Annotated in this window: 225 protein-coding genes and 1 pseudogene (2 of these 226 only partly in view); 189 read left to right on the top strand and 37 right to left on the bottom strand. The window is 44.0% G+C overall.

Annotation, left to right across the window (positions count from 1 at the left end; translation table 11 throughout):
• From MHB63_07015 to MHB63_06970, 10 genes are all read left to right on the top strand, one after another.
• Positions 1 to 629, top strand: partial view of an aldose epimerase family protein gene (locus MHB63_07015; protein MEK3806333.1) — the 3' portion only. The gene continues 409 nt to the left of window position 1, outside the view; 629 of the gene's 1,038 nt are visible here — the last part of the coding sequence; the start codon falls outside the window, past its left edge; the stop codon is at positions 627 to 629.
• Positions 630 to 666: 37 nt separating this feature from the next.
• A complete protein-coding gene (locus MHB63_07010) occupies positions 667 to 1,659 on the top strand; it encodes a LacI family DNA-binding transcriptional regulator (GenBank protein ID MEK3806332.1) in 993 nt (330 codons plus the stop codon).
• Between the two features lie 321 nt (positions 1,660 to 1,980).
• The gene (locus MHB63_07005) at positions 1,981 to 2,904 is read left to right on the top strand and encodes a glycerophosphodiester phosphodiesterase (GenBank protein MEK3806331.1); all 924 of its coding nucleotides are present in this window, start codon (positions 1,981 to 1,983) and stop codon (positions 2,902 to 2,904) included.
• A 97-nt stretch (positions 2,905 to 3,001) separates the two neighbouring features.
• Complete coding sequence (gene gatC / locus MHB63_07000; GenBank protein MEK3806330.1) at positions 3,002 to 3,292, top strand: Asp-tRNA(Asn)/Glu-tRNA(Gln) amidotransferase subunit GatC; 291 nt, start codon at positions 3,002 to 3,004, stop codon at positions 3,290 to 3,292.
• 16 nt (positions 3,293 to 3,308) lie between these two features.
• Positions 3,309 to 4,766: an Asp-tRNA(Asn)/Glu-tRNA(Gln) amidotransferase subunit GatA gene (gene gatA, locus MHB63_06995; GenBank protein ID MEK3806329.1), complete on the top strand. Its 1,458-nt coding sequence runs from the start codon at positions 3,309 to 3,311 to the stop codon at positions 4,764 to 4,766.
• A 12-nt stretch (positions 4,767 to 4,778) separates the two neighbouring features.
• Positions 4,779 to 6,209, top strand: coding sequence for an Asp-tRNA(Asn)/Glu-tRNA(Gln) amidotransferase subunit GatB (gatB, locus tag MHB63_06990; protein ID MEK3806328.1), 1,431 nt, complete (start codon positions 4,779 to 4,781; stop codon positions 6,207 to 6,209).
• A gap of 171 nt (positions 6,210 to 6,380) precedes the next feature.
• Positions 6,381 to 7,292 carry a diacylglycerol kinase gene (locus MHB63_06985; protein ID MEK3806327.1) on the top strand — a complete coding sequence of 304 codons (912 nt, stop codon included), beginning with the start codon at positions 6,381 to 6,383 and terminating at the stop codon, positions 7,290 to 7,292.
• Between the two features lie 83 nt (positions 7,293 to 7,375).
• Complete coding sequence (rlmD, locus tag MHB63_06980) at positions 7,376 to 8,755, top strand: 23S rRNA (uracil(1939)-C(5))-methyltransferase RlmD (GenBank protein ID MEK3806326.1); 1,380 nt, start codon at positions 7,376 to 7,378, stop codon at positions 8,753 to 8,755.
• A gap of 166 nt (positions 8,756 to 8,921) precedes the next feature.
• Entirely contained in the window at positions 8,922 to 9,920 is a 999-nt protein-coding gene (locus MHB63_06975) for a tRNA-dihydrouridine synthase (GenBank protein MEK3806325.1), read from the top strand.
• 113 nt (positions 9,921 to 10,033) lie between these two features.
• Positions 10,034 to 10,429: a VOC family protein gene (locus MHB63_06970; GenBank protein MEK3806324.1), complete on the top strand. Its 396-nt coding sequence runs from the start codon at positions 10,034 to 10,036 to the stop codon at positions 10,427 to 10,429.
• Positions 10,430 to 10,480: 51 nt separating this feature from the next.
• Here MHB63_06970 and helD read toward each other — a convergent pair whose 3' ends face one another.
• Positions 10,481 to 12,814 (bottom strand): RNA polymerase recycling motor HelD, encoded by a 2,334-nt coding sequence (helD, locus tag MHB63_06965; GenBank protein MEK3806323.1) that lies wholly within the window; start codon positions 12,812 to 12,814, stop codon positions 10,481 to 10,483.
• 717 nt (positions 12,815 to 13,531) lie between these two features.
• Between helD and MHB63_06960 the strand changes: the two genes are divergently transcribed.
• From MHB63_06960 to MHB63_06945, 4 genes are all read left to right on the top strand, one after another.
• Positions 13,532 to 15,424, top strand: a complete 1,893-nt coding sequence (locus MHB63_06960; protein MEK3806322.1) for an ABC-F family ATP-binding cassette domain-containing protein — start codon at positions 13,532 to 13,534, stop codon at positions 15,422 to 15,424.
• A 121-nt stretch (positions 15,425 to 15,545) separates the two neighbouring features.
• Positions 15,546 to 16,022 carry a DUF1456 family protein gene (locus MHB63_06955; GenBank protein ID MEK3806321.1) on the top strand — a complete coding sequence of 159 codons (477 nt, stop codon included), beginning with the start codon at positions 15,546 to 15,548 and terminating at the stop codon, positions 16,020 to 16,022.
• Positions 16,023 to 16,025: 3 nt separating this feature from the next.
• Positions 16,026 to 16,733, top strand: coding sequence for a SprT family zinc-dependent metalloprotease (locus MHB63_06950; GenBank protein ID MEK3806320.1), 708 nt, complete (start codon positions 16,026 to 16,028; stop codon positions 16,731 to 16,733).
• A gap of 91 nt (positions 16,734 to 16,824) precedes the next feature.
• Positions 16,825 to 17,277 carry an SRPBCC family protein gene (locus tag MHB63_06945; protein MEK3806319.1) on the top strand — a complete coding sequence of 151 codons (453 nt, stop codon included), beginning with the start codon at positions 16,825 to 16,827 and terminating at the stop codon, positions 17,275 to 17,277.
• A 50-nt stretch (positions 17,278 to 17,327) separates the two neighbouring features.
• Here MHB63_06945 and MHB63_06940 read toward each other — a convergent pair whose 3' ends face one another.
• Positions 17,328 to 18,299, bottom strand: a complete 972-nt coding sequence (locus MHB63_06940) for a M20/M25/M40 family metallo-hydrolase (GenBank protein ID MEK3806318.1) — start codon at positions 18,297 to 18,299, stop codon at positions 17,328 to 17,330.
• A 241-nt stretch (positions 18,300 to 18,540) separates the two neighbouring features.
• Here MHB63_06940 and MHB63_06935 point away from each other — a divergent pair, with 241 nt between their 5' ends.
• Genes MHB63_06935 through MHB63_06925 form a run of 3 tightly spaced genes read left to right on the top strand, consistent with a single transcriptional unit; the run spans position 18,541 to position 20,128 of the window.
• Positions 18,541 to 18,684, top strand: a complete 144-nt coding sequence (locus MHB63_06935; protein ID MEK3806317.1) for a hypothetical protein — start codon at positions 18,541 to 18,543, stop codon at positions 18,682 to 18,684.
• 30 nt (positions 18,685 to 18,714) lie between these two features.
• The gene (locus tag MHB63_06930) at positions 18,715 to 19,479 is read left to right on the top strand and encodes a MerR family transcriptional regulator (protein MEK3806316.1); all 765 of its coding nucleotides are present in this window, start codon (positions 18,715 to 18,717) and stop codon (positions 19,477 to 19,479) included.
• The gene (locus MHB63_06925) at positions 19,472 to 20,128 is read left to right on the top strand and encodes a GAP family protein (GenBank protein MEK3806315.1); all 657 of its coding nucleotides are present in this window, start codon (positions 19,472 to 19,474) and stop codon (positions 20,126 to 20,128) included. Before MHB63_06930 ends, MHB63_06925 begins: the two co-directional genes overlap by 8 nt.
• A 38-nt stretch (positions 20,129 to 20,166) precedes the next feature.
• Here MHB63_06925 and MHB63_06920 read toward each other — a convergent pair whose 3' ends face one another.
• Positions 20,167 to 20,688 (bottom strand): hypothetical protein, encoded by a 522-nt coding sequence (locus tag MHB63_06920; GenBank protein MEK3806314.1) that lies wholly within the window; start codon positions 20,686 to 20,688, stop codon positions 20,167 to 20,169.
• A gap of 92 nt (positions 20,689 to 20,780) precedes the next feature.
• Here MHB63_06920 and MHB63_06915 point away from each other — a divergent pair, with 92 nt between their 5' ends.
• The 5 genes from MHB63_06915 (at position 20,781) to pstB (ending at position 25,149) form a co-directional block, all read left to right on the top strand.
• Positions 20,781 to 21,419 carry a vWA domain-containing protein gene (locus tag MHB63_06915; protein ID MEK3806313.1) on the top strand — a complete coding sequence of 213 codons (639 nt, stop codon included), beginning with the start codon at positions 20,781 to 20,783 and terminating at the stop codon, positions 21,417 to 21,419.
• 271 nt (positions 21,420 to 21,690) lie between these two features.
• Positions 21,691 to 22,524 carry a phosphate ABC transporter substrate-binding protein gene (locus MHB63_06910; protein MEK3806312.1) on the top strand — a complete coding sequence of 278 codons (834 nt, stop codon included), beginning with the start codon at positions 21,691 to 21,693 and terminating at the stop codon, positions 22,522 to 22,524.
• A 50-nt stretch (positions 22,525 to 22,574) separates the two neighbouring features.
• A complete protein-coding gene (pstC, locus tag MHB63_06905) occupies positions 22,575 to 23,489 on the top strand; it encodes a phosphate ABC transporter permease subunit PstC (protein ID MEK3806311.1) in 915 nt (304 codons plus the stop codon).
• A 1-nt stretch (position 23,490) separates the two neighbouring features.
• A complete protein-coding gene (gene pstA, locus MHB63_06900; protein MEK3806310.1) occupies positions 23,491 to 24,315 on the top strand; it encodes a phosphate ABC transporter permease PstA in 825 nt (274 codons plus the stop codon).
• Between the two features lie 63 nt (positions 24,316 to 24,378).
• Positions 24,379 to 25,149: a phosphate ABC transporter ATP-binding protein PstB gene (gene pstB / locus MHB63_06895; GenBank protein MEK3806309.1), complete on the top strand. Its 771-nt coding sequence runs from the start codon at positions 24,379 to 24,381 to the stop codon at positions 25,147 to 25,149.
• Between the two features lie 160 nt (positions 25,150 to 25,309).
• Here pstB and MHB63_06890 read toward each other — a convergent pair whose 3' ends face one another.
• Positions 25,310 to 26,206: an endonuclease/exonuclease/phosphatase family protein gene (locus tag MHB63_06890; protein MEK3806308.1), complete on the bottom strand. Its 897-nt coding sequence runs from the start codon at positions 26,204 to 26,206 to the stop codon at positions 25,310 to 25,312.
• Between the two features lie 267 nt (positions 26,207 to 26,473).
• Here MHB63_06890 and MHB63_06885 point away from each other — a divergent pair, with 267 nt between their 5' ends.
• The 10 genes from MHB63_06885 to MHB63_06840 all read left to right on the top strand — a co-directional run bounded on the left by MHB63_06885 (position 26,474) and on the right by MHB63_06840 (position 31,885).
• Positions 26,474 to 26,833 carry a hypothetical protein gene (locus MHB63_06885; GenBank protein MEK3806307.1) on the top strand — a complete coding sequence of 120 codons (360 nt, stop codon included), beginning with the start codon at positions 26,474 to 26,476 and terminating at the stop codon, positions 26,831 to 26,833.
• 14 nt (positions 26,834 to 26,847) lie between these two features.
• A complete protein-coding gene (locus MHB63_06880) occupies positions 26,848 to 27,117 on the top strand; it encodes a DUF5344 family protein (GenBank protein ID MEK3806306.1) in 270 nt (89 codons plus the stop codon).
• A gap of 19 nt (positions 27,118 to 27,136) precedes the next feature.
• Positions 27,137 to 28,486: an LXG domain-containing protein gene (locus MHB63_06875; protein MEK3806305.1), complete on the top strand. Its 1,350-nt coding sequence runs from the start codon at positions 27,137 to 27,139 to the stop codon at positions 28,484 to 28,486.
• Positions 28,473 to 29,159: a hypothetical protein gene (locus MHB63_06870; protein ID MEK3806304.1), complete on the top strand. Its 687-nt coding sequence runs from the start codon at positions 28,473 to 28,475 to the stop codon at positions 29,157 to 29,159. The genes MHB63_06875 and MHB63_06870 overlap by 14 nt, the downstream gene beginning before the upstream one ends.
• A gap of 18 nt (positions 29,160 to 29,177) precedes the next feature.
• Positions 29,178 to 29,453: a DUF4176 domain-containing protein gene (locus MHB63_06865; protein ID MEK3806303.1), complete on the top strand. Its 276-nt coding sequence runs from the start codon at positions 29,178 to 29,180 to the stop codon at positions 29,451 to 29,453.
• Positions 29,454 to 29,686: 233 nt separating this feature from the next.
• The gene (locus MHB63_06860; protein MEK3806302.1) at positions 29,687 to 30,097 is read left to right on the top strand and encodes a GNAT family N-acetyltransferase; all 411 of its coding nucleotides are present in this window, start codon (positions 29,687 to 29,689) and stop codon (positions 30,095 to 30,097) included.
• A gap of 29 nt (positions 30,098 to 30,126) precedes the next feature.
• A complete protein-coding gene (locus MHB63_06855; GenBank protein ID MEK3806301.1) occupies positions 30,127 to 30,303 on the top strand; it encodes an amino acid transporter in 177 nt (58 codons plus the stop codon).
• 30 nt (positions 30,304 to 30,333) lie between these two features.
• Positions 30,334 to 30,930, top strand: a complete 597-nt coding sequence (locus tag MHB63_06850) for a DUF2441 domain-containing protein (GenBank protein ID MEK3806300.1) — start codon at positions 30,334 to 30,336, stop codon at positions 30,928 to 30,930.
• A gap of 20 nt (positions 30,931 to 30,950) precedes the next feature.
• Positions 30,951 to 31,232, top strand: a complete 282-nt coding sequence (locus MHB63_06845; protein MEK3806299.1) for a DUF3986 family protein — start codon at positions 30,951 to 30,953, stop codon at positions 31,230 to 31,232.
• A gap of 140 nt (positions 31,233 to 31,372) precedes the next feature.
• On the top strand, positions 31,373 to 31,885 hold the full coding sequence (locus MHB63_06840; protein MEK3806298.1) for a hypothetical protein: 513 nt from the start codon (positions 31,373 to 31,375) through the stop codon (positions 31,883 to 31,885).
• Positions 31,886 to 31,935: 50 nt separating this feature from the next.
• Here MHB63_06840 and MHB63_06835 read toward each other — a convergent pair whose 3' ends face one another.
• The gene (locus MHB63_06835; GenBank protein ID MEK3806297.1) at positions 31,936 to 32,598 is read right to left on the bottom strand and encodes a DUF624 domain-containing protein; all 663 of its coding nucleotides are present in this window, start codon (positions 32,596 to 32,598) and stop codon (positions 31,936 to 31,938) included.
• A gap of 220 nt (positions 32,599 to 32,818) precedes the next feature.
• On the opposite strand from MHB63_06835, the gene MHB63_06830 reads away from it, so the two are divergent.
• From MHB63_06830 to MHB63_06780, 11 genes are all read left to right on the top strand, one after another.
• Positions 32,819 to 33,748: an ABC transporter ATP-binding protein gene (locus MHB63_06830; GenBank protein ID MEK3806296.1), complete on the top strand. Its 930-nt coding sequence runs from the start codon at positions 32,819 to 32,821 to the stop codon at positions 33,746 to 33,748.
• The gene (locus MHB63_06825) at positions 33,745 to 34,833 is read left to right on the top strand and encodes an ABC transporter permease (protein ID MEK3806295.1); all 1,089 of its coding nucleotides are present in this window, start codon (positions 33,745 to 33,747) and stop codon (positions 34,831 to 34,833) included. Before MHB63_06830 ends, MHB63_06825 begins: the two co-directional genes overlap by 4 nt.
• Positions 34,834 to 35,069: 236 nt before the next feature.
• A complete protein-coding gene (locus MHB63_06820; protein ID MEK3806294.1) occupies positions 35,070 to 36,131 on the top strand; it encodes a cyanophycinase in 1,062 nt (353 codons plus the stop codon).
• Positions 36,132 to 36,293: 162 nt separating this feature from the next.
• Positions 36,294 to 36,716, top strand: coding sequence for a GNAT family N-acetyltransferase (locus MHB63_06815; GenBank protein MEK3806293.1), 423 nt, complete (start codon positions 36,294 to 36,296; stop codon positions 36,714 to 36,716).
• A 16-nt stretch (positions 36,717 to 36,732) separates the two neighbouring features.
• Positions 36,733 to 37,158, top strand: coding sequence for a DUF1801 domain-containing protein (locus MHB63_06810; protein ID MEK3806292.1), 426 nt, complete (start codon positions 36,733 to 36,735; stop codon positions 37,156 to 37,158).
• 230 nt (positions 37,159 to 37,388) lie between these two features.
• On the top strand, positions 37,389 to 37,535 hold the full coding sequence (locus MHB63_06805; protein ID MEK3806291.1) for a hypothetical protein: 147 nt from the start codon (positions 37,389 to 37,391) through the stop codon (positions 37,533 to 37,535).
• Between the two features lie 53 nt (positions 37,536 to 37,588).
• Positions 37,589 to 38,131, top strand: a complete 543-nt coding sequence (gene lepB / locus MHB63_06800; GenBank protein MEK3806290.1) for a signal peptidase I — start codon at positions 37,589 to 37,591, stop codon at positions 38,129 to 38,131.
• 313 nt (positions 38,132 to 38,444) lie between these two features.
• Positions 38,445 to 39,263, top strand: a complete 819-nt coding sequence (locus MHB63_06795; protein MEK3806289.1) for an SDR family oxidoreductase — start codon at positions 38,445 to 38,447, stop codon at positions 39,261 to 39,263.
• Between the two features lie 138 nt (positions 39,264 to 39,401).
• On the top strand, positions 39,402 to 39,842 hold the full coding sequence (locus tag MHB63_06790) for a DUF2243 domain-containing protein (protein MEK3806288.1): 441 nt from the start codon (positions 39,402 to 39,404) through the stop codon (positions 39,840 to 39,842).
• Positions 39,843 to 39,844: 2 nt separating this feature from the next.
• A complete protein-coding gene (locus MHB63_06785) occupies positions 39,845 to 40,633 on the top strand; it encodes a cytochrome c oxidase assembly protein (protein MEK3806287.1) in 789 nt (262 codons plus the stop codon).
• Positions 40,634 to 40,643: 10 nt separating this feature from the next.
• The gene (locus tag MHB63_06780) at positions 40,644 to 41,483 is read left to right on the top strand and encodes an NAD(P)H-hydrate dehydratase (protein MEK3806286.1); all 840 of its coding nucleotides are present in this window, start codon (positions 40,644 to 40,646) and stop codon (positions 41,481 to 41,483) included.
• A 14-nt stretch (positions 41,484 to 41,497) separates the two neighbouring features.
• Here MHB63_06780 and MHB63_06775 read toward each other — a convergent pair whose 3' ends face one another.
• Positions 41,498 to 42,487 (bottom strand): GHKL domain-containing protein, encoded by a 990-nt coding sequence (locus tag MHB63_06775; GenBank protein ID MEK3806285.1) that lies wholly within the window; start codon positions 42,485 to 42,487, stop codon positions 41,498 to 41,500.
• Between the two features lie 12 nt (positions 42,488 to 42,499).
• The gene (locus MHB63_06770; GenBank protein MEK3806284.1) at positions 42,500 to 43,198 is read right to left on the bottom strand and encodes a LytTR family DNA-binding domain-containing protein; all 699 of its coding nucleotides are present in this window, start codon (positions 43,196 to 43,198) and stop codon (positions 42,500 to 42,502) included.
• Between the two features lie 192 nt (positions 43,199 to 43,390).
• Here MHB63_06770 and MHB63_06765 point away from each other — a divergent pair, with 192 nt between their 5' ends.
• From MHB63_06765 to MHB63_06610, 32 genes are all read left to right on the top strand, one after another.
• A complete protein-coding gene (locus MHB63_06765) occupies positions 43,391 to 44,140 on the top strand; it encodes an ATP-binding cassette domain-containing protein (GenBank protein MEK3806283.1) in 750 nt (249 codons plus the stop codon).
• Complete coding sequence (locus tag MHB63_06760) at positions 44,130 to 45,287, top strand: ABC transporter permease (protein ID MEK3806282.1); 1,158 nt, start codon at positions 44,130 to 44,132, stop codon at positions 45,285 to 45,287. The genes MHB63_06765 and MHB63_06760 overlap by 11 nt, the downstream gene beginning before the upstream one ends.
• 434 nt (positions 45,288 to 45,721) lie before the next feature.
• The gene (gene proC, locus MHB63_06755) at positions 45,722 to 46,564 is read left to right on the top strand and encodes a pyrroline-5-carboxylate reductase (protein ID MEK3806281.1); all 843 of its coding nucleotides are present in this window, start codon (positions 45,722 to 45,724) and stop codon (positions 46,562 to 46,564) included.
• Positions 46,565 to 46,593: 29 nt separating this feature from the next.
• Positions 46,594 to 47,715, top strand: a complete 1,122-nt coding sequence (gene proB / locus MHB63_06750) for a glutamate 5-kinase (protein ID MEK3806280.1) — start codon at positions 46,594 to 46,596, stop codon at positions 47,713 to 47,715.
• Between the two features lie 16 nt (positions 47,716 to 47,731).
• Complete coding sequence (locus MHB63_06745; GenBank protein ID MEK3806279.1) at positions 47,732 to 49,000, top strand: glutamate-5-semialdehyde dehydrogenase; 1,269 nt, start codon at positions 47,732 to 47,734, stop codon at positions 48,998 to 49,000.
• A 416-nt stretch (positions 49,001 to 49,416) separates the two neighbouring features.
• On the top strand, positions 49,417 to 51,822 hold the full coding sequence (locus MHB63_06740) for a carbohydrate binding domain-containing protein (GenBank protein MEK3806278.1): 2,406 nt from the start codon (positions 49,417 to 49,419) through the stop codon (positions 51,820 to 51,822).
• Positions 51,823 to 52,189: 367 nt separating this feature from the next.
• The gene (locus tag MHB63_06735) at positions 52,190 to 52,510 is read left to right on the top strand and encodes a WXG100 family type VII secretion target (protein MEK3806277.1); all 321 of its coding nucleotides are present in this window, start codon (positions 52,190 to 52,192) and stop codon (positions 52,508 to 52,510) included.
• 248 nt (positions 52,511 to 52,758) lie between these two features.
• Complete coding sequence (locus MHB63_06730; protein ID MEK3806276.1) at positions 52,759 to 54,006, top strand: hypothetical protein; 1,248 nt, start codon at positions 52,759 to 52,761, stop codon at positions 54,004 to 54,006.
• A gap of 10 nt (positions 54,007 to 54,016) precedes the next feature.
• Positions 54,017 to 54,829 carry a hypothetical protein gene (locus MHB63_06725; protein ID MEK3806275.1) on the top strand — a complete coding sequence of 271 codons (813 nt, stop codon included), beginning with the start codon at positions 54,017 to 54,019 and terminating at the stop codon, positions 54,827 to 54,829.
• A 14-nt stretch (positions 54,830 to 54,843) separates the two neighbouring features.
• A complete protein-coding gene (locus MHB63_06720) occupies positions 54,844 to 55,395 on the top strand; it encodes a DUF5381 family protein (protein ID MEK3806274.1) in 552 nt (183 codons plus the stop codon).
• A gap of 535 nt (positions 55,396 to 55,930) precedes the next feature.
• Positions 55,931 to 57,172, top strand: a complete 1,242-nt coding sequence (locus MHB63_06715) for a hypothetical protein (protein MEK3806273.1) — start codon at positions 55,931 to 55,933, stop codon at positions 57,170 to 57,172.
• A gap of 130 nt (positions 57,173 to 57,302) precedes the next feature.
• Positions 57,303 to 57,863: a DUF5381 family protein gene (locus tag MHB63_06710; protein ID MEK3806272.1), complete on the top strand. Its 561-nt coding sequence runs from the start codon at positions 57,303 to 57,305 to the stop codon at positions 57,861 to 57,863.
• Between the two features lie 58 nt (positions 57,864 to 57,921).
• Positions 57,922 to 58,476 (top strand): DUF5381 family protein, encoded by a 555-nt coding sequence (locus MHB63_06705; GenBank protein ID MEK3806271.1) that lies wholly within the window; start codon positions 57,922 to 57,924, stop codon positions 58,474 to 58,476.
• Between the two features lie 128 nt (positions 58,477 to 58,604).
• Entirely contained in the window at positions 58,605 to 59,153 is a 549-nt protein-coding gene (locus tag MHB63_06700) for a DUF5381 family protein (GenBank protein ID MEK3806270.1), read from the top strand.
• Between the two features lie 71 nt (positions 59,154 to 59,224).
• Complete coding sequence (locus MHB63_06695) at positions 59,225 to 59,767, top strand: DUF5381 family protein (protein MEK3806269.1); 543 nt, start codon at positions 59,225 to 59,227, stop codon at positions 59,765 to 59,767.
• A 35-nt stretch (positions 59,768 to 59,802) separates the two neighbouring features.
• Positions 59,803 to 60,348 carry a DUF5381 family protein gene (locus MHB63_06690; protein MEK3806268.1) on the top strand — a complete coding sequence of 182 codons (546 nt, stop codon included), beginning with the start codon at positions 59,803 to 59,805 and terminating at the stop codon, positions 60,346 to 60,348.
• 379 nt (positions 60,349 to 60,727) lie between these two features.
• Positions 60,728 to 60,994, top strand: a complete 267-nt coding sequence (gene gvpA / locus MHB63_06685) for a gas vesicle structural protein GvpA (protein ID MEK3806267.1) — start codon at positions 60,728 to 60,730, stop codon at positions 60,992 to 60,994.
• Between the two features lie 40 nt (positions 60,995 to 61,034).
• The gene (locus MHB63_06680) at positions 61,035 to 61,526 is read left to right on the top strand and encodes a YtxH domain-containing protein (protein MEK3806266.1); all 492 of its coding nucleotides are present in this window, start codon (positions 61,035 to 61,037) and stop codon (positions 61,524 to 61,526) included.
• A gap of 25 nt (positions 61,527 to 61,551) precedes the next feature.
• Complete coding sequence (gvpQ, locus tag MHB63_06675; protein MEK3806265.1) at positions 61,552 to 62,040, top strand: gas vesicle protein GvpQ; 489 nt, start codon at positions 61,552 to 61,554, stop codon at positions 62,038 to 62,040.
• Positions 62,041 to 62,043: 3 nt separating this feature from the next.
• Positions 62,044 to 62,304 (top strand): gas vesicle protein GvpJ, encoded by a 261-nt coding sequence (gene gvpJ / locus MHB63_06670; protein ID MEK3806264.1) that lies wholly within the window; start codon positions 62,044 to 62,046, stop codon positions 62,302 to 62,304.
• A gap of 76 nt (positions 62,305 to 62,380) precedes the next feature.
• Positions 62,381 to 62,644: a gas vesicle protein GvpO gene (gene gvpO / locus MHB63_06665; GenBank protein MEK3806263.1), complete on the top strand. Its 264-nt coding sequence runs from the start codon at positions 62,381 to 62,383 to the stop codon at positions 62,642 to 62,644.
• Between the two features lie 22 nt (positions 62,645 to 62,666).
• Entirely contained in the window at positions 62,667 to 63,578 is a 912-nt protein-coding gene (gene gvpN, locus MHB63_06660) for a gas vesicle protein GvpN (protein ID MEK3806262.1), read from the top strand.
• A gap of 19 nt (positions 63,579 to 63,597) precedes the next feature.
• Positions 63,598 to 64,365 (top strand): GvpL/GvpF family gas vesicle protein, encoded by a 768-nt coding sequence (locus MHB63_06655; GenBank protein ID MEK3806261.1) that lies wholly within the window; start codon positions 63,598 to 63,600, stop codon positions 64,363 to 64,365.
• A 1-nt stretch (position 64,366) separates the two neighbouring features.
• Entirely contained in the window at positions 64,367 to 64,630 is a 264-nt protein-coding gene (locus MHB63_06650; protein MEK3806260.1) for a gas vesicle protein GvpG, read from the top strand.
• Positions 64,631 to 64,633: 3 nt separating this feature from the next.
• Positions 64,634 to 65,437, top strand: coding sequence for a GvpL/GvpF family gas vesicle protein (locus MHB63_06645; GenBank protein ID MEK3806259.1), 804 nt, complete (start codon positions 64,634 to 64,636; stop codon positions 65,435 to 65,437).
• Between the two features lie 21 nt (positions 65,438 to 65,458).
• Positions 65,459 to 65,728: a gas vesicle protein gene (locus tag MHB63_06640; protein MEK3806258.1), complete on the top strand. Its 270-nt coding sequence runs from the start codon at positions 65,459 to 65,461 to the stop codon at positions 65,726 to 65,728.
• Entirely contained in the window at positions 65,700 to 65,984 is a 285-nt protein-coding gene (locus tag MHB63_06635) for a gas vesicle protein K (protein ID MEK3806257.1), read from the top strand. The genes MHB63_06640 and MHB63_06635 overlap by 29 nt, the downstream gene beginning before the upstream one ends.
• Positions 65,985 to 66,005: 21 nt before the next feature.
• Positions 66,006 to 66,338, top strand: a complete 333-nt coding sequence (locus MHB63_06630; GenBank protein ID MEK3806256.1) for a gas vesicle protein — start codon at positions 66,006 to 66,008, stop codon at positions 66,336 to 66,338.
• Between the two features lie 15 nt (positions 66,339 to 66,353).
• On the top strand, positions 66,354 to 67,103 hold the full coding sequence (locus MHB63_06625; protein ID MEK3806255.1) for a YtxH domain-containing protein: 750 nt from the start codon (positions 66,354 to 66,356) through the stop codon (positions 67,101 to 67,103).
• A gap of 27 nt (positions 67,104 to 67,130) precedes the next feature.
• Positions 67,131 to 67,544, top strand: coding sequence for a gas vesicle accessory protein GvpU (gvpU, locus tag MHB63_06620; GenBank protein MEK3806254.1), 414 nt, complete (start codon positions 67,131 to 67,133; stop codon positions 67,542 to 67,544).
• 313 nt (positions 67,545 to 67,857) lie between these two features.
• Positions 67,858 to 68,514: a 5-bromo-4-chloroindolyl phosphate hydrolysis family protein gene (locus MHB63_06615; protein MEK3806253.1), complete on the top strand. Its 657-nt coding sequence runs from the start codon at positions 67,858 to 67,860 to the stop codon at positions 68,512 to 68,514.
• The gene (locus MHB63_06610; protein ID MEK3806252.1) at positions 68,514 to 69,527 is read left to right on the top strand and encodes a toxic anion resistance protein; all 1,014 of its coding nucleotides are present in this window, start codon (positions 68,514 to 68,516) and stop codon (positions 69,525 to 69,527) included. The genes MHB63_06615 and MHB63_06610 overlap by 1 nt, the downstream gene beginning before the upstream one ends.
• Before the next feature lie 588 nt (positions 69,528 to 70,115).
• Here the strand turns inward: MHB63_06610 and MHB63_06605 are convergent.
• The 3 genes from MHB63_06605 to MHB63_06595 all read right to left on the bottom strand — a co-directional run bounded on the left by MHB63_06605 (position 70,116) and on the right by MHB63_06595 (position 73,188).
• Complete coding sequence (locus MHB63_06605) at positions 70,116 to 70,520, bottom strand: hypothetical protein (protein ID MEK3806251.1); 405 nt, start codon at positions 70,518 to 70,520, stop codon at positions 70,116 to 70,118.
• 102 nt (positions 70,521 to 70,622) lie between these two features.
• Positions 70,623 to 72,137: a UDP-N-acetylmuramoyl-L-alanyl-D-glutamate--2,6-diaminopimelate ligase gene (locus tag MHB63_06600; GenBank protein MEK3806250.1), complete on the bottom strand. Its 1,515-nt coding sequence runs from the start codon at positions 72,135 to 72,137 to the stop codon at positions 70,623 to 70,625.
• A gap of 88 nt (positions 72,138 to 72,225) precedes the next feature.
• The gene (locus tag MHB63_06595; protein ID MEK3806249.1) at positions 72,226 to 73,188 is read right to left on the bottom strand and encodes a D-2-hydroxyacid dehydrogenase; all 963 of its coding nucleotides are present in this window, start codon (positions 73,186 to 73,188) and stop codon (positions 72,226 to 72,228) included.
• Between the two features lie 157 nt (positions 73,189 to 73,345).
• Here MHB63_06595 and MHB63_06590 point away from each other — a divergent pair, with 157 nt between their 5' ends.
• The 12 genes from MHB63_06590 (at position 73,346) to MHB63_06535 (ending at position 82,962) form a co-directional block, all read left to right on the top strand.
• Entirely contained in the window at positions 73,346 to 73,639 is a 294-nt protein-coding gene (locus MHB63_06590) for a hypothetical protein (protein ID MEK3806248.1), read from the top strand.
• Positions 73,640 to 73,769: 130 nt separating this feature from the next.
• Entirely contained in the window at positions 73,770 to 75,113 is a 1,344-nt protein-coding gene (locus tag MHB63_06585; protein ID MEK3806247.1) for a DUF6612 family protein, read from the top strand.
• 45 nt (positions 75,114 to 75,158) lie between these two features.
• Complete coding sequence (locus tag MHB63_06580; GenBank protein ID MEK3806246.1) at positions 75,159 to 75,389, top strand: excisionase family DNA-binding protein; 231 nt, start codon at positions 75,159 to 75,161, stop codon at positions 75,387 to 75,389.
• 380 nt (positions 75,390 to 75,769) lie between these two features.
• Complete coding sequence (locus MHB63_06575; GenBank protein MEK3806245.1) at positions 75,770 to 76,198, top strand: DUF5082 domain-containing protein; 429 nt, start codon at positions 75,770 to 75,772, stop codon at positions 76,196 to 76,198.
• Positions 76,199 to 76,459, top strand: coding sequence for a YwqI/YxiC family protein (locus MHB63_06570; GenBank protein ID MEK3806244.1), 261 nt, complete (start codon positions 76,199 to 76,201; stop codon positions 76,457 to 76,459). It abuts the gene before it with no gap.
• Positions 76,460 to 76,758: 299 nt separating this feature from the next.
• Positions 76,759 to 77,532, top strand: coding sequence for an NUDIX hydrolase (locus tag MHB63_06565; GenBank protein MEK3806243.1), 774 nt, complete (start codon positions 76,759 to 76,761; stop codon positions 77,530 to 77,532).
• A gap of 54 nt (positions 77,533 to 77,586) precedes the next feature.
• Positions 77,587 to 78,135: an isochorismatase family cysteine hydrolase gene (locus MHB63_06560; GenBank protein MEK3806242.1), complete on the top strand. Its 549-nt coding sequence runs from the start codon at positions 77,587 to 77,589 to the stop codon at positions 78,133 to 78,135.
• A 16-nt stretch (positions 78,136 to 78,151) separates the two neighbouring features.
• Complete coding sequence (locus MHB63_06555) at positions 78,152 to 79,627, top strand: nicotinate phosphoribosyltransferase (GenBank protein ID MEK3806241.1); 1,476 nt, start codon at positions 78,152 to 78,154, stop codon at positions 79,625 to 79,627.
• 27 nt (positions 79,628 to 79,654) lie between these two features.
• Positions 79,655 to 80,269 carry a nicotinate (nicotinamide) nucleotide adenylyltransferase gene (gene nadD, locus MHB63_06550; GenBank protein MEK3806240.1) on the top strand — a complete coding sequence of 205 codons (615 nt, stop codon included), beginning with the start codon at positions 79,655 to 79,657 and terminating at the stop codon, positions 80,267 to 80,269.
• Positions 80,270 to 80,281: 12 nt separating this feature from the next.
• Positions 80,282 to 81,103: an ammonia-dependent NAD(+) synthetase gene (nadE, locus tag MHB63_06545; protein ID MEK3806239.1), complete on the top strand. Its 822-nt coding sequence runs from the start codon at positions 80,282 to 80,284 to the stop codon at positions 81,101 to 81,103.
• A 212-nt stretch (positions 81,104 to 81,315) separates the two neighbouring features.
• Entirely contained in the window at positions 81,316 to 82,077 is a 762-nt protein-coding gene (locus tag MHB63_06540; protein ID MEK3806238.1) for an ABC transporter ATPase, read from the top strand.
• Between the two features lie 201 nt (positions 82,078 to 82,278).
• Complete coding sequence (locus MHB63_06535) at positions 82,279 to 82,962, top strand: hypothetical protein (protein ID MEK3806237.1); 684 nt, start codon at positions 82,279 to 82,281, stop codon at positions 82,960 to 82,962.
• A 676-nt stretch (positions 82,963 to 83,638) separates the two neighbouring features.
• Here MHB63_06535 and MHB63_06530 read toward each other — a convergent pair.
• Positions 83,639 to 85,309: a glutamine--tRNA ligase/YqeY domain fusion protein gene (locus MHB63_06530; protein MEK3806236.1), complete on the bottom strand. Its 1,671-nt coding sequence runs from the start codon at positions 85,307 to 85,309 to the stop codon at positions 83,639 to 83,641.
• Positions 85,310 to 85,641: 332 nt separating this feature from the next.
• On the opposite strand from MHB63_06530, the gene MHB63_06525 reads away from it, so the two are divergent.
• The 35 genes from MHB63_06525 (at position 85,642) to MHB63_06355 (ending at position 123,353) form a co-directional block, all read left to right on the top strand.
• Positions 85,642 to 85,965 (top strand): hypothetical protein, encoded by a 324-nt coding sequence (locus MHB63_06525; protein MEK3806235.1) that lies wholly within the window; start codon positions 85,642 to 85,644, stop codon positions 85,963 to 85,965.
• A gap of 43 nt (positions 85,966 to 86,008) precedes the next feature.
• Complete coding sequence (locus tag MHB63_06520; protein MEK3806234.1) at positions 86,009 to 87,331, top strand: hypothetical protein; 1,323 nt, start codon at positions 86,009 to 86,011, stop codon at positions 87,329 to 87,331.
• Positions 87,324 to 87,728, top strand: coding sequence for a hypothetical protein (locus MHB63_06515; protein ID MEK3806233.1), 405 nt, complete (start codon positions 87,324 to 87,326; stop codon positions 87,726 to 87,728). Before MHB63_06520 ends, MHB63_06515 begins: the two co-directional genes overlap by 8 nt.
• Positions 87,725 to 88,111, top strand: a complete 387-nt coding sequence (locus MHB63_06510; protein MEK3806232.1) for an SseB family protein — start codon at positions 87,725 to 87,727, stop codon at positions 88,109 to 88,111. Before MHB63_06515 ends, MHB63_06510 begins: the two co-directional genes overlap by 4 nt.
• A 321-nt stretch (positions 88,112 to 88,432) precedes the next feature.
• The gene (locus MHB63_06505; protein ID MEK3806231.1) at positions 88,433 to 91,129 is read left to right on the top strand and encodes a GTP-binding protein; all 2,697 of its coding nucleotides are present in this window, start codon (positions 88,433 to 88,435) and stop codon (positions 91,127 to 91,129) included.
• Positions 91,130 to 91,317: 188 nt separating this feature from the next.
• The gene (locus MHB63_06500; GenBank protein ID MEK3806230.1) at positions 91,318 to 92,154 is read left to right on the top strand and encodes a hypothetical protein; all 837 of its coding nucleotides are present in this window, start codon (positions 91,318 to 91,320) and stop codon (positions 92,152 to 92,154) included.
• 179 nt (positions 92,155 to 92,333) lie between these two features.
• Positions 92,334 to 93,302: a hypothetical protein gene (locus MHB63_06495; GenBank protein MEK3806229.1), complete on the top strand. Its 969-nt coding sequence runs from the start codon at positions 92,334 to 92,336 to the stop codon at positions 93,300 to 93,302.
• Positions 93,303 to 93,528: 226 nt separating this feature from the next.
• Entirely contained in the window at positions 93,529 to 94,440 is a 912-nt protein-coding gene (locus MHB63_06490; GenBank protein ID MEK3806228.1) for an NAD-dependent epimerase/dehydratase family protein, read from the top strand.
• Between the two features lie 38 nt (positions 94,441 to 94,478).
• Positions 94,479 to 95,216, top strand: coding sequence for a Wzz/FepE/Etk N-terminal domain-containing protein (locus tag MHB63_06485; GenBank protein ID MEK3806227.1), 738 nt, complete (start codon positions 94,479 to 94,481; stop codon positions 95,214 to 95,216).
• The gene (locus MHB63_06480; GenBank protein MEK3806226.1) at positions 95,209 to 95,844 is read left to right on the top strand and encodes a CpsD/CapB family tyrosine-protein kinase; all 636 of its coding nucleotides are present in this window, start codon (positions 95,209 to 95,211) and stop codon (positions 95,842 to 95,844) included. Before MHB63_06485 ends, MHB63_06480 begins: the two co-directional genes overlap by 8 nt.
• A gap of 39 nt (positions 95,845 to 95,883) precedes the next feature.
• Entirely contained in the window at positions 95,884 to 97,341 is a 1,458-nt protein-coding gene (locus MHB63_06475) for an oligosaccharide flippase family protein (protein ID MEK3806225.1), read from the top strand.
• Positions 97,331 to 98,560, top strand: a complete 1,230-nt coding sequence (locus tag MHB63_06470; protein MEK3806224.1) for an O-antigen ligase family protein — start codon at positions 97,331 to 97,333, stop codon at positions 98,558 to 98,560. The genes MHB63_06475 and MHB63_06470 overlap by 11 nt, the downstream gene beginning before the upstream one ends.
• Positions 98,557 to 99,612 (top strand): glycosyltransferase family 4 protein, encoded by a 1,056-nt coding sequence (locus tag MHB63_06465; GenBank protein ID MEK3806223.1) that lies wholly within the window; start codon positions 98,557 to 98,559, stop codon positions 99,610 to 99,612. The genes MHB63_06470 and MHB63_06465 overlap by 4 nt, the downstream gene beginning before the upstream one ends.
• A gap of 22 nt (positions 99,613 to 99,634) precedes the next feature.
• Entirely contained in the window at positions 99,635 to 101,191 is a 1,557-nt protein-coding gene (locus MHB63_06460) for a hypothetical protein (GenBank protein ID MEK3806222.1), read from the top strand.
• Positions 101,192 to 101,286: 95 nt separating this feature from the next.
• Entirely contained in the window at positions 101,287 to 102,687 is a 1,401-nt protein-coding gene (locus tag MHB63_06455) for a sugar transferase (protein MEK3806221.1), read from the top strand.
• A 34-nt stretch (positions 102,688 to 102,721) separates the two neighbouring features.
• Entirely contained in the window at positions 102,722 to 103,492 is a 771-nt protein-coding gene (locus tag MHB63_06450) for a glycosyltransferase family 2 protein (protein ID MEK3806220.1), read from the top strand.
• A 44-nt stretch (positions 103,493 to 103,536) separates the two neighbouring features.
• A complete protein-coding gene (locus MHB63_06445) occupies positions 103,537 to 104,598 on the top strand; it encodes an acyltransferase (GenBank protein MEK3806219.1) in 1,062 nt (353 codons plus the stop codon).
• A 19-nt stretch (positions 104,599 to 104,617) separates the two neighbouring features.
• Complete coding sequence (locus MHB63_06440; GenBank protein ID MEK3806218.1) at positions 104,618 to 104,950, top strand: helix-turn-helix domain-containing protein; 333 nt, start codon at positions 104,618 to 104,620, stop codon at positions 104,948 to 104,950.
• A 137-nt stretch (positions 104,951 to 105,087) separates the two neighbouring features.
• Positions 105,088 to 105,849 (top strand): threonine/serine exporter family protein, encoded by a 762-nt coding sequence (locus MHB63_06435; GenBank protein ID MEK3806217.1) that lies wholly within the window; start codon positions 105,088 to 105,090, stop codon positions 105,847 to 105,849.
• A gap of 14 nt (positions 105,850 to 105,863) precedes the next feature.
• Positions 105,864 to 106,310 (top strand): threonine/serine exporter family protein, encoded by a 447-nt coding sequence (locus tag MHB63_06430; GenBank protein MEK3806216.1) that lies wholly within the window; start codon positions 105,864 to 105,866, stop codon positions 106,308 to 106,310.
• 421 nt (positions 106,311 to 106,731) lie between these two features.
• Complete coding sequence (locus MHB63_06425) at positions 106,732 to 107,346, top strand: glycerol-3-phosphate responsive antiterminator (protein ID MEK3806215.1); 615 nt, start codon at positions 106,732 to 106,734, stop codon at positions 107,344 to 107,346.
• On the top strand, positions 107,333 to 108,445 hold the full coding sequence (locus MHB63_06420) for an ABC transporter ATP-binding protein (protein MEK3806214.1): 1,113 nt from the start codon (positions 107,333 to 107,335) through the stop codon (positions 108,443 to 108,445). Before MHB63_06425 ends, MHB63_06420 begins: the two co-directional genes overlap by 14 nt.
• Positions 108,442 to 109,374, top strand: coding sequence for a sugar ABC transporter permease (locus MHB63_06415; GenBank protein ID MEK3806213.1), 933 nt, complete (start codon positions 108,442 to 108,444; stop codon positions 109,372 to 109,374). Before MHB63_06420 ends, MHB63_06415 begins: the two co-directional genes overlap by 4 nt.
• A complete protein-coding gene (locus MHB63_06410; GenBank protein ID MEK3806212.1) occupies positions 109,371 to 110,183 on the top strand; it encodes a carbohydrate ABC transporter permease in 813 nt (270 codons plus the stop codon). Before MHB63_06415 ends, MHB63_06410 begins: the two co-directional genes overlap by 4 nt.
• 14 nt (positions 110,184 to 110,197) lie before the next feature.
• The gene (locus MHB63_06405) at positions 110,198 to 111,550 is read left to right on the top strand and encodes an ABC transporter substrate-binding protein (protein MEK3806211.1); all 1,353 of its coding nucleotides are present in this window, start codon (positions 110,198 to 110,200) and stop codon (positions 111,548 to 111,550) included.
• Positions 111,551 to 111,636: 86 nt separating this feature from the next.
• Positions 111,637 to 112,368, top strand: coding sequence for a glycerophosphodiester phosphodiesterase (locus MHB63_06400; protein ID MEK3806210.1), 732 nt, complete (start codon positions 111,637 to 111,639; stop codon positions 112,366 to 112,368).
• 206 nt (positions 112,369 to 112,574) lie between these two features.
• Entirely contained in the window at positions 112,575 to 114,074 is a 1,500-nt protein-coding gene (locus MHB63_06395; protein MEK3806209.1) for an alanine/glycine:cation symporter family protein, read from the top strand.
• Between the two features lie 215 nt (positions 114,075 to 114,289).
• The gene (locus tag MHB63_06390; protein ID MEK3806208.1) at positions 114,290 to 116,032 is read left to right on the top strand and encodes an ABC transporter ATP-binding protein; all 1,743 of its coding nucleotides are present in this window, start codon (positions 114,290 to 114,292) and stop codon (positions 116,030 to 116,032) included.
• Entirely contained in the window at positions 116,013 to 117,836 is a 1,824-nt protein-coding gene (locus MHB63_06385) for an ABC transporter ATP-binding protein (GenBank protein ID MEK3806207.1), read from the top strand. Before MHB63_06390 ends, MHB63_06385 begins: the two co-directional genes overlap by 20 nt.
• A gap of 65 nt (positions 117,837 to 117,901) precedes the next feature.
• The gene (locus tag MHB63_06380; GenBank protein ID MEK3806206.1) at positions 117,902 to 118,426 is read left to right on the top strand and encodes a type 1 glutamine amidotransferase domain-containing protein; all 525 of its coding nucleotides are present in this window, start codon (positions 117,902 to 117,904) and stop codon (positions 118,424 to 118,426) included.
• 306 nt (positions 118,427 to 118,732) lie between these two features.
• A complete protein-coding gene (locus MHB63_06375) occupies positions 118,733 to 119,905 on the top strand; it encodes an ABC transporter substrate-binding protein (protein ID MEK3806205.1) in 1,173 nt (390 codons plus the stop codon).
• Between the two features lie 131 nt (positions 119,906 to 120,036).
• On the top strand, positions 120,037 to 120,915 hold the full coding sequence (locus tag MHB63_06370) for a branched-chain amino acid ABC transporter permease (GenBank protein MEK3806204.1): 879 nt from the start codon (positions 120,037 to 120,039) through the stop codon (positions 120,913 to 120,915).
• A 2-nt stretch (positions 120,916 to 120,917) separates the two neighbouring features.
• The gene (locus tag MHB63_06365; protein ID MEK3806203.1) at positions 120,918 to 121,892 is read left to right on the top strand and encodes a branched-chain amino acid ABC transporter permease; all 975 of its coding nucleotides are present in this window, start codon (positions 120,918 to 120,920) and stop codon (positions 121,890 to 121,892) included.
• Positions 121,867 to 122,646 carry an ABC transporter ATP-binding protein gene (locus tag MHB63_06360; protein ID MEK3806202.1) on the top strand — a complete coding sequence of 260 codons (780 nt, stop codon included), beginning with the start codon at positions 121,867 to 121,869 and terminating at the stop codon, positions 122,644 to 122,646. The genes MHB63_06365 and MHB63_06360 overlap by 26 nt, the downstream gene beginning before the upstream one ends.
• Entirely contained in the window at positions 122,646 to 123,353 is a 708-nt protein-coding gene (locus MHB63_06355) for an ABC transporter ATP-binding protein (GenBank protein ID MEK3806201.1), read from the top strand. The genes MHB63_06360 and MHB63_06355 overlap by 1 nt, the downstream gene beginning before the upstream one ends.
• Before the next feature lie 73 nt (positions 123,354 to 123,426).
• Here the strand turns inward: MHB63_06355 and MHB63_06350 are convergent, their stop codons facing one another.
• Positions 123,427 to 124,632: an MFS transporter gene (locus MHB63_06350; GenBank protein MEK3806200.1), complete on the bottom strand. Its 1,206-nt coding sequence runs from the start codon at positions 124,630 to 124,632 to the stop codon at positions 123,427 to 123,429.
• 215 nt (positions 124,633 to 124,847) lie between these two features.
• On the opposite strand from MHB63_06350, the gene MHB63_06345 reads away from it, so the two are divergent.
• From MHB63_06345 to MHB63_06330, 4 genes are all read left to right on the top strand, one after another.
• Positions 124,848 to 125,180 (top strand): DUF485 domain-containing protein, encoded by a 333-nt coding sequence (locus MHB63_06345; protein ID MEK3806199.1) that lies wholly within the window; start codon positions 124,848 to 124,850, stop codon positions 125,178 to 125,180.
• Positions 125,181 to 125,195: 15 nt separating this feature from the next.
• Positions 125,196 to 126,722, top strand: a complete 1,527-nt coding sequence (locus MHB63_06340) for a cation acetate symporter (GenBank protein ID MEK3806198.1) — start codon at positions 125,196 to 125,198, stop codon at positions 126,720 to 126,722.
• Positions 126,723 to 126,932: 210 nt separating this feature from the next.
• Positions 126,933 to 127,460: a sigma-70 family RNA polymerase sigma factor gene (locus MHB63_06335; GenBank protein ID MEK3806197.1), complete on the top strand. Its 528-nt coding sequence runs from the start codon at positions 126,933 to 126,935 to the stop codon at positions 127,458 to 127,460.
• Positions 127,453 to 128,487 carry a DUF4179 domain-containing protein gene (locus tag MHB63_06330; protein MEK3806196.1) on the top strand — a complete coding sequence of 345 codons (1,035 nt, stop codon included), beginning with the start codon at positions 127,453 to 127,455 and terminating at the stop codon, positions 128,485 to 128,487. The genes MHB63_06335 and MHB63_06330 overlap by 8 nt, the downstream gene beginning before the upstream one ends.
• A gap of 108 nt (positions 128,488 to 128,595) precedes the next feature.
• On the opposite strand, the gene MHB63_06325 is transcribed toward MHB63_06330, so the two are convergent.
• Positions 128,596 to 128,784 carry a hypothetical protein gene (locus tag MHB63_06325; protein ID MEK3806195.1) on the bottom strand — a complete coding sequence of 63 codons (189 nt, stop codon included), beginning with the start codon at positions 128,782 to 128,784 and terminating at the stop codon, positions 128,596 to 128,598.
• A 202-nt stretch (positions 128,785 to 128,986) separates the two neighbouring features.
• On the opposite strand from MHB63_06325, the gene MHB63_06320 reads away from it, so the two are divergent.
• From MHB63_06320 to MHB63_06280, 9 genes are all read left to right on the top strand, one after another.
• Positions 128,987 to 130,240, top strand: a complete 1,254-nt coding sequence (locus tag MHB63_06320; protein MEK3806194.1) for an ATP-binding protein — start codon at positions 128,987 to 128,989, stop codon at positions 130,238 to 130,240.
• Between the two features lie 107 nt (positions 130,241 to 130,347).
• On the top strand, positions 130,348 to 132,423 hold the full coding sequence (locus MHB63_06315; GenBank protein ID MEK3806193.1) for a carbon starvation CstA family protein: 2,076 nt from the start codon (positions 130,348 to 130,350) through the stop codon (positions 132,421 to 132,423).
• Positions 132,416 to 132,619, top strand: coding sequence for a YbdD/YjiX family protein (locus MHB63_06310; protein MEK3806192.1), 204 nt, complete (start codon positions 132,416 to 132,418; stop codon positions 132,617 to 132,619). The genes MHB63_06315 and MHB63_06310 overlap by 8 nt, the downstream gene beginning before the upstream one ends.
• A gap of 104 nt (positions 132,620 to 132,723) precedes the next feature.
• Positions 132,724 to 135,003, top strand: a complete 2,280-nt coding sequence (locus MHB63_06305; GenBank protein ID MEK3806191.1) for an ATP-dependent DNA helicase — start codon at positions 132,724 to 132,726, stop codon at positions 135,001 to 135,003.
• 188 nt (positions 135,004 to 135,191) lie between these two features.
• Positions 135,192 to 136,385 (top strand): endonuclease, encoded by a 1,194-nt coding sequence (locus MHB63_06300; protein MEK3806190.1) that lies wholly within the window; start codon positions 135,192 to 135,194, stop codon positions 136,383 to 136,385.
• 130 nt (positions 136,386 to 136,515) lie between these two features.
• The gene (locus tag MHB63_06295; protein MEK3806189.1) at positions 136,516 to 137,130 is read left to right on the top strand and encodes an NAD(P)H-dependent oxidoreductase; all 615 of its coding nucleotides are present in this window, start codon (positions 136,516 to 136,518) and stop codon (positions 137,128 to 137,130) included.
• A 13-nt stretch (positions 137,131 to 137,143) separates the two neighbouring features.
• On the top strand, positions 137,144 to 137,542 hold the full coding sequence (locus tag MHB63_06290) for a VOC family protein (GenBank protein MEK3806188.1): 399 nt from the start codon (positions 137,144 to 137,146) through the stop codon (positions 137,540 to 137,542).
• A 110-nt stretch (positions 137,543 to 137,652) separates the two neighbouring features.
• Positions 137,653 to 139,077, top strand: a complete 1,425-nt coding sequence (locus MHB63_06285; GenBank protein ID MEK3806187.1) for an SLC13 family permease — start codon at positions 137,653 to 137,655, stop codon at positions 139,075 to 139,077.
• Positions 139,078 to 139,194: 117 nt separating this feature from the next.
• Positions 139,195 to 141,093, top strand: a complete 1,899-nt coding sequence (locus MHB63_06280) for an ABC-F family ATP-binding cassette domain-containing protein (GenBank protein ID MEK3806186.1) — start codon at positions 139,195 to 139,197, stop codon at positions 141,091 to 141,093.
• Between the two features lie 685 nt (positions 141,094 to 141,778).
• Here the strand turns inward: MHB63_06280 and MHB63_06275 are convergent.
• The 4 genes from MHB63_06275 to MHB63_06260 all read right to left on the bottom strand — a co-directional run bounded on the left by MHB63_06275 (position 141,779) and on the right by MHB63_06260 (position 144,533).
• Positions 141,779 to 141,904 carry a hypothetical protein gene (locus MHB63_06275; GenBank protein ID MEK3806185.1) on the bottom strand — a complete coding sequence of 42 codons (126 nt, stop codon included), beginning with the start codon at positions 141,902 to 141,904 and terminating at the stop codon, positions 141,779 to 141,781.
• A 64-nt stretch (positions 141,905 to 141,968) separates the two neighbouring features.
• A complete protein-coding gene (locus MHB63_06270; GenBank protein MEK3806184.1) occupies positions 141,969 to 142,748 on the bottom strand; it encodes an SDR family NAD(P)-dependent oxidoreductase in 780 nt (259 codons plus the stop codon).
• A 97-nt stretch (positions 142,749 to 142,845) separates the two neighbouring features.
• Positions 142,846 to 144,333 carry a sodium:solute symporter gene (locus tag MHB63_06265; GenBank protein ID MEK3806183.1) on the bottom strand — a complete coding sequence of 496 codons (1,488 nt, stop codon included), beginning with the start codon at positions 144,331 to 144,333 and terminating at the stop codon, positions 142,846 to 142,848.
• A complete protein-coding gene (locus MHB63_06260; protein ID MEK3806182.1) occupies positions 144,333 to 144,533 on the bottom strand; it encodes a DUF3311 domain-containing protein in 201 nt (66 codons plus the stop codon). The genes MHB63_06265 and MHB63_06260 overlap by 1 nt, the downstream gene beginning before the upstream one ends.
• 295 nt (positions 144,534 to 144,828) lie before the next feature.
• On the opposite strand from MHB63_06260, the gene MHB63_06255 reads away from it, so the two are divergent.
• The 12 genes from MHB63_06255 to MHB63_06200 all read left to right on the top strand — a co-directional run bounded on the left by MHB63_06255 (position 144,829) and on the right by MHB63_06200 (position 156,695).
• Entirely contained in the window at positions 144,829 to 145,179 is a 351-nt protein-coding gene (locus MHB63_06255; GenBank protein MEK3806181.1) for a flagellar basal body rod protein, read from the top strand.
• A gap of 21 nt (positions 145,180 to 145,200) precedes the next feature.
• Complete coding sequence (locus MHB63_06250) at positions 145,201 to 145,842, top strand: PspA/IM30 family protein (GenBank protein ID MEK3806180.1); 642 nt, start codon at positions 145,201 to 145,203, stop codon at positions 145,840 to 145,842.
• A gap of 241 nt (positions 145,843 to 146,083) precedes the next feature.
• Positions 146,084 to 146,815 (top strand): cell wall-active antibiotics response protein LiaF, encoded by a 732-nt coding sequence (gene liaF, locus MHB63_06245; GenBank protein ID MEK3806179.1) that lies wholly within the window; start codon positions 146,084 to 146,086, stop codon positions 146,813 to 146,815.
• A complete protein-coding gene (locus tag MHB63_06240; GenBank protein MEK3806178.1) occupies positions 146,812 to 147,852 on the top strand; it encodes a sensor histidine kinase in 1,041 nt (346 codons plus the stop codon). Before liaF ends, MHB63_06240 begins: the two co-directional genes overlap by 4 nt.
• Positions 147,845 to 148,477: a response regulator transcription factor gene (locus MHB63_06235; GenBank protein ID MEK3806177.1), complete on the top strand. Its 633-nt coding sequence runs from the start codon at positions 147,845 to 147,847 to the stop codon at positions 148,475 to 148,477. Before MHB63_06240 ends, MHB63_06235 begins: the two co-directional genes overlap by 8 nt.
• A gap of 164 nt (positions 148,478 to 148,641) precedes the next feature.
• Positions 148,642 to 149,949 (top strand): globin-coupled sensor protein, encoded by a 1,308-nt coding sequence (locus tag MHB63_06230; protein MEK3806176.1) that lies wholly within the window; start codon positions 148,642 to 148,644, stop codon positions 149,947 to 149,949.
• 211 nt (positions 149,950 to 150,160) lie between these two features.
• On the top strand, positions 150,161 to 151,174 hold the full coding sequence (locus MHB63_06225) for a putative 2-aminoethylphosphonate ABC transporter substrate-binding protein (protein ID MEK3806175.1): 1,014 nt from the start codon (positions 150,161 to 150,163) through the stop codon (positions 151,172 to 151,174).
• 53 nt (positions 151,175 to 151,227) lie between these two features.
• Positions 151,228 to 152,229 carry an ATP-binding cassette domain-containing protein gene (locus tag MHB63_06220; GenBank protein ID MEK3806174.1) on the top strand — a complete coding sequence of 334 codons (1,002 nt, stop codon included), beginning with the start codon at positions 151,228 to 151,230 and terminating at the stop codon, positions 152,227 to 152,229.
• Between the two features lie 6 nt (positions 152,230 to 152,235).
• Entirely contained in the window at positions 152,236 to 153,990 is a 1,755-nt protein-coding gene (locus tag MHB63_06215) for a putative 2-aminoethylphosphonate ABC transporter permease subunit (GenBank protein MEK3806173.1), read from the top strand.
• Positions 153,991 to 154,788, top strand: coding sequence for a phosphonoacetaldehyde hydrolase (gene phnX, locus MHB63_06210; protein ID MEK3806172.1), 798 nt, complete (start codon positions 153,991 to 153,993; stop codon positions 154,786 to 154,788).
• Positions 154,781 to 155,905 (top strand): 2-aminoethylphosphonate--pyruvate transaminase, encoded by a 1,125-nt coding sequence (gene phnW, locus MHB63_06205; protein MEK3806171.1) that lies wholly within the window; start codon positions 154,781 to 154,783, stop codon positions 155,903 to 155,905. The genes phnX and phnW overlap by 8 nt, the downstream gene beginning before the upstream one ends.
• 22 nt (positions 155,906 to 155,927) lie before the next feature.
• Positions 155,928 to 156,695 carry a DeoR/GlpR family DNA-binding transcription regulator gene (locus MHB63_06200; GenBank protein MEK3806170.1) on the top strand — a complete coding sequence of 256 codons (768 nt, stop codon included), beginning with the start codon at positions 155,928 to 155,930 and terminating at the stop codon, positions 156,693 to 156,695.
• Between the two features lie 442 nt (positions 156,696 to 157,137).
• Here MHB63_06200 and MHB63_06195 read toward each other — a convergent pair whose 3' ends face one another.
• The gene (locus tag MHB63_06195) at positions 157,138 to 158,154 is read right to left on the bottom strand and encodes an NADP-dependent oxidoreductase (protein ID MEK3806169.1); all 1,017 of its coding nucleotides are present in this window, start codon (positions 158,152 to 158,154) and stop codon (positions 157,138 to 157,140) included.
• 135 nt (positions 158,155 to 158,289) lie between these two features.
• Between MHB63_06195 and MHB63_06190 the strand changes: the two genes are divergently transcribed.
• The 3 genes from MHB63_06190 (at position 158,290) to MHB63_06180 (ending at position 160,897) form a co-directional block, all read left to right on the top strand.
• A complete protein-coding gene (locus MHB63_06190) occupies positions 158,290 to 158,742 on the top strand; it encodes a GNAT family N-acetyltransferase (protein MEK3806168.1) in 453 nt (150 codons plus the stop codon).
• Complete coding sequence (locus MHB63_06185) at positions 158,739 to 159,455, top strand: 5-formyltetrahydrofolate cyclo-ligase (protein MEK3806167.1); 717 nt, start codon at positions 158,739 to 158,741, stop codon at positions 159,453 to 159,455. Before MHB63_06190 ends, MHB63_06185 begins: the two co-directional genes overlap by 4 nt.
• A gap of 89 nt (positions 159,456 to 159,544) precedes the next feature.
• Complete coding sequence (locus tag MHB63_06180) at positions 159,545 to 160,897, top strand: amino acid permease (GenBank protein ID MEK3806166.1); 1,353 nt, start codon at positions 159,545 to 159,547, stop codon at positions 160,895 to 160,897.
• A 30-nt stretch (positions 160,898 to 160,927) separates the two neighbouring features.
• Here the strand turns inward: MHB63_06180 and MHB63_06175 are convergent, their stop codons facing one another.
• From MHB63_06175 to MHB63_06160, 4 genes are all read right to left on the bottom strand, one after another.
• Complete coding sequence (locus tag MHB63_06175) at positions 160,928 to 161,533, bottom strand: VTT domain-containing protein (protein ID MEK3806165.1); 606 nt, start codon at positions 161,531 to 161,533, stop codon at positions 160,928 to 160,930.
• Positions 161,534 to 161,614: 81 nt separating this feature from the next.
• Complete coding sequence (locus MHB63_06170) at positions 161,615 to 162,427, bottom strand: YihY/virulence factor BrkB family protein (GenBank protein ID MEK3806164.1); 813 nt, start codon at positions 162,425 to 162,427, stop codon at positions 161,615 to 161,617.
• Positions 162,428 to 162,548: 121 nt separating this feature from the next.
• Positions 162,549 to 163,340: an endonuclease/exonuclease/phosphatase family protein gene (locus MHB63_06165; protein ID MEK3806163.1), complete on the bottom strand. Its 792-nt coding sequence runs from the start codon at positions 163,338 to 163,340 to the stop codon at positions 162,549 to 162,551.
• Positions 163,341 to 163,343: 3 nt separating this feature from the next.
• Positions 163,344 to 164,984, bottom strand: a complete 1,641-nt coding sequence (locus MHB63_06160; protein MEK3806162.1) for a PTS transporter subunit IIBC — start codon at positions 164,982 to 164,984, stop codon at positions 163,344 to 163,346.
• A gap of 413 nt (positions 164,985 to 165,397) precedes the next feature.
• Between MHB63_06160 and MHB63_06155 the strand changes: the two genes are divergently transcribed.
• The 5 genes from MHB63_06155 to MHB63_06135 all read left to right on the top strand — a co-directional run bounded on the left by MHB63_06155 (position 165,398) and on the right by MHB63_06135 (position 169,442).
• A complete protein-coding gene (locus tag MHB63_06155) occupies positions 165,398 to 166,486 on the top strand; it encodes a nitric oxide synthase oxygenase (GenBank protein ID MEK3806161.1) in 1,089 nt (362 codons plus the stop codon).
• 655 nt (positions 166,487 to 167,141) lie between these two features.
• The gene (locus MHB63_06150; protein ID MEK3806160.1) at positions 167,142 to 167,852 is read left to right on the top strand and encodes an alpha/beta hydrolase; all 711 of its coding nucleotides are present in this window, start codon (positions 167,142 to 167,144) and stop codon (positions 167,850 to 167,852) included.
• Between the two features lie 16 nt (positions 167,853 to 167,868).
• On the top strand, positions 167,869 to 168,324 hold the full coding sequence (locus MHB63_06145) for a hypothetical protein (GenBank protein MEK3806159.1): 456 nt from the start codon (positions 167,869 to 167,871) through the stop codon (positions 168,322 to 168,324).
• A gap of 102 nt (positions 168,325 to 168,426) precedes the next feature.
• Positions 168,427 to 169,308, top strand: coding sequence for an AraC family transcriptional regulator (locus MHB63_06140; GenBank protein MEK3806158.1), 882 nt, complete (start codon positions 168,427 to 168,429; stop codon positions 169,306 to 169,308).
• A complete protein-coding gene (locus MHB63_06135; protein ID MEK3806157.1) occupies positions 169,305 to 169,442 on the top strand; it encodes a hypothetical protein in 138 nt (45 codons plus the stop codon). The genes MHB63_06140 and MHB63_06135 overlap by 4 nt, the downstream gene beginning before the upstream one ends.
• Here the strand turns inward: MHB63_06135 and MHB63_06130 are convergent.
• A complete protein-coding gene (locus MHB63_06130; GenBank protein ID MEK3806156.1) occupies positions 169,432 to 169,704 on the bottom strand; it encodes an acylphosphatase in 273 nt (90 codons plus the stop codon). The two genes, MHB63_06135 and MHB63_06130, sit on opposite strands and share 11 nt — an antisense overlap.
• Before the next feature lie 86 nt (positions 169,705 to 169,790).
• On the opposite strand from MHB63_06130, the gene MHB63_06125 reads away from it, so the two are divergent.
• Positions 169,791 to 170,213, top strand: coding sequence for a GNAT family N-acetyltransferase (locus MHB63_06125; GenBank protein MEK3806155.1), 423 nt, complete (start codon positions 169,791 to 169,793; stop codon positions 170,211 to 170,213).
• Positions 170,214 to 170,272: 59 nt separating this feature from the next.
• Here MHB63_06125 and MHB63_06120 read toward each other — a convergent pair whose 3' ends face one another.
• Together MHB63_06120 and MHB63_06115 are read right to left on the bottom strand one after the other, a co-directional pair.
• Positions 170,273 to 170,560, bottom strand: a complete 288-nt coding sequence (locus MHB63_06120) for a 2-acyl-glycerophospho-ethanolamine acyltransferase (GenBank protein MEK3806154.1) — start codon at positions 170,558 to 170,560, stop codon at positions 170,273 to 170,275.
• 166 nt (positions 170,561 to 170,726) lie between these two features.
• Entirely contained in the window at positions 170,727 to 171,398 is a 672-nt protein-coding gene (locus MHB63_06115) for a LuxR C-terminal-related transcriptional regulator (protein ID MEK3806153.1), read from the bottom strand.
• 123 nt (positions 171,399 to 171,521) lie between these two features.
• On the opposite strand from MHB63_06115, the gene MHB63_06110 reads away from it, so the two are divergent.
• The 3 genes from MHB63_06110 to MHB63_06100 are packed head-to-tail and all read left to right on the top strand — an operon-like array spanning position 171,522 to position 175,198.
• Positions 171,522 to 172,412 (top strand): R2-like ligand-binding oxidase, encoded by an 891-nt coding sequence (locus MHB63_06110; GenBank protein MEK3806152.1) that lies wholly within the window; start codon positions 171,522 to 171,524, stop codon positions 172,410 to 172,412.
• Positions 172,413 to 172,433: 21 nt separating this feature from the next.
• On the top strand, positions 172,434 to 173,978 hold the full coding sequence (locus MHB63_06105; GenBank protein ID MEK3806151.1) for an aldehyde dehydrogenase family protein: 1,545 nt from the start codon (positions 172,434 to 172,436) through the stop codon (positions 173,976 to 173,978).
• The gene (locus MHB63_06100) at positions 173,978 to 175,198 is read left to right on the top strand and encodes an iron-containing alcohol dehydrogenase (protein MEK3806150.1); all 1,221 of its coding nucleotides are present in this window, start codon (positions 173,978 to 173,980) and stop codon (positions 175,196 to 175,198) included. The genes MHB63_06105 and MHB63_06100 overlap by 1 nt, the downstream gene beginning before the upstream one ends.
• A gap of 599 nt (positions 175,199 to 175,797) precedes the next feature.
• On the opposite strand, the gene MHB63_06095 is transcribed toward MHB63_06100, so the two are convergent.
• Positions 175,798 to 177,252: an aldehyde dehydrogenase family protein gene (locus MHB63_06095; protein MEK3806149.1), complete on the bottom strand. Its 1,455-nt coding sequence runs from the start codon at positions 177,250 to 177,252 to the stop codon at positions 175,798 to 175,800.
• Positions 177,253 to 177,346: 94 nt separating this feature from the next.
• On the opposite strand from MHB63_06095, the gene MHB63_06090 reads away from it, so the two are divergent.
• The 3 genes from MHB63_06090 (at position 177,347) to MHB63_06080 (ending at position 179,731) form a co-directional block, all read left to right on the top strand.
• Complete coding sequence (locus MHB63_06090) at positions 177,347 to 178,003, top strand: MOSC domain-containing protein (GenBank protein MEK3806148.1); 657 nt, start codon at positions 177,347 to 177,349, stop codon at positions 178,001 to 178,003.
• Between the two features lie 331 nt (positions 178,004 to 178,334).
• Positions 178,335 to 178,826 carry an RNA polymerase sigma factor gene (locus MHB63_06085; GenBank protein ID MEK3806147.1) on the top strand — a complete coding sequence of 164 codons (492 nt, stop codon included), beginning with the start codon at positions 178,335 to 178,337 and terminating at the stop codon, positions 178,824 to 178,826.
• Positions 178,826 to 179,731, top strand: a complete 906-nt coding sequence (locus MHB63_06080) for a sigma factor regulator N-terminal domain-containing protein (protein MEK3806146.1) — start codon at positions 178,826 to 178,828, stop codon at positions 179,729 to 179,731. The genes MHB63_06085 and MHB63_06080 overlap by 1 nt, the downstream gene beginning before the upstream one ends.
• Positions 179,732 to 180,143: 412 nt before the next feature.
• On the opposite strand, the gene MHB63_06075 is transcribed toward MHB63_06080, so the two are convergent.
• Positions 180,144 to 181,421, bottom strand: coding sequence for an MFS transporter (locus MHB63_06075; protein ID MEK3806145.1), 1,278 nt, complete (start codon positions 181,419 to 181,421; stop codon positions 180,144 to 180,146).
• A gap of 143 nt (positions 181,422 to 181,564) precedes the next feature.
• Between MHB63_06075 and MHB63_06070 the strand changes: the two genes are divergently transcribed.
• Positions 181,565 to 182,359 (top strand): VOC family protein, encoded by a 795-nt coding sequence (locus MHB63_06070; GenBank protein ID MEK3806144.1) that lies wholly within the window; start codon positions 181,565 to 181,567, stop codon positions 182,357 to 182,359.
• A gap of 34 nt (positions 182,360 to 182,393) precedes the next feature.
• Here MHB63_06070 and MHB63_06065 read toward each other — a convergent pair whose 3' ends face one another.
• Positions 182,394 to 184,208, bottom strand: coding sequence for a solute:sodium symporter family transporter (locus MHB63_06065; protein ID MEK3806143.1), 1,815 nt, complete (start codon positions 184,206 to 184,208; stop codon positions 182,394 to 182,396).
• Between the two features lie 161 nt (positions 184,209 to 184,369).
• Entirely contained in the window at positions 184,370 to 184,771 is a 402-nt protein-coding gene (locus MHB63_06060; GenBank protein MEK3806142.1) for a hypothetical protein, read from the bottom strand.
• A gap of 168 nt (positions 184,772 to 184,939) precedes the next feature.
• On the opposite strand from MHB63_06060, the gene MHB63_06055 reads away from it, so the two are divergent.
• The 6 genes from MHB63_06055 (at position 184,940) to treR (ending at position 191,518) form a co-directional block, all read left to right on the top strand.
• Positions 184,940 to 185,311 carry a DUF1992 domain-containing protein gene (locus tag MHB63_06055; protein MEK3806141.1) on the top strand — a complete coding sequence of 124 codons (372 nt, stop codon included), beginning with the start codon at positions 184,940 to 184,942 and terminating at the stop codon, positions 185,309 to 185,311.
• 15 nt (positions 185,312 to 185,326) lie between these two features.
• Positions 185,327 to 186,670, top strand: coding sequence for an FAD-binding domain-containing protein (locus MHB63_06050; GenBank protein MEK3806140.1), 1,344 nt, complete (start codon positions 185,327 to 185,329; stop codon positions 186,668 to 186,670).
• Between the two features lie 14 nt (positions 186,671 to 186,684).
• The gene (locus MHB63_06045) at positions 186,685 to 187,335 is read left to right on the top strand and encodes a DUF429 domain-containing protein (protein MEK3806139.1); all 651 of its coding nucleotides are present in this window, start codon (positions 186,685 to 186,687) and stop codon (positions 187,333 to 187,335) included.
• A gap of 268 nt (positions 187,336 to 187,603) precedes the next feature.
• Entirely contained in the window at positions 187,604 to 189,019 is a 1,416-nt protein-coding gene (treP, locus tag MHB63_06040) for a PTS system trehalose-specific EIIBC component (protein ID MEK3806138.1), read from the top strand.
• Between the two features lie 63 nt (positions 189,020 to 189,082).
• Positions 189,083 to 190,765 (top strand): alpha,alpha-phosphotrehalase, encoded by a 1,683-nt coding sequence (gene treC / locus MHB63_06035; GenBank protein ID MEK3806137.1) that lies wholly within the window; start codon positions 189,083 to 189,085, stop codon positions 190,763 to 190,765.
• Between the two features lie 33 nt (positions 190,766 to 190,798).
• On the top strand, positions 190,799 to 191,518 hold the full coding sequence (treR, locus tag MHB63_06030) for a trehalose operon repressor (protein ID MEK3806136.1): 720 nt from the start codon (positions 190,799 to 190,801) through the stop codon (positions 191,516 to 191,518).
• A 37-nt stretch (positions 191,519 to 191,555) separates the two neighbouring features.
• On the opposite strand, the gene MHB63_06025 is transcribed toward treR, so the two are convergent.
• Entirely contained in the window at positions 191,556 to 193,043 is a 1,488-nt protein-coding gene (locus MHB63_06025) for an NAD(P)/FAD-dependent oxidoreductase (GenBank protein MEK3806135.1), read from the bottom strand.
• Positions 193,044 to 193,210: 167 nt separating this feature from the next.
• On the opposite strand from MHB63_06025, the gene MHB63_06020 reads away from it, so the two are divergent.
• Positions 193,211 to 194,146 carry an alpha/beta hydrolase gene (locus MHB63_06020; protein MEK3806134.1) on the top strand — a complete coding sequence of 312 codons (936 nt, stop codon included), beginning with the start codon at positions 193,211 to 193,213 and terminating at the stop codon, positions 194,144 to 194,146.
• A gap of 1,103 nt (positions 194,147 to 195,249) precedes the next feature.
• Entirely contained in the window at positions 195,250 to 196,524 is a 1,275-nt protein-coding gene (locus MHB63_06015) for a SidA/IucD/PvdA family monooxygenase (GenBank protein MEK3806133.1), read from the top strand.
• Between the two features lie 50 nt (positions 196,525 to 196,574).
• On the opposite strand, the gene MHB63_06010 is transcribed toward MHB63_06015, so the two are convergent.
• Complete coding sequence (locus MHB63_06010; GenBank protein ID MEK3806132.1) at positions 196,575 to 200,783, bottom strand: bifunctional 2',3'-cyclic-nucleotide 2'-phosphodiesterase/3'-nucleotidase; 4,209 nt, start codon at positions 200,781 to 200,783, stop codon at positions 196,575 to 196,577.
• A gap of 316 nt (positions 200,784 to 201,099) precedes the next feature.
• Between MHB63_06010 and MHB63_06005 the strand changes: the two genes are divergently transcribed.
• On the top strand, positions 201,100 to 201,615 hold the full coding sequence (locus MHB63_06005; GenBank protein ID MEK3806131.1) for a type 1 glutamine amidotransferase domain-containing protein: 516 nt from the start codon (positions 201,100 to 201,102) through the stop codon (positions 201,613 to 201,615).
• Between the two features lie 36 nt (positions 201,616 to 201,651).
• Here MHB63_06005 and MHB63_06000 read toward each other — a convergent pair whose 3' ends face one another.
• Positions 201,652 to 201,840 carry a hypothetical protein gene (locus MHB63_06000; protein ID MEK3806130.1) on the bottom strand — a complete coding sequence of 63 codons (189 nt, stop codon included), beginning with the start codon at positions 201,838 to 201,840 and terminating at the stop codon, positions 201,652 to 201,654.
• 69 nt (positions 201,841 to 201,909) lie between these two features.
• Positions 201,910 to 202,137 carry a DUF1128 domain-containing protein gene (locus tag MHB63_05995; GenBank protein ID MEK3806129.1) on the bottom strand — a complete coding sequence of 76 codons (228 nt, stop codon included), beginning with the start codon at positions 202,135 to 202,137 and terminating at the stop codon, positions 201,910 to 201,912.
• 183 nt (positions 202,138 to 202,320) lie between these two features.
• On the opposite strand from MHB63_05995, the gene MHB63_05990 reads away from it, so the two are divergent.
• Genes MHB63_05990 through MHB63_05980 form a run of 3 tightly spaced genes read left to right on the top strand, consistent with a single transcriptional unit; the run spans position 202,321 to position 203,969 of the window.
• Positions 202,321 to 202,815, top strand: coding sequence for a low molecular weight protein-tyrosine-phosphatase (locus MHB63_05990; protein MEK3806128.1), 495 nt, complete (start codon positions 202,321 to 202,323; stop codon positions 202,813 to 202,815).
• Entirely contained in the window at positions 202,808 to 203,134 is a 327-nt protein-coding gene (locus MHB63_05985; protein ID MEK3806127.1) for a YtxH domain-containing protein, read from the top strand. Before MHB63_05990 ends, MHB63_05985 begins: the two co-directional genes overlap by 8 nt.
• A 19-nt stretch (positions 203,135 to 203,153) precedes the next feature.
• Complete coding sequence (locus MHB63_05980) at positions 203,154 to 203,969, top strand: YihY/virulence factor BrkB family protein (GenBank protein ID MEK3806126.1); 816 nt, start codon at positions 203,154 to 203,156, stop codon at positions 203,967 to 203,969.
• A 254-nt stretch (positions 203,970 to 204,223) separates the two neighbouring features.
• Here the strand turns inward: MHB63_05980 and MHB63_05975 are convergent, their stop codons facing one another.
• Positions 204,224 to 204,370, bottom strand: coding sequence for a BH0509 family protein (locus tag MHB63_05975; protein ID MEK3806125.1), 147 nt, complete (start codon positions 204,368 to 204,370; stop codon positions 204,224 to 204,226).
• 284 nt (positions 204,371 to 204,654) lie between these two features.
• Positions 204,655 to 205,815, bottom strand: coding sequence for an MFS transporter (locus tag MHB63_05970; GenBank protein MEK3806124.1), 1,161 nt, complete (start codon positions 205,813 to 205,815; stop codon positions 204,655 to 204,657).
• 124 nt (positions 205,816 to 205,939) lie between these two features.
• Between MHB63_05970 and MHB63_05965 the strand changes: the two genes are divergently transcribed.
• Positions 205,940 to 206,323 (top strand): OsmC family protein, encoded by a 384-nt coding sequence (locus MHB63_05965; protein MEK3806123.1) that lies wholly within the window; start codon positions 205,940 to 205,942, stop codon positions 206,321 to 206,323.
• A 27-nt stretch (positions 206,324 to 206,350) separates the two neighbouring features.
• Here MHB63_05965 and MHB63_05960 read toward each other — a convergent pair whose 3' ends face one another.
• The gene (locus MHB63_05960; protein ID MEK3806122.1) at positions 206,351 to 206,767 is read right to left on the bottom strand and encodes a pyridoxamine 5'-phosphate oxidase family protein; all 417 of its coding nucleotides are present in this window, start codon (positions 206,765 to 206,767) and stop codon (positions 206,351 to 206,353) included.
• 126 nt (positions 206,768 to 206,893) lie between these two features.
• On the opposite strand from MHB63_05960, the gene cax reads away from it, so the two are divergent.
• From cax to MHB63_05945, 3 genes are all read left to right on the top strand, one after another.
• Complete coding sequence (cax, locus tag MHB63_05955) at positions 206,894 to 207,946, top strand: calcium/proton exchanger (protein MEK3806121.1); 1,053 nt, start codon at positions 206,894 to 206,896, stop codon at positions 207,944 to 207,946.
• Positions 207,947 to 208,109: 163 nt separating this feature from the next.
• Positions 208,110 to 208,718, top strand: a complete 609-nt coding sequence (locus MHB63_05950; GenBank protein ID MEK3806120.1) for a membrane protein — start codon at positions 208,110 to 208,112, stop codon at positions 208,716 to 208,718.
• A gap of 93 nt (positions 208,719 to 208,811) precedes the next feature.
• Complete coding sequence (locus MHB63_05945) at positions 208,812 to 209,573, top strand: YfkD family protein (GenBank protein MEK3806119.1); 762 nt, start codon at positions 208,812 to 208,814, stop codon at positions 209,571 to 209,573.
• Between the two features lie 30 nt (positions 209,574 to 209,603).
• Here the strand turns inward: MHB63_05945 and yfkAB are convergent, their stop codons facing one another.
• The gene (gene yfkAB, locus MHB63_05940; protein MEK3806118.1) at positions 209,604 to 210,728 is read right to left on the bottom strand and encodes a radical SAM/CxCxxxxC motif protein YfkAB; all 1,125 of its coding nucleotides are present in this window, start codon (positions 210,726 to 210,728) and stop codon (positions 209,604 to 209,606) included.
• 141 nt (positions 210,729 to 210,869) lie between these two features.
• Here yfkAB and MHB63_05935 point away from each other — a divergent pair, with 141 nt between their 5' ends.
• The 10 genes and pseudogenes from MHB63_05935 to map all read left to right on the top strand — a co-directional run.
• Positions 210,870 to 211,061: an SE1561 family protein gene (locus MHB63_05935; GenBank protein MEK3806117.1), complete on the top strand. Its 192-nt coding sequence runs from the start codon at positions 210,870 to 210,872 to the stop codon at positions 211,059 to 211,061.
• Between the two features lie 851 nt (positions 211,062 to 211,912).
• Complete coding sequence (locus MHB63_05930) at positions 211,913 to 216,142, top strand: phosphodiester glycosidase family protein (GenBank protein MEK3806116.1); 4,230 nt, start codon at positions 211,913 to 211,915, stop codon at positions 216,140 to 216,142.
• A gap of 523 nt (positions 216,143 to 216,665) precedes the next feature.
• Entirely contained in the window at positions 216,666 to 218,198 is a 1,533-nt protein-coding gene (locus MHB63_05925) for a fumarate hydratase (GenBank protein MEK3806115.1), read from the top strand.
• A gap of 116 nt (positions 218,199 to 218,314) precedes the next feature.
• Complete coding sequence (gene pdaA, locus MHB63_05920; GenBank protein ID MEK3806114.1) at positions 218,315 to 219,115, top strand: delta-lactam-biosynthetic de-N-acetylase; 801 nt, start codon at positions 218,315 to 218,317, stop codon at positions 219,113 to 219,115.
• An 83-nt stretch (positions 219,116 to 219,198) separates the two neighbouring features.
• Complete coding sequence (locus tag MHB63_05915) at positions 219,199 to 220,062, top strand: DNA-3-methyladenine glycosylase (GenBank protein MEK3806113.1); 864 nt, start codon at positions 219,199 to 219,201, stop codon at positions 220,060 to 220,062.
• A 16-nt stretch (positions 220,063 to 220,078) separates the two neighbouring features.
• Positions 220,079 to 221,470: a 23S rRNA (uracil(1939)-C(5))-methyltransferase RlmD gene (gene rlmD / locus MHB63_05910; GenBank protein ID MEK3806112.1), complete on the top strand. Its 1,392-nt coding sequence runs from the start codon at positions 220,079 to 220,081 to the stop codon at positions 221,468 to 221,470.
• Positions 221,471 to 222,255: 785 nt separating this feature from the next.
• Positions 222,256 to 224,820, top strand: coding sequence for a type I restriction-modification system subunit M (locus MHB63_05905; protein MEK3806111.1), 2,565 nt, complete (start codon positions 222,256 to 222,258; stop codon positions 224,818 to 224,820).
• Positions 224,817 to 226,079: a restriction endonuclease subunit S gene (locus MHB63_05900; protein ID MEK3806110.1), complete on the top strand. Its 1,263-nt coding sequence runs from the start codon at positions 224,817 to 224,819 to the stop codon at positions 226,077 to 226,079. The genes MHB63_05905 and MHB63_05900 overlap by 4 nt, the downstream gene beginning before the upstream one ends.
• Positions 226,080 to 226,093: 14 nt before the next feature.
• A complete protein-coding gene (locus MHB63_05895; GenBank protein ID MEK3806109.1) occupies positions 226,094 to 229,177 on the top strand; it encodes an HsdR family type I site-specific deoxyribonuclease in 3,084 nt (1,027 codons plus the stop codon).
• 1,105 nt (positions 229,178 to 230,282) lie between these two features.
• Positions 230,283 to 230,686, top strand: a pseudogene (gene map / locus MHB63_05890) (type I methionyl aminopeptidase) (it continues 187 nt past the right edge of the window).

Here is a 230,686-nt window from a genome sequence, read left to right as displayed (position 1 = left end):
GATATCCCGGCAACCTTGACGTGCAGGTGACCTACACGCTTGACTGCGACAATACGTTTACGATTGACTACGAAGCGCGGTCTGATAAAGACACGTGGCTCAGCATGACAAACCATTCGTACTTTAACCTGTCTGCAGACGGCGGGCGGGACGTTCTCAGCCATTCGCTGCAGCTGAATGCAGAAGGCATCGCAGAAATGGATGGAGATCAGCTCCCGACAGGAAAGTGGATTCCTGTAAAAGACACCCCGTTTGATCTGAAAACTGGTAAACTGGTAAGAGAAGCAGCAGAGTCGGACAACCGGCACATCGTAAATGCTGGAAACGGGTTTGATCACCTTTTTCTCCTTGAACAGCGGGACCTTAACCAGATCATCGTTCAGGAAGAAGAAAGCGGCCGGAGGATGACGGTGCAGACGTCAGAGCCTGCAGCAGTTATCTATACGGCCAACAAAATGGACACGGTGCATCCGCTGAAGGCGGAACAGGCAAAAGGGCCATACGCAGCAATCTGCGTAGAAACACAGCGGATTCCGGAATCACTGCTCGTGCCGGGACTCCCGACGCACAGGCTTGCAGCACATGAAGCGTACAGATCCAGAACATCATTTACATTTGGATTCGTTTAAAACCAGAAGATATTGAGTGAACAAAGGGGTAAGGTATATGGCGGCTACAATTAAAGATATAGCTGAAAAAGCGGGTGTTTCCATTGCGACGGTTTCAAGGGTGCTGAATTTCGACGAAACGCTGTCAGTCGGGGACGAAACGAAAAAACGCATATTTGAAGTGGCCGAGGAGCTGTCTTATAAAAAGCGGAAGACGAAAAAAAGCCTCGTGCCGAAGATTGCGATCGTCCACTGGTACACAGCCCTTGAGGAGCTGAATGACCTCTACTACATGTCAATCAGACTTGGCATTGAGGAGCGGGCGAAGCATCACAATCTTCAGCTTGCGACTTACTTTTATGATGACTTTGACGAGATCAATCAGGATCAGCTGCAGGGAATCATTGCTGTAGGCAAATTCAGCAGGCAGCAGGCAGAGGAATTCAAAAAAGCGGCCCGCAACGTCGTCTTTGTCGATTCAAGTCCGGATTCAGAACGCTTTGATTCGGTCATCGTTGATTTCGAGCGGGCAACGGAACGCGTCCTCGACCACTTTATCGCAAAGGGCCACACGCAAATCGGCTATATCGGCGGCCGCGAAACCTACCGTGAGCACACAGAAAAGCTCGACGATCAGCGTGAGCAAACGTTCATCAAGTACATGGGAGAGCGGAACATGCTGCGAGAGGATGCTATTTTCATCGGCGCCTTCACCGTTCAGGACGGCCACCGCATGATGTCAGAAGCCATCGCAAAGCTTGGCGACAATTTGCCGACCGCCTTCTTTGCAGCCAATGACAGCATCGCCATCGGCAGCATCCAGGCCCTGCACGAAAAAGGCATTCGCGTGCCAGAGCAGGTCAGCATCATCGGCGTCAATGACATCAGTGTCTCAAAGTACATCTTCCCGTCACTGACCACAGTCAAAGTCTACACCGAAGTCATGGGCGAAACCGCCGTGGATTTGATGGTCGAACGCATCACCGAGCGCAAAATCGCCAAACAGGTGACGATCGCAACCAAGCTGAAGCTGCGTCAGAGCTGCAGATAAGACGTTTAATTAAACGTTTGTTTAAAAGGGAAAACACCGCGTGCGGTGTTTTTTTATTGTGAATCAGAGTAATGCGCGTGTATTTTGGATGCGTTTGGAAATTTTCAAGTAAATGCTCCTTGGCGGCAAGTAAAACGTCATTCCTGGCAAGTAACCTTGCATATGCGGCAAGTAAATTTAAAAACTGGCAAGTAAAGCCCGGAAATTCTCATGAAAACCGCACACAACAGTAAAACCTGGCTTAGTTTAACCAAATTTTAATACATAATCAAAGCCCCTCCATGATATAAAGAAACTACAACTACAATGGAGGTCCAGCCCATGCAAACCATACCTCAGCCCGAAAGAAAAAAGAAAACCGCACTAAAAATATCCTCAGTCATCCTCATCACTTCATTGCTCTTTTTAATCATCATTCAATTCATCCCTGTCACTCAAACGGAAAACCAGACGTTTCTCAAAAAAGGAAACCGGCCGCTCATCATCGCTCACCAGGGCGGTGCCGGCATGGCGCCGGGTAATACGATGGCTGCTTTTTCGCTGTCTGAAAAGCTCGGAGTGGATATGCTGGAGATGGATGTTCACTTATCAAAAGACGGTGAAGCAGTGGTCATTCATGATAACACTGTTGACAGAACCACAAACGGTACAGGGGCTGTCAAAGACATGACGCTAAACGAACTGCAGAAACTTGATGCAGGCTATCATTTCATCGGTCCGGACGGAAGCTATTCTTACCGGAATAAAGGCATCACCATACCCGCCATGGATGAAATCTTCAAAGAGTTCCCCGGTTATCCGATGACGATTGAACTTAAAACGGACGATCCGGCATTAGCAGACAAAATGGCAGAACTGATCAGAAAGCACAATATGAGCGACAAAGTGATTATCGCCTCCTTTTACGACGATGCACTGGCTTATTTTATTGAAGCGACGGACGGGACGGTTCCTGTCAGCTCTGCCCGGGAAGCCACGCGTAATTTTGTCATCGCCCACAAACTTTACGCAGACCGCATCATTCCGATGGAAAAATACACTGCCGTCCAAATCCCGATGGAGGCAAGCGGCCTTAACCTGGCAACGGAGCGGCTGACAGAATCGCTCCACAAGCGCGGCATCGCAGTCCAGTACTGGACAATCAACGATGAAGACAGCGTCAGGAAGCTTGCCCGGATTGGCGCAGACGGTATTATGACGGATCATCCGAACATTGTGAAGAAGGTACTGGATCAAGAACTTTAGAAAAGCTGAATAATCACGGCCTTTTGTTGCTTTAATGCAATGACTTTTGTTATCATCAGAGTATTGTTTACACGAGATTTATCGGAGGTGGAGCCCCATGTCACGCATTTCAAAAGAAGAAGTGAAGCACGTTGCAAATCTTGCACGTTTAGCGATAACAGAAGAAGAAACGGAAATGTTCACAACGCAGCTCGATGCGATCATCACGTTCGCCGAGCAGCTGAATGAGCTCGATACAACTGGCGTAGAGCCGACAACACACGTCCTTGAGATGAAAAACATCCTGCGCGAGGACAAAGCAGAAAAAGGATTGCCGGTTGAGGACGTTGTGAAGAACGCTCCTGACCATAAAGACGGATACATCCGCGTACCGTCAATCTTAGAATAGGGAGGGAAGCAGCGCTATGCCATTATTTGACCAGAAACTGTCAGAACTGAAAGCAAGTTTACATAAAAAAGAAATCACCGTCTCAGACCTTGTAGACGAATCCTACAAACGCATTGGAGCTGTCGACGGAAAAGTGAACGCGTTCCTTGCATTAGATGAGGAAAAAGCACGCGCCTACGCAAAGGAACTTGACGAAGCCATCGGCACTCGCGATGAATTCGGCCTTCTTTTCGGAATGCCGATCGGGATAAAAGATAACATCGTGACGAAAAACCTGCGCACAACTGCAGCGAGCAAAATTCTAGAAAACTTTGATCCGATCTATGACGCAACCGTTGTACAGCACCTGCAAAAAGCAGAAGCGGTCACAATCGGAAAGCTGAATATGGACGAGTTTGCCATGGGTTCCTCTACGGAAAACTCAGGCTACAAAGTAACGAAAAACCCGTGGAACCTTGAGACTGTGCCAGGCGGATCAAGCGGCGGCTCTGCTGCAGCCGTTGCAGCACGCGAAGTGCCGTTTGCGCTTGGCTCAGACACAGGCGGCTCGGTCCGCCAGCCGGCAGCCTATACAGGTGTCGTTGGCTTAAAACCTACATATGGCCGCGTATCCCGTTTTGGTCTGATTGCCTTTGCCTCATCTCTTGACCAGATCGGAACGCTCACAACAAGCGTGGAAGACAACGCATTCCTGCTTCAGGCCATTTCCGGTGTGGATCCTATGGACTCCACGTCTGCGAACGTTGAAGTGCCTGACTTTTTATCAGCATTGACAGGTGACGTAAAAGGGCTGAAAATCGCTGTGCCGAAGGAATACCTCGGAGAAGGCGTGAACGAAGAAGTAAAGCAGTCTGTCCTTGATGCCCTGAAAGTGCTTGAAGCACAGGGAGCAACGTGGGAAGAAGTCTCTCTTCCTCACAGCAAATACGCACTTGCAACGTACTATCTGCTGTCTTCATCTGAAGCATCGGCAAACCTTGCGCGTTTTGACGGCGTCCGCTATGGCTACCGTTCAGACAATGCGAAAAACCTGATCGAGCTGTACAAGCAGTCCCGTTCCGAAGGCTTCGGCGATGAGGTCAAGCGCCGCATCATGCTTGGAACGTTCGCGCTGAGCTCAGGCTACTACGATGCCTACTATAAAAAAGCACAGCAGGTCCGTACGCTTATTAAAAAAGACTTTGAAGATGTTTTTGAAAACTATGATGTCATCGTTGGACCGACAACTCCGACACCTGCCTTTAAAGTGGGCGAAAAAACGGATGACCCGCTTACGATGTATGCGAACGATATTTTAACCATCCCTGTAAACCTTGCGGGCGTTCCTGGAATCTCTGTTCCGTGCGGATTCTCAAACGGACTGCCGCTCGGACTGCAGATCATCGGAAAGCATTTTGACGAAAGCACTGTATACCGCGTTGCCCATGCATTCGAGCAGGCAACGGATCATCATAAAGCAAAACCTGAACTGTAAGGGGTGAAAACCATGAAGTATGAAACGGTTATTGGACTTGAGGTCCACGTAGAGCTGAAAACAGAATCAAAAATCTTCTCAAGCGCACCGAACCACTTCGGCGCGAATCCGAATACAAACACAACCGTGGTTGAGCTCGGCTATCCGGGTGTTCTTCCGGTTTTAAACAGACAAGCCGTTGATTTCGCCATGAAAGCTGCAATGGCTCTGAACTGCGAAGTTGCGACAGACACGAAATTCGACCGCAAAAACTATTTCTATCCGGACAACCCGAAGGCGTATCAGATTTCCCAATTTGACAAGCCAATCGGTGAAAACGGCTGGATTGACATCGAAGTAAACGGCGAAAAGAAACGAATCGGTATCACGCGCCTTCATCTTGAAGAGGACGCAGGCAAGCTGACGCATACAGGCGACGGCTATTCCCTTTGCGACTACAACCGCCAGGGCACGCCGCTCGTTGAGATCGTATCAGAGCCGGATATCCGCACGCCTGAAGAAGCGTATGCGTATCTTGAAAAACTGAAAGCGATCATTCAGTACACAGACGTTTCCGACTGCAAAATGGAAGAAGGCTCACTTCGCTGTGACGCTAACATCTCCCTTCGTCCAGTTGGACAAGAGGAATTCGGAACAAAAACGGAGCTTAAAAACCTGAACTCCTTCAACTTTGTCCGCAAAGGCCTTGAGCACGAGGAGATCCGTCAGGAAGAAGTGCTCCGTGCAGGAGGCGTCATCGACCAGGAAACCCGCCGCTTTGATGAAGCAACAGGCAAAACAATCCTGATGCGTGTAAAAGAGGGCTCTGACGACTACCGCTACTTCCCGGAACCTGATCTTGTGTCCCTCTACATTGATGATGAGTGGAAAGAGCGCATCCGTGCAACAATCCCTGAGCTTCCGGACCAGCGCCAAAAACGCTACACAGAAGAGCTCGGCCTGCCTTCTTATGATGCTCAGGTACTGACTCTTACAAAAGAGATGGCAGACTTCTTTGAGGCAACTGTTGATAAAGGCGCCGATGCGAAGCAGGCATCCAACTGGCTCATGGGAGAGGTAAGCGGCTATCTGAATGCTGAAAGCAAAGAGCTGAAGGATGTCGCCCTTACTCCGGACGGACTTGCCGGCATGATCAAGCTGATTGAGAACGGCACGATCTCTTCTAAAATTGCGAAGAAAGTATTTAAAGAATTGATTGAAAACGGCGGTGATGCCGAGACAATCGTCAAAGAAAAAGGACTTGTCCAAATCTCTGACGAAGGCACGCTCCGCACGGCAGTCAATGAAGCAATCGATGCGAACCCTCAGTCTGTTGAAGACTTCAAGAGCGGAAAGCAAAAAGCGATCGGCTTCCTTGTCGGCCAGATCATGAAAGCAACAAAAGGCCAGGCAAACCCGCAGCTGGTCAACAAACTGCTTCAGGAAGAACTTCAAAAACGTTAATAAACAGACGGCGCCGCGACTGATTTCAGGAATGGCGCCGTTGTTTTTACCGTGCTTTGGCTATACTGGTTCTATGGTTTGCGTATCGGACAAAAAAAGTGTAGACTAATCCTTGGCTTGTAAGATACAACAAATCATGGAAATACATTCTGACATAGGATGATGGGGAAAATGAAAAGAGCAAGAATAATCTATAATCCAACATCTGGCCGAGAAGCCTTTAAAAAACAACTTCCAGAGGTTCTGGAGAAATTTGAAATTGCCGGTTACGAGACATCCTGCCACGCCACGACATGCGAAGGGGATGCTGTTCAGGCTGCCCGTGCAGCAGGCATCCGCGGCTTTGATCTTGTTGTTGCAGCAGGCGGAGACGGCACAGTCAATGAGGTTGTGAACGGCCTTGCTGAACTTGAGGAGCGCCCGCAGCTTGCAGTCGTTCCGGTCGGCACAACAAACGACTTTGCCCGCGCCATCAGCATTCCGCGCGACAACATTCTGACTGCAGTTGATGCCATCCTTGCAGGCGAAGCCAGAGCCATCGACATCGGACGCGTAAACGGCCACTACTTCGTCAATATCGCAGGCGGCGGACGTCTCACCGAACTCACATATGAAGTCCCAAGCAAGCTGAAAACCGTCCTTGGCCAGCTTGCCTATTACTTAAAGGGCATTGAAATGCTGCCGTCCATCCGTCCCGCAGAAGTCGAGATTGAATACGATGGAAAGCTCTTCAAGGGCGAAATCATGCTGTTTCTCGTCTCCCTGACAAACTCGGTCGGAGGCTTTGAGAAGCTTGCTCCTGACAGCAAGCTGAATGACGGCATGTTTGATCTGCTGATCCTGAAAAAAGCAAACCTAGCCGACTTTATCCGGGTCGCAAGCCTTGCGCTCCGCGGCGAGCACATCAGCGACAGCAACATCATCTACACAACGGCCAACAGAGTGAAGGTCACATCCGCTCAAAAAATGCAGCTGAACTTAGACGGCGAATACGGCGGCGATCTGCCGGGCGAATTCGTCAACCTGTACCGTCATATTGAAGTCCTCGTGCCGCTTGCAAAAGCCCAGCAAATGGACGAATAGAAACTTGGCCCTGGGGCCAAGTTTTTCTTATGTCTTCAGTATGGTAAAATTAAATGAATCAGTAAATATAAAGGAAGATTACCATGACAAAGGCAATTGCGCCTGTACAAAAAAATGAATACTATGACGTGACCTTTGAAGACCTTACGCATGACGGATCAGGCGTTGCAAAAATTGAAGGATACCCGATCTTCGTTCCCAACGCCCTGCCAAACGAAAAAGGCCAGATCAAAGTCACGAAAATAAATAAAGGCTACGCATTCGGACGCCTTGTTGAGCTGCAAGAGGAAAGCCCGCAGCGCACCGATGCACCGTGCCCGATCTATAAACAATGCGGCGGCTGCCAGCTGCAGCACTTAAGCTACCAGGGTCAGCTTGACTTTAAGCACAAGCAGGTCAAAGAAGTGCTCGCCCGAATCGGCAAGCTGAATCTGGACAACGTCAGGGTCCACCCGACACTCGGCATGAATGATCCGTGGAACTACCGAAACAAAGCACAGGTCCCAGTCGGAGAACGCGAAGGCGGCCTCATCGCCGGCTTCTACCAGCAGCGCTCTCATGAAATCATCGATATGGAACAGTGTCTGATCCAGCAAAGCGAAAACGATGAAGTCGTCGGAGCCGTGAAGGCAATCGCAAACCGCCATGGCATCCGCGCCTACGACGAAAAGAAAAACAAAGGCTGGCTGCGCCACATCATGGTCCGCCGCGGCACCGTGACAAATGAAATGATGGTCGTCTTCATCACCCGGACGCCGGACTTTCCGAACAAAAAAGCCATCATTGAAGACATCACGGCCCAATTCCCGGCCATCAAGTCCATCGTTCAAAACGTTAACCCTAAACGCACAAATGTCATCTTTGGCGAAAAAACAACCGTGCTATGGGGAGAAGAATACATCTATGATTACATCGGCGATATAAAATTTGCCATCTCAGCGCGATCTTTCTTTCAGGTAAATCCTGAACAGACAAAAGTTCTTTATGAAAAAGCGCTGGAGTATGCCGATTTGAACGGAGAGGAGTCTGTTATTGATGCATATTGCGGCATTGGAACTATCTCCTTGTTCCTCGCTCAAAAGGCAAAGAACGTGTTCGGCGTTGAAATTGTCCCTGAAGCCATTGAAGATGCAAAGCGCAATGCCGAACTGAATGGAATTGAAAATGCAGACTTTGCAGTAGGTGAAGCTGAAGTTGTCATTCCGAAATGGTATGAAGAAGGAAATGCAGCCGACGTCATCGTAGTCGACCCGCCGCGCAAAGGGTGCGATGAAGCCCTGCTGCGGACAATCCTTGATATGAAACCGAAGAAGGTTGTGTATGTAAGCTGCAACCCGGCCACTCTTGCGCGTGATTTGAGAGTGCTTGAGGACGGAGGATATGCAACGGTGGAAGTCCAGCCGGTGGATATGTTCCCGCATACGACGCATTGTGAAGCGGTCGCGTCTTTGAAATTGGTTTAATAGATAAAAGCAGCTGAGATAGAATCATTCTATTCCATCTGCTTTTTATTTGGTTTTCCATAAATTTATAAACGAGCAGAGATTGATAAACAGGCAGGAAACATGTTATAAGTGTAAAAGAATATTTTTTAACGGAAGTTTCAAATTGAGAGGATTTGAGTTTGGCATGACCAACAATTTTTGGCGTGATTTGCCGAAGCCATTTTTCGTACTTGCCCCAATGGAGGACGTGACAGATGTTGTGTTCCGTCACGTAGTCAGTGCAGCCGGCCGTCCGGATGTATTTTTCACAGAGTTTACTAACTCGGACAGCTACTGTCATCCTGAGGGCCTGAAAAGTGTGCGCGGCCGATTGACGTTTACAGAAGATGAACACCCGATGGTTGCACATATATGGGGAGACAATCCCGACTATTTCCGTCAAATGAGCATCGGCATGGCAGAAATGGGCTTTAAAGGGATCGATATCAACATGGGCTGCCCGGTCCCGAACGTGGCATCAAGAGGAAAAGGCAGCGGCCTCATCCTCCGCCCGGACGTCGCGGCAGAACTCATTCAGGCTGCAAAAGCAGGCGGACTGCCTGTCAGCGTGAAAACAAGACTTGGGTTCAAAAAGATAGACGAGTGGGAGGACTGGCTCGGGCACATCCTGAAACAGGACATTGCGAACCTTTCCATTCACTTGCGCACAAGAGATGAAATGAGCCAGGTCGATGCGCATTGGGAGCTTATCCCGGAAATCAAAAAACTGCGTGACCGCATCGCGCCGGACACGATGCTGACCATCAACGGCGACATCCCTGACCGCCAAGTAGGTCTTCAGCTTGCAGAACAATATGGCATTGACGGCATCATGATCGGCCGGGGGATCTTTAAAAACCCGTTTGCCTTTGAAAAAGAGCCGAGAGAACACAGCAGCAAAGAATACCTCGACCTGCTGAGACTGCAGCTTGACCTTCAGGATCAATATGCAGAAGAAGTGCCGCGCTCCGTCACAGGCCTTCACCGCTTTTTCAAAATCTATGTCAAAGGATTCCCGGGAGCTGCAGAGCTGCGGAGTCAATTGATGAACACGAAATCGACGGATGAAGTGAGGGCAATGCTTGAGCGGTTTGAGGAAAAACAAATGACAGAACAGTTGAGTGAAAAGCAGGAGACCTTATAGGGGTTCCTGCTTTTTTTATTTTGAAAGAGGGTTTGAGGCAGATGAAACAGAAATACATTTCTGTGCCGGTTTAGAAAAAATAATAAAAATACATATGCAAATAGGAGGCCGACATGGGCAGATTAGTTCACTTTGAAATTCACGTAAACGACATGGAGCGCGCAAAGACGTTTTACGGAGAGGTATTCGGATGGACATTCCAGGACTGGAGCGAATATGCAGGACTGCCCTATTTCGGTGCAGTGACAGGGGACGAGAATGAACCGGGAGTCAACGGCGCTTTGATGCAGAGACAGGGTCCTTCGCCTGAGCAAAACCAGCCGTTAAACGGGTTCTCCTGTACGATGGGCGTTGAAAACTATGACGTCACGGAAGCGAAAATTTTTGAGTGCGGCGGCAAGGTCGCATTGCCGAAATATGCGCTTCCCGGAATGGCATGGCAAGGGTACTACCTTGATACGGAAGGCAACATCTTCGGAATTCATCAGCCTGACGCGAATGCAAAATAAAAAGGAAGGAGAGGCAGAATGTCAGCCTTTCCTTCCTTTTTTAGTCTGAGATTAACTCCAAATCAAACTCTCCCGCGGGACCTCCTGCAAAAACGCACACGGCTCACTTTCACTGTAAATCTGCAAGAAATGCAGCGCCCGGGTGCAGGCCGTATAAAACAATCTGCGCAGGCTCTCGTCTCCATAAACTTGAGTGGATGCGTCATATATAATGACGGCGTCGAATTCAATGCCTTTGGCCAGATAGGCAGGGATCACAACGATGCCCTGCTCGTATTCAGCCGATCCGCTTTTTACAAGTTTAATGTCTGGGATGTTTCCAAGCGCGTTAAAAGCTTCGCTGCTTTCGGCAGCGGATTTGCAGATGATGGCAATGGACTGGTGACCCTGCTTCTGAAAGTCTTCAACTTTGGCTGTGATGCGCTGGTGCAGCTCCGGCCTGTCTGATACGGCAGTCAGAACAGGCATCTCGCCGCCGCGCTCAAAAGAGACAATCTGATCACCATTAGAAACAAGTTTCCGAGTAAAATCTGTTATCGGCTTAGTTGATCTGTAGCTGCGGTTTAAGAGAATCGCCTCTGTTTCATCGGGTCCATATAAGCTCATAAGCGGGTGAAAATTGGACATGCCGCTTGCGTGAACAAAGATAGCCTGGTTAAAGTCACCGAGCACGGTCATATTTGCCATAGGAAACAGCCGTTTCAAGAATTCAAATTGAAAAGAAGAATAATCCTGTGCCTCGTCTACAAGAACGTGCTTAATCGAAGTATTTGTCTGAAAACCCTGAATCTGCTCTTTCAAATATAAGAATGGAGGAGCATCCTCATAATACAGTCTTCCTTCATCAAGCATGTTCATAGTCAACCTGCAAATATCTGCCCACTCTTCAGGGGGGTTCCCTGTCATCCATTTGGTTATGTTTGAAGGGTCTGAAAAAAGCTGTCTGTATAAGGCGGTAAAATCGACAAAGCGAAGACCCTGCACCCATTTCCGGAGCGGCTTCAGTTTCCTGCGGACGACCATCCGTCCGAGCACCTTGATCTCTTGTTCGTAATCATCAAGATCTTCTTCAGAGCCCTTTCTTTTCTCTAAATAGGCAAATGCCTTTTGATACTCATCCTTGCTTAGAAACTCAATTTCCTCCTGGACCCACGGTTCGTTCAGCTCGGCTTTCTCCGCTTCATCAATTTTTGCGTTCAGCCATTCCTGCAGCTTCTCAATTCTGTTCGAAAAGCGGATAGAGGTATCCGTGCCGTAAAATCTTTCTTCGATTTGTTTGGCGGAGACGAATGGTTTTCCTCTGAATTTAATTCCTTTAAATATCATGCCGAGTTCCTCAAGGGAGTGGCTGTACGATTTTACCGTCTCGAAAAAGGAAGTGGACGCCTTGAACCGGATACTTGCCGTTCTTGTCTGGTGGACAGGGTCACCTGCTGAGGTCAGCACATATTCCAGCTGCTCATAAGGATCCTCGACTTTGAAGGAGTCGCTCAGCCTGTGGTACATATATTCCTGGAACGTAACCTGCTGCATGTTCTCTTCGCCAAGCTCAGGCAGGACATTGGATACGTAGCTGTTAAACATGGAATTAGGGGAGAAAAGAATGATTTGATCAGCTTTCAGACGATCGCGATACTTATAAAGCAAATAAGCGATCCTTTGCATAGCTGCCGATGTCTTTCCGCTGCCGGCTGCTCCCTGAACAATGAGCAGTCTGCCCGTTACATGCCGGATAATCCGGTTTTGCTCCTGCTGAATGGTCGCCACGATGCTGTGCATGTGTTTGTCTGTCCCTTTTCCGAGCACTTCCTTTAATATTTCGTCCCCAATGGTAAGGCTCGTATCGAACATCGACTCGACCATGCCTTCGCGGATGATATATTGCCACTTTGTCTCCAGATTTCCTTTAATCACGCCTCCTGGAGTCGTGTATTCAGCAGGGCCGGGGGGATAATCATAATAAACGCTCGAAACCGGAGCGCGCCAGTCATAGACCAGAAAATCCTCACCGCTTGAATCCGTGAGAGTTGAGATGCCAATATAGACTTTTTCGGCTTCCTCTGTGCCTTCCTCGGTGAAATCAATCCGTCCGAAATAAGGTGATTTTTGCATGCGCTCAAGGACAGAAAGGCGGCTTTTGGCATGCCTGTGGGTGCTCTGGCTGACGGTCAGGGCCTGCGCCTGCTGCCTTAAGCCGATGATTGTCTCAAGATAATCGTCAAACGTATCTGTATTCACCTTGACCTCATCCCAAAAGTGCCTTTGAATATGGGTAACTTCACTCCGGCGCCGGCCGGCTTCATCCGCAAGCTTGCTCATCTGCTCCGTAATAGTCCCGGTCACCAGATCCAATCGTTCCTGCTCCTGCCGAAGGTCATTTTTCATTCAAAGCACTCCTTTAAAAAAAAATGTAAAATATGTTGACTGAGAGAGGGGTTTTGATGTAAGATTAAAATAGGGATAAATATATTTTAAAATAAAGTATTGAAATCAGTGTTTCTAAAGTAATATATCATGGTGGCTTTTATTTATCAATGACTTCTTAAGATATATCTTTAAAAAAATTTAAACGAAGCGGGCAGAGGATGTTTTCTCTGTCCTTTTTTTTTATGCCCTTAAAACCTTAATGGAACGAATAAAAAGATGCGATTAAATAGTAAGTGGAACATTTACATATTTAACTAAAAATGAGACAATAAAACAAATATTAGGAGGAGGAAAGTAACTATATGATGCCGTCTTATTGCTAATTCATTTCCAGATAAAATTCATACGAATTTTATAACGAGTATAAAAATGTGCCTGATTAACAGGTTTATTTGGTTATGCTCTTTATGGAATGTTGGCAATACAGAGGATCGCTTACTTTTCTAAAACCTGAGATGATGAAGGTTGGCTGTTTTTTAAATACAGCATGTTCTGTGAATTTAGGCAGACGCCTGCTTATTTAAGCTTACCCCAATTATAATTTCGGACGATTTTAGGCTGTAGGAAGAGATCTCTTCTTGCGGCCTTTTTGCATGTGAAAAAAGAATAGTAACTGACTTCTTTGCCCTGTCCATAGACGGCATAACTCACACAATGATGAAAGAAGGGGATTTTGTGTTTGAGTTGACGCTGCAGGGTGTGAAGAAATATATGGAGGCGACCCTTGTGCTGAGGAATATCAGCTTCGAGGTGTATGCCGGAGATAAGGTTGGGATTGTCGGAGCCAACGGAAGCGGCAAGAGTACGGTTTTAAAGCTGATTGCCGGTATTTTGAAGATGCATTACTATCCGGGTTATCCGCAGACTTCGAGTCCCGGGTATGATGAGGGGCTGATCCACCGGCCGAGGGGAGCGACCATCGCGTATTTGGAACAGATGCCGTCTTTTCCTGAAGGACTGAAGGTAATAGATGTGCTGAACATGGCGTTTGAGGATGTTCATAAGATTGAGAAGCAGATGCGCGATTTAGAGGAGCAGATGCAGACTCTTACGGATGCTGCTCTTGAGAAGGGCCTGATGAAATACAGCGAGCTAGTCCAGCTGTATGAAGGCAAGGGCGGCTATGAGATTCAGGAGAAGCTTGGAAAGGTGTGCACGGGGCTGAAATTCAGCGATGCTTTCTTGGATCAGGACTTTGATTTGCTTAGCGGCGGGGAGAAGACGACGGTCATGCTTGGGAAGCTATTAGTGCATGATCCGGACATTCTTCTGCTGGATGAGCCGACGAATCATTTGGATATGGAGGCTCTTGAATGGCTTGAAGGCTATTTGAAAAACTATAAGGGGATCGTCATCATCGTCTCCCACGACCGTTATTTTCTGGATCAAGTTGTGACTAAAATCGTGGAGATTGAGGACATGGAATCCATCACGTATAAGGGGAACTATTCTTCCTTTGTGAGTCAAAAGGAAGAAAATATGCGGATTCAGTTTGAGCATTTCCGGGAGCAGCAAAAGAAAATCAATTCCATGGAAACTACGGTTAAGGACCTCAGAGACTGGGCGATGCGTGCCGACAACACCAAGTTCTTTAAACGGGCAGCGAGCATTCAGAAAAAGCTCGCGAAGATGGAGCGGATTGATAAGCCGGTTTTTGAAAGGCGGAATATGAGACTGAACTTCAAACAGGCGGAACGGTCCGGGAATGAAACGATCAAAGCTGCCGGTCTTTCGAAAAGCTACGGAGATAAGGTGCTCCTTAAAAATGCAGACCTGATGATCCGCTACGGGGAACGGGTCGGTCTGATTGGAGGGAACGGCAGCGGAAAAACGACATTTTTGAAAATGCTGCTTGGAGAAGTGAAGCCGGATGCGGGGGTGGTCGAGGCTGGTGCGAATGTGATGGCTGCCTATTTGCCGCAGAAAATCACTTTTAACAACGAGCAGCACACCGTCCTTGAATGCTTCAGAGAAGATATCTCGATTCCGGAGGGCAAGTCACGGGAGTATTTGGCGAAATTTATGTTTTATAAAAATACGGTCTTCAAAAAAGTGAATCAGCTGTCAGGGGGAGAGCAGATCAGGCTGAAGCTTGGGATGCTGCTGTTGCAGGATGTGAACTTGCTGATCCTGGATGAACCTACGAATCACTTGGATATTGATTCGATTGAAACTCTTGAAGAAGCGCTGGAAGAGTTCACCGGAACCATTTTCTTTATCTCGCATGACCGGTATTTTATCAATAAGATCAGTCAGCGGATTGTGGCGCTTGAGGATTTTTCGTTTAAAAGCTATTTTGGAAACTATGATGAGTACAAGCGGCAGAAGGTAAAGCAGATTCCTCCGCAGACAATTGTTAAAGTGAAAAAACGAGTGGAAACTGTGAAGCAAATGGAAGCGGCTGAAACTACTCTGGCGAAGGTTGAGCGGCTTGAAAAGGAATTAGTTCATCTCGATTCCTTAATGGCGGCTGAACTGGACTATGAAAAGCTGGGCGGGCTGCATGAACGGAGGGTGCAAGTCACGGCGGAACTTGATGAAGCAATGGAAGAATGGCTGAAAGAATAACGCGGAAGCCTGTCCTTTAGGGGGCAGGCTTTATTATTGGCCGTCTACCCTTTATAATGAACAAAGCAATCACGCAAACACCCGCCGGTTAATTGGTAACTGACGGACAGGAGGTCATATAATGGATAATAACGATATTTTAATTCGCTTACGATATGCGCTGGATTTGAAAAATGCAGAGATGGTCGAGATTTTTAAGCTTGGCGGGATCGAAGTAAGTCCCCTGGAGCTGCCGCTCATTTTGACAAAGTCTGATTCAGAGGAAGAAAATATTACGTGCGATAATGTGATGTTTGAGTCGTTCTTGAATGGACTGATTACTTTCAAACGCGGTCCGAAGCCTGGGGCAGAGACACCGGAACTGACGCTTGGCAGAAGCACGAACGTAAACAATCATCTTTTGAAAAAAGTGAAAATTGCTCTTGCGCTCACAACTGAGGAAATGATTGAGATCTTTGACCTGGCAGGGTTGCAGGTGACTAAAGGAGAACTCGGTGCTCTCCTCAGAAAAGAAGGCCATAAAAATTACAAAGCATGCGGAGATAAGTTCGCCCGGAACTTTTTAAAGGGACTGGCTGTTAAATACCGAGGAGCGTAAAAGATGATCCACACATATGCAGGAGAAACAATCCGGTATGAGGTGACGCATAAAAACCGCACCTCCATCGGGCTGCGCATGGACCAGTACGGGATTGTGGAGGTCCTGGCTCCGAAGGGCACAAGCGAAGAGCAAGTGCATCAGGTGCTTGAGGCAAACTGGGCACTGATTCAGGAAAAGCTGAAGGACGTGCAGGCCAGGATGCAGGGCACGCTGAAGAAAACCTATGAATACGGGGAGACTTTTCTATATTTGGGAAAGGCGTACCCCATCAGCATTACGCACGATGAGATCACTGAAAAGGACAACGTGGTATTTGACGGGAAAACCCTGCGCATTCAAGTAAAGCAGCAGGAGGATGCCAGCATCAGACAGGCGCTAAAACGCTACTATTACCAACAGTGCAAATCCATTGTGGAAAAGAGCATCAAATCCCATCAATCCCATTTCAAAATGAAGCCCCGCTCTGTCAAAATTGTCGACAGCAAGAAGAACTGGGGGACGTGCAACGGAAACCTGGAGCTCACCTTCAACTGGAAGCTTGCGATGGCTCCCCAAGAGGTAATTGACTATGTCGTTGTGCACGAAATGTGCCACATGGTGCATCTGAATCACGACCGGTCGTTCTGGAGACTGGTCGGGAAGATTATGCCTGATTATAAAGAGCGTGAGGCCTGGCTGGCTGTGTCTAGTTGGAGGATGACGGTTTAATAAGGTAGTGCATCAAATGTAATCGTCTTTCTTGTCTACTATTCAGCCGTTGCTTACAATTGGTGTATCCGATAGATGAGAGGTACCTGCTATGCCAACAATTAAGCACGAAATTTTTATCCAGGCACCCATTGAAATCTGTTTCGACCTTTCACGCAGCGTAGATGTCCATATGGAAACGACAGGAAAAACTCAGGAAAGAGCCGTTGACGGTGTTACCAGCGGCTTGATGGAACTTGGCGATTCAGTCACTTGGGAAGCTGTTCATCTTGGAGTGAGGCAGACATTAACAGCTAAAATTATTGAGATGGAGAAGCCCTATCGATTTACAGATGTTATGGTTAAGGGAGCTTTCCGTTCATTCACGCATACGCACGAATTCCAAGAAAGCGGCACAGGAACAATCATGAAGGATGTCTTTTCCTATGAATCTCCTTTTGGCATTTTTGGAAAGACAGCTGATCTGTTATTTCTGGAAAGATATATGAAGAAGTTTATTGCTGCTCGTGCATTGGAGCTGAAAAGGATTGCTGAGAAGATGTAATGTTATATGGACAAAACAAAAAGAAAGGCGTCTGCCTTTCTTTTTTCATTCTATTTGTTTGATAGACTTGGGTTATTCATATGCTTCAAAAGCTCAGTCAGCACCTGGCTGTAAGAGGATAAGCGTTCCTCTGTTCTGCCTGGAAATACTTCCTCAATGAAAGCAAGAGTATCGTTTTCTGTATGCCAGATTCCGCCGTATTCTTCTGTTTGCTCGTAGCCGTCAAGGTCACCGATTTCCCAGTTGGTAGATTCAAAGTAAGCAAAAGGAATGCCGAGTTTATCAAATGGTGCATGGTCGCTCCAGTCTCCTGTTGTACCTGCCGGGTAGTCAGGATTTAATCCTGGGTTGATGCCGATATCGAGTTTTTTCTTTTTAGAAATGTTCACTGCCTGGTCACGAATAAAGCCATCCTCGCCTGCGCTGCCGTGCACGTACATTTTGTCGCCTGCTGCAAGGCTGTCCAGGTTGATCATGCCGACTGTGTTCTCAATGTCTTTTGCGGTCATTTGTTTGGCGTAATGGTTTGACCCGTTTAATCCGCCTTCTTCAGCGCCGAACGCAACGAAGACAATGGAATAAGGAGTCTTTTTCTTTTTAAGAACTTCAGCCACTTCAAGCATCACTCCGACACCGGATGCATTATCATCAGCTCCTTTGCCGATTGCAACAGAATCATAGTGAGCGCCGACAATAATTTGCTTGCTTGATTTGCCTGGCTTATAGGCAACAACATTTGCAGATGAATAGTCTTTTCCTTTTCTTGTGAACGTGAAAGACTGTTCAGCAGGCTTGTAGCCCATGCGCTTGAATTGCTTCTGGACATACTTTTTCGCTGCCGTTTCACCTGGAGTGCCCATTACTCGCTGCCCGATTTTTTCAGATAGGTATTTCGTATGCTGATAAGCCATGGCTCCTTTTTTATGTACCAATGATGGGGAATGAGTGACAGCCGAAGCTGCGCCTGCTGATGAGACTAGCAGAAATAGAATAGTAAGTATAGTGAAAATCTGTTTTTTCATGAGTGTCTCCCTTTATTAAAATTCATTTACATGCATAATTATAAATATAGATTCATAGATTTTCAACCTCTATTTTAAGCTCAGCGCCAATAGGCGAAAAGTAATAAGCCTGGCCAAGGTAACGTGTCAGGCTTTTTCTGCAAATGGAACTTGAAGTTGACGCTGCGTCATCTTATATACTGATAAACAGCTGGTGATGCACCCTTTAAAACAATACTGCTTGAAGCGGGGAGGTTTTTTTATGAAACAGGAGGATATTGTCATTTATGGATGTGTCATTATAGGAGCTGGAATCGGGCTGGTCCTGGACAATGCGTTTCCGGGAGCGTTGATTGGCCTGGGTGCAGGGTATTTATTAAAAATGTATTTTCGTAAAGAAGAATAGCTTACTTAAAACGAATCGGGGGGATACAGCTTGATGCACATTAACAAAGTGGCGGAAAAAACAGGTGTTACAGTCAGAACGCTGCGTCACTACGATAAGATCGGTTTGTTGAGGCCTGCGTCCAAAACGGAAGGAGGTCATCGATTATATTCAAACACTGAAATCAAAAAACTGCAGCAGATTCAATTTTTAAAAAAGGCAGGGTTTCAATTAAATGAGATTCGGGAGATGCTCGCTTCAAATGAGTGGAATTGGTCGGTTCACTTAAAGAGCCAGTTATCTTTTATATTAGAAGAAATCGAAAACCTGAAGAAGGTTGAACAGTCCCTGCGGGAGCTCATCCATGGAATAGCTGTTGAAGGAGAGGAAGAATGGATTGCGGTTCAAAAGCTTATGCACGTATCAAGCAGAGACAAAAAGATACAAAGGAAGTACCGTGAATCTGTATTCAGGGAGAAAGAAATCCAATTATTGAATAAGGTTCCCAATATGGCAAAAGGGGATTCGCTGGAATGGATGAAGCTGATTGGTCAGTTGAAGCGCTGCATGAAGGATGGGCCAGATACACCTGAAGTTCAAACGATTATAAGAAGGATGGATGAAAAGCGTATAGAAGAATTTGATGGCGAGAACGAATTTTTAGATAAGCTTTGGAATATAAGAATATCGCAAGAACAGTCAGAGAAGATGGGGCTGTATCCGATTGAAGACGATTTGCTTGAGTTTATGACACGGGCACATGAAATTTATGTGCGAAATGAGAATGCCTCTTCGTCAAGACAGAGCGATGAATAGTGAAATGCTTCTTGCCATTGGCGGTCTTGCCCTTTTGGATACATTAAGTCCTGCTACATTGGGGATAACCGTGTATATGCTGCTTGGAAACAAAGAGGGGCTTGCCAAACGGCTAATGGTTTTTTTGCTGACAGTTGCCGGGTTTTATTTTACTGTTGGAGTCTTTCTGATGCTGGGGTTAGGTTTTCTGGCTGACATTATCTCTGATTTTTTTCAAATTCGCTTTGCTGGCTGGACAGTCTTTCTAACTGGAGTCTGTCTGTTCATCGCAAGTTTTTATGTGCCGGCAAGAAAACATTCAGTCCCGTCCTATTCAAAATCCGCTGGTGTCCGATCGGCAGCAGCTCTGGGACTCGCTGCCTCAATCGCAGAAGCAGGCACCGCGTTCCCTTATTTTACTGCAATCGGCATAATGGCTGCTTCTAATCTGCCGTGGACGTCGTGGTCTCCTGTTTTAGCCGGGTACAATTTTATTATGGTGATGCCTTCTCTTTTGCTGTATATGTTATCTCTTCTTCTTGGGCGCAGCATACAAAAAAGTCTTGAACGGCTGCGCTTGAAGATAGCTGCTCAATCTGGATCGGCTCTTTCTTGGATCATGTGCATAGTGGGTGTCATTCTTATCTTTACTAGTCTTGATTACTTGTGAGGCATATACAAGTAAACATTAGAAAATGTCCGAGCTTGTTATTTATTGTTTACCAGCAGACTTTCAGCTTTTTGCTTTTTAGAGATGAACCTGTCAAATGCTTCGTTTAGTTCGTCGATATCATATCTTTTTTTCTCGAGAAAAAACTTAATAATAAGATCTTGTGTGTCGCTGTTTGAGAGTGAATAACCAGCGGTTTCTAAAAAACTGTCAAACTCATCTTCACTTAACTTCAATGCGAATGCAATGGATACAAGTGTGTTTTTCTTAGGCTTATAGGAAGGATTTGTCCTTATTTTCGAAAACAGCTTTCTGTCTAATCCGGCCTTGTTGTACACTTGTGCATCAGTAAGGCCCCGTTTATCAATCAGTTCAAATAATACCTGGTTTAGAACAGGCTGGCGGTTATTGCCGATGTAGTCTTCGATATCCTGAGAAATGATTTCAGGCGAACACACCAGAATATTTTCTGATGCCGGTGAATAGCAAATAAAATCTGAAGAAAATAATGCGTTGTCTATGTAGTCTTTCAGTTCATCTATAAATGTTTGAGTAAGCAAATGACCGCCTCCAAATGTCGCTTTCAAAGCGACCATAATATGGATATTTCTTGTTAAGATTATATCATGAATATGTATGGAGGCTGATGAACATGAATCATAAGTTAACTGAAATTGTCTTTCTGCTGGACCGCAGCGGATCAATGGGCGGGTTAGAACAGGATGTTATTGGAGGGTTCAACTCTTTTGTTGAAAACCAGTGCTGGCATGAAGGAGATACAGTGCTTACCGCTGTATTATTCGATGATGAATATGAAGTGCTCTGGAAGGGGGAAGATGCAAAGTCCGTTAAACTGACTGTGGAAGATTACTATGTCAGAGGGCTGACGGCTCTTTTAGATGCTATTGGAAAAACAATTACCGATGTGGGCCGCAGACTTTCGAAGACTTCACAAGAACAGCGTCCCGGCAAAGTGATTTTTGTCATTACAACGGATGGACAGGAAAATGCCAGTAAAGAATTCTCATATGATAAAGTCCATGAACTCATCAAGCATCAGCAGGAAAAATACAGCTGGGAATTCATTTTTATGGGAGCGAACATAGATGTTGCAAAAGAAGCTGAGAATATTGGGATTAGAAGCGACAATGCGTATTCTTTTGAAGCATCGGAGGTCGGAATGAAGGAAATGTATGAAGTTGTTTGTCAATCTGTGAATCAGATCAGGATAGATTCAGCCTTTAAAAAGTATAACAAGATGCCGGGGGCTATAGCTTTTCAAAAGCGTTAACTGGCATGTGAGAAGGACCTATAAAAGGAAAGAAGAGCAAGTTTTCACTGAAAACATGCTCTTCTTTCCTTTGGATTTATTTTACAGATTCATGTATCTTCTCGAACGGGTATAATTTTTTAACGTAAGTAAAGGTAACTTTTAACATTGTTTACATAATATTTACGTTAAATTCACGAATTTACAAAACCTTTACAATGGCTTAATTGTTTATTTACATTCTGGATTTAATCTAGAGAAGTTGCCAATAGATTATCTTGGAGGTTTAGAAATGAACTTTATAAGAAGAACAACGATAGGATTTCTGGTGCTTTCCCTGACCGTTATTTTATCGGCATGCGGAGGTTCTGATGAAGAATCCTCAAACGGTAATAAATATACTCTATCCATTTCAGGATCAACATCTGTTGGACCTTTAGCTGAAAAATTAGCAGATAAATTTGAAAAACAAAGTGATTTAAATATAGAAATTAATCAAATAGGCTCTTCTGCTGGAATAACAAATGCGACAAATGGTGTGTCAGAGATTGGAATGTCTTCCCGTGATTTAAAAGAGGACGAAAAAGCGAATGGCTTAACGGAGAGCATTATCGCTTATGATGGCATTGTAGTTGTTACTCATCCAAGCAACAAAGTAAAGAATCTTACAATGGATCAGGTTAAACAGATTTTCACGGGTGAGATTACAAACTGGAGCGAGCTTGGCGGAGATGACATGGAGATCGTCGTTGTTTCAAGGGAGGATGGCTCAGGTTCCCGTGATGCTTTCCAGGAAATAGTGGGCTATTCATCAGGGGAGTTAGTCAGGAGTTCAATTGTTGCGAGCGGAAACGGCAATATCAAAACAACTGTTGCGACTAATAAACATGCAGTAGGATTTGTTTCATTCGAATACATTGATGAATCTGTTTCCACTATGAAAGTTAATGGTGTGGAGCCTACAGCGGAAAATGTTCTGCAGCAGAAATACAGCCTGTCCCGCCCGTTCTTATTTGTCTACAAGGATGAAAATTTAAGTGATGAGGGACAGCAGTTTATTGATTATATTTTAAGTCCAGAAGGACAAAAAATTGCATCGGAAGCAGGAGTTATCCCTTTAAAATAACTAATGGTGTAATACACGCCATCGTGAAAGCAATCATGGAGGAATGATGAATGTCAAGCCCGTCTATAGAGAAACAAACCAATGAAATTCAAAAATCAAATAAAAGAAAATATATGCTTGAAAAATTATCAGGGAGAATCTTTCTGTTTTGTGCCCTTCTCTCTGTAATCAGTTTAGTTTTAATCATTGGATTTGTCTTTTACAAAGGATTCCATCCATTTATAGCAGAGGGGTACAGCTTTTTTAATTTCCTTTTCGGAGTGGATTGGGTTCCAAGTGAAGACAAATTCGGGATTTTCCCAATGATTGTGGCATCGGTATTTGCTACCGCAGGTGCTTTAATTATAGGAGTTCCTGTAGCGCTGTTTACGGCGATTTTTTTAGCTGAAATTGCGCCAAAGAGTTTAGCGAAATTTATTTCGCCTGCTGTTCAGCTGCTTGCAGGTATTCCATCTGTATTATATGGCGTTTTCGGACTGGCTGTTATTGTTCCTTTTTTACAGACGAATTTGGATCTCCCAAAGGGACAAAACTTACTGGCTGTTATTCTTGTGCTGGCAATTATGATGCTGCCTACAGTTGTTACAGTATCAGAGACTGCCCTGAGAGCTGTTCCGAAAACATATCGCGAAGGTTCGCTGGCATTAGGTGCATCTCAAATTGGCACGATCTTTAAAGTGATTGTACCTGCAGCTAAATCGGGCATCATGACCGCAATTGTGCTGGGCATGGGCCGGGCAATCGGCGAGACGATGGCTGTTATCTTAGTAGCAGGTAATAGTCTTATTATTCCAACCAGTCTAACAGACAGTGTACGTCCATTAACGACAAACATTGCGCTGGAAATGGGCTATGCAGCAGGGACACATCAGGAAATGCTGTTTGCGACAGGGATTGTGTTATTCTCCTTTATCTTATTACTGAATTTTGTCCTGGCAAAAATCAGTTCGAAAGGCGGTAATTAAGTTGAGAAAGATTAAAGATACTATACTGCGCGGACTTCTTTGGTTTTCAGCTTTTTTAACAGTTGCCGTTCTCGTCACGATCGTTGGATATATTTTTTATAAGGGATACCGGCTGATTACATTTGATTTTATCTTCAGCGATTATTCTCCATCAGGAGACGGCGGCATTTGGCCGATGATTGTGACAACCATTTATACGATTGTCATCTCATTAGTCATTGCAACCCCGATCGGTATACTGGCGGCTGTGTACTTGCAGGAATATGCCAAGCAAGGACGGCTTGTCAGGCTGATTCGATTTGCGACGGAAAGTTTAACCGGAATCCCCTCCATTATTTATGGATTGTTTGGAGCGGTATTCTTTGTCACTACGTTGAAGTTAGGTATGTCAATTATCGCTGCCTCTCTTACATTGACCATTATCATCTTGCCTGTCATTATCCGAACAACAGAAGAATCGTTAAAAACAGTGCCTCGTTCCTATCGTGAAGGGTCTCTTGCACTGGGAACGACGAAGCTGCAGACATTATATAAAGTGATTTTACCAAGTGCGATACCTGGAATATTGGCCGGGATTATTCTTTCCATTGGGAGGATTGTCGGAGAATCAGCTGCCATCTTTTTAACGGCTGGTACGGTTGCAGCCATACCAGAGAGTGTCTTCTCTTCGGCCAGAACATTAACTGTTCATTCCTATCTAGTTACGCAGGAAGCCGGAGACATCGAACTTGCTGCTGCAGTAGGGATTGTCCTGATCGTCATCATACTGGTTTTAAACCTTTCGGCGACGGCTATATCAAAAAAGTTAAACAAAGCTGACTATTAAAAGAGGTGTTTGATAATGAAAAACACAATAACTAAACCCAATAATGAAAACACTGGCTCAGAGATGAAACAGGCTGCCGGGAAGAATACGAAAATCAGTGTAAGAGATTTAAATTTGTTCTACGGAGAAAAACAGGCCCTTTATACCGTTTCAATGGATATTCAGGAAAAAGAGGTTACCGCCTTAATTGGTCCTTCAGGATGCGGAAAGTCGACGTTTTTACGTACATTAAACCGAATGAATGATTTGATTGACGGTGTTAAGCTGAGCGGAGACATTTTCATTGATGGAGAAAATATCTATCAATCGAATGATGTAATCAAACTCAGAACAAAAGTAGGTATGGTGTTTCAAAAAGCAAACCTGTTTCCTATGAGTATTTACGATAATGTGGCATACGGCCCGAGGATGCAGGGAATTAAAAATAAAAAAACATTGAACGGCATTGTTGAAGAAAGCTTGCGCGGTGCAGCCATTTGGGACGAAGTCAAGGACCGCCTGAAAACCTCTGCACTCGGACTGTCAGGCGGTCAGCAGCAGCGTATTTGTATAGCACGTGCAATTGCCATGAAGCCGGACATTATTTTAATGGACGAGCCAACTTCTGCTTTAGACCCAATCTCAACTTTAAAAGTAGAAGAATTGATTGCAAACATGAAAAAAGACTACACTATCGTAATTGTCACTCATAACATGCAGCAGGCTGCACGCGTGTCTGACAAGACCGCATTTTTCCTTAATGGGGAAATTGTTGAGAGTGATGAAACAGATAAAATCTTTTCTGTACCAAAGGATAAAAGAACAGAGGATTATATTACCGGCAGATTCGGTTAACTTTCGCAGAGCACAAACAGTATGCGGTTATTATCTAAGAAAAAAGAACGTCACAATGTGGCGTTCTTTATTATGGATTAAGCCAGTATGTGTGCGCAGGTTTTTTATAGAAAATGGGCGGCATCTTCCGCAGGGATGCAGCGCTCATTTCATCAATCCGTTAATCATTTACTCTAAACACTATCTTTATATCCGCCACAACCGGAAAATGATCACTCGGAAATTGTCCATTCTCATGATCATTCACTATTTTTACAGAGTCAGCAAGAACATTCCCCTTAGTCAAAATCCAGTCAATGCGGCGCTTTGGACCCTCGCCTGTCGGATCTTTAAAACGGTTAAAGGTCCCGAGGTTTTCATTAATGCGCATAGCTGCCGTCTTCCATAAATCCTTTAATGCACCCTCCTGTGTCAGAACCTGATAAGGTGGACTGCCAGGAGCCACATTGAAATCTCCGGTCATCAGAACAGGAAGAGCGGGATCAAAATTCCTGATCTTCTCCAGAATCAATGCGGCGCTTTTTTCCCTAGCTTCTGCCGAGACATGGTCGAAATGAGTATTTACTACGTAGAAGGACTGATTTGTTTTCCGGTCTGAGAATTTTGCCCACGTCACCATCCGCGAAATGACATTGCCCCAATTCTTTGATCCAACCGTCTCCGGAGTGTCCGATAGCCAGAAGTAATTGTACTCAAGCAGTTCATACCGGTCAGTTCTGTAGAAGATGGCTGTATATTCCCCGCTGCTTCCGCCTTCCCTTCCAATCCCAACCCAGTTGTACTCCGGCAGAGATGCATCAAGGACCTGGATTTGCTGATACACAGCTTCCTGCGTACCAATTATATCCGGCTTTTCCTTTTGAATTAGCTTCACAATGGCAGGAAGCCTCTCTGCCCATGTATGAGGAGAAGGATCGGAGCTGTTCAGATACCGGACGTTGTAGGTCATTAGCCGCATCGCTGTTTCGGATAGCGCTGCTGAAATGGGCTTGATGATTGTGCTTGGCAATAGCATGAAAGCGAGAGAAAGGATTAGCAGGATTGCTGTTTTTTTCACTAAACGTAGACCTCCGTCTTAAATAACCTTACCTTTAGGTTGTCGTGTTTGTAGAGGAGTATGTATGGGATAAGCTCATAAAAAGACGGATATTGAGTGATTGTGACAGTTACATAATTCTCTGCCATTACTGCATTTAGAAAAAAATATATATGTCTGTGAAAAAAGTCTTAATTTGTTATTAAAACAAGAAAAAACTGGGTATTGAGATATGTGGTGTGTTTTAATAGATTATAGAAATTTGTATTGATAAGTGGGGTATGTAAAGTGTTTGGGCAATCGCTTTCGGGTTTGTATGAAAAAATTCATAAAAAAGAACAAGAACTCTCGGACCTCAAGACTGCTGGAGCTAAACTGTTATCCCTATATGAAGATTTTAGTTCTAATGAAAGCCTTTGTATGGAGCCGTCTCTTTCTGCGAACACATTCCATGGAATGAATGCTAACGGATTTGAGAGACACAGAGAATATGAAGTCTTCCAAGCATACAGGGAGCTGAAGGACGAACAATTAGTACAAGGGATAAGTATGGTGGAATATTATATAAATAAAATCGAAGAGGAGATAGAAGAACTGAAGAATCAAATAGCTGCACTCGAAGCAGAAGAAAAAGCTAAAAATGATTAATCGGGGATGAAATAATGGAAAAAGAAATTAAAATTAATTATTCAGAGGTAGAGCAATCTTTAGAAGATATGAAAGCATCAGCGAGTTTGTTAGATATGAATCTTGAGGTTTTGGATGGAGAAAATATTTTAGCCTCTGCGAAGAAGCTGGATGAGCTTAACAAACAATTAGTTCTTTTAACTGAAGAATATAAAACATTGTTGAAAGTGAATATTCAATTAACTAAACAGTCGGTTGAAAGTATGAATGAAGCAGATAAAAATACTGCAGCTTCGCTAAAATAAGGATGGGAGAGTTTGACTGATGAAAGTTTTGGACGTGAATTCCTTCCAGGATGGAATTAGTGCCACCATTAAAAGTATTGATAAGCATAATGATGAAATAAAAAAGCTGGCAGAATCTCTTCATTCCTTTTTATCTTTAGGCGATTCTTTTAAGGGGAATGGCCCGGATGCTATTCGTGCTTTCTATCAGGAATGTCATATTCCGTTTTTACTATTTTATGAACAGACTCTAGTAGAATATAGGCGAGCATTGAAGTCAATGTCAGATGCCATACGTTCGGTAGAACCAGAGAAAAAAGGGTTCATCAGGGAATCATTCTTGGAACAGGATTTAATAGAGGGTTTGAATAAAATACAGGATACTACAATAGGACTAACGGATGAAGTTAATAAAGTCTTATCACACATTCAAGACATTACCTCGATAAATCCTTTAAACGATGATAAAGTGATAGATGGAATCCAATCAACCAAAAAGCGAGTTAAAAAGATAACAGAAGAGCTTAACGAGATGGATCAGGAACAGTTAAAAGAACTGGAAGGTATTGAACAGAATATTGCTGCTTTAAAAAAATATGCCCAAGAAATGAAAGGGATGTTCAGCAGTAATAAGATGTCTGTTAGTGATTTCAATATTCAGCAACTGCAGGAAATGAAGAGTTATAATAAATTGCAGGATATGATTAGTGAGAAGGATTGGACTGCGCTTCCTGTTGGAAATACAGGAATATTACTTGATGTGACTGTTCCTATTTCGTCAGCTGGAAGTTTATTCGGATCAGTAACTGATGGAGTTGCAATGTTCCAAACAGCTTATGCAGTTGTAAGAAATGATTTTAGTATTAAATTGGTTGGAGATAAATATCTTATTCATGGTGGAGAGAAAATTGGATTAAAAACAAATTCCTTGAAAATATTTGACAAGAAATATATTGATAGTCAAATTAAATTAGGAAATTTAACTAACATAGCAGAGCATATTAAGCCAGCGGTAGCAATAAAAGAGTCTATTAAAAACAAAATAGGAGTTGCTGGAATAGTTGTAACCACAGCAGAAAATATCTATATTAATATTCAAAATCATGAACCTGTTACCAAAATAGTAGGAGATGCAGTAGTTGATACTGGTGTTGGAGTTGTAACACTTGCTGGCGGTGCGGCTGTTTCAGCACTTTCAGTAAGCTTCGGTGCGTCAATTCTTTTAGCAGCAGGTATTGGCACTGGTGGAACAGTAGGAATAAGTTATGCGTTGGATGGATTGAGATTCGGTAAGGATGAAGAATCGATATCTGATAAGCTGAAGGTAGAAGTAGAAAAAGGAATAGACACAGCTATAGGGTGGTTTGAGAAAAAAAATGAAAATGATTAGTCTATTAAAAATTGATACTAAATATAGAAGAAATCAGTTACCTATTGATACGCAAATGCAACTAGATTTTTTTCCTGTAAATCAGGTGAAATTTATGACAAGTACCATAACTTTTTTACTAATAGATTTAATATTCCTTATACCAATGCTGTTTTCAGAGGTCAAAATCTTTCTTTACATAACGATTCCTTTAGTTATTATAATTAACCTTTGGTCTATTGCGTTATTGATTAGAAAGTCAGAAAAAACACGTCATGAAACTTTATTATTCTATTGTTTTAGTGGTATTGCTGGGGCCATTTGCTTTTTCTTGTTGTCCTTAATGTATGCGTGGTTAGCGGGGATTGACGCTACTGGCTATTACTTATTCATGATTTTGCTTTTTATTTTTACAATAGTGTGGTTTTTCTACAAGCAATTAGTCAAATACGGAATCTTTAAACGAGAAGAAAAGAAACTTATCCCTCCATGGCAATCTTACTTATTCTCAATTTCAATACCTGGAGCTTATATCATCTCACAATTTATTATGGATCTTAATAAAGAAATTGTTTTGATGATAATGATGATTGTTTATGCTATTTTGACGCTGTTGTTCATAATAATTTTCACAAAATCGTTACATAAGTATTTATTTATTAAAAATAATGTTCACCTATTAAAGAATAATTAGTTGAAAGGGATTGTGCAAATGGCTATTTTCTTACCTATTGGAACTGTTGTAACTTTAATCGGTGGAAATATAAAGTTAATGATTCACGGAAGAAAACAAATCCTGGTTACAGATGATGAGCGGAATGGGAAAATGTATGATTACCTAGCCGTTCCATATCCCGAGGGCTATATATCTCCCGAGTATACATATGTTTTCAATCATGAAAATATTGAAAAAGTCATTTTTGAAGGCATGTCTGATGAAGAAGAAAAAGAATTCCAAAAAGTGCTGGAAAAAGCTAGCGCTGAATGAGTTGAAAGGACTGGTCAACAGCGACCAGTCCTTTTCCATGTACATAAATCCCTTCATTCACCTTCTGATTTTGCCAAACCCTTCCTTCAGAGAAGAACTTTTTTCAGCTTAAGAGGTTATAACAGTTTATCGTGGAATTATAAATGAATATGATTTGTATTAGAGAAGGTGAAAAAGTGTCTAAGCAGCGATAAAAAGTCTCCTTCATAATTTAAACAAGAGGAGGCAAATAGATGGATATTACCTATAAAGAAACGAACATACTTGATGAGAAACAAGTCGGGCTTTTGTACAGTAATGCAAATTGGACTTCCTATACAGAAGATATGCCAAGGCTGATGAACGCAATCAAATCTTCTCTCATGGTCATAACTGCGTGGGAGCATGGGAAGTTAATTGGATTAGTCAGAGTGGTTGAAGATGCGCAGACCATTATTTATATTCAGGATTTACTGGTACTTGGATCCTGCCGGAACAGAGGTGTCGGCTCAAAGCTTTTGAAGCTGGTCTTGGAACAATACAATGACGTCAGGCAAACAGTATTACTCACTGATGAGTCAGAAGAAATCAGATCATTTTATGAAAAGAACGGATTTTCATCCTGTGATAAGGGAGATTTGGTGGCGTTTGCGAAGTTTAATTAAAATTCAAACCTTAAGGTGGAGTTTTCAAAATGTCCGATCAAAAACCATTCAATGATGTCACGGATCATATGAAAACAATTGAGGGACTGCCTGCGCAGACTGATATGAAAAAACTCCCTAAACTAATCCGATACTTCGGGTACTTTTTTCTTGTCTTTTTTGCTGTTTCCCTTCTTTTTATTGTGATTGGGGTTCTAATCACATAACTTTATATAGCAGTCAACAGGAGGAACCTCATGGACAAACCCTTTTACGTTTACCATCTAGTCACAAAGAAAAAAATGAGTACAGGTCAGATTATTGTCTTTGACAATCAGGAGCATAATTCACTGTTTCGTTTCTTTTTCGAAACAAATAGTACAAATGCCAAAGGTGAAACAGTTGACCTTATTTTACAGAATGGAATACATGATGATGGTTTAAGATTGAAAAAAGATGATGCAGCAACAGTAATGAAATATATGGACAAAACAATGAGATCTGTAAGAGAAACAATCGTTGAAATGGTCAGGTTACAGAAATATCCTGATTACCCTTCACGGCTTTCATGTTTATATGCAGCGAAAACGTATGAAGATATTCTGAAATGGAAAAGAATCTTTGATTCTTATAACCGGAACGTTTTGCAGATTGTGAAACTCAAAGTAGAGGGCAGCTGCTTTGAAGGCAACGGTAATCTGCTGCCGAATAATGGGTGCATTCCTTTTTCGCTAAAGATGAAACAGGCGGAGGATTACTGGGAAAACCGTGAAGAAAATGAGCTACCGGAGCTTTTAGTCAATGGGAAAATTGAGGTTGCAGAAATAATAGAAGAATTTTATGTATTGGTTTGAGCAATTAAGGAGGGAGAGGTTTGAAATTGGAAGTCAGATACGATGAAAGATATCATTTGCATATTGGCTACTATGAAAATGAGCGTGATTTTGAGTCTGTAGCATTAAAACGAGAAACAGAAGACATTTGGGATGTTTATTTTGATTTTAAGCAGTATGGATTGAAGAGCGCTTCGAGTGAGAATTCCGAAACGATAAAGGAATTCGGCACGAGAATCTTTTCTATGCATGTCGGAGATCTTGAATATGCTGCGGGTGCAGAAAGGTTTGAGAAGTGGCTGGTAAATCAGAAGATCATTTAGAAGAATGCATTGTGTTATTTGAAAAAAGATGACAACCAGCAGACAAAATGAGAAAAACACATTTTTAATTGCGTTAGGGAGGAACAAAACTGATTACCAAAGAGAGTATAGAAGCTAACTTCTACAACATTTATAAAAAAATGATAAGCATTAAGGAGTTCGAAAACTGGGTATACAGGACTCCGGAGATAGAGTTATTCTACGGTGAAGAATTGTATTTCAGCCTGATAGATTTGAATTATAATCAGAAAAATGCCAGCCGTGATGTAATGAAATTGCTGGAGGAGCACATTCCTTTTGCGTATTTTGAATATGTCAGGCTGACAAGCTGCCTTCAAGCCATAAGTAATGAAGAGAAAATCCATATTGGTGTACTTGAACAACTCTATGAAGACTACTGCAGGGGTTACTCATTCCTGAGATTTATTGGCTTATACTGCGTTGGGGCAGCTGATGATCCTGATTTAGCAGGACATGATCTTACTCATCATAGAAAAGAGTTTTATTGGAAAATGAAATGTGAAGCGGATAGGTTGCTAGGTTATCTGAAAAATGGGGATATACTTTTAACCGGTGAGTACCAATATACAGATAACCGTTCAGAAGAAGATAGAATAGAATTTACTAACATAGGTAAGCTGTTTCAAATATAAAAAACTCGCCATACAAAATGACGAGTTTTTTCACGTGCACTAAGGCCTATTCAAACAGCTCTGAAAAACAAATAAAACGCCACCCAGGCCGTCAAACTCCCAAAGCCTAGCAAAATGAGAAGAGGAAAAACGCTCGTACTGACATAGAATAGGGAACCGACTCCTGCTGCAATTCCGATTGTGTGCAAGGGCTTTCCGATTGAAAGCAGCATTGAATTTTTTAATGATTGAAGCAAAGTCAGGTGAAAGTGCACGGTGTTTGAAAAGAAATGCATCGTGAACACGAACATGAATACTCCGATTGCCAGAAAGAGATAATGCAGCGGCGAGCCGGATTGTGCGAAGAAAATGTAGTCGATGACAAGGATGACCCAGATTGGGACAATCAGCAGTCCGCCGGTCATGCTGCGGACGTAGTTTTCTTTGTAGAGTTTCCAGAAAGTGCGAAGCAGCGGAACCTGGCTGTCTGCTGTTATCCATTTCCGCGAGAGGCCGAAAAGAGCGGTTGTCGCCGGGAAAAGGATGAAAGGTGTAAAAATAGCGATTGTTAGCCCGTTTACTAGTAAGCCGGCCGGATCTTTGACGGCAAATAGATTAAAGGATAAGTAGACAATGGGCAGACTGAAGAACAGCCAGACGATGTTGGCTGTAAAGATTCGTGTGATCCATTCGGTTGCGGTGTAGAGCTGCTGCACCAATCCTCCTGTATTCATGGCTTTCCCCCTGATGTTTGAAAACGTTTTTCGTTTTATTGTTATCATAGCATACGAGTTTTATTTGTGAGTTCTTTCTATTTAAATAATAGATGGCATACAATCTGCCAGCTTTGTTAACTTGAATAACTGGAGAGGGATAAATTCATGTCGTGCAGAATACATAACCATAGAAGAAATTTGAGGCAGCACCAACCTGCCTCCTTTTGGAGTGTGAAAAATGTCTGAACAGAATCAGATGATCAGCGTGAACGGATTAATCAAGACGTATGGGGACTTTACGGCAGTGGACGGCATTACGTTTGAGGTTTTCAAGGGCGAAGTGTTTGGAGTGCTCGGCCCGAATGGAGCGGGAAAAACGACGACGCTTGAGATGCTTGTCGGCCTGCGGAAGCCTGACGGCGGGTCGGCTAATATTGGGGGTTTTGATGTTGTCAGGGATTTAAAAAAAGTCAAAGAGGTTATTGGCGTCCAGCTTCAGTCTACGACTCTTTTTGAGCTTTTGACGGTGGAGGAGATTCTGCAGCTGTATGCCAGTTTCTACAAGAAGCATGTCCCTATCCATCCGCTGATTGAGGATATGCTGCTGACGGATAAAACAAAGAGCAGAATTAAGAGTCTTTCCGGCGGACAGAAGCAGCGGCTCGCGATTGCTCTTGCCCTTGTGCACGACCCGTGGATCATTTTTCTGGATGAACCGACGACGGGACTTGATCCGCAAGCGCGAAGAACGCTGTGGGATATTATTTTTAAATTGAAGGAAAGAGGCGTGACAGTCGTTCTGACAACCCACTATATGGACGAGGCGCACGTTTTGTGCGACAGAATTGCGATTATGGATCAGGGGAAGCTGATTGCGCTTGATACACCGGCTCAGCTGGTCCGAAATCTTCACTCTGAAAATGCGGTGGAATTCCGGTTTGAAGAAGAGGGGGCTGAGGTTGACTTCAGCCGGATTGAAGGAGTTAAGCAGGTCGGAAGCCAGAAGGATGCGGTTATTCTTTATACAGATGATCTACAGGCAACGCTGACGAGCCTGATTGAGACATCGGCAGAACAGGGGCTGAAGCTTGCTGATCTGCAAATACGCACGGCCACTCTTGAAGATGTCTTTATTCACATGACGGGAAGGAGGCTGAGGGAAGCATGAGAGCTTATTGGCAGCTGACGTTAACCCAGCTTCGCATTTTCATGCGGAACCGGCAGGTGTTGTTCTGGACTCTGCTCTTTCCGATTTTTCTCATGGTGATGCTTGGCTCGTTTCTTGGCGGTGGAAACACTATGTCTGTGACCGTCGGTGTGGTGGATCAGGATCAATCAGATGAATCCAAGATTTTGGTGACAGCACTTAAGAAAAACCAGGCAATGAAGGTTCAAGAAGAAACTAAGGAAGACCGTGCACTCGGGAAAGTGAAAAAAGGAGATCTTCAACTTGCCATTGTGATTCCTGAAGGGTACGGGGAGAACAATGGAGACGAAAATCCAGCCTCACTTCCGGTTTACTACGATGAAACAAATGCAGCGGTCTCTCAAATCGGCCTTCAGCTCGTAAATGGGGCGGTCGATCAGATCAGCAAAGAAAAAGTCGGCTACAAGCCCGCTGTCGTGACAGAGGCAAAAGGGATTGAAACCCTTAACCTGCAGTATATCGATTTTCTTGTTCCGGGCATCGTTGCCATGATGATTATGAGCAACAATATGAACGGGGTAGCGGGACAGATTGCAGCCTGGAGAGAGCGGGGAATCCTGAGAAGAATGCAGGGAACCACGCTTAAAGCTTCTACGTTTATTGCTGCACAAATTACGGCACGGCTGATGCTGAACGGACTGCAGGCCTTGCTTGTCCTTGTTATAGCCCAGCTGATATTCGGGGTGGATGTGCGCGGATCATGGCTTACGCTGATCGGGTTTGTGGTGCTCGGCACTCTTGCGTTTATGGCTATAGGCTTTATCATTGCCGGCATTGCAAAGACGCCGGAAAGTGCAGCTCCGATTGCAGGATTTCTATCTTTCCCGATGCTGTTTCTGGGAGGCGTCTTTTTCCCGATCAGCAACATGCCTGATTTCCTTCAGCCGGTCGTCTATGCGCTTCCGATTTCCCATCTGAGCCATGCACTAAGAGAAGTCATGAATGTCGGGGCCGCTGTCACGACACTCGGGATAGAAATGCTGATCCTGGCTTGCTGGGCGGTGGGGGCGTTTATTGTTGCAAGTTTTACGTTTAAGTGGGAATGAAAAGTGAAAAAAGGGGTCAGTCCCGCTGTGCTTTAACGTGCAGCGGGACTGACCCCTTTTGTTAGAAAATGGAACCTTATTGGTCGATTTGGGTTTATTTTAGGTTTTTCTAACAGCCTAAATCGCCCAATTAGTGGGTGTGGTGAACTGCAACCCTTGAAAGGACGGGCATCCCGTAAGTTGGCACACAACTTGCATCTATTTGTTTGAATTTTCAAATAAAAAGGAGGCTTTTTATGAAGAGGTTAAAAGCAGCAGGAAAAAAGGTAATGGTATGTGCAGCTTTAGTCGGTGGTCTTGTGTCGTTTTCAGGAGTGAATAATGTTGAAGCAGCGTCCTCGTATACACTGTATACGACAGGAAGCACCACCGATAAAGTGACTGCCGCATCGTTTGGCCAAGTTTATATGGGCGGAAGCACTGATGTAGATAAAGCGATGGAATGGATGATACAAAAAGCAAACGGAGGAGACTTCCTCATTATTAGGGCGACAGGTTCCAACGGCTATAATCAGTATCTCTACGATCTGGCACAATCCATCGGCAAACCGCTGAACTCAGTCAACACCGTCGTAGTAACGAATCTAACCCAGGCAGGTTCCGATTCTTCGCTGATCGATCGCATTAATAAAGCAGAGGCCATTTTCTTCGCCGGCGGGAACCAGGCGGATTATGTGGAGTTTCTTGAGGGATCCCCTGCATTAACAGCTCTGAACAATCGGATTCAGAATGTGCCGTTTGGCGGCACAAGCGCAGGTGCAATGATTCAGGGAGACCACATCTATGATGCCATATCCGCAGGTTCGAGCACACTGGACTCTTTAACTGCTCTGAGAAACCCTTACAGCTCTCTCATTTCTTTCACGGATTATCTGATCCAGACCCCTCACAATAATAACATTCAGACTGACACACATTTCGAGCAGCGAGACAGGATGGGAAGACTGCTTACGTTTATGGCCCGTAATATTCAGGACGGGGAAGAGACAGGAACCTCGGCCAAAGGCATCGGCCTTAATGAACAATCGGCGCTGCTTGTTGAAAAAGACGGAACAGCAAAAGTTGTAACCCAGCCAGGAGCTGTAAATGCAGCTGTCTACATGGCAAAATCCAACCAGGCGCCAACCCGATGTGTGAGCGGAAGTTCGCTTACATACAATAATATCTCCATTTATAAACTGAAAGACGGAAACACATTCAACTTATCAACCTGGACCGGGTCCGGCGGGCTCTCCTATACGCTTAACGTGAACAGCGGAACAATCAGCTCTTCAACTGGTAAAGTATACGGAAACTAATGGGGAATTCCCTTTCGGCTTTAAAGGTGCAATAAAAAGAGGGTCAGTCCACCAACACGTTAAAGTGACAGGGGACTGACCCTCTTTTTTGTGGTAAAATGAAGGAAATTATACGATTGAAACGAATGTATGTATAACATTATGTAAATGGGGAGACAGCATATGGGATTTATCATTTCAAAAGAAAACAGCCAAACGAATAAGAACTTTGTGAATCAAAAACTTTATGAGTACAACGCGATGCATTTTCCTGAAGATCTAAACGGACGGTATGAGGAAGTAAATGTGTATCTTAAAGATGAAAGCGGTTTAGTTCGCGGCGGTATCCTGTGCGAAATTTGCTGGAACTGGCTTGAGATTCATACGCTGATGATTGATGAGGATCTGCGCCACTCAGGGTATGGTTCACAGCTTCTTGCCGAAGCGGAGAAGATTGCCGCAGAGAGAGAATGCGATTTTGTCAAAGTGGATACACTGAGCTTCCAGGCGGTTGATTTTTATAAAAAGCACGGGTATGAGGTGTACGGCACACTTGACGGAGTCGGACGCGATTTCAAGCATCATTACTTGAAAAAAAACCTGTGAATAAGGAGCGGATCAGATGGCCTATGAACTGAAAACGAAGGAAACGGATCACAGCGTTGTGGAGTTTATTAAAGCAGTCGAATCTCCAAAAAAGCGGGAGGACGCCTACCGGCTTCTGGACCTTTTTACAGAAACAACGGGATTTGACGCTAAGATGTGGGGTCCGAGCATCATCGGGTTCGGCTCGTACCATTATAAGTATCCTACAGGACATGAAGGAGACGCGCCGCTTGTTGGCTTTTCACCGCGCAAAGCGAAAATCAGCCTTTATTTTGCAACAGGTGATTCTGAACGGGAAAAACTCTTAAAGGACTTTGGAAAACATACAACGGGCAAGGCGTGTGTTTATATAAACAAGCTGGCTGACGTCGATGAAGACGTGCTGAGACAGCTTATTAACCAGTCGGTGGACTTTTTGAATAAAACATATCCAAAATCCTAAAGAAGAAGCGGTGCCATTATGGCGCCGCTTCTTTATGATTAAAGGTTTTTCTCATAAAAAAGGTTTCAGCACATGCTGTCAATTTCTTTTTTTAGCTGAGAAACATATAATAAGAAGTGCAGCAGCATTCGGACAAACATACATGAAGAAATGATCTTTTCTGCTGTACTCATGCCAAAAGTGAAACTTTCCAGCATTATCCTTCGTAGAATAAGCAAGGAGATGAGGACATGAGCACAAAAAAGATGGCAGGTGCAGGCTGGGTTTTTGGTATGGCTGCAGGAGCAGGACTTGGAATCGCGATTGATAATATTTCGATAGGAATCGCTCTTGGCGTCGCTTTTGCAATCATATTCAGTTCAGGGAAAAAACCATAACTTCTGCAAAGGGTCATTTGTTTAATACGGGCTGAATCATTGGAGGGACCGCAATGACAGAACATGAAAAAACCAGCAATGCAAGAAAAGAAATATGGAGCTGGATTAAATCCATCCTTTTTGCATTGGCCATTGCAGTCATTTGCAGAGAGTTTTTATTTGCTCCTGTAGTGGTGGAAGGAAAATCAATGCAGCCGACGTTCGAGGATCAAAACCGGCTGATTATCTCAAAAACAAGCGGCATTGAGAGATTTGATATGATCGTCTTTCATTCACCTGAGCCAGGCCGGGATTACATCAAACGGGTGATCGGCCTGCCGGGCGATCAGATTGAAATGAAACAGGATGTTCTGTACATCAACGGAAAGCAGTTTGAGGAACCTTACTTGGCAGCGAATAAAAATATGCTGGGCTATGGGGAACAGCTAACAGAAGATTTTCAGGTCACAGTGCCTGACAATTCCTATTTTGTCATGGGGGACAACCGCCGTCAGAGCAGGGACAGCCGTGAAATTGGCTCCATAGCAAAAGATGAAGTGATTGGGGAAGTGAAGCTTCGCTTTTTCCCGTTTGATAAGGCCGGAATTCCTGAATAATATGAGAAACCTCCATTGTTGTGGGGGTTTTTTAATTGTTATGGAAATTATAAAGAGTATCAGGCTGTGAATAATTTGAAAAAGTTATCCTCGGCAAGCGGAAGCGCCTAGATCCTCTGTCAGAACAAATCTGTCAAAAAAGGCGGAACCCGGACTTTTCCGACAGATTCTTATCTGCCTATCGGAGCGGGCCTTGGCGCTTACGCTTTTGTTTTTGTGACGGTTTCAGGAACAATCAAGGTATTTTGTCTCATGTGTTAAATCTTCCTATATAATAGATTTGTGGGTAAATATTCCAATTGGAGGAATGTGCATGGATGAGGTCAAAAAGGTTGCGATTGTGACAGGCGGGGCATCAGGAATCGGCAAAGCAATATGCCGGGAACTTATTGATAAGAGGGTTTTTGTCATCATAGCAGATGTGGATGACAAGGAAGGTAAGACAGCAGAAGCAGCATTTAATGATAAAGAGATTTTATCAAGATATGTGCATATGAATGTAAGCGAATTCAATTCTGTTGAACAGCTTATTTCTGAAACATTCAAGGAATTTGGCCGTCTGGACTATATGTTTAATAATGCCGGCATTGCCATGTACGGCGAGCTGTACGACATGTCTATAGACCACTGGAAAACAATCATGGATGTCAACGTCTGGGGCGCAGTGAACGGTACTCAGGCTGCTTATCCTCTTATGAAAAAACAGGGTTTTGGACATATTGTCAACACTGCATCTGCAGCAGGGCTCGGTCCTGCACCTGTGTCTGCCGCCTACTCTGCCACTAAGCACGCAGTTGTCGGCCTCACGACATCCCTGCACTATGAAGCGGGGGAATACGGGGTAAAAGTAACGGCCCTCTGTCCCGCCTTCGTGGATACTCCTATTTTTAATAAAGCCACCGCCATTAACATCGACAAAGACAAAATGAGCAGCCAGATGAAAAAGCAAAAAATGATGACACCTGAAAAGATTGCGAAACTTGCCATTGAGGGCGTTCACCGGAATCAGCCAGTTATTTGTCCAATGCCCCTAAGAAAAACGATGGATGGCTTCTTCCTCCTGGTTCCAGCCGCGCACCGGGCATTAATGAGGCTTGTGTGCAGAGTCAGCCGAGAAGCAAGAATGGAATGAGAAAACCGCCATTACGGCGGTTTTTTCTTTGTTGGCTTCCATTTAAAAATCATCCAAAAGCCCTGCCGCCGCTTCGTTTACATCCAGGTTCGGAAGGGAAATTTGATTAACAGATACTTTATTTGAGAGGGGATACATATGACAGCGCGCAGGAAGAACCTTTTGTCAGGCATTCTTTTCGGTCTTGGGCTTGTCGCTTTTATTGATGAAACCATCTTTCATCAGCTGCTTCATTGGCATCATTTCTATGATAAGGCAACGACGGATATCGGGCTCGTTTCGGATGGGCTGTTCCATGCATTCAGCTGGTTTGCGACAATCGGAGGATTATTTTTGTTTGCTGATTTGAGAAGGCGGCAGTCACTCAATGTGAGGAGATGGACGGGAGGCGTCCTCACAGGGGCAGGGGCATTTCAGCTATACGACGGCACTGTTCAGCATAAGCTTATGGGGCTGCATCAGATAAGGTATGTCGAAAATGTTTATATCTATGACTGGATTTGGAATGTCACAGCTGTCCTGATGCTCCTATCAGGAGTGTATTTCATTCTCCGTGAAAAAAGAAAGCAGGCGGGCTGAAGATGCACCATGCTCATCACACATTAAGTGCAGGCATTCAATATATCATGGCTGCGCCATTTGTTTTGGCTGCCGTTTTATACGCTGCGGCCGTTGTGTATTCAAACAGACTGTACCGGAGGTGGCCTGTTTACCGGACGGCATTCTGGTTTGCGGGAAATCTGTGTGCCGCCGCTGCTGTTTTTGGTCCGCTGGCTGAGAAAGCGCACGGCCATTTTGTTTTTCATATGACCGGCCATTTGCTGCTGGGCATGCTTGCACCTCTTTTAATGGTCCTTGCTGCACCTGGAACGCTTTTGCTGAGAACACTTGATACTGACCGAGCTAGGCGTGTAACGGGAATTCTGAAAAGCAGGCCTTTTTTCATCCTGTCGCATCCAGTCACGGCAGCGTTCTTAAATGTCGGGGGGCTTTGGCTGCTTTATACATCTGATTTGTATCACATGATGCACCAGTCGGCATTTTGGCATGCAGCCGTTCATTTTCACGTGTTTCTTGCAGGATATTTCTTTACGGCGGCTCTGCTCTACATAGATCCTTTTTTTCATAGAGTAAGCTATTTGTACAGGTCGGCGGTATTGCTCGGAGCTCTTGCCGCCCATGGCATCCTGTCCAAGTATTTGTATGCGCACCCTCCTGAGGGAGTGCCGCTCAATCAGGCAGAGCTTGGAAGCATGCTGATGTATTACGGCGGGGATGTGATTGATGCACTGATTATCTGTATTCTTTGTTTGAAATGGTACCGATCTTCAAAACCGGTATTCAAACCCAAGAGCGTTAACACTTACTGAGAGGAGAAAAATGATGGAGGAATGGACGGAAGGTCATGTAAAAGAAACACTCCCGGAAAGAACGAATTCTGGACATAAAGGCACATATGGAACCGGCCTTCTTCTGGCAGGAAGCAAGGATATGCCTGGAGCTGCTTTGCTTTCAGGGCTTGGGGCCATGCGCAGCGGCATTGGAAAGCTTGTAATCGGGACTGAGGAAGAGGTCATTCCCTATGTTGTGCCGGTACTTCCGGAGTCGACGTATTTGCGGAACGGCCTCAAAAAAACGGCGGACGGAGAAGTGAATACAGCAGAATATAAAGCGATTGCTGCGGGCCCCGGACTTGAACCAAATGAGGAGACGGAAAAGGCGGTACAGCACCTTCTTCAGGGGGATTGTCCCATTATCCTGGATGCAGGTGCGCTGTCAGAGCGCACTTACGAAATGAGGAAATCTCCTGTTATTCTGACTCCGCATCCCGGAGAATTTGCCCGCTTGACAGGTATAGAGGTGACTGAGCTGCAGGAAAACAGACTTCATCTTGCCTCGCACTGGGCAAAAAAGCTCGGAGCTGCAATCGTATTGAAAGGAAATGGCACGGTAACGGCATTTCCGGATGGCAGTGCCTGGACCAATCCGACCGGAAACAGCGCCCTTGCAAAAGGCGGGACCGGCGATACGCTTACCGGGATGATGCTCGGCATGCTCTGCTGTCACAAGGATTGGAAACATGCGGTTTTAAACGCCGTTTATCTTCACGGCGCCTGTGCGGACAGGTGGACAAAGACCAGATCGGCTCATACAATGCTCGCGCATGAATTGACGGATTTGCTTCCTGAAGTATGGAAAGAAAAAGAGCAGAGGGATTAGTCCTTCTGCTCTTTTTATATGTCTCCAGTAACCGCAGGTATTTTGATTTTCACTGTAAATTGTTCATCTTTATGGATAAAGTCGAGATATCCCCCGTGTTTTTGGACAATATCTTTTGCGATTTTTGTCCCAAGGCCATCATGTTCTCCGCCTTTTGTTGTGAGTCCGTCAACTTCAAACAGCCGATCAACGATATTTACAGGCAGCGGCAGGGTTGCGTTTTTTACGGTAAGAAGATAAAGCCCGCTCTTTTTATAAAGCTGCATGGACACTTCAGCCTGTTTGCCTCTTGCAGCTTGCCATTCTACTGCAGCATCTATGCTGTTTGAGAGCAGGTTTCCGGCAAGGGCTACAATGTGCCTGTCAGGTAAAGGGAGGGCTGATACAGGGAGGTCAAGGTCATAAACAAGCGATATTCCTGCCGCTTGAGCGCGTTTGTACTGCTGATGAAGCATTCCGGCCACAATGCCGCGCTCGCCTTTTATTGAAAGGTTCGTCTGCTCATATTCTCCGACAAGATCATCCAAATAGGTTTTAGCCTCCTCCTGCTTTTGATGCTCTAGCAAAAAGTGCAGGGCAGATACATGTTTTAAAAAGTCATGCCGTTCACTCCGCACCGCTTTAAAGGTTTCGTTAAGGTGCGTTTGCTGCTTTTCAGCCTGTTCAAGCTCATGATTGAGAGCATAAAACTTGTTTGCGGCGGTCAGCCTGATTGCTTCTGTCCCCGTAAAAAGGATAAGGACCACTGTGTGAAAAAGAATCGGCAGATCGCTTAATGACAATGAAACAACAGCCATCTGAAGAACCGTTAAAAACAGATGCCATTTTCCGCTCAGCCCATTCATATGAAAGACGGTTGTCCGGCTTAGAATAAGTCCCGCTCCTCCTGCAATCAACCCTGCTGCATAAGCTGAAAAGGAAATGGACAATTTCTCAAGAGCCATGTAAAGAGGAACCGCTCCAATTAAGGATGCCAGAACCCAGTATGTTTTTTCATTGATCATTGTTTCCCCGCCTTAAAAATAATGCTTCTGCAGAAAATCCACTTTTTCTTTTGTAATCATCGCCTGGCCGTCCAATCCTTCGAAAGTGACAATATAAGAATTCTTGGCGTACAGAGAGAAGTTTTTTACGTAGTGAATGTTGATGATAAAGGACCGGTGTGAACGGATAAAGTCCCGCTCTCTAAGTTCGCCTTCAAGTTCATTTAGTGTCAGGTATGTTTTAACGGCGCCGCTCTTCGTGTAGATGGTCGTCGACCGGCCGGAACGTTCAATGAAGATAATATCCTTTTTCTGAAGGATGTGAATGTCGTTTTTCTGCTTGAGGTAAAGCCTCCCGGCAATATCTGCTGATTGTGTTTTTTCCATAAGCCGCTCAACTGATTTTATGAGCCTTTCTTTCGGATAAGGCTTCATGATGTAGTCATGGACATTTAGCTCAAAGGCATGCACAGCATATCCGCTGTTCCCGGTCACAAAAATGACGGAAATATTGAGCGCATGCGAATGAATCACATCTGCCAGTTCATAGCCTGACAGATTGGGCATTTCAATATCTGCAATCAGGACATCCACCGCTTCTTTTTTTATATACTCATAGGCTTCTTCTGCAGATTGTGTAGAAAACACAATCTCAACATCCGGAATGCCTGAAAGAATGCCGTTCAGTTTATCAAGGTCAATATACCGGTCATCTACTAATCCAACTTTCATGCGAAAATCTCCTCTGTGTGTATAATGCTGAACTTCATAATGAAGGAAGATTCACTTTATTTTACCATCTTGAAGGAGTGTTTTGGCATTTTCGCGACATGAAAAGCACATTTCACGACATAAGTGCAGATTCTCCTTTCAAAGGTTTGTATGATAAAGACATCAAAAAGAACGCATACGAGGTGAAGAAAAATGATAAACGTTCAGGCGGTATCAAAAACATTTAAGGATAAGAAAACATTTGTCACTGCTTTGAAGCATGTGTCGTTTTCAATGAAAGAAGGCGAAGTTACAGGACTGCTTGGAGAAAACGGAGCTGGAAAGACCACGCTGCTGCGGATGATTGCCACACTTCTCACCCCTTCAGAAGGCAGTGTATCAGTCGCCGGCTTCGATACGGTTAAGAATTCTGCCGCAATCAAAAAACAGATTGGCGTCCTGTTTGGAGGAGAAACAGGGTTATACGACCGGCTGACTGCCAGGGAAAATCTTGAGTATTTTGCGCGTCTTTACGGAATGAGCAAGCATGAAACAAAAGTAAGGATTGATGAGTTGTCAAAAATGTTCGGCATGAGAGACTACCTGGACAGAAAAGTCGGTGGCTTTTCAAAAGGCATGCGCCAAAAAGTGGCCATCGCAAGAGCCATCATCCACAATCCGAAAATCATTCTGTTTGATGAACCCACAACAGGTCTTGATATTACCTCTTCAAACGTATTTAGGCAGCTTGTCCACCAGCTGAAACGTGAAGGGAAAACGATTGTGTTTTCAAGCCATATTATGGAAGAAGTCTCGATGCTGTGCGACTCTGTCGCAATGATGCATAAAGGGGAACTTGTGTATCAGGGAGATCTTGAAGGACTTTATAAAGAAGAAGGCAGCCGTGATCTAAATTACATTTTCATGAGTAAGCTTGTGAGGAGAGATGAATATGCTTCTTAATTGTTATATAAAAGAGATGAAGGATTGTTTCCGCGACAGCCGGACACTGATCCTTACCGTCCTTCTGCCGATTATCTTAATGACGGGGCTGACACTGTTTTATGAACGCATGGTTTCAGGCGGGGAAGAAGATACGTATACGCTTGCTGTTGAAGAAACGATAAATCAGGCTGAAGCGGAATTGTTCACCCCTCTTAAAAATGTGGAGCTGGTCAAAACCGGAAATCCTGAAGAGGCTGTCAAAGAGGGCGATGCGCAGGCCGCTGTGATTCTTGATAGTGATTTTACTGCGAAAATTGAGGATGGAAAAACAGCTTCCATTACCATGATCGGGGACTCCTTCAGTCAGAATTCATCGACGCTGATGACACTTGTATCGGGAGCTTTGACTGCCTATGAAAAAACGGTTGTAGGTGATCGCCTGGCTGAAAATGGTACAGATCCGTCCATGATCCAGCCGCTTGCCATTGAGCAGAAGGAAATGACACAGGAAGACCCGACCATTAACCTCGTGGCTTTATTAGTGCCGATGATTCTTGCACTTGCCATCGGGATTGGCGCCAGTCCGGCAGCATCCGATCTTTTTGCTGGAGAAAAAGAGAAGAAAACGATGGAAGCACTTCTTATGACACCTGTCAGCAGAACGACTCTGCTTTTCTCAAAGTGGCTGGCCATTTCTTCTCTTGGAGCCATTACAGGGCTGATTACACTTGGTGTCGTCTCGCTTGAAGTTGCCTTTTTAACAGAGAACCTTCGAAAAGCTGTTTCATTTGGAAGCGATGCACCGATCATTATCGGCATGGCTCTTCTTATCTCTGTCATTTATGCGATGTTTATGGCATCTGTTCTGATGCTGACAAGCATCATCGGCAAGACAGTAAAAGAATCCCAAAGCTACAGTTCTCCGGTTTTAATGATTGGAACCATCCCTGCATTAACAACGACAAGCATCGGAATCAATGAATTTGAGCTCCACCACTTTGCGATTCCGGTACTGAATTTGTTTACAATTTTAAAGGAGCTCCTGTTTGGAGTCGTCCAGTATGATCATATTCTCCTTGTCCTTGGAAGCAACCTGGCCGTTATGGTCATCGCTTTAATCATTGGAAGAATCCTGTTTTTAAAAGACAAATGGGTGATGAATTAGGATAAAGCTGCGGGCAATCACATTGCCGGCAGTTTTTTTCATTTGTTAGGAAATTATAAAGAATAAACGGCTGTGAATAACATAATAAAGTTATCAGCGGCAAGCGGAAGCGCCTAGATCCTCTGTCAGAACAAATCCGTCAAAAATGTCAAAACCGGACTTTTCCGCCGGATTCTTATCTGCCTATCGGAGCGGGCCTTGGCGCTTGCGCTTTTGTTCTCTGCAAATATCGCCATATTTCCGCTTAAAACCGAATTAATCATGATTAAACGGATTTGTTGAAGGCAAACCGCATGATGATAGCGCTTCCTTTCACTATCTCGACCGTATCCTCACGAATGTCCTGTTATCCCTTGAATCTGCTTCTCAGCATGTTACGATAGTAACCGTTGAAAAAACGAACGGAAACACAGCGAACACAGAGGGGGCACATTATGCTTAGAGAAAAAAGAGTAGCGTTTTTAGGTGCGGGATCGATGGCAGAATCGATGATCGCTGGAATAGTACAGAAAGAAATTATTCCTGCTGATCAGCTGTATGTGACAAACAGAAGCAATCAGTTGAGGCTTCAGGAGATGAATGCAAAGTATGGTATTCAGGCGCTGACTAAAGACGCACTGCCATATGGCGAAATTGATTTATTTATTCTCGCAATGAAACCCCAGGGTGCAGCGGATGCACTCGGTGAACTGAAAGACAAAATAAGGCCGGATCAAGTGGTGATCTCCGTTTTAGCCGGAATTTCGACTGAATTCATGGAAGATCACTTGAAGGACGGACAGCAAACGGTTCGTGTCATGTCCAATACGTCAAGCATGATTCAGGAATCTGCGACCGCCTTGAGTCCGGGCAGGCATACAGACATGGACAGCGTTCTGCATGTAAAAGAACTGCTGAGCTGTATGGGGAAAGTATTTTTAATAGAAGAAAGCCAGATGGATATTTTCACAGGTCTTGCAGGAAGCGGACCCGCCTATTTCTACTATTTAATGGAGCACATGGAGAAAGCAGGCGTCGAGAAGGGCATGGACGAACACATGGTGCGCGAAATTGTTGCCCAGACGATTCTCGGTGCAGCCAAAATGATTCTTTCAAATGATGAAGCACCGTCAAGCTTGAGAGAAAAAGTAACTTCTCCAAATGGAACGACGGCATCAGGGCTTGAAGCATTGCGCAAAAACAATGGAGGAAAAGCCATTTCCGAAGCAGTCTATCATGCTGCAAAACGTTCAAAAGAGCTGAACGAAGAAATGGCCGGAGCGTTGGTGACGTCTTAGCCCGTTTTAAAAAAATCAGGAGGGATAAGATGGTAAACGAAGAAGAGAAACAGATAAAAAGAGTTGTTATTAAGATTGGAAGCAGTTCACTGACAAGCATGCACGGCGAAGTCAGCCGCAGAAAGCTTGAAAAGCTTGCAGACCAGATTGTTGAACTGAAAGATGCAGGCTATGAAACCGTCGTTGTGTCATCAGGAGCTGTTGCGGCAGGCTACAGAAAGCTTGGCTGCATTAACCGGCCATCAGACCTTCCGGAAAAGCAGGCAGCCGCTTCAATCGGACAGGGACTGCTGATGGAATCTTATTCAGAGCTCTTTTTATCTCACGGATATGTCGCTTCCCAGCTCTTAATCACAAGAGGCGACTTTTCAGATGAAACACGCTACGGAAACATGAAAAACACGATGGAAGTGCTGCTTCAGCGCGGAATCATTCCAATTGTGAATGAAAATGACACAATCACAGTCGACCGTCTGAAATTCGGAGACAATGATACTCTTTCAGCTAAAGTTGCCGCTCTCATCGGAGCTGATCTGCTGATTATTTTATCCGACATCGACGGACTCTATGATGATAATCCGAACAGCAATCCAAATGCGAAGCTGCTTGAAAAAGTGGATGCCATCACGCCTGAGATTGAAGCGGCAGCCGGCGGTTCGGGAAGTGCAGTCGGTACGGGCGGCATGAAATCCAAGATTGCCGCATTTAAGATTGCCATGGCTTCAGGTATCCAGTCATTCCTTGGGAAATCCAGCACAAGAGATATTTTAATGGATGCTGTAAACGGAAAGGCGAAAGGAACGTATTTTGAACCGAAAGCCAATGCCTTTAACCTTGACCGCAAGAAACAATGGATTGCGTTCCACTCAGGTCCGGAAGGCAAAGTGATGATTTCGAATGAAGCAAAAGCAGCCATTATTGATAAACGGAGAGATATTTACGCGCTTGATATTCAGGAAGTGAAAGGACGATTTAACGGCGGGGCAGTTGTCACGATTTTGGATGAAGACGAAGAAGAATTCGGCCTTGGCCGCATCAATTTTTCTACAGAGCAGCTTAAAGATGTGAAGGAAAACAATGAATCGGCCGCAGCGATTGATCAGGAGACGTTTGTCTGCTCTCTGGATTTCTCGATGAAGGTGCCGAGTTAATAAAACAGGAGGCGTTTTGATGAGTATTGCAGCTCTTAAACCGATGACGGTGGAAGAACAGGCAATCACAGCAAAAAAAGCAGCGAAAACGTTAAGCATGTTAACGACGGAAGAAAAGAACGAGGCTCTGAGAATCACGGCAAACGAGCTTGAGCGTTCTTATGAAGAAATTTTAAAAGCAAATGAGGAAGACCTCTCAAAAGGAAAAGAAAAAGCATATGACAAAGCCTACATGGACCGTCTTGCGCTTACACAGGAGCGCGTCGGCGACTTTGCAGAGGGGCTGCGGCAGGTTGCAGACCTTCCCGATCCAACAGGAGATGTCTTATCTGAAAGGACGCTTGAAAACGGGCTGAAGGTAGAAGAAGTTCGCGTTTCTCTCGGCGTTATCGGCATGATTTACGAGGCACGCCCAAACGTGACGGCAGATGCGGCAGGACTTGCGTTGAAATCAGGCAACTCCATTGTGCTTAAAGGCGGATCTTCCGCTCTCTCTTCTAATATGAAAATTGTAGAAGTCATGCACCGTGCACTTGAAAAAACAAAAATTCCTAAAGAAGCCGTTCAGTTCATTGCGTCGACAGACCGCGCTGCAACCCAGCAGCTCTTTACCATGAAAGAACATATTGACGTGCTGATTCCGCGCGGCGGAGCTTCTTTAATCAAAGCAGTTGTTGAAAATGCAACCGTGCCGGTGCTTGAAACAGGAGTTGGGAACTGCCATATTTACGTAGATAATAAGGCGGATGTGGAAAAAGCGCTGAACATTATAATCAATGCAAAAACAGATCGCCCGGCAGTATGCAATGCAGCCGAAACTCTTATTGTTCATAAAGACTGGCTGAAAGAAAACAGTGACCAGCTTGCAAAAGCTATAAAGGATCACGGTATCACTCTTCACGGAGATGAAATGGCTGCAGATGCTCTTCCGAATGTTGTTCCAGCCGGTGAAGAAGACTGGGCAAACGAATACTTGAGCCTTGATCTGGCAGTGAAAACGGTCGGAACTCTGGAAGAAGCCATTGATCACATCGATCAATACGGAACAAAGCATTCAGAGGCTATTATCACAGAAGACAGAGAAACAGCTGACCGGTTCATGCAGCTGGTCGATGCTGCCGCGCTTTATCACAATGCTTCAACCCGCTTCACAGACGGAAGCGCACTCGGATTCGGCGCTGAAATCGGCATCTCCACACAGAAGCTTCACGCACGCGGGCCGATGGGATTGCCGGCGCTGACAACAGTGAAGTTTATGATGAGAGGAAACGGCCAGATTCGATAGGACTTCTAAGAGCACCCATGAAAATGGGTGCTCTTTCTTATGAAAAGGCTATGTTGTAAAACGTACATAAAAAATAAGCCTTCAGCCCAGCCAATGATTATTGTAAGCTATTAATCCTAATATTGCTCCGATCGCTGCACCAAAAGCCAATGACATCACTGTCCATTTTTCGTCTGATTTCTTCTGATTTTTGCTGCTATTATGCAAAATCAGCACCCCCTTACATCACTCTCACTAATTATAAATTAATTTTAACATAAATACCCATTTTAAAGAAAAGCTAGAATGCCAAGTAAAAAATAAGCCTCTCCATTTTTCCAAAATCCTGCTCCCCTATACAAAATTATCTGCCTCCAGTTTAAATAAAGCGGAAGGTAGACTTATAGATGCAGACTATTTTTTGGGGAGGGGATTCTTTGAAGAAAACCGCCGCTTTAATGCTTAGCTTCTTTATGGCCATTGCTGGCAGTGTTGTTCATGCAGACAATGGAACCGAAAAGAAAGGGCAGGGAGAAAACGTGAAGAAACCCAAGTGGGAGCTTGTATGGGCAGATGAATTTAACACCAGTGAAATTGACAGTAGTAAATGGGACTTTGATATCGGCAACTGGATTGTAGATGAAAATGGAAACGGAATTGCGCCGGGCTGGGGAAATAATGAAAAAGAGTATTATACGGACTCTAAAGAAAACGCTTACACAAAAGATGGAAAGCTCATTTTAAAAGCAATAAAAGAGCAGACCACAGATCAGTTCGGCACATACGACTATACGTCGGCTAAAGTAAAAACAAAAGGACTCTTCAGCCATAAATATGGACGCTATGAAATGAAGGCAAAGCTTCCTACTGGAAAAGGAATATGGCCTGCGCTCTGGATGCTTCCTGAAGAAGATAAATACGGTACATGGGCAGCTTCCGGGGAAATCGACATTATGGAATCATGGGGAAGCAAGCCAAACCTTGTAGCCGGTACGATTCACTACGGGGAAGGATGGCCGAACAACAAATATACAGGCAAAGATTATGAATTTAAGGATGGCTCGACAACGGAAGACTGGCATACGTATGCGCTTGAATGGGAACCCGGTGAACTGCGCTGGTACGTGGACGGTGAGCATTATCAAACACAGAACAAATGGTACTCAAAAGGGACCGGAAACGCTGCGAATTTCAGTTATCCTGCACCCTTTGATCAGAACTTTTACTTAATCATGAACCTGGCCGTTGGCGGTTGGTTTGACGGGGACCCGGATGCATCAACTTTTTTTCCGAAGCAAATGGAAATTGATTATGTGCGCGTCTTTGATCTGAAAAACGGCAAGTATAAGACACCGACAGAGCCTGCTGATGAACCTGCTGTACTTCCGGCTGATGCGAAACAGCCTTTAAGCGACGGCAATTATATTTACGATGCAGCATTTGAGCAGCCTATTACCGATGTGGATTCTGGAGACGATCTTTTCAGCCGCGATTATTGGAACTTTGTCCATCTTCCTGATTTTGGAGGACAGGGCACCATTACAGTGGATCAGAATTTAGCGAAGATAACGGTCGCAAACCCGGGAAGTCAGCTCTATTCGCTGCAGCTGATTCAGAATCTTTCTCTCGCCGAGGGCGGCACATACAAAGTGAGCTTTGATGCAAAGTCTGATTCAGCCAGAAATATCATGGTGAAAACGGGTGCCGGCGCTGAAAGAGGCTGGGTAAAGTACTCGAATGAAGAAGTTTTCGCACTTACGGAAGAGCTGAAATCTTACTCTTATACCTTTAAGATGGGCAATGAAACAGACATCCTGTCCAGGCTGGAATTTAATCTCGGCGGAAACGGCACAAGTCCAGTATGGATTGGAAATGTGCGCGTGGAGGATATATCAGGAGAGCCTCTTGAAGAAAATGCTTCAAAACCAATGCTTTCCAATGGAAATCATGTTTACAACGGAACCTTCGACCAGGGAAACATGGACAGGCTGACGTACTGGAACCTTCATACAGAAGGGGCAAAAGCAAATGCAAGCGTTGAAGAGGGGACTAGAGAAGCGCGATTGGACATCAAGAACGGCGGAAAAACACCGGAGTCTGTTCAGTTTTCGCAAAAAGGCCTTCAGCTTGTAAAGGGAAATGAATATACCCTGACGTTTAAAGCAAGAGCTGCAAAACCAAGAACAATCGAACTGAACGTGAGTGATCAGGATGGCAGCATCCATTATTCACAGCCGACAACAATCGATCTGACAACTTCTATGGAAGAAAATACAATTGTCTTCACGATGACTGAAGAAAGTGACATGGAAGCACAGCTTCTTCTGAACGCTGGAGGATCAAAAGAGGATGTGTACCTCGATGATGTCGTTCTCTTAAAAACGAAAGACGGCAACGTGGATCAAAATCCTTTGAAAAACGGAGATTTCAGTGCAGGTTTAGCACCATGGACCTCTTACATCCATTACGATGCAGATGCAGGCATAGCAGCTGAAAACGGTGAAGCGAAGATCACGGTAGGTAACGAAGGAAATGAACCTTGGAGCGTCATTCTTCAGCAGGAAAATATGAAGCTGTCCAGGAACGTAACGTACGAGGTTTCCTTTAAAGCAAAATCAAGCAAGCCAAGAGAACTGGAATTGACGATTGAAAACGCCCAGTATACCCGCTTCCTCGGAGAAAAGCCTACCGTTATAGAAGAGATGCAGACATATACTTATGAGTTCGTCATGCCTTCCGACGAAACAGCTGCATTAAAATTCCTGATGGGAAAAGCAGCCGGATCACCGATTGGAGAGCATGAAATAGTGATTGATGATGTGGTCCTTAAAGTAAAGCAATAATGCTGATCAAGCAACTGAAAGAACGAAACAAAAGCCCGGAGACTTCTCCGGGTTATTTTAATTGGAAATTTTCACAGAATCAGGTTTGAAAATACGTGGGTATGTGGTATCAGATAAATGGGATAATTTTCTTTTGTTATCCCATCTGATAGTCCTGTTAAATAACGCCATTCTTTCAATGTGTGGGAAAAACATGACTTTTACCATATGAAAAGCTGAACAAACAGAATCAGAATTTGATACTGGGGACTTATGGAAATTGGAAGCGTGTTCTAGTAATATTTTCTTATATGTTCAAAAACGTGTAAATCTTGATGAAAAAAGACGAAAGTACATAGAAAATGTCAAAACGACAGAGGTGAAAAAAATGAATTCTGAACAAGTCAGAGCTCTTGCAAGAGTTTTTCAGCAGGCATCTGATTCCGTCAAAGACCAGGAATCAAAGCTCGTGCAGGAAACAAACGAAAAAGCAGCAACATGGAGCGGCAAAGCCCGCGACAAATTCGATTCCGCCATGGACGAAACCAAAATCCTCTTCCAGCGCCACTCAGACAACCTGTACGACATCAGCCGCGAACTAGAAGCAGCAGCAGACTCCGTCGACCGCGTGCGCGAAGAGATTGAAAGACAGGAAGAATTAGAGAGAATGGAGCGCATATTGAGGCTGAAGAAGCTGGATGTGCAGTAAGAATTCCTAAGTGAAAAATAAGATTGAAAGTTTAGAGGTGCGTTATGAGTCATCGGTATGATCACGATCCTAACTATAATAAGAAAAAGAAAAAAAAGCAGGTAGATGAAAGAAAAGGAATGAATGACGGATGCGTACCCGGATGTGTAGACTTTTTCATTATACCGATCCAGGTTGGGATTTTGGGCTATCAATTTTTCCAATTCATTTAAGGAGAAGGTAAAGCGAGTGAAAGGGGTTGTATCGTTTTGGCAGGAAAAATATCAGTAAATCCGGATCAGCTGGATGGGCTGGCAAATTCGTTTGTAAATAATCTTTCAGTTATTGAAGAGGAATATAAAAGGCTGCATTTGGAGCTTGCAAACTTAATTATGAGTGCGCCTCCAGAATATCAGCACTGTTTTTATCAGGTCGGAGATCCTTGGGCAACGGGGAATGCGTTATCGGATAAGCTGAGCAATCTTGAGTACGATATCCGGTCAACAGCTGGAAAGTTTGCAGAAGCGGATAATCTGATCGGGAAGCTTTATAAGCTTCATGAAAGTTATGGGGCGGTTACAGCGCTTGGGGCTCTGTCACTCAGGCAGGCAGCGTATTACGGAATTGGTTTGACTAAGTTTATTAAGAACGCTGACGGAATATACACATTTAAGCATATGGGAGCATTAAACAAAGTGTCAGACGTAATTGATAATTCGAAGTTCAGAAAACTTGCACGAGGGTATCTGCGGTTTTCGTTTATCTCCAAAAAATATAATGGCTATTCCTTTGCGGATTTGGTTCATAAAAAGTATGCGAAATATTTGCCTACAGATGCGGTGGATTTTGCAAACGATTCAAGGTCCTTCCTTAAAAATGTTAAAAATAAATCTGTAACTATGGATACCCTTAAATCGTTCGGAAAATCCAGCTTGAAGTTTGCTAAAATCAATGGTCCGATTACATTTGCAGTAACCGGTGTAACCTCCGGAGTAGGAATGGGACTGAAGATCTCAGAAAACTATGCAAAGTACGGAAACAATCCAGAAGTTTTAAAACGGGAGAATGCTAAAGCGGTTGGAAAAGCTGCTAACGACACGCTTGTAATAGGCGGTGCATCAGTTGCAGGAGCTGTTATTGGAGGAACACTGGGCAGTGTCATAGGACCTGCGGGAACCGTTATTGGCTCTGCTGCCGGCTCTTTCGTGGGAGGGGTTGTCGGTGAAAAACTGGCGAAGCATACCGCACCATATTTTGAGAAAGCTGCAGTTGCATTTAAGGAGCCAATCCATAACATGGTGGACGGTGCAAAAGGGGTATTTGAAAAAGCAGGTAAGGGCGTTGAAGCATTTAATAACGGTGTAGAATATGCCAATGAACAAATTAAAGAAACGTTTAAAGATCCCGTTAAGAAAATAAAAGAAGTTGGCGAGGGACTTTCCAAAGCGAAAGATACAGCGAAATCTCTTTTAGGCGGAGCATCAAACTTTGTTAAAGGAAAATTCTCATTTGGATAAGGAGACGACTATGGATAAAGTTAAAGTAAGCTTGGAAGAACTTATCTTTTCGTTTTACAGTGAAGGTCTGTATGAACAGGGAATCCAATTAAAAGATACTTTCTTCCCTGAACTTGGTGATCAGGAACTGCAGATGATACTTGAAATTGCATCAAGATCACTTATGGCAAAAGATATGATCAGAGAAGTTGATGGGCGCTACAAGCTGACAGAAGAGGCGGCAGAGTTCATTCACATTCTGAGCAGCGCCGATTATTCCGTGCAATTTTCCTGTTTCTCTTCAGATATGGAGAGGGAAGAAGCGTTGTCTGTTCATATGAAAAAACAGATTGGGTACGTTCATGAACTTTACTATGATCAGCAGGTGCATACTATTAGACGTCTTACAGAGGATGAGACCATTCAGCTGATAAGCAAGCGATTGTCTGAGAAGGAAATGCCTTCTGAAAGGGCAATCATTACAGAAATGTCGAATGAGGACCTTGAAAAAATTTTAGAGGAAGCAAGTCAAACAGCCCAGCTTTCGTCCGTCATCAGTAAATGGACTTCAGAACTTCAGCCAGAAGACATTCAGGCATTTGGAAGCTTCATGATTGATTTATCCGAGAGACAATCCAAGCTTAATACAATGATGCTGCTTTCATATGACAAGAACAATCAGCCTGATGTAGCTGACATCTGTTTTTCAATTCCGGGTAAGCAGAACGACTGGATTATTTCTAAAAATCAGGAAAATCGATTCAATTTAGAGCGCACAAGCAAAGTGTTCTTGGAAAGCTTCATTCCTTCCCCTATATTTAAAGTAAGCGCAAACGTCAGCTAGAAGGAGGAAGAAGATTGCTCAATTTCAGAGAATCCGGCAAGGAAATATACATCAAAGGAAGCAAGTTTTATTATGGCATCCTGGCAGCCTTCTTAGTAGGAGGTTTACTTGGAACAGGATATTTAATTATTGAGGGGCTGAAGTTCAGTTCGGCTTTCTCGTTTGTATGGATGATTGGAGGATTTATCTTTTTCCCTGTTTTTTGTTATCTGTTCCTGTGGTTCCTCCCTGGAATGATTCCCGGAAGAACACTGGTAACATTAACGCAAGGACCAGGAGGCTCTTTGCGTTCTAAAAAAGGAGATATCCCTTTTGAAGCAATAAAATTAATTGAATTGCGTCGGAATGGCCTGACGTTGGTAAACAGTATGTACATTGAAACCTTTGATGGAAAATCATTTCGAATTCCCACTTATGATCTGATTGATGATACTGATTTCTCTATCTTAGTAGATCAGTATATATATCCTTATATGAATCAGGATGCCAAAAAAGTTTGGGATCGACATGTGAACCTAAGCAAGCTGTTTGATGAAGTTGGATACGAGAGAAAAGCAGTGCAGTGATTAATTGAAAAAATTATCCGGCGTGGTCCTTCCCGTCAGCCTGGATATTTTACTGGCTTCTTCCTTGCCTCATATCCGGAAGAAGCCATTTTAAGTTGATAAGGATTTTAAAGCGACTAATCCTATAAATAAGAAACTTTACCCCTTTATGTCATTATGAAGAATGCTGAGGTGTACGATGAGAAACGATCACAGGTATGACCACGATCCAAATTACAATCGAAAAAAGAAGAAAAAGGATCTCCCGGGAGACGATGGCTGTATGCCGAGCTGCTTGGACATATTTCTTATCCCCCTGCAATTGGGAATATTGGGTTATCAGCTGTTAACTTTATCTTAATTTTAGAGGTGGGCTTTATGTCAAATAAGAAAAAGAACAACCAGGATCCTAATGATGCTGCCAGGGGCGGCTGCGTACTTCCCGGCTGCATAGACCTCTTTATCCTGCCTATTCAAATAGGTATATTAGGATATTACTTACAGTATTTCATTTAAAAATTAATCTTTCTTTACTCAGAAAGGGGCAAAAAAAAGTATGTCGAAAGAGATATCGATTAATCCAGCTGAAATGGAAAATCTGGCAAACGGATTTGTACATAAGATATCTGACTTGGAATTTGACTACAAAGACCTTCATCTAAGACTTGCGAATTTAATTATGAGTGCTCCTTATGAATACACTCACTGTTTTTCCAATGTAGGTGATACATGGCAAACTGGAAGTGAACTGGTTAACAGATTAAGTGAAATGGAGCAGGATATACGAAACACAGCTGAAAAGTTTGTGGAGCAAGATGACTATATTGGAAAGATGTACAATTTGTATGATAAGTATGGGACCCTTACTGCAATGGGAGCGCTGGTAAGTAATCAGGCTTTATATTATGGATTGGGACTTACAAGGTTTTTTAAAAAAGCAGACGGTTCGTTTGGGTTTAGACACGCAAATGAGCTTCTAAACCTGTCTAGAAATGTAGACGGATCTAAATACAGAAATGTGTTTAGGGGATATGTAAGTCCAACAAGTTTTTTTAGAGAGGATCTAAGAAATGCTCCATTTGCAGATTTGGTTCACAAAAAATATGCAAAATATTTACCGCAAGAGGTTATTGATCATCAAAAGAGTAGTAAAATAGCTCGAGATAGGTTATTGAGAGGAACTTTAAACAAAACGGAAATCAAAAACTTTCTCAGTACTAGCAAAACATTTGCAAGATCTAATGCGGGCCTGACTTTATTTGTAACTAGTGCTGTGGAGACATTAGGTATGGGTTTGAAAATATCTGAAAATTACGCTAAATACGGAGATAATCCAGCTGTTCTTAAACGTGAAAATGCTAAAGCTGTTGGGAATGCAATTAATAATACCTTAATGATTACTGGTTTTTCTGTTGGTGGTGCAGTAATAGGCGGTGCACTTTTAAGTGTTGCTGGACCTATGGGTACTGTAGCTGGAGGTGCGATAGGGTCGGCAGTAGGAGGTTTTGCAGGAGAGTATGTTGCCAAATTAACTGCAGGCTTCGCAGAGAGAACAGCAATTAAGTTTCAAGATTCAATTGACTCAGGAATAAGTACCGTAAAAGGTTTTTATACCTACGTTGGTGAAGTGAAAAATGACTTCGATGATGTTAAACATAATTTGAATGAAGAAATTAAACAAACATTAAAAGATCCTCTCGGTAAAGCAGAAGCGTTAAAGAACAGAGCTGAAGAAACTGCGAGTTCATTAGTCAAAGATGCAAAGGATTTTTTTGAAAAAAAACTTTCAGTCTTTTAAAGTGGTGTCTAAGTGGAATATATACTTTGCAAACACTTTCTGTCATTGTGTCAAGAAAGTTTAATTAACCATTTAAATATCTTTAAATATTAAGTTTGCATTCTATAATTCAAAGGGGAGAATTGTAAATTTGAATAAAAATGTGGAACAATATCAACCTATAAAAATCAAACCCTCTAATGGTTTGAGGATTTGGTCAGGTCTAGCTACAATAGGCGGAACTGCTGCCTGTGTATTTCTTATTATTCAAGGGTTAAAGTTCAATTCATCTTACTCTATTTTATACCTTGGTACAGGTCTCATGTTTTTACCATTCATGGCGAATCTGATGTTCTGGGGCCTTCCAGCTTATATCCCAGGTAAAATATTATTTGAGATTACTCGTGGGGAAAATGGCGTGATAAGATCAAACAACAAATCGGTTCCAATTAGAGAGATTAATGACATTGAGATGGTTCGAAATAACTTTACTTTATATAATAATATTCGAATTAGCACAACTCATGGAAAAACTGTTTATATCAAAACTTACAATGTTTTGATGGAATACTCCTTTGTAGAAGCGATTGATAACTATGCGTATCCTTATATGAATCCTTACGCCAAAGAAGTTTGGGACCGAAAAGTGGAAAATAATCAATATTTGAAAGATATGGATTATGTAAGGAAAAATCATAAAATCGACCAATAATACTTGAATTAGCGACCTGAATCAGGTCGCTTTGTTTAAATAAATAATGCGGGAGGATATGAACTTGCTCAATCTGGAAAAAAATCTTAACTCAATCCTCGTCAAAGGCTCCAAATTCATGTATGTCTGGATGCTACTTGCAACGTTCGGCGGTCTTGCAGTATGCATGTTTCTCATAGTGAATGGCTTAAAATTTGATTCGAAGTACTCGTTCTTCTACCTTGGAGGAGGCATAGTGCTGTCTCCTGTCTTTCTGTATCTGACAACTTGGTCGCTTCCCGGCTTTATACCAGGGAAGGTTCTTTTGAAATTGACTGAGGGTCCGAATGGGAGTGTGGAAAGTAAACATAAGAAAATCCCATTTACAAGTATAAAAAATATTCGCTTCGCAAGGAATCCCCTTAACCTGATCAATGACATTGTCATTGAAACGTATGATGGAAAGACCGCAAAAATCAGGACATACAATCAGCTTGATGATACTGACTTTGCTGTTTTAGTTGACCAATATATCTACCCATACATGAATCAGGATGCTAAAGCAGTATGGGACCGGCATGTAAATTTAAATCAGCTGTACATAGATGCAAAGTATGAAAGGAAAATGGAGTAACGTTTACAATGCAACTAGTACAAAGTGAAATAAGTTGATACCCGTAAGTATAATAGGCCATCTATCCTCTTGATAAATAGCGCAAAATCTTACCAGAATCCATTAACAGCAAAAAGGAGCTGCAGGGGATGTCTTCTCAAACATCAGATGTCATTAGAATAAGAGGTCCATTTCTCATGTATGTATGGATGTTTTTATTTGTATTTGGCGGATTAATATCTTGTGTTGTTCTAATATATAACGGATTAAAGTTTGAATCTAATTATGCTCTCATTTATTTGGGAGGCGGGCTAATGTTTTTGCCCTTCTTCGTTTACGAAGCGATATGGGCATTGCCGGGTTTTGTTCCTGGTAAGGTTTTATTTAGAATTTTCCCTGGCAGTAAAGGTAAAATTGTTTCAAAAAAAGCCGAAGTAGAATTTATTAACATAAAAAATATCGACTACAAAAGAAACCCCATTAATTTGTTTAACGAAATTTATGTGGAAACCTTTGATGAAAAAAGAATCAAGTTCAAAACATATAACCTTCTTCATGAAGTCAACTTTTATGACATTGTTGACGAACACGTCTACCCGCATATGGAGGAAAATGCAAGAAAAATATGGGATCGAAAAATTTCAAACGATCAAATTTTAAAGAGTATGGGTTACGAAAGAAGAAATCATGAGATATAAAAACTTCTACCAAAATGAGCTTAATCGATTGGTGGATGAAAATAAAATAGAAAGGAGGAGGCAGAAAAACCATGGTTTCAACATCTGCAATTAAAATTCGTCCGTTGAACTTTTTGAGGGTATGGTCAGGGCTTTTTACCATGGGGGGAACTGCCGCATGTGCCTTTCTTGCATGGCAAGGAATAAAGTTTAGTTCTGCTTACTCTCTAATTTATCTAGGCACAGGACTTTTCCTGTTTCCGTATTTTGCTAACATGGCGTTCTGGGGCCTTCCTGCATACATTCCCGGAAAAGTATTATTTGAGATTATTCCGGGTGAAGATGGGTTAGTAAAATATAAGAAAAATACAATTCCCATCAAAGAGATAAAAGAAATTGAGTTGGCCAGAAATATACTCACTTTATTTAACAATATTCGTATTACAACAACAAACGGAAAAACTCATTACATTAAAACCTATAACGTAATTAGTGAAATAACCTTCGTCAAAAACTTTGATAATTATGTTTTTCCGTATATGAATCCCCTTGCTAAAGAGGTTTGGAATCGAAAAATGGAAAACAGCCAGTTTTTAGAAGATGTGAGGTATGTAAGAAAAAATCATACAAGCTGAAAAATAAGCAGGCAAAACGTAAGGAGGAAAGTGCTGTGCACCATCATCCTGAATCAGAAGTGAAAATCAAACCCTCCACCTTCATGCGTGTTTGGTCAGGGCTGTTCACAATCGGCGGGACAGCCGTCTGCCTTTTCTTAATCTTCCAGGGGTTTCAGTTTAGCTCAGCCTATTCCATCTTGTATATTGGGGCAGGTGTGATCTTTCTTCCAATTATGAGCTATTTGACCTTCTGGGGTCTGCCTGGTTTTTTGCCCGGAAAAGTCCTCTTCAGCATATATCCTGGAAGAGACGGCACTCTTGCTTCAAAAAAATTCTCCATTAACCTATCTGACATACAGGATATTGATTTAGAGCGTAACCGGTTTACTTTATACAATAATGTAGCAGTGAAAACAACAAGCGGAAAAAAATATGTCATCAAAACTTACATTGTACTGAATGATTTTACCTTCTATGAAAGGATAGACGAATTTGTTTATCCCTATATGAATCTGGAAGCTAAAAAAACATGGGACCATAAGGTCAGCAATCACGATCTGCTGAAGAGTTTGAAGTTTGAACGGAAGCATGGTTTATAAGTATAATCTCTTTTTCATCCCCAAAAGGACGTTTACCTTCCAGTCAATATAATAGACGTCATTATCAGCCCCGTATTCTCCAATGCGGGGCTTTTTCACGTCTTAACGTAAAAAAACCTCTCCTGGATCACTCCGTCATCATCTTGTAACAAAACTGTTTTAATTGTCATAAAACTCTTTGAAATCTTCTGAAAATCCATTCGTTTCAGGCTTTTTTGAAGACGTTTTCGAAATTTGAAGCGGAAATACTGGAAAATCACGGAATCTTATTTCTACTATTATCCAAGTCATGTTTTAAGGGGCGTTTTAGAAGGTATATCCCAAGTAACAAAGCGATAAGGGCACGCCTCTATCGTCAATGAAAGGAGCTTGTTAGTCAGTGAGTATTCAAAAAAGTACGGACAGTTCCAGTTTGGCTGAAGTGATAGACCGGATTCTTGATAAAGGGATCGTCATTGATGCATTTGTCAGAGTGTCGCTTGTGGGAATCGAGATTTTAACAGTAGAAGCGAGGGTTGTCATCGCGAGTGTCGATACATGGCTTCGCTATGCAGAAGCTGTTGGTCTTCTTCGGGATGAAGTGGAGGAAGAGGGTCTTAAGAGCCAAAAGAATGAGCGAGGCAACCAGTCAGCTTTTACATTTTAATAGGAAAAACGATAAATCTATGGAGAAATGAGGATGAAACATGGCTAAAGAGACAAAAGAGAAAATGGAAAACCAGGAAGAAACGGAACAGCAGAATCAAAGCGAAGAGCAGGATGACAGGCAGCAGAATCAAATTAATATGGCGATTCTCGGCGGTGTCGTTGGAGCGGGAATCGGGCTGCTTTCAAGTCCTGAAACGAGCAAAAAAGTGTTCGGAAGCCTCAGCCAGTCCGAGATTGTAAGATCGGCAGGCAAGGAGCTCAGAAGAACAGCACAGGAAATTATTGCAGAACAGGCGATGGCAGCGCTTCGCCAGACGGCAACGGGATATTTGGACAAAGGCAACATTACGAGCCTTTTGGTCCCTAAGAAGAAGAGAGACAAAGAATCAAATTCAGAAAAGGATTCAGGCGGCGAGAATGAATTGAATTCTTCTCAATATAATGAGCTGAAAGAAGAGAACAAGAATATGAACGACCAGCTGCAGCGGATTGAAGAGATGCTGAATCAGCTGATAGAGGCCAAGAAATAGCAGTTTGCCCTGAAAGGGTGATGGCATGGATGACATGAAAAAAGCGCTTTTTAAGGCAGGCAAGAAAATCTTCGACAAGAGTCCCGAGCCTGTAAAAGAGAAGATAGAAGAAAAGGTAAAGGAAAAGGCGAAAGAAAAATTTGTCGAGGCTACAGAAGAAAAGCTGCAGGGGAAAATGAACGAAGCTTCGGAAAAGCTTGGCCGTGCCAAAGATGAGAATGCCGATAAAGTTCACGGCAAAGCTGAGGAAGCAAAGGAAAAAGTTCAGGATGTTCTTCTGTCTGTAAAAGATAAGCTCGGCAATGTGAAAGAAGCCGGTGATGAGTTTCAGAAAAAGATGTCTTCATCATCATCATCTGAAAAGAAAAAGGTTAAAGGGTATAACGATATCAAGAGCGCCCGGAAAATAAAGAGCTCGACTGACATTAAAAGCTCGGTGAAAATCAAGAGTTCCAATGATATTAAATCGTCTTCTAACGTCAGGACAATGGGTTCACAACCGAAAGGAGAATGAAGAATGGCTATTCAAAAAAGTACGGACAGTTCAAGTCTGGCAGAGGTTATTGACCGGATTCTCGACAAGGGGATTGTCATTGATGCGTTTGTCAGAGTGTCTGTCGTTGGAATTGAAATTCTGACTGTTGAAGCGCGCGTTGTCATCGCGAGTGTGGACACATGGCTTCGTTATGCAGAGGCTGTCGGCCTGCTGCGTGATGAGGTGGAAGAAAAAGGTCTTCCGTCCCAATCAAATGAGCGTGGCGCACAATTCAGCGTTTAATTATGATAGTCGGCATGGAGCCTGATGGCTCCTGCTTATTGCTAGGCAACGGCGGAACAATCGGAGGCGACTTTAGGTGTCTATAAAAGAGATTATGAAAAATGTGAATGATTTCTTCAGTGAGCATGTCGCACCGCCCCATAAAATTACCTCTGTTGAAGCAATGGACGAGGGGTGGCGGGTGACAGTTGAAGTGATAGAGGAAAAAGAGTACATGAAACGGTACGCAAAGGATGAAATGCTTGGAACCTATGATTGCCAGCTTGATAAAGAGAAAGAGGTTGTTTCTTTTAAAAGGCTTGATATCAGATACAGAAGTGCAATAGGAACCGAACAGTGAGGGTGCTTGGAGGGAAGATAAGATGACGGTCCTAAAAGAGAAAATGAAAAAAGATGCCAGAACCCTCATACAGGATGATGAGACGAAACGGATTCTCAAGAGGTCCCTTCATTACTTGAAATCGGGCTATTCCGTTCATTTTACGGGACCCTCCGGTGCAGGAAAAACCTCGCTTGCCCTGGCTCTTGCCAAAAAGAGAAAACGGCCGGTCATGCTTATGCACGGGAATCATGAATTAAACAACAAAGACTTAATTGGTGATTTTACGGGCTATACAAGTAAAAAAGTGGTGGATAATTATGTTAGGTCCGTTTATAAAAAGGACGAAAGTGTAAGCGAGATGTGGCGGGACGGAAGGCTTCTGGAAGCAGTTAAACACGGATATACGCTGGTTTATGATGAGTTTACGAGATCCAAGCCTACTACGAATAATATTTTTCTATCAATCTTAGAAGAAGGTGTACTGCCCTTATACGGTTCTAAATTGACCGACCCTTTTATAAAAGTCCACCCTGATTTTGCCGTCATTTTCACAAGCAATCCGGCTGAGTATGCAGGTGTTTATGATACTCAGGATGCTCTTCTTGACCGTCTCATCACGATTTTTATCGATTACAAGGATGTTGAGAGGGAAACGAAAATTGTCGCAGAGAAAACAGATGTGGATGAAGATGAAGCAAGAATAATAACAACTCTTGTTACGAATTTGCGGGATGCGTGCTCGAATCAGAAAAACAATGGTCCAAGCTTAAGAGCTTCAATCATGATTGCAAAGCTTGCATCAGAGCAGGACATTCCGATTGACGGGGAAGATTCAGATTTTCAAAGCTTATGCATCGATGTTCTGTGCCATCCGATCAGCAGGTGTCTTGATTCGGATAACAAACAGGAAGATGCAACCAGGCTGATTATAGATGAATGCAGCAAACTGTAGTGTGCAGAGGGAGTGTTTGATGATGAGTGAACAGGAAATGGGTATTTATCTTTTTTGCGGTATCCAATTAACAGAAGAGGAAGATTTCGGGAAAGCAGAGATTGAAGGAGAAGAAACAAACCTCTTTACAATCCGGTACAAAGACGCAGCAATGGTAGCAGCTGAAGTACCGATGAAAATCTTTCATCCAAACAGGCAGAATCTGATGATGCATCAGCAGACAGTTTCAAAGGTTATGGAAAAAAACGACACGGTTATTCCGATCAGCTTTGGGAATGTGTTCAAAACAGAAGACGATGTCAAAGTTCTTCTTGAAAACTTATACCCGCAGTTTGAAAAGCTCTTTCCTGCCATTAAAGGCAAGATAGAGGTCGGGTTAAAAGTCATCGGCAGCAAAGAGTGGCTTGAGGAAAAAGTGAACGAAAATCCGCAGGTTGGAAAAATGTCTTCTTCCGTGAAGGGCAAATCTGAGGCAGCAGGATACTACGAGCGCATCAAGCTTGGCGGCATTGCCCAGAAGGTGTTTGAAGATCTTCAGAATGAACTTAAGGCGGAAGTCTTCACACCTCTTCAAGAAGCATCAGAAGCCGCGAAAGCGAATGAGCCGACAGGTGAAACGATGCTCCTCAATGCGGCGTTTCTCATCGACCGCGACAAAGAGCAGCAATTTGATGAGAAAGTAAACGAAGCACATGAGAAATGGAAGGATAAAGTGAATTTCCATTACAGCGGTCCGTGGCCGGCTTATAACTTCGTTAATATCAGGTTAAAAGTGGAGGAGAGCTGATATGCTTCACAAATTGGTGGCAGCGCCAATTAACCTTGTGATTAAAATCGGGCAGAAGGTTCAGGAAGAAGCAGAAAAAGAATTGTACGATCTCCCGACGATCCAGCAGAAACTCATTCAGCTTCAAATGATGTTTGAGCTTGGCGAGATACCGGAAAAAGCGTATCAGGAAAAGGAAGATGAGCTTTTAACACGGTATGAAATAGCCAAACGAAGAGAGATGGAAGAGTGGGAGAAATTGACCAAACGGGGAAATGAGGGATAGCAGATGGACGATTTGATTTATTTATACGGGCTGATTCCTTCGGACGAGGCAGACCATCAATCGTTTCCATCTTTTAAGGGCTTTGATGGTGAGAAAAACATATATACCATCCCAGCTGGCGATGTCAGCGCAGTTGTTTGCAGACTGGATTCTGAGCAGTTTTCAGAAGAAGCCATAAAAGACAAAATCGACAATGATATGGAATGGCTGCAGGAAAAAGCGTTCCATCATCATGAAACGGTTACGGCACTTTATAAATCTTTTACAATCATTCCGCTTAAGTTCTGCACCATTTACAAGAGCGAAGAAAGCCTTAAGCAGACAATTGAGGCAAGCGGGCCTAAAATCAGCGAAACCCTGCAGTCGCTCAAAGGCAACGAGGAATGGAACGTAAAGATTTACAGTGATGACCCGGTGCTGAAAAAGAAGGTTGGCGAAACCCATCCTGCAGTAGAAGCAAAATTGCAGGAAATCAGCGTCTTGCCTAAAGGCAGGCAGTTTTTTGAAAAGAAGAAGATTGACAAGCTGATTGAGGATGAGCTGGAAAATGAGAAGAATCGAGTTTGTGAACAGCTGCATGAACAGCTGAAGCATTATGCCCTGCATGCAGCGATTAAAAAGAACTGGAACAAAGACGTTACAGGCTTGAAAGAGAATATGGCCTGGAACAGTGTTTTCCTCCTTCAGTCGGAGAAGGTGGAAACGTTCCTTGAAGAGATGAAACAGGCTGATGAAAAGCTCGGGGGAACCGGATGGAGAATTGAAGCAACCGGCCCGTGGCCAGCTTATCATTTTTCCAGTTTTTAAATGAAATGAGGGATTTTCCGGATGTCTCTTAGAGAGTCAGTTGAAAACAAAGATATCGCCCTTATTGATATATTGGATGTCATTTTGGACAAGGGTGTTGCTATCAAGGGAGACTTAATCATCTCGATAGCAGGCGTGGATCTGGTGTATCTGGATCTGAGGGTTTTGATTGCATCTGTTGAAACCCTTGTGCAATCAAAAGCGGGAAACCGCAAACCTGTCACAAGCGAACAATTTGACAGACAAAGGGAGGAATTAATCGATGCAACAGGCCAGCCAAACAAATGGTAGAATCCAGCTTGATCCTGACAATGCCGAGCACGGACTTGCCCAGCTGGTCATGACGGTGATTGAGCTTCTCAGGCAAATTGTCGAACGTCATGCGATGAGGCGGGTGGAGGGTGGAACGCTGACGGACGAGCAAATTGAAGATCTTGGAGTTGCCCTTATGAACCTTGAGGAAAAGATGGAAGAATTGAAAGAGGTCTTCGGCCTTGATGCCGAAGATTTGAATATAGATCTCGGCCCGTTAGGCAGCTTGCTTTAACGGCCACTGGAGGGACAAGCTATGGCAGTCCAAACGACTGGGCAATCGAGCTCAATTGTCGATGTGCTTGAAAAGATTTTAGACAAAGGAGTCGTCATCGCAGGTGATATTACCGTAGGAATCGCCGATGTCGAACTGCTTACCATCAAAATAAGACTGATTGTCGCTTCTGTCGATAAAGCGAAAGAAATCGGCATGGACTGGTGGGAGAACGATCCTTATCTCAGTTCCAAAGCGGAGAACAGCAACACTAAAGCGCTGGAAGAAGAAAACCGCAAACTGAACGAACGATTGGAGCTGCTTGAAAATCAGCTTGGCTCAAATCGTTTAAATACATCAAACCAACTAAAATAATCGGAGGGATTTACAATGGCAGAACAAAAATTAGACAATACACAGGCAGAAAGCAAGAAGGAAAATAAACAAACAGAAACGAATACACAGGAAAAATCATCAAGAAGAAGCATGCCGATTAAACGCACGGTTGCAGGAGGAATCCTAGGTGCGACAGTAGGCTACCTGGCAACACCTGAAAACGGAAAAAAACTATTATCCCAAATTGATACAGACGACTTAAAGAGCAAAGCAGCCGATTTTGGAAAAGCGGCAAAGGAAAAATCATTTAAAGGTGCATCAAGCTTAAAATCGTCTGCGGCTAATCTTTTCAAGAAGGATAAAAACCAATCGGATGATACAGAACAGGATGAATCACCATCAGCCGAATCAACGACTGAAGACTATGAAGCATTAAAGCAGGAAAATCAGACGCTTCAGGAACGTCTGCAGCAGCTGGAGGAAAAAATGAACCAGCTGACTCAGACAAGCTCTGAAGTTGAAGAAGATGATGAAGAAGAAGAAGAGGAAGAACAAAGCAAGAATAAATCGGGCAAATCAAAAGCGGCATCAGAAGATGATTCTGAGGACGACGATGAAATCGAAGAAGACGAAGAAGAAGAGGAAATGATGGACGACGGCAAAAATGAAGTGAAAAAACCGAGAAAGCCAGCGCGCAAGAAAGCAAAAACGGCAAAAGCTTCAAAAGCGAAAGATGAAAAAGAAGAGGACGATGAAGAGTCAGAAGATACTTCTCTAAGCAGTGACGACGACACTTCATCATAAACGGTGTGAAGAGGAGGAGATGTGGAAATGAGTACGGCAACAGCCTCATCCAAAGACAGTGTTCTTGAATTTTTTGTACAGGCCTCAAACAAGCACGGTTTTGCACTCGATATTACGCTCAATGTGAACGGCGCTGTTGTTTCGGGCACGATGATCTCAGCGAAAGAGTATTTTGACACGCTGAGCGAAACGTTCGAAGATGGAAGCGAAGTCGCACAAAATCTGAGCGAGCAGTTATCCCGGGCAAGTGAATCCATTGAAGAAAACGGAAGCGGGGAAGCTCATTTCATTCACTTGAAAAACACGAAAGTGTACATCGGTGACAGCAAATCCACCCCTTCAAAAGGCCAGATCATCTGGCGCGGCAAGCTGAACGAAGTGAATGGATTCTTCCTCGGGAAAATATCAGATGCGAAGCCGGCAGCTAAAAAAGCGGAATAACGCCACACATGAAAACCGGAAGAGACTCTTCCGGTTTTTTCTGCTGTCTATTTTGCCCAAGGGGCTGATTTAAGCACGCTTGGAAATAGTTTTAATGGAACAGGATCCGCTAAAAGGACTTCTTTTTTTATCATAACTCCATCTAAGCCTCAAGTCTTACCTCCCGTACATTCACCGGCCAATAGAAAAATAGGCGGGGATGCTGTATAGTAAAAAGAAAGGCCTTTTTTTCCAGTTTACTGGCACAGGACTGAAACCCCGCATGTGCTACATACGTATAAACAGGCAGAATTTTTATGTTAGGAGTCGATTGATGATGAATCCGTTTGTGGCATTCAGTGTCCGGATGATGGCTGCGCTACCTGCTGCAGGGACAGCGGGAACAGTCAGCCTGATCGGATTTGATCAGCCCTTAATAGCAGCGGCCGCCTATTCCGTTGCAGGCGGAGCTTCCGCCTATTCAATTGCTTCTGTGACGATGAAGTCACGTTTTTTAAAGAAAAATGCTCTTACCCGCAAAGACTATAAATACATTAAAAAGCAGCTCGAGGAAGCATCACCCAAGATGGCGCGCCTTCAGAAGACCCTTTTGACGATCAGGCATCTTCCATCTTTAAAAGAGCGTGCAGAACTGGTCCGTGTAGCGAGAAGAATCGTTGCCCTGACAAAAAGAGAGCCGCGCCGTTTTTATCAGGCGGAGAAGTTTTATTTCTCACACCTTGATTCAGCCGTACAGCTAAGTGAGAAATATGCCTTTTTATCGTCTCAGCCAAAAAGAAATTTCGAGCTTGAGAAATCTCTCAATGAGACCCGCAGGACGCTCTCTGACTTAAAACGGCTGATTGAACAGGATCTCTTCAATATGGTGCAGGATGATCTGGATGATCTGAATCTTGAGATTGACGTTGCCAGGCACTCGATTCAATCTAACAAGGATAAAAAATCTCTTGATGAAAAGTGGAAAATGTAATGAATCACGACCTTTTTAAAGAGCGTGAAAACCTTCTCCAGGCTGAAGAAAACGAGAAGGTTCTTCACCTTGTCAATCAGCTCAGCCCAAAGAACCACGCCATGCTAGTATCATTCGGTCTCCCTGCTCAATCCAAGCTCCTTGCTTTTTCAAACACCATGCTTGATCAGGTGCAGCGCAAAGATATTGGACAGATCGGAGACACGCTGGATGAGTTCATTAAAAGCCTGAGTGATGTCAATCCGGAGGATCTCATGCAGGATGAGACCTCTTTTTTCGGCAGGCTGTTCGGCAGAAAAAACCCCTCTGTGCAGGAAGTGCTGTCAAGATTTCATAAAGCAGGCGTACAGATTGACCGAATCAGTGTCAGGCTTGAACGCAGCAAAAACGTTCTTCTCTCAGATATCGTCATGCTCGACAGGCTCTATGAGACGAATAAAGAATATTTTCACTCTCTGAATACCTACATCGAAGCAGCAGAAATAAAACTTCGCGAATTGCACAACGAGACAATACCCGCCCTGAAAAAAGCAAATGAAGGCTATAACGACCCGATGAAGCGGCAGGAGGAAGAGGACCTGCTGCAATTTGCAGACCAGCTGGACCAAAGACTTTACGACTTGAAAGTCAGCAGAGAGCTTACCATTCAAAGTGCACCGCAGATCCGCATGATTCAACAAACAAACCAGAAGCTCGCTGAAAAAATTCAGTCATCCCTTATGACTGCCATTCCTCTTTGGAAAAACCAAGTAACTATAGCCCTTACACTGCTGAGGCAAAAACATGCTGCCGATGCCGGCAAAACAATGACCCGGTCTGCGAATGATCTTTTCCAAAAACAGACCTCCACGCTTGGGAGAAACCAGTTTGACCTGCAGACTTTGAAGGAAATACAGGAAAATCTGCAAATGGCCATCAAAGAAACACTTACCATTCACAAGGACGGGAAACATACACGGGAAGAAACCGAAGCAGCCTTACTGGACATAGATCAGAAAAAACTCCAGGCATAAAAAACAGGAATCGGATGGTCCGGTTCCTTTTTTTTATAGCTATACGAGGTCGTTAAGGGAACAAACGGGAAAGGAGGGACAGTCGGCTCCGATTTTCTCATTGTCCAGCTCCATCGCTCAATTCCTCTGCCAGAACGGAACCGTCGGCAAAGGCAAAAAGCGCCTTTACCGCCGTTTCCTTATCTGACTCCCGGAGCTAACCGAGCGATTCCGCTTTTCGCGGTGTCCAGCTCCATCACTCAACTCCTCTGTCAGAACGGAACCATCGGCAAAGGCAAAAAGCGCCTTTACCGCCGTTTCCTTATCTGACTCCCGGAGCTAACCGAGCGATTCCGCTTTTCTTGGTGTCCAGCTCCATCGCCCAACTCCTCAGTCGGAACAAAATCCCCCGAAAAGGCAAGTTCGGCCTTTCCGTGTGATTTCTTATCCGCCGATCGGAGCTAAACGGGCGATTCCGCTTTTCTTGGTGTCCAGCTCCATCAGCCAACTCCTCCGTCAGAACAAAATCGCCCAAAAAGGCAAACCCGGCCTTTCTGGACGATTTCTTTTCTGCCTGTCGGAGCTAAACGGCTGATTCCGCTTTTCTGATCAAAATCCATCCTCAGCCGCAAACGGTATATTCAATCTGTTTTCGACTGCTCTCAGGCGCTGGTTCAGGCGGTTTAGTCTTCTTGTGTGGCGTTCGACAACTTGGTTCAGTCTTGTGACTTCCTGGTTTGTCTGGTTGAGTTCGCGGCGGAGGTTGCGGATCTCCTGATTCTGACGGTTTATTTCTCTGGACTGCTGCTCGTTTTGTCTTTCAAGCTGGTTAATTCTTCTTTCGAGTGACTGAAATTGCTGCGGCTGGCGGTCAGGGTCCAATTGATCCTGCTGAAACTGATCTTGCTGAAACTGATCCTGCTGGAATTGAGGCTGATAGGGATTGTATTGATAGTTCATGTAATAGTCGGTTTGCTGAGGCACGTAGCCTTGATAAAAATGGTATGGGTTCATAGGTTGAAGTCTCCTTTATGGTAGTGAATCCTTCATTAGCCTATGCGGCTCTGCCCATGTTGACAGGGCGACTGCCCAATTGCACAGAAAAAAGCCATGGGCTCAGGCTTCAAGCTCATGGCGTACTTCTGAATATGAATCGTAGTGGGACTGAATAATCTCTTCATCTGAGTGAGGGATTTCCATACCTTTGACGATTTGGGCTCCGTTTATGCAGCCGCTGGTGAGAAGGATAATATCGTCCGGTTCTCCAGCTGCAAGTGATGCTATAACGCCTTCTTTGCGGGTAAGCGCTACTTTAATATTCGGTGATTTTGGTTCGGAAAATCCCTTCATCACCTGATCAATAATGACTTGCGGATCGTGATGTCCCGGGTGGTCAACAGTGACGATCACTTCATCCGCATGCCCTTCAATGGCAGCAGCCATTTTCGGCATTTTGTTGAAATCCCTGATGCCAATTCCTGCAATCATGACGATCAGACGGTTGTACTTCATTTTTTTGACCTCTTCCACAAGCCGTGTCAGCGCAACCGGCGTATGGGCATAGTCGAGAATGATTTTCCTGTTGTCTGGCCCTGTGATGACTTGAAAACGGCCTTCGGGGCTTTCGAGCATTGGAAGGACCTGAAGAATATCCGTTATTTTGTATCCGAAAAGCAGGGCAGTTCCAACGGCAGAAAGAGCATTGGCGATATTATAGGTGCCAAACACCGGCACAGCTGCATGGTGGCGCTGGCCCTTGTATATCAATGTGAACGAGCTGCCTACATCTGAAAACGATATGTCATCTGCGCACAAATCAGCGCCGCTTCCCGGTACGAGACTGTACGTAATCTTCCGTCCCAGAAATGTTTCTGCAAGTTCTGCGCCCATTTCCATATCGTCAATGTTGATGACGGCTGTTTTAGATTGTTTAAAAAGAGCAAGCTTGCACTTTTTATAATGATCCATCGTTTTATGGTACTCCAGGTGCTCTTCAGAAAAATTGGTGAGGATGGCTGCATCAAACTCCATGCCGTGAACCCTTTTCTGGTCTGTTGCTATGGAGGATACTTCCATCACCGCCGCTTTGTCTCCGAGCTCAAGGAGGTCATGGAAAATTTGGTGAAGATCGGTTGATTCAGGTGTAGTAGGCGTGCTTTTTTTATAAGAAAGCTTATGGGTTGAAGCCCATATGCCTGTTGTTCCTATCGAACCGGCAGGAAGACCGAGCAAAGTCAGCAATGAGCGGACATAGGCAGCAACTGTTGTTTTTCCATTTGTTCCTGTAACTCCGACGGTTTTCAGTTTTTCGTCTGAAAAGCCATAAAACATCTTTGCAAACTGTGCCATCGTCTCGCGGACATTGTCTGAAAGTAGAAAGGTATGCTCCGGGTATTTTCTGCTCAGCAATTCAAGCTTTTCACGGCTTGTTCCGACTACAGCTGAAGCACCTCGCTCGATGGCCTCATCGATATATTGGTGCCCGTCATGCTCGCCGCCGACAATGCTGAAGAAAAGTCCCCCGGGCTTGACTTGCTTAGAGTGAAAGGACAGGCTTGTGATTTCCTGTGAGGCTTGTCCGAAAATCTGTTTAAACGCCACGTTTTCCAGATCATTAAACTGTATGTTCATGTAGGTTCCTCATTTATGATTCCAGATTTGTATTCGTTTTTTTATTTTCCAATACAAGCGCTCTTCCTATACTTAAAATTTCCGGCTGTCAGTATCCTTTTTTGTAATCGACTAAATTAACAGAAGGGACGCGATCTGACAGGTAGGTTTTCAAGTTTGGAATCAGGATGTTCTCTGTAAGGCGCTCGTTGTAAAACTCCGTTGATCCGGAGGTGTGGGGGGTGATAATGACATTCTCAAACTCCCACAATGGACTTTTTACCCCGAGCGGCTCGTGTTCAAACACATCAAGACCTGCTCCTGCAATTTCATTTTCCTCAAGAGCCCGTATAAGCGCTGCTTCCTCAACCACTTCACCGCGGCCGATATTGATGAAGTAAGCAGAAGGCTTCATCTGTTTAAATTGTTCGTATGTAAAAAGGCGTTCTGTTTTCGGCGTCAGAGGCACGGTCACAGCTACATAATCACATCTTGGCAGAATGGTGTTCAGGTCAGCTTGAGTGTACATCTCATCCACAAAATCTGCGGGTCTGCCTGAATGCCGCACGCCAAGAACAGTCATTCCGAAAGCTTTTGCAATCTTGGCTGTTTCCTGCCCGATTGCGCCAACTCCAATCACACCAAGTGTTTTGCCGTGTATTTCAAGCTTCATGTTCTCATGGTGCCATTTTTTTTCGCTTTGATTGCGTACGTAGGCATGAATTTTCCTTGTTAATCCGAGCATAAGAGCGAAAATGGTTTCGGAAATGGGGTTTGCATGGACGCCGTTTGCGCTTGTTAGAAGCACTTCCTTCTTTTCCAAAGCTTGAAGCGGCATGCTGTTGACACCGGCGCTCCATGACTGTACCCAGCGCAATTTGGATGATTCATGGAGGCACGTTTCCTCCATTCCTTTTTTCCAGCCGGCAATAATCTCAGCGTCAGCGAGATGAGTCCTCCAAACAGACTCATCCCGTCCGGCGGTTACCTCCCAGCCTGCAGCAAGCTCCCTGATTTCATTTAGATGGTTCTCCTGCAAATCTTGTGTGATAATCATTTTTCTTTTAGACATCGTCATTCCTCCCTCTCTGAATGTATTTATCTTAACAGAATTTTTTGTTTTTTATTTCTTGCTTTTCTCGTTAGGAATGTGAAAAACTGGGTAAATAAACCTGTAGATATATGCTTAGCGGTATCGAACTATTTTTCAAGGGGTGGACTTGCCTGCTATGAAAATTCTTCAAGAACGGTTTTACCCGAGTGCCAGAAGGGTGTTGGCGCTTGCAGGGGAAAAGGAAGATGCCCCGGAGTACCTTGTCGGCTATGATGTAGATGGGAATCAGGTGTTTCACGTCCAAAGTCCTGAAGGCTACTCGTTTCTTTATTTATGTTCTCATACGGCGGCCGAAGCAGCTGTCGTATGCGGATATAAGGAGGCAGATGCCTACGGATGCTGGCCGGACTATTATTTTGCAGTGGATCATGAAAGTGGAAAGCTCAACCGGATATGCAAGGCGAGATAATGATGAACCCCGCTGCTTAAGGTGAGGTTCTTTTTTTTTGGAAAAAAATAGTTTGATTATCAGGAAATAAGTGTAAATACTTATTAGTTCACATGGTAAAAAGGAATCTATAAATACTGGGAGGATTGACATGAAAAGAATGAAAGGGTGGCTGATTGCTGCAGGGATGGCACTATTGCTTGCAGCTTGCGGGGAGAAAACCGCAGAAGAAGCATCTTCTGAAATGAGCAAAGCATATAAGGACGTAAAAACGATGGAGATCACATTCAGTGAAAAAGCAGATTCTCCTGATGACTACGACTTAAAAGGAACCATGCAGCTTGATCTTGAAAACGATCTTTCCTATTCGGAATATGACGATGAGGGAAAAATCACTAAAATCTCGACTGGCAAAGAGGGAGTCACCTATGATGACGGCACAAAAACAGAAGTGCTTGAAGGAAGACTCAGCGATTATATGCTGTTTGTAGAGCAGTATGAGTTTGAGCTGCACAAAAACCCAATTGCCTTCTATGAAAAATTCGATTCGGATTTTCAGGAAAAATTGAAGCTCCAAGAAACAGACAGTGAATACATCCTTACATATGAAGGCTCATCAGAAGAAGCACAGGAACTGATGCGTGACTTGACGGAGAATTACTATAATGGACTTCAAAAAGCGGCCGGCATTTCGGAGGTGGATCTTTCTTCCATTAAAGGAAAGGGCTTTGAGTACAAGGTGACTGTTGATAAAAAAACGTCTCTTGTAAAAGAGCTTGTACGAAATCACAAATACTCGCTTGAAATAAACGGAAAAAAGCAGGAGCAGGACGTGAGCAAAACACACGCGTATTCCTATGATACGGTTGACAGCATCCCAACGATAACGGCTGAGGCTAAACCGGAAGCAACGCCTGAACAGGAAGCTTCGGCTCAGGAAGCAGCCAAATATGTCGATGCACTAATCCAGGCGACGGTTTATCAGAATACAGACGAATTTATGAAACGTCATCCTGAGGCACCTGAGCAGGAAGCAGTGAAAAAAAGGGGAGACTTCCAGAAGTCTGCCTTCGTAGAAATCTATAAATCCAATACGGCGAATAACTTTCAAGGATTGCCGGCTGCTGTTTCGGAGGACCAAATCAATCTCTACACAGAAGGATTCCTGGCGGCAATCAAGCAAACCAAATATAAGGTGAATGGTGCAGTCTATAATCCAGACACCGACTCTTATACGGTTGACCTTGAAATCCAGGGCTTCAGTGAAAACCGTCTCCTCGCAGAAGCTGTGCAGCCGGTCATGCAAAAGCAGCAGAACGGCGAGCTGACAAACGAAGAATTTGTTGATGAGCTGATAACAGCATCAGCGAATCGCTTCAAAGGTCCGGTTCCGCTTGAGCCGTCTGTGAAGGCATCTGTTAACGTGATTAAAAACGGTGAGGGCCATTACGAGGTCCTTTTGCAGGATGAATACCTCCTTTCTTTTGTTCAGTAATCTTACTATAATAGGGGTTATCTGAAAGAGAGGTCTGAAAATCACATGTACCTGACGATAAAAGAAACCGCAGAGCACCTGTCCATGCCTGAAAACTACATCGAAGCGCTGATACTTCAGAAAAAAATCAGAGCCGTGCATGACGGCGAGCAGTACCTGATCAATAAAGACCAGTTCACCACCCATCTCGAGCAGATGGAAACCTACAAAGAACAGCTTGAGGAATGGCTCAGCAAGCCGATCCCTGAAGACATTGACATCAAGGATGAAGACTAGGAAATGCATACTGTGCATTTCTTTTTTTATAGAGAAGGAGTGAGTTAGCAGTAGAAGCTCTTCAACCGGAAGTGCCAATTTAACAGCAGAAACGGAGAAGCGCGCTTAGCTGAAAGTGTTCTTAACTTGATTTAACAACAGAAACGGAGAAGCACGGTTAGCTGAAAGTGTTCTTAACTTGAGTTAACAGCAGAAACAGAGAAGCGCGCTTAGCTGAAAGTGTTCTTAACTTGAGTTAACAGCACAAACTCAGGAAAGCTCTTCGCCGAAAGTGCGAGATAACCTTGGAAGGAAGGCTGATAGTCCTATTCAACGATGCTACTATCTGCCTTATACTATAAAATATGGAAATAATCTTTCGCTAATTAGAGGTGATCAACTTGAACTATTCAGAAATGCTGAATCAAATTCATGGTGTCATATCCTATCAAATGTCAGAACTGAACGGCCAGATCAGCCGTCTGGAGCGTGCCAGGCAGCAGATTGAACGGGAACAGTCAGCATGTCTTAGTGAGATGAGAAAGATTTTGGATCCTGAGCTGGACCAGCTGTGGAAAGGTTTAAGGGCTGAGGATTTTCATGATGATCGGAACCAGGCCTATGAAATCATGAGGAACATTGCAGAATACGATTATGATGAATATAAAGGAAGCATACAAGATCGAATCGACGGGCTGAATTTTCAGCTGAATATGCTCAGCGCAGCAAGCGGGCTTGCAAACGAGGCGGACAAGCTGTTGGCCATTGGCGATGATGCATTGGACGAGATCGGCAGCAAAATAAACGACTTGCAAAGGCGGCTGTTTTAAATGACCCAGATTAAACTGAATCATGCAGAGATGATTGGAAAACTGAATGAAGTCCGGCGGGCGCTTGAAGCCCTGACCCTGGACGTGCCTGGAGAAGCGGGCGAAAATAAGCTGGACTTTACGCAGAAATGGCTGGAACGTGAAGCGGCTCTTCATCAATTTGTCGCTCAATATACTGCTGTCGTTCAGAAAAATCTTGAAGACACCCGCGCCAATTTGGATACGCTCAAAGAACAGGACGAAGCTATTGTCCGAAGGTAACTTTTGTAGTTTGGATGAAGATGCTACCCTATAAATTGGAAGTGCAGAATTATAGGGTACCAAAAAGGCAAAATGCATCCCTATAAATCAGCGGCACAGAAATACAGGGTAACAATAACGAACACCTGCGCCATCAGATCATTCCCCTTAAAATACACATCCCCAAAACCTTGAATACAAACGTCTTCAAGGTTTTTTCATTTTCCGCACATAATCCGTTGACACATTCCGAAGAATAGAGTATAAATAAATTAACAATTAACAACTTGTTAATTATAAAACCGAAGGAGTTTGTATAAATGTCCAATGATGAAGCTCTTAAGAAGTATGATATAAAAAAATACAGAACTCCTGACGGGTATACGTCCGATATTTGTGTGTTTACGATTGTGTCTGAGTTTGACGGGGAGTACAAACCGCCTCTGATGGATTTGAAGCTGATGATGATTCAGCGTGCTGCACTTGATGCAGAGGGAAATCCGAATATTGAGGCGAGCAAATGGGCGCTTCCTGGAGGGTTTGTTCAGGAGGATGAGTCGGCCTTTGAAGCAGCCAAGCGGGAGCTGGAGGAAGAAACGAGTGTTTCCGGGGTGCATGTGAAGCATTTCGGCGTGTATGATCAGCCTGGGCGCGATCCGCGCGGATGGATTATCTCGAATGCCCATTATGCGATTGTGCCTGAGCATTCCCTCTCATTGAGAAAAGCGCAGGATGATGCGGCCGAGGTTGAGCTGTTTTCTGTGAAAGAAGTGCTGAAGCTCGACTTGGCCTTTGATCACCGGACAATTATTGAGGATGCGATCAAAGTCATTACAAACGATCTGCTGCAGACGACTGTGGCGAAGAATTTTCTTCCTGAATTTTTTACTTATTCGGAGCTGCAGGCAGTGCTTAAAACGGTCACGAATGATCCGGCGATTGTAAGCGAGCAGTCCTTTTCGCGGAAAATTAAAACCCTGCCGTTTATTAAAGAGGCAGAGGGGAAGACTTCGAGAACATCAAAAAAGCCTACACAGCTTTATACATTTGTTGAAATGGATGTTGTGAAACCGATTTATACAGCACGTTACTAGACTTGATAATTAACAATTCATTAAGTGTTAAATACTATAGGGGAGTGGACTTTAATGAAAAGAGCGTTAATTAACATTGACTATACGGTGGATTTTGTAGCGGATGACGGGGCTTTAACTTGCGGAAAGCCGGGTCAGGCAATAGAAGAGGAGATCGTAAACGTAACGAAAGACTTTCTTGAAGCGGGTGATCTGGTCGTTTTCTCCATTGATATGCATGAAAAAAATGATCCTTTTCATCCTGAGACAGCTTTGTTTCCCCCTCACAACTTAAAAGGAACAGACGGCCGCAGGCTTTTTGGAAAGCTTGAAGCCATTTATGAACAGAATAAAGCGCAAAGTCATGTACAATGGATGGATAAAACAAGGTACAGCGCGTTTGCAGGGACGGATCTTGAGCTCAAGCTTCGCGCAAGAGGGATAACAGAGGTTCATCTGGTTGGGGTTTGTACAGATATTTGTGTGCTGCATACAGCTGTAGATGCTTACAATAAAGGGTTCAGCATAACGGTTTATGAAAAAGCAACGGCAAGTTTTAATCAGGACGGGCATGCGTGGGCGCTTTCTCATTTTAAACATAGCCTGAATGCGAAGGTTGAATAGATAGATGGAGGTTCCAATGATGAAATACACAGATGACAGCTTGATGCTTCATACAGATCTTTACCAGATTAATATGGCGGAAACCTACTGGGAAGACAAGATGCACAACCGCAGGGCGGTGTTTGAGGTTTTTTTCAGAAAGCTGCCTTTCAGCAACGGCTACGGGGTTTTTGCAGGTCTTGAGCGGATTGTGGAATACTTGCAGCACTTTTCTTTTACGGAAAGTGATATTGAATATCTTCGTGATGAGCTTGGTTATAGAGAAGACTATTTGGAGTATCTAAAGGGAGTGCGTTTCACGGGCAATGTCAGGTCGATGGTTGAAGGAGAGCTTGTTTTTGCCAATGAACCGATTCTCCGGATCGAAGCGCCGCTTGCTGAAGCACAGCTTGTGGAAACAGCGCTGCTGAACATTGTGAATTACCAAACATTGATTGCGACAAAAGCTTCACGCATTAAGCATGTGGTCGGGGAGCAGAGTGCAATGGAGTTCGGAACGCGCCGGGCTCATGAGATGGATGCAGCCATCTGGGGAACTCGCGCTGCCTACATTGGGGGATTTGATGCTACATCAAACGTCCGTGCAGGGAAAATGTTCGGTATTCCGGTTGCAGGCACGCACGCTCATGCTCTGGTGCAGGCATACCGCGATGAATATACAGCTTTTCATAAATATGCGCGCCGCCATAAGGATTGCGTGTTCCTTGTAGATACGTACGATACGCTGAAATCAGGTGTGCCGACTGCAATCAAGGTTGCAAAAGAGCTTGGCGATAAAATCAATTTCAAAGGGATTCGTCTGGACAGCGGCGATCTTGCATATCTGTCAAAAAAAGCAAGAAAAATGCTGGATGAAGCAGGATTCACGAAAACACAGATCATTGCTTCAAACGATCTTGATGAAAATACAATTATCAACCTGAAGTCACAGGGGGCACAAATTGATTCATGGGGAATCGGCACGAAGCTGATTACCGCTTACGATCAGGCTGCTCTCGGTGCTGTCTATAAACTTGTTTCAATTGAAGATGAGAATGGCAAGATGCAGGATACGATTAAGATCAGCGGAAATCCGGAAAAAGTAACAACACCCGGCATTAAGAAGGTCTACCGGATCATCAATACCCTGAACCATAAATCAGAAGGGGACTACATTGCCCTTGAGGATGAAAATCCAGGGTCTGAAAAGCGCCTGAAAATGTTCCATCCGGTTCACACGTTTGTCAGCAAGTTTGTGACAAATTTTGAAGCAAAGGATCTTCATCAGGATATTTTCAAAGATGGAAAGCTTGTATATGAACTGCCTGAGCTTCAGGAAATTCAGCAATATGCGGCAGACAACATGGATGTGCTCTGGGATGAGTACAAGCGGACGATGCACCCGGAGGAGTATCCAGTTGACTTGAGCGAAGCGTGCTGGGAGAACAAAATGAGAAACATCGAAGAAGTAAAAACAAAGGTTAAAGAAATGATTGAAGAGGGAAACAATTAAACAGAAGCCTGATGGGAGAGAAGCAAAATGGGGAAGATCGGAATTTACGGGTCATCTTTTGATCCGGTAACAAATGTTCATTTGTGGACAGCAAGTACAGTAGCTCACCGCTGCAGGCTGGATAAGGTCATTTTCCTGCCTTGTTCGGGAAAAAGGAAAGACAAAGCAATGAAAACGTCCGATCTTCACCGCTGGAATATGCTTCAGCTTGCACTTGAAGGCAATGATAAGTTCCTCGCCGATGATTATGAGATTAATCAGGAGGCCTGGAATGTATACACCTACTACACACTTGAGCACTTTAAGAAGAAGTACCCGAACGATGAGATTTATTTTATTATGGGTGCCGATTTGCTTGTGGATATTGCAGACGGCAAGTGGAAGTACGATCAGGAACTGGTCGCGAGCAATAAATTCATCGTCATGGCAAGGGAAGGCATTGATATGCTGCGGACGATTTCCCGCTCGCCGCTTCTCAGAAACCATGATGACGGGTCCACTTTTCACCTGATTGATAAGGGGCTTGCTATGGAAATCAGTTCTACATACATCAGAGATGAGTTTTCAAAAGGCGGAGAGCCGCGCTATTTGCTGCCTGATGCCTGTTACGAATACATTAAAAATCATTCTTTATATCATTAGGAGGCAATGAAGATGAGCATGCAGGAGAAAATTAGAAATGACTTGAATGTTAAACCTGAAATTGATCCGAAGGCCGAAATCAGAGAACGCATTGACTTTTTAAAGGCTTATGTCAAAAAAGCACATGCTAAAGGATTCGTCCTTGGCATAAGCGGCGGTCAGGATTCTACGCTTGCAGGGCGCCTTGCGCAGCTTGCTGTGGAAGAATTGAGAGAAGAAGGCATGAAAGAGGCGAAGTTTATTGCTGTCAGACTGCCTCATGGTGTGCAGCACGATGAAGATGATGCACAGTTTGCCCTTGAGTTTATTAAGCCGGATCATTCCGTCACATTTGACATTAAATCAACGGTCGAATCTTTTGAGAATCAGTACGCTCAGGCAGCTGATGACAAGCTGAGCGACTTTAACAAAGGGAATGTAAAAGCGAGAACGCGCATGATTACACAGTACGCAATCGCCGGACAGGAAGGATTGCTTGTCATTGGAACCGATCATGCAGCCGAAGCTGTAACAGGTTTCTTTACAAAATACGGAGATGGCGGCGCCGATCTGCTTCCGCTTGCCGGTTTGTCCAAACGTCAGGGCAGAAGTCTGCTTAAGGAGCTTGGTGCAGATGAAAGGCTGTATCTGAAGGTGCCGACAGCCGACCTGCTAGATAATAAACCTCAGCAGGCAGATGAGACAGAGCTCGGAATTACGTATGATGAGCTGGATGATTACCTTGAAGGAAAACCGGTATCAGAAGAAGTCGCGTCTAAAGTAGAGAAGCGCTATCTGATGACCGAACACAAGCGCCAGCTGCCTGCAAGCAAGTTTGATGGATGGTGGAAATAATAGCGGGACGTAAAGAAAGAGGCTGGGAAAAAACCTATTAGAAAAGAGAGGTCATCGCAAATAAGTTTATTGCGACGGCCTCTTTTGTATTTATTGCGTTTATTTTTTAATTTAGAATTAGTAAGACACCCTTTGATAAAATAAAAGCTACCAAAAAATAACCATAGAAGGTGCCCTTATGAAGATAGACTTAAAAGAAATGGGGTAATACATTGAATAAATATTTGTCTGTTGAATATTATAGAGTTCTGCGAAAGCCGTTGGAAAGTGGCAGGCAAAGTCCGAATTCCCTTGCAGGTGCACTTTTGCTTGGCTCAGCTTTGCAATTTTTAGTATGGTTTTTGACCTACAATGTAGCCGGTAAATATACTAATTACCCTAATATAGATGAAATTAAAGACGTTCATTTTATTATGACGATGGTACTAATTGGGTGTTCTATTCTTTTTTCTTTGCCGTTTGTTTATAAAAAAGCGGAAAAAACACAGTATTTTGTAAGTATAGTAACCACCCAAAATTTTGGAGTTTCATTTTTTTTAATTGCTATGTTTTTAATAGGGGAAAACGAAGAAATAACAGAAAATATGCTGATGTCCTTTACGAATATATCAATGATTTTTGGAGTTTTGTTATTGGTTAGTACTTTTGTTAGATATTACATTTTAATAAATCTAGGGCATTACAAAAGTGGTTCTTCCTATGATCTTCGTAGGAAAGAAATTGAAAAGAGGCTTCATTTGCCGACTATAATTGTGAGCAGCACAGCCTTGATTTATATTATTCAACATGTAGTTAGAGTATTGGGTATAGCAAACATAGATACAATTGTAATGGTTGCTATGTTTATTTCTATTTCGTATACACTTATATATGTTCTTCCAGAGCAACTTATCATTTTATATTGTAAGTTTCGTTTTAAAAGCTTTAATTTTAATGAAAGAGGCTATCTTTATGCAGAGGCGGAAGAAAAGTAGCAGTAAACAAATGCCCATCAAAAAAGCTTAATTTTTGATTATTTAATTACTTGCGTGACTAAGCGGTCCAAAAAAGATTGGTTTCACTAATTGGAGGGGGAAGAGTGTTTAACAAACTTAATGCTTTGGATTTTTATGTATTTAAAGAACCTTTTAAAAAAAGAAGACAAAGTCCCAGCTCTCTAAGCGGTATGCTGTTGTTTGCAGTGGTTTTGGTTCTTCCTTGCAAAATTTATATCCCAATATTCTATTTTTCCAAATAAAGAGGAAGTTTTTTTCTATTTGTTTTGGTTATGTGTTGTTTTAAGTGTTCTATCAACCGTATACACAATTCCGTTTATTTATAAAAGAAGCCAAAAAATTCAATATTCATTAGTCATTATTGTATTACAGATAATTTTTGGTTATTTTCCCCTGCTTCTAATGCTGGTTCATCTAGGAACTGCTGAATCGGGATTGAGTATTGACGAAAATACTTTAATTGATTTTACCGAAATTATCATTTTAATAGGGATGCTTGTTTTTTTAGTAACTATAATTAGATTGGCCATCCTATTAAAAAAGGGACAGTATAGGCAGGGGACAAAAAAGGACCGGTTAAGGAAAAAATATGAAAAAGCAGATTATTTACCAAGTGTCATTCTTGGAAGCATGGGAATTTTATTTTTTCTGCGATTTTTATTCGCAAATATTCAAACAGGATTCTCGCTAGAAACCATAGTAGGTGTTTTAGGAATTCTACTATTCTTCACAATGATGTTCATTCTTCCGGAACAGCTGTTGATCATGTACTGCAAGATCAGATTCAAAAGCTTTAATTTTAATGAAAGAGGCTATCTTTATGCAGAGGCGGAAGAAAAGGGCGGTAAGACAAATGAGAATTGAAAAAAGCCATTAATTTTCGACCAATTAATTACTTATGTCTGTATACCACACTAATACATTTTTATTATTAATATCTTTCCATGAAAAAAACCAGTCTCCCCCGCAAGAAAGCTGGTTTCACTCCTATACTATAAGCACCTCGATTAATCCTGCAGCCAACCCCAGCAAACGGAACCAGCCAGGGGCAAACACTTTTTTCAGAAACGAGCCCCTAACGATTAAGAGGACGGTAAGCTTATGGCCGGAAGCATATTGTTCTTCGGCAGGGCATTCTGGAATCCCCGCGCTCAATACAGCTATTTCATTATTTTTTCACCCGGTGGCTGACGGCTTGTAAAATGAACTGTTTTTCCTTCGCGCTGAGCATTCTCCAGCTCCCTGCCTTGATCTTCATATCTCACGTTCCTCCCTTCGAATAATTATGTATTTGGCCATTCGCTTATTTACTTTGTTAATACGTTTATACCGCATTCCGAAATATGTAAAACCACACAATGTTCATCAAAGTTCGGGGCGCTGATGGGGAAATGGGAAGAATCTCAGGTGTATTCGACTTCACTTCTCATGAAACGACAGATTTTAACATAGACCGCTGACGAAAGATGAAGAAATGTTTTGAATAAAAATAGGAAAAAGACCTGATTTCAGCTGGTGAAATCAGGTCTTTTCAGGTTTATTATAATTTAAACGAACTCTTAAGCGATACGATTCTGTTGAAGACCGCTTTTTCGGGAGTCGAGTTTTTAGGGTCAACATTAAAGTACCCGTGTCTGAAAAACTGGAATTTGTCGTGTGCCTTAACATCTTTCATGTTTGGCTCGACAAATCCTTGCGCCACTTCAAGCGAGTTTTCATTGACGAAATCGAGGAATGTTTTTTCTTCTGCTTCTTCTTCGCTTTTTTCTGCTTCAAGGTCTGCATCGCGGATAAGCGGCTCGTACAGGCGGAACTCTGCAGGAACGGCCTGCGATGCTTCCACCCAGTGAATGGTGCCTTTTACTTTACGGCCTGTAAAGCCGGTGCCGCTCTTTGTTTCCGGATCATATGTGCAGCGCAGCTCAATGACCTGGCCGTTTTCATCTTTGATGACTTCTTCACATTTGATGAAGTAAGCATGCTTCAGGCGAACTTCGTTGCCAGGGAAAAGGCGGAAATATTTTTTCGGAGGATCTTCCATGAAATCGTCCTGTTCGATGTAGATTTCACGTCCGAATGGAATTTGGCGTGAGCCCATTTCAGGTACTTCCGGATTGATTTCTGCATCAAGCATTTCCGTTTGTCCTTCAGGATAGTTTGTGATCACGACTTTAAGAGGCTTGAGCACGCCCATTGTGCGCGGTGCTTTCAGCTTCAGGTCCTCGCGAACATAATATTCAAGCATCGCCTCATCAACCGCACCGTACCCTTTTGATACGCCTGTTTCTCTTACAAAATTGCGGATGGCATCAGCCGTGTACCCTTTTCTTCTTAGACCGGATACAGTCGGCATGCGCGGGTCATCCCAGCCGTCTACAAAACCTTCATCAACAAGCTGTTTCAGTTTGCGCTTGCTCATGACCGTATTTGTGATATTCAGGCGTCCAAACTCGATTTGCTGCGGTTTCGTTTCCATTTCACATTCTTCAACAACCCAGTTATAGAGAGGGCGATGGTCTTCAAACTCGGTTGTGCAGATGGAATGAGTAACGCCTTCAATCGCATCTTCCAGAGGATGGGCAAAGTCATACATCGGATAGATGCACCAAGCATCACCTGTGTTATGGTGAACAGCATGAGAAACGCGGTAGATGACTGGGTCGCGCATGTTCATGTTTGGCGAAGACATGTCAATCTTAGCGCGCAGCACTTTGGTTCCTGTTTCGAATTCGCCGCCCCGCATCTTCTCAAACAGCTCAAGATTCTCTTCTACTGAACGGCTGCGGTATGGGCTGTCTTTTCCCGGCTCAGTAAGTGTGCCGCGGTATTCGCGGATTTCATCAGGCGTCAGATCATCCACATAAGCTTTTCCTTTTTTAATAAGCAGAACCGCACGATTGTACATTTCTTCAAAGTAGTTGGATGCGAAATGAAGCTCGTCCCATTCATACCCCAGCCACTTTACATCCTCTTTAATGGAATCAACGTATTCCTGATCTTCTTTAAGAGGGTTCGTGTCATCAAAACGGAGATTTGTTCTGCCGCCGAAATCATCGGCAAGTTCGAAATTAATAAGGATCGATTTTGCATGTCCGATATGAAGATAGCCGTTTGGCTCAGGAGGGAAGCGTGTGATGACAGTCGAATGCTTGCCGCTTTCCAGATCTTCTTTCATAATATTTTTAATAAAATTTGACGAGTTATTTTCCAAAATGTATCGTCCTTTCTTCTATGTAACCTTCATTATATCCATAAATCATCAGTTCATTTTACAATTATAAGTTTCCCGCGGCATTTATTCAAATGAATTCAGCTGTTTCTTGGCTTGCGCCGCTTTTTTGTATAAAATAAACCTTTAAAGGAAGGAATAAACTGTACGGAGTTTTCTATATATTCTAATAGTAGGAAAGGTGAATTTGGTTTCTAGTCATATTCGCCTATATGCAAAAATAGTTTAATAGATAGTTGTAGGAATCATCCCCATATTTTAACATAACTAGTAAGATGCTTCTAAAACAGGAAGAAGGACGTGGAAAGAACTTGTTGGATACGATCGAGGACTTCTTTGAAGACTTGGAGAGGAAAAGAAAACAGGCTGAATACAACCGGGATGCAGATGAACTTGAAGCGTATCTTGCTGCCATCAAAAATGCCATGGGCACGTTCGATGACGGGGTGTTTCATTTTGAAACGAGCCATCAGCAGTATGCAGATGAATGGACAGGACAGGCAAAGCTTGCCTATGAAAGCATCCATGCAGAAATCCGTTCTGTTGCTTTTCAAATAGATGATGTCAAAGATGAGCTGTACCAGGAACTGAGAGGGGAAATTGCAAGACTGAGACATCTTGCAGATACTTTCGCATAAAAGAAAGATCCGCATTCACGGGATAAAGGAGAGGTAGCTATTCATGGAAATAAAAATCAGACCGGAAGAACTTGAATCATTCGCAAGTCGAATTGACAGGTCCCGCTCTTATACCGGTGATGCATTGGATCTTTTAAGCTGGGAATCAGCAAGGCTGCGCTTCACATCTGTCGCCAGAGTGAGCACAGCACTCGATCTTCAGGAAGAAATCAGGCACTTGGTCAATCGTTTTCATACATTGACCGAGGATGCCAAGAGACATATTGAAAATACTGCGTCTGGCATGAGGGAAGCAGATGAGGCCGCAAAAGCATCTGCTTCTTCGGGCTGGGGCGGTTTTTTCTCGGGGCTGTGGGACGGAGCAAGCAACGGCCTCACAGATGCATGGGACGGGCTTGTGTCCCTGTTTGAATGGGAAACGTACGAAGCGATGTGGGATGCGATTATCCATCCCCTTGAAACGCTTGAAACCATGTGGAACACGCTGACGGAAGCGTGGGAAACAAAAGTGATCAATGGAGATGTGTACAGCAGGACGGAATTTTTCACATACGGGATTGTCTCCATTGGGCTTGGTCTGCTTGGGGGAAAGGGAATTGACAAGCTCGGCAAAGCTGCGAAACTTACTGATGTGCCGGACGGGGCGCCGTCTGTACCTAAACTTACAACCGTCACTCACGGCATGGACACAAGTTTTGATTTTGCGAAGCTTCCGCAGGGAAAAGGGTTTGCTGCAGAGATTAACGGTGTGCTGGATGAGGCTGGACTCACGAAGGATGAGTTTTTAGACCTCCAGTCTTCCTACTATAAAGATCTTACGCCTGAAGAACTGGACAGCATGCATCGTGTGCGGGAGGCGGTTCCGCCTGTCACGAGCACGACTGTCCTGCAAAAAGTCATTGACGGGGACAAGTTAGCTTTATATTTATCCGGTGACATTACAGATGTCGGCGGATGTATTGCCAAAATGGAGGATGTCAGTGATCTTACGGATTCAGCGGATATGTACCATTCTCTTAGAATGGATTATCCGAATACTCCGTTTGCGCCGGACAAAGAATATGCCGTCATCCGTTTTACCACCGATCAAAGCGACCGGCTCAAAATTCCTTATGCAGAGGAAATGAACAGTCCGCATGCAGCCAAACCGAACGAATACATCAGCTACCCGCAGACTGGCCATGGATTTACAGCTGCAGAGAACGGGAAAATTGTGCCTGAATACGAAACCATTTACGGCAATAATGCTCGTCCAAGTGCCGCTGAAATTTATATTGTCAGGGACGGCACAGAGGAACTTGTCGGCATGTACGATAAATATGATCAGCGATTTTATAGCATAGAGGAGTTAAACAGCGATGATTAAAAAAGGAGAATACGGGATTTACCAAGGTGTGGAATACTCGATCATTCCCGAAGGAAGCGGAAAAGTGACTCTTCGGACGCGGGATAAAGCTTCAGCTCAGAACGGGTTTCAGACAGCGGGGCTAAAAAAGAATGTGTTCGTTAAGCAAATTGACCAGTCAGAGCTTGAAAATGCGTATGAATATAAGCTGTCTGCAAACTACAGCGGCCAGGAATTCGCGATTGAAGGTGTAAACGAAGAGAACGGAACGGTTATCCTCAAGTCAATAGACCCTGATTCTGTAGACAAACTCGGCTTTTCTTCGCTTGGCAAATATGAATACATCAAACAAGTAAGCATTCAAGACGTCACGATTCAAGAAAAGAAAAGTCCGATTCTGGGATTTGGCGAAAAATGAGCACACCATTCAACACCTTAGAAAAAGCATTGATTGATGCCATGAGCAGCAATGAGAAAGTCGCCGGTTTTTACGACGTTTTAAAAGACAGCAGCGTTTGGCTTGTACAAAAGCAGGGCCTTCAAAAGAACAGTCCATTTTCCTTGGAGCACGTCCACATCATGGAGAAGAAACAAAAAAAACTTCTTCCGGTCTTCTCATCGGAATTCCCCATCCGGAAAATGTTTCAGAAAAACACGTCTGTTCAGGTTCCATTCAAAGAGCTTCTGCAGATGCTTGACGAACAGACGGGAATCATCCTGAACCCGGATACTCCTCTCTCAAAGCTTCTCATTCCGCAGGAACTCGGGATGATGAAGAGAGGGCAAAACTATTTTAAATAGCATTCAGCCAAAAGAGAGAGGAATCTCTCTTTTTGTTTTTATAAGAAAACCGCAAAAACAAAATAAGTCTTTTGTATGATGATCTTCATAACCTGTGAAACAATTCAGAGGGTATTTTCTAATTTCAGCCAATTATGTCGGCATAAAACCCGTATTCATCGCATTTGCTGTGCTGTTTTTGGATGAATATCCCACTAACTAGATCGATAGTCGGTGTGAAACCCTCAGAAAAGGGGTAACACAAACTAAGCCATATAGGAGAAAGTTTTGATAGAATAGATCATTATATAAGTTTCTAGCGTACGTTAGGTGGAGGATACTATGACAAACGATAAACAGCTGATTCATAAATCATATTTCGAACGTTTTATGGAAGGCAGAACAGAGCAGCCTGTTCAGGTTCTCGGTGAGCTTCACTTTGAGGAGCAGGCAAAAGAAGTGATCGATCTTTCCTATATCCGTTATGCCCAGGGCGAGATTTATTTTCATAACAAGGACTATGAAACAGCGATTTTTAAATGGGAGAACATCAGCAATGAGCTTGAGCCGTGGGCGCGAAAGAATATTGCCGATTCCTATTATGCGCTTGGTCATCTTTCTGCAGCCGAAGATATTTATACGGGCATTAAAAGCGACTCTAAGACGTTAAAAATGGAAGTCGCTCTTGAGCTGTTTTCTCTTTATCTCCTGAGGGAGAAAATGGAGCTTGCCTATAAGGTTATTAAAAAAGCTCTTGATCTCGATCCCGATTATCCGAATGTCACTGATCTTGCCCGGTCGTTTTATGAAGACCGGCAGGACTGGAAAATGGCTGCCGAGCTTGCTGTTAATGAAGGCCTGCGGACAGAGGAGCCGGAATGGTTTGAACTGCTTGATGAATATGTTCAGGCAGGCTACACAAAATCATTCGACCCGGAATTTTTCTATCAGCCGCTCATTTCTCTTTACCGCAAAAACCAGAAACTGTTCCAGCGTGTCACTGCCTCTCTGTGGGACAGCTACCGGAACGGAGAGTTTTATCTTTCATGGCTGAAAACGGTCAACACGATTTTCCTGAACGTGGAGGTTCAGCCGTTTGAAAGCTGGTCGAAAATGTCTGATATACATCAGAACACCTATTTAAGCATCATCAACGGAACGTATCTTGTGAAAGAACTGGAAGACATCGTCCCTGTTCTTCTGTCAAACTGGCAGAAGCTTGCCAATCAGTCAAAAGCTCTGTTTGCAGCTACGGCAGTGCTTGCTTGGAACGAGATTTTCCCTGCCTCTATGGATGCAGAATCATTGAAAACAGCAGAAACATTAATCTTTGATTCGGAGCACGACAGCGTCAGATTTGACTACAGCCTTGATCTGTTCAAATCACTCGTGGCATGGGCTGAAAATAACCATTTAGAGGTCGGTTATCAGAAAAAATGGCTTGTTTCCGAGCTTGCAGATTTAAACACATCTCATGTTCTTGTCAGCGGAACACCTGAAGGCGGAAAGGCTGCATTTATTAACCGCATCCTTGGCGAAAATCTTGTAACAGAAACACGTTCACCGGTTTTCGTCCGCTCGGAGGGTGATCTGGCAGAGATGAACCAGATTACAGACAACGGAACAGAAAAGCGTTCCGATCAGTCGGAGCTGATTGATTCCCCGGATGTCTGGACTGAAGTGAAATGGCCTGCAGAACTGCTTGAAGACAACCGTCTGGCCTTCCTGCATACAGCTGAAATCAGCCGGAACAGCGACATCTCTCAAACGGCAGAGTTCCTGCCGCTTTCAGATGGAATGCTGTTTGTGCTTGACAGGAACACGCCGTTTAATGAGCAGGAGCTTGAAATTTTAAGGCAGCTTCAGGAATATGCGCTTAACACGCCGATCCATTTTATCCTGAACACGGCCGAACGGCGAGCGGCAGAGGATCTTCAGGGAACCATTAATCAGTTTTTCCCTCAGTCCCAGGTATTCGCCTTTTCATCCGGAAATATGAAAGGACTGGGTGAATTCCTTTCAACTGTATTCAGCACGCGCGGAGCGAAGCACGAAGAGAAACGCACAGCGAAACTTCTGCATTATATCCGCAGAACGCTTACTGATCTTTTGAACAAGCGTGTGCAAACAGAGAACCACCTTGTCGAAACCGTCAAATGGAACGAAGATATTTTAGTGAGACTGAACGGATTCATGAATCACTTAAGAGACGTCGAACAGGAGAAAGCAGCAGCAATTACGGCTTCATACCGCGAAGCAACAGCTGAAATGAAGCGTGACCTGAAGCTCGAGCTTCCAAAAATCCTGCGCGGATGCTCTTCTCATATAAAAGAGGACAGCGACTTCAGCCAGCTTCACATTACGCTGAACCGTAAAATGAACGAGGAAATCGGGACATATGTCCATGACAGCCTGATCCCTAAACTTCAGACAGCCCTTCGCGAATGGCTTGTCCGGACAAACGAAGAGCTCAATGAAAGCCAGGGCTACCTGAATGAGATGAGCACATCATTTAACGGCCTGTACGGCGAAGAAAAAATGAAGCTTGTCTGCGACTTTAAGGTATTAGAAGACTGGAGAAGGGACCTGAACCGGATGACGAGCCGTGCAGACGTGGAAGAACAAAACATCCTGCTCCGGTTCAAGCCGACAGAATTCCTCCTGAAAAGCGCAGGAAAATTGTTTGCTGCCCTTCCGCAAAACAAATCGATGCTTTACACACAATATAAAAAATATGTGGAAAGCAAAAACTATGAAGAAATCACAGCCGAGATCTCGAAGAAATTCTTCCTGGAATTCGATCTCTTTGAAAAAGCGCTCAAATCAGACATCGTGATCTTCTATCAGGACCCGATTCTTTACGTAGATGAAACGATCCGCGAGTCAGAAACAAGCATCTCAAGCAGCAAAGCTGCACTTGAAAAAATGAAATCAAATCCGGAAATTTACTACGATCCATTGCGCCTCTTTGAAGTAAGACTGCTGCAGTCTGAGTTTATGGTTAAGGCGAATGAAGAGAGTGCTTATACTCATCACTAAGTGGTTATATAGTATACCAGGAAGCCCGCTTTTTTTAGGAAAGCGGGCTTTTTTTGCAGGGAAAAAGTCGGAAATTCACTAATTACTTCGTAGCAACAGTGCTCATTCGACATAGAATATAGTAATTACTTTTCTGAGAGATTTACCAGGCCGGCAAAGTAGCAAAATCTATTTAGGGTGTGGAACGTATGAGTGTGTTTCCAGAGGATTTTCCTGGAGCAAATGATGCAGCAAAAGTACAGGCTGCCATTGATTTTGCCCAAAGCAATACTGATAAAGTTGTTGAGCTTGCTAACAGAGATTATGTGATAACAGGGCCGATTGTCGTTAAAGAAGGGGTAAAGCTGCAGTTTAACTACGCATCACGATTTATCATTTATGGGAATTACAGAGTTCTGGAACTGCAAAGAAATGCATCATTATCAGGTGCCTATATTGCTATCGATGATGCAGCTTTCAATGGCGCGGTCATTTACCTTGACGGAAAGTACAAATATTACAACACTTGGAACAAAACAAAGATTGAAAATGTCAACATCGTTAATTGGAGCGGCAGTCATAAAGGCACAGGACTCTCACTTTACTCGAACGGATCAGGTCATGAAATTTCCTTTGTGAATTTTGACACTATCAATTTTGCAGGATTAAATACAGCCATCAAACTTCAGGCTGTCAAGCCGGCCAGCGGTTTCAGCTGGGTCAATGCCAACAGATTTCTGAATATGTCGATTGATGATTGTGTTAACGGTGTGATATTAACATCAAGTGAGACAATTCCAAATGAATGCAGCGGCAACCAGTTTATGAATATGCAAATACAGCCTTCAGCTGCCACTAAAAAGCTTTTTACAATTAACGGACAGTATAATGAGTTTCATGGAATTGCATGGGATCTGCAGCTGATTACGGCAACAACTCCCATTGTGGAATTTACAGCCGCCAGCTCTTACAACACTATTGATTTCTTAAGCATTCCGGCATCGAAAATGGTAAACAAAGGACGTTTCAACAGAATCAATTCATAGAATTGAAAGGAAACTGGCGTATTATGATAGTGAGCGAAAGATCCGGACTAGGGTGGTAAAGTTAGTTCGGATTTTTCTATGTTAAAGGAAATTGGAATTTTTTTATTCTAATATTATTTTTCCAATTAGAGGAATTAAGGTTTGTATACAAGAAATGTACTAGTAAGAGGAGGCATTTCATGTATATAAAAAAAAGTTTCTTAGTAATAATCATATTGGCGATAGCGGCAGCGGTTCTGCTTTTATTTGTTCAAAGTATTAATAGAGAAAGTGACGGCAGTAAGGAATATGTCAATGCAGAGGAATTTGGAGCTGACGGAGGCGATGACAAAGATGATTCGGTGGCAATTCAGGACGCAATAAATTACAGTGCAAAAGAAAAAATAGGAAAAGTAAAACTCTCAGGAAACCACCATTTTATCCTGAAAAACGGCATAAAAGTTTTGGAAGGGGTAAAAGTGGAGTTAGGCCAAAATACGAAAATTTTTATAGAAGGAGATTTCCGTGCATTTGAATTAATGAAAAATGCATCGATTGAAAATGGAGTAATTGAAGTGACAAATGCAAAATTTGAGTCAGATGTTATTTACCTGAACGGCAAAGAAAGATTTTGGTCACATGAAAGAACCCGAATACACAATGTAGCAATTATCAACTCAAGCGGAACAAACCTCGGAAAGGCAATCAGCCTCTATTCTAAAGGAGGCGATCATTTCATAAGTTTCGTTAATTTTACAGACATCAATATTTCCGGATTTGAATACGGCATACATATCCAATCCGAAAAGTATTCAGATGATAAATTCAGTTTTATTAATGGCAACCGTTTCACAAATATCACACTTGATAATTGTTTAAAATGTATACACATTGACAGTTCGATTACAATTCCCAATGAAAGCTCCGGCAATCAGTTTACAGGTGTTCAGCTTCAGCTGACAGAAAAAACCGAACGGGCAATCTATGTATCTGGGTCGGATAATTTCTTCGAGGCTATGATATGGGACCCGCAAGTGGCCGAAGAAGGCAAGCCTCTTGTTGAGTTTTCAAGTTCTTCGATGAGATCTTATATGCTGACCAATCTGGATTCTGACCTTATAAACGACAATGGGGACTCTAATCGAATAGCTCAGTTCAGCCTACAGTAAACTCTCTGGAATTCCCGGAGAGTTTTTCTTATTCTTTATAAAGTACGAATTAGTAAGTATTTTGGAGGAAATGAAAGATAATTCAAACAAAATGTTCTTTAATAAGAATATTCAGGGGTATTTAAACATGGCATTTAAAACTAAAAGCAATTATACTCATCCTATAGTTCGCTAAAAAGAACAAAAGTGAATCATTTTGACTAGAGGAGTGAATAGATTGAAAGTGATGGTAACGGGCGGTGCAGGATTTATTGGATCTCACATTGTAGATGAATTATTAAGAGAAAACTATCAAGTGGTTATAGTCGACAATTTAGTAACTGGCCGGGAAGACCGAATTCCCGAAGAAGCATCTTTTTATAAGGCTGATATTCGAACTTCTCTTGAAAGCATTTTTACAATTGAAAAACCGGATATTATTATTCATCAGGCTGCACAGGTTTCCGTTTCTAATTCCGTTACTGATCCGTTATACGATGCAGAACAGAACATCCTGGGCACTGTCAATTTATTAAATTGTGCTGTCAAATTTAACATTAAGAAATTCATTTTTGCGTCTTCTGCTGCAATATACGGTAACCCCCACTTCTTGCCAATTACGGAAAAGCATCCTTCTCAGCCCTTATCCTTTTACGGTTTATCAAAGCTGACGGCCGAATCATACATTCAGATGTTTGCTCAATATCACAACCTTCCTCATTCTATTTTGAGATATTCCAATGTCTATGGCACGAGGCAGGATGCATACGGCGAGGCAGGCGTAATTGCAATTTTTAAAGAGAGAATTCTTGCTGGAGAAAGTCCTTCCGTATATGGCGATGGACATCAAACAAGAGATTTCATTTATGTAAAAGATGTGGCTAAAGCCAATGTGGCTGCTATAACGAACAAAAGCAGCGGAATATACAACATCAGCAGTCATGAAAGGATAAGTGTCCTTGAACTCATTAAAGAGTTTGAAAAAATAACTTCTGAAAATGTTAACGTAACTTTCTTCGAAGAAAGAAATGGAGATATAAGAGACAGTGTCTTATCCAACTCAAAAGCATCAGAGGATCTGAAGTGGCTCCCGGAAACTGTCATCCAAACAGGGCTGAAAATGACACTGGAAGAGGATGCACCGGTCAGCATTGTTTGAGAAAGGTACACCTTAATAATGGATTGCAGGAGGATGTTATGGAAGAAAGGATCGATTTGAAAAAATTCCTTGCGATTATCAAAAAAAGATTTCTAATTGTATGTTTAACTGCTGCGGTCATGCTCAGCTTAACAGTGCTGATGACGGTATATATTATGAAACCAACCTATGAAGCAAAAGAATTTATTCTTGTGGGCAAATTGCAAAAATCGGACGGAGAGTATATTGACAGCCAAAACATTAACAGGCTTCTGGCATCATCAATAGACTTTATCAAAAGCCCGATCGTTTTAAACACGGTGGCAGAGAAATACAGTCTTGAAGATGAAGATAAGCTTGAAGAAAAAATAATTGTTCAAAACAGCAAGGATTCTCAAATTATAAATATTATTGTCCGGGATTCTGACGCTGAATTTGCCAAAGAGCTGGCTGGATTTACTGCACAAACGTCCGTTCAAAAGATGAATGAAATCTTCAAAGTAAATGATTTTAATGTAATGAGAAACGGCGAGACTCACACAAGTACAATCAGTAATCCAATTCTGAATATCGCGATAGGACTTTTTGTGGGCCTGTTTGCCGGGATAGCGCTGGCAATGATTCGCGAGTATTTTGATGACACAGTAAAAAGTGCAGATGAGATAGAAGAACTGACAGGTTTGCCGGTCATTGGACAAGTGAATTTAAAAGCCAAAAAAACCGGGCGTAAACCTGCAGGAAAACAAAAGCAGCTCCACAAGACAGAAATTCCGGCAAGAGGTGATGCACGTGTTTAAACAAATTTCGTCCAGATTCAAAAGTGTCCTGCTGGATCAATCATTAGTCAGCAGTGAGCAAATCAGGATGATCCGCATGAATGTGGAAAATACATTAAAAAACGAACCTGTCATTCTTTTAATTACATCACCTTCATCAAATGACGGAGATGCTATGGTCGCGTCTAAGCTTGCAATTGCTTTTACAGAACAGGAAAAGAAAGTTCTTCTTGTAGATGCCAATTTATCTGAGCCTGCAGTGCACGCTCTTTTTAACCTTGAGAATACATCCGGTCTTTCGGATGCTGCTTTTTATGGCATAAGAGGCGAATCGGGAATTATGAGAACGTTTATAGATAACTTGTCAATTATGCCTGCCGGTTCAGTGCACGGGAACTTTCCAGGCGTTATCATCAGCTCCAGGTTTAAAGAACTGGTTAAGAAATGGACGTCTGAATATGATGTTGTACTAATCGACGCACCAGGTTTTCTGGAAAAATCTGATGCACAGCTTGCGGCTGAGTGCAGCGATGGAGTCGTTTTGGTTGTAAAAGCCAATAAAACAAAGAAGCGCAATCTCTATAAAACAACTAATTTCCTGGACAGGGCTAAAAAAAGAGTCGTTGGAGTTATCTATCAGACAGGATAACAGGCTAAAAGTTTTTCTCTAAGTTGGGTGGGCTTCCTCTTGAAGAATAAAAAAAGAAATTCGATAGCTAAGAATGTTGTGCATTTATTTTACAGCACTGCTTTATCGAGCGGCCTAAATGCTGCAGCGTTAATCGTGCTTGCATCCTATCTTCAATCTCATAACTACGGGATTTTCAGTGTAGCATTAGCGTTTGCGATGATTATGGGGTATTTCACAGATGCAGGTTTGAGCGAAATTGTCCTGAGAGAGGGAACGAAGCGAGAAACAGAGGTTTCCTCCCTTATGTCCTCGTACATTAAATTGAGGGCAGTATTAATGGGAATTACCTTTATAATAGGTTTCATCTTCATTCATTCTTTCTATGCATCTAACCCGGAGTTGATTACAACTGCATATTGTCTGATTATTCCAATGGTGACGGGGATTGCGATGCAAAGTATTGGAACCACTTATTTTCAGCTGACTGAGAGGATGCAATTTTACGGTGCAATTAGAATCATTTCTTCGTTTATGCTCATTTTTACCGTTTTTATAGGAATGATGGTGTCACTGACTCCGTATCAAATCTGTTTTTTGTATGGCTTGTCTTACTTTATAGCTGGGTTAATTGGAGTAGTTCTTGTCAGCCGAAATGTTCAGATCTCTTTAAATAAACCCTTTCATAAAGAAATTCTTAATGGTATTGGATCCTTTACCATAGGTGGATTACTGTTTGTCATTTTCCCTCATCTGGGAACGCTTGTATTAGAAAAGACAGTCACTTTGGCAGAAGTAGGTATGTTTGCAATCGCCTATAGAATTCCCCAAGCTTTGCAGCAGCTTCCATATATCATAGCAGGCGCTTTTTGTCCTGTATTATTCAGAAGTTTTAACAGTGGGGATTATGCAAAGCACAGAGAACTTTCTACAACGCAAATTAAGATTACGGTCCTTCTCGGCGCTGCGATTGCCATTCCTTTTTACCACATGTCAAGTGACATTGTAACAATTCTTTTTGGAGAAAAATGGATAACAGCAGCGGCCCCTTTGAAAATTTTAACATTAATGCTTATTCTTCAATCTGTCAGCATTTCACTTGCAGACAGTCTAACTACCCAAGGTATGCAGACTCGCCGTACTTTAGTGCAGCTGATCTCGTTATTGACAGGCGGGGTTCTCTATTTTTATTTTAGTCTTTCAAACGGGGTAATAGGCGCTGCTTATGCTGGCTTAGCCATTGAATTCTTAATACTGATGGGTTTTTGGCTGATGATTCCAGGCCGTCTTCATTTTGCTGTGAAAGCAATTGGTCCATATCTGACAGTTATTGCAGTAAGTATGTTTATCCCTTCAGCTTTATTGGGTTCATTTCCTTTGGTAAGTGTACTTTTGAGTTATATCATCTTATCTGCAATTGTATTGGTGGATAAGGACATCTACAATGGCATAAAGATTCTTGTTGTTGGAAAAGTATTGAAGGTCTCTGCCAGCAAGGAGGCAGACCATGGAGTATAATCTGAAATCCGGGTATGCGGCAAAGAAATCGGTGCTTGCCGTCATTATATTAATTACCTTGAGCAAATTCAGTATTGATCTTGGCTTTGCCTTAAAGCCCTACATGGTTTTCCTTATTATATTTTCGGTTATACACATCTCCCAAATTTATTTTGAAAAAATGCAGCTTTTTGAAATTGGATTGCTCCTGTTTTATCTGGCGTACAGTTTTTCGGGGGCATTTTCACTTTATCCCGCATCAAGTTTGCGAATTATAATGGGAATTTCACTTTATCTTGCGTGTTATTTTATCTTCAAAACAATCCTGAATAAGTCGAACGATCATATTATCGAAAAGTCAATTGGAACTGCCGGGATTATATTTAACGCTGCAAGTCTTGTGATGTACATAGCGGGACTTAAAACATTATCCTTGGCTGGAGAAGGAGAACGGGTTACTCACTTGGGAGTGATGGTTGACAGAAATTATCCAAGGCTGATCGGTTTGCTGGAAGACCCTAACTTTTTCGTTTTCTACAATACTATCTTTTTTACTTATTTTCTCTGCAATGCAAACTCACTGAAAAATAGAATCGGTTTGCTGCTGTGTCTCATATCCAATCTCCTTACTTTCTCAAGGGGCGGTTTACTGGCACTTATCATTCTTTTCAGTTTATACGTCATGCTGAATAATCCCCTTAGACAATTGAAAATTCTTGCAGGTCTTGCGGCTTCAATATCTGTGATCGCTTATGTCGCAGTTGTGCAATTGAAGTTTGATATTTATGGAATTCTTGATTCGCGCATCAATGACTTTTCGAATGACGGCGGAAGCGGAAGGTTTGAGTTATGGGGCCGTGCCTGGGATTATTTTTCTTCACATGTGATCTTTGGCCTCGGAGCTTTTAATTTCTCCGACTACAATTCATTTGAATACCAGGACAGCCTGACAGTGCATAATACGTTTTTGGATATATTATCAGAATCAGGAATCATAGGCTTCTCTTGTTATCTTCTTTTTATCTTACTGGTTCTGTATCAATTAGTTGAAAACAAGATTTATAAAAACAAGCCGTATTTGTTTCTTGTATTTATTGGGTTTTTAATTCAGATGGTTTCATTGTCTGTCATTATTAACGATATCTTTTTCATGTATCTTGCGATTTTATCTGTTTATTTGCAGCAGGAAAAACATTCTGACTCAGGGACGTCTTTTAAAAGGAGGGATTTAGCCGGATGAATATCCTCATTATGACGGATAAGCTTATAACAGGCGGAGCCGAGAACTATTTTTGCAGTCTTGAAAATAAAATCAGTCACCCTGAAATGACTGTTTACACTGCCGCTGCCGGTGGAGAGCTTTTTCCGAAAATAAAAAATAAAGAGCATTTTATTGAAATGAAAAGAGATTCTCACTTTCATAACTTAAAAGTGCTGTGCAGGCAGATTAAAAAAAATGATATTGATATTATTCATGCTAATAGTTTGAGAATGGTGATGTATGGAGTGTGCTGCAAAGCATTGATCTCCAAAAGGATAAAGCTGATTTATACGAAACATAACGTAACGTTCCTTGAGAGAAGAGCTCCTGCGCTTTTTACCGCGTTAATGAATCATTTTGTTGAAAAAATTATTGCGGTCAGTAACTTTGAAAAGAAGAATCTAGTTGATCTGGGGGTTAAATCAGGCAAGGTAACAACCATTTATAATGGAGTGAACTTGGATGAGTTTACATTTTCAAGAAAAGAACATAAAGGCCAAAAAAAAATAGGCATACTCGCAAGGCTGTCAGCGGAAAAAAATCATGATTTGTTCCTTAACATAGCTAAGAGTCTTGAGCATGCGGAGGATTTATCGTTTTATATTGCGGGGGATGGCCCTGAATTCGACAACATTAAAAGGAAAATTTCGTCATTGAATCTTCAGGGGAAAGTGATAATGACAGGTGCAACCGGAAGACCTCAGGAATTTATAAGAGAGATGGATGTTCTGCTTTTAACATCTGAACGAGAGGTATTTCCTATGGTGATACTGGAGGCAATGGCGGTTGGAACTCCGGTTATCTCTATAAACAGGGGAGGAATATCAGAAGCTATTTCTGATCAGATAACAGGTTTTCTCATAGAAAATCATTCTGAAGAGGAGTTCAGCTCAAAAGTTATAAATCTCTCTTATAACCGGGAATTGCAGCTGAAAATCAGCAATTGTGCACGAGAAAAATCGGAAACAGAATTTTCCTTAGACAGCATGGTCAGCAATACTGTAAATGAATATTTAAAGCAGGCTTACTGAAAGACCTGTTAGGAGTGAGAAGATGGGTGAGATCAACAGCAAAGCATTTGCAGTAGTAACTGCCAGTCCGCAGGTGGAAAAGTGGAAGATCGATTGCATTAACGAACTTATAAAGAACAAAGCTGAGCTTAAACTCATAATCATTCCCCATAAGACCCATGATACCGGAAAAAATTCAGCGGATATTCGAGACACATACAGAGAAGTGCCTGTTCAGAATATCGATTGTACGGATAAAATCCAGGCAATGAACCTCGATTTTATTCTGGATTTTGATGGAACACATCTCCATTCTTTTGAAAATACATGCAAGTACGGGGTTTGGACTTTTCTAATAGGTGATGCACTGTTAAATCAGCATATCGGGTTCTGGGAAGTCACCAATAATCAGCCAGTAACTACTGTGAGGCTGGTAATGGCATCTAAACCGGATACTATAAGCATTTTGAAGCAGGGCTTCTTCCCGACTCAAAAAAATTCACTGTTCAAAAATAGAGATCAGATTCTGTCATCTATCTATACTTGGCCGTCTATTATCATCAAAGCGGTGCCTGTGGAAGATATGTCAGAAAAAGCAGCAGATTATTCCGCTAATTATAAAGTACCGGATCTATTTGACTGGATAAAGCTGAATAGACGACTGTTCAAAAACAAAATTGACAGGTTATTTAATCAATTATTCTGCTACGAATATTGGAATGTCGGCCTCATTAATTTACCGATTGAAAAACTATTGGACGAAGACGAATTTTCCATTAGATGGCTCGGAAAACACCGAAATGTCTATTATGCAGATCCTTTCGGCATTGAAATAAATGGAAGTATTCACGTGCTGATGGAAGAACTCGATTACAGGGAGGTAAAAGGGTATATTTCTGAAATGAATATAGAGGATGTGTCTGAACCTAAAGTTAAAGTTAATTCCTCTATTCTAAAACTGCCCTCTCATATGTCCTACCCATATTTATTAAATGACAATGGCCGTCTCCTTTGTATTCCAGAAACCTCTGAAGAGAAAAAAACGATGATTTACAGCTTTGATAGCAAGACAAACAGGTGGAATATGGAATCTGTCATTATGAATGATTTTTCCGCGGTTGATTCAACGGTCATTAGATATGAGAATAAGTGGTGGCTCTTCTGCACTAGAGGAGATGAAAAAACACAAAGCCATAATAGTGAGCTGCATATCTATTACTCCGACGATCTTTTCGGAAAATGGGAACCTCATAGACAAAATCCTGTCAAAATCGATATCCGGTCTGCCCGTCCTGCTGGTACACCCTTTGTGAGTGAAGGAATCCTGTACAGACCCGCACAAGATTGTTCTCAGACCTACGGTGGAAGAATTGTTCTAAATAAGATCACAAAACTTTCGGAAAGTCATTTTGAAGAAGAAACGATATCGAGTGTCGATCCGAGAAAGAATGATTTATATAAGGATGGCGTCCATACTCTTTCCGCTGTAAATGCTGAATGGACGCTTATAGATGGAAAAAGGTTTGATTACAGTTTTTTTCATTTTTTAAAAAAGCTTTACAGGTTTTATCCTGCAGGTTCACAGAAATCTTCAATCTGAGGAAAAACACTGCTGTTTTGTTCTTTATTAAGAATTAATGGGGTTTTTTACAATCTGGATTTTGGATAATTCAATGAAGAGAGGAGTATGTAAATATGTTTATGCGACGATCTGACCGAAGCAGTTTTTGGATCTTGCTTATGATAGTGGATGTGTTTGTTGTCTATGGGTCATATGAATTGTCTTATCATCTTCTGCAAAATGGATTATCAATAGAAACAGCGATAGAAATAGATGCAGTATTTCTCCTCTTTTTGGCAGCGGCCTCTATTATCAGTTTTCAGGCCTTTGATCTCCACATAGATTGGAAAAGGCATTCTGCAAGAAACTTGATGTACAGCATCTTTCTATCTTCACTCACACTTAATGTGCTGGTGGTTTCAATGAACGCAATTACAGGGACTCCGCTTACAGCGCTCTTTCTTATAATTGCTTTCTTAAGTCAAGTGGCAGTATTATGCTGCAGCAAACTTGTGATGTGGAGCTATCTTAGGAATACGCACTCAGGCAAGAAGGTCCTTGTCATTGGTAAAACAGCTGAAATCAGTTCAGGAATGGCTCAAAAGTTTATGAAGCAGCGAACCGACTGGCTGATTATGAGTGACTTTCTTTCTGCAGGAGAAAAAGAGAAGTATGAAGAGAAGATGGAAAGTGCAGATGTGGTGCTGATTGGGCCTGAGGTAAGCAAACAGGATGCAGCAATCATAATAGGTTTATCAATGAAAAAAAATAAAGAAGTGATGATTGTTCCAGACTTGTTTGAACTCTTAATAGCAAACTCCAGAACAGAACAAATCGATGACCTAATGGTATTTTCCATTAACCCGCCGCAGCTCAGCCGCACGCAAACAGCCATAAAAAGAATGACTGACATCACAGTTTCATTATTATTAATCGCAGCAGCAGGGCCGATCATGTCAGTCCTTTATCTGCTTATTCCGCTTACTTCAAAAGGAGCTGCCGTTTTTAAACAAGAGCGGATCGGCCTTTGCGGAAAGCCCTATATGCTTTATAAATTCAGAAGTATGGTGCAGGATGCTGAAGTGCATACAGGACCTGTGCTGGCGAGCGAAAGGGATCCCCGGATTACTTACCTTGGAAACATAATCAGAGCCACTCGTCTGGATGAACTTCCGCAGTTATTTAATGTACTTAAAGGAGATATGAGTTTAATAGGGCCCAGACCGGAAAGGGAGTTTTTTATAAAGAAGTTTGAGTTGGATTTTCCAGATTATCACCACAGGCTTAGAGTTAAACCCGGCATTACCGGTCTCGCTCAAGTTCTGGCGAATTATACCACAGAGCCGGAGGACAAACTGCGCTACGATCTGATGTATGTCCGGAACTACTCCGTTATGCTTGATATGAAAATTTTGCTTCAGACAATAAGAGTGATTATCCAGAGAGATCAGGCGCAGGGAGTCAGCGTGGACATAAGCAATAAAAATGAAACAGTGGTTAAACCGATTGAACAGAGCGGGGCAGTGAATCAATAAGCAGCCGCAAGTGGAGAGGGGAAGAGGAAATCTAATGTCCGGTGAGCCTTTAGTAAGTATTATCACACCAAGCTATAACGCTTCCAAATATATAAGGGAAACAATCCAGTCGGTAAAATCCCAATCCTATTCAAATTTTGAAATGCTGATAGCAGATGATTGCTCCTCTGATGAAACGAGGGCAATTGTACAAGAAGAGATGGAGCGGGATACAAGAATTCGTCTGATAAAACTTAAGGAAAACGGAGGTCCTGCCGCTGCCAGAAATGAAGCTATGAAACTGGCAAAAGGAGAGTATCTTGCTTTTCTTGACAGTGATGACTTATGGCATCCCAATAAGCTTGAGAAACAGCTTGCATTTATGAAGGAGCGGGAACTCGCCTTTACCTTTACCAATTACAGGATGATGAATGAAGAGGGGCAAATGACAGGCTCTTCAGTAACGGTTCCCCTTAAGACGACTTATCAGGACTTGCTTAAAAACACAATGATTGGAACACTTACTGTCATGATTAATAAGAAGAAAATTCTGGGCAAGGTTCAAATGGAGCTTCACCGGGACTGTTCAGAAGATTACGGACTATGGCTTTCCATCCTTGCAAACGGCATTGATGCTTATGGCTTGAGAGAGGAACTGGCTTACTACAGAAGATGTGAAAACTCTCTTTCAAGCAACAAATTAAACTCAGCTTTAAAAACCTGGAACACTTATCGAAAGATTAGGGGAATCGGCAGATTTTCAGCTGCATGGTACTTTATAAATTACTCTGTAAATGCTTTGAAAAAACACAGAAAAGCTTTTTAGCCCCTAAGGCAAGGAAACATTATATACGCAAAGCGGGTGTTCATATGGCTGGAAAAAAATCAGGGAAATTATCTCTAGTGCAAGCATCCAGAGGATTAGCTATTCTCTTTGTTCTTATTGGACACATAAACCTTCTCTTCTACAGCCGCTATGAATATGACTGGTTTGATATGGGCAGGTGGGAAAGAACGGGTGGTGTCGATTTCTTTTTTGTTGTTACTGGTTTCATGATCTACTATCTTTATCACAGGCATATTGGAAATTCGAACAAAGCAGCAGGGTTTTTGCTGAAGCGATTAATCAGAATCTTTCCTATGCTTTGGATCTTTACTGTTTTAACGGCCGCTCTGTACAATCTCGTTCCAGGAATAGGAAATGAGTATTCAGCAGAAGTTGTATTAAAATCGCTCATTCTCTATCCAATGAAGGAGCCTGTTTTGTCATCAGCATGGTCTTTGAGTCATGTCGTGTTTTTTTACCTGATGTTCAGCTGCCTGATGTTCAGCCCTAAAATATTCAAACCGGCTGCAACTGTATGGGCCTTAATTACCGTCGTTTTAGAAGTCTTTTACCGAGATTCTTTTTCATCATTCTTCTTTAGCTTCAGTACGCTTGAAATTGTTGCAGGAAGTCTGGTAGCCTACATGATGCTTACGTACCGGCTGGGTTACTCTACCTTATTGATATACCTGGGGTTATCAGGTTATTTAACCAATTGGCTGAATTATATTTATTCATATACTGAGATACATGCACCTCTCCTTTATTGTATTTCCGCTATGCTTATAATGCTTGGAATATCCATTAAGGACAGGACATCCAGAGAAATTCCCAGAAGCATATCGTTTATAGGGGATGCCTCCTATTCTATTTACATTACCCACGGCCCGCTTTTGCAGCTATATTTATTTATCTATGAAAAAATGCACATTGTCGAAGCTGCAGGATACTTCCTGTCCATGTGCATCGTCACTCTCAGTACTGTTTTGTCGGCATGCTTCATTCATAAATCACTTGAAAAACCTATGTCTCAGAAGCTGAGGCAATTGGCCTTCGGCAAATCTGAGAGAAATAGAGCAGTTCAAAGTATGGCAAAAACGTCTTAGAATATCTTTATAGAAGAAGGTGTATCACTTGATAGGGGATAGAGTAAGGAGTTTAAGAGAAGAATCATTACTGTCGATATCGGAATTAGCAGAAAAATCGGGCGTGGCAAAATCATATATCAGCTCTTTGGAGAGAAATATTAAGATGAATCCATCCATTAATGTCCTGGAGAAGATATCCCAGGGACTGGGGGTTCCGCTTGAAAAAATAGTCATCCCGAACGGAAATGTTCATAGGATCGACTCTGAATGGATTAATTTGCTCCAAACAGCTATTAATAGAGGTTTGACAAAAAAACAGTTTGAACATTTTATTCTTAACCGGTTAGAAGAAGAAAACATCTCAAAGTAATCATTTTTCTCTGCCTTATAACCCTTCTTCCAATCAGGAAAGGGTTTTTTATTTTTGCAAAAATTGATAATCCCCAAAAACTCAGCTAAACTGAAACCTAACATCAAAACTAAAAGCCTATTGGAGAGAACGGATAGATGGAGACGCAGCAAAATTATTCTTATGAAATTATGGAGGTTTGCCTTTTGGCGGGGAAGATTATGCTGATCAGCGGCGCGGAAACGTACCGGGTGGAGGATACGATGATGAGGATCGCAGCCTCATACGGTGTAAGGAATTCACACAGCTATGTAACGCCGACAGGCATTATTTTCTCCATTGAAACGGAAGAGCCTACGAAGACGAAGCTGATTCGGATTATGGAACGGACGACGGATTTGGATAAGGTGACGAAGGTAAATGCCATTTCCAGGAGAATCAGCAGCGGCGAGCTTAATGTGGATCAGGCCTATGATCTTTTAAAAGAGATTGAAGAGGCGAGTTCCACTTATTCTCTTGGGCTGCAGGTGCTTGCAGCAGCAATAGCGAGCGGCTGTTTTCTGATTATGTTCCAGGGGAAGTGGTCTGATTTTCTGCCTGCGGTTTTTGCGGGCGGACTGGGATTTATTTCGGTAATCTATTTTCACCGCCTTGTTCCGATTAAGTTTTTCTCTGAATTTCTGGCATCCTTTGTTATTGGGTTGTTTGCCTATTTGTTTGTGAAAACAGGGTTTGGCTCAGAGATGGATAAGGTGATTATCGGCTCAGTCATGCCGCTTGTTCCTGGACTGCTTATTACAAATGCAGTCAGGGATCTGATGGCCGGGCATTTGATTTCAGGACTCTCAAAGGGAGCGGAAGCGTTCTTGACGGCATTTGCGATTGGGTCGGGAATTGCGGTTGTATTTTTACTATTTTAAAGGAGCAATGAATGATGTGGGTAATTGGACAGCTGCTGACAGCGTTTATATCAACTGCTGCATTCGGCATTATTTTTCAGGCGCCAAAACCGTCTCTGGTCAAATGCGGACTCGTCGGGATGTGCGGGTGGTTTATTTACATTTCAGTCGTCGGGCTCGGATATGACGCAGTGCCTGCGACTGTCATCGCTGCTGTGTTTGTGGCGGTTGCAAGCCAGATGTTTGCCAAGATCTACAAGACTCCAATCATTATTTTCAGCGTTGCCGGAATCATTCCGTTAGTGCCTGGGGGAATGGCCTATGATGCTATGCGCAATTTTGTGGAAAATGACTACAATACGGCGATTACGCTTGCAGCAAAAGCCTTCATGATTTCCGGTTCCATCGCGATCGGTCTTGTCTTTTCTGAAGTAATTAATCAGGTAATCAGAAAATCCCAGCTTCGGACAAAAGTGAAATAACGTTAACCTTCCGTATTTTGTGCGGAAGGTTTTTTTACTAGGTGAGCTAAAAAGAAAAAGTCTGTATGATCTTACTAAGTTATCCTCGGCAAGCGGAAGCGCATAGATCCTCTGTCAGAACAAATCCATCAAAAAAGTCACATCCGGACTTTTCCGTCGGATTCTTATCTGCCTGTCGGATCTGAACAAGGCGCTTGCGCTTTTGTGTTTACAATCTTCTAACAATCCCTTCACACAAATCCACATCACCTTCACACTCACTTTACGTTCGGCAGGTAAGATTGGAGTTGTGAAGGACAAGTGAATAAACTCTGGTTGAGAATATGAGAAACCATAAAAAAACATAGGTGTTTTTAGAGAACCCGCGTTTTTTTATGGTTTTTGTTTTGCCTATAGATGAAAAAAGGGAGCTGAAAAAGCATTGGATACGCATCAGGAATTTATCAGCCGGCTGCATGAAGACAGGCTGATTGCAGCTATTAAAGATCCCAAAAGCTTTGACCGCTTCCTTGAGACGGATATTCAGTCTGCTTTTCTGCTTATGGGGAACATCAGTGTCATTAAGCGGTATGTGGATCTTCTGAAAAAGAACGATCGTCATGTCTTTTTGCACCTTGAAAAGATTCCCGGGATCAGCTATGACCGGGAAGGGCTGAGGTTCATTGCTAAGTTTGTCAGGCCGACAGGGATTGTGACGACGAAAAGTTCTCTGATTCAGCTGGCTAAGAACGAGGGACTGCTGACCATTCAGAGGCTCTTCCTGATTGATTCAGACGCACTGGCAAACGGACTGAAAGCAGTGAATGAAATTGAGCCGCATGCACTTGAGATTATGCCTGGACTGATTCCTGAAATGATCAGAAAAGTAAAGCATGAAACAGATGTCCCCATCATTACGGGCGGCCTGATCCAGAATGCGGGGCATATTGAAGAGGCACTTGAAAGCGGAGCTCTTGCGGCCTCAACAGGCAGAGCATGGCTTTGGAAGAAATATGCGCAGAAGGAAAGGAGCATGACTGCAGATGAAAAAAGTTGAACTGAAAAACGTTTCGAAATCTTATGATTCTAAAACGGATGTCATAAAAGAGATCAGCGCAGTGATTGAACCGGGTGAATTCTTTGTCCTGGTCGGTCCCTCGGGCTGCGGGAAAAGCACAATGCTCAGAATGATTGCAGGGCTTGAAGAGGTGACAGGCGGAGAGCTTGTCATCGGCGGGAAAACGGCGAACGCTCTTCCGCCGAGCAAGCGGGATCTCTCGATGGTTTTCCAGAATTATGCGCTGTATCCACATCTGTCGGTTGAAGAGAACATCACTTTCGGATTACATACGAAAAAAATAAAGAAGGCAGAGCAAAAGCAGCGATGCCTTGAGGCTGCCGAGATGCTCGGGTTATCTGACCTGCTTAAGCGAAAGCCGAGACAGCTGTCGGGCGGTCAGAGACAGCGTGTTGCTCTTGCAAGGGCGATTGTCACGCATGCGCCGATCTGCCTGATGGATGAGCCTCTTTCCAATCTCGATGCCAAGCTGAGAGCGAAAATGCGGTCAGAAATCCGCCAGATTCAGAGGAAACTCGGCATTACAATGATCTATGTCACGCATGATCAGACAGAAGCGATGACGATGGCAGATACGATGATGATCTTAAACAACGGAGAAATTCAGCAGATTGGCAGACCGCTTGAGATCTACAACAATCCTGCAAATGAATTTGTGGCATCGTTTATCGGTGCGCCGCCTATGAATTTGGCTCCGGCAGATATTACGGGCAATGCAATCATGATTGAAAATCAGCATACCATTCCGGTTTCAGGCAGTCTTCCTGCTTTCGAACGGAAATTGACTGCCGGAATCAGGCCGGAGCATATTCAGCCGGCTTCAGGCAAGGCGACCTTTTCTGCTGAGGTGGCAAATGTCGAAATTCTCGGTACGGAAACACTTATTTCCTTTTTTATCGGCGGAAACAAACAGTGGCTGGCGAAATGGAATGGCCAGTGGGACGTGAAAGTCGGGGATAAGCTTCCGTTTTATGTGGCTGAGGAGGATGTGTTTCTTTTTGACAGACAATCCGGTGAATGCCTCCTTTCACATCCGAGGGAGTCTGGCCGCTTGCTTGGACAGGAGGCCTTCATATGAACGTGAATGAAGCTCCCGCTGCTTTAGCACGCGGGGAAATCCGGCAGGAAAAAAGAATTCAGCTGCGTTCATTTGGAGAGGGCATGCTTTATCTGCTTCCTTCCATTGTGCTGTTTTCGGTGTTCTTGTTTTATCCCATGTTCCGAACGATTTACTTAAGTTTCTTTTTGACAGACGGACAAGGAGTGCCGATAAGCTTTACCGGACTTGAGAATTATACGTATCTCCTGCAGTCTCCCGCTTTTCAGAACAGCATGAAAGCAACGCTTCTGTTTGTGGTGTATACCGTGCCTGCAGGGGTTGGCCTTTCCCTTTTTCTGGCGCTGATTGCCAATGAAAAGCTCAGGGGAATCGGCTTTTTCAGAACGCTTTTCTCTTCGACAATGGGAATGAGTGTGGCCGCGTCGTCTGTCATTTGGATGTTTATGTACAATCCGGCGATTGGTGTGATCAACAAAGTTGTCGGAACTCTTGGTTTTACAGAGGTTCAGTGGCTGCTTGATCCTAAATACGCCCTGCTTGCCGTCTCGGTATCTACCATCTGGATGAATGCGGGTTTCTCTTTTCTCATTCTTTTGGGAGGCCTTCAGAATATCGATGAGCAGCTTTACGAGAGTGCGAGAATATCAGGAGCGGGCTATTTCTATCAGCTCAGAAAAATCACGATACCAATGCTGTCTCCTACACTCTTTTTCGTCATTACGGTTTCGTTCATTAATGCTTTCCAGACGTTTGGACAAATCGATATTTTGACGAAGGGCGGACCGATGGAATCAACAAACGTGATTGTGTATTCCATCTACAAGGATGCCTTTATTAATTACAACATCGGATCAGCAAGTGCCCAAGCGGTTATTCTCTTCCTCGGCATACTTGTTATGACCATTCTTCAGTTTAAGATCGGTGAAAGGAAGGTGCATTACAGATGAGTGCAGCTAAGAAATTCCTCATGTATGTTCTGCTGATTCTGGCAGCCCTTCTGATGATGTTTCCGATCATTTATGCCTTTTTAATCAGTTTCATGCAGGGCGGGGAAGTGCTCCAGGGCAAGCTGCTGCCGGAGAAAGTGACGCTTGATAATTATACGGCAGCTTTTGAAAAGGTACCGCTTCTTCAATTCCTTTGGAACAGCTTTTTTGTTTCGGTCATTGTGATGATTGGCCAGCTTGCTGTTTCGAGCCTTGCCGCCTTTGCCTTTGTGTTTATTCCCTTTAAAGGGAGAAATCTGCTGTTTATGGTCTTCATCTCAACAATGATGATTCCGTGGGAGGCTACAATGGTCCCGAACTTCTTGACCGTTCAGAAGCTTGGATGGATCAATGAGTACTCGAGTCTGACGATTCCGTTTTTTGCGCTGGCTTTCGGTACATTTCTCCTTCGGCAGCAGTTTAAAACCATTCCTCTTGAACTCTATGAAGCATCCCAGGTTGCAGGCATCAGCCGGTTCCTTTTTTTCTGGAGGGTCGTTCTGCCTGTTTCAAAAACAAGCTTGATCACGCTTGGGATCTACAGTTTTTTAACAACGTGGAACATGTATCTGTGGCCGCTGCTTGTGACAAACAATGAAAAAGTCAGAACCGTCCAAATCGGGCTGAAGCAGATGCAGTCGCAGGAGATCTCGTCTCAATGGGGGGTGGTGATGGCAGCAGCCGTAGTCGTGATTCTGCCGACGTTATTACTGTTATTTGTCGGGCAAAAGCATTTCCAGAAAGGCTTAACTCAAGGTGCAATCAAATAAAAGGAGCGAGTAAATTGAAGAAACTGGCAGTTATTTTATCCTCTATTCTATTAATCATCCTTGGTGCATGTTCAAACTCAGCAGGAACCAATGGTGAAGACAAAGCATCAGCTGAAAATGCAGGCGGCAAAACAGAAGTTATTTTCTGGCATGCTATGAGCGGAGAGCTTGAAACCGTACTGAATGATCTTGCGGCAGATTTTAACGAATCACAGGATGAAGTAGAAGTGAAACCTGTGTTTCAGGGAACATATGAAGAAGCACTGACAAAATTCAACACGGTTGCGGGCACAGAAGAGGCGCCTTCCATCATGCAGACATTTGAAGTTGGAACAAAATATATGATCGACAGCGGAAAAATCCAGCCTGTCCAAAAGTTTATTGATGAAGAGAACTTTGATACATCTCAATGGGAAAAAAATATCTCGAACTATTACACGGTTGACGGCACGCAGTATTCAATGCCGTTTAACTCATCAACACCTGTTCTTGTTTACAACAAAGATGCCTTTAAAAAAGCGGGCCTTGATCCTGAAAAAGCTCCGATGACGTATGATGAGCTGAAAGCTGCTGCTGAAAAATTGACGGTTAAAGAAGGTTCAAATACGTCTCAATACGGATTCTCGATTTTGAATTACGGATGGTTCTTTGAAGAATTGCTTGCTGTACAGGGCGGCGAATACGTAGACAATGAGAATGGCAGAGGCGGAGATGCTGCGAAAGCAGCGTTTAATGGCGAAAAAGGCCTAAACGTCTTTAATTTGATCAATGACATGTACAAAGACGGAACGTTCTATAATGCCGGACAAAACTGGGATGATATGAGAGCGGCATTCCAGTCAGGCAAGATGGCGATGTTCCTGGATTCTTCAGCAGGCGTTAAAGCACTTGTTGATAATGCACCGTTTGAAGTAGGAGTTTCTTATCTGCCTGTTCCTGATGAAGCAGAACGCCAGGGCGTTGTCATCGGTGGTGCTTCACTTTGGATGTCTAAAGACATAAGCGAAGAAAAGCAAAAGGGCGCTTGGGAGTTTATGAAGTATCTTTCAACACCTGAAGTGCAGGCGAAATGGCACGTGGAAACAGGGTACTTTGCTATTAACCCTGCAGCCTATGAAGAAGAAATTGTAAAAGAGCAGTGGGAAAAATACCCGCAGCTGAAAGTAACCGTTGACCAGCTTCATGACACAAAAGCGAATACAGCAACACAGGGAGCGCTGATTTCTGTTTTCCCTGAATCAAGACAAAAAATCGTTTCCGGAATGGAAAGCCTGTATCAGGGCATGGATCCTCAAAAGGCGCTGGACCAGGCAGCGGCTGAGACCGACCGTGCGCTTGAAACGGCAGGTGAAAAGCAAGGGAAATAAGGGAGGGAACTGATGATTGCATGCAGAATCATCAGTTCTTCTTTTCCGTTTTATTATAGAGACCGCAGAAGGGAGCAGAAAGGTACATGGAGATTTTTGCACACAGAGGCTGCAGCGGAGAACATCCCGAAAACACGATGGCGGCATTTCGGGCTGCCTGTGAAGCAGGGGCAGACGGTATAGAGCTGGATGTTCAGCTCACCAAGGACGGCGAAGCGGTTGTGATTCATGATGAAAGAATTGACAGAACGACAAATGGCATCGGATTTGTCAGAGACTTCAGGTATAAACAGCTGAAGCTGTTTGATGCCGGGAGCTGGTTTAACAGACGCTTTTCCAGAGAGACGATCCCTGCCCTTCGGGATGTTCTGGACTATATAAAATCCGAAAGGCCGGATATGAAAGTAAACATTGAGCTGAAAAACGATGTGTTTCCGTATGAAGGGCTTGAGGAGAACGTATTGGAATGCATAGAAAGATCGGGCATGGAGAAATCTGTGATCCTTTCTTCTTTTCAATTCAGCAGCATGGGAAAAGTCCGTGATCTAACCACGAGCGCTGAAACGGCACTCCTTTTTCAGGGGATTCCGTCCAACATGATGGATGAAGCAAAGAAAGTCCGTGCGAACGCGCTCCATTGTGAGAGCGCATATGCAGCATCTCCGGCAGGCAAACGTGCAGCAGAAGCAGGCTACTTACTGAGGGTCTATACGGTTAATCAGACAGATCAACTGGAGATATTTAAAAAAGCCGGTGTTTCAGCCATTATAACGGATTATCCCGATCTTTTTCTCGGAAACAAAAGTGTGCCTTTATAGGCGCACTTTTTTTCGATATTTATGTTAGGTTTTTTTACATTGTGTGTAAGGAAAAAGAGGCTGTTGCAGCAGCTTTGTTGCCGTTTACATAGCATTCACGCGCCACTCATGGCACATATTCTATCAAAATAGTGATTGTACAGTCCTGGTTTATCCCTTATAATCTAAAAAGAAAGAAAATTCTGTTTTAAAGAGGGGGATTTTGATTGCAGGCGTTTGTTGATAGCTTAAACAGTGTTCTGTGGAGCACACCCGTGATTTACATTTGTTTGGCTGTAGGATTGCTTTTCTCCATCTTGACCCGATTTTTGCAGGTGCGGCATATCAAGGATATGGTGCTTCTGATGTTTCAGGGCAAAAGCTCTGAAGCGGGAGTTTCTTCTTTTCAGGCATTATCGATTGCATTGTCCGGCCGCGTAGGTACAGGGAACATTGCCGGTGTTGCTACGGCTATCGGTTTCGGCGGACCGGGTGCTGTTTTCTGGATGTGGGCGATTGCCTTCATCGGAGCTTCAAGCGCTTTTATTGAGTCAACACTGGCTCAAATTTATAAAGTAAAACAGGACGGGCAGTATCGAGGCGGTCCGGCTTACTATATTGAAAAAGGGACAGGAATGAAATGGTACGGCATTATTTTTGCATTTGCCGCGCTCCTTGCAATGAGCTTGCTCATGCCTGGTGTACAGGCCAACTCCATCGCTCTTGGTCTTGACAATGCATTTGGAATTAACCCTGTTATTACAGGAATAGGACTTATTGTACTTTTAGGCCTTATTATTTTCGGCGGTGTTAAGCGGATCGCTACTGTTGCACAGGTTGTTGTTCCGTTCATGGCGATTGGCTATATTCTTGTTTCACTCGTTATCATTGCTTTTAATATTACTGAACTGCCGGCTGTTATTGCCCTTATTTTTAAAAGTGCATTTGCACTTGATTCTGCTTTTGGCGGAATCGTCGGTATGGCGATTGCATGGGGAGTAAAACGCGGAATTTACTCCAATGAGGCTGGTCAGGGAACAGGTGCCCACCCTGCAGCGGCTGCAGAGGTGTCCCACCCTGCAAAACAAGGTCTTGTTCAGGCTTTTTCCGTTTACATTGACACTCTGTTTGTGTGTTCTGCAACTGCATTCATGATCCTTTTCACGGGCATGTACAATACGCAGGCACCGGATGAAACGTTTATCGTCAATCAGCTTGGTGCAGATGTCGAGCCTGGCCCGGTGTTTACACAGGCTGCAGTTGAGTCGGTTATTCCGATTCCTGGTTTTGGATCGGGATTTGTGGCCATTTCCCTTCTATTCTTTGCTTTCACAACGATTATGGCATACTACTACATCGCTGAGACCAACATTGCGTATTTAACAAGAGGGAAGAGCAACAAGATTCCGATGTTTCTTGTAAAAGTCGTTCTTCTTGGAGCAACGTTCTATGGATCTGTTAAAACGGCAACCCTTGCATGGGGACTCGGTGACGTTGGGCTTGGAATAATGGTCTGGCTGAACCTGATCGCCATTCTCATTCTGGCAAAGCCAGCCCTTCTTGCTCTAAAAGATTACGAAGAGCAGAAGAAGCAGGGTCTCGATCCTGTTTTTGACCCGGTTAAGCTCGGAATAAAAAATGCAGATTTCTGGGAGCATGAATATAAGCACGAGGACTCTCCGAATCCCTCTGTTTTAGGTAAAAAAGATCAAACCCTGAATTCTTAATGAGTGGGACTTCCCGTAAACGCGGGAGGTCCTTTTCTATGCCATTTATCCTTAGGTGTTACAATAATTTACAAACTTATAGGGCAGGTTTAAAATAAATACTATCTTTCTATCGCCTAAATATTCAAAATGTTAGGATTTAGGAGTATGATTAAATGAATAGAATTCGAGATATTAGATAAGCTAAATGATTTGCACCGCAGGGAGGCAACTGTATGTCAAACGTCTTTTCTTTACTTAAGCCATACCGCATAGCTGTTGGTGTGGCCTTAACCCTTATGCTGATTGAGCTTGGGGTGGAGCTGCTGCACCCTTTTCTGATGGCGAAAATCATTGATGAAGGCATTCTGAAAAATGATCTATCTGTTGTGATTTATTGGGGGAGCATTATGGCGGGCATTTCACTTGCAGCATTTGCGGCAGGTGTAACCAATTCCTTTTATGCAGCCCATGTCAGTCAAAGCTTTGGATTTGATATCAGGAAACAGCTTTTTGAGAAGGTGCAGTCCTTTTCATTCGCAAATTTCAGCCTGTTTCCGGCATCTTCTCTCATTACCAGGATGACAAATGATGTAACACAGCTGCAGAATACCATTTTCATGAGTCTGAGAATCATGCTCAGGGCGCCTCTGCTGATCGTCGGCGGCACCATTATGGCTCTGATTGTTAATTTCAGGCTTGCTCTCATTCTTCTTATCTCTATACCGCTGCTTGTTATCTTTTTGTTTTGGATGATGAAAAAGGGCGGCGGGCTTTTTAAAGCGGTGCAGGAGCGCCTAGACTCAGTTAATGGTGTCATGCAGGAAAATCTGACAGGCATGAGAATCATTAAGGCATTTCTGAGACGGAATCATGAAATGACCCGTTTCTCAAAATCAAATCAGGAGTTAAGGGAAGACACGGTTTCTGCTCTCAGACTGATGGAAATTGTGATGCCGATTCTTCTTTTCGTCATGAATATCAGCATCCTATCTATTCTCTGGTTCGGCAGCGTCCGGGTCGGGGCGGGGGATGCAAAAGTAGGAGAAGTAGTGGCCATCGTCAATTATGCTCTGCGGATTTCATCTGTTCTTTCGATTTTCTCCTTTATTATTATGGCGTTTTCGCGTGCGAAAGCATCTGCAGGGCGGATAGGCGAAGTGCTTGAGACAGAAGCCGATTTAACGGATACGGCCGGTTCCTCAGAGAAACACGTGATTCATAAAGGGGAGATTGAGTTTCATAATGTCTCTTTTTCATATCCCGGATCGGATGCGAATGTACTGAGAAATTTATCTTTTCACGTTTCCCCGGGGCAAACAGTCGCGCTTATGGGAGCGACCGGTTCCGGAAAGTCGTCCATTTTCACACTAATTCCAAGACTTTATGACGTATCGTCCGGGTCAATCACGATTGACGGAGTAAACCTTCAGAATATGAAGCTGAAAAGCCTGAGAGGCAAAATCGGCTTTGTTCCCCAGGAGTCGCTGCTGTTTACAGGCTCGATCAGAGAAAATATTGCCTGGGGGAGGGAACATGCGTCACTCCATGAAATAAAGGAAGCGGCGATGCATGCTCAAATTCATGAAACGGTAGAAAAGCTGCCGAATGGATATGACACACGTGTCGGCCAAAAGGGAGTAAACCTTTCAGGCGGACAGAAACAAAGGCTGTCCATTGCAAGGGCCCTCGTCCGGAAACCGAAAATTCTTCTGCTTGATGACAGTACGAGTGCGCTTGACCTGAAGACAGAAGCAAAGCTTTTGAAGGCTTTGAAAACCTATGAATGCACAACCTTCCTGATTACCCAGAAAATCAGCACCGCCATGGAAGCAGAAAAGATTCTTCTGCTTGATGAAGGGGAAATTCTTGCACAGGGTTCGCATGATGATCTGATGGAGACATCATCCCTTTACAGAAAAATCTTTGCTTCGCAGTTTGGAGAGGAGGCCGTGCAGCATGTTCAAAGAGCTAAGTAAGCCATTTTCATACCCGAAGATAAAGCCGGAGAACGCACCGCCGAAAAAGAAGCAGGAAAAACCGAAAAACTGGTTTAGAACGATCACGCGGGTATGGTCCTATCTGTCTTTGAAAAAAGGGCTCCTCATACTGGTTCTGCTCATGGTTGTTTTGAGTTCTTTTCTTGGCCTTCTGGGTCCATATCTGATTGGAACGGTTATCGATAATTACATTGTCACGAAGGAAAGCGGCGGGTTCGTTCAGCTCCTGATTGCCCTCGCGTTCATCTATCTCATTCAATCCGCAGCGCTGCTTTTGCAGAACGTATGGATGATCGGAATTGCTCAGCATACGGTCTTTACGATGAGAACCCAGCTTTTCAGGCATTTCCACAGCCTGCCGATTTCATATTTTGACAAACGGCAGCACGGGGAGCTGATGAGCCGGGTGACAAATGATATTGAAAATGTGAGTTCTACTTTAAACAGCTCAGTCATTCAGATTTTCTCAAGCATCCTGACGCTTGCTGGAACGATAGGCGTCATGCTTTGGCTGAGTCCGCTCCTGACACTGATTACGTTTGCGATCATACCGATTATGTTCTTTGGAATGAGGTGGATCACAAATCGAACCGGAAAGCTGTTTAAAGAGCAGCAGCGCAATCTCGGTGACCTGAACGGGTTTATTGAGGAAACCATTTCAGGGCAGCGGATTGTGAAGACCTTTTCTCAAGAGGAGCGGGTGATTTCTGAATTTCTTGAAAAAGGGAAACGTCTGAAAGCGGCCGGATTTTGGGCTCAGACGATATCGGGATTCATTCCGAAGCTGATGAATATGCTGAATAACCTGAGCTTTGCAGCCGTTGCTTTAGCTGGCGGCATCATGGCTTTAAACGGTGCAGTGACCATTGGTGTTATTGTTATTTTCACCGAATACTCCAGACAGTTCACCCGTCCGCTGAACGAGCTTGCCAATCAGTTCAACACCATACTGTCGGCCGTTGCCGGAGCGGAACGTGTATTTGAGATTTTGGATGAAGAGGAAGAAGTCCTCGATGAAAAAGAGGCGATCGATCTTGAGGGTGTAAAAGGCGAGGTTGTTTTTTCGGACGTTTCCTTCGCTTATGAAGATGACCAGCAGACAATTGAGCATGTGAGCTTTCGTGCTTCACCCGGTGAGACGACGGCGATTGTCGGGCCGACCGGGGCAGGGAAAACCACGATGATCAATCTTCTGTCCAGGTTTTATGATCCGGATTCAGGCGAAATTCTCATCGATGGCACACCGAGCATTAAAATCAGGCGGAGCAGCCTTAGAGAGCATATGGCCTTTGTCCTTCAGGATCCGTTTCTTTTCAAAGGCACCATCATGGAGAATATCCGCTACGGACGCCTTGATGCGTCAGATGAAGAAGTCATGAATGCCGCAAAAGAAGCAAATGCCCATTCGTTCATCATGAAAATGAAAGACGGCTATCAGACTGTTCTCACACAGGAAGGAAGCGGCATCAGCCAGGGGCAAAAACAGCTGCTTTCTATTGCAAGGGCGATTCTTTCAAGCCCGGTAATGCTGGTATTGGATGAAGCGACAAGCAGCATTGATACCATCACTGAACTGAAAATCCAGGAAGCGCTGCAGCGCCTGATGAAGGGGAGAACGAGCTTCGTCATTGCCCACAGGCTGAATACGATTCAGAAGGCTGATCAGATTTTAGTGCTCGAAAACGGAGCGCTGATTGAAAGCGGCAGCCATGAATCTTTGTTAAAGCAAAAAGGATTTTATTACGGGCTGTACCACAGCCAGCTGAAAGAGGAAACAGGCTGAGCTTAGCATAGCCTGTTTTTTCTTTCAGCAAAAGGACATGCTATACTGATGGTGGAGGTGGTTTGATGCGTTTAGCAAATAAAAAAGTCATTGCTCTTGTCAGTGCCGAGTTTGAGGATCTTGAACTGTGGTACCCTGTTCTTCGCCTTCAGGAAGAAGGGGCAGAGGTCCATCTTGTCGGTGAAAAAGCAAACGAGACGTACATTGGAAAATATGGAGTTCCTGCCACATCGGACTTTGCTTTTGGAGACATCAGGTCTGATGAGTATGATGCCATCTTAGTTCCGGGAGGCTGGTCTCCTGATAAACTTAGAAGGTATCCCGAAGTGCTTCAGATGGTGAAGGAAATGCACGAAAAAGAAAAGCCGATCGGCCAGATCTGCCACGCGGGATGGGTGCTGATTTCAGCGAAAATCCTGGAGGGCAGAAATGTCACAAGTACGCCTGGAATCAAAGATGATATGGAGAACGCTGGAGCCATCTGGCATGACGTGGCGGTTATTGTGGACGGCCACATTGTTTCAAGCAGAAGACCGCCGGATCTTCCGCCATACGTAAAAGCTTTTGCTGATGTATTAGCTGAAAAATAAGAAGGATAGGAGGCAAATTGCTTCCTATCTTTTTTTTCTCTTTTTTGCAATAGGTTCTTTTTTACTGCAGCTTATTATCATGTTATTGGAAGAAAAGGATCAGCATATTGTTGGAATGTCAATAATTAAAAAGAATAGGATACTATAGACGAAAGGAAAAGAATAGGATACTATATTTTCAGAATATTAATTATTATTAGAATAATAAAATGTCAACTCTGTCAGGGGGTGATTTGACTAGAGACTTGGGGAGCGAAGGGTGTTCTGAAGTGGATGGAAAACAGAATCGGAAAATGGGGGATACAAATGAAGAAAAGACGACTTGCTGCAGTGTTTATGTCACTTATGCTTTCTGCTGGAGTGCTGGCAGGATGCGGGGCCAAGAGTACCGGTTCAACGGGCGGGGATACAATTAAAATTGGCGCAAACCTCGAATTGTCAGGGGGAGTAGCGTCCTACGGACAATCAATTTCTGAAGGTCTCGAACTTGCGCTGGAAGAAATAAACAAAGAAGGCATTGACGGAAAGAAGATTGAGCTTATCGAATTTGATAACAAATCAGACGCAGCAGAAGCAACAAGCGGGGCTATTAAACTCGTAAGCAAAGATAAAGTAGCGGCAATTATTGGTGCTGCAACAAGCACAAATACACTTGCCCAAGTGCAAATTGCCGAAAAAAACAAAGTGCCTTTAATTACACCGACTGGAACGAATCCAACGATAACGAATACAGACGGCAAAGTAAATGATTTTGTATTCCGTACTTGTTTCATCGATCCATTTCAGGGAACAGTAGCAGCAAACTTTGCAACGGGAGATCTGTCAGTTAAAAATGCGGCTGTCCTTATAGACAGTTCAAGTGACTATGCGAAGGGACTTGCCAATTCTTTCAAAGAATCCTTTGAGAAAAATGGAGGAGAAATTGTCTCTGAGGAAGCGTATGTAGCGAAAGATACTGATTTCCGCGCAACTCTGACAAGAATTAAATCAGCAAATCCTGAATTTATTTTCCTGCCGGGTTATTACGAAGAAGTAGGACTCATAGTGAAACAGGCACGCGAGATCGGACTGGATGTTCCTTTCATGGGAGGAGACGGATGGGACTCTCCTAAACTTATTGAAATTGCCGGTGGAGATGCTTTAGAAAATACGTTTATTACAAATCACTACTCTTCAGGCGATCCTGATAAGAAGATTCAGGATTTTGTAAAAGCTTTCAAAGCGAAATACAAAGATAAATCACCTGATGCCTTTAATGCACTTGGCTATGACACGGGTTATTTCCTGGCTGATGCCATTAAACGTGCAGGAGGAGCTGACCCTGAGAAGCTTCAAAAAGCACTTGAAGAAACGAAGGATCTAGCTTTGGTGTCCGGGAATCTGACACTCGATGAGCTGCATGATCCGGTTAAATCCGCTGCTATTCTTGAATATAAAGGCGGAGAGCAGACGTTTAAAACGAACGTAGATCCAGAGTGATTTCAAAAGGAACAGGGGGCAATCCCCCCTGTTCTGCATTTGTTATCCTATTGAAGGAGGCATGACTGACTGGTTTATGCTTCTAATAGACTGCCATACAAAATAATAGACTTTCAGAGGAGAAAGAAACGATGGAAATTTTTCAGCAGATAGTCAATGGAATATCTCTGGGCAGTATATATGCTTTAATAGCACTTGGCTACACGATGGTGTACGGAATTGTGAAACTGATCAATTTTGCCCATGGGGATGTCTTTATGATAGGAGCCTTTGTAGGGTTTTATTCCATTACTATATTGGAACTTGGTTTTTTTCCTGCGTTAATTATATCTATGGCCGTATGTGCATTAATTGGGGTGTTAATTGAGAGAATTGCTTATAAACCTTTGAGAAATGCGACCAGAATTGCGGCGCTTATCACGGCCATCGGAGTTTCCCTCCTCATTGAGTACGGGGTTATCTATGTGAGAGGTGCACAGCCGGAAGCGTATCCGGGAACTGTTCTTCCTGCTGAAAGCATTTCTATTTTTGGGGCGACGATCAGCAGTCAGTCATTATTCATTCTGGGCATCTCTGTAGGGCTTATGATCCTGCTTCAATTCATTGTTCATAAAACAAAGATCGGCAAAGCAATGCGTGCTGTTTCACATGATGCAGATGCCGCACGGCTCATGGGAATCAACGTAGACAATACGATTTCTGCTACTTTTGCAATCGGTTCGGCTTTAGCCGGAGCCGCCGGAGTCATATTTGGAACCTACTATATAAAAATTGAACCGCTTATGGGAATTATTCCTGGATTAAAGGCCTTTGTTGCGGCCGTTTTGGGAGGCATCGGCATCATTCCGGGTGCGATGATCGGCGGACTGCTGCTTGGTGTCATTGAATCACTTGTCAGTGCTATGGGTTATTCATTATGGCGCGACGGCGTGGCCTTTATTGTTCTCATTCTTATACTCATCTTCCGTCCATCAGGGCTGTTCGGCAAAAATGTAAGGGAGAAGGTGTGAGGATGGGTGTATTAAAACAATCAAAAGGTTTCTGGTCAGCAATGGGAGCTGCACTTGCCGTGTATGTAGTTGGACAGGTTTTAATTTCCGGAGGATTTTTGGATATCTATCTTGCAAACGCTTTGTACTTTATAGCGATTAACATTATTTTGGCAGCGAGTCTGCACTTAATTATTGGCATAACAGGTCAATTTTCAATTGGACATGCAGGTTTCTTAGCCGTAGGAGCATACGCGTCAGCGATTATGACAATGAAGTTTGAACTTCCTTTTTCAGCAGCGCTGATTGCTGGCGGACTCGCTGCAGCAGCTGCCGGATTACTAATTGGTATTCCGAGCCTGCGTCTAAAGGGAGACTACCTGGCTATTGCTACACTTGGTTTTGGAGAAATTGTCCGGATTACCTTCTTGAACATTGATTATGTCGGAGGAGCAAGCGGTATGCAGGTTACAAACCTGACCACCTGGCCATGGGTATTCGGGTGCTTGGTTATTACAATCCTCTCAATTGTGAATTTTACAAATTCTACACACGGCAGAGCTTGTATTTCCATTCGTGAAAACGAGATAGCAGCGGATGCTATGGGCATTAATACAACCTACTATAAAGTAGCGGCATTTGTCATCGGATCATTTTTTGCCGGAATTGCCGGCGGACTGTATGCGCATAATTTTTATATCATTCAGCCTACAAACTTCGGCTTTTTAAAGTCATTTGATATTCTGATTTTCGTTGTTCTTGGAGGATTGGGCAGTTTGTCCGGAGCTGTGCTTGCTGCCATTCTGCTTACAATCGTTTCTACTTTCCTTCAGGAATACCCTGAGACCAGGATGATCATCTACAGCCTTGTCCTTATTGTAATGATGATTTATCGTCCGCAGGGCCTGATGGGAACAAAGGAATTAACATCTTTCTTTAAAAACCGCAACGGCATCAAGGGAGGTACAGGACATGACAGCAAAAACACCGTTGCTTAATGTGAAGAACTTGGGCATGAAATTTGGAGGGCTTAAAGCTCTGTCAGGGGTGGACATTGAACTGAAAAAAGGAGAGCTTGCCGGGTTAATCGGTCCGAACGGGGCCGGAAAAACAACTTTCTTTAATCTGCTGACCGGTGTTTATGTCCCTACAGAAGGAACCCTCATGCTTGAAGGTCAGAAACTCAATGGTCTAGTGCCCTATAAAATTACTAAGAAAGGGATCAGCAGGACCTTTCAGAATATCCGCCTGTTCAATGATTTATCGGTTTTGGACAATGTCAAGGTAGCCTATCATTCCCATGCCCGGCATTCAATCGCAAGCTCCATTCTCAGGTTGCCGTCCCATTTTAAAGGTGAACGGGAAATGGAGGATAAAGCCGTCGAATTCTTGAAGATATTCAGGCTTGAGAAGTTCATGCATGAAAAAGCCAAAAACCTTCCATACGGGCAGCAGCGCAGGCTTGAAATTGCACGGGCGCTTGCAGCAAGTCCAAAGCTCCTCCTTCTGGATGAACCTGCCGCAGGCATGAATCCGCAGGAAACAGAAGAATTAATGAATTTGATTGCCTTTATAAGAGAGAAATTTGATTTAACGGTATTGTTGATTGAACACGATATGCCGCTGGTAATGGGGGTTTGTGAACAGATCTATGTTCTTGACCATGGCCAGCTGATTGCACAGGGAAAACCTGAGGAGATAAGAAACAATCCAAAAGTCATCGAGGCGTATCTTGGAGAGGAGGTTTCCTGATGCTTAAACTGAATGATATCAATGTTTTTTACGGAAACATTCAGGCGATTAAGGGTGTATCGATTGAGATTAAAGAGGGGGAGATTGTCACTCTCATTGGTGCTAACGGGGCTGGAAAAAGCACTCTTTTAAAAACCATATCCGGCCTTCTGAAGCCAAAGCAGGGAGAGGTCATTTTTCAGGGAAAATCAATTGGGGGGAAGGCTGCTCAGCTGATTGTCAAGGAAGGTCTTTCTCATGTTCCTGAGGGACGCCGCGTTTTCTCCAATATGACGGTAGAGGAAAACCTGGAGCTTGGGGCATATCTTAGAAAAGATAAAGAGGAAATCAAAAAGGATTTTGAAAAGGTATATGAACTTTTTCCAAGACTTCTTGAAAGGAAAAAGCAGCAGGCAGGCACTCTTTCAGGGGGGGAACAGCAAATGCTTGCAATGGGGAGGGCGCTGATGGCCCGCCCAAAGCTTCTTCTGCTTGATGAGCCGTCAATGGGACTTGCTCCATTACTGGTCAAGACCATATTCAGAATCATTGAAGAAATAAATAAAACAGGCACCACAATTTTATTGGTGGAGCAGAACGCCAATATGGCATTATCCATAGCTCACCGCGTGTATGTTATAGAAACAGGCAAAGTGGTCCTGTCGGGAACAGCCGATGAATTGCAGTCAAGTGAACAGCTGAAGCTTGCTTACCTGGGAGGCCATTAATTATAAAAAAACCTCTGCATGCCGCGCAGGAGTCTGATTCATTCAAGACTGTCTGCGGGCATACAGAGGTTTTTTAAGTAAGTATTTTTGCTTTCGTTTCTTTTCCAAGCACCAAAACAGCAAGGACGCCAATCATAATGGAGGCGCAGAAAATAGTGAAGATGGACGTAATAGATGCTTCGGCAGCTACTAAGTAGCCGACAAGAAGCGGTCCGAGTATGCCGCCGATCCTTCCAAACGATGCCGCCATTCCTGCACCGGTTCCTCTTACAGCAGTCGGATACTGCTCTGGAGTGTAGGCATATAGGGCACCCCATGCTCCCAGGTTGAAGAATGATAGAAAAATTCCCGACGTAAGCAGGAGCGCAAGTGATTCAGCTGTTCCAAAGAAATACGCGCTTATGGCCGTTCCCGTAAGATACGTGGTCAGCACAAATTTACGTCCGAATTTTTCAATAAACCAGGCAGCCGTAAAATAGCCCGGAAGCTGTGCAAGGGTCATAATCAGCACATACTGAAAACTCTTGATCAGGCTGAATCCCTTCAGCACCATGACGCTTGGAAGCCAAAGGAACATGCCGTAATAAGAGAAGACGACACAGAACCATAAGATCCAAAGCATGGTCGTCTGACGGACATATTGTTTTGACCAGACCGTTTTCATATTTTCAAGCACAGAAGGCCGCTGTTCTTTCTTTATGGCAAGGAATTGCGGAGAATCAGGAAGCTTCAGCCGCAGGTAAAGCGCGTAAAACGCAGGCAGTGCACTTAACAGAAGCGCCGTTTGCCAGCCGTACGATGGTATAACAAAGTAAGAAATAAGGGCAGCAATCAGCCAGCCTGCAGCCCAGAAGCTTTCAAGCAGGACGACAATTCTTCCTCTTTTTTCAGGTGCAACACTTTCCGACACAAGCGTAGATGCCACAGGAAGTTCTCCGCCAAGCCCCATGCCGACAAAAAACCGCAGGATCAAAAAGGCAGTAAGAGTCGTTGTGAAGGCAGACAAACCGCTGCCGATTGAGAAAAGAAGCAAAGTAATAATAAAAACCTGTTTCCGCCCGATTTTATCTGAAAGCAATCCGAAAACGAGGGCACCTGCGGCCATTCCGATCGAATTCATGCTCCCGATCCAGGCCATTTCCTTTACACTGAGTCCCCAGTCAGACTGAAGAGCCGCAATAATAAACGACAGCATGCCGACATCCATTGCATCAAACAGCCACCCGAGTCCGGCGATGCCGAGCAATTTCTTGGTCGGAAGGGATTGGTTCTTCTCCATAATATCCTCCTGTAAAAAAACGTAATTCAGTAATCCTTTTTATTTTAGTCTACCTGGCCGAGATTATCTATCTTTGTATGATTCGAAAGATGCTAATTTTAAAAGTTTAGATTTCAGAATTTACATACTTTTCAGGTAACTATATAATGAGAGTGTGAAATTATGGAAAGAAAGGAAGGTTAATGGTCAGATTGTAACCTGAGGAGGAATGTAGCGTGAACGATGGAAAAAAACAAGTTAAAGCGGCCCCGTCTGCAGTCGATTACACAAAAATTGTTCAGTCCGAATCTTTTCAGAAGCTGCTTCAAGCCAAACGGAGTTTTATTCTGCCGATGACCTTATTCTTTTTGGCGTTTTATTTTACACTGCCGGTCCTGACTGCGTATTCCGATGTTTTAAATCAGCCGGCAGCAGGACCAGTCAGCTGGGCATGGGTATTCGCATTTGCACAGTTTATTATGACGTGGGCTCTTTGTATGATGTACTCCCGCAAAGCTAGAAAATTTGACGAGATCGTAGAAACAATCAAATCAGAGTCAACTAGGTAAGGAGGAAACCGAACCATGAATATTCTGGCATTCTCCCTCTTTTTAGGGATCGTCATTATGACCTTATTCATTACTTATTTTGCCTCAAAACGCACGAAGACAACCAGTGATTTTTATACAGCAGACAGCAGTCTCACCGGTTTTCAGAATGGACTTGCTATAGCAGGAGACTACATGTCTGCGGCGTCTTTTTTAGGAATCGCGGGAATGATAGCGCTTTCTGGTTTTGACGGCTTCTTTTACAGTATTGGTTTTCTTGTGGCATATCTTGTCGTGTTGTACATAATTGCTGAGCCGCTCCGCAATTTGGGCAAGTATACGATGGCGGATATGATCGCAGCAAGGTTTAACAACAGCAAAGTCCGCGGTGTGGCAGCCCTTAACACCATTTCTATATCAATTTTCTATATGATTGCGCAGCTGGTAGGTGCAGGCGGCCTCATTCATCTCCTGCTTGGCATCGATTATGTGTACTCTGTACTGATCGTAGGAACGCTGATGACGATTTACGTAGTATTCGGCGGGATGACAGCAACGAGCTGGGTTCAGATTGTTAAAGCCGTTCTGCTGATGATTGGGACGTTTATTATTTCAGTTATAGTATTTGCAAAATTTGATTTCAGCATTGCGAAAATGTTTTCTGAGATGCAGACAGCTACTCCGCTTGGAGAGAGCTTCCTGAATCCGGGGAACAAATTTACAAATCCTCTTGATACGATTTCCCTGAATCTGGCGCTTGTCCTGGGTACTGCTGGCCTTCCGCATATTCTGATTCGCTTTTTTACGGTAAAGGATGCGATTACGGCCAGGAAATCAGTTGTGTATGCGACATGGATTATCGGCGCTTTTTATGTGATGACGGTCTTTCTTGGTTTTGGCGCTGCGGCGTTTGTCGGCTATGACAATATTGTCGCTGCAAATGCGGCAGGTAACATGGCGGCACCGCTTCTCGCTGAAGCGATCGGCGGAGACTTCCTGTTTGCATTCGTATCAGCTGTTGCCTTTGCGACAATCCTTGCAGTAGTGGCGGGGCTTGTGCTCTCAGCTGCTTCCGCTTTTGCCCATGATTTTTACAGTCATATTCTCCGCCGCGGAGAGGCAACAGAGAAAGAGCAGGTCGTGGCAGCAAGATGGGCTTCCATCGGTGTAGCTGTGCTGTCCATTCTTCTGGCTCTCTTTGCTCAAAACATGAATGTCGCTTTCCTCGTTGCGCTTGCCTTTGCGGTTGCAGCGAGTGCGAACCTCCCAATTTTAGTTCTGACTATTTTCTGGAGGAAGTTTAACACAGCAGGTGCCGTAACGGGAATGCTGACAGGCCTTTTAAGCTCTTTGTTTCTTGTTGCCATCAGTCCCAACGTATGGTCGCCTGAAGGAGCTGCGATCTTAACGGGAGAGCCGCTGTTCAGCCTCTCAAACCCTGGCATTGTGTCTATACCGCTTGGATTTTTAGGAGCATACATTGGAACCATTGTGTCGAGCAAAAAAGAAGATGCAAAGAAATTTGATGAAATTCTTGTAAAAGCGAATACGGGAATGAAATAATACAGAACAATGAAAAGGCGGCAGCCCTTCAATTATGGAGGGGCTGCCGCCTTTTTTTGGTATTCTATCATAGAGCTGTTTCATGGATCTGTAATATTGTGAAGGCAAGAGTATCTATATTTAACCGGTCCATTCATTTTATGCAACCATTTGAGGTGCTTTCCTATCTAATCTATTGAAAAACAAAATAACCGTCAGGGGGGTGGCTGAATGGGGTCACTGAAAGCTTTAGTAAAAAAGGCGAAAAAGGGAGACGGCGAAGCCTTTGTTCTGCTTGTCAGGCAATACGAAGATGTCTTGTACAGAACAGCCAGAAGATTATTAACCAAAGATGAAGATGCGGCGGATGCTATGCAGGATGCGATTCTATCGGCATATGAAAAACTACATACGTTAAAAAACGATGAATACTTCAATACCTGGATCTGCAAAATCCTGATCAATACGTGCAACAGCCAGCTGAAAAAGAATAAAGCCATTCCGGTTCTTCATGATCATCTGCTTCCCGCAGAAAAAAATAACGGCTACGTAAAGCTGGAATTAGAAGATGCACTGAACAGTTTAAACGAAGTCTACAGGATGGCACTTATTTTATATTACATTGTCGGATTGAATGTGAAAGAAATCAGTGAATTTTTAAAAGAGCCGGAAGGGACGATTAAATCAAGACTGTCCAGAGCGAAATCAATCTTGAGAACGACTTATTATAAAACCGAAGGAGTGATTGGGTATGAATGATCATTTCGAGAATGAAATGAACCGGGTGATGAATAAAGAAAAAGAGATACCTGTTAAAGTGAGGCAATCTTTAGAGCAGTCCTACGATTTAATCCGGGTCAAATCAAAGAAGAAAAAAGCCCGCTATATTTGGAAACAGGCTGCTGCAGCAGCATGCGCTCTACTTATTACAGGTGCTGTGCTTTCCAATGAACATGTAATGGCTGGTGTGAACGAGTTCTTTGCCTTTGGGGACAAAGGGATCGAGCAAGCTGTCAATAAAGGTTTCGTACAGGAAAATACGAGTGCAGCAGCCGATCAGAACATAACGATCGTTCTTGCCGGACAATTCTCTGACAAAAATAAAGCAGGAATGAGCTTTCAGCTGACTTTTGAAGATCCTTCGATTCTGGATCGTGCACAAGAAGTAACGATGGATTACCGGGTGAAAAACGGAGATGGCGAATATATCGCAGAATTTATTCCGGATACAAAGGTTTTGAAAGGAACCGGCAGTCATCCATCCCTTTCTGATTCACAAAATTCCCTGATGAATAAAGAAACGGGGCATATTCAGTACGATGTCATCCTTGAATCCCATAAAGGGCAGATGCCAGCCTTAAAAGGGGCTGTTGTAGAAATAGAAAGCGTCAATGTCTTCTACGGAACAGATGAAATGAAGAAAATTGACGGCAAGTGGGAACTTTCTGCGGCGGACAGCAATAAGATGAGTGCTGATTCAGTGGTTCAATATGAAGTGGAGGGCAAGTCATCTGCGATTCATGTGTCTAAAGCCGAGGCGAACCCAACTTCATTAAATCTGATCTTTTCACTAGAAGGGGAACATGAGGATGAAAACCTGTTTGCGCACCGCACGAAATTGATCGATGAAGAAGGAAATGAATACATGGCGGACGGCTTCAGCATGAACAGGCAAAACAACAAAACCGTTATCTCTGCAAACTATCCCATTACTTCTTTTAACCAGTCAGGCAAGCTTAAACTGATTGTCGGGGAAATCGGAGAAGCAGACCTGAAAAGAAAATAGACAGGTAAAATTCCGGATCATCTTTCTTTCCGCAAGATGGTTCCGGAATTTTTTTTGTGTTCACATTTGTAACAAGTGAGATTCCAATGAAGCGGCTCTCCGCCTGAGTCACTCTTCACTTGAAGATCGATTTTTCGTTTTATGCTTATTCTTCTCATCTTCTGCATTGAGTTTCAGTTCCTCAAGCGGGACGGGATCTGTGTTCAAATCATTTTTCTGCTCAAGAATGGTCTTTCCGTCCCGTCCGGGAATTTGTTCGGGGTTGTCCTGTTTCAGCTTTTCTTTGCGTTCAGTCAAGATCATCACCTCCATATCCTAAAAATACCTGTTACAGAGGGGATTGAAACCTTAATTAAACGTTTGTTTAACCGTTTTATCCAGCAAATTCAAGAAGTACAGCCCAAAATAAAAAAAGAAATGCGCCTGTGAAAAAGGAAAGGAGTTTTGCGGTTTTTGTCGAATAACACAATACTACATAAAAATAATTGGGGAAATTACGATGCTTGCAGAGAAACTTACGCTCCACATTTTGATTGTGCTGGTTCCTGTCCTTATTTATTCTGTCTTTTTTGAAAACAGGCGTATGGTCAATTCTCCTTATTTTTCAGGAATTCTATACGGGGCAGCGTCTTTTTTGTGCATGATTTTTGCTTACTATGAATATGGCCTTTATTGGGATTTGCGCTATGTTCCCATGGTGCTTGCCCTGCTGTACGGAGGACCTGCTGCAGGCCTGATCGTGTTCGGCTTTATTCTTGCTGCAAGAACATACCTTGGGGGAGATGCTCTTTTGTATGGTTATTTGAGCGCATGTCTGGCTTTAATCATCCCCTTCCTGTTTTCAAAGCGCTTCAGAAAATATAAGCCTAAGAAGCGGGTGCAATTGTCCATCATTATTGGTTTCTGGCCAACCATGATCCAGCTTTCCATTCTGCTTGCATACTTGGTCGCAAACGGCATGGCAGCCGGAAATAAGCTTTTCTTCTACGTTTTTATCTTCAGCATCCTCCAGGTGATGGCGATCGGTGTATCCTCTAAGGTGCTTGAAGCAGGGATTGAACGCAAGATGATGAAGCATGAAATCATCCGTACGGAAAAATTAACGACGATAGGCGAACTCGCTGCATCAATCGCACATGAAGTCAGAAACCCGCTGACAGTTGTTAAAGGGTTCCTGCAGCTGATGGGTAAAAATCATAAAAACGATGAACAGTACATGTCCCTGATCATGAGTGAACTTGGAAGGGCAGAAAGTATTCTTACTGACTACCTGAATTTCGCTAAACCTAAGCTTAAGCAGATCGAGGAATTTCAGCTTTCAGATCTGATCATGGAAGTTATTCAGCTGCTGCACCCCCTGGCAGTGAAGCACGGTGTCCGGCTTTCTTATCAGCTGAACCCGGGGCTTTATATTGAAACAGACCGAAGCCAGCTGAAGCAGGCGTTTGTTAATCTGCTCAAAAATGCAATTGAAGCCACACCGGCAGGCGGAAGCGTCAGGGCTCAGCTGTATTCAAAAAAGATGAACGCCATTACAGTTATAACGGATACAGGAAAAGGAATGAACGCCGAGCAGCTTTCTAAAATCGGGACCGTTTTTTATTCCACAAAAGATGAAGGCACCGGACTTGGCACCACGGTGTCAATCCGGATCATTGAAACGATGAAAGGCAGAGTGGCTTATAAGAGTGAGGTCGGACTGGGCACTGAGGTAACAATGATTCTGCCGCTGAAAAAGTTGAAAAACAAATAAAGCCCCGTATGCTGGCATGCGGGGTAAAAACAGGCAAAAAGATATTTAAAAATTCTGAAAAAAATCTGTATAATAGAGCTTGTACATAAATGAAAGGGTGAATAAAAATGAAAGCGCTTAAGTCAATCGTGATTTGGGGAATTGTTTCTGCTTTGGGGGCTGCAGGATTCGGGGTAATTGCTCTCAATCAGGGAGAAAGCATCAATGCCATTTGGCTGCTCGTGGCAGCCGTTTGTTCATACGCTGTCGCCTACCGGTTTTACAGCAGATTTATCGCAAAAAAAGTGTTTGAGCTTGATGATAAGCGCGAAACACCTGCAGAAACGCATAATGACGGAAAAGATTATGTGCCGACAAACAAATGGGTGCTGTTTGGCCACCATTTTGCGGCGATTGCCGGAGCAGGGCCGCTTGTAGGGCCGATTCTTGCCGCGCAAATGGGGTATTTACCGGGAACAATCTGGATCATCGTCGGGGTTATTCTTGCAGGAGCTGTCCAGGACTTTATCATCCTGTTCGGATCCATGCGCCGCAAAGGAAAATCATTAGGGGAAATGATTAAAGAAGAAATTGGTCCAATAACGGGAATCATTGCGATGATTGGAATTCTTGGCATTATGATTATTCTTTTAGCTGTTCTTGCTCTCGTTGTTGTAAAAGCGCTCGTTGGAAGTCCGTGGGGCATGTTTACAATTGCCGCAACCATTCCGATCGCCATTTTCATGGGGATTTATATGAGATATATCCGTCCGGGAAGAGTAGGGGAAGGGTCTATTATCGGAGTGATCCTGCTGCTTTTGTCAATCTATTACGGACAGCATGTGGCAGAAACACCGGAGCTTGCCAAGATGTTTACATTCAGCGGCGAAACAATTGCCATTCTTATGATCGGATACGGGTTCATTGCCTCTGTTCTGCCTGTTTGGCTCCTGCTTGCACCGAGGGACTACCTCAGCACGTTTTTAAAGATTGGCACCATCCTGGGCCTTGCTGTAGGAATTATTGTGGTGGCACCTGATCTCCAGATGCCGTCCGTGACTCCTTTCATAGATGGCACAGGGCCTGTATTTGCCGGGAATCTGTTTCCCTTCCTGTTTATTACCATCGCATGCGGAGCTGTGTCCGGTTTCCACGCACTTGTTTCTTCAGGAACGACTCCGAAAATGATAGAAAGAGAGTCACACGCCCGTCCAATCGGATACGGTGCGATGCTGACTGAGTCATTTGTAGCCGTTATGGCCATGATTGCTGCATGTGTGCTGACGCCGGGTATATATTTTGCCATCAACAGTCCCCCTGCTTTAATTGGAACAGACGCCGTTCAGGCTGCGTCCGTCGTTTCAAGCTGGGGATTCACAATCACACCTGATGATTTAACGGGACTTGCTGATGATGTGGGAGAAGAGACCGTTCTCTCAAGAACAGGCGGTGCGCCGACTCTTGCTATTGGCATGGCCTATATTTTTTCAGAAGTCATCGGCGGCAAAGCGCTTATGGCCTTCTGGTATCATTTTGCCATACTGTTTGAAGCATTGTTCATCCTTACAACCATTGACGCAGGCACGCGTGTCGGCAGATTTATGATTCAGGATCTCCTTGGACACGTGTATAAGCCGCTTGCAAGAACTGATTTCCTGCCTGCCAACATTTTAGCTACAGCCCTGTGTGTGCTTGGGTGGGGATACTTCCTTTATCAAGGAGTCATAGACCCGCTTGGGGGAATCAATACACTGTGGCCGCTGTTTGGAATTGCAAACCAGATGCTTGCGGGAATTGCGCTGCTTCTTGGAACAACCATCCTGTTCAAAATGGGCAAGAAAGCATATGTCTGGGTGACGCTCATACCGACTACATGGATTCTGATCGTCACAATGACAGCGGGCTGGCAAAAGCTTTTTCATGAAAATCCCAAGATTGGATTCCTTTCACATGCCGAACTGTTCAAAGGTGCTCTGGATAAAGGCGAGGTGCTGGCACCTGCTGCAAATGCAAGTCAGATGAAACAGGTGCTGATTAACGATTATGTCGATGCAGCACTATGTGCCATTTTCATGATTGTCGTCATTGCCGTCCTCATAGCTGCTGTCCGCATCTGGATACAGGTGTTGACCAATAAAAAAACGACCCTCCATGAGGCGCCGTATATTACAAGGTCTGATGGAGGAGTGAGCACCCATGTTTAAAAAACTGACGGAAATGCTGGCACTGCGAAAACAGTTTATCAGTTTAATCGCAGGGGTTCCAAGCTATGAAAAATACGTTGAACACATGACAAAACATCATCCGGATCAGCCGGTTCAATCGAGAAAAGAGTTTTTCTGCGAAGCGCAGGACGCCCGCTATAATGCAAAGGGAGGAAAAGTGTCGCGCTGCTGCTGATTGATAAAAACCGTTCATCTTCTTGATGGGCGGTTTTTTCATTCATCCTTTGCTAAACGGGCGCTTCTGCTTTTCGGGTGCTAAAATAAAGTCAGGTGATAAAAATGAGAGAAATCCGAATTTCAGTCCGCTCCCTTGCTGAGTATGTTTTCCGGGCCGGAAGCATTGATGCACGGTTCCGGACATCAGCGACGATGACAGAAGGGACAAAAGCCCACCAGGCCATTCAGAAAACATATGGAGAGCTCGACCAGAGCGAAGTCATGCTGAAAACGAGTGTAACCCATAAAGAAATTGCGTTTCTGCTAGAAGGAAGATGCGACGGTCTGCTTTTGTCAGAGGAAATTCCCGTCATTGATGAAATTAAATCAACCTCACGGGATCTTTCAGACATAGAAGAAGACGCGTATCCCGTCCACTGGGCACAGGCTAAATGCTATGCATACATGCTTGCCGAAGACCGCGGATTTGAAGCTGTATGCGTTCAGATGACATATGTCAGTGTGAAGTCAGGTGAACAGGTCCGCTTCAGAAAACCATTTTCTGCAGAAGAATTGAGCGCGTTTATGGATGGTTTAATCAGCGCCTATTATCCGTACGCCGAGGCAAGAGCGAAGCATCTGGAAAAAAGAAATACTTCCGTCAAAGCGTCTGAATTCCCGTTTCAAACATACAGAGAAGGTCAAAGAAAGCTTGCAGGCACGGTGTACAAAGCCATCGATGATAAAACGGATCTGTTTGCACAGGCTTCAACCGGAATTGGAAAAACCATCTCCACCATCTTTCCTGCTGTCAAAGCGATAGGTGAAGGCAAGCTCGATACGTTTTATTATTTAACCGCCAAAACGATTACCCGAAAGGCAGCAGAAGACACTCTGGCTTTTATGGAGAGCAATGGCCTTCACGTGAACAGCGTAACGATAACAGCTAAAGACAAGGTCTGTTTAAAAGAAGAAACACGGTGCCAAAAAGAGTACTGCGAGTATGCAAATGGCTACTATGACAGAATTAACGGGGCTGTTCTCGATATTCTTAAAAATGAAACAAGGATGACTGCCGATGTCATCCATCACTACGCACAAAAGCATACAGTGTGCCCGTTTGAATTCTCACTGGATCTCTCCAATACGGCAGATGCCATTATCTGTGATTATAACTATATATTTGATCCGCGCGTTTCTCTTAAAAGGTTTTTTGATGAGCAAAAGAAAGGGACAGCGCTTCTAATTGACGAGGCCCACAATCTCGTTGACAGAGGAAGAGCGATGTTTTCTGCGGCGCTTAAAAAATCAGATTTTCTGCAGCTGAAACGGGAATTTAAAACGAAAAACCAAGGTGTCTTTGAAAACGCCAAAAAAGTAAATGATTACTTTATCGCACAAAAGAAGCAGCCTGAACAGCTGATGAAGGATAGACCTGAAGAGTTGATTGAAATGCTTCAGCCCTTTTCGGAAGAGGCGGAAAGAGAGCTATTGTCAGGGAATGCCTCAGAATTTCTGCTTGATGTTTATTTTCAAGTGCAGGCCTTTCTTAAGATCTCAAATCTGTATGATGAACGCTTTGTCACGATTGCAGAAGCAGACAAAAAAGATGCAGTCATTAAGCTAGTTTGCCTTGATCCGTCGTTTCTCCTGCAGCAGGTGAAAAAACCGTACCGTTCAAGCATCCATTTCTCTGCGACGCTCTCTCCGCTTTCTTTTTATATGGATATGCTGGGAGGCACATCGGAAGATTATCAGGTTAAGATTCCGTCTCCGTTTGCAAAGGAAAACCTGGAAGTCTATATCATGCCGATCTCTACAAGGTACCACGACAGGGAAAGAAGCCGCATGCCGATTGCCTTCATGATGAAGCAGTTGCTTGAGGAGAGGAGCGGAAACTATCTGGTTTTTTTCCCTTCCTATGCCTACATGAAAGAAGTTTACGAGACGTTTGAGGAACTGGACCTACCTATTAAAACGATGCTGCAGCACGCGCACATGACAGAAGATGAAAGGGAGGCGTTTTTGTACGCTTTTCAGGAAGAAAGCAGCGAAACCCTGATTGGGTTCGCCGTTATGGGCGGCGTCTTTTCAGAGGGAGTGGATTTAATCGGCAACAGGCTGAACGGAGTGATTGTGGTGGGTGTCGGGCTCCCGCAAATCGGGTTTGAGCGGAATGTCATGAAGGAGTATTTTCAGCAGTCAGGCAGAAATGGATTTGATTATGCCTACGTTTATCCGGGGATGAACAAGGTTCTTCAGGCAGGAGGAAGGCTGATCAGGTCTGAGGATGATACCGGCACCATTGTGCTTGTCGATGACAGGTTTCTGACTGAGAAATATCAGGCTCTTCTCCCGAATGAATGGAGCAGCTTTTATCTTTTGAACAAGCCATTTATATAGGAAAGAAAGATGCACATGCAGCCGGGTGCATCTTTTTTCTGTGCTGAAAGATTCAGGCTCTCATAGTCTCATTCTCTCATCTTTCCAAAAACGGCAGGAATCTGACGTAAATTTACAAAATCATCATAAATAGTTAATAAATTCATAGTATTCTCATTTAGTAATCAATTATTAAGGAGGAAAAAACGTTGCTTAAAAATAAGCCTGCCATTTTACTAATGAAGCTAGTCATGCTTCTAGCCCTGTTTATCCCTGTTCTGCAGACGACTCCAACACAAGTTCATGCTGCAGACGGTTCGCTGACAAATCCCTACTCGGTAGCAGAAGCAAATGCCAATCAAAACGGTTCGGTCAAATCGGTTAAAGGGTATGTTGTTGGACAGCCGACTGGGACAAATACAGTCATCACAAGCAATTATCCGAACGATTATGCACTCGCACTTGCTGATTCTCCAACTGAAACAAGCACATCCAAAATGATTTATGTACAAATTCCGTCCTCGTTCCGCTCACAATTTGGTTTGATGACGAATTCTTCTTTAAAAGGAACTCAAATTAAAGTTACAGGCAAACTGGCTGCTTATTTTTCGCACAGCGGTGTAACCAGCACGACTGCGATGGAGAAAATCTCAGGAGGCGGCACACAGCCTGACCCAGATCCAGATCCAGATCCGGGAACGGAGCCTTCCCCTTATGATGATACGTACTATCAAACAGCAATCGGCAAAACGGGCTCTTCTTTAAAATCAGCGCTTCATAATATTATCGATGATCATAGAGAACTCTCTTATGACAACGTTTGGGATGCCTTGAGAAATACAGATGAAGACCCGAATAACCCGAACAATGTCATTCTTCTGTATACAGGCCGCTCACAAGGTGAATTCACAAACGGCGGCAATGTAAACGATTGGAACAGAGAGCATGTCTGGGCGAAATCACATGGCGATTTCGGAACGGCTATGGGTCCAGGAACAGATATTCATCATCTGCGGCCTACTGATGTAAGTGTCAACAGCTCAAGAGGAAACAAAGACTTTGATATGGGCGGCACACAGCATTCAGAAGCAATTGGCAACTATACGGATTCTGATTCATGGGAGCCGAGAGATGCTGTTAAAGGCGATGTGGCAAGGATGCTGTTTTACATGGCCGTCCGCTACGAGGGAGACAGCGGCGAAGTGGACCTTGAGCTGAACAACAGCGTGAACAACGGTACAGCGCCGTACCACGGGAAAATGTCTGTCCTGATTCAATGGCACAAGCAGGATCCGGTTGATGCCCGTGAAATGAGACGAAACGACATCATCTATAAAGACTATCAATATAACCGCAATCCATTTATTGATCATCCGGAATGGGTGGACGCTATTTGGAATTAATGATGAAAACCTTCCCGGTTTACGGGAAGGTTTTTTTGTTTAATAAGTCCCCATAGCAGAGCGGATATGTTTGACCCCCTTGAAAAAAAGGAAATAAACACCTATAACCACGAATAAAGGAGACGGAGATATGCTTAAAGCTCTTTATTTGAATTGTTCCTTAAAGAAAGGCAACGAGCCTTCAAACACTGAATCGCTCATGAGACAGTCTCAAAAGCATCTGGAAAACGAAGGGGTGCGAACAGAAGAACTGAGGATTTCCGATTACAATCTTGCTTTTGGAATGGCGGAGGATCTGGGCCGGGGAGATGAATGGCCGCTGATTCTTAAGAAAATCGCCGAGGCGGATATTGTTGTCATAGGGACGCCTCTCTGGCTTGGCGAAAAAAGCAGTATAGCCGCACTAGTCATGGAACGGCTTTATGCATCAAGCAGTGAAATGAATGAAAAAGGCCAGTCTATTTATTATAATAAAGTGGGCGGTGTGGCTGTTACAGGAAATGAGGACGGCGCAAAGGAAGCCTCGCGCTCCATTCTCTACGGACTGCAGCACATCGGCTTTTTGATCCCGCCGAATGCAGATGTATACTGGGTCGGCGAGGCAGGACCGGGACCTTCCTATATGGAAGCAGGAAAGGAAAATGCCTTTACAATCAAAAACACGAGAACGATGAGCATGAATCTTGTGCATCTTGCAAGGCTCCTGAATGAGCATCCGATTCCTGCGGCGGGAAATACCCTTTAACGGAGTGTGGAAAATGATTTGGAATGAGGCGATACAGCATGTGAGCCTGTCTGTAACAAATCTTCAGGCAGCGAAGCATTTTTATGAGAACGTCCTTTGTCTGACGGAAATCGACAGGCCTCCGTTTGATTCAGAGGGAGTCTGGTATGGAATCGGAAATCAGCAGCTTCACTTGCTGGTGGATGAAAACTCTCAGACACTTCGGAAACAGCATAACCTTGTCTCGACAGAAGGTCACCTGGCTCTTAGAATGGCAGATTACCAGGCTGCTGTTGAGTGGCTGGCCAAGCATTATATCGAGTTCCGTGAAGATGTCAATGGCGTCAGCGGCTTTGACCAGATTTTCCTGAATGACCCGGACGGCAATCTGATTGAACTGAATGTAGAGCAAAACAAGCAGAAAGAGGGCTGAAGCAGCCTTCTTTTTTTATGGCAAAAAACACTGGAGTTCGACATTTCCGTGGAAATAATTAAAGGGTTTTGCTGATTCCTGTAGAAATCCTGAAAATGGAGGTGGAGAAGATGAAAGTTTATACAGCGCCCAAACTGACAGGATTATTTCTTGGGCCGGCCAGTTTTTTACTCTTGTTTTTCCTAATACCCGACACAGAGCTTTCAGATGCTCCGCGTGCAGTGCTCGCAGTCACTTCATGGATTGCAATCTGGTGGATTACAGAGGCGATTCCGATACCGGCAGCTTCCCTAATGCCGCTCATTCTGCTGCCTATTACAGGGGGCCTTGATATTGATTCCGCCGCAAAGGCATATGGGAATCCAACTGTATTTATGTACATGGGCGGATTTATCATTGCCATTGCCATTGAAAAATGGAATCTTCACAAGAGAATTGCCCTGTATATCCTAAAGCTCATTGGTACTCAAAGCCACCGGATTGTTCTTGGAATGATCCTCGCTACAGCGTTTCTATCCATGTGGATTTCAAATGCAGCGACAGCCCTGATGATGCTCCCTGTTGCTCTTGCTCTTATTAAAGAAGTGAAGGCGAAGGAAATTTTAAAAGGAGAGTCCCTTCACAAATTCAGTAAATCGATACTCCTTTCAGTAGCGTACGCTGCGTCGATAGGAGGCCTGGCAACCCTTGTAGGTTCGGTACCCAATGCAGTATTCGCAGCGATGTCGCGCGAAATGCTCGATCGTGAAATTATGTTTTTTGAATGGTTCTTATTCGGGTTTCCGATTACAGTAATCCTGCTGGTCATCCTTTATTTCTATTTGACAAAGCTTCAATTCAAAGTGGATTTTGAAACCGGCAAGGAAACGGATTTTATTAAAAAAGATTTAAAAGCACTGGGCTCAATGAGTACAGAAGAAAGATGGGTTGGAGTGATCTTTTTAGCAACGGCTTTTCTTTGGATGTTTAAATTCATTCTGCCGTTTACTGTATCGGATACCGCTATAGCGATATTCGGCGCGCTTTTGCTTTTCTTGATTCCAAGCAAAAAAGGCGAAAGACTGCTTGAATGGAATGATATGAAGCAGCTGCCGTGGGGACTCCTGCTGCTTTTTGGCGGAGGGCTTTCCCTTGCAGAAGGATTTTCTGCATCGAAACTGACAGAATGGATCGGCAGCAAGCTGAATCTTTTGGAAGCGTTTCCTTATTTGCTGATCATTATTATTTTGACAGCCGCCATTTTGTTCATGACGGAAATCATGTCCAATACGGCTGTGTCCAATATGATTATTCCAATCACTGTAGGACTTGGACTTGCGATCGGGGTTGAGCCATACGGTCTGATGGCTGTTGCCGCGCTTGCTTCATCCTGTGCGTTCATGCTCCCGATCTCTACTCCTCCGAATGCCGCCGTGTTCGGTGCTGATGTGCTGAAGATATCGGATATGGTCCGGGCAGGCTTCTGGATGAATATTGTATGTATTGTCATCATTGTTTTAGGCGTCTATTTTTGGCTGCCGGTTGTTATTAAGTGAAGGAAAGGAGGGTGCCGCGGGCGCTCTTCTTTTTGCGTGAAGCAAATCTGCTTTTTTTCTCCCCCGGCCTGCTGTACAATGAAAGGAATGAAATCTTGAATAAGGGCGGAGTTTGGCATGAGCATTCTTTCTGTAGAGAATTTATATAAAACATACGGTGAAAAAACATTGTTTGATCACATTTCTTTTTCAATTGCTGAAAAACAGCGGATTGGCCTGATCGGAACGAATGGTACGGGGAAATCGACACTGCTGAAATTTCTTGCTGGCGCTGAGACGGCCGAGGAAGGGAAACTGATTCACTCCAACTCGTTTCATATTGAGTATCTTCCGCAGCAGCCTGAACTTGAGGAAGAACTGTCTGTCCTGGAGCAAATCTATTACGGCGACTCTCAAATCATGAGAGTGATGCGCGAATATGAGCTTGCCCTGTCAGAGCTTGAACAAAACCCTGAGGATGAGAAAAAGCAGTCCAGGCTGCTTGCCCTTCAGCAAAAAATGGATGAACATGATGCGTGGGAAGCAAATACAGTTGCCAAAACAGTTCTTACGCGGCTTGGCATTTCTGATTTCGCAAAGCCGGTGCGTCAGCTGTCAGGAGGTCAGAAGAAGCGTGTGGCGATTGCAAAGGCTCTCATCCAGCCAGCAGACCTGCTCATTCTTGATGAGCCTACCAACCATCTGGACAACGAAACAATTGAATGGCTGGAAGCTTTTTTGGCCCAGTATAAAGGATCGATTTTGCTTGTTACGCATGACCGATATTTTTTAAATCGCGTGACGAACCAGATTTTTGAACTGGAGTACGGAAAGCTTTATGTATATGAAGGAAATTACGAGGTGTTTCTTGAGAAAAAGGCAGAGCGGGAGTTTAACGCCGAACAGTCTGAATCCAAGCGCCAGAACTTGCTTCGCAGGGAGCTCGCCTGGCTGAGAAGAGGAGCCAAAGCAAGAACAACAAAGCAAAAAGCCCGCATCGGTCGTGCAGAGGAACTTCAAAACCAGGAAGGGCCTGCCGCTAAGCAAAGTGTTGATTTTGCCATCGGTTCCACTCGTCTTGGCAAAAAAGTCATCGAGCTTGAAGGTGTGTCTAAATCATTCCAGGACAGGACTCTTATGAAGGATGTCAGCTACCTTGTTGTTCCCGGAGAAAGGCTTGGCATTATCGGGCCAAATGGAAGCGGAAAATCAACACTGCTGAACATCATCGCAGGGCGCATCCAGCCTGACAGCGGAACAGTTGAAATTGGTGAAACGGTGAAAATCGGCTACTACACCCAGGATCATGAAGCGATGGATGAAGATCTTCGGGTAGTCGAATATATTAAGGAAGTCGCAGAAGTTGTTCACACGGTGGATCATCAGACAATAACAGCCGAGCAAATGCTTGAGCGGTTCATGTTCCCCCGCTCTATGCAGTGGACCTACATCCGCAAGCTCTCAGGGGGAGAACGCCGCAGACTGTACCTGCTGAAGGTCCTGATGCAGGAGCCGAACGTGCTGTTTCTGGATGAGCCGACAAATGACCTGGATACCCAAACCCTGAGCGTCCTGGAAGACTATCTCGATCAGTTTCCCGGTGTTGTCATTACCGTATCCCATGACCGCTACTTCCTCGATCGCGTAGTTGACCGTCTTCTTGTGTTTGAAGGAAACGGAACGGTCAGCAGATTCCAGGGAAGCTATACAGACTTCATGGATTCCCGGAAACAGGTAAAAGAACCTGAAAAGAAGGAAGCTGCCAAATCTCAGGAAACCCCTCAGGCCCCGAAGCAGCGCAAAAAACTCTCCTACAAAGAACAGCAGGAGTGGGATGTCATTGAGGACAAAATTGCAGAGCTTGAGGAAAAGAATGAAGCACTTGAAGCCCAGATTGCATCCAGCGGCAGCGACTACGGCAAGATCCAGCAGCTGATGGAACAGCAGCAGGCCGTCGAAGCTGAGCTCGAAGCCACAATGGAACGGTGGGAAGAGCTTTCCCTTATGGTAGAAGAAATTGAAAAAGCGAAGCAGTGATTTAAAGGAAGGTGTCCCGGGTGAAATGTCCGGGGCATTTTTTTTGGTTTGATTTGATAGGTTGAGTTATTGTCTGGAGGCTCAATCTGAATAGAACCCCTCAACACATGAAATCCTGAGGTTGATGGCACTTATTGTTTGGAAGAGAACCCTCAATTCATGAAACTCAAAGGTTGATGGCACTTATCGGTCAGAAATGAACCATCAACTCAAGAAACTCAGGTCTTGATGGCACTTATCGGTCAGAAAAGAACCATCAACTCATGAAATTCCGGGCTTGATGGTACTTATCGAGAGGATAAGAACCATCAATTCAAGAAACTCAGGTCTTGATGGTACTTATCGAGAGGATAAGAACCATCAATTCAAAAAACTCAAAGCTTGATGGTACTTATCGAGAGGATAAGAACCATCAATTCAAGAAACTCAGAGGTTGATGGTACTTATTGAGGGGATAAGAACCATCAATTCAAGAAACTCAGGTCTTGATGGTACTTATCAGTCAGAAAAGAACCATCAACTCAAGAAATTCCGGGCTTGATGGCACTTATCGGTCAGAAAAGAACCCTCAACTCATGAAATCCTGGGCTTGATGGCACTGATCAATTAGTAAATAACGCCAACCCCTTAATAAAACTGCACATATAAAAAGGCAGTCAGGATTTCACCTGACTGCCTTTACAATTTATTTCCCCAAGTCCTTTTTCGTCTGTTCACTTCGGATATTGATTTCTTTTGAGAACTCAGCATCCTGCTTTTTATTGTTTGGGTATTTGTTTTTCGATTCGCGGTTATCGTTTTTGTTTGTCATGAAAGTTCCTCCTTATGGTCAGCTGGTTCTTATTTTGCATCCGAAGGGAGGTTTTCATTCGCCATTAGAGAAGGGACTCGGCGCCGTCTATATACACTTCTGTACCTGTAATATGGCTTGAAAGGTCAGATGCCAGGAAGTACACGAGATCTGCGACCTGTTCAGGCGAGCCAGCTTTTTGTTCAAGCGGCTGTTCTCCTTCAGGAAATTCAACCGGAACTTCTACTTTTTCAATGTTTTCTTCTTCGGCAAAGGTGTTGCTGTCGATGTTTGTTTCGATTGCTCCCGGACAGATCATGTTGACTCTGATCTTATAGCCTGCAAGCTCGAGGGCCGCCATTTTACCAAAACCGACCTGTCCGACTTTAGACGTACTGTAGGCAGAGCGTCCAAATCCTCTGAACATGCGGGTGCCGTTGATTGAGCTTGTGATAATGATGCTGCCGCCTTTATTCTTCATATAGGGAATGGCATATTTTACGCTTAAAAAGGTGCTTCGCAAATTCGTATTGATCGTCTGGTCCCAGTCCTCAGGAGATAGATCTTCGATAGGAGTCCACCTTCCGTTGATTCCTGCGTTTGCAAAAACAATATCGAGCCTGCCCCAAGCATCAATGACCTTTTTATAGCTGGTTTCCATCCTTTCGGCATCAGATACGTCGCATTCGACAATGATGGCCTCGCCGTTCATTTCTTCAATTTTCTTTTTTACGCTTTCCGCATTTTCTTCTTTTATATCAAGCAGCGCAACTTTTGCACCCTGTTCGGCAAGCTTGATGGCCGCCGCTTCTCCGATTCCTGAGCTTGCTCCGGTCACAATGGCAACTTTTCCTGAAAGATTCAATGGTTTTGCCTCCCTTTGTTATATGTAATGGAGATATTATCCCCTTTTTTAAAAAGAAGGAAACCAGAAAAAAACAGGCACAAGTTGTGCCTGCTGTTTAAGCGCCCTTTCTGAGAGCTGAATCCCCGTCTTTTTTTCGGAAAAGAAAGGCAGAAACGTTTGTTGATTTGGCTTTGAATAACGGATTTAAGATAAACACCGTCAGGAAGTTGGCAGAAAGCCCCCAGAATCCTTCATAAATGCCAAATGAAAGACCCGTACCATAGACGGTGAATGTCACGCCAAGTCCGACAAGCAACCCGATAATCGTTGCTTCCCGTGTCTGTTTTTGCCAGAAGAGGCTTAGAACGACAGCAGGGAAGATCTGCACCATTCCGGATACTCCAAGCAGCTGAAGCGAAACGAGCGCTGTCGGGAACAAAAGTCCGAACACGAGGGCCAGGCCGATAACCAAAAAAACCATGCTGCGCGTAATCATTGTCAGCTTTGCAGGCTTTACACCGGGGTTAATCAAATCTCTGTAAATATTGTTTGCAAATAGGTTCGATGCACCAATGGCCATAATCGAACATGGAATCAAGGATGCAAGGGCTATTGTTGAATAAGCAAGTCCCTGAGCAACACCGCCGTATGATGTCTGAATCAGAGTCAAAAGAGCAAACCGCGGATCTGTTTCGCCAGGCAGCACTAAATATGCGATAAAGCCAAGGAAAATTACGAGAATTAGAACAACGTTATATAGGGGCAGGAACATAGAATTTTTTCTGATGGCATCTTCGCTTTTTGCTGTAAAAACGCCGGTAGCTGCATGCGCCCACATGAAAAGGGCCAGTGACGATACGATGGCTGCAGTAGTAAACCACATCAACCCTTTAGGACCTGACTGCGGAATCGTTAGCAGCTGCGGTGCATCCGTGATGACCTTATCAATCATCGGAGTCCATCCGCCGAAATGGATAATCGGCAGGGAGGCGACCATAAACAGCATGATGGCCCATACAAGAACATCTTTAATGATTGCCGTATAAGTAGGTCCTTTAATTCCGCTGAAAAACGTGTAGAGGGCAACAAGGAAAAAGGATGTAATCACGACAACCGTAACATTGATGTAGCCTGTACCTGCCACACGCAGGGTATCCATGATGCCGCTCAGCTGCAGGTCGATATATGGAATCAGCATCAATACGCCGACAATCGCAATCAGCGAAGAAAGAAGCTTGCTGTCAAAACGATCACGGGCATAGTCTGCAAGCGTCGTGAACTGAAATTCCTTTGCAGTCCTCCACAGCTTCGGAAGGAAAAAATAGGCGATAAAATAAGCTAATACGGAATAAGGAATAGCGAAAAAAGCTACGCTTCCGGCTTGAAAAGCTGTACTCGTCAGCCCAAGAAATGTATAGGCCGTATACAGGTCAGCCCCGACAAGAAACCATACAAGAAGCCCGCCGAATTTTCTGCCTCCCACTGACCATTCTTCCACAGAACTTCTCGAAGACTTGTCACGGCCAGCAAGAAAGCCGATCAAGACAACGGTTAAGATGATACAGATGGTGATGCCCAGTGCTGTTGTATTTCCCTGCTGCATTATTCAAGACCTCCCTGTTTTTTCTGGATTCTGAAAATTGCCCACGTGCAAAGCGGCGTAACCGCAATCCACAAAAAGAGCCAAAATTGGAGAAACGGCAGCCCGAAGATGACCGGTTCAATTTTATTGGCAAAAGGAAGCAAAAGAATCTGCAAAAATGGGATAAAAATGAGAATGCCTATTAAATATTTCTTTTTCACTAAAGTGCCTCCTGTCTTGTCTTCGTTGAATGTTCACTATGATAACAAGGAAAGAAGTATTGGACAAGAGGGAATTTTTAAAATTATTTAAAGATTTACTATTTTAGAGTTTTGATGAAGGTATCTTCCAGTCGATTTGTACAGCAATTTCATGTGTTAAAAACTGTTTTTACTCGAAGATCATGAAGGTCTGTATGAAGCTAAGCCTCAGGTCTTAGTTCAAATTAAAGCTCTGGCTCGTTATGGGAAAACCGCATGGAAGGTAGGATAGAACTATAGAAAGGAGGAACAGAACATGAAAAAATTCGGGTTACTGATCATTGGAGGGATTGCAGCAATCGTGCTGCTGGCAAACCTTGCACCAATGTTTGCACTGGCTATCAGCCTGGTCATCCTTTATTACTCATATAAAGGATTCATCAAAACCGATTCAACCGGAATGAAAATCTTCTGGGTAATCGCCGGAATCATCGCACTCTGTGCATCAGCTTCAAACCTGCCGGCAGTGATCGGCGCAGCGGCAGCATACATCCTTTATGTAGTCTACAAAAAATGGAACAACAAAGAAGTGATCTCAGAAAAAGAATCATCTGATCCATTTACAAACTTCGAACGCCAGTGGGCGGAAATGAAAAAAAACAATTAATAGAATGAGGAGAGATACATGATGAGCAATTTATTCACACGAATCAAAGAAACACTTGCAGCCGACTTCCATGAAATTCTGGACCAAAAGGAAAAGAAAAACCCAATCGCCTTATTGAATCAGTATTTAAGAGAATGCGAACAGGAAACGGATAAAGTCCGCAAGCTTGTGGAGAGACAGTATTTGCTGAAAGAAGAGTTCACCCGTGAATTAAAACAGGCAGAGGAACTTGCCGGGAAACGCAAACGCCAGGCTGATATTGCCGCACAGGCAGGAGAAAGCGAGCTTCATGAGTTTGCAGTGAGAGAGCATGAGCAGTATCAGGAACGATCAGTGCGAATCACTGAATCTCTTAAAGAAGTGTCAGGCCAGCTTGCGGAACTTGAGCGCAAGTATGAAGAAATGAAACATAAACTAAAGGACATGTACATTAAACGTATGGAATTGATGGGCCGGGAAAATACAGCCCGCGCATCTCACCGCATGAATAAGGTCCTTGACAGCAGCAGCTATTCACATGGAGCACATACACGTTTTGATGAATTGGAAAGCTATATTGACCGACTTGAAAACGAAGTGAATACGGGCTACTACCGCAGCACAATTGACGGAAGAATCGCCCAGCTCGAAAAAGAACTGAAAAAAGAGGATTCTGCAGTCTGAAAACATGGTATCCTATAGAAGGCGCGGGTTTCTGCGCCTTTTTTGGAAGGTGTTTTGTGTATTTTTCAGCTATCAAGCGAAAGAATATAGATTTTTGCACACTGTCCAGCTGCAGCGGCCAACTCCTCTGTCAGAACAAACTGCCCCAAAAAGTCAAAAGCGGACTTTTCGGTTCAGTTCTTATCTGACTCCCGGAGCTAACCGGCCGCTTCCGCTTTTCTAATAAGGAGGGTAAGCCCACATGCTCAAAAAAGCCAACGCCGATGTGATTACGTATATTCTTTTAATTGGGGTCGTTCTTTTAATGCTCGAAGTCTTTTTTGATCACGGTGGACTTATCTTTTTCCTGCTTCTGTCGTCTGTCTGTGTTTATTTCGGAAAGAAGCGGCTCAGCAAAAAAACGGGGAAGCTGCTGTTTTGGTTCGGGTTGATCAGTTTGATTATCACAGTGATGAATTTGTGGGCTGTGAAGTTTCTGATTTGTGCCCTGGCGATTTATCTGCTTGTTCAATACAGGCAGTCGAAAAAGGCACCTGCCGTTGTTGAACCGCAAGTAAAAGAATCTCTGTCATTGAAAAAAGAAGATGTGATCTATAAGAAACCGATCCTTGGAAACAATGTATTCGGGCAGCAGTCAACGCCTGAAGATATTTATGAGTGGAATGATATTAATATACAGAATGGCATCGGCGATACGATCGTTGATTTGAGCAATACGGTACTGCCGAAAGAAGAAAATATGATTGTCATCCGCAATTTTATAGGGAATGTAAAGATCCTCGTTCCTTATGAAGTGGATGTGTCTGTTCAGCATTCCTCATTTGCCGGAGCTGTCCGCGTTTTTGGCCATCATGAGCCTAAATTGTTTAATCAGAGCATTTCCTATCAGACAGAGGGGTATGATGCTTCGGTTCAGAAGGTGAAAATGATTACTTCATCTATTGTCGGAGATTTAGAGGTGAAGCGGATATGACCAGCATTCTAAGACAAATGGCTCTTGGTGCTGCGATTTCGGTTTCTGTCCTTGTTTTTCTTTCGGCAAGTTATTTTGTCATGTTTCCTTTGGATGACTGGAGCATTCTTTGGGAGAAAGAGATGCTAGATCTTCCGTTTATCTATTTTGTGCCTGCCGTCAGTGTGGCTATTGGGCTTGTGCTGGGGCTTTTTTCAGGAATTTTTCTGCGCAGTGATATTGGACAGCTTTCAGAGGAGATTTCCCAGCTTGCCCGGGGAAAGTATGCTGATGGTGATTTCCCTAAAAAATCAGGTGACTTTGAGAAGATGTGGCATTCTTTGCGGCAGCTGCAGAAGCATTTGACGGAGCAGACAAAGCTGTCGCAAAAACTCGCAAATGAAAAAGCTGAAGAACAGGAAAAACGCATTCAGAAAATCGTCTCTGAAGAACGCAACAGGCTTGCACGAGAGCTTCACGACTCTGTCAGCCAGCAGCTGTTCGCAGCATCAATGATGATGTCAGCGATCAACGAATCAAGTGACAGCAGGGCAAAAGCAGAAAACAGGCAGCTGCAGATGGTTGAGCAGATGATTCATCAGTCACAGCTTGAAATGAGGGCGCTTCTGCTGCATTTGCGTCCTGCCGCTCTGAAAGGAAAAACTCTTCAGGAAGGCATGAAAGATCTGCTTCAGGAACTTTCACAAAAGGTGCCAATGGAAGTCAGCTGGAAAATGGAAGATGTGCAGCTTGATAAAGGGATAGAGGATCATTTATTCAGAATCCTGCAGGAATCCGTTTCAAATACGCTCAGGCATTCAAAAGCTGAAACGCTTGAAGTGCTGTTTATTGAACGGGATGATCTGGTGCTCCTCAGAGTGATTGATGACGGAATCGGATTTAAAGTAGATGCAGCCAAAACAGGAAGCTACGGTCTGCAGAACATGCACGAACGGGCCGCGCAGCTTGGCGGAACACTAAAGATTGTGAGTTTTCCCGGAAAAGGCACAAAGCTTGAAGTCAAAATTCCGCTTGTAAGGGGAGAAAAGGATGATTAAGGTATTATTTGTAGATGATCATGAAATGGTAAGGATCGGTGTATCTTCTTATCTTGCAGCCCAAAGCGACATTGAGGTTGTCGGTGAGGCGGACAATGGCTTTACAGCAATTGAACTGGCCCTCGAACTGCGGCCAGATATCATTTTAATGGACCTTGTCATGGACGGTATGGACGGGATTGAAGCTACCCGGCAGATTATTGAAAAGTGGCCGGAAGCGAAAATCATCATCGTCACAAGCTTTCTTGACGATGAAAAAGTTTACCCGGCGCTTGAAGCAGGTGCGACAAGCTATATGCTCAAAACATCCAAGGCAAGTGAAATTGCAGAGGCTGTAAGAAAGACATTCCACGGACACTCTGTTCTTGAACCTGAAGTGACAGGGAAAATGATGATGAAAATGAGGCAGAAGCCCGTCCATCATCCGCACGATGAACTCACTGCCCGCGAGATGGAGATTCTTCTGCTCGTTGCTGAAGGGAAAACAAATCAGGAAATAGCGGATGAACTGTTCATCGCGCTGAAAACAGTCAAAACACACGTAAGCAATATTCTCAGCAAGCTGGATGTGCAGGACAGAACACAGGCTGTTATCTATGCGTTCAAGCATTCGCTGGTCAACTAAAACACAGACTCGGGGTTTGTGTTTTTTGTTTATTTAAATCCAATTTTCACCCAGCACATTATATCTATTGATACCTCTAATCGTTTCACGTTTTCTGCCGATATAAGACATGAACTTTCTTTTCCAAGAAGGGAATCTCAAGGTAGAAGGTAAGGAGAACGAACATGCTGACACTTTTTTCAAAGAAACAGGCAACAAATACGTTTCAACCTGTTATGGAATTTCCTGAAGACAGCGCAGTCATTGCCACTTCAGAGCTTGAAATAAATGCGAGACTGATTTATATGGGGTTTACAAAAGAACAGCTGGCTGTTTTAAAAGAGCTAAAGCCTGTCGTACTTCCTCTTCTGGATGAACTTCTTGAAAAGGTCCTCACACATCTCTATAAACAGCCGCTTCTCAGCAGAATTGCTTCAGATCATTCAAGCAGAGAGCGTTTAAAGGCTGTATTTGTCGACTATTTTCAAAGCCTATTAAGCGGAGAAATGGACGAACGATTTTTCCAAATGAGAAAACGGATCGGCGGCACACACAGCCAGACGCATCTGCCTGTAACATGGTTTCTGTCAACGTATTCAGCCATCAGCACACTCCTTCTTCCAAAAGTTGTGGAGCTGCTGCATCAGGAACCTCAAAAGCTTTCAACAGCACTGCTTGCGATTACACATGCAATTAATTTAGACTCCCAGCTTGTTGTTGATCAATATATGCAAAAACGAATGAACGAACTGAAAGAATTGAACGAAGAAAATATCAGTCTTCAAAAAGAACTGTCTTCAATCAGCCAGGAAATGGCGGCTTCCGTCCAGCTGACAGATTCCACAATGGATGATACTAGCGCAAAAGCAGAACAAATTCGCGAGGAAATCCAGTCTACGAAGAAAACAAGCGAACACCTGCTGAAGCTGACGAACGAAAATGAAAAGCAGATGGACGAGATGGTCTCCGTCTTTGGAGAAGTATTTTCGAAAGTGGAAAACTCCCTTGAGGGAATAGGCGATCTGAAAAAGATTTCCGATCAGATTACGAGAATGACAAAGGAAATTGAAGGAATTGCGGATCAGACGAACCTTCTTGCTCTGAATGCATCCATTGAGGCAGCAAGAGCAGGCGATCACGGCAAAGGCTTTGCCGTTGTTGCAAGCGAGGTCAGAAAGCTTGCCGAGGATTCAAAGCGGACCAGTAATGAAATCAATGCCCTCACTTCAAACAGCAATAAACACATGGATACAATCGTCACCATTATGAGTTCCATGAACGAGTCCACTCAAACCTCACAGTCACAAATTCAGCAGGTGCGCAGCGGACTTGTTACCGTGAAAACAGAAATGGAAAACTACATGGAAATGTTTGAACGAAACAAAACAGATCTTGATGCAATCGTGGATTCCATTCAGGAAATTAATAAAACGACTGAGAGTCTTTCAGATTTGGCGAAAGTCCTTCTGGATAAAGCTGAAAGCAAAATGTAAATCACTTCAAAGGGAGCTTAATAGCTCTCTTTTTTTTGTCTTTAAAACAAATAAAAACAACAAATTATCACATAAAACAATCTTTTTACGTGCGCTTAATATGAGCTTTACATTGTGGTTTTATATTGTATTTATAAGATAATTTAGCGAATGGAGAGATAAAACAATGAAAAACCACATTTATAAACTGCTAGTTTTGGTTTTGTCTATTATGCTCTTAACAGCTTGCGGATCTGACAAAGCAAACGGATCGGCGGATAAAGAAGGAGAACTCACTGTTTATACTGCAATTGAAGAGGAGCTTATCCCGCAATACTTGAAATCGTTTGAAGAAAAATATCCTAATGTCAAGTTAAACATTGTCCGCGATTCAACTGGAGTTATGACAGCTAAACTGCTTGCAGAAGGAAAAGACACAAAAGCGGATGTTGTCTGGGGCCTTGCAGCTTCAAGTCTGCTTGCACTTGACGGAAAAGACATGCTTGAGGGATATACACCAAAGGATTCTGAAAAAATTCTACCGCAGTATAAGGATGCTGCACAGCCAGAAAAGTGGGTTGGGAATACAGCATTTATGACAGGAATCGTTGTGAACAAAGCCGAGCTCGAAAAAAGAAATCTGCCTGTTCCAAAGACTTATGAGGACCTGACAAAGCCGGAATACAAAGGCATGATTGTGATGCCGCACCCCGCTTCCTCCGGCACAGGATACTTAACGGTCAACGCGTGGCTGCAGATGATGGGCGAGAACAAAGGCTATGACTATATGAAAAAGCTTCATCAGAATATTGGTACATACACTCACTCCGGATCGAAGCCGGCTAAGCTTGCTGGTGCAGGAGAATACCCAATTGGCATTTCACTGGTCTACAGCGGGGTAACACAAAAGCAGGACGGAGCGCCTGTAGAAGTCATTCTTCCTGAAGAAGGACTTGGCTGGGATGTTGAAGCAAACGGACTGATTGCCAAAAATGACTCAAAGAACAAAGAGACAGCGAAATTGTTTCTCGACTGGGCCATTTCAGATGATGTGATGAAAGAATATTACGATGCAAATGGCTTTTCCACAATGAAAAACGAATTTAAAAAACCGCAGGCTTTCCCAGACGGAGTACAAGAAAATATGTACAAAGAAAACGATCTGATGTGGGCTGCTGAAAACCGCAGCAAGATTCTGGAAACGTGGGAAGCGGAATTTGGAGAAAAGGCCGAGCCTGAAGAATAAGGAAGAGGGGACTTTACTCCCCGCATTCTAAAGCCGGAAAGGAATGAACAGGAATGCATACCTCCTATTTGCGAGTAGAAGGAGTAGAAAAAAGATTCAAGCAGCATACAGCATTAAAGAATGTTTCATTCGATATTAGGAAAAACGAATTTGTCTGCCTGCTGGGCCCAAGCGGATGCGGGAAAACAACTCTCCTCAGAATCATTGCGGGACTTGAAGAGCCTGATGCCGGCCGTATTTTTGCCGGCGGGAAGGACATCACTGCATTGCCGCCGGCAAAAAGAAACTTTGGAATTGTCTTTCAGTCTTATGCCCTGTTTCCAAATCTCACAGCCTTGCAGAATATTGAATTTGGCTTAAGAGCCCGCAAATATGAGAAAAAAAGAATCAAAGAAAAAGCAATGGAAGCCCTAGCACTGGTTGAACTTCTTCATGTAAAGGACAAATACCCTGCACAGCTTTCTGGAGGCATGCAGCAGCGTGTTTCTTTGGCAAGAGCGATTGCTTTGGAGCCTGATTTTTTGCTGCTGGATGAACCTTTATCTGCACTTGATGCAAAAGTCAGAGAAAAACTCCGCAATGAAATTCGTTCAGTTCAGGAAAAACTCGGGATTACAACAATTATGGTCACTCATGATCAAGAGGAAGCTCTGACGATGGCAGACCGGATCTTTGTCATGGACCAGGCCGAAATTAAGCAGGCTGGCACGCCGCAGGAAATCTACCACAAACCTAACCAGCCGTTTGTAGCAGATTTCATTGGTTCGATGAATTTTCTGAATGAAAGCATGGAAACAGCCATAAGGCCGGAACATGTAGTGGTTGAAGAGGGAAAAGGTACGGCTGCAGTCATTGAAGCTATTGAATTTAAAGGACCTGTTTATCGCGTGAAAGTGAGAATGACCGAGGCTGCTTCGACATTTTATAATCAGCAGATCATCATTGACCTCTCTGCATACGCCGCAAAAGAAATCAACCTGGAAAGAGGAAATGTGATCAGCATTTCACTTCCTGAAAGCCGTCTTCTTGATTTTAAAGAACAGGTGGTAAGTTAAATGGACATGCAGGCAGGCCATCAAGCAGGAATTTACATAAAAAAGCGACAGCGCCAAAAGGCAGGCTTGAACGAGTGGCTGCAGCGCATGCTTCTCCTTTTTTCTCTGCTTGCAGCAGCAATAATGCTCGTTTTTCCTTTAGCGGCGCTTTTTGTCCAGGCTTTTTTTGACAGTGAAGGCATATTCATCGGACTTCTGAATTTCTTCAGATACTTTCAGTCAGACATTCTTATACAATCTCTTCAAAACACGTTCTTCGTATCTGGCGTGACGACGGTTCTCTCTGTGAGTGCTGCGTTTGTGTACGCTTTTGCTGTAGTGCGTTCAAATGTTTACGGAAAAGGATTTTTCCGCTATACGGCCATGCTGCCGCTGTTTGCTCCGACTATGATGCACGGGATTGCACTGATTTACCTCTTTGGAAATCAGGGGCTGATTACAACCGGTTTTTTGGGGGCCATTCCAGGTGTGAAAATTGACTTATACGGACCAGCAGGCATTATCATGGCGGAAACAATCTACACCTTCCCGCAGGCTTTCCTGATTTTGATGGTTGCCTTATCAGGAGCAGACAAGCGTCTGTATGAGGCTGCTGATTCTATGGGCGCCGGTAAGATAAAAACGTTTTTTGCAGTTACTCTTCCTTCCGTAAAATACGGACTGGTCAGCTCCATTTTTGTTGTATTTACTCTGAGTTTTACGGATTACGGAGCTCCAAAAGTGGTTGGAGGACAGTATAACGTACTCGCAACCGATGTATACAAACAGGTGATAGGCCAGCAGAACATGGGAATGGGAGCGGCGGTAGGGATGATTTTGATGCTGCCTGCCATTTTGGCTTTTGTAGTTGATCAGATGGCACAAAGAAAACAGCAGCATGGAGACGGGTCAAAATCGGTGCCTTTTAAAGTTAAACCGAACGCCATAAGAGATAAACTCCTATTTTTATATTGCTTCATCATTTCATTTGCAGTAATCGCCCTGCTTTTAGCCGTTCTTCTGGCAGCCAGTGTTAAAAACTGGCCGTATAACATGACTTTTTCAATGGAGCACTATGTTTTTGACAGTTTTACTGGTGACGGGCTGACAGCTTATAAAAATAGCTTGATTGCTGCATCTTTAACAGCACTTTTTGGAACGATTTTCACGTTTGTTTTTGCCTATCTAATAGAAAAATTCAGAGGCATGATAGGTTTGAGAAAGGTAGGAACACTCTTGTCGATCATTCCCCTTGCTGTGCCGGGGCTTGTCATCGGCCTAGGATATATTTTCTTTTTCAGCAAGCAGCGTTTTACAGTCGCGGGTTTTACGGTGGATAACCCGCTGCATTTTCTGTATGGAACCATTGCGATTGTCGTGATTGCAAACATTGTCCATTTTTACTCAGTATCATTCATTACGGCGACAACAGCGCTGAAGAAACTGGACAAAGAGTTTGAGCTTGTGTCTGAATCAATGGGCATCCCGTTTTATCAGACATTTATGAAGGTCACTGTGCCAATGTGCCTTCCTGCCATTCTTGAAGTGGCCATGTATTTTTTTGTCAACTCAATGGTGACCGTATCAGCTGTCATTTTTCTGTATTCGCCTGAATTCAAGCTTGCTGCTGTCTCCATTGTCAATATGGATGATGCAGGGAACGTCGCTTCAGCAGCAGCCATGAGCATTTTGATTGTCGCTACTAATATTCTTGTCAGAGCTGCCTATGAAATGGCGGTTTGCTGGCTTAATAAACGCAGATCAGTAAGGGAGGAACTTTAAATGAAGAACATACAGGGATTAATTCTGGATTGGGCAGGGACAACGGTCGACTATGGCTGTTTCGCCCCTTTACAGGTTTTTATAGAAGTATTTAAAAATCGTGATATTGCGATTACAGCCGAGGAAGCAAGGAGACCAATGGGCCTTTTAAAAATAGACCATATCCGTGCACTTTGCGATATGCCGCGCATAAACCGGGAGTGGATAAGCATTCACGGGCATGAGCCTTCTGAGCAGGATATTCAGGAGATGTATGCAGAATTTGAGAAGACTCTGTTTGAGATCCTTACAAACTTCACGACTCCGCTTCCGGGTGTTGTTCAGACTGTTCAAAAGCTCCGTGAAAAAGGGCTGAAGATTGGTTCCACGACCGGCTATACAAAAGAAATGATGAAAATTGTGGCTCCCTATGCAAAAGAGAAAGGCTACCAGCCTGATTTCCTCTTCACACCAGATGATGTAAATGCTGGACGCCCTTATCCTTGGATGGCCTATATGAATGCGATGGAGTTGGGGATTTATCCAATGAACAGGCTTTTGAAGGCAGGCGACACCGTTTCGGACATAAAAGAGGGAATAAATGCCGGGATGATCACTGTCGGCATCATTCTCGGGAGCAATGAACTTGGCCTAACAGAAGAGGAGGTACAGGCAATGGACCGCACTGAACTGAATCGCAAAATGGAAACTGTGAAAAAACGATTTCTCGAAGCAGGCGCTCATTATGTGATCAATGAGTTCAGCGACTTGATTCCGCTGCTTGAAGAACTGGAAAAAGGGGACATGGGGCATGAATAATCCATACTTGCTATTAACGCCAGGCCCTCTTTCTACGTCAGATACAGTCAGAGAAGCGATGCTTAAGGACTGGTGTACATGGGATAAGGATTACAATGAGATTGTGCAGGAAATACGGGCAAGGCTGCTTGCTTTGGCTGCACCGGGTTCAGATAAATACACGGCTGTTCTGATGCAGGGAAGCGGGACGTTTTCTGTAGAATCCGTTATTTCAAGCGTGATCCCGCGTGCAGGCGGAAGATTGTTTGTTGCCTGCAATGGTGCGTATGGAGAAAGAATTGCTGAGATGGCAGCGATCCTTGATATTCCGGTTCTTGTTTACAGGGAAAATGAACAGACTATGCTCAATCCTGATACGATTGACAAATTGCTTAAACAGAATCCGGACATTACGCATCTGGCTGTTGTCCATTGCGAAACAACGACAGGTATGCTGAATCCGATAGAAGAAATCTGCCGCACGGCGAAAAAACACGGAATTGTTGCCATTGTAGATGCTATGAGCAGCTTTGGGGGAATTCCAATTAACATTGAATCTCTGCAGATAGATTTTTTAATCAGCAGTGCAAACAAATGCATTCAGGGTGTACCGGGTTTTGGATTTATTCTGGCTAAAAAGAGCGAGCTTGAAAAATGCAAAGGATATGCGAGATCTCTCTCTTTAGACCTCTATGCCCAGTATGAAACGATGGAGCAGCATGATGGAAAATGGCGCTTTACTTCACCGACTCATGTTGTAAGAGCATTTCACCAGGCGCTTAAAGAGCTTGAAGCAGAAGGCGGGATTAAGGCAAGGAACGTGCGTTACACAGAGAATCAGCTCAAGCTTGTACAAGGCATGAAGGAGCTTGGATTCCACGCACTGCTTAGGAAGAAAAACCAATCTCCAATTATTACAGCCTTTCTGTATCCGGAGGGGAAAAACTTTACATTTACCAGTTTTTATGGAAAATTGAAAAAGCAGGGGTTTGTCATATACCCCGGAAAAATATCCGAAAAAGATACTTTCAGAATTGGAAACATCGGAGAAGTATACCCTGAGGACATAGACCGGCTGCTGACAGCAGTAGCTGCAGTATCAAAAGAAGCGATACAGGCTGAAAAACAGCTGATATAAAAAAGAAACAGGAGTTTTTCAAATGTCTTTATTAGCAGAGGAAAGAAAACGTCTCATTACTGAAATCATTGAAAAGCAGGGCAGAGTAAAGGTCAATGATCTTGCAAAAGAGTTTAATGTGTCGACAGAAACAATCAGACGCTATCTAGAGGACCTTGAGCAGGAAAACAAACTGAAAAAAGTACACGGGGGAGCCGTCAGACTGTCTGATGAAACGGAAGAACCCGGACTTTTTGAACGTGAGGTTACTAGGATAGAAGAAAAAAACAGAATCGCTAAAAAAGCTGTTTCGTACATCAAAGAAGGCGACGTGATTTTCATCGATGAGGGAAGCACAACCCTTCAGATGATTGCCCCATTATGCGGGTGTCCCAATATCACGGTTATTACAAACTCTTTCCCGGCTGCAGCCTTATTAATTTCCTATTCAAACAAAAACCTTTTTGATGGTGAGGTTATATTTATCGGCGGAAGTGTGAGAAGCAAGCATTATCGCTCATCTGGTGTGATGGCAGAGCAAATGGCTAAGGAATTCTATGTAGATAAAGCATTTATTGCTATAGACGGCATTTCAGCGGATGCAGGCATAACATGCTACGATATGGAGAAAGCGGTTCTTTCAAAGATTTTTATTCAAAATGCCTCTGAAGTATTTGTCCTGGCAGACTCCTCTAAAGTCGGTCTTCGCGCAAACTTCAAAATGGTTCCTATTGAAAAAATAGATAAATTGATTTCAGATGCGGGCTTGCCGGATGGCTGGGAGCTTCCCTGTGAATGGATCATAAGCTGAACAAACAGGCTGCCCCGGCAGCCTGTTTTGTAATTAGAGGGGCAGTGCAGTATATCAGGAAAAGCTTGCAGTAAACCTATAGTTGGTAGTAAATGAGGAATAGTCGGCAGTAAATCAGTCGTAGTTGGTAGTGAACAAGCAATAGTTGTCAGTAAATAAATGATTGTTGGCAGTAAACCGATAGTTGGTAGTAAAGGGGCAATAGTCGGCAGTAAATCAGTCTTAGTTGGTAGTAAATCAGCAATAGTCGGTAGTAAACCATTCGTAGTTGGTAGTAAACCAGTAATAGCTGGCAGCAAACCGGCTTATGTTCGCGATGAATCAATGAACGGAAGCGATTGGCACGATATTCTGGTGAATTTGTCAGGCTGCGAAAAGAAAAAATCCCCCATCATCCGGAATCCGGACATTTTGGGGGATTTTTTCTATCATGTATCAGCAATCAAGCAGAAGGATCTGCAACCTTCACAAGCTGCTTGCCGAGGTTCGTGCCCTCGAACAAGCCAAGGAATGCCTGGGGAATGTTTTCAAAGCCTTCAACGATTGTCTCTTCATACTTCAGTCTTCCTTCTTTCAGCCAGCCGCCAAGCTCTCTTGCGCCTTCGCCGAAGCGGGAGGAAAAGTCGCCTACAACAAAGCCCTGCATCAGGACGCTTGATTTAATCAGCGTTGATTCGATGCGGGGACCGACGTCTTTGCCGTCTGAATTATAAGTGGAGATTGCTCCGCAAACAGGAATACGGGCAAATTTGTTCAGAAGTTTATGAACGGCTTCCGAAATTTCTCCGCCTACATTATCATAGTAGACATCTACTCCGTTCGGGCATGCCTCTTCAAGCGCTTTGCCGACGTTCTGTGTTTTATAGTTGATGGCAGCGTCAAATCCAAGTTCATCAATCAAATAAGAAATCTTTTCATCTGATCCGGCAATTCCTACAACACGGGCGCCTTTAATTTTAGCAAGCTGTCCGACAATTGAACCAACCGCTCCTGCAGCACCTGATACGACCACGGTTTCGCCTTCTTTCGGCTTGCCGATGTCGAGCAGTCCAAAATAAGCGGTCAAACCGGGCATGCCAAGAATGCCGAGGTAAGCCTGAATGGGCGCGAGAGAAGGGTCAATCTGACGAACTTCATTTTCGCCTGCGACAGAGTATTCCTGCCACGGGAGGTTTCCGATGACAAAGTCTCCCTTTTTCAGCTTGCTGCCGTTTGCTTCAACAATTTCTCCGACTACCCCGCCTGAGATAGGCTGGTTAAGCTCGAAAGGAGCAACGTAGGATTTCCCTTCATTCATCCGGCCGCGCATATAAGGATCGACTGACAGATAGAGAGTGCGGATCAGTACTTGTCCTGATTCGGGTGATGGAACAGGAACTTCCGTGTAGCGGAAGGTTTCAGCAGTCGGCTTTCCCGACGGGCGTTCTGCAAGCAGTATCTGTTTTTGGCTCATCTTCAAATTCCTCCTTGGGTTCTGTAAGTTTGCTCCGGTGTCTTTATGCACTGGAACATTTGTTACTACCGTATCACCTTGTCCGCTACAAGGCAAAGAATAGCCTTCAGGGCGGAAAAAATTAATGAAGGAGGGAACACTATGATCGTCAGACGAATGAATAGACTCCAAAAAGAACAGATAACACCGCTTTTAGAGGAAAGTAAAAGCGAGGGATTCCGTTTTGTTGAAAGGCTTGTTCATGATTTCCAAACCGGAAAAAACAAGTTCAGTCTTCCGGGTGAAGCGCTGTTTGGCGTGTTTCATCATGATAAATTAATTGCTGTCGGGGGACTGAACCGTGACTCGTACGATCAGGATGAACGAATGTGCAGAATCAGAAGATTTTATGTAGGAAAAGAGTACAGGAGAAGAGGAGCGGGAAGCCTGCTCTTACAAACGCTATTACGTGAGGCGGTTCCGACCTTTTCAGAGGCTTGTTTACGAACAGATACAAAAGAAGCAGCCGGTTTTTATGAGCGTGCAGGATTCAGGAAAATTCAGTCAGACCATGCAACACACCGGCTTACATTAGGAGGAGAAGAGCTTCAATGATCACAAAAGATGAAATCAGACAGAATAAGTGGCAAAGGCTCGAAGATGAAAAATTAGGAGGATTTCCGTTTCCGCTGAAGAACCGAATTCCGAACTTTAAGGGTGCGGCTGCAGCAGCTGAACTTGTTTCACAGATGGACATTTACAAACAGGCTGAGGTTGTCAAAATCAATCCCGACGCCCCGCAGCTTCCTCTCAGAGCCCGTGTGATAAAGGACGGAAAAACCCTTCTCGTTCCGACACCGAGGCTCAAAGCAGGATTTATTATGCTGAAAAGAGAATGGGTCCCGTCCGGTGAAGAGAGGAAGGCTGTAAGCTTAAAAAATATCAGGCAGTATGGAAAGGAAATCTCTCTGTCCGAGATGCCGAAGGTTGACCTGTTTGTCGCAGGTTCTGTTGCTGTCCATAAGGACGGGAGAAGAATTGGAAAAGGAGAGGGATACTCAGACCGCGAGTATGCCATTATGAGAGAGCTTGGCAACCCTGACATTCCTGTTATCTCGACCATTCACAGCATTCAGGTAACGGACGAAGACTTTAAGGTTGATACATATGACTTGCCGGTGGACTATATCGTAACCGAACAGGGAATCATTGAAACAGATACTCCCTATCAAAAGCCTGACGGCATTCAATGGGACCTTGTAACGGAGGATGAAAAGAAAGAGATGCCGGTTTTAATGGAAGTGTGGAACCTTACGCACAAGGACTGAGACGTACACTGTTTTCATGTATCTGCTTTTTTGTTAAGATAACACGTGCAAGACAAAAGAGCATAGACCATATATGAGGAGAGACGAGCATGAGCAATAAACATGACCATTCGTCTGATCAAAAAGACGAGTTAGCCAGAGGGCTTAAATCAAGGCACGTCACCATGATTGCACTTGGCGGCGCCATTGGAGCAGGCATTTTTCAGGGAAGCAGTTCATCGATTGAGCTTGCAGGCCCAGGTGTTATTATTTCGTACTTGTTGGCAGGCATTATTCTTTATTTTGTGATGCAGGCAATGGCGGAAATGGCTGTTCATCAGCCGAAAGCAAAAACGCTCAGAGATTTAATTGAGACCATTCTCGGACCGTTTGCCGGCTTCTTTGCCGGATGGATTTATTTTATCAGCTGGATGCTGGTTATGGCAGCGGAAATGGCTGCTGCGGCCGGTTTCCTGAAATACTGGTTTCCGGATGTGCCGATGTGGCTGCTGTCACTTGGTGTTTCCATCCTGATTACGGTCATCAATTTGTTTGCAGTAGGTATTTTCGGTGAAACGGAATACTGGCTTGCAGCGCTTAAAATTACGGTTCTTACACTTTTCATCATTCTCGGCGGTGTCCTGATCTTTACCGGGATCGGCGGGGGAAGTGCAGCCGGATTTTCAAATCTGACAGAGCACGGCGGCTTCTTGCCGTTTGGCATTTCAGGCATTGCAGCCTCCATGCTTGTTGTCATGTTTTCTTTTGGCGGAACAGAAATGATTGGCATGACGCTCGGTGAAACGGAAAATCCTGAAAAAGTGATACCGAGAGCCGCACGGAGTGTCATCGTAAGGATTCTCGTTTTTTATGTTCTTCCAATCTTAATTATTGTAAGCCTCATGCCGTGGAATATGGTAGGAGCGGAAAGCCCGTTTGTCTCAGTTTTTGACCGAATCGGCATTCCTTATGTAGGTGGCTTTATGAATTTTGTCCTCTTGACGGCCGTCATATCTGCTGCGAATACAGGCATGTATGCAGCATCAAGACTGCTTTACACGCAGGCGCTGAGCGGAAATGCACCGTCCTATTTCTCAAAGCTGTCTGCTAAAAAGGTCCCTGTCAGAGCTCTGCTTGCGAGCACATCCTTTCTATACATCGGTGTGATCATTGCCGTTTTTGCAGAGGAAAAGACATTCGGTTACTTGATGGTTGTACCGGGCTATGCGATTCTGTCCATTTGGATTCTGCTGACAGTCGCCCACTTGAAAAGCAGGAAAAAGGGGGAAGAGCTTCGTGGCTTTTATGTGAAAAGCTATCCGTACTCCTCCTGGTTCTCGCTAGTGGCCCTGCTTGCAATCCTGGCAGGTATTCTAATTACTTCTCCTCCCGCAGGAACCATCATTGCAATTGGCGTTGCCGTGCTGCTGGTTATCCTATATGCAGTCGGGGCAAAAAAATAATCCAGGGGATTTCCCCTGGATTTTTTCTGTTTAATTTGTTTCCTGCTGCGCAGCTGGAGCGCACTGTTTTTTCTTGCTGACATAACGCCATACGAAGAAAAGCAAGATAGCTGCACCGGCTGTTATCAGGACATACATCTGCATCTCTGACATAAAGGCTGTCACCGTTTTGAGGCTTCCAAGCTGTCCGAGCCAGAGCATCGCTATATTTAAAGGCAACACTCCAAGAAAGGTGAGAGCGGCAAACGGGACCCACTTTACTTTAGAAAGTCCCGAGACATAGGAAATGTAGTTCCCAATTCCGAAAGGACGGGCGAGAGCGATGCTCCAAAGTCCGCATTTTTTAAACCAGCGCTGCGTTTTTTCAAAGTTTTTCTTCCTTTTCGTCAGCTTCTTTTTCATTTTGTGCTCTAATTTATAGCCAATCCAATAAGGGATAAAACTGAAAATCGTATAGACAGCACTTCCTAAAAGGGCTATCAGAATGATTTCAATAAATGAAAGCTCTAGCAGATAACCATAGGCAAGGGTGATAAGAGAGCCTGGAAATGGAAGAGAAGATGCTTCAATCGCAAGTCCCGCCATCAATCCCCAAATTCCAAATTCCCTGAGCATATTGATTACAAAATCAAGCATACGGTCTCCTTTCACTTCATGCGTCTTCTCTAAGTGAAATACCCGCTTCCAAATTTATCAAACTGGTGTATTAAGGAAATATCAATCCGGGCAGAATTTATCCCTTCTCCTGCAGACGCGCATCGCATTCACTTCTCCGCCAAGCAGAATGGAAAAGGCGGTAAAGTAAATCCAGATGAGCAAAATGATAATGCCTCCCAAACTTCCGTATGCTGCGTTAAAAGCTTTAAAGTTTTCGACATAGAAAGAAAACCCGTAAGAGCTTAAAGTCCAAAGAACTGTTGCCAGCAGCGATCCGAAATAGATATCAAAAAACTTCAGCTTTTCATTCGGGGCAAAGTAATACAGCGCAAGCAGGACGAGATTAATCATGAAAAAGGAAATGACCCATCTCGCTTGATTTAATAGCGGATTAACGGCTTCAAGAAACGGTGCATAGCGCGTTAATGTGCTGATGATCACTTTGCCGAATACAGGCAGAAGCAATGCAATCGTAATCGTAATAATCAGCCCTGCGGCAAGCAGCAGGGCATCTATGCGCACCTTGATAAAGGGACGCGTTTCTTTAATTTCAAGAGCCCGGTTGAACGCTCTGATTAGAATGTGTGTAGCATTGCTTGCAGACCATAAGGCAGCCAATAAGCCGAATGCAAGGATGTAACTGTTGGTTTCTCCGAACAGGCTTCTGATCTGCTCCGTTAAAAGCTCAGCTGTCTCTGAAGGCACATAGTGATTAATCCATGTCAGAAGCGGCGTTACATCAAGTGAAAAATAAGGAAACAGCGCGATTAAGAAAATAAGCAGCGGAAACAGGGATAAAAGTAAATAATATGCAATAACTGCAGAGAGATCATTTAGTTCATGCTGATGAATTCTTCTGAATAAGTCTTTCATACATCCGCCTCCCTATAACCTTTATAGTTTCCCGGGGGAACGACAGGATAAACGCAAAGTGGAGAAAAAAAGATCACTCTAACATAAAAAAGCTGCCTCTTTTAAAGAAGCAGCTCTGGTATTACATGCTGATTTCGGTTTCAACCCCGTAATGGTCAGATACAACCGGTCTGTTGTCATCATTGAAAATAACCTTTGAAGAAAGAACGTTGACTTCCTTGTTCACAAGGATCAGGTCAATTCTCAAATCTTTCTTATTTTCATCCCATCCGGCAATTTTTCCTTTTACCGTGATGCCTGAATCTTTGTCTTCTGCAAGCTCGTACGTGTCATACAAATCATGTGACAGAAGATAATCATAGCCTTCATCTCTTACTTCGGCGCTGTTGTTGAAGTCTCCCATTAAAAAGGAAGGCTTATCAAGGTCAACCTTTTGAAGAAGAGCGTCGAGCTGGTATTTGCAAGGTTCCTCTTCATCGTGCCACCAGCCGAGGTGACAGGAGTAAAAAGAAATTTCCTGTCCGTTATAGTCAATATCCGCACGGACGATGGAACGGGTTTTCCAGTAGTCAGTGTTTTTGCCTTTTGTGACGGAGAACACTTCTGAGTCAACTACCGGATGCTTTGTCAGAATGGCTAAGCCTTCTTCAAAGCCCGGATAGCCGATATGGGCAAATCCCCATACCAGCTCATATCCGGCAACACCAAGTTTTTTCAGTTCATCAAGCAGCACTAACGCATAATTGTTTTTTTTGACTCCGTCATACAGGACGGGCTCTTCCACCCGCTGGCTTACCTCCTGAAGGGCAATCACATCATAAGACTGTTCCTTGATGGCAAGCGCGAGCGTCCTGATTTTTTCCATCTGATTTTCTTCTTGCCAGGAATGACAATTAAGCGTTAATAATTTCATCGTTTAAGCTCCTAACGTATCTTGAATGTCAGATTTTAAAACATCTGCTTTCGGTCCGTAGATGGCTTGAACGCCTTTGTCTTTAATGATTAACCCAAGCGCGCCGTTTTCTTTCCATTGCGCTTCATTTGCAACAATTTCAGGGTCTTTAACGGTTACGCGAAGACGTGTCATACAAGCATCTACATCTTCAATATTACCAGAACCGCCAAGCAAAGTAATAATCGCAGAAGCCTGAGAGTCTTTGTTTACTTCACCTGTTGTTTTTGCAGCAGGCTCTTCAGAATCGATGTAGTTTCCGTTGCGTCCCGGAGTAGGGAAGTTGAAACGTTTGATCAGGAAGTTCGCAATTCCAAAGTTCAGTCCGAAGAACACGGCACATGCAAGGAAGAAGTTGACAAGGTCAAGCCATAATCCCGCTTTAATGATCATCGGTGTACGAGTCAGAAGCTCAATGAATCCAAATGAGTGAACGCGGATGTCGATAATATCGACGATTGCGAATGCAAGACCTGTTGTAATTGCGTATACAACATATAATAGCGGTGCAGCGAACATGAACATAAATTCGATTGGCTCAGTTACACCTGTTAAGAAAACTGCAAGACCTGCAGATAGGAACATTGATTTGTATTTCGTGCGTTTTTCCTTATCAACATTGCGGTACATGGCAAAAGCGATACCGATAAGAGAAGCAGTTGAAAGAATCATTTGTCCAACCTTGAAACGGGCTGGAGTTACTTCTTCAAGCAGTTTGTTGTAGCTTGCAGTATCACCTGCAGCTAGGAAGTTGTTCAGATCGGCAATCCATGCAAGCCAAAGCGGATCCTGACCTGCAACTGTTGAACCGGCGCTTCCGCCAGTAAGAATTTGATAAGTTCCGCCAAGTGACGTATAGTTCATCGGTACAGTCAGCATGTGGTGAAGACCGAATGGAAGAAGCAGACGCTCAAGGGCACCGAAGATAAATGGTGCAACAACTGGAGCGGTGTTGCGTGATGTTGCAATCCATTGTCCAAAGTCGTTAAGTAAACCTTGAATAAACGGCCATACTAGTGAAAGTACGATAGCGGTTACAACAGATCCGCCGATAACTGCGAAAGGCACAAAGCGTTTACCGTTAAAGAATGAAAGTGATTCAGGAAGCTTGCTGTAGTTGTAATATTTATTGAACAGGTTTGCACCAAGGAAACCTGCGATGATTCCGACGAACACGCCCATGTTCAGTGCAGGAGCGCCAAGTACAGAAGTAAAGTAATCTTTAACAATCAGTTCTTGTCCGAAAAGAGAGTTTACTGTTGCTTCAGGATCTGCAAGCATTGCAGCGTTAACTCCGAAGATAGCACCTGTGATGCGGTTAATCAGTACGAATGCGATGAGTGCTGCGAATGCTCCGCCTGCACGTTCTTTAGCCCAGGATCCCCCGATGGCTACAGCGAACAGAATGTGAAGATTCGTGATGATTCCCCATCCGATATCCTCCATAACACGTGCAATCGTTTGCACGAGCGTGATGTCTCCGCCTGTCATTGCAATAAGCTTGCCGAGTGAGATCATGATACCGGCTGCAGGCATTACGGCTACTACGACCATTAAGGCTTTACCGAACTTTTGCCAAAAATCGAATGATAATAAGTTCTTCATCTTTTTGTCCTTCTTTCTCCTGTAAGTATAATAGGTGTAAACGAATTCATTTAATAGCAAAATCGCTTACATTATTTTTTAATGTGTGGTGTGCAACTATGAGTGCAAAATGTGCAATCGCTTGCATAAACCTATTTTAATTAAAGGGCTTTCACATTGCAACAAAAAAATAATACTTTTTTCATATTTTTATAGAATACTTTTTCCAGATGAGGTAAACCCCTTGATATGTATAGTTTTAAAAGATGATGCCAGCAAAATGTTTTTTCCGAATAGAAAAGTTCATGAAAGTGTTGGTTGTAGTAAAAGTGTGTGCAAAGTGAGATGCTATACTTTATATAGAAAAAACTGATCTATTTTCATAAAAATAACGTAAGTCTTTACATAGAAGTCCGGCAATTTAGGAGGCTCTTATGAATACCAAGCTTGAAATCATGTCAGAAGCAGAGCAGTTTATTATCGAGTGCTACCGGGAGCTTGAGAAAACGGAAGAAGAAACAACTGCCCGCCTGCTTCAGGTTAAATCCCGGTTTGAACGGAACAGAACCATTGATTTTACGTCAGAAGAACTTGAGCACGGCGCAAAAATGGCCTGGCGGAACAGCAACAAATGCATCGGCCGCCTGTTCTGGAATACACTCCGCGTTGCGGATGCAAGGCATCTTGAAACACCTGAGGAAATAAGGGACGCGCTGTTTTCACATATAGAATTTGCAACAAACGGAGGAAGAATTCGTCCGTTAATCACAATCTTTAAGCCGGAACAGGATGGACAGGCACCTGTGAGAATCTGGAATCATCAGCTGCTGAGATACGCGGGGTATGAGACAGATTCAGGCGTTGTCGGTGACCCCGGTTCAGTTGCATTTACAAAAGAATGTCTCGCGCTCGGATGGAAAGGAAAGGGGACAGCCTATGATCTCCTTCCGCTTGTCATAGAAGTCGCAGGGGGAGCGCCTGTGTGGTACGAAATCCCGGATGAAATCGTCATGGAGGTCCCGATTACACATCCTGACTATCCCGAGCTTGAAGAACTCGGGGCCAGGTGGTACGCCGTTCCGATTATTTCCGATATGAAGCTTGAAATCGGAGGCATCACATTCCCGGCCGCTCCTTTTAACGGATGGTATATGGGAACGGAGATCGGCGCCAGAAACCTTGCCGATGAAAACCGGTACAACCTGCTGCCGAAAGTGGCTGAGCTCATGAGGCTTGATACGTCATCTCAAGCAACACTATGGAAAGACCGGGCCCTTGTGGAACTGAACAGAGCCGTGCTGCACTCCTTCAAGACAGCAGGCGCGAGCATCGTCGACCACCATACCGCAGCCCAGCAATTCAAACGCTTCGAACACAACGAATCAACAGCGGGACGCGAAGTAACAGGTGACTGGACTTGGCTCATACCGCCAATGTCACCCGCCGCAACCCACATCTTTCATAATCAGTATAAAAACAAAATCGTGAAGCCGAATTATTTTTATCAGGAAAAAGCTTATTAATCGATCAGCGCATCCGTCATTTTAAATGACGGGTGTTTTTTTGTATTGAGGATGTTTTGATTGTGATAAAATGGAAAATGAAGGTAGTTTGTTAAGGGCATTTTGAGTGGCTTCGGAGCTGAGGGGAGTGCTGCAAGAGCAGGATTAGAACACTTAGAGTGAGTCCGGAATGGGGAAAGTGCTGTAAAAACAGGATAAGAACATTTACGATGACTCCGGAGTGAAGATAAGTGTTGTAAAAGCAGGATAAGAACATTTAGGGTGACTCCGGAGCGAAGATAAGTGTTGTAAAAGCAGGATAAGAACACTTTGAGCGAGTCCGGAGCGGAGATAAGTGCAGTAAAAGCAGGATAGGAACACTTAGAGTGAGTCCGGAGTGGGGGATAAGTGCAGTAATATAAATCGTGTACTCAGTAATAAGCAAGTGCCAAAGGCTTTCTAGTCTTAAAGAGGTGAACCAAATGAATTTTCTCCTTTTTATCAGCTTTCACATATTGGCCGGCATTGGCTTTATTTTCTTCAAAGGGAAATTGCCCGAAAAGGCAAAAGTATTTACGTTTGTTTTTTTTACAATGAGTTTGTTGTACTGGGGAAGCATGATTTTACATATATAATGATGGCCGGTAAATACGGTCATGCACAGGGGGAAGCATGGATGATTTTGCATACATATGTATCGGGAGAGGGAGAACCGCTCGTCCTTATTCATTCTGGCGGAATGACAGGTGATACGGAATATAATGAGCAGAGCGAGTTTTTTTCAGCGGAAAACTTCAAAGTGATCAGACCTGATTTGCGGGGGCACGGTAGGTCGCATGGAAAGATTGATCACTATTTTGTTCAATGCGTGCAGGATTTGAAAGAAACGATTGACCATCTCGGGATTGAGCGGTGCCACATAGCAGGGGTTTCTGTAGGGGGAATAACTGCATTACTTTTTGCAAAAGAGTACCCTGAGAAAGTGAAATCACTTTGTTTTTCAGGAGTTCTCCCGAAAGAGCCTGTTAACTGGGCTGAACTGTTAAAAGAAGAAGCAGAACAGTATGAGCACTTGTTTGCGAATGAAGAAGCTGTTGCGTTCTTGAACGAAATCCACGGGGAGAATGACTGGAAATCCCTGCTGCAATCTTTTAATGAAGCTGACTTTTATCCTTTTCACGCGACAGGCGATGTTTCCGGCATAGAGATTCCGGTTTTATGTCTCGTTGGTGAAAATCAGGAGCTGGAAGTCGAGGCTGTTGTTGCGTATAAACAGCTGCACTCAGCAATCCATATCGCTGTCATTCCATTTGCCGGACATCTTGTACACAGGGAGCAGCCTGACCTCTATTCTCAGACGCTGCATGCGTTCCTGAAAAACTCTTAAGATGAAGAGGGAGATTATGAGAATAAGATTGAAAGTCATCACAAGCATTTTTCTAGTGGTTTTACTATCAGGCTGTATTGCAGAAGACTACGATTTCACCCCGCCTTCCGTAACTTTATCCGCTTCGGACAGTTCCCAGTCTGAAAAGCTGACAGAGGCAAACATCAAGTGGACGGGTGAAAACAGCAAGCTTGAGGAAAAAAGAATTGACGACGTTCTGTCGTATGCTAATGAGCAAAAGAAGCTGGCCTTCCAGCCGGGCCAGAAAATAGATCTGCTGTTTGACAGTGAGGATTTCATGGTGGAAAATCTTGAAGCTGCGCTCTGGAAAAATGGCACTGAGCAGGAATTGCCCTTAGATAAACAGCGTTCCTTTACTTTTCCCGAAGAAAAAGGAGAGTACATCCTTGAAGTGGAGCTTGATGCTGACAGAGGTTTGGCGCAATACGTTGGAAAAATTGAAATCGAATGATGCATGGCGGAACTCCTGTTATCAAAAGGGGTTCTTTTTTAGCAAGAAAAATCAAAAAAAGGAGAAGTTTTCCTGGTAAACTTTCAAGTAAGAGGTGAGGAAATGGATACAGCCTTTCAAAAAACGATTGCGTTTATCGAACATCATCTTCAGGAAGAGCTGCCGCTTGAGACGATTGCCCGTGAGGCCGGGTACTCGAAATTCCACTTTCACAGGCTTTTCCAGAGGGAGTTTGGAATGACCCCCTCTGAATATGTAAGAATTAGGCGCATAGCGGATGCAGCGAAAATGCTGCTTTATACTGATGAAAAAATACTTGATATTGCTCTTTCCTATCAATTTGAAAGCCAGGAATCATTCACTAGGGCATTTAAAAAAATATACAGGCTGCCGCCGGGCACTTACCGGAAAATAATGGCGAGCCTGACGATGCAGAAGGAGGAAATTTCAATGGAGAATCAAGGTGTTAAAGGATGGGTCCTAAGCGGCAGTCATCCCTTCAATTACGAAATGGGACTGGACAGGAAAGTCTATCATTCAGGGAAAAGTTCAGGGTATTTAGCTGCCAAAAGCGTGCAGCATCAGGGTGAATTTGCAACGATGATGCAGGAAATAAAAGCGGATAAGTATAAGGGCAAACGCTATAAGTTCTCTGGGTTTATTCGTGCTGAAAATCTGGACGGCTTTTGCGGAATGTGGATGAGAGTGGACAATGCCCTTCAGGATGTTTTGCGCTTTGACAATATGGGAGACAGACCGATTACGAAGGATACTGAATGGCACTATTGCTCCATCGTCCTTGATATACCGGAAGAAAGTGCGGTCATTTCTATTGGAGCGCTTCTGTCAGGAGCGGGAAGAATGTGGGTGGACGAGCTGAAATTTGAAGAAGTTGACGAGACGGTTCCTACTACAAACATCGAATTTACCTCTCACCTTCATGATGAGCCTGCAAACCTATCATTTGAGGAGGAATTGGCATGAGCGGATTAGCAGCACTCGGAAAAAGCCTTCTGCACTTTGGCAGCATCTGGATTGGAGGCGGACTCCTGTTGACAGGGGTTGTCATAGGAGCCGTCATAAAGAAAGCGAAGCTGAAAAAAACATCTAGCGGATGATTTTGAATCCGGCGTGTGTCTGGTCTTGTTCTACCTCGCTGACTTTAATCTCCTCCACCTGTGCATAGCGGTTTCCAGAACGCAGGGTATGGACGAAGGAATCCAGCTGGTTTTCCGTACCCTGCGCTACAGCTTCGACTGTGCCGTCTTCTTTATTTTTCACCCAGCCGGTTACTTTTTCGGATTGGGCAGCGGACTGAGCGAAATAACGGAATCCGACACCCTGGACGTGGCCGTGAACAATTAGATGAATGGTTTTCATGTCAAAAATCACCTCCATTACAATCACAATACCCTTGAGACATCCGTTATAATCTAGTCAGATGATCGTTTAAGGAGATGGTAAGGATGATCTGGAAAAAAGAAGGGTTTTTCGTATCAGACGAACAGAATCTGCTGCAACTAGACAAGATTGCCGGATGGATCGGCAACCAGTACTGGGCAAAAGACAGGCCCGTTCACGTAATCGAAGAAAGCGTGCGGAATTCACTCAGTTTCGGACTCTATGACAGCAGCGGCACCCAGCTTGGGTTTGCAAGAGTCATAACAGACCGCGCCGTCTTCTCCTGGCTGATGGATGTAGTCATTGATGACAGTGCAAGAGGAGAAGGGCTCGGAAAATGGCTCGTACAATGTGTTCTGGATCATCCGGATACAATCAACACAAAGTTCGGGCTAGCCACAAAGGATGCACACGGGCTTTACAGACAGTTCGGGTTTGAGACGGATGAGTGCATGAGGCGTCCGGTGATGGGGATCCCGCTTGGGTAGAGTTTTGGAGAAGAACTCATATGCATCTTTTTCGATTAAAGTTACGATTTTGCCCGTATTTAAGGAGCGCTTCGAAGAAATTCATCTGTAAATTCTGCTATTAAAGCATATACCATAATACTTAGAGGCAGTAAATTTACAAGCAATGCAAACATTCTCTTACCTGCACTCTCTTTGCTGAACATTGAAAGAATACTTAATGGAATCCCGATAAAGGTAGCAAAAAATGCAAGAAGTCCCAATATACTCAGTCCAGAGATATAAACAGAACACGGAATAGAGATTAATGCGAAAAGAGCAATATAGAACGAAATGTCAGTGAATATTTTTAGTTTTTCCCTTTCCATCTGTCTATCTCTCCTTTCACTTTAAGGTTAAAGCAAACCCTGCAAAAAGTCAGGTTCTGACTCTTGTGCAGGGTTTTTATTTTTCTGCCTGTTCAGCCCAAACTGCATCGGTATTTCAGCAGTGTCCAGTTCCGGCTTCCAGTACTTTCGACAGCAGCCACTTTCTTCATAAAATGATCCCCCTTCTCAATCCCTCCGCCACAGCTTCTGCTCTGTGCCTGACGCCGAGTTTTCGAATGACGGCGCTCAGGTAATCGCGGACGGTGTATTCACTGATGTTCATGGAGTGCGCCATTTCTTTCATGCAGAGGCCGTTTGCGAGGTACTGAAGGACTTCGGTTTCCCGCCTGCTGAGCCTGTGCGCAGGCCGGTGTGTGAAAAATTCCTGAAAGTAGCTGGAAAGCTGCTCGAGCTGAGTATGGATGGACTGGCTGCAGCCTGTGTACTGATCGGCCAGAACACAGCCGATGACATGGTTGGACTGGCTGATCGGGATGACGGCAATGGTTGAGAGGTCATATTGCTGAATGTATTTTTCGGGAAAAGAGACGTTGCTTTCTGTGAGGTCAAGGAGCCGGAGCTTGTTGTTTTTGAGAGCATGATAGACAGGCGGAATGGTGCGGACATCTTCTTTGATCCATTTGACTGAGGTGATTTTTCCTTCTTCTGCCTGGATGAGGCCTTCACCGATATTACTGAAGGCGGAGTATGTAAAGAGGGTTGCCCGCTTGAATGGGAAGAAGCGGATGCACCCAAGGACCATCCGTTCGCATTTTTGGGAAAAGTCATGGATCTTATGTGTTTCACGTACATAATCTCTCACTCTGGAATCTATCATTCGACAATTTCCTCCCCTACTTTTTCAGGAATATGAGGGTTCCACTTCTCATTGTAAAATAGTTATGTAAGCACTTACAAACGTGAAGCCGTGTTTTTGAAAAAAAGTTTTCAGGAGGTAGCGATGAATAAGCGTGAAATCATTACCACGAGTGCGCGGGGCATTCAGGAGGACTCTCTCCCGTTCAGACTTTATCAAAAAGCGAAGCGTTTTGGAATTTGGAACCCGTCTGACATTGATTTTTCACAGGATCAGCGGGACTGGCAGGGCATGAATCAGGATCAGAGGACAGAAGTCTTGAGGTTGATTTCACAGTTTCAGGCAGGAGAAGAGGCGGTCACGCTTGATTTGCTGCCGCTGATGATGGCGATTGCCAAGGAAGGCCGCCTGGAAGAAGAGATGTATTTAACAACGTTTTTATTTGAGGAAGCAAAGCATACCGAATTTTTCAGGCTTGCTTTAAATGCAATCGGGGAAACCGGGGATCTGTCCGTCTATCATACAGACACATATAAAGAGATTTTTTACGAGCTGCTGCCCCGGACAATGGACAGGCTGCTCCATGATCAGTCGCAGGAAGCCATTGCCGAAGCGTCGACTGTCTACAACATGTTCGTAGAGGGTGTTCTTGCTGAAACGGGCTATTATTCATTTTACCGGTCGCTTGAGGAAGCAAATATTATGCCTGGTCTTTTAAAAGGTGTTGGTCTGCTGAAAAAGGATGAATCAAGGCACATCGGCTACGGGACGTTTCTGCTTCAGCGGCTTATTTGCGAGAATGACTCGATTTTTGATTTAGTAGCTCAAAAAATGGAGGAGCTTACTCCGTATGCCATTAAGCTGAACCAGGAAGGCATAGCCGGCGGGCAGACGGCGTTCGGCCACACAATCGACGATACAATGAATTTTACAATGAAGCAGCTCTCAGTCCGCATGGATATTTTAGCAAGGGCGCGCGGAAAAAGAATCGAAGAGATTTACAGAATGACAGAAAAAGAGGTTGGCGTACTTTAAAAAAAGAGGAGGCTGAAACGAATGAGTGTGAAAGTCGACGTGCTGACAATGCCGCTTTTCATCAATGGAAAGTGGGAGAGTGCTGCTTCAGGCGAGTGGTTTGATGTGCACAATCCTGCAACAGGCGAGGTAATAGCAAAAGCTGCAAAAGGAACGGCGGAGGATGTTGACCGTGCTGTGATGGCGGCAAGAGCTGCCTTTGATCAAGCGGAGTGGAGAGAGATGAATCCGAAGGACCGCTCCAAGGTGATGTATGCGATTGCCCACCAGATTATAGAGCATGCGGAGGAACTTTCCTATCTCGAATGCGTCAGCTCAGGCGGAACAATCAGGCGCATCAGCTCCAATGACATTCTGCAGATGGCCGACTTGTTTCAGACGTTCGGCAAATTCGTGCTTGATTATCCATTTTCTGAAACACTGCCTGTACCGCCGTTTCCGGGCCCTGCCCATAATTTCATCTGGAGAGAGCCGGTTGGAGTGTGTGCAGCCATCACTCCATGGAATATGCCGATGCTGATTGCCTCGTGGAAAATAGCGCCTGCTCTTGCGATGGGAAATACGATTGTCATTAAACCGGCAAGCTATACGCCGCTGTCGACATTAAAATTGGCTGAAATCATCTCGAAGGTTGTTCCGCCTGGTGTCATCAATGTTGTCACCGGTCCCGGTGCTGAAACAGGTGAAGCGCTGGTGCGCCACCCGAACGTGGATAAAGTGGCTTTTACAGGATCGACAGAAGTAGGCAGAAACATCATGAAGCTTGCCGCTGATACGGTGAAAAATACGACCCTTGAGCTTGGAGGGAAGTCTCCGAACATCCTTCTTGAAGATGCGGATCTATCCCTTGCTTTGCCAGGAAGTCTTTTCGGCGTATTTCTCCATTCAGGACAGCTTTGCGAATCAGGAACCCGCCTGTTCGTCCATGAAAGCATGCATGATGAAGTGGTGGAAGGGCTTGTGCAGCTGGCGAAAAAAATAAAGCCCGGAAATCCTCTCGATCCCGCATCTGATATGGGTCCTCTTATCTCTAAACAGCAGAAGGAAACCGTTCTTTCCTATATCCGTTCGGGGCTTGAAGAAGGGGCTGAGATTGTATGCGGCGGCAAAGAAATTTCTGTGGCCGGCTGTGAAGGCGGTTCCTTCATTGAACCGACCATTTTCACAAACGTGACAAACGACATGAAAATCGCCAGAGAAGAGATATTCGGTCCTGTCCTTTGCGTCATCAAGTACAGCAGTATGGATGAAGTCATTGCGATGGCGAACGATACCATTTACGGTCTTGCTGCAGGTGTCTGGACGAGAGATGTGAATAAAGCCTATGAAGCTGCCAGAAAGCTGCAGGCTGGGGTTGTCTGGATCAACGACTGGCATATGCTGCGGAATGATGCACCGTTCGGCGGATACAAGCAGAGCGGCATTGGCAGGGAGATGGGGAAGCATTCTCTTGATGCCTATACACAAGTAAAACACGTGCATACGTCTATGGTGACAGATCTTCATAAGCGGAATTGGTACGGCATTCTGTTTTCTGAAAAAGCTGAAACGCGAGGTGAGAAGTGATGCTGACGACAACTTTTTCACAATTTATGCTGCGTTCGGGAATCTACAGCGGATCCAATACACGGGCGATGGTCCCGGATCTATTCAGGGGGCTTGGAGCAAAGCGGGTCGTGCTGTTCAGTGATAAAGGCCTTGAAAAAGCGGGAGTAGTGGAAAAAGTGGCTTCCATTTTCACGCTGGCAGGTCACGGAAACGGTCCTGTGCTTGCAGGTGTGTACACGGATATCAGGCAGGATGCAGAGAGCAGCTGTGTTGATCAGGCGCTGCGCTTTGCCAGGGAACACGGTGCCGATGCACTTCTCGCGGTAGGCGGAGGTAGTGTGCTTGATACAGTTAAAGGGGTGAAATACTGTCTGCACAAAGGGTTAACAAGCATCAAGGACGCGATTCCCGGAGGATTTGTCATGGAGTCGTTTCCGGAAGCTACGCACATGCCGATCCCGCATATTGCCATACCGACAACAGCTGGAACCGGATCTGAGGTTTCGCCAATTGCCGTTATCTACAACGAAGATCTGAAGCTGAAAACAAATATAATCAATCCGTTTATCAGTGCCGACATTGCGGTCCTGGATCCAGATCTGACGACGGGACTGCCGGCGTTTATTACAGCATTCACAGGCTTTGATGCTCTGACCCATGCGATTGAAGCCTATGCATCGCCTAATGCAACTGCGCTGACGGATGCATACGCCCTGCATGCCGTCCGCCTGATTGAACAGAATCTGGTGAAAGCCGTGGAGGACGGGGAGAACCTGAAGGCAAGAATGGACATGCTCCATGCAAGTCTCATGGGAATCACAGCCTTCAGCTTTGCGCTTAATGCCATTCCGGTGCACAATTTTGCCCATGCATACGGGGCCATGTACCGAATTCCGCACGGATTAGCCAATGCTGTCTTCCTGCCTGCCGTTATGGAGACAATACCTGCTCTGTATACGCCTAAAATCCATCAACTGGCAGAGGCACTGAATGTTGGAAGCGGGGAAAAGGATCCGGAGGCGGTATTAGAGCGAGTTGTTGAAAAAATCAGGCTGATGCAGAAGAAAACAGGATTGCCGTCTGATTTTGGAGACTACAGTGTTGCGCCTCAAGATACGGAGAAAATCGTGAAGGCTGTTGCAATGGATCCGGCTGCGGTTTCCTTCCCAATGCCGCCGGAACTGATACAGGCGATCAGCCAGAAAGTGCTCCCTGCAGGTGCGGGGGTTACGAGTTGATGGAATGGGCAGCGGGATGGCGGACATCTGATAGAGTTTGATGCCATCAAGCGCGTGGGGATGAAGTTTGGTGGTACTGAAGGTTGTTATAGGAACCATCAAGCGCTTGGGGATGAAGCTTGGTGGTACTGAATGCTGTTATAGGAACCATCAAGCGCGTGAGAATGAAGCTTGATGGCACTGAACGGTGTTATAGGAACCATCAAGCGCATGGGGATGAAGCTTGATGGCACTGAACGGTGTTATAAGAACCATCAAGCACTTGGGAATGAAGCTTGGTGGTACTGAACGCTGTTATAGGAACCATCAAGCGCTTGGGGATGAAGCTTGGTGGTACTGAACGCTGTTATAGGAACCATCAAGCGCTTGGGGATGAAGCTTGGTGGTACTGAACGCTGTTATAGGAACCATCAAGCGCTTGGGAATGGAGAGTGGTGGCACTGAACGGTGTTATAGGAACCATCAAGTACTGAGAAGAGAAGCTTGCTGGCACAAAAACGGTTATAAGAACCATCAACCTCTGAAAAGAAAAGCTTGATAGCACACAAAAAAACGAGGCGCCTACTCCAGCGCCTCGTTTTTATATCATCTATTCGCAATCAGCTGAAAAACGGATAGCTCCGGTCTTTTTCCTGTACGCCGATCCATTTGACGGTCGTGAATTTATCGAGCGCCCACTCGCCGCCGAAGCGGCCAAGCCCTGAATCTTTCTCGCCTCCAAAGGCTACATGTGCTTCATCGTTAACGGACTGGTCGTTGACGTGAATCATGCCGGTTTCGATTTGTTTTGCAACCGTGACGCCTCTGTGAAGGTCTTTTGTAAAGACGGATCCACTCAAGCCGTACGGGGATCCGTTGGCAAGTTCAATGGCGTGCGCCTCGTCCTTTGCTTTCAGGATTGGGGCAACAGGGCCGAAAATTTCATTTTTGGCAATCGGCATGTCATTGGTTACGTGCGTAAGAATGACCGGCTCCATGACGTTTCCGTTCACAGCACCGCCTGCAATTTTTTCGGCACCTGCTTTCAGACTTTCTTCCAGATCATCCTGAATCCGTTCAATCTGATCGCTGTTGATCAGCGGGCCGACAGCTGTTTTAGGGTCAGATGGATCACCTGCCTGAAGCTGTCCGACTTTTTGTTTGAAAAGCTCGACGAAGTCATCGTGTACGCGTTCTTCTACAATGATGCGGTTAAGCGCCATGCAGATCTGCCCCTGGTGCAGGAATTTCCCGAAGGCCGCGGATTCAGCAGCTTTTTCAAGATCTGCGTCTGCCAGCACGAGCATGACATTGTTGCCGCCGAGTTCAAGTGCCGTATCCTTCAGGTGCTTGCCTGCAAGCTCCCCGATGTGGCGGCCGACTTCCGTTGAACCTGTAAAAGAAATGAGTTTGGGTACGCGGTGTTCAATAAAGGCATCTCCAATTTCGGATCCTCTTCCTGCAACTACATTCACTGTGCCCTTTGGAGCTCCTGCGTTTTCAAAAAGCTCTCCGATTAAAAAGCCCGAAGTAATTGGCGCTTCTGATGCAGGCTTAATGACAACCGTATTACCTGTGGCAAGCGCCGGTGCTACTGAACGCATAGCAAGGTGCAGCGGGAAATTCCACGGGCCGATGACGCCGATGACTCCTTTTGCTGTCCGGTACACCCTGTTTTCTTTTCCAGGAATATTGGAAGGGAGGATTTTTCCTTCCACCCGGTACGGGAATGTACTTGCTTCTTTAACGATCCGAAGTGTTGCCGCCCATTCCACTTCTGCTTTTATTTTTGTGCTTCCTGATTCATTTACGAGAAGATTGATAATCTCGTCTTTTCGTTCCAGAAGCGCCTTTGCTACATTGTCCATGACTTCTTGTTTCTTTTGAGGAAGAGTATCTGCCCATTCTTTCTGTGCTTTTTCGGCAGCCAGATAGGCTCTGTCCAAATCGGCATCATCTGCGGAGCGGAATTCGTTTATCGTTTCACCGCTGAACGGATTGATGTTTTTAATGGTCTTTTCGCTTGATCCTTCTGTCCATTCACCATTGATAAATTGGTTTGTATAGTTGTTCATTTTTCATTCCTCCTGTCATCCGGTACTATTCCCGTTTAGGAATTTCTTTAAAACGTCCGATGTGCACAAGTCTATTTTGTGGCAAAATAAGGGTATGACCAAGGTGAAGGAGCGGAATCAATTGAAACTAGTTTCCATCAATACAGGACTGCCGAAAAAAGTCCTGCACAACGGCCGTGAAATTGAAACCGGCATTTATAAAGAACCGGCAGATTTGCCGATCATGCTGAAAAAAACAAATTTTGAAGGGGACGGACAGGCTGACCTGAAAAATCACGGCGGCGAGGACAAGGCAGTCTGCGCCTACTTTTACGATCACTACCCATATTGGGAAAACACTCTTGGTTTTAAGCTCTCGCCCGGTGCTTTCGGTGAAAATCTGACAATAAGCGGCATGACCGAAAAAGAAGTCTGCATCGGGGACATATTCAGACTCGGAGAAGCCGAACTCGAAGTGAGCCAGCCGCGCCAGCCGTGCTTCAAGCTTGCTTTGAAACATGAAGTCAAGGACCTTCCTGTTCAGGTGCAGAACACCCGTTATACCGGGTTTTATTTTCGGGTGAAAAAAGAGGGCATGATCAGAAGCGGAGATGTACTTGAACGGATTTCAAGCCATCCGAAGAAGGTGACCATAGAATTTGTCAACAAGATCAAATACGAGGATAAATTAAACGCTGAAGCGATAAAAGAGATTCTGGAAGTGAAGGAATTGTCGGAGAGCTTTAGAAGTTCGTTTGAAAAACGGCTGTAAAAAAGGATGGGACAGAGATATAGGGTGAATTTGAGCATGCACGAATCAAATTTAAGGGTTCGGTTCAGAGGTGAAAAACAGTAAATCGCAAAGTGATTCGCACACCATTTAACAACTGAAATGGTGTGCTTTTACCTGTATGTCTCTTATACGGTCTATATGTAGAAGTATCCAAGTTATGACCCCTTTTTATGAGGATGCAGTAACCTCCTGCTAGTTAGTTTGGTAGGAGGTTATTAACGTTGGTGATGAAGTAAAGAAAATATTAATCCTTATAAGTGTATACATTTATAATCCTTCATTCGTTGTATAAGTATAGGGAGGAAAAATGATGAAAAGGGAAGATGTATTAGCCTCCTATCTTATCCATTTGGGAGAGGAAGTGTTCGGATTATTACTGATGAAAGGGGCCAAGAAAGAAGATGCAGAAGATATCATTCAAAATACCTTTTACAAAGTTTACACCATATTGGATGGCCTAACAGAAAGTAATTTACGTCCTTGGTTTTTTAGAGTATCACTTAACGAATATATTGACTTGAAAAGAAAAAAAGAACAGCAGAACATTTACTTAACCGAGGAAATCTATTCAAAGCTCCAACACGTAGATTGCGAAATTGACACGATTTTAAACAAGGATGAGATTATTTATTTATTAAAGGACATAAAAAAAGAATACAAGGAAATTTTCTTTTTAAAGTATTACTATGATTTATCTTATGAGGAAATTGCTCATATGTTGGATATTCGAGTAGACAGCGTTAAGCAAAAACTATATCGTGCACGCAAGTTTATCTACTCAAAAGTAGGAGGAAGACGATAATGGACAATTCATTAAATGAAGCATTGAAAAAGGCTAAACGAAAACAACTTTTAAAAATCATTATGACGACAATCATCGTCATATTAATTCTATTACCTATACTCGATAAAACAGGTAATTACTTTGCAGCGAAAAGTTCGGCAAGTCTGCACGAAGCACTGTCTTTACATAATGCCATTGCCGAACCTAATATCCAAATCGATTCTCAAATGATCAGTCATTCATCAATGTTTGGCGGAAACATAATAACAAACCGTTCTAAAAACATTAATGGATATGTAGTTCAATGGAGTACACTAACAAGTTCGTATGATTGGATTGGAGGACAAATAGATGATAACGAATTAAAACCAGGCTTTTATTGGTCTGATGCAAACTTTTATGAGTATGACAAACAAACAAAAAACAAAGTTGCAACATTTTATCATCCGTCCATTAAAAAATACTTTAGGGGTGTTCCAAATGAATTAGAGGAACTTTTGCAAATGGATAATCACGTTGCAGAGGTTGCCATTTCTTTCAATCAACCGTATACCTTTCAAGAAATAGAAGAAAAAATACCTGATAATTTAAACATTGTATGGTTATACATGACCTCAGAAATTGTGGATGAGAGTAAAGGACCAGCTGGAATGCCCGTTTATGGATATGTTCCGTCTGCTTCACCGAGGACAGCGTATAACGCATTTATTAATGACCTAGAGCAATATGGTGCTGACGATGATATGATTCAGGACTTTTTAAATAAAAATAAAAATAAATCATTTGATAATGTGGAAATTCTAGGAGTAATGCTCACTGGGCAAGCGGAAAATTTCAAAGCTTTAGAAAATCAAACTTTTATTCGTGGTGCTTCCATCGGTGCCACAGCACAAATTGTTCCTTACATTAAACCTGAAAAGTAATAAATGTTTAGTTGCGAAACAGATTCTTATTAATCAAAATCAGCTAATGGTTTGTCAAACATTCGCTGGATTAGCTTGCTATACTCCCCAGCTACCTCTAGTAGTCTAGACCTCAAATAAAAAGGTCGACCAATAACTTGGTCAACCTTAAAATACGATCGGGAGCTTTAATAGAATAAGAAAGAGAACTCCAATTTAATGCTGGAGTGCCTTTTTTTGCTGTGCTGCAATACCGGTTAATAAATGGCAGTATAAATAGCACCTTAATCAGCAGGACTTTGCTGCTCAACAAAGTCCTGCTGATTGCTATGAGATTTGATAGGTTAAAAATGAACAGGATTTACAAGTAAACCCTTATATATAAACAAAAAAGTATGAAGCCTCTAGGGTTTATTCATGCGATTCAACGCTCTTATGTTTTGTCCAAGTTGCTTTTTTCACTGCGCTTTTCATAAACCGCAAACGTCACCCAGTAAAGGGCTGCACTTGCAAGGGCGAGCATTCCGAGGATGGCAAATGTCCATTGAAAGCCAAACCAGACCGTCATCGGAATGGAGAGCGGGGCAATGGTCCGGCCGACCGTGTAGCGGAGACTCGCTGCGGCAAAATACTGTCCTCGCATATGCTCGGGGGCAAGCTTTGAAACAAAGCTCTGCTGCAGGCCGGCTGTCATCAATTCAGCGAGTGTGAACAGTGCCATGGCAAAAATCAGTCCCCACAAGAAGCTGAACTGGCCAAAAAGGAAGATCGAGACTGCGTATAGGACGGAAGAAAGAATAAAAACATTCCGTTCTTTGTACATTGTCATCCATCTCGTTACAGAAATCGTCAACAGGGCGACCAGCAGTCCATTTTCAGAAAGAAGAAAGCCGAAGGCCTGCTCGCCGCCAAGTGTGAGCGACCAGCTGCCGAATGAGAGAAGTTCTTCACTTTGAACCGTTTCCTTCGTATAGACGGGAATCAGCATGTCAAGCTGCATAAAGGTCTGTGCCGCAAGAACACCGGCACCGATATACAGGAGGAAGGCCCGGTCTTTGAAGATGATTTTGTATTCTCCCAGCTGCTGAAGGAGAAAGTGATGCCACTTTGTGTTGCCCTTCTTGTTCAGTACGGATTCCGGTGCTGTTTCCCTTGTCCAGAGGAACAGCATGCCTGAAAGCAGAAAACAGATGAACCCTGCAAAGACAAGGAGTTCAAAGAAATAGTCTACATAGAAGATGGCTCCTAAGATAGGGCCGATGACTACAGCCAGATTGATAGACGTATAAAATACCGCAAACACATTGCTCCGGTCTTTTTCCTGCACAACATCCGCAATCATAGCCTGGCTCGCAGGCCAGTAGAACGAACCGAAAACCCCTGCAAGAGCGAAGCATGCAAATCCGATCAGAGGGGCGTCAAGCCATGGTGAAACAGACAGGGCAAATATGAGAAAGGATATTCCCTGTCCTGCTGAAGAGAGAACGAGCATCTTTTTTCTCCCGAACCGGTCCGCGCAGTAGCCTCCCATTAAATTCGCCATCACGGAGAAAACCTGTGAAAACACTAAAAGGAATCCGGCTTGTTCCTTGCCGAATTCATCCGCAAAATAAATCGTCAAAAACGGGAAAAACATCCAGTATGTAATATTCATCAACGCTTCCCCGAATAAGCGTATCTTTAAATTCCGGTCCCAATCTCTAAGTCTCATGCTGCTGACCTCACTTTTTATGAATAAACCTCTATCATCATACCTTTCTGCGCAAAAAGGGGCAAACAGGTTCAAGCTTGTGCAGGGGCACTTAAGGTGATAGGTTTTAATCAGGCCGAAAATAAAGCCAAAGGAGCTGTCCAATGGAAATTATTTTAGATCATCTCGTACATTTTACAGATCGCCATCCGCTTGAAGCGGCAGAGTTTTTTAAAAAACAGGGACTGACTGCTGTAATGGGGGGCAGGCATGAGAAATGGGGCTCGTATAACAGCCTTTGTTATTTCAGCGACCTCGCCTATTTGGAGTTCCTATCGATTGAAGACAGGAAAAAAGCAAATAGTTCGGAAAATCCTCTCATCCACCGCCTGCTGAAGCAGCGCGCAGAGGGTCTTGGCCAGATTGCCCTGAGGTCAAACAACCTCGAAAATGTGAAAGCAGAGCTTGAAGAGAAGGGGCTTGAAACAGGAGACATTCTTGAAGCGGGCAGAAAACGCGAGGATGGCTCACTGCTTGAGTGGAAAATGCTTTTTATCGAGCAAAGCGACGACGAAGCGCCTCTGCCTTTCTTTATTGAATGGAAGCAGTCTGAGGATGAACGAAAGCATGACTTGTTCAGGTCTGGCGCACTTCCGTCTGAAAATACCGAAGTGTCGGTTTCGAAAGTCCACTATATCGTAAGGGATTTAAATGCAGCTGTTCTTAAATGGAGAAAATATTTTGACCTTCCAAGAGGCGAAGAGGCTGTTTATGATGAGTGGCGGGCAAGGATTTATACATTCTCTCTTCCGTCTTTTCAGCTGATTTTTGCCGAGCCTTCAGGGGACGGCCTTGTTCAGCAGATGCTTGAACGAAAAGGGGAAGGACCTTACCTCGCAGAGTTCGATCCGCCTGTTTTCAAATCTTATTATCAGGTGCACGGCAGCATGTACAAATAAAAAATCAGCCTCCTTATCCTGGAGGCTGATTTTTTTAGTCAGTCAAATATCTAACATATACAGGATTCAATTTTCCAGATGGACGGCGAAGCCTGTAATTCTTTCTCGTATGCTGCTTCAGCAGGTATTCTTCATACTTTCGGTTCCAGTGTTTAACAGAAGCTAAGACGAGAACGCCTGTTATGAGAATGAGACCAGTGATTGCCGGCCAGAATGCCGCCGACACATATCCGTCCGCATACGCAAGTCCAATTGGAGAGAAAACGATATAGGTTGCGCAGACGAGCGCAAGCAGAATGATAGAGGTAGCAATTGTGTACTTCCACGGCATCATGTCAACCGATGCTTCAGTTTTATAAATGTAGGCCTGTTCTCTCGGTTTAACCATTCCGATTGCAAGCATCATGAACACTTCAATAAAGAAGAGAATGGCATAAATATGAATGAAGTGGATATCGACGGTAAAGCCGAAGAGATGGTTCGTTCCCCAAACGAGCATATAGTAGGCAATAACGTGAAAAATGATCACCACTTTTGCAGCAGCGGCCGGTACAAATTTAGAAAGCAGACCGACAAGGACAATGGTAATAATCGGGATGTTGAAAAAGCCGGTAAATTTCCGGATTAAATCCCACAAGCCGTCCGGCGCATACATAAGCAAAGGAGAAACAAATAATGCGACAAGTGCGAGCAATGTTCCAAACAGCTTGCTCACGCTGATCAGCTTTTTATCATCAGCCTTCGGATTAACCTGCACCTTGTAAATATCGAGTGCAAACATCGTGGCTGCGCTGTTCAGCAGAGAATTGAATGAACTGAACACGGCACCAAGCAGGACTGCAAGGAAAAATCCTGACAGATACGTCGGCAGTACGTCCGCAATCAGAGTCGGATAAGCAAGGTCAACTGATTTCAGGCCATCACCATATTGATGGAAAACAATGATGCCGGGAATCATCATGAAGAGAGGAATAAGCAGCTTATAAAAGCCTGAAATAATGACCCCTTTTTGACCTTCAGCAAGGTTTTTGGCGCCAAGCGTCCGTTGAATAACATACTGGTTGGATGCCCAATAGAACAGATTGGCGAAAATCATTCCTGTGAAAATGGTGCCGAACGGAACAGAGTCTTCACTCGATCCAATTGCGTTCAATTTTTCGGAATGAGAGGTTGTAATCTCTTTCATGCCGTCAAGCATGCTTCCATTGCCGAGGGCGATAAAACCTAAAACAGGAACGAGAATTCCAATGATTAAAAGTCCGATTCCGTTCAGTGTATCTGACACAGCCACAGCTTTCAGCCCGCCAAAAATGGCATAAACAGCTCCGATAATACCAATCACCCAAATGACAAGCCAGATTGACTGCATATAAGAAATTCCAAACAGCGCCGGAACATCAAACATCTGCAGGACAGCAAGAGCTCCGGAATAAAGCATGGAAGGAATCGTTACCAGAATATACCCGAGCATAAAAAGAATGACGGTATACCGTCTTACGCCCTCATCAAACCGTTTGCTTAGGAATTCGGGGAGAGTCGTAAAACTGCCGCCAAGGTATTTTGGGAGCAAATACAAAGCCATCACAACAATCGCAAAGGCGGAAGTAACCTCCCAGGCCATATTTGACAGGTTTGTGCGGTAAGCCTGTCCATTAAGTCCCACGAGCTGCTCAGCCGATAAATTTGTAAGAAGCAGTGAACCTGCTATAAAACCACCCGTAAGTCCTCTGCCCGCAAGGAAATAACCGTTTGAATCCTCATTGCCGCCTTTTGTTTTCAGATAGGAAATCCATGCTACAAGACCCATAAAAAAGGCGCATGATAAAAGCGTGAACCAGATTCCTCCCATATGTATGCCTCCTTCAAGATGCTAAAATTGTTTTTTAGAATAATTTCTATCCATTAAATAACCTCCATTCGACAAAGATAAACCTGACTGGATAAAAAAAAGGAAATAAGAACGAAACAAAAGTCTGATTTAATGGAAAAATCAGACTTTGTAAGTAGAAGCTATTTGTTTAAAGGCTTTACCACAATCGCCTGGGAGCATTTACGGATCACGCAGTCGTTCAATTCTTCATTGGACAGCATGCCCAGTGTGAGCGCTGCATCAATTTTTTCTTTATCGGGCTGTTTGACCAGAATAATACAATCTGAGAGATTCAATTCTTCCAGGACTTTGACCGTTTTTTCAGGATGATAGGATTCGGACTGCCTGATCTGCCTCTGAATCTTGTAAGCTCCAATTCTTTCTTCCCCTTTGCTGTTTTTGCCGTATTCATGATCAAAATAGGCATTGAAAATCTTTTTGATGTCCTTCATTTCTTCTTCTATTTTCTTTGCCTTTTCATTCAGCGCAGCATACCGGGAGACCATTTCCTCAGGGATTTGAAAGGTGTTTGGGTTGTTCATTCTGATGCCTCCAATTTATGATGTTCTTAAAGGATATGCAAGAGGGCCTGTTTGCAGAACGTCTGTTTGATTGTTTGTCACGAATCATCTATATTTTTAAGAAGGAATCGTGCTGCACAATGTATAAGCTAGTAAAGAGTAGTGATTACAGGACAGGAGGCTGTAAAAATGGATCTGTTCACCATTCTGTCAGAGGATAAAATAAAACAGGCAATAAAAGACGGGGAATTTAACCGGCTGCCCGGCATGGGAAAACCGCTTCAGCTTGAGGATTTGTCCCATATTTCCCCCGAGCTGAGAGTGTCCTACAAGATGATGAAGAATGCAGGCATGCTTGATGAAGAGGCAGAGCTGAAAAAATCCATTCATAAGCTTGAAGACCTGGCATCAGCCTGTCATGATGCCCTTGAAAAAGAAAAGCTTGAGATGCAGCTGAGCGAAAAACGGGTAAAGCTTGAAAGAATACTGAAAAAGCGCGGCACATTTTCATCAAAGGCTTCCGCTTTTTACAAAAATAAAATCAATTCGAAATGGTCATAACATGGAGTGAGTGACATGAACGTTGTCTGGTTTAAACGGGACTTGAGGACCGAAAACCACATCCCCCTTGCAGAAGCAGCACGCTATGGAGAAGTTTTGCCGCTGTATGCTGCGGAGCCTTCGTTTTGGGGGACAGGTTGCCTTTCAGCACGGCATCTTCAATTCGTACGGGAAAGTCTTGAAGACATGCAGCTTTCATTTGAGAAAATGGGAAGCAGTCTTTACACATTCATTGGTGAGATAGAGGATGCGCTCGAAGAAATGTATGAAACGTGCGGCGACTTTTCCCTGTATGCGTACGTTGGATCGCGGTCTGCGGCAGACGTGAGCAAGCATGAAAGAGTCAGAGACTGGATGACTGATAGAGGCCTTGCTTTTCATGAGTATGAAGAGTACGATGCACCCGGAAAGAATGCAAAGCAGAGGTGGGAGGCTTTTTGCGGAAGTGAAGCAGCGCGGATGCCCAGCCGCTTATCCATACCTGAAAAGGTTCCGGACCGTTTCTTTTCCGGCTCAGAAAAGCTGAAATCGCTCCCTGTCAAAGGCAGCCCGATAAAATTCGGCCAGCAGGGAGGGGAAACACAGGCACTGGAAACGATTGAAACGTTTTTAAATGAGCGTGCCGCTTCCTATTTAGAAAATCGGTCAAACCCTCTTCAGTCCACGATTTCTTCAAGCAGGCTGTCTCCGTATCTTGCTTGGGGAAACATCTCGCTGCGCACCATTTTACAAAAAACGTCGATAAAGATAGAAAATTGTGATAATTTGTTCCCCGTGGAACAATTGGCGGCTTTTATGGACCAGCTGAAGGCGAGATGGAAGCTGATGGAGAATGAAGTTGAAGCGATTTCAGAGCTGTGTCTTCATGATGAAAGGCCACCATTATTCGACAAATGGCACGCCGGAGAAACAGGCATACCGTTTGCTGATGCATGCATGAAATGTCTGCACAAAACAGGGTGGCTGCCTGCCAAATACCGGGGCATGCTTGCTTCTTTTGGAATTGCGGTTCTCGAACTGGATCACGCAGCGTGTTCGGAAGCACTTGCCTCCCTTTTCCTGGACTATGAGCCGTCGATTCACACCGAACAGATGAAAAAGGTCTCTTCAAAAGCGGTGAACCCTGTCAAAATAGGAAAGGCGGAAGATCCGGACGGAGTTTTTATCAAGAGGTATCTGCCCGTTCTGGAGCGTGTGCCTGCGAAATACATTCATGAACCTTGGAACTATCCAGGTTTTTTTCAGCTTGACTACCAAGCTCCGGTGATTGATCTGAAAAAAGCGGTTAAACCTGCAAAAAAGGGAACGGAACGCAAAAACAAACCTTCTGACAGTGAACAGCTGTCATTTGATTTATAAAAGGAGGGAGAAGAGTGCATGTAGTTGGAATTGATCTTGCGGGTCCTGCCAATCACAAAGAGACGGCAGTTGCTGTTTTTAAAAAAGAAGCGGACAGCCTTGTACTGAACACCTTGACGTTTCATAACAGCGACCGGCTTATTCTGGATACAGTAAGCCGTTTAGCCTTAGAAGGAGGAAAAGTTACTGTCGGAATTGATGCGCCGCTCTCTTATCAGGACGGCGGCGGGGACAGGCCTTCAGACAAAGCTGTCAGATCAAAGCTTCGGGAGGCGGGCCTCTACCACGGCTCCATCATGCCTCCGACCTTGAACCGGATGGTTTATCTCACTTTAAGAGGCATTCACCTGAGCAGGGCGCTTGAAAAATACACGGGTTCTATTGTTGAAGTGCATCCCGGCGGTGCTATTGGGCTCCGGCTGAAGCCTGAGGACCGGAATCTCGCTTTGACATATAAAAAATCAGATGCGGACAGGAGAAGCCTTCTGCCGTTCTTTGAACAATGGAGGATGATGAATCTTTCACCGGACGCTGCAGAGACAAGCCACGGACTTGATGCATGTGCGGCAGCCCTAGCTGCCTGGCACTGGGCAGATGCAGAACTTGAACCCGAAATATGCATAGGGGCCGATAAGCCGTTTCATCCTTTTGATTTTTGCTGCTGAAGATCACGTTTATGCGTGGTCTTTTTTTAATTCTGCTTTTCCTGCTTGTATGCCGGCAAAAAGGGTAACAACCAATAAAGGCCTGCTGAAGGGAATGAGTGTTGTGCATAAAAAAAGCATCTGGCTGAAAACGATTACGCTTTTCTGTTGACAACCTGTATATACAGGAATACAATGTGAGTGTAACTTGTATATACAGGATAATTTTCTGTGAACATAGCGAGAATAATAGCACGTAAATGAAAACGATTACGGGAGGTTGAAATAGATGAGCGTGAACAAGCAGGAAGTCCGCGACATTGTGGATGCGGTCGGCGGGAAAGAGAACATTGCCGCTGCTACGCACTGTGTCACTCGTCTCCGGTTTGCTTTGAAAGATGAAAGCAAAGTGGATAAAGAGAAGCTTGATCAGATTGATATGGTAAAGGGCTCATTTTCAACAAACGGCCAGTTCCAGGTCGTCATTGGACAGGGGCTTGTTGACAAGGTTTATAAAGAAATGGCTGAACAGACAGGCATGGGCGAGTCGTCCAAAGAGGATGTCAAGGAAGCAGTATCAGGCAAATTGAATCCGCTTCAGCGAGCTGTTAAGATGCTTGCGGATATTTTCATCCCGATTCTTCCGGCGATTGTTACGGCCGGTCTTCTTATGGGGATCAACAACATTCTGAGCGGAAAAGATATTTTCTTTGACGGGCAGTCTCTGATCCAGGTGTACCCGCAATGGGCGGACTTATCCTCCATTATTAACCTGATTGCCAATACCGCCTTCACCTTCCTGCCAGCTTTGATCGGGTGGTCGGCAGTAAAGCGGTTCGGAGGTAGCCCGCTGCTTGGTATTGTCCTTGGTTTGATCCTTGTGCATCCGGATCTTCTGAATGCATGGTCTTACGGTGAAGCTCAGGCCAAAGGAGAGGTGCCGGTATGGAACCTGTTCGGTCTTGAAGTTGAAAAAATCGGCTATCAGGGACAGGTGCTTCCGGTTCTGTTTGCATCGTACCTGCTTGCCAAAATAGAAGTTTTCTTAAACAGGCGGATACCGGATTCCATTAAACTGCTTGTTGTTGCTCCAATCACTCTTTTAGTAACAGGCTTTGCAGCATTTATCCTGATTGGACCTGTTACGTTTGCAGCCGGTAATGCAATCACAGACGGCGTTATTGCCATTTTCGACAACTTTGCTGCTCTTGGCGGTCTCCTGTACGGCGGATTCTATTCGCTGCTTGTTGTAACAGGCATGCATCATACGTTCCTTGCCGTTGACCTTCAGCTTGTAGCGAGCGCCGGAGGAACATTCCTGTGGCCGATGCTTGCTCTGTCAAACATTGCTCAAGGTTCTGCTGCCTTTGCGATGATGCGCATTGTGAAGGATGAAAAGCAAAAAGGTCTTGCCCTGACATCCGGTATTTCCGCTTATCTCGGGATTACGGAGCCGGCCATGTTCGGTGTGAATCTCAGATACCGCTATCCGTTTATCGCTGCAATGATCGGTTCTGCGATTGCAGGTATCTTTATTACAATCAACCATGTCAAAGCATTCTCAATCGGCGTCGGCGGAATCCCCGGATTCCTATCCATCCAGTCTGAATACTGGACAGCGTTCTTTATCGGAATGGCGATAGCCATTGTCGTGCCGTTTGTTCTGACATATGTGTTTGCGAAATTTAACTGGAAGAAAAAATAAAAGCAGAAAGGGACAAGCCATTGTCCTTTTTTGCGTAAATTCTAAAATGGTGGTGCATGTACAATGAAACAGCCCTGGTGGAAAAAATCAGCGGTCTATCAAATTTATCCGAAAAGCTTTAACGATACGACGGGAAATGGAGTCGGCGATATTCAGGGAATCATCGATAAACTTGATTACTTGAAAAAACTCGGCATCGATGTCGTGTGGCTGACGCCGATTTACGAATCTCCCCAAAAAGATAACGGCTACGACATCAGTGATTATTTTTCCATTCATGAAGAATACGGAACGATGGAAGACTTTGAACGCTTGTTAAAAGAGGCTCATGACCGCGGAATTAAAGTCATCATGGATATTGTGGTGAACCACACGTCAACAGAACATGCCTGGTTTAAAGAAGCCCAGTCTTCAAAAGAGAGTCCTTACCGCGATTTTTACATCTGGAAAGAAGGAAAAGAGGACGGTTCTGAGCCTTCAAACTGGATTTCAAAGTTCGGGGGCTCTGCATGGAAGCTGGATGAAAAAACAGGCGAATACTACCTTCACCTTTTTGACGTCACACAGGCTGACCTGAACTGGGAAAACGAAGAGGTCCGCCGGAAAGTGTATGACATGATGACATTCTGGTTTGAAAAAGGTGTCGACGGTTTCAGGCTTGACGTCATTAACCTGATTTCAAAGGATCAGAACTTCCCTGATGACGACGGCAACACTGCTCCGGGAGACGGCCGCAAGTTTTACACAGACGGACCGCGTGTTCATGAGTATATGAAAGAAATGAACAGAGAAGTGTTTTCAAAATATGACAGTATGACAGTGGGCGAAATGTCATCCACGACAATCGACAACTGCATCCAATATTCAAATCCTGATTCAAATGAGCTCAGCATGACGTTCAACTTCCATCACCTGAAAGTGGATTACCCGAACGGGGAGAAGTGGGCGCTCGCAGATTTTGATTTTCAGGCGCTGAAGCAAATCCTTTCAAAATGGCAGGTGGAGATGCATAAAGGCGGCGGCTGGAATGCCCTGTTCTGGTGCAACCATGATCAGCCGCGCGTTGTTTCAAGATACGGAAACGACGGCAAGTACCGCGTGGAATCGGCAAAAATGCTGGCAACAACCGTCCACATGATGCAGGGGACACCCTATATTTATCAGGGCGAGGAATTCGGGATGACAAACCCTAAATTTGAATCCATCAATGACTACCGTGATGTAGAATCTCTGAATATGTTCAATATTTTAAAAGAAGCCGGCAAGTCAGAAGAAGAAATTCTTGAGATTTTAAAGAGCAAATCAAGAGACAATTCCCGCACGCCGGTTCAATGGGATGATTCAAAACATGCAGGATTTACAACAGGCACTCCATGGATCATGCCTGCGAAAAATTACCCGGAGATCAACGCCGAAAAAGCTGTCCAGGATGAAAACTCAGTCTTCTACCACTATCAGAAGCTGATTCAATTAAGAAAAGACATTGATCTCATCACATACGGAGATTACGAACTGATCCACGACGACCATGAGCAGCTGTTTTCCTACGTCCGCAATGGAGACGGCGAAAAACTGCTCGTCATCAACAATTTCTATGAAAAAGAAACCGTCTTTACACTGCCGGAGCACATCGGTGATGAGTTTAAAGCGGAAATCCTGATCAGCAACTACCCGGACTCGAGTGAATCTGTTAAAGAAATCATTCTCCGTCCATTTGAATCCGTCGTTTATCATCTTAAAAAGTAACATTTCATGGTAAACTGGTGATGGTGGTTAAAGATGAAAACAAACAATAAATACCTGGCTATTTACCAGGAGCTTGCCGATTTAATCAAACAGGGCATCCTCGCGCCTGATGAAACAATTCCATCTGAAAACGAGCTCGCTGCAACATACGAGACGTCAAGGGAGACGATCCGCAAGGCGCTCAATCTATTGGCGCAGAACGGGTTCATTCAGAAGGTTAAAGGAAAAGGGTCCATTGTGCTCGATGTGACGAAAATGAGCTTTCCCGTTTCCGGTCTTGTCAGTTTTAAAGAGCTGTCGAAAAACCTTGGACGCTCGTCCCGGACAACTGTAGAAAAATTAGGTCTTATTAAACCGGATCCGTTTATTGCCCAGCAGCTGAACCTTAGCGGCGGGGATGATGTATGGGAGGTTGTCAGGTCACGAAACATCGACGGGGAATCCATTATTCTCGATAAGGATTACCTGAACAGCCGCTTCATTCCTTCCTTAACAAAGGAGATCTGCGAGGATTCCATTTACCGGTACATTGAAGAAGAGCTTGGTCTTAAGATCAGCTTTGCCAAAAAAGAGATTGTTGTGGAAGAGTGTACGGAAGAAGACTATGCTTATCTCGATCTGCACAGCTTTACCCACATCGTTGTAGTAAAAAACCATGTTTACCTGGATGATACAAGTCTGTTTCAGTATACAGAATCAAGGCACAGACTTGATAAGTTCCGGTTTGTGGATTTCGCCCGGAGAGGGCATTGAAAAAGTCAGGCTGCTGCCTGACTTTTTTTATGTGCTTTCAGCTGCGCAAATCCCTGAGAACAGACTGGGAAGCATGATACCCGCTGACAGAAACACCAATCGTTCCTGCCCCGGGAAACACACTGTCGCCGCACAGATAGATGCCCGGGATGCCGGTGCGGTGTGACAGACTGTTGAACAGCGAATGCTGCAGAGTTTGCGGATAGCCTCCGACCATTCCCCGCGGTCTTTTAGTGAACGTTTCCCACGCTCCCGGAGCCCCCGGCATGACATCTGTCAATCCATCCTGCAGACGCGGAATCACTGTCTCAATCGAGCGCAGCATCCGGTTTGTGAGCACCTCTTTATACAGATCATACTTTTCCTTCGTATCCCACAGCTTCAAATCCGTATGGGTGCTTGCTGTCATCGTTCTATATCCGGCAGGTGCCCTCCGCTCATCGCCTTTTTTTGAAACTGAGAGAAACAGGTGATGCCCCTCAGTCATATCGCCTGAATCATTGTCCATCACCTGATGGAAAAGCGGAAAGTTCTCTGGGATGATTTCCTCTTTTACAGTCAGATAAAGCGTCATCGTGCCCCATTGCTGCAGGCTCTGCTTTTTCGTATATGCTTTGCTCAGCTGATTTTTTAAATCTTCGGAAAGGAGGTTTGTAAACCCGGGCAGGGGAAGATTGCAGATGATAAAGTCCGCGTCATAGGTCTTGTTCTTCCGGTCAGTCACTCTGTACCGGCCGTTTTCTTTATGAATGGATTTCACCCAGGATCGTTTTTTCAGAACGGCTCCGCGATCTTTTGCGAATGCAGCCAGATGCTCGGCTATTTGATACAAACCGCCATTCACATAAAAGGCGCCGTCATGGTACACAGTCAGGGCGTAGGCGCCAAGGATGGCAGAACAGTCCTCGCTCGTTGTCTGCATCGAATCAATGAGCTGGGCATCAATTAAGTGAATAAAGTCCCGCTCATTCTGAAGTCCATGCTTTTTGAGCAGGGCCGCCATCGTACTCTGAAAATAAGGGATAAGGCCAAGGGTGGTGGGTTTTAGTGACTTTAAGAGCTTCCCCCACTCAAAAGCTGTCTTCGGAGGAAGGACCGGCAGGGGATCAATGAGCTTTTTTACTTCCGCACCGGTTTTCCATATGTCTGAGTAAAATGCATGGATTTTCGCTGTAAGATGCGGAAAGTGCTTCTCCGCTTCTTTTAAATAAAGAGCCCGGTCCCGGTAATAGGAAATGGTTTTCCCCGGAAGGTGAATGTCCATGATGACATCAAGCAGGCTGTGTTCCTGAAAAGGAAGGCTGAGTTCACGGAAAAGCTTGTCGTGCACGCCCCCTTGTTCAAAGCCCATGCCGAGGGTGGCACCTGCAGGATATAAAAATTTCCCGCGCTGAAACTTACCCGCACAGCCGCCCCACTCGTTTGATGCTTCAAGAACGGTGACGTCTGTTCCTTCTTTTGAAAGAAAGGCAGCTGCCGTCAGTCCGCCGATACCGCCTCCGATGATGATCGTCCGTTTTGCCATCGTTTTCACCTCGCTGTCATTGTACTTTTTTACCGATCAGCGCCCAACTTTTAATCGGCTGCCGGTATTCTTACAAAACTTTTACAGTGACTAAACGGTACCCTCACACTTATCACCTATTATGAAAACGGTAATATGATGTGGAAAAGGGAAGTGAAGGTGATACCATGTGGATTTTGCTTTGCTCCATACTTGCCGCTTTGATAGCAATACTCGCTGTATCCTTCTTTTTCAGCACCCTTATTACGGTACCCAGAAAAGTGGAATATGAAAAAACGTACAGGCTCGGAGTAGAAAGCGGGGAAATCAATACAGAGCATTTTGAAAAAACGCCTAAAGAAGAATGGTTCATTGACTCCTACCATGGCTACAAGATTCACGGCATGTGGTTTCCTGTTGAGAACAGTAAAAAAGCGATTATTATTGCACACGGCATCACATGGTCGCTGTTCGGAAGCTTTAAGTACGTCAAAATGTTTCATAAACGGGGCTATCATGTTCTTCTGTGCGACCACAGATTCCACGGCCTGAGCGGTGGCACGCATACCTCATTCGGCTACTATGAAAGCGACGACCTGCACGCCTGGGTCGACCATATTTATGAAGAACTCGGATCATCCGCATTTGTGGGAATACTCGGCGAATCCCTTGGAGCGGCGTCCGCCCTGCAGTATGTGAAAAAAGATCCCCGTGTTTCCTTCTGCATTGCAGACTGCGCCTTCAGCGACCTGACCGAACTTTTGAAAACACGGCTCATGCTGGACTTTAAAATCAGATTTTATCCGCTCATCTACCTGACCAGCATGGTCACGAAGCTCAGATACGGGTGGGGATTTGAGGAAATAAAGCCTGCGCGCGATCTTGAGAACACGAAAACACCGATTCTCTTCATCCACGGTAAGGAAGATTCCTTTATCCCTGTCAACATGACCCTTGATATGTACAAAATGAAAAAAGGACTCAAACAGCTGTACCTGGTGCCGAAAGCCGGCCACGCCCAGGCGTTTCTAACAGACCCTGAAGGCTATGAAACTAAGGTACTGGAGTTTCTAAAGAAGATCGAGCATGACGGAGATGGAATAGCTGAAGTGGGGGGACGCTGAGGCGTCTTTTTTGTTTGGGAGGTTTGGTTGATGGCACTTATCTGGAAGAATAGAACCATCAAAAGACAGAATCCTCAGGTTGATGGCACTTATCAGGAAGAATAGAACCATCAAAAAGAAGAATCCACAGGTTGATGGCACTTATCAGGAAGAATAGAACCATCAAAAAGAAGAATCCACAGGTTGATGGCACTGATCCGGAAGAACAGAACCACCAAAAAGAAGAATCCACAGTTTGATGGCACTGATCCGGAAGAATAGACCTACCAAAACGAAAAATCTCCTGCTTGATAGCACTGATCCGGAAGAATAGAACCACCAAAAAGAAGAATCCACAGGATGATGGCACTGATCCGGAAGAATGGAACCATCAAAAAGAAGAATGCTCGGGTTGATGGCACTTATGAGGAAGAATGGAACCACCAAAACGAAAAATCTCCTGCTTGATGGCACTTATATAGAAGAATAGAACCACCAAAAAGAAGAATCCACAGGTTGATGGCACTTATCCGGAAGAATAGAACCATCAAAAATAAGAATCCACAGGTTGATGGCACTGATCCGGAAGAACAGAACCACCAAAAATAAGAATCCACAGGTTGATGGCATTGATCCGGAAGAATAGAACCACCAAAAAGAAGAATCCACAGGTTGATGGCACTTATCCAGAAGAACAGAACCACCAAAAAGAAGAATCCACAGGTTGATGGCACTTATCCGGAAGAATGGAACCATCAAAAAGAAGAATGCTCGGGTTGATGGCACTGATCCGGAAGAATAGAACCACCCAAATAGAAGAATCCTCAGTTTGATGGCACTTATATAGAAGAATAGAACCACCAAAAAGAAGAATCCTCAGTTTGATGGCACTGATCCAGAAGAATAGAACCACCAAAAAGAAGAATCCACAGGTTGATGGCACTGATTCAGAAGAATAGAACCATCAAAAAAGAAGAATCCACAGGATGATGGCACTTATCCGGAGGAATAGAACCATCAAAAGGGAGAATCTCCTGGTTCACCCCAGTCTGCTTAAAACGGATTATTCTGGGGAAAGTAGGGGTATAGATTCAGGAGCAATTATGAGAAAAGCAGGTGAGACAGTGTACGATTTGATTGGGATTGGGATTGGTCCATATAACCTTGGCATGGCGGCCATTTTGGAGGATCTGCCTGAGATTGAAGCGGTCTTTTTTGATAAAACGGATGAGTTTGTCTGGCATCCCGGCATGCTTATCGAGGGGACGGATCTGCAGGTGCCGTTTCTTGCAGATCTTGTGACGTTCTGCAATCCAAGGAGCAAATATACTTTTATAAACTATCTTCATGTACATAACAGGCTTTATCCTTTTTACTTTTTTAACCGGTTTGATATACCGAGGAGAGAATACAGTGAGTACGCGGCGTGGGCGGCAAAAGAGATCGAGAGCTGCCGGTTCGGTTCGTGCGTGACACATGTTGAATACAAAAAAGGGGCAACCCCGCATTATGAAGTACGTGTCAAAAGCAAGGAAGGCACCGAGGTATATCAAACAAGGCACGTGGTCATGGGCACCGGAAGCATCCCGCTGCTCCCGTTTGACACTGAGCTTGGAGAGGATGTCTTTCATTCCAGTAACTATATGTTCAAGCAGGAGTCGTTAAAGAAGAAAAAATCCATTACCGTCATCGGTTCCGGCCAAAGCGCCGCAGAGATTTTTCTTGATCTTCTCCAGTCTCAGGATCTGTTCGATTATGAGCTCAGCTGGTTTACGAGATCGGCAGGCTTCACTCAGCTGGAATCTGCCAAGCTCGGCCAGGAAGTATTTTCACCGGATTTTGTCTCCTATTTCCACGACCTGTCGTTTGAGCAGAGGCAGAAGGCGCTTCCGGAGCTTGAACAGCTTAGGAACGGCGTGGATAAAACGACGCTTGTTTCCATCTATGACCTGCTGTATCACCGTTCCATTCATGGAAAAGATGCGCGCGTGAAGATCATGCCGCTGACAGATGTGAACGATTTGAAACCGGACGGTGAAAAATATATTCTCAAATGCCATCAGTGGCAAAGCGATACAAGCTTTGATCATGGGACAGAAGGGATTGTATTTGCGACAGGCTTTAAGCCGAATATCCCGGAGTGGATTGAGGCTATGAAGGATGAGATCATGTGGGAGGATGAAAAGCTGTTCAAAGTTGAAAAGGATTTCCGGCTTGCCTTTAAGGACGGCAGGAAAGAACAAATCTACACTCTTACAAACCTTGAACACTCTCACGGGACAGGGGCAACAAATCTCGCGCTTTCAGTTGACCGGAACATGAAGATCATCAACTCGATTCTAGCCAAAGAACATTTTAAAGATCAGGGCAAAAACGTCTTTCAGCAGTTTACGCCATAAAAAGAAAGTCCCTTCCCGCACCCGGGAAGGGACTTTTCCTCATAAGACGATTACTTGCTGTTCAGCCTTCTGCGCTGAATGATGTAAAATACGCTTCCTGCAATCAGGATCCCAACACCCGTAAGAAGGATGTTGAATGAACTTGTTGCTGTATGCGGAAGGCCGTTTCCGTTGTTGTTTCCTTTATCAGCACCCTTGCCGTTTCCGGGGTTTTCTCCGCTGCCTGGATTATTTCCGTTCCCCGGTTTTTCCCCTGGGTTTTCGCCGGAATCAGCTGATTCAAGAACCGTAAACTCGCTGAAGTGGTCTGTATAGCCAAATACTGCACCGTCTTCATAAGATCCTTCAAGCTCGGTCAGTTCTTCTTTTTTGCGGTCTACATAATAGACTCTTGGATTCTCGGCATTTTCAACAAAGAAAGCAATACCGATTTCTTCTTTAAATTTCTTTACGTTTTTCCCGTCCTGAGTGATGGCGAAGTCATATGTGTCTGTCAGGGCATCTTCCACTTTTTCTGTTTTTGCGAAAGAAATGATGGTTTCTTTCTCATCCAGATTTGAAAGCGGGATGTCAAGACCTATTGCCTCATTGTTGAAGGACAGGCTTTCCTCTTTTGCTTTCAGAGCGGTCATTTGGTCTGCAGTAAATGTCATTTCAACTGAAGCAAATTCAGAGGTGCCGAAAAGATTGATCAGCACATCATTTGTGTGCTCGATGTATGGAATAAACGTGTCATCAAACGTCACAAACGCTTTACCGTCTTTTTCCTCAATTGTCGGCGTGAAGTATTCCATAATGCGGCCTTCGATTTCAGGGTTAACGGACTCTTTTTCTTCCAGCTGCTCAAGGAAGACTTCGTAGTCTACGAAGAAAAGATCCTCTGCATAAGTTGCTTCCTTGAAGACGTCATATCCGTCTCCGCCGGCTCCCATGAAGCCGTTTGTCGCGACTCTGTACGTTTTATTCAGTTCAATAGGAGAGTAAGAGCCGTCTTCGTTTTGAACTTGTACATTCATAATGCGTTCGCCAGCAGGCATTCCTTTAGAGAAAGCAAAAGTTACGCCTGCAACTTGAGGGAACTGTCCTTTGCCTTCTTCAACAGCGCTCACGCCGTGTTCGAGTGCAGCGACAATTTGTTCACCTGTTACATCCAGGACAAACAGTGTATTTCCAAATGGCATCACGGTCAGAACTTCACCGAGAGTGATGTCGCCTTCGTTAATGGACTCACGGATGCCTCCGCCGTTTGTGATGGCAAGCTGTGCGCCTTTTGCTTCTTTTGCTTTAGCAAGCATGCCGTCTGCAATGAGATTTCCAAGGTTTGTTTCTTTTGAACGGACATTTTCGCGTTTTCCGTCAAGTACCGTTTTTGTATGTCCGACAACTTTATCTTTAAAGCTGTTGATCTCTTCTTTGTATCCGTCAAGCAGAGCTTTTGCTTCCGGGTCTTCTTCTACTGTTTCATCAATCGCAATCAGCTCGATCGCTGATTCTTCAGGGAGAACAACTCCCTCGTCATTAAACGCGACATCAAGCTTTCCTAAGAATTTTCCATAATCCTGAACCTGGGCAACGATGGTCGGCGTTTGGTCTTCATCAACTACTTTTAACGTATCCACAAGGGTATGCGTGTGTCCGCCGATGATGACGTCAATGCCTTCTACTTTTTCGGCAAGCTCAAGGTCTTTCTGGTACCCGAGGTGGGTTAATGCAATAATCTTGTCCACCTTTTCGGTTTCTTCAATTGTTTTCACTGTTTCTTCAGAGGTTTTCACTGCGTCTTTAAAAACGATATTCTCGCCTGGGCTTGATGCTTCAGGCGAATCCTCTGTCGTCAGGCCGTAAACAGCCACTTTTTCACCGTTAACATCAAGAACGATGTAAGGATAAATCGCGCTTTCTTTTACTGAAGGATAGTCGCTTGGCGATTTAACCAAATCGCTTAATTTCGGTTCCTTGCTTACATCCACGTTCGAGCTGACGATCGGGAATTTGGCTTTTTCAATAAATGCTCTTAAGGCATCCGGACCTTTGTCAAACTCATGGTTACCGAACGTCATGGCATCGTACTGCATCATGTTCATAAACTCAACGTCGGCAAGGCCGTTCCATCTTGTAAAATAGAGATCTCCTGAGAAAACATCGCCTGCGTCAAGAAGGATGCTGTTTTCTTCTGCAGCGCGGACTTCTTTTACCTTTGTCACGCGGCGCGCCACATCGTCAAGATGAGCGTGCGTATCATTTGTATGCATGACCGTCAGTTTCCAGCTGTCTGTTGGAGGAGCTGTTGTGCCGCCTTTTAAATCAATCGTATATTTGGCAAAGCCGTCGGCTGCTTCACCCGCATAACGGATATTCGGTGTTTGCTCAGCAAGGTCTTTTGCAGCAGGTGTTGAAGTAAATACAGCTTGTGCATTGCCTTCTACAGGTGCAATCGACCAGTTGCCGTCGGCAGAAGGGTTGATTGTTTTTTCTTCCGAAATGTAATTCATCAGAGCCTGGCGGTTTTCGTCTGCAGAAATGTAGGCAATGTTTTCAGCCTTCATGTTCGGGAACCCGCCTCCGCCTGAAGCGCGGTAGTTATTTGTGACAATTAAAAATTCCTGCTCCGGGTTTACGTCTTTGCCTTCATATTTGAAGTTGATGATTCTGCTTGAATCCGGATTGACAATCTTTCCGTCTGCATTGTACTTAGCAGGCTTTGTCACATCAATCTGATACGTGACACCATCGATCACATCAAAATTATAAGATCTGAAGTTCGTGTCTAAAAGAGGCTGCTCGCCTTCTTTTGCAGGATCAATTTGATTGAACTGTCCGGCTGACATTTCGAGCCATTCTTTTACTTGTGATCCTTTAAGCTTAACAATCTGTACCGTATTGTCGTAGAGGTAGAGGTCGCCGATGTTCTTGATGGCGAGACTTCCTTTTGCAATATTTGTATAGTAGTCAACGCCGTTTCGGCCGCCTGATTTAAACGGTGCTGCTGCTGAGAGAATCGGCAGGTTCTGAAGAGCCGGGTTCTGCTCGGCAACCTTTTTCGCATACCACATCTGGGCATCGTTGACGATCTGGACAGACGGGTCGTCCTGAACAAGCGCAAAGAAGCTGTTAATCGGGGCTTCTGTTGTTCCGACCGGCTTTCTTACGTATTCAAGCGTTTTTTCGTGGACATCTTTAATAGATGCGGCAATTTTTTGATCTTTTGCTGAGACCGTAGTGATCGGCACGGCCTTTGACTGTGAGTCTGCTACCGACCAGTCGCCGTTTTGCTCAGTGAGCTTCAGGTCAATTACCCCTAGATGACTGCCCCAGTTTTTAGGCATGACAACAGGCACGCCGTTTACCGTTCCTTTTACATTATCAATAGAAGCGATGCCGTCATATTTTTTGTCGCCGGGGAAGATGCCGTGCTGATGGCCTGATACGATGGCGTCAATGTCTTTCACTTCTTTAGCCAGGTCGAAAACCATGTTTTCAGAGCCTGCAGAACTTGAAGCTGTTTCAATCCCGGAGTGAGCCATGACGACAATCAGGTCAGCGCCCTGGGCTTTCATTTCAGGAATGACTTTGTTTGCTGTTTCGACAATATCCTTTGTCACTACTTTTCCTTCAAGATGCTTTTTGTCCCAAACGTTTATTTGCGGCGGAACAAAGCCTGTGTAGCCAATCTTGACAAGATGTTTATTGCCGTTTGCATCGATCAGTTCTTTTTCCTGAATATCGTACTGCTTAAAGTACGGCTCGTTTGTTGCAGCATCGTAAACGTTCGCGCTTACGACAGGAAAATTCGTATTCTTAAGCGATCCTTTCAGATACTCAAGACCGTAGTTGAATTCATGGTTTCCAAGTGTGCCCGCATCGTAGTCAAGCGTGCCGAGCGCATCGAATATCGGGTTTGTTTTCGTGCCGGCCGCAATCTCTGCGCCAAGATTTTTGAAAACATATTCTCCGAGCGGATTTCCCTGGATCAGATCTCCGTTATCGACAAGGATGCTGTTTTTGGCAGAGCTTCTGTACTGATCAATCAGGACAGCTGTTCTGGCGAGCCCGTATGAAGCGGTTTCTTTATCCGAATAATAGTCATAATCCATGATGTGAGCGTGAATATCGGTTGTTTCAATCAGGCGAAGATCGACTGCCGCCGTCACCTCGGCTGAAGCTTTTGGGGCAGAGAAGGGAAGAATACTTAAAAAAACGAGAGAAGCAGCAAATGAGTGCAGGAATTTCTTACTGACTGTATTCGGTTTACTTTTCACAAACATCCACCTTTCGGAAATTTTCGCAACAGTTAAATTTTATAAATAATCTGTCTATAAAGCTATGAGTATTTTGTCTAATATTGTTAAATTAACGTAAATAATAGGAGAACAAAAGATTTAAAAATGGAAGAGTTTTGCAGGAGGATGGCCCTGTTTTAAGAGGAGATGACTGTGTTTTTTAAAAGAAGGCAGGTCATTAGTCTTAGAAGCGGAAAGGAATCTGCTCCATCAATCGACAAAAGCATCGTGTGTTTTATTTTTTTAGTAAAAGGGTAATTTATACACTGTCAATCAAATAGGAGGGTTCTAAACGATGAGTAAAAAAATCGCAGTAGTTATGACCGATCATTTTGAGGACTCTGAATACACAGATCCTGCAAAAGCATTCAAGGAAGCAGGACATACGCTGACAGTTATTGAAAATGAAAAAGGTAAAACAGTGAAGGGAAAACAGGGACAGGAATCTGTTAAGGTGGATGCGTCCATTGATGATGTAAAACCGGAAGATTTTGATGCACTGTTCATTCCAGGAGGTTTCTCACCGGATATCCTCCGTGCAGACGATAAATTTGTAACGTTCGCCAAAGCATTCATGGATGAGAAAAAACCTGTGTTTGCCATCTGCCACGGCCCGCAGCTTCTCATTACAGCTGAGACGCTGAACGGACGTGATGCAACAGGCTACACATCCATTGCCGTTGATTTGAAAAATGCAGGTGCGAACTTCCATGACAAAGAGGTTGTCGTATGCGGCAATCAGCTTGTCACAAGCCGTACACCGGATGATCTGCCGGCATTCACACGTGAATCGCTGAACCTTTTAAAATAATAAAAAAAACAGCCCGGGCGTAAAAAACGCACCGGGTTATTTCTTGTCTTCAGATTCTTCTTTTTCAGGAGGAGTTTCTTCTGAATCCCCCGCGTCAGGAAGAGGATCAATCGTAACGGCGTCCTCTGTATGAATGGCCGATTTTAATGCTACTATGACAAAAATGATACAGACGACCAATAATAAAAACAGCATGATTGTTGCAAGCCACCACATTGCAGCCATGATTCAGCCCCCTTTTTACACATATATGCAAAAGGGGACTGGCTTTAGAATCTTTTTCTTCGCAGGAGCTTATACTTTGCGGAGGTTGCCGAGCTCTTCAACGATCGCCTGCATTTCATTCGGCGAGAACGTGTTCTTTTTCATGACATGATCATATATGTCTTTCAGTTCTTCGTACATTTCCTCGTCAAAATGAGAAGGCTTGATGGCGCCGATATTGATGACGCGAAGCTTTTCTTTAATTTGCTCAATCATAAATTCTACGTTTTCAACCGATTTTTCAGACAGATTATTCAAATGGATTCATCCTTTCAGCTTGCCAGTGTAAGTATGATTTATTGTAACATGTTTTATATGGATGAAAGATGCTTATTCTTGAATCACTTATGAAAGAATAGAGAAAAGTACCATAAAGGCGGCATGTACACTCATACATATAAAATAACGTGCGGTTTATGGACATCACCCGGGAGGATATTGATGATTAAAGTAGTATTTGTTTGTTTAGGGAATATATGCCGTTCGCCGATGGCAGAAGGCATCATGAGACATTTAATCGAAAAGGAAGGCTTGAGCGGGCTTATTTCCGCTGATTCCGCAGGCACAGGAAACTGGCACATCGGGAAGGGGCCCCACGAAGGCACAAGGCGTATGCTTGAAGAAAATCAGATCAGCTTTGAAGGAATCGCTGCAAGACAGGTTTCAATGGCGGACTTGACGGAAAGCGATTATATTATCGCGATGGATAATGAAAATCTGGGTTTTCTCAGAAGGCTTGCCGGTTATTCTAAGACAGGATACGTCGGCCGGCTGATGGATTTTGTGCCGGATTCGGATATTGCGGATGTGCCGGATCCGTATTACACCGATAATTTTGAAGAGGTGTATGACATGGTTTATAACGGCTGCAGGCTTTTGTTAGACCGGATTATGGAAGATCATCATTTAAAAGAAGCGGGGGATATTGATGAGTGAATCGAACAGTTTGTTTTTAAAAGGTGTTTTTGCAGGTGCAGCAATCGGAGGAGCCATTACTCTCTTGCACAAGCCCACAAGAGATCAGTTTGTCCGGCAGGGAATCGCGCTGAAGGATAAAACAGCTGTCTACATTGAAAACCCGTCGCTCCTGACTGAAGAGATTAAAGAGCAGATTGACAAGGCGAGGGCCGTTGTGCAGGAAGCGAAAGACGATATTGATTTTATTAATGAAAAAATCAATGAACTGAAGGAAACAACTCCGCAGGTACTCCAAATGATTGAAGAAACAAAAGAAAGGTTTCTGACGGATAAATAAGCGGAGGAGCGTGCAGCATGTGAACGAATCCATCATCAGAAGTCTGATCAGGCGTTTTTCAAAAGACGAGCTGATTGGCCTCTCAGCAGAGCTTGCGTACTTTTTTCTGCTGTCTCTCTTTCCGTTTTTAATCTTTTTAATTACATTGATTGCTTTTTTACCTCTGTCCCAGGATGATCTGCTGAATTTCCTCGCGCAGTATGCACCGGGGGAATCAATCAAGCTGATTGAGAGGACTCTGACTGAAATCGTGGCTGGATCTAGCGGGGGATTGCTCTCCTTTGGGATCCTGGCCACTCTTTGGTCGGCGTCAAACGGAATCAATGCCATTGTCCGCGCATTTAACCGTGCGTATGAGGTGGAAGAAAGCAGGTCATTCATCGTGGCACGGGGAATGGCCATTCTTTTAACCATCGCGATGGTGTTTGTCATTCTTGTTGCGCTTTTGCTTCCTGTTTTCGGAAAAGAATTAGGTGTTTTTCTCTTTTCCGTGTTCGGTCTGTCAGATGCCTTTCTGGCGTTTTGGAACATGGCAAGATGGCTTGTGAGTGCCGTCATTCTGTTCATTGTGTTCACCGCTCTGTACTTTTTTGCGCCGAATAAACGGCTGCATATTAAGGATGTTTTTCCGGGTGCTGTGTTTGCAACAGTTGGATGGGCTGTGGTCTCGTTTGCTTTCTCTTATTATGTATCAAGCTTCGGAAACTACAGCGCCGCTTACGGAAGCCTCGGGGGAATCATCGTCTTGATGATCTGGTTTTACTTGTCCGGCATGATCATTATGCTTGGCGGTGAGCTGAATGCCGTTCTTTATTCCCGGAAAAAACAAACGTAGCTTTCCAGTGATTGTGACTCATACTCACCGGCTGTCAGTGAGACAGTAATGGAGAAGACCCAGGTCTTCAAACTACAGCCGGGATGGTGACCAATCATGACAAAGCATACGAAAAAGGGCGGAAGCCACACAAAACAAAGCTCGAAAAGCAAGCCGCAGAACAAGACAAGCGGAAGTGCCAACGGGCAGAACGGCTACCATTAACATAAAAAAGCAAACCGCATGGGGCGGTTTGCTTTTTTGGTGTGTTTTGATTACTCACTCCATTGAATGTAAGAGTGGTAAGCCAATGTATAGATATGCTCAATGTCCTCATCTGTCATGTACATAAGCGTTTCTGACTCGATATCCTTCATTTTAGCGATAAACTCGATCATATTTTTGCGTTCCTGTCTTTTCATTTCACTCATCCTCCTGTTTTTGTTTGTTATGATACAGTTTGTATTTGTTAATGCTATTATATAACAGACAATTCAAAATGTTCAACCTATATTTTAAAAAAACCGCCAATTTTTTTGATTGGCGGTTTGATTTATGTTTAAGAAAGTATATTGTTCTGTACATTGATGTCTAGCTCCAGCACCCAGCTCCTCTGCCAGAACAAAATCCCCCAAAAAGTCAAAATAGGACTTTTCGTGTGATTTTTTATCTGTCTATCGGAGCTAAACGGGCGCTTCCGCTTTTCTTATGAACTAACAGGTTCAAACTTCTTCTGCCTGTAAAAGGCGAGCGTTATGAAAATAAGCAGCAGGATAAAGCTGACGACGTGCAGGAAATTGGCTGAATCCACGGTTTCAATGTAGAGCCCGCCTAGGAAAGGGCCGGATATGCTGCCGATGCTGAAGAAAATTCCGCAGAGCAGATTGCCCGCCGGCAAAAGGTTTTTAGGCAGAAGGTCAGCCATAAAACTGATGCCTAGAGAAAATGTCGATCCGACCATCATGCCTGCAGTGAAAAAGCAGATCATGAGCGGAACAAGGCTTTCCGCAAAGCTTGCCGCCATAAATGCAGCGAAGCCGGACAGCATGACAAATAAAAGAGTGTTTCTTCTGCCATACCGGTCGCTGATCATGCCAAGCGGCAGCTGAAAAAGAATGGCGCCGACGGCGAACGAAGTCAGGATAATGGATACAGATGCGACATCAATGCCAGTTCTGAGAGCATATACAGGGTAGTTGCCGTTCAGAGAAGCTTCAAGAAATCCGTATCCGAAAGTCGGCAGGAAGGCAACCCACGCTATACGTGATGCTTTAGCAAATCGTTTAGCTGTTCCAAAGAAAGAGGTTGAGCCTGTATCATGCTCAGGAAAGTCGTTTCTCAGGAAAAAGACGAATGCCCAGGCAATCAGACTGATGCTGCCTGATACGATAAACGGCAGGGACGTATTGATTTCTGCAAGAGGGACCATCAGCGGTCCGGCCGCAAATCCAAGTCCGAAAAACAGGCCGTAAAGCGAAATGTTCCGACCTCTCCGTTCTTCGGATGAAATCGATGTAATCCATGTCTGGGTGGAGAAATGGAGCATGTGGTCTCCAACGCCAATTAAAAGCCTCAGCAAAAACCAGAACCAGAAGGACTGAAACCATAAAAAGCCGAACAGGCTCAGCGCCACCATGAGTCCGCCGACAAGGATCAGCGGCTTAAAGCCGAATTTCTTAAGAGGTCCTTCCATGAATGGGGACGCAAGCAGCACCCCTATATAAAGTCCTGTCGCATGTAGACCGTTTAAAGAGGAGGAATATCCTTCTTTTTCAAAAATAACGGCAATCAGGGGCAGCAGCATTCCTTGAGAAAAGCCTGAGATGGCAACAATGCTGACTAAAATCGCAAATTTGAATTTTGACATGAGGTTGACTCCTAACTTGATTTTCCATCCTGAATGTTACACGCATCTTTCCATGCAGACAAGCACATTTCTTTTTCCTCCCGAGAAAATTCAGTATGATGGCAAAAAAGAGAGGATGATCCAATTGGAATTTAAAATGAGGGAAGTTGGCTTTTCCGCAGAATTTGAATACGGGGAACTGCATGTGGCAGGGAACGAAGACTACGGGTTCCGTCCGTATCAGCTGATGGTCTCATCGATTGCTGTCTGCAGCGGAGGTGTTCTTCGCGGAATTCTTGACAAGAAAAGGCTTGAGGTAGAGGATATCACGATTCAGGCATCCGTGAAACGAAACGAAGAGGAAGCAAACCGCATTGAGAGCATTGCCATTCATTACGTCATCAAAGGAAATGATTTAAAAGAAGAAAAAGTGGATGGGGCCGTGAAACTTGCAAGAAAAAATTGCCCGATGGTGCGTTCCGTTGAGGGAAGTATTGAGATCACCGAAACATTTGAAATCAAAAACTAAGACCGTGCGCATGCACGGTCTTTTTGCTTACATTTTGATGACTTCAGGCTCGCTTCCTGCCTTTTGGTAATACCGGATCGAAGAAGGCTGAATCTTCAGCAGCACATAATTCGGGTCATCCGGACCGGAAATCCACTCTTTCAAATCCTCCTGCCAGAATTTCTTTTTTAGCTCGGCAGATTCTTCAAAAGATGCTGTTCCCTCAACCTCTGCGTATTCATTGTTCCATCCGCTGCCTTCAAGCCCCAAGAGAACATGGACATTCGGATTGCTTTCAATGTCATCTGCTTTGTGCGTTTCTTTATTGGTTGCCGTGTACAACGTCAAATCTTCGTGGAAAAACAGCATAAATCTCGAGAATGGCTTGTTCTCGCGAATGGTCGCAAGTGTTCCGATTTTATGGTCTTTGAGCATTTGAATGACTCTTTGTTTTGAATCGCTCATAACTATCCACTCCTTTCATATCTATCATTAATCTGCATCAATTTACCGGTTTCATACGCGAAAAAGAGACCGGCTTATTTTTTTGCCGAATAGAGGAAGAATAAGACAAAGAAGGGTGGGAAATAAGTGAATCGAATCTTTTTTATCGTCGTTGTGGCCGGTGTGCCGCTTTCGGTTATTGGACGGCTGCTGCACTGGCCTGAAGTCATCATGTTTGCCGTATACTGCCTGACCATTATTGCTCTTGCAGGCTATATGGGTCGGGCAACAGAGAGTCTTGCTGTTGTAGCGGGGCCGAGAGTCGGCGGTCTGCTGAACGCTACGTTTGGAAATGCCGTTGAGCTGATCATTTCGATTTTCGCCTTAAAAGCTGGTTTAATCGGGGTTGTGCTGGCATCACTTACTGGATCAGTACTTGGGAACCTGCTGCTTGTCGCCGGTCTTTCTTTTTTTGTAGGGGGATTAAAATACAAACGGCAGGAATTCAGCGTTTATGATGCAAGGCATAATTCAGGGCTGCTGATCTTTGCAGTGATTGTCGCTTTTGTCATTCCGGAGATTTTTTCGATGGACATGGATGAGACAAAGACGTTAAACTTGAGTGTGGGAATATCCGTCATTTTAATTCTTTTATATGTAGCAGCGCTGTTTTTCAAGCTTGTCACACACCGGGGTGTTTACAAGCATGAGACGGATGAAGCGGGACATGATGAGGAGCCGGAGTGGACCGCGAAAAAGGCGCTGCTGATTCTCCTGCTTGCCACCGCCGCTGTTGCCTATGTGTCTGAAAGCCTTGTACATACATTCGAAGCAGTGGGAGAGAGATTCGGCTGGAGCGAACTGTTTATCGGGGTCATCATCGTAGCGATCGTCGGAAATGCTGCAGAGCATGCTTCTGCGATCATTATGGCTTATAAAAATAAAATGAATGTTGCAGTCGAAATCGCCGTCGGGTCAACGCTTCAGGTGGCCATGTTCGTGGCGCCTGTTCTCGTCCTGATTTCACTGTTGTTTACAAAGAAAATGCCTCTTGTTTTTACAGTGCCGGAACTGATCTCCATGATTACAGCTGTACTTCTGACGATATCCATCACCAATGACGGTGATACGAACTGGTTTGAAGGGGCGACGTTGCTTGCAGCTTACCTGATTATGGGCATCGGGTTTTATCTTCTGTAAAAAAAGAGACTCTGTGCAGGCGGCACAGAGTCTTTTATGTGTAGGACGAAACAATTTGTAACGATTACCTCTAAGGTAACATATAGTTTAAAATTTGTAAATATTCAGTTATTTAGAATGACCGCCTGGACATACATATAGAACATGAAGGAGTTGGGGGAGCATGATTTTTCGGTTGATTTTTTTTGCGGCCGGTCTTTTTATTCTGGCCTTTGGGGTGACATTAACGATTAAAGCAAACCTTGGCGCCGGCGCCTGGGATGCGCTGAATGTAGGGCTGACAGATCAAATTGGCCTGACGGTCGGGAGCTGGATTTTTATCGTCGGGATACTGATTATTGTCCTTAATGCGCTGATTATGCGCGAGGCGCCGAAAGTGCTCGGTGTGATGACTATTTTGCTGATCGGCTTTTTCGTCGATTTCTGGATGCTGCGCGTTTTTCAGGAATTTGAGATGCAGAGCTTTGCAGGCAGAGCGGGAATCCTCCTTTCAGGAATCTTCCTGATCGCGATCGGAGTCTCCATCTACCTTCAAACTAACTTTCCGGCAAATCCGATCGACCAGCTGATGCTCACGCTTCATGAAAAATTTGGTCTCAGCCTGATGGCGGCAAAAACGATCGGTGAAGTAGGCGCTTTGCTGCTAGCGCTCCTGTTCGCAGGACCGATCGGCCTTGGCACCATCATTATCACATTTGCGATTGGACCGCTTATTCAGCTCTGCAATCCAAGGGTACATGCGGTGCTTGGAAAGTGGATCGCAAAAACGTAATGAAAGTTTGGATAAAGACATAAGGGCTTGAAAACAATAAGGGGAAAGCAACCGAAAGGGGTTTAGGAAATGAGAAAATGGATGCTCGTTTCAATGGCTTTGCTCTTATCAATCAGTTTTTCAGGCTCTGTGTCTGCAGCACCGAAAGCAAAGATACCAAGTTCGGTTTTGGATATTTCAAAAGAAAACACGTATCCGAATCCCACTCAGGATCTTCCGTATCTGCAGCCGAGCGAGTTTACACAGGGGTTAATCGATACATCAAAAATAGCGATTGAAAATCCTAATCTGATTCGTCTTTTAAACGAATCATCGATTCCGGATAATAAACTTGCAATCGGCTACAGAGCAACGATTTTTCTTGGTCAGTGGGCACTGAACTATGAGTCGTCCGAAACCGCAGTAAACTGGGAATATCAAAAGATCAACACGAACTTTTTTGACAACAGGGGCGGAAAAGCGGCCGTTCAGATTCATTACAAGCAGGAGTCTCAAAAGCAGGTCAAAGGCGGACTGACAGCGAGGATCCCGAACGAGGAAGACGTGAAAAAGATGATGCTGCTCAAAGCGATGAAGAAAACAAATCTTCCATTGTCTTTTCAAACCATCATTGGGACAGGTTCAAAGAAAGACCAGGTCTATAATGTCCCGGTTAAGCGCCTTGGCTATTTGAACGCCTACGCACCTGCCGTCAGTGAAAAAGGCAAGGTGACTTACGGCGAAGTGTACTTAGTGCTGAAAGGCAACAAGCGCAAAATCGTTGTCCAAAACGTAACATCACAGGGAATTGGAGCCTGGATTCCTGTACAGGATCACGCTTCCTTCGGTTTTACCGTTTCTGAACAGCCACGATAAAAAGCGAGCCAAATGGCTCGCTTTTTGCGTTTAAATCACTGATTTTCTAGACTGAAAATCCACATCAGGGTAATAGGCGTTTTTCACAAGCAGGTTCGGGCCAAGACAGGATACGGCAGGACAGTGGCAGTTCAGGCCGCGCGCAAGCTCTGTGTCATTCCAGCGGTCATAGGCCGACTGGAGGGTGTCTCGCTGAATGTTCCCAAGCTCAGGCGTATCGCCGAAATCCGTTACGATAATGTCGCCATTGAAAATGTTGACATTCAGTCTTGAACGGCCGTCGGGATCATTCCTCACGGTAACATTTTTGGAGGCGCGAAGCCTTTTAATCAGCTCTGTATCCTCAACATTTGTGCTGCACGCGTAAAACGGCAGTGTGCCGAACAGCATCCAGACATCCTCGTTTCGAATATCAAGCAGGTGATGAATGGCAGCTCGTGTTTCTTCGAGAGACAGCGTTTCGAGTGTGCTCGCAAAGTCAGATGGGTACATAGGATGTACCTCATGCCGCTGACATTTCATATCCTCTGTAATCTGTTTATGGATCTTTTCGATATGAGGAAGCGTCCGCTTGTTCAGCATTGTTTCTGCCGAGACCATGATGCCGGCATCAACAAGCGCCCGGCTGTTTTCAACAATCCGGTCAAAATAAGCCGTGCGCTGAGCGTAAGACGGTTTTTTCTCCATCATTGCAAAACCGCCTTCAGCGAAATCATCGAGTGTTCCCCAGTTATGGGAGATATGCAGCACATCAAGGTACGGGGCAATCTTTTCAAACCTGGCAAGATCAAGCGTCAAATTCGAATTTATTTGCGTACGCACCCCGCGTTCCCGGGCATACTTTAATAGAGGAAGCACATACTGGTCAACGGATTTTCTGGATAGCATCGGCTCTCCGCCTGTAATACTGATGGAGCGGAGCGTCTCAACCTCTTCAAGCCGCTTTATAATAAGCTCGAGCGGAAGTGCCTGGGGATCCTTTGGAGAAAGGGTGTACCCTACGGCGCAATGCTCACACCGCATGTTGCAAAGTGTCGTCGTTGTAAACTCCACATTCGTAAGGGTCATTTTTCCATATTGTTTTACATCTAAATAAGCTTCCCATGGATCATGAGAAGGGGTAATTGGCAGCAGATTCACAGCTGATGCATTCATTCATAAAACTCCTTTTTCAAGTTCACATAAAGAACATTCTAACATGAACCCGTCAGTTTGGAACACCTCGCGCTCAGGGGCGGTTGTCAAAGTTCCTTGAATAAGCTACGATAACTGTAACAGTGAAAGGAGAGATACATCTTGGGCAACGCCGTTCATGATAAAGACTCACAACTACAATATTTAAAATCACGGCTGAATATGTTCATGAATGTGATTGATTCCATGGATCCCGAATCAACCGACCTTGAAGATATCGACCGTTTAATAAACATGCTGGACGAACTTGAAATTAAGCAGGAGCAGTTTAAAAAAGACTGGAACAAAGAATAGATGTTGAAAGAGCACCTGATGAAGGTGTTCTTTTTGTTTTTCTGTTTCTTAGCTAAACTCCAGTGGATTGCAGCGGAAGGAACTTGACTACTGCGGGATGCAGGCACGAAAACGTTTGGATTGTGCCCTTCAGAAAGCGGAAATCCTCTGTTGATGGTTCCATTCTACGGGATAAGTACCATCAACCAAACGAAATCCTCTGTTGATGGTTCCGTTCTACGGGATAAGTACCATCAACCAAACGAAATCCTCTGTTGATGGTTCCGTTCTCTCTGATAAGTACCACCAACCCAACGAAATCCTCTGTTGATGGTTCCATTCTCTCCGATAAGTACCATCAACCAAACGAAATCCTCTGTTGATGGTTCCATTCTCTCCGATAAGTACCACCAACCAAACGAAATCCTCTGTTGATGGTTCCGTTCTTCGGGATAAGTACCATCAACCAAACAGAATCCTCTGCTGATGGTTCCATTCTCTCCGATAAGTACCACCAACCAAACGAAATTCTCTGTTGATGGTTCCGTTATACGGGATAAGTACCATCAACCAAAAGAAAACCAGTGGGATTGTTCCTCTCTACCCGCAGGAAAGAAACGGGTGCAGATTGCAAAAAAGGTACCATAGAAACAAAAAACAAAACAGCCTCCATCCTTTGCCAACCCAAAGACCTGAATCAAATGTAATTTTCTTCTATTTTATCTAGTCCATACCTCACCCCTTTACACTAAATCCACACTCACCGGTACTTTTAGCCCTAAAAAATTTACAAGCATTAAAAAAAATACCAAATCCTATCAACAATTACCTTCTAGAATAGAAGAGTACATACTACTATCCGGAGGTGCAAGATGAAAGGGAAAAACAAGCTTGCCGTCATGCTGATGGCCTGCACGCTGCTGATTCAGCCGGTTTCCGTTCTCGGAGAAGATACCGTGCCGTCAGAAAAAAGCACAGTGTTAAAAGCGGAACAGATTTCTTCAGGCATTACACACACTGAAAAGCAAATCGAGAATTTCGGGGGAACAGCGGGAAACAGCCAGAGAGTGAATGTTCTCGAGGCAGATCTTTCGAATCCGAATGTATCCGTTGTCACATCCAAAGCACTTGAACGAGTTGTTGCTGCAGAAACTCTGCCGTCACAGGCTGCCCGAGAAGAATTCAAGGGAAAAGACATTGTTGCAGGCGTGAATGCGGATATGTTCAATATGCAGACAGGCATCAATATGACGCTCCAGGTGCAAAACCGCAATCTTCTTATCAATCACAGCTATCCTTCAGGCGTTGCTCTTCATCCTGTTTTTGCAATTGACCAAAACAAGAAACCTTTTATCGGAGAAGTTGAAATGAGAGGCTCGCTGACCTACAGCGGCAAAAATGTAAAGGTTGATACACTGAACCGCAATGAAAACGCGGGAGAAAAGCTTGGCATTTTCACACCAAAGTTAAACCAGAAGGGAGTCCTTACCTTCGATGACCGCAATGAGAATTTCATTAAAAATGGAGCCATGGCCGTCGTAAAAGAGGTAAAGGACGCTTCTGCCATCAAAGCAGGACAGGCTTACACAGGAAAAATTGAAAAGATCTACCCTGCTTATGAGAGCATTGATATTCCATCAGACAGTGTCATCATTGCCGGATTCGGGTCAAAAGCAGAAATGATCCGGAATGAATTAAAAGAAGGCATGGACATCTCCTTCCAGTTTGATCTTTTCACGGGAGAAAACAGAGTCCTCAAAAATGATATTACTGAGGCTACAGGCGGCTACAACTGGCTTGTTAAGGACGGAAAGGCCCTTACAAAAGACGAGCTCCTGTCCAAATACGGCAGCCACGTTAACCTTAAGAGCGCCAGAACCGCCATCGGAATTACAGCAGAGCAAAAGGTCATCACGATGACCATTGATAAACCGAGTACTCTTTTTGATAAAAGCCAGGGGGTAACGCTTGTCGAAATGGCTGAGATCATGGAAGAGCATGGTGCAGTCTCTGCTCTTGGCCTTGACGGCGGAGGATCGACAGAAATGCTCGTTCAGCCAAAAGGAAAAAGCGCGCTTGAAACGGCCAATCGCCCGAGTGACGGGCAGTCAAGATCGATCACAAACGGCCTTCTCTTTGTCAATCATTCAACTAAAACAGGTGAAATTGGCGAAGTCATCGTAGAAAAAAATCTGACAATCTTCAAAAATGCGGCTTTCCCGTTCGGCGTAAAAGCAACAGACAGCAACGGCAACCCCGTCATGATTGCAAGCCGCTCCATCCAGTGGAAAGCTTCAAAGGGCACCATTGATAAAACGGGTCTTTATAAAGCGCCTGCTCATGCAGGAACAGATAAAGTGGAAGCTGTCATCAACGGAGTGAGCGGGCAGGCATCTGTTACGGTCATCGACCAGGTGGATGACTTCCAATTTGCCGATCAGGGACCGGTTATTCTCCAGCCAGGCGAGGAAAAGAAACTGGAAGCTGAAGCAGTGAAAGACGGAAAAGAGGTCATTCTCACAGGAGATGCAATTGACTGGGAGATTGACAGCCAGTTTGGTGAAATCACTCCAGACGGCACCATCCAAATAAGAGAAGATGTACCTGCGGGAACAAGAACAACGGTAACGGCAAAGCTTGGCTCAATTGAAAGGCAGATTGAGTTATTAATAGGGCTAAAAGAACAAGTCATCGATGACTATGAAACGTATCCAAAAGAAGGCTATGAAGTATCCGGCTTCATGGGCGGCACACATCAGCTGTCCGGGGACGAGGCGAAATTCGGAGAGAGCAGCCTGCGTGTGGATTACGATTCAAAAAAATGGGAACGCAAATACAACGGTACAATCAATGTCATTCCACACTGGTACAAGTCAGCAACTGGAGCATGGCCGGACGAGCTCGCTGATTCTATGTATGAAACGTATAAAACAGACATCCGACCGAAGAAATTCGGCGTATGGGTGCACGGTGACGGAAAAGCGCCGTGGGCACGCCTGATTTTCAAAGCAAACGGCGTCAACAAGACGCTTGATCTTGCACCGAAAGTAGACTGGACCGGCTGGAAATACCTTGAGGTTGAGCTTCCGCAGGACTGGGCGCTGCCGATCGTTTTCAACTATCTCTATTTTGTCGAAACGAACAAAAGCATCCCTGACTACAGCGGCAGTGTTTACATCGATCACATGCGCTATATTTACACGAACGAAACAGAAGACTTTAACGGTCCGGATTTCAAAGAGATCACACCTGCCGGAAATACTGTATATGAAAACAAAATCGCGTTTTCTTCCCTTCTGATAGATGAAGAATCGGGTGTAGATGCTGAATCGATCGAAGTGAAGCTAAACGGAGAAAAACTTCCGCATACCTATGATGCTGAAACAGGAAAAGTAGAAGCAGCAGCTGAAAACCTGACAGAGGGCACCTATCATCTGACAGCCTCAGCACGCGATACAAACGGAAATGCATCTGTTCCGTCCGTTGATAAAACAATCAAAGTAGACTTGAGCGATGATATAGAAAAACCGGTTCTTTCAAACGTGACGCCGACAGGAAAAGCGGTTGAGAAAACAGCAGAACCGCGTATTACTTTTAAACTGAAAGATGTAAAAAGCGGCGTGAAGAAAAACAGCATCGCTGTGAAAATTGACGGCAAACCTGCTCCTGTTCATTACGACGAAAAAACGGGCTGGGCATATGCCGTTCCTGAAAAGCCGATTAAAGACGGAAAGCATTCCTTCATCATCGAAGCAAAAGACAATAGCGGAAATGTCATGACGCCGTTTGTGAAAGAATTCGAAACAAAGCAGCTTCAGCAGCCGGAAAAGGCCAATCAATTCTCCATTTCTGTCCTGCCTGATACACAAGGGTTCATGTACTCGAAACGCTTGTTTGACCGGGCTGCAAAAGAAGAAACAGACTTCGTGATGCATGTAGGCGACATCGTGGATACCTCTTCACAGGCAGAATGGGACAGAGCCGTGAGCGACCTTTCCCTGCTTGGAGAAAAACCGTTTTTCGCAACACCGGGAAATCATGAATCATTCCAGGGAAACATTGATTTCTACTCAGACATCATTGGATCGCCAACCTACCATTTTGAATATGGAAACACACTAATCATCAGCTTGAACAGTGCGTTTGGACAGAGCATTTCAGCATCAGACTCTACCCAGTTCCATTACCTTCAAAAGCTTCTTAAGGAAAATAAAAAGAAGAATGTCCTTGTCGTGACACACAACACGACAAAAGATGACTTCGGCACGAAGCACGAAATGAACCCGGCTGATGCCAAGCAATTTGAAGACATTCTCGGAGCCTATAAAAAGAAAAACACCGGCGTGAACGTTCAAGTGCTGTTCGGTCACCTGCATCTCCTGCAGTCATGGGAAAAAGACGGCGTCAACTACACAATCACAGGCAACGGCGCAAGCAAAGGATATGTCTCAAACGACAAAGGAAATATCCTGGGAAGCGGAGTACTTCAAGTGACGAAGTCTGGAATGGACTATAAATTTAATCCATTGCTGACGGACGTATCCATCGTCGATGACGCCCTCAATGAACAGCGCGAAATGAAAATGGCAGCAGGTGCAGAACGCACACTCAACCTTTTCGGTGATTTCAGGGAAATCTACGGAAACTATCTCGTCAACCTGAGCTCGTTCGAAGACGTTCATACAATCTGGACCTCTGATAACGAAAAAGCTGTAAAAGTACTTCAGGACGGAACCATTCAGACAATCAAGCCAGGTACAGCCAACATCACGGCCGTTTCAGGAGGAAAAAGCAGCACCATTAAAGTAACGGTGGTTGACCCGAACACAATCAAGCCTGTCAACGTTGAACTCAACCCAAATAACGAAACAGTCATTGAAGGAAAGAACATCCGCCTGACAGCAACCGCCATCGACAAAGACGGCAACCGATTTGCCATGGACCCGGACAAGCTCTTCATGGAGCTTTCACCTCCTGACCTCGCAGAATGGAAAAACGGCAAAATCAAAACAAAGAAAAGCGGAACCCTGACCATTTCATATCAGTACCTTGATATCAAAAAAAGCATGGAGATTGATATCCTCCCTAAAAAACAGAAATAGAAAATCGCCCGGTCATTGGCCGGGCAGTTTTTGGTCTTTAAATGAAACGCCAGTGGATTGCAGCAGAAGGAACTTGACTCCTGCGGGATGAAGAGGGCACGGAAGATCCCGCAAGCGCAGCGAGGAAGCTTCCGGCACTCCCCGCGGAAAGCAAGTTCCTGGAGCGGAAAGGAACGGGTAATTTCGTGGTGTCTAGCTCCGCAACCCAGCTCCTCTGTCAGAACGGAATCGTCGGTAAAGGCAAAAAGCGCCTTTTCCGCCGTTTCCTTATCTGACTCCCGGAGCTAAACGGGCTGCTCCGCTTTTCGAGGTGTCCAGCTCCGCCTCCCAACCCTTCCGTCAGAACGAAATCCCCGAAAAAGTCAAACCCGGACTTTTCCGGTGATTTCTTTTCTGCCTGTCAGGGCTAAACGGGAGCCTCCGCATTTCTAGACTGAAAGCCTTTCCAACCAAATCACAAAGGAGTATAATAAAAATTGAATAAAATTGACCGAATTCTATAGACAATAAGGGGAGAAACAGGATGGATCGTTTTTATGAAAGCATGTATGAACTGATCGTGGAAACATCAACGAAGCTTCCGAAGGATGTGCGCCGCGCGATTTTAAGAGCGAAGCAGCAGGAAAACGCAGGCACGCGCGCTGCGATGTCCCTTGCGACAATATCCGAGAATATCAAAATGGCGGACGAGAACGTGTCGCCGATTTGCCAGGATACAGGACTGCCTACATTTAAACTGAAGGTTCCTGTCGGAGCCAATCAGCTGAATATGAAAGAAGACATCTACCGCGCGATTGCACAGGCAACAAAGGACGGAAAGCTGCGCCCGAATTCAGTTGACTCGCTGACTGGCGACAACAGCGGGGACAACCTTGGCTTCGGCACGCCTGTCATCAAATTCGAGCAGTGGGAAAAGGACTACATCGACGCGCGCCTGATTTTAAAAGGCGGCGGCTGTGAAAATAAAAACATCCAGTACAGCCTTCCATGCGAGCTTGACGGACTCGGCAAAGCCGGACGCGACCTTGACGGCATCCGCAAATGCATCCTTCACTCCGTGTATCAGGCACAGGGGCAGGGCTGCAGCGCAGGCTTCATCGGCGTCGGCATCGGAGGAGACCGTACTTCAGGCTATGAGCTTGCGAAGGATCAGCTTTTCAGAAGCGCGGATGACACGAATCCGAATCAGGATCTGCAGCGACTCGAAGAATATATCGTAGATAAAGCGAATAAGCTCGGCATCGGCACAATGGGCTTTGGCGGGGAAGCGACTCTTCTCGGCTGTAAAGTCGGCGTGATGAACCGGATTCCGGCAAGCTTTTTTGTTTCTGTTGCGTACAACTGCTGGGCATACCGCCGTTTAGGCGTCACGATTGATGCCGGCAGCGGAGCGATTCAGGACTGGCTGTACCAGGAAGGCGACAGGCCGAACCTCCAGGACGACGAGCCTGCAGAGGCGCCAGCAGAAAGTCCGCGTGAAGTGGTGCTTGAAGCGCCGATCACAGAAGAAAAAATCCGCGAGCTTAGAGTCGGAGATGTTGTCCGCATCAACGGAATGATGTACACAGGGCGCGACGCCATCCACAAGTACCTTTCAACGAACGAATCACCTGTGGATCTCAACGGCCAGATCATTTACCACTGCGGACCTGTTATGCTGAAGGATGAGGATGAAAACTGGCATGTAAAAGCAGCCGGACCGACAACAAGCATCCGTGAAGAGCCTTACCAGGGCGACATCATGAAAAAATTCGGAATCCGCGCTGTGATCGGAAAAGGCGGCATGGGTCCGAAAACACTGAAAGCACTGAATGAACACGGCGGCGTTTACCTTAATGCCATCGGCGGAGCTGCCCAGTACTATGCAGACTGCATCAAATCTGTTGAAGGCGTAGACCTTATGCAGTTTGGAATTCCTGAAGCGATGTGGCACCTGAAGGTAGAAGGCTTTACAGCTGTTGTAACGATGGACTCCCACGGAAACAGCCTTCATGCGGATGTTGACCAATCGTCTCTTGAAAAATTGTCACAATTTAAAGAACCAGTATTCATTTAATGAAAAGCCGGAGAAATCCGGCTTTTTGTATTCCATTTATTACATAATTATTCCCAGTATGTAATTCCCTCACTTCCCGACACTATAAGTAGAACAATGTCAGGGGAGTGAAGAAGTTGAAATACTGGACACTTGCAACATGCCTATTGCTGTTTTTCCTGTCAGGCATTCAGCCCGCAGCAGCTGTTTCCAACCAGCCGATCAACTGGGGCTTTGAAAAAAGCAGAAACCATAAATCCGCGAACCCCGGGGAACCGCTAGTGAAGCTGCTTGAGAAATATGACGCTTTTTTTATGGGAGATCCAAGCCAAAAATACATTTATCTCACCTTCGACAATGGCTATGAGAATGGCTACACAGAAGGAGTTCTAGATGTCCTGAAAAAACAAAAGGTGCCGGCAGCCTTTTTTGTAACGGGGCACTACCTGCTTGACCAGCCAAACCTTGTAAAACGCATGGCAGATGAGGGGCACATTGTCGGAAACCACTCGTGGCACCATCCCGATCTGACAAAAGTCACGGATGAAAGACTGAAAAAAGAGCTGGACTCTGTGAAAGAAAAGACGGAAAAGCTAACAGGCTATCAGGGGATTCAGTATCTCCGTCCGCCGAGGGGCGTATTCAGCGAGCGGGTACTTGCTAAGTCGAAAGAGCTCGGGTATCAGCCGGTTTTCTGGTCACTTGCCTTTGTAGACTGGCATACGAATGCACAAAAGGGCTGGAGATATTCCTATGATCAGATGATGAGCCAGATCCATCCCGGCTGCATCCTTCTGCTGCACACCGTTTCAAAGGACAACGCGGAGGCGCTTGACAAAGCCATTACGGATTTGCGCAAACAAGGCTATATTTTCAAAAGCCTGGACGATTTGATGATAGACCGGACCTTCCATCAGCCATACTTTTTCTCCCTCTGACAGTGGTCACAGGGAGTTTTCCCTTTTCCCCGGGCGTTTCATGATATAATAGTCAGTATCAAAAATAAGGGGTTTGAGAACGAATGTGGGAAGAGCGAGTAAAGATAGATCCTCCATATGATTTTGACCGTGTCCTTGACCGTTTATCCATGGATCCGCTGCATCACGTGATGATGTCTGAGCGCGAAGTATCCATTCCGATGAGGGACGGAGATAAAAAGCCGTTTGTTGTGAAGGTGAAGGCTCTTGGAACGAAGGATGCACCGGAGTTTTCAGTGAGCGGAAGCGGGAACCGCGAGGCTGCTCTAAAAGAGACGATGCGCATTTTTCAGTGGGATACGTCACTGCTAGACGTTCAGACCCATTTTCGTTCCTCAAACATCGCCGGTATTTTTCAGGAGCACGACGGCACGCCGCTCGTGCTTGAATTTGGCCTGTATGAGTGCCTGATGAAATGCATCATCCACCAGCAGCTGAACCTGAAGTTCGCTCATACGCTGACAGAGCGGTTCGTCCATACGTTCGGCGAGCAGGTGGACGGAGTCTGGTTTTATCCGCTTCCTGAAAAAGTGGCGGCACTCGACTACAGCGACCTGCGGGAGCTGCAGTTCAGCGGGCGCAAATCAGAGTATGTCATCGATACATCAAAGCTGATTGCAGAAGGCAAAATAAACCTGGAAGAATTGAAGGATCAGCCGGACGAGGACATCCTGAAGGAGCTCGTGAAAATCCGCGGAGTGGGGCCATGGACGGTCCAGAACCTGCTCCTGTTCGGACTTGGACGGCCCAATCTGTTCCCGGTTGCCGATATCGGCATTCAAAACGCGATGAAAAAGCATTTTGGACTCGACCGCAAGCCTACCTTGGAAGAAATGCAGGAGCTGAGCAGGGAGTGGGACCCTTATTTAAGCTATGCTTCCCTTTATTTATGGAGAAGCATTGAATAGAAATGGAGCGTCAAACATGAAGACCAAGGAACAAAAGAACAAAGGTGTGCCTCTGGAAAAGGGACAAACCTTTCCATTAACTATAAAAAGACTCGGAATCAACGGAGAAGGAGTCGGTTACTTCAAAAAGCAGGTCGTATTTGTACCAGGTGCTCTCCCAAATGAAGAAGTGGTCGTGGAAGCAACGAACATCAGCGCCAAATTTGCCGAGGGAAAAGTGAAGAAAATCAGGAAGGCCTCCCCTCACAGAGTGGACCCGCCTTGCCCGATCTACCACGAATGCGGAGGCTGCCAGCTTCAGCACCTTTCGTATGAAAAACAGCTGCATGAAAAAAGAGACATTGTTGTCCAGGCGATGGAGCGTTTTTCTGGACTTGATCTAGGCAAAACCGACATCAGACAGACGATTGGCATGGAGGACCCGTGGAACTACCGCAACAAAAGCCAGTTCCAGACAGGGCTAAGAAACGGAAAAGTCATTGCAGGACTGTACAGCAAGAACTCCCACCACCTTGTCAATATCGATCACTGCATCGTGCAGCACGAAGCAACCAACAAAGCGGTACAGACCGTCAAGCAAATTCTGCAGGACCTGAAAGTATCGATCTACGACGAGCGGAAACGCAAAGGCATCGTCCGGACCATCGTCAGCAGAGTCGGCTTCAAAAGCGGACAAGTTCAAATCGTCCTCATCACCGCGCAGGAAAACCTGCCGCGCAAGGACCTGATCGTCAGCGAAATCAACAAACGTCTCCCTGAAGTCAAATCCATTATGCAAAACATCAACGGGGAAAAAACATCCCTGATCTTCGGAGAAAAAACCGTCCACTTAGATGGAGAAGAAGTCATCCAGGAACAGCTAGGAGATTTGACATTTGACCTCTCGGCACGGGCCTTCTTCCAGCTCAACCCCGTCCAGACCGTCAAGCTCTACGACGAAGTCAAAAAAGCCGCCCAGCTCACCGGCAAAGAAAAAATCGTCGACGCTTACTGCGGCGTAGGCACCATCGGCATGTGGCTCGCAGACGGCGCCAAAGAAATCAGAGGCATGGACACCATCGCCGACTCCGTCGAAGACGCCAAAAAGAACGCCAAAAAACACGGCTTCAAAAACGCCACCTACGTAAAAGGCACAGCCGAACACTGGCTCCCAAAATGGCTTGGTGAAGGCTGGAGACCCGACGCTGTGGTAGTCGATCCGCCAAGAACAGGCTGCGACCAAAAGCTGCTTGGTGCGATATTAAAGGTTAAACCGAAGAAGTTTATTTATGTGTCGTGTAACCCGTCGACACTTGCGAAGGATATAAAGACACTTTCGAAGGCTTATAAGGTTGAGTATATTCAGCCTGTGGATATGTTTCCGCATACGGCTCATGTGGAGTGTGTGGTGAGGTTTGTATTGAAGTAGGAATAGAAAGCAGGAAACCTTTAGCGGGGTTCCTGCTTTTTTTCGTTTGCATTAATTACAGTAATTTCTAGGACAGTTCTGCTGGATTGCAGAAATTAAATATTTCAATACTTTCAAATGAAATAACAATACAATATTTGGCATGCTGATTCTGGTGATGTCTCCTCGTTCTTTTCTGGCAACATTTGCGCCTTGCCCGTTCGTATTCTAAAAACGCGAATTGATCGGTTTCGGCTGCTGGAATACCATATCTTTCTCTGCAGGTTCTTCTCTTCATTTTTTCTATTTGTTTTTGATCGTTCGTTTTTTTCTGTGTTTTCCCTTTTGGCTTACGAAACGAAGTTGGTTCTTAAAGGGAAAAAGACCAATCAAAGCAGGCGTTAGCTTAGTTCCCTTTTTTCTTTTCTCTCGTGGATCTTGATTTTGGAATTTGTATTTACGGCTTGTTTGGTATGGCGGCGCGAGCCGTAAAGAGAGCAGGAACCTACGGCATGTAAGCTTCAGCCATACAGACCGTGGTTTTCGCTCTCTTTAGTACCGAAGCGACATGTATAGAATGACAGAAAGCGTTCTTTGCTTTCTGATCAGTCTGTAGTGCAGCCGCCCGTATTCTATCCTTATATTTCAGGTCATTCTCTTCTTTTTTTGCCTACATCTATTTGTAACAAAACTTTAGTCGGGTATATCATTAAACTGCTATAATAGAGAAGAAATATTGCTATAAGTTAAGAATAATACCAACATAATACAAAGAATTTATCAGAAAGTTCAATGGGGGATACAAAGTGATTACATCAGAAGAAATTAAACGTAGATTATGGGACGGCGCTAATGAACTGCGTGGCTCAATGGATGCCAGCCGTTATAAAGATTACATGCTTGGGTTAATGTTCTATAAGTTTTTGAGTGATAAAACTTTAGAAACATTTAAAGTGACCAGTGGATTAGAGAAATTTACTCAATCTGAATTGGTAGAGGAATATACAAAAGCACAAGCAGAATACGGAGAACAGCTAAATAAAATGATTCAAAATGTGCTCGGTTATTATGTTTCGCCTGAGTATCTTTATCAAACTTGGATTAAAGATATTAATTCTGGAGATTTTGAAGTTCAAAAAGTAACGGATAGCTTGAATAACTTCGAACGTACGATTGCCGTATCTGGTGATACGAATGACTTCAAAGGATTGTTCTCAAGTTCTACGCTGGATTTAACGGATACCGCCTTAGGTAGTAACTTGAATGAGCGCAGCAAAAATATTAAGGCACTAATTTTGCTGTTTGCAGACTTAAATATGGTTGCATTACAAAAAGGCGATGTACTGGGCGATGCTTATGAGTACCTCATTGGTCAGTTTGCGATGGAGTCGGGGAAGAAGGCAGGAGAATTCTATACCCCTCGACAAGTCAGTGAAGTCATGGCACAAATTGTAGCGAAAACGTCAGATATAAAATCAATATATGACCCAACTGTTGGTTCTGGCTCGTTACTTTTAACTGTAAAGAAACATTTAGATGAAGATGTTCAAAAGAATTTATGTTATTACGGACAGGAAAAGAATACAGCGACCTACAACTTAACTCGTATGAATTTATTGCTCCATGGTGTGCGTCCAGAAAAGATGACCATAAAGAATGGTGATACGCTTACTCAAGACTGGCCAGAAGATCCAGAACGTCCAAATGAAGGCGTGCAGTTTGATGCGGTTGTTATGAACCCACCCTATTCTGCGAAGAACTGGAACAAAGCAGGACTTAAGGTCAGTGATCCTCGATTCGAAGTAGCTGGTGCATTGCCACCAGACTCCAAAGGAGATTTTGCTTTCCTCTTACATGGATTATTCCACTTAGGACAAAATGGAACTATGGCGATAGTGTTGCCTCATGGTGTGCTCTTCCGAGGTTCTGCAGAAGGAGAGATTCGAGAGCGTTTACTTGAGAAAAATTACATAGATACCATTATCGGCTTGCCAAGTAACTTGTTTACCAATACAGGAATTCCTGTAGCCATAATAATATTGAAGAAAAATCGAGAAACCGGTGAGCCTGTACTTGTTATAGACGCTTCTCGTGGCTTTACTAAAGTAGGGAAACAAAATGTTCTACTAGAGAAAGATATTGCTAAAATTGTTGATACGTTCGTTGAACGTAGAGAAGAAAAGGGTTATAGCCAATTGGTAAAACGAGAGGATATTCTCAAAAATCAATACAATATGAACATTCCTCGTTATATTGAAGCTATTGATGAAGAAATTCCGCAAGATGTAGATGCACACTTACTTGGTGGGATTCCTCAAAAAAATATAGACGATTTGAAGGTTTTGCAGTCTACAGTGCCGGATATTTTAGAACGATCTTTGAAAGAAATCCGTGCCGGCTATGTTGAGCTACTAAAACCAGTTGAGGAAATTTCTTATATGGTCTTGAACGATTCACGCGTTATTGAAAAGTCAAAAGAAATCGAAGGAAAAGTAGTATCCTTTATTAATAAACATTTCGATACTATACGAAATGTAGATAATATCAGTAAGTTGCCCCAGTTGATGGACGACATGCTCGATGAAATAAAATTAATTTTGTCAGCATTCAATAATATTGATGTATATGATGGCTATCAAATTGTCGCAGAAATTTGGAAGAATTCATTGTCCCATGATACGGAAATCATTGCATTAAGTGATTTTTACACAGCCGGACGCACACGTGAACCAAATATGGTAACTAAGGGAACTGGCAACAAAAAACGTGTCGAGCAAGACGGCTGGATCGGCAGTATCGTCTCAAATGAGTTGATTGCTAAACATTTATACAGTGATGAGCTAGATGAAATAGAAACAAAGAAAACACGCATTCAAGAAATTGAAAATGAGCTATCTGATTTAGTTGAAGCTGCGAAAGTAGAGGACAGTGAAGAAGCCAATGCTTTAGGAGATACGTTGAATGAAGCCGGTGAAGCTTTTGATAATAAGCTGGTCAAAATAGAGTTGAAAAAAGCTAGCATGGGGACTAGTGAATATAACTATCTGAAAAATGTTGAACAATTACATGCAGATAAATCAAAACTCAGTAAAGAAGTGAAAACAGATGAAAAAGCACTAAAAGAAGCTGTACAAGAACGAATCTTAATGTTGACAAATGAAGAAATCGACAACTTGATGTATGAAAAGTGGTTTGGCAATACAGTGAAGGCTTTGGTTCGTTTAATAGAACTGCCGTTACAAACCGAGTTAAATACGCTACAAATGTTGCACAATCGCTATGCTGATACGTTGTCAGCGATTGATGAAGAAAGTCGCAACTTAAAATCAGCATTTGAAGCCTTGATGAATGAATTGGTGGTGGAATCATGACAGAACAAACAAATTTAATACCCACTAGACGATTTAAGGAGTTTCAAAACACTCACGCTTGGGAAGATCACCATTTCTTCGACACTATCAAAAATACTATTGACTTTCGTGGAAGAACACCGAAAAAGTTAGGACTAGACTGGAGCGAAACCGGTTATTTGGCATTATCTGCTTTAAATGTGAAAAATGGATATATTGACCCTAGTGCAGATGCTCATTATGGAAATCAAGAATTATACGATAAATGGATGACTGGACGTGAATTAAGAAAAGGACAAGTGCTTTTTACAACTGAAGCGCCAATGGGAAATGTGGCCCAAGTACCTGATGATAATGGCTATATCCTAAGTCAAAGAACAATTGCATTTGATGTTAATCCAGAAAAGATTACCGATGACTTTCTTGCTGTACTTTTAAGCTCTCCTAAAACATTTGCAAAACTATCTGCTTTGTCTAGTGGAGGAACAGCTAAAGGAGTAAGTCAAAAATCTATGTCACAGTTAAAAGTTACCTTACCTACAAATCTTGAAGAACAAGCCAAGATTGGTTCTTTTTTTATGAACCTTGACCACCGTATAACCCTTCATCAGCGAAAGTTAGAAAAGTTAAAATTATTAAAATCTGCTTACCTTTCGGAAATGTTTCCAGCTGAAGGTGAGTGTAAACCAAAACGAAGATTTGCAGGATTTACCCAATCTTGGGAACAGCGGAAGATTGGAGAATTAGCAGATATTGTACGCGGTGCAAGTCCGCGGCCCATTCAAGATTCAAAATGGTTCGATGATAAATCTGATGTTGGATGGTTACGTATTGCAGATGTTACTGAGCAAAATGGACGTATTTATTTTCTAAAACAACGTTTATCAACAGCCGGGCAAGAAAAAACTCGTGTATTAACTAAACCACATTTATTACTAAGTATCGCTGCAACAGTTGGAAAACCCGTTGTAAACTATGTTAAGACTGGCGTACATGATGGATTTTTAATCTTTCAAGATCCAGTATTTTACCGTGAATTTTTGTTCCAGTGGTTGGAAATGTTCCGCCCGCAATGGCAAAAATATGGACAGCCTGGCAGTCAAGTTAACTTGAATTCTGATTTAGTGAAGAATCAAGAGATTAGATTACCAAGTAAAGATGAACAAAAGAAAATTGGTGACTTCTTTGCACAACTTGATCACCTCATTGCCATTCATCAACGTAAATTAGAAAAACTACAAAGCATGAAAAAAGCATACCTAACTGAGATGTTTGTCTAGAGGAGGCAAAAGCCATGAGTAATGCACCAAAAAGTGTAGCAGAAAAGACTTTTCAAGAGAACTTTGTTAAGGAACTACAAAAATATAAATGGGAAGCTCCTGATTTTCTAGACGGAAACAAGCAAAAAGTTACTGTTGCTGACTTAGTTAAACACTGGCGTAGAGAACTCAACCGTATTAATGCTGACCAGCTTGAAGGCGTCGAATTGACGGATAACGAGTTCAATCAAGTCATGTCAAAAGTTAATCAAATCAGCAACAGCTATGAGGCAGCAAAAATATTAGCCATCGAAGAATCAAAAGGCAAGATTGACGGTATTTACCGAGATGACAACCCCAATATCATGAGAAAACAAATCACGTTGACAATCTTTAAAAAAGCTGAAGTACGTGGAGGAGATTCAAGCTACCGGATTGCTAGAGAGGTACAGACGCAAAATAACAACCGCTTTGATATTGTCTTACTTATCAACGGCTTACCATTAATCAATATTGAGCAAAAACGTACGGACAAAACGCTGGATGAAGCATATGGGCAATTTATGCGCTATTATCGAGACGGTGAGTACAGTCATAACTTCATGGCTTTTTCGCAGATGATGGTAATCACTTCTGAAATCGCTACTCGCTATTTTGCTACACCTAAATCAGCTGAAGACTTTAATCTTAGTTTTGTCTTCCATTGGGCAGATAAAGAAAACAATGTTGTAAATGCTTGGGAAAAAGTCATAGGACAATTCTTGATGATTCCCATGGCGCATCAAATGGTAGGAGATTATTTAGTCATTGATGAAGCACGTGAGGAAGAAAACAGACGGCACATGCTCATGCGTCCCTATCAAGTGCATGCCTTACAGGCTGTAGAAGGCGCAGCATTCGGTTGGGACAATAAAGATAAATTGCCACACGGTGGATTTGTATGGCACACGACTGGTTCTGGAAAAACGATTACAAGTTTCAAAACGGCTTTGTTTTTATCGACGAGAGCAGGATTCGATAAAGTGATTTTTCTTGTTGATAGACGTGAGCTAGATAAAAATACCCGTGAAAAGTTTAAAGCATACGCTGTTTATGAATCAGTTTCCGTTGATGAAACGAAATTTACCTACCAGCTAAAAAAGAAACTGAAGTCTGCTCAAAATGGCATTGTGGTAACGACAACATTCAAACTGAATTCGCTAGTTAAAGAAATGGAAGAAGCGCATGATGCTAGTTTAGCAGATAAGAAAATTGTTTTTATTATCGATGAAGCTCATCGTACGACAATGGGGCAAATGATGGGAACCATAAAAAGCTATTTTAAGAAAAATGGTCTCTTCTATGGCTTTACAGGCACACCTCTATTTGATGAAAATAAGATTAAAGGTAAAATTAACGAAAAAAGTGAGATCATCAATACGACCGAAAAGCTGTTTGGCCCAAAGTTGCATCAATATACGATTGATGAAGCAATCGCAGATAAAAACGTATTAGGATTCCACGTTGACTATATCAACACTGGGGAATTTAAAAGCTATGAAGATTTAAGAGAGCAACTTGTTGAGAAAATGAAAGAAGAACGTCCTGATATGACTGATAGAGAAATCGAACGCCAAGTTCAAGAATTATCCGAAGCCGAAATAGAAACGCAAGCAAAAAAAAGAGCGCTGCTTACATATCAAGATGAAACACATATTCCACGCGTTGTAGAAGAGATTCTGAATAACTGGGAATCACAATCGCAAGGAAGGGAATTTAATGCGATTTTGACAGTTGCTTATAAAAATCGTGTCATCGCTTATTATGACGAATTCAAAAAACAACTGACAGGGCGCGGGGAAAATTTGAATGTGGCTATGACGTTTAGTTTCGGTAACGAAAATGACCCTACACCATTAGATCCTAAGATTGTAAAAGATATGTTTAAGGACTACGCTTCATTTACAGGTATTTCGTTTGTTGCCGGTGATAAAAAACACGGCGAGGATGCTTACTTTGAAGACGTTGTGGAACGTGCTACTCGGGGTGGAAGTGGACGAAATCCTAAGAATATAGACCTCGTGATCGTGGCAGCCCAACTTCTCACAGGTTACGACTCTAAACGTCTGAACACGCTTTATGTTGACCGATCACTTGAACTTCAAGGTTTAATTCAGGCCTACTCACGAACAAATCGTGTGTATGGTCCAACTAAAGAATTCGGTACGATTATTAACTTCCAGTACCCTCGAATTACTGAAGAAATAGTAAATCAAGCGTTGAAATTGTATGGAAGTGGTGGCAAGAGTAGCAAAGCAATTGTAGAACCCTATGAGACTTCCGTTGAGAAGTTTGCAATAACAATTGCTGAATTGGTGCCGACTTTACCTGACCCCACAGATTGGCAAACGATCGAACACGATGAGAAGAAAAAAGAAGCATTCCTACTTGCTTTCAAAGATGCTGCTGAGCAGTTGAACCTGGTGGAACAATACTACGAATTTAAATGGAATGATAGTGCCTTTGGAATGGATGAGCATACGTGGTTGCAATATGTCGGTGCGTTTAAAAACTTAACCTGGAAACCCGGCACTCCTCCCCTGCCGTCACCTGTCAATATTCTTGTCGGTAAAACAAAATTAGCAGGCACCCAAGTAATTGATGCGGATCATATTCTTAGTTTAATCGATTCAAAAATCACCTCATCAAATGGCGTGCAAACAGTAGATAGTGAAACACTACGTATCATTTATCAACAAATTCAAGAATTAAGTAATATGGGAGATAATGAACAAGCCCAATTATTAAGGGAGTTTGTCGATACCGAGTTGGTACCAGGAAATTTATCTAGTAATATGAATTTTGATGAGGCATTTGAAATATGGAAAGCAAATCAAATGCAAAAAGCAGTAAATGATTTCTCTTTGGAGTGGGGACTAGATAGCAAGCTGCTTGGAAAATCAGTTAGCTCATATTCCCCATCACAGCCAGATGCTGTACCCTACATCAATGAGCTCATTAGTAGTATTGATTTTGAGAAAGCAAAAAATCAAACGGCCGGCAACAGGTTAAGACATATAATGACATTAACTGAGAACTTTCCAAAGTTGATTGCTGAGATAAAGCATAGATATAATTGAGTATGATTGAAAATTTAGAATAATACTTTTAAAAAGGAATAGAATATAATAAAGAAATAATTTATATGAGGATGATAAGATGAAATCAAATTAGAAAAGTGCAGAACGGATAAGATGTGAACCACGGAAACACCACTCGAGAAAAAAACATTCTAGATTATTAGTGATGTTTCATAAATAATTAAAGAGAGCTTGTCAGAAATGACAAGCTCTTAATTATGATATTTCCTCAGAGAGAATTGTTCTGAGTTTCTCAAATCTTCTAAAACGCTTGAGCATAGAGTTGGTTCCCTATATGCTTGCACTTTTATAGAATAAAAATGTAGCGAGATACTCTTCTGAAAAGCAATAATGAATTACAGTATTCTATATCTTTCATTCTGCGAATATCACTTTTAGAAAAACTGAGAGGGAAAAAGATGAAAATTTTTTGTCCAATATGTCAAAATTTACTTAAGAAGAATGATAGCATTGTTATGACAGAATTATACACTTTAATGCATAGGAATTGTACTAACATTGAATATTTATTGTTTAAAGACACTGGTACATTTGAAGAGATATTAAATAAATATTCAATATTCGTAGATTTTCATTGATTAGGGGAAAATACACTTGCTTACATGCTAAATAAATGGTCATATTTATTGTAGATTATGAATGGAAATTGGTTGGGGAAATTCACTTTCTTGCTATATTGTACAAAATAAAAAGCCAAGGACACTGATTAATCGGTATTCTTGGCTTTTTTTAACAAGTAATTTACATGATATACTATTTGACAGATTCTTTGCTACTATTTTATATTAATGCTAAGTTGTATTTCTCCTAATTATTGGGGAAGTGCAGAGTTTTATTTTGATGGTATAAATTAGGTGGTGCAGGAATGTGTGAAGAATGTACAAAGTAGTAAGAGTTTATTTTTACTGAATAAAAAGGAGGCAACTAACCCTCGGGGAGTTGCCTCTTTATGTTTATAGAGGTGTTTTAAAAGGTTAAATCTGAATTGAATTAAAATGTGGCCATCTCATTCAAATAGAAATTTATTCTAGTATTTATTAGCCTCCACTTTTGTAATCAGGTAAACGTAAATATTCTTTTAAGAGGGGCTGTTTCATCACCAAAAGGCGAGTATGATTTTCCCGGGTATACGTGTATTTGTGTGAATGAAGAGGTGGCACACGGGATTCCGGGTGACCGAGTAATCCAGGAAGGGGATCTCGTCAATATCGATGTGTCAGCTTCGAAGAACGGTTATTTCGCTGATACGAGAATCTCATTTGTAGTGGGGAAAGGCGAAGAAGTCTTAATGAGATTATGTGAAACCGCGAAGAAAGCTTTTGAAGCACGCCTAGAGAAAGCAAAACCAGGTTCCAAGAAAAGCAGAATCGGAAAAGCGGTATTTGAAACAGCGAGACAGCATGGGTTCACAGTTATCAAAAACCTTACTGGACACGGGATCGGTCGTAAAATCCACGAAGCCCCTGACCATATACTAAATTATAATGA

The organism is Bacillus sp. FSL H8-0547 (assembly GCA_038002745.1).
In the GTDB taxonomy this organism is placed as follows: domain Bacteria; phylum Bacillota; class Bacilli; order Bacillales; family Bacillaceae; genus Bacillus_P.
Note: the sequence above shows the minus strand (reverse complement) of the source record. Positions and strands in the feature narration are given on the sequence as shown.

Excerpts from the sequence above, each read along its gene's own strand:
- MHB63_07010 (MEK3806332.1), top strand. The coding sequence starts at position 667 with ATGGCGGCTACAATTAAAGATATAGCTGAAAAAGCGGGTGTTTCCATT.
- MHB63_07005 (MEK3806331.1), top strand. The coding sequence starts at position 1,981 with ATGCAAACCATACCTCAGCCCGAAAGAAAAAAGAAAACCGCACTAAAA.
- gatC (MEK3806330.1), top strand. The coding sequence starts at position 3,002 with ATGTCACGCATTTCAAAAGAAGAAGTGAAGCACGTTGCAAATCTTGCA.
- gatA (MEK3806329.1), top strand. The coding sequence starts at position 3,309 with ATGCCATTATTTGACCAGAAACTGTCAGAACTGAAAGCAAGTTTACAT.
- gatB (MEK3806328.1), top strand. The coding sequence starts at position 4,779 with ATGAAGTATGAAACGGTTATTGGACTTGAGGTCCACGTAGAGCTGAAA.
- MHB63_06985 (MEK3806327.1), top strand. The coding sequence starts at position 6,381 with ATGAAAAGAGCAAGAATAATCTATAATCCAACATCTGGCCGAGAAGCC.
- rlmD (MEK3806326.1), top strand. The coding sequence starts at position 7,376 with ATGACAAAGGCAATTGCGCCTGTACAAAAAAATGAATACTATGACGTG.
- MHB63_06975 (MEK3806325.1), top strand. The coding sequence starts at position 8,922 with ATGACCAACAATTTTTGGCGTGATTTGCCGAAGCCATTTTTCGTACTT.
- MHB63_06970 (MEK3806324.1), top strand. The coding sequence starts at position 10,034 with ATGGGCAGATTAGTTCACTTTGAAATTCACGTAAACGACATGGAGCGC.
- helD (MEK3806323.1), bottom strand. The coding sequence starts at position 12,814 with ATGAAAAATGACCTTCGGCAGGAGCAGGAACGATTGGATCTGGTGACC.
- MHB63_06955 (MEK3806321.1), top strand. The coding sequence starts at position 15,546 with ATGGATAATAACGATATTTTAATTCGCTTACGATATGCGCTGGATTTG.
- MHB63_06950 (MEK3806320.1), top strand. The coding sequence starts at position 16,026 with ATGATCCACACATATGCAGGAGAAACAATCCGGTATGAGGTGACGCAT.
- MHB63_06945 (MEK3806319.1), top strand. The coding sequence starts at position 16,825 with ATGCCAACAATTAAGCACGAAATTTTTATCCAGGCACCCATTGAAATC.
- MHB63_06940 (MEK3806318.1), bottom strand. The coding sequence starts at position 18,299 with ATGAAAAAACAGATTTTCACTATACTTACTATTCTATTTCTGCTAGTC.
- MHB63_06935 (MEK3806317.1), top strand. The coding sequence starts at position 18,541 with ATGAAACAGGAGGATATTGTCATTTATGGATGTGTCATTATAGGAGCT.
- MHB63_06925 (MEK3806315.1), top strand. The coding sequence starts at position 19,472 with ATGAATAGTGAAATGCTTCTTGCCATTGGCGGTCTTGCCCTTTTGGAT.
- MHB63_06915 (MEK3806313.1), top strand. The coding sequence starts at position 20,781 with ATGAATCATAAGTTAACTGAAATTGTCTTTCTGCTGGACCGCAGCGGA.
- MHB63_06910 (MEK3806312.1), top strand. The coding sequence starts at position 21,691 with ATGAACTTTATAAGAAGAACAACGATAGGATTTCTGGTGCTTTCCCTG.
- pstC (MEK3806311.1), top strand. The coding sequence starts at position 22,575 with ATGTCAAGCCCGTCTATAGAGAAACAAACCAATGAAATTCAAAAATCA.
- pstB (MEK3806309.1), top strand. The coding sequence starts at position 24,379 with ATGAAACAGGCTGCCGGGAAGAATACGAAAATCAGTGTAAGAGATTTA.
- MHB63_06880 (MEK3806306.1), top strand. The coding sequence starts at position 26,848 with ATGGAAAAAGAAATTAAAATTAATTATTCAGAGGTAGAGCAATCTTTA.
- MHB63_06875 (MEK3806305.1), top strand. The coding sequence starts at position 27,137 with ATGAAAGTTTTGGACGTGAATTCCTTCCAGGATGGAATTAGTGCCACC.
- MHB63_06870 (MEK3806304.1), top strand. The coding sequence starts at position 28,473 with ATGAAAATGATTAGTCTATTAAAAATTGATACTAAATATAGAAGAAAT.
- MHB63_06865 (MEK3806303.1), top strand. The coding sequence starts at position 29,178 with ATGGCTATTTTCTTACCTATTGGAACTGTTGTAACTTTAATCGGTGGA.
- MHB63_06860 (MEK3806302.1), top strand. The coding sequence starts at position 29,687 with ATGGATATTACCTATAAAGAAACGAACATACTTGATGAGAAACAAGTC.
- MHB63_06855 (MEK3806301.1), top strand. The coding sequence starts at position 30,127 with ATGTCCGATCAAAAACCATTCAATGATGTCACGGATCATATGAAAACA.
- MHB63_06850 (MEK3806300.1), top strand. The coding sequence starts at position 30,334 with ATGGACAAACCCTTTTACGTTTACCATCTAGTCACAAAGAAAAAAATG.
- MHB63_06840 (MEK3806298.1), top strand. The coding sequence starts at position 31,373 with ATGATAAGCATTAAGGAGTTCGAAAACTGGGTATACAGGACTCCGGAG.
- MHB63_06835 (MEK3806297.1), bottom strand. The coding sequence starts at position 32,598 with ATGAATACAGGAGGATTGGTGCAGCAGCTCTACACCGCAACCGAATGG.
- MHB63_06830 (MEK3806296.1), top strand. The coding sequence starts at position 32,819 with ATGTCTGAACAGAATCAGATGATCAGCGTGAACGGATTAATCAAGACG.
- MHB63_06825 (MEK3806295.1), top strand. The coding sequence starts at position 33,745 with ATGAGAGCTTATTGGCAGCTGACGTTAACCCAGCTTCGCATTTTCATG.
- MHB63_06820 (MEK3806294.1), top strand. The coding sequence starts at position 35,070 with ATGAAGAGGTTAAAAGCAGCAGGAAAAAAGGTAATGGTATGTGCAGCT.
- MHB63_06815 (MEK3806293.1), top strand. The coding sequence starts at position 36,294 with ATGGGATTTATCATTTCAAAAGAAAACAGCCAAACGAATAAGAACTTT.
- MHB63_06810 (MEK3806292.1), top strand. The coding sequence starts at position 36,733 with ATGGCCTATGAACTGAAAACGAAGGAAACGGATCACAGCGTTGTGGAG.
- MHB63_06805 (MEK3806291.1), top strand. The coding sequence starts at position 37,389 with ATGAGCACAAAAAAGATGGCAGGTGCAGGCTGGGTTTTTGGTATGGCT.
- lepB (MEK3806290.1), top strand. The coding sequence starts at position 37,589 with ATGACAGAACATGAAAAAACCAGCAATGCAAGAAAAGAAATATGGAGC.
- MHB63_06795 (MEK3806289.1), top strand. The coding sequence starts at position 38,445 with ATGGATGAGGTCAAAAAGGTTGCGATTGTGACAGGCGGGGCATCAGGA.
- MHB63_06790 (MEK3806288.1), top strand. The coding sequence starts at position 39,402 with ATGACAGCGCGCAGGAAGAACCTTTTGTCAGGCATTCTTTTCGGTCTT.
- MHB63_06785 (MEK3806287.1), top strand. The coding sequence starts at position 39,845 with ATGCACCATGCTCATCACACATTAAGTGCAGGCATTCAATATATCATG.
- MHB63_06780 (MEK3806286.1), top strand. The coding sequence starts at position 40,644 with ATGATGGAGGAATGGACGGAAGGTCATGTAAAAGAAACACTCCCGGAA.
- MHB63_06775 (MEK3806285.1), bottom strand. The coding sequence starts at position 42,487 with ATGATCAATGAAAAAACATACTGGGTTCTGGCATCCTTAATTGGAGCG.
- MHB63_06770 (MEK3806284.1), bottom strand. The coding sequence starts at position 43,198 with ATGAAAGTTGGATTAGTAGATGACCGGTATATTGACCTTGATAAACTG.
- MHB63_06765 (MEK3806283.1), top strand. The coding sequence starts at position 43,391 with ATGATAAACGTTCAGGCGGTATCAAAAACATTTAAGGATAAGAAAACA.
- MHB63_06760 (MEK3806282.1), top strand. The coding sequence starts at position 44,130 with ATGCTTCTTAATTGTTATATAAAAGAGATGAAGGATTGTTTCCGCGAC.
- proC (MEK3806281.1), top strand. The coding sequence starts at position 45,722 with ATGCTTAGAGAAAAAAGAGTAGCGTTTTTAGGTGCGGGATCGATGGCA.
- proB (MEK3806280.1), top strand. The coding sequence starts at position 46,594 with ATGGTAAACGAAGAAGAGAAACAGATAAAAAGAGTTGTTATTAAGATT.
- MHB63_06735 (MEK3806277.1), top strand. The coding sequence starts at position 52,190 with ATGAATTCTGAACAAGTCAGAGCTCTTGCAAGAGTTTTTCAGCAGGCA.
- MHB63_06725 (MEK3806275.1), top strand. The coding sequence starts at position 54,017 with ATGGATAAAGTTAAAGTAAGCTTGGAAGAACTTATCTTTTCGTTTTAC.
- MHB63_06715 (MEK3806273.1), top strand. The coding sequence starts at position 55,931 with ATGTCGAAAGAGATATCGATTAATCCAGCTGAAATGGAAAATCTGGCA.
- MHB63_06705 (MEK3806271.1), top strand. The coding sequence starts at position 57,922 with ATGAACTTGCTCAATCTGGAAAAAAATCTTAACTCAATCCTCGTCAAA.
- MHB63_06700 (MEK3806270.1), top strand. The coding sequence starts at position 58,605 with ATGTCTTCTCAAACATCAGATGTCATTAGAATAAGAGGTCCATTTCTC.
- MHB63_06695 (MEK3806269.1), top strand. The coding sequence starts at position 59,225 with ATGGTTTCAACATCTGCAATTAAAATTCGTCCGTTGAACTTTTTGAGG.
- MHB63_06680 (MEK3806266.1), top strand. The coding sequence starts at position 61,035 with ATGGCTAAAGAGACAAAAGAGAAAATGGAAAACCAGGAAGAAACGGAA.
- gvpQ (MEK3806265.1), top strand. The coding sequence starts at position 61,552 with ATGGATGACATGAAAAAAGCGCTTTTTAAGGCAGGCAAGAAAATCTTC.
- gvpJ (MEK3806264.1), top strand. The coding sequence starts at position 62,044 with ATGGCTATTCAAAAAAGTACGGACAGTTCAAGTCTGGCAGAGGTTATT.
- gvpN (MEK3806262.1), top strand. The coding sequence starts at position 62,667 with ATGACGGTCCTAAAAGAGAAAATGAAAAAAGATGCCAGAACCCTCATA.
- MHB63_06655 (MEK3806261.1), top strand. The coding sequence starts at position 63,598 with ATGATGAGTGAACAGGAAATGGGTATTTATCTTTTTTGCGGTATCCAA.
- MHB63_06650 (MEK3806260.1), top strand. The coding sequence starts at position 64,367 with ATGCTTCACAAATTGGTGGCAGCGCCAATTAACCTTGTGATTAAAATC.
- MHB63_06645 (MEK3806259.1), top strand. The coding sequence starts at position 64,634 with ATGGACGATTTGATTTATTTATACGGGCTGATTCCTTCGGACGAGGCA.
- MHB63_06640 (MEK3806258.1), top strand. The coding sequence starts at position 65,459 with ATGTCTCTTAGAGAGTCAGTTGAAAACAAAGATATCGCCCTTATTGAT.
- MHB63_06635 (MEK3806257.1), top strand. The coding sequence starts at position 65,700 with ATGCAACAGGCCAGCCAAACAAATGGTAGAATCCAGCTTGATCCTGAC.
- MHB63_06630 (MEK3806256.1), top strand. The coding sequence starts at position 66,006 with ATGGCAGTCCAAACGACTGGGCAATCGAGCTCAATTGTCGATGTGCTT.
- MHB63_06625 (MEK3806255.1), top strand. The coding sequence starts at position 66,354 with ATGGCAGAACAAAAATTAGACAATACACAGGCAGAAAGCAAGAAGGAA.
- gvpU (MEK3806254.1), top strand. The coding sequence starts at position 67,131 with ATGAGTACGGCAACAGCCTCATCCAAAGACAGTGTTCTTGAATTTTTT.
- MHB63_06615 (MEK3806253.1), top strand. The coding sequence starts at position 67,858 with ATGATGAATCCGTTTGTGGCATTCAGTGTCCGGATGATGGCTGCGCTA.
- MHB63_06610 (MEK3806252.1), top strand. The coding sequence starts at position 68,514 with ATGAATCACGACCTTTTTAAAGAGCGTGAAAACCTTCTCCAGGCTGAA.
- MHB63_06605 (MEK3806251.1), bottom strand. The coding sequence starts at position 70,520 with ATGAACCCATACCATTTTTATCAAGGCTACGTGCCTCAGCAAACCGAC.
- MHB63_06600 (MEK3806250.1), bottom strand. The coding sequence starts at position 72,137 with ATGAACATACAGTTTAATGATCTGGAAAACGTGGCGTTTAAACAGATT.
- MHB63_06595 (MEK3806249.1), bottom strand. The coding sequence starts at position 73,188 with ATGTCTAAAAGAAAAATGATTATCACACAAGATTTGCAGGAGAACCAT.
- MHB63_06590 (MEK3806248.1), top strand. The coding sequence starts at position 73,346 with ATGAAAATTCTTCAAGAACGGTTTTACCCGAGTGCCAGAAGGGTGTTG.
- MHB63_06585 (MEK3806247.1), top strand. The coding sequence starts at position 73,770 with ATGAAAAGAATGAAAGGGTGGCTGATTGCTGCAGGGATGGCACTATTG.
- MHB63_06580 (MEK3806246.1), top strand. The coding sequence starts at position 75,159 with ATGTACCTGACGATAAAAGAAACCGCAGAGCACCTGTCCATGCCTGAA.
- MHB63_06570 (MEK3806244.1), top strand. The coding sequence starts at position 76,199 with ATGACCCAGATTAAACTGAATCATGCAGAGATGATTGGAAAACTGAAT.
- MHB63_06565 (MEK3806243.1), top strand. The coding sequence starts at position 76,759 with ATGTCCAATGATGAAGCTCTTAAGAAGTATGATATAAAAAAATACAGA.
- MHB63_06560 (MEK3806242.1), top strand. The coding sequence starts at position 77,587 with ATGAAAAGAGCGTTAATTAACATTGACTATACGGTGGATTTTGTAGCG.
- MHB63_06555 (MEK3806241.1), top strand. The coding sequence starts at position 78,152 with ATGATGAAATACACAGATGACAGCTTGATGCTTCATACAGATCTTTAC.
- nadD (MEK3806240.1), top strand. The coding sequence starts at position 79,655 with ATGGGGAAGATCGGAATTTACGGGTCATCTTTTGATCCGGTAACAAAT.
- nadE (MEK3806239.1), top strand. The coding sequence starts at position 80,282 with ATGAGCATGCAGGAGAAAATTAGAAATGACTTGAATGTTAAACCTGAA.
- MHB63_06520 (MEK3806234.1), top strand. The coding sequence starts at position 86,009 with ATGGAAATAAAAATCAGACCGGAAGAACTTGAATCATTCGCAAGTCGA.
- MHB63_06515 (MEK3806233.1), top strand. The coding sequence starts at position 87,324 with ATGATTAAAAAAGGAGAATACGGGATTTACCAAGGTGTGGAATACTCG.
- MHB63_06510 (MEK3806232.1), top strand. The coding sequence starts at position 87,725 with ATGAGCACACCATTCAACACCTTAGAAAAAGCATTGATTGATGCCATG.
- MHB63_06505 (MEK3806231.1), top strand. The coding sequence starts at position 88,433 with ATGACAAACGATAAACAGCTGATTCATAAATCATATTTCGAACGTTTT.
- MHB63_06500 (MEK3806230.1), top strand. The coding sequence starts at position 91,318 with ATGAGTGTGTTTCCAGAGGATTTTCCTGGAGCAAATGATGCAGCAAAA.
- MHB63_06495 (MEK3806229.1), top strand. The coding sequence starts at position 92,334 with ATGTATATAAAAAAAAGTTTCTTAGTAATAATCATATTGGCGATAGCG.
- MHB63_06490 (MEK3806228.1), top strand. The coding sequence starts at position 93,529 with ATGGTAACGGGCGGTGCAGGATTTATTGGATCTCACATTGTAGATGAA.
- MHB63_06485 (MEK3806227.1), top strand. The coding sequence starts at position 94,479 with ATGGAAGAAAGGATCGATTTGAAAAAATTCCTTGCGATTATCAAAAAA.
- MHB63_06470 (MEK3806224.1), top strand. The coding sequence starts at position 97,331 with ATGGAGTATAATCTGAAATCCGGGTATGCGGCAAAGAAATCGGTGCTT.
- MHB63_06465 (MEK3806223.1), top strand. The coding sequence starts at position 98,557 with ATGAATATCCTCATTATGACGGATAAGCTTATAACAGGCGGAGCCGAG.
- MHB63_06460 (MEK3806222.1), top strand. The coding sequence starts at position 99,635 with ATGGGTGAGATCAACAGCAAAGCATTTGCAGTAGTAACTGCCAGTCCG.
- MHB63_06455 (MEK3806221.1), top strand. The coding sequence starts at position 101,287 with ATGTTTATGCGACGATCTGACCGAAGCAGTTTTTGGATCTTGCTTATG.
- MHB63_06450 (MEK3806220.1), top strand. The coding sequence starts at position 102,722 with ATGTCCGGTGAGCCTTTAGTAAGTATTATCACACCAAGCTATAACGCT.
- MHB63_06445 (MEK3806219.1), top strand. The coding sequence starts at position 103,537 with ATGGCTGGAAAAAAATCAGGGAAATTATCTCTAGTGCAAGCATCCAGA.
- MHB63_06435 (MEK3806217.1), top strand. The coding sequence starts at position 105,088 with ATGGAGACGCAGCAAAATTATTCTTATGAAATTATGGAGGTTTGCCTT.
- MHB63_06430 (MEK3806216.1), top strand. The coding sequence starts at position 105,864 with ATGTGGGTAATTGGACAGCTGCTGACAGCGTTTATATCAACTGCTGCA.
- MHB63_06420 (MEK3806214.1), top strand. The coding sequence starts at position 107,333 with ATGAAAAAAGTTGAACTGAAAAACGTTTCGAAATCTTATGATTCTAAA.
- MHB63_06415 (MEK3806213.1), top strand. The coding sequence starts at position 108,442 with ATGAACGTGAATGAAGCTCCCGCTGCTTTAGCACGCGGGGAAATCCGG.
- MHB63_06410 (MEK3806212.1), top strand. The coding sequence starts at position 109,371 with ATGAGTGCAGCTAAGAAATTCCTCATGTATGTTCTGCTGATTCTGGCA.
- MHB63_06400 (MEK3806210.1), top strand. The coding sequence starts at position 111,637 with ATGGAGATTTTTGCACACAGAGGCTGCAGCGGAGAACATCCCGAAAAC.
- MHB63_06390 (MEK3806208.1), top strand. The coding sequence starts at position 114,290 with ATGTCAAACGTCTTTTCTTTACTTAAGCCATACCGCATAGCTGTTGGT.
- MHB63_06385 (MEK3806207.1), top strand. The coding sequence starts at position 116,013 with ATGTTCAAAGAGCTAAGTAAGCCATTTTCATACCCGAAGATAAAGCCG.
- MHB63_06380 (MEK3806206.1), top strand. The coding sequence starts at position 117,902 with ATGCGTTTAGCAAATAAAAAAGTCATTGCTCTTGTCAGTGCCGAGTTT.
- MHB63_06375 (MEK3806205.1), top strand. The coding sequence starts at position 118,733 with ATGAAGAAAAGACGACTTGCTGCAGTGTTTATGTCACTTATGCTTTCT.
- MHB63_06370 (MEK3806204.1), top strand. The coding sequence starts at position 120,037 with ATGGAAATTTTTCAGCAGATAGTCAATGGAATATCTCTGGGCAGTATA.
- MHB63_06365 (MEK3806203.1), top strand. The coding sequence starts at position 120,918 with ATGGGTGTATTAAAACAATCAAAAGGTTTCTGGTCAGCAATGGGAGCT.
- MHB63_06360 (MEK3806202.1), top strand. The coding sequence starts at position 121,867 with ATGACAGCAAAAACACCGTTGCTTAATGTGAAGAACTTGGGCATGAAA.
- MHB63_06355 (MEK3806201.1), top strand. The coding sequence starts at position 122,646 with ATGCTTAAACTGAATGATATCAATGTTTTTTACGGAAACATTCAGGCG.
- MHB63_06350 (MEK3806200.1), bottom strand. The coding sequence starts at position 124,632 with ATGGAGAAGAACCAATCCCTTCCGACCAAGAAATTGCTCGGCATCGCC.
- MHB63_06340 (MEK3806198.1), top strand. The coding sequence starts at position 125,196 with ATGAATATTCTGGCATTCTCCCTCTTTTTAGGGATCGTCATTATGACC.
- MHB63_06335 (MEK3806197.1), top strand. The coding sequence starts at position 126,933 with ATGGGGTCACTGAAAGCTTTAGTAAAAAAGGCGAAAAAGGGAGACGGC.
- MHB63_06330 (MEK3806196.1), top strand. The coding sequence starts at position 127,453 with ATGAATGATCATTTCGAGAATGAAATGAACCGGGTGATGAATAAAGAA.
- MHB63_06320 (MEK3806194.1), top strand. The coding sequence starts at position 128,987 with ATGCTTGCAGAGAAACTTACGCTCCACATTTTGATTGTGCTGGTTCCT.
- MHB63_06315 (MEK3806193.1), top strand. The coding sequence starts at position 130,348 with ATGAAAGCGCTTAAGTCAATCGTGATTTGGGGAATTGTTTCTGCTTTG.
- MHB63_06310 (MEK3806192.1), top strand. The coding sequence starts at position 132,416 with ATGTTTAAAAAACTGACGGAAATGCTGGCACTGCGAAAACAGTTTATC.
- MHB63_06305 (MEK3806191.1), top strand. The coding sequence starts at position 132,724 with ATGAGAGAAATCCGAATTTCAGTCCGCTCCCTTGCTGAGTATGTTTTC.
- MHB63_06295 (MEK3806189.1), top strand. The coding sequence starts at position 136,516 with ATGCTTAAAGCTCTTTATTTGAATTGTTCCTTAAAGAAAGGCAACGAG.
- MHB63_06290 (MEK3806188.1), top strand. The coding sequence starts at position 137,144 with ATGATTTGGAATGAGGCGATACAGCATGTGAGCCTGTCTGTAACAAAT.
- MHB63_06285 (MEK3806187.1), top strand. The coding sequence starts at position 137,653 with ATGAAAGTTTATACAGCGCCCAAACTGACAGGATTATTTCTTGGGCCG.
- MHB63_06280 (MEK3806186.1), top strand. The coding sequence starts at position 139,195 with ATGAGCATTCTTTCTGTAGAGAATTTATATAAAACATACGGTGAAAAA.
- MHB63_06275 (MEK3806185.1), bottom strand. The coding sequence starts at position 141,904 with ATGACAAACAAAAACGATAACCGCGAATCGAAAAACAAATACCCAAAC.
- MHB63_06265 (MEK3806183.1), bottom strand. The coding sequence starts at position 144,333 with ATGCAGCAGGGAAATACAACAGCACTGGGCATCACCATCTGTATCATC.
- MHB63_06255 (MEK3806181.1), top strand. The coding sequence starts at position 144,829 with ATGAAAAAATTCGGGTTACTGATCATTGGAGGGATTGCAGCAATCGTG.
- MHB63_06250 (MEK3806180.1), top strand. The coding sequence starts at position 145,201 with ATGAGCAATTTATTCACACGAATCAAAGAAACACTTGCAGCCGACTTC.
- liaF (MEK3806179.1), top strand. The coding sequence starts at position 146,084 with ATGCTCAAAAAAGCCAACGCCGATGTGATTACGTATATTCTTTTAATT.
- MHB63_06240 (MEK3806178.1), top strand. The coding sequence starts at position 146,812 with ATGACCAGCATTCTAAGACAAATGGCTCTTGGTGCTGCGATTTCGGTT.
- MHB63_06235 (MEK3806177.1), top strand. The coding sequence starts at position 147,845 with ATGATTAAGGTATTATTTGTAGATGATCATGAAATGGTAAGGATCGGT.
- MHB63_06230 (MEK3806176.1), top strand. The coding sequence starts at position 148,642 with ATGCTGACACTTTTTTCAAAGAAACAGGCAACAAATACGTTTCAACCT.
- MHB63_06225 (MEK3806175.1), top strand. The coding sequence starts at position 150,161 with ATGCTCTTAACAGCTTGCGGATCTGACAAAGCAAACGGATCGGCGGAT.
- MHB63_06220 (MEK3806174.1), top strand. The coding sequence starts at position 151,228 with ATGCATACCTCCTATTTGCGAGTAGAAGGAGTAGAAAAAAGATTCAAG.
- MHB63_06215 (MEK3806173.1), top strand. The coding sequence starts at position 152,236 with ATGCAGGCAGGCCATCAAGCAGGAATTTACATAAAAAAGCGACAGCGC.
- phnX (MEK3806172.1), top strand. The coding sequence starts at position 153,991 with ATGAAGAACATACAGGGATTAATTCTGGATTGGGCAGGGACAACGGTC.
- phnW (MEK3806171.1), top strand. The coding sequence starts at position 154,781 with ATGAATAATCCATACTTGCTATTAACGCCAGGCCCTCTTTCTACGTCA.
- MHB63_06200 (MEK3806170.1), top strand. The coding sequence starts at position 155,928 with ATGTCTTTATTAGCAGAGGAAAGAAAACGTCTCATTACTGAAATCATT.
- MHB63_06190 (MEK3806168.1), top strand. The coding sequence starts at position 158,290 with ATGATCGTCAGACGAATGAATAGACTCCAAAAAGAACAGATAACACCG.
- MHB63_06185 (MEK3806167.1), top strand. The coding sequence starts at position 158,739 with ATGATCACAAAAGATGAAATCAGACAGAATAAGTGGCAAAGGCTCGAA.
- MHB63_06180 (MEK3806166.1), top strand. The coding sequence starts at position 159,545 with ATGAGCAATAAACATGACCATTCGTCTGATCAAAAAGACGAGTTAGCC.
- MHB63_06175 (MEK3806165.1), bottom strand. The coding sequence starts at position 161,533 with ATGCTTGATTTTGTAATCAATATGCTCAGGGAATTTGGAATTTGGGGA.
- MHB63_06170 (MEK3806164.1), bottom strand. The coding sequence starts at position 162,427 with ATGAAAGACTTATTCAGAAGAATTCATCAGCATGAACTAAATGATCTC.
- MHB63_06165 (MEK3806163.1), bottom strand. The coding sequence starts at position 163,340 with ATGAAATTATTAACGCTTAATTGTCATTCCTGGCAAGAAGAAAATCAG.
- MHB63_06160 (MEK3806162.1), bottom strand. The coding sequence starts at position 164,984 with ATGAAGAACTTATTATCATTCGATTTTTGGCAAAAGTTCGGTAAAGCC.
- MHB63_06155 (MEK3806161.1), top strand. The coding sequence starts at position 165,398 with ATGAATACCAAGCTTGAAATCATGTCAGAAGCAGAGCAGTTTATTATC.
- MHB63_06150 (MEK3806160.1), top strand. The coding sequence starts at position 167,142 with ATGATTTTGCATACATATGTATCGGGAGAGGGAGAACCGCTCGTCCTT.
- MHB63_06145 (MEK3806159.1), top strand. The coding sequence starts at position 167,869 with ATGAGAATAAGATTGAAAGTCATCACAAGCATTTTTCTAGTGGTTTTA.
- MHB63_06140 (MEK3806158.1), top strand. The coding sequence starts at position 168,427 with ATGGATACAGCCTTTCAAAAAACGATTGCGTTTATCGAACATCATCTT.
- MHB63_06135 (MEK3806157.1), top strand. The coding sequence starts at position 169,305 with ATGAGCGGATTAGCAGCACTCGGAAAAAGCCTTCTGCACTTTGGCAGC.
- MHB63_06130 (MEK3806156.1), bottom strand. The coding sequence starts at position 169,704 with ATGAAAACCATTCATCTAATTGTTCACGGCCACGTCCAGGGTGTCGGA.
- MHB63_06125 (MEK3806155.1), top strand. The coding sequence starts at position 169,791 with ATGATCTGGAAAAAAGAAGGGTTTTTCGTATCAGACGAACAGAATCTG.
- MHB63_06120 (MEK3806154.1), bottom strand. The coding sequence starts at position 170,560 with ATGGAAAGGGAAAAACTAAAAATATTCACTGACATTTCGTTCTATATT.
- MHB63_06115 (MEK3806153.1), bottom strand. The coding sequence starts at position 171,398 with ATGATAGATTCCAGAGTGAGAGATTATGTACGTGAAACACATAAGATC.
- MHB63_06110 (MEK3806152.1), top strand. The coding sequence starts at position 171,522 with ATGAATAAGCGTGAAATCATTACCACGAGTGCGCGGGGCATTCAGGAG.
- MHB63_06105 (MEK3806151.1), top strand. The coding sequence starts at position 172,434 with ATGAGTGTGAAAGTCGACGTGCTGACAATGCCGCTTTTCATCAATGGA.
- MHB63_06100 (MEK3806150.1), top strand. The coding sequence starts at position 173,978 with ATGCTGACGACAACTTTTTCACAATTTATGCTGCGTTCGGGAATCTAC.
- MHB63_06095 (MEK3806149.1), bottom strand. The coding sequence starts at position 177,252 with ATGAACAACTATACAAACCAATTTATCAATGGTGAATGGACAGAAGGA.
- MHB63_06090 (MEK3806148.1), top strand. The coding sequence starts at position 177,347 with ATGACCAAGGTGAAGGAGCGGAATCAATTGAAACTAGTTTCCATCAAT.
- MHB63_06085 (MEK3806147.1), top strand. The coding sequence starts at position 178,335 with ATGAAAAGGGAAGATGTATTAGCCTCCTATCTTATCCATTTGGGAGAG.
- MHB63_06080 (MEK3806146.1), top strand. The coding sequence starts at position 178,826 with ATGGACAATTCATTAAATGAAGCATTGAAAAAGGCTAAACGAAAACAA.
- MHB63_06075 (MEK3806145.1), bottom strand. The coding sequence starts at position 181,421 with ATGAGACTTAGAGATTGGGACCGGAATTTAAAGATACGCTTATTCGGG.
- MHB63_06070 (MEK3806144.1), top strand. The coding sequence starts at position 181,565 with ATGGAAATTATTTTAGATCATCTCGTACATTTTACAGATCGCCATCCG.
- MHB63_06065 (MEK3806143.1), bottom strand. The coding sequence starts at position 184,208 with ATGGGAGGAATCTGGTTCACGCTTTTATCATGCGCCTTTTTTATGGGT.
- MHB63_06060 (MEK3806142.1), bottom strand. The coding sequence starts at position 184,771 with ATGAACAACCCAAACACCTTTCAAATCCCTGAGGAAATGGTCTCCCGG.
- MHB63_06055 (MEK3806141.1), top strand. The coding sequence starts at position 184,940 with ATGGATCTGTTCACCATTCTGTCAGAGGATAAAATAAAACAGGCAATA.
- MHB63_06050 (MEK3806140.1), top strand. The coding sequence starts at position 185,327 with ATGAACGTTGTCTGGTTTAAACGGGACTTGAGGACCGAAAACCACATC.
- treP (MEK3806138.1), top strand. The coding sequence starts at position 187,604 with ATGAGCGTGAACAAGCAGGAAGTCCGCGACATTGTGGATGCGGTCGGC.
- treC (MEK3806137.1), top strand. The coding sequence starts at position 189,083 with ATGAAACAGCCCTGGTGGAAAAAATCAGCGGTCTATCAAATTTATCCG.
- treR (MEK3806136.1), top strand. The coding sequence starts at position 190,799 with ATGAAAACAAACAATAAATACCTGGCTATTTACCAGGAGCTTGCCGAT.
- MHB63_06025 (MEK3806135.1), bottom strand. The coding sequence starts at position 193,043 with ATGGCAAAACGGACGATCATCATCGGAGGCGGTATCGGCGGACTGACG.
- MHB63_06020 (MEK3806134.1), top strand. The coding sequence starts at position 193,211 with ATGTGGATTTTGCTTTGCTCCATACTTGCCGCTTTGATAGCAATACTC.
- MHB63_06005 (MEK3806131.1), top strand. The coding sequence starts at position 201,100 with ATGAGTAAAAAAATCGCAGTAGTTATGACCGATCATTTTGAGGACTCT.
- MHB63_06000 (MEK3806130.1), bottom strand. The coding sequence starts at position 201,840 with ATGGCTGCAATGTGGTGGCTTGCAACAATCATGCTGTTTTTATTATTG.
- MHB63_05990 (MEK3806128.1), top strand. The coding sequence starts at position 202,321 with ATGATTAAAGTAGTATTTGTTTGTTTAGGGAATATATGCCGTTCGCCG.
- MHB63_05985 (MEK3806127.1), top strand. The coding sequence starts at position 202,808 with ATGAGTGAATCGAACAGTTTGTTTTTAAAAGGTGTTTTTGCAGGTGCA.
- MHB63_05975 (MEK3806125.1), bottom strand. The coding sequence starts at position 204,370 with ATGAAAAGACAGGAACGCAAAAATATGATCGAGTTTATCGCTAAAATG.
- MHB63_05970 (MEK3806124.1), bottom strand. The coding sequence starts at position 205,815 with ATGTCAAAATTCAAATTTGCGATTTTAGTCAGCATTGTTGCCATCTCA.
- MHB63_05960 (MEK3806122.1), bottom strand. The coding sequence starts at position 206,767 with ATGAGCGATTCAAAACAAAGAGTCATTCAAATGCTCAAAGACCATAAA.
- MHB63_05950 (MEK3806120.1), top strand. The coding sequence starts at position 208,110 with ATGATTTTTCGGTTGATTTTTTTTGCGGCCGGTCTTTTTATTCTGGCC.
- MHB63_05945 (MEK3806119.1), top strand. The coding sequence starts at position 208,812 with ATGGCTTTGCTCTTATCAATCAGTTTTTCAGGCTCTGTGTCTGCAGCA.
- yfkAB (MEK3806118.1), bottom strand. The coding sequence starts at position 210,728 with ATGAATGCATCAGCTGTGAATCTGCTGCCAATTACCCCTTCTCATGAT.
- MHB63_05930 (MEK3806116.1), top strand. The coding sequence starts at position 211,913 with ATGAAAGGGAAAAACAAGCTTGCCGTCATGCTGATGGCCTGCACGCTG.
- MHB63_05925 (MEK3806115.1), top strand. The coding sequence starts at position 216,666 with ATGGATCGTTTTTATGAAAGCATGTATGAACTGATCGTGGAAACATCA.
- MHB63_05915 (MEK3806113.1), top strand. The coding sequence starts at position 219,199 with ATGTGGGAAGAGCGAGTAAAGATAGATCCTCCATATGATTTTGACCGT.
- rlmD (MEK3806112.1), top strand. The coding sequence starts at position 220,079 with ATGAAGACCAAGGAACAAAAGAACAAAGGTGTGCCTCTGGAAAAGGGA.
- MHB63_05900 (MEK3806110.1), top strand. The coding sequence starts at position 224,817 with ATGACAGAACAAACAAATTTAATACCCACTAGACGATTTAAGGAGTTT.
- MHB63_05895 (MEK3806109.1), top strand. The coding sequence starts at position 226,094 with ATGAGTAATGCACCAAAAAGTGTAGCAGAAAAGACTTTTCAAGAGAAC.